The organism is Gimesia aquarii, assembly GCF_007748195.1.
Lineage (GTDB): Bacteria > Planctomycetota > Planctomycetia > Planctomycetales > Planctomycetaceae > Gimesia > Gimesia aquarii.
On record NZ_CP037920.1, the window covers coordinates 4989800 to 5220485 of the forward strand.

Sequence of the window (230686 nt, forward strand, 5' to 3'; positions counted from 1 at the left end):
TATCTCTACTAAAAAACAATGGAGACGACCGGGATCGAACCGGCAACCTCCGCCTTGCAAGGGCGGCGCTCTCCCAATTGAGCTACGTCCCCCAACAGACGCCAACAATACTATTGCCGGCAAACCTCAATCATGCAATATAAAATTACAAAATGAGAGAAGTTCCTCTTAAAGTTTAAGATAATGGGCGTACGTGGATTCGAACCACGGACCTCAGCTTTATCAGAGCTGCGCTCTAACCAACTGAGCTATACGCCCCAATAAGAGGACGCGTATTCTGTCCTCTCAAGTCCGTGCTGTAAAGTCTCTTTCGGCACTAGTTTTACAAAAAATTACTTTTTCTTCACGGGATTTTGACACATCCCAGCTGATTAAGTTCACTGAAGCTCAAAACCCTTTTTGCGAGAAATATCCCAACGGAAACCGTCACTAACCCGTAGTATCCTCCAGAAGGGTTTTACTAACGTTTTTTCTGTTCACTTGAGCCTTCAGACGATGTTTGACCACTTATTTAAAATCTGTCTATCACTTATCTTAGTCACCAGTCTCATGGTGCCGATGAAATGGTGTTGTGCGGATAATGAACAACTAGAATCAGATTTCATCACCGCGAAACAGAACTGCTGCGTTCCAAAGACCAATCAAAATAAGCAGCCTCCCGCACCAATTAACCCCATAACTAATAACTGCGCATGCTGCGATACGAATGTCTTCACAAATGCAACGAAAGCGAAAATTGACTCACATAAGACACCCCTCTATTCCAGCAATTCTCAGTTGAAGACAATTCAGACTGAAACAAGACATGCTGTCGGTAACCACGGTCTTTCTGACCAGTCTCGGTCTTTGCATCTAATGCATTGCGTGTGGATTTGCTGATTCGTTGAAGTGGAATTTTAAAACATTTCAACTACTTAAATCAGTTTTTTTAACTCATCAATTCACACGAGGAGTACTAACATGTTTTCAAAAGTAATGATTGCGAGCCTTTTATCAATCGGACTGGGAATGACAGCAGCAACAGCAAGCACTCAACCTGCGAGTCAAAACTGTTGCGACCTGAATCTGAAATGCTGTGAAGCAAATCTTGCATGCTGCCAAACAGATGCCAAACCGAATTGTTGCCAACAAAGTTTGGGCTGTTGTGAGCAGGCATTAGAATGTTGCATAGCAGAGAAAGAATGCTGTGAGACTCAGCGTTCCTGCTGTGAATCAGGTGCTAAGTGCTGCACAGTAGAGGCAGCAGAAAACAACATCCAAACGTAAGTTCCTGGACGAGATCGTTTAAATCGATCTCAAAACTGATCCCTTGTAGGCAGCGTGTGCGGTCTACAAGGGATTTTTTTCGAATCAGGTTAAGCTTTGGTGGTAACGGTCTAGTCACTTTGTAACTAACATGTCATAGCAACTGTAACCAACTAAGAAATTGGTGAAATCAACAAACACGTTTATTGAGCGCTTGCAACTTGTTTTCGGGCCATTTCATGAAATTGCTTCCAGGTAATGACTTCAATCTCCAGCTCTTTGACCTCTTTCATGACGTTAGGATCGGTAAAAACACGACGGTCTCCGTCACGCCTTGAGGAACTACTTGTGATATTTTGCAATTCCTGATTGTCAAAGCCACAGTGAATAATGATCTGCGTTACCCCTGGCTTAAGATTGCGTAGCGTTTCCAAATAGGCATTTTTTCGCTTCTCATAATCACGCTCGCCATAGAACTGAACTAATTCATCGAGTACGGGCAAACCATTCTTTTCAAGAACCGCTTTGAGCTCCAGCCCTTTCTTTGCAATCAAACCGTATTTCTTGGGATCGAGATTTGCTACAAACAAAACTGGCAAGTCATACTCAATCCCCAGATTAACATACATTTCCAGTAAATCGGGGCGACTCACAACGGCCCCCATATGAGTATCAAGGTGTGTCAGTGGCACGCCGAATTTTTTGGCACGTTCAATTTGAGCACGCAACTCTTTTTCAGCATCTTTCACATTCACATGCGCCACCACCTGACCCACATTGTCCCAAAGATAATTCTCTTTATCAAGCAGGCTGGGAACCTGATCGCGCGAAGCAACGGGACCCCAACGATAGTTTTTCCACTCGGAGTTCAGTGTGAGATGAATTCCGTAATCGAGATCGGGATGAGATTTCGCATACTGAGCAAACTCTTTAAACCAGGGACAGGGAACCATAATACTTGCTGAAGAGACAATTCCCTTTTCCATTCCTTCAATCGTTCCACGATTCACAGAATGAGACATTCCTGCATCATCTGCATGAATAATCACATAACGCTTTTCATCCGGCTTTTTGTTTTCAGCCTGAACAGAAGTGGAATATGTCAGATAAATCAAAAACGATAAGTAGAGACACCATTGTCTTTTCATAATTTCACACACCGATTTAAAAGAAATGAAAATGCAGATTTGATTCTTCGATTTGAAGAGAATCGCTTGAAAAATACCCTCACTGCGATCAAGCTATATCGAGAGACACCGATCAATTCGACTTCACTATTTTACTCATCCTGCAAGGAATCACAAATGAATTGTCCCCCCACAAAACAACTTTTAGCAGCTTTGCTTATGCTGGCCAGTCTGAACATTTTAAATAACCGTCAGGCTCAAGCAGAGCTGAAACTTCCCGCCATTATCGGCGATCATATGGTTCTTCAACAAGGTCAGAAAAATCCACTTTGGGGCTGGGCCGAGCCTGGTGAGAAGATCACCGTTTCTGTAAATGGCCAAACTCATACAACAACTGCTGATGCCAAAGGTAAATGGAAAGTCACGCTTGACCCTTTGAAAGTGGGTGGTCCTTATGAAATTACGATCAAAGGTAAAGAGTCTATCACGTTGAAAGATGTTCTCGCCGGTGAAGTCTGGATCTGCTCTGGTCAGTCTAATATGGCCTGGCCTGTTGCAGCATCAAATGATGCAGACCTTGAAATCATGACAGCCAACTACCCCAAAATCCGATTGATATCGGTACCTCAAGTCGGTACACAGGAACCACAGGACACATTTAATGGCAAGTGGGAACCCTGTACTCCCCAAACAGTCGCCAACTTTTCCGCTGTTGGCTACTTCTTCGGAAGACAACTCTATCAGACATTAAATGTTCCCATTGGACTGATTGATAATGCCTGGGGTGGTTCAGCGGCCGAAGCCTGGGTCAATCGTAAGCGATTGGAAGAAGAACCCGCTTTCAAAGGGCTAATGGAACGCTGGCAACAGACCGAGAAAAACTACGATCATGACAAATCTATGGCGGCTTACAATAAACGGTTGGATCAATGGAAGACAGCAGTTAAAAAAGCCAAGACTGCCGGCAAGCCTGTTCCCAGACGTCCGCGCCCTCCGCGTAACCCATTGACCGGCAATCAACGTCCCTCAAATATTTATAACGGCGTACTCCATCCTACAATTGGATATGGCATCAAAGGTGTCATCTGGTACCAGGGAGAATCTAATGCCAGCCGCGCCTATCAATATCGCAAACTGTTCCCATTTATGATTCAGAACTGGCGTGATGAATGGAACCAGGGTGATTTCCCGTTCTACTGGGTCCAACTTGCTGACTTCCGTAGTGAAAAACCAGAACCAGCCGACAGCGATTGGGCTGAACTGCGCGAAGCACAGACGATGACAATGAGTAAACTCCCCAACACAGGAGAAGCTGTGATTATCGACCTGGGCGAAGCGATCGACATTCACCCAAAAAATAAGCTGGATGTTGGAAAACGACTGGCTCGCTGGGCGCTCGCTAAAGATTATGGCGTCAAAATTGTCTACCGAAGCCCGCAATATAAATCGATGGAGGTTGAAGGTAACAAAGCCATCCTGACCTTCGATCATGTTGGTGGTGGTCTGGATCTCTTTGACATCAACACTCCCGTCGGATTTACAATCGCCGGAGCAGACAAGAAATTTGTGAATGCCAGTGCCAAGATTATTGGCAAGAATAAAATTGAAGTCTGGAGTGATGCGGTCGCGAAACCTGCTTCTGTCCGTTATGGCTGGGCTGACAACCCAATCCTGAATGTCCAGAACAAGGAAGGACTACCTCTAACCCCCTTCCGCACCGATGATTGGACAGGGATTACTGCCGGAAAACACTAATCACTAAGCTGAAACGTAATGACTCAAGACGCCTGAGGGAGACTTTCTCTGAGGCGTCTTTGTTTTACTCTGTGTTCTCTGTTCAATTTGATTTCCCAACAATCCTATTCCATCTTTTCATTTAATACAAACATCATTCTTCTAACAAAAAGTGAGCCCCATTTCTGTTTCTTCTAGTTCAATTGAGTGCCACAAGATGATTGAGAGTGAAAATCTATTGACATCTCTATAGCTTTTAAAACTCATGACCATTCCTAAAAGTAAGGTCTATTTTTTCATGTTGACTCCGCCCTGCCTTTGTCGAAACTGCGCGATCTGCGTCGCGCGCGTGGGAGTTTTTTCTGCATAGTGAAACTTACTGTCCCTGTTGTCATTATCACTAACAAAGCCCCTTGTTTTTTGAGCTTTTGAGAAGAAACCATATTACTACTTCTAGATTAACACCTATTCTTGGCTGTTATCAAACCGTTTCAAACCTTGATGAGAGGTCTTCAGATGAGATCATCATGGTATCGGAAGCAGTTCACACACCAATCACCTCTTGACCCAATAACGCCATTCACAATACTGCAATGAAGTTTTAAGACATCCATTAAACTAAAACAAAGTAGACAAAGCACAAAGAAACCAGAGTATCAAATTGAAGCAATCCCCCATTTACAATAATCACAATAGAGCTTTCCAAGTAGCCAGGGTGAACAACCACCACAAAGCAATTATGAATACCACTCAGAATTCTACTCGAAAGTCACGGTCTCACAGGAGATAAACATCCGACAGTTGATACAAGAACAGTAGGAACCAAAGCAGTTAAGCGCTGATAAAAAATCAGAGCCATTTCTTCTTTTTGAAAAAGAGAATTAAGCAGATCGGCACAGTAATGAAGACACCCCAGATTGCGGGATAACCCCACCTCCATTTCAATACCGGCATATTTTCAAAATTCATTCCATAGATCCCAGCGATGAAGCTGAGTGGTATGAAAATGGAAGCAAACAAAGTTAAGACCTTCATGACTTCATTCATTTTATTACTGACACTGGAAATATAGATATCCAGTAATCCAGACAACATATCCCGGTAAGAATCTATGGTTTCTGTGATACGTAATGCATGGTCAAAAACATCTCTGAAATAGATACGTGTCTTCTCATGAATTAATTTCGTGTCACTCCTCAAAATTGAAGACAGTAATTCTCGCAATGGTGAAATTGATCTCCGTATGTCAATCAACTCTCGTTTGATCCGTTGAATCATCACCAGAGTTTCAGTCGTAGGCTCTGACAGTAATTCATCTTCAACCGAATCAATTTTCACATCAAGAGAATCCAGCAGCACAAAGTTCTGATCTACAATCGTATCTAAAATGGTATAGGTTAAGTAATCTGTTCCCAGACTTCGAACTCGACCAGTGCTACTCCTGATACGTTGTATCAGGGGCAAAAACATGTCATCTTTTTTTTCTTTAAATGTGAAAACGATCTCATCAAATAGTAAAATGCTAATCTGTTCATGATTAACCGAGAAGCTATCATTATCAGTCTCAAGTGATAATCCTTTGAGAACAATATAGAGATAGTTGTCATACTCTTCGAATTTGGGTCTTTGGTGTGTATTCAGAATATCTTCGAGTACCAGTGGATGAATATGAAAATGCTGTCCAATCAACTCTGTTAATTCGACATTTTTTAATCCTTCAATATTAACCCAAGTGACTGTCTCTTTTTTTCTGAATTGAAGAAGTTCGTCTACAGATTGAATGCTCGATTCTTCTAAATGTTCATGATCATAATCAATGACTGAAATTCTGGATTCTGCTTCCAGAACATCACCAACATGTATGAGTGAACCAGGTGGCATTCCTAATTTTTCTGAAGCGTTGCTTAAAGAATCGGGCATGGACTTGCTCGTTGAACGTTTTAGATAGATCAATTACGTGCTAATACACAATGATGGTAGGTTCCAATAACTTTTGGAACTACTTGTAAGCAGAGACACACCAGCATCGAAACCGTATAAGCTTCGTAAGCTTCGCTTTTCAAGGCGATGATTATAATCAAAACGTTAAATCTGATACTAGACGAGATTAAATTAACTAGCGTTTGACATGTTTCTCATCTAAAGGCAAGCATAATACAACGGAAAAGAATCACCGATTAAACAGCCGATACCGGATTTTGTTTCAGATCAACAAAGATTTGCAATGCATATTTTGCTAATTTACTCTTTTGTTCAACCGAAGTGACTTCATGAAGTGACTTCATAAATTTTCTCAGCTTAAAAAAATCGAGTTCGGCCATTTCATCCAGATTATAAAACCCCATACCCCATTCTGAAAAATATCGCTCCGGAATATGACTCGATACGATCCGATTGACTCGACTGTGCCGTTTGTCTTTTTGAATTTGGGTAAACAACGTCTCGACATCATTATATCCCCCCTCCAGAACCTGGAAGAAATGACCACGGTCATAAACCAGCAATCCAGAAATGCCTTGATCAGCGTTGTTTTCTTGCGCTGTTTTTAAAATTTCCTGCAGGTCATCTTTTGACATCGGGTAGCTACTTTTGCTGACATAAATCAGTTGGTAGAGCTTCATGGTAGATAGTTCCCTAAATAAGTAATGGTGAACTGTTCATAATTTGAGGATTTTCCTCCACCTGAAGAGTAGTGCAAACGCCTACATAACTATCGGTATCAAAAGGAGGCAAAGACTTGACTGAGAGTCGAATTACTACTTTTTGAAGCAATTACTCGCTTAAATTGTGGGATCATTTGCATCAATAAGATTACTGTCTTCTTAGCATATTTGATGCTTTTAACGATTGATGCTTCCAGACAGATATGTGTTTGTTCTATTTCCATCTTTCCGGTTGGCATATGTGAAGCAAAAATAATATAACCTGATCCACTTATCAAAATTTTGTGTGCGAACATACTAATAAGACGCAGGCAGAGCACTCACAATTCACAAGACGTAAGTCCATCACTTGTGAAACAAACTTTACCGCATAAATAGTTCTCGCTGTTTATCGCTACAAACTGTGCGTTTACAAATGTGACTCAGCAAATACCCAGCACAATTGCCCTGCTTTCTTAATTCAACAATAAAAATCTCGCATCGGCATGATTCCAGATTTATACTCGGTTTACGAATGGCAGTTGGCATCTTTTATGAGCAAAGAAAGACAGGACACACTTTTGAAATGACTTTTGTAAATCAACCCAAAACTCATATACGTCGTTGCCTGGGGGCAATCGTTCTCTGCATGATACTATCGACCTCCTGTAACAAGGCTCCCCAGAAAGAGTCTGCCCCGGCTCCGCTACCAGTAACAGTCTTTGATTTGCATGAAACCCGACCTAGCAGTTGGAATCGACTTACTGCCTCGATTGCATCCTGGAAAACGGAAAATGTTGGTTTTGAAGTAGCAGGTCGAGTGCAGTTTGTCGTGGAACCGGAAACCGATGTCTCGGGCGTTCTATATGGCAGCAATGCAATAAAAAATGAGCCCCCTGCCATACTCGCCCGACTTGATCCGACTCGCTATGAACTGGCTGTGGAAAGCGCAAAAGCTGCAGTCAATGCTGAGCTTCGACGTCAAGATGCTACGAAAGTGGAAATAGAACATGTGATTCCAGCCCAACTCCGGGCCGCTGAGGCAGAGCGTGTTTTAGCCGACGTTGAAATGACTCGAGCGAAACAACTGATTGCTTCCAAGGCAATTAGTAAATCAGAATATGACCGATATACAGCCTTACTCGCGGCAAAGACCGCATCAAAAGATCAACTCATTGGTCAGAAAGAACAGCGAAAAGCAGATTTGGCTTCGATTGAGGCAAATGTAAATCGACTCAAACAAGATCTCGCAGAGGCAAATCGTGACCTTAAAGATACAAGTCTGCTGTCGTCATACCCTGCCCAGGTCTCTCAGGTACATGCCATTCCAGGAGCATATGTTGAACGAGGTTCGCCTGTCTGTACCGTACAAATGATGGATCCCATGCGCGTTGATGTTGAGGTTTCAGCTCAAATGGCTCGAAACATACAACACGGTAACCGCTACCCTGTTTTTTTCAGACAAAGGGATGGCAAGGAAATCGAGTTGAGAGCGTTTGTCTATATGATCGACCCGACCGCCGATCCCGAAACCAGAACGTTTACCGTGACCCTGTTTGTACGCAACAAAAAAACCAAAGCTGAAGCTCCCCCAGAACTCAAAGGGGTTCCCTTTGCCCGTACTGACAGTATCTTTCAAATAGTGCGCGGGCTGGGAAACCAAAATAACAATCGAAGATATACCCCAGAGAGTGCCATTCAGAAAGATAATCAAGGATTGTTTCTTTACAAAATTCAAAACCGAAAGGCCACGAAACTGGGTCGAACGAATCCCATTCTCAAAGTAGAAAAAATGAGAGTCAAACTTGGTGAAGCACAAATCAAGATGCTGGGGCTTCTGACCTTTCAGGAAGTAGAGTTGATCACTCCTAATGAAGTCGATTTAGACACTGCGTTATTCACAGGGCCGATTACCGTTCCTTCACAGAAGGGAGTTATTTGGGATGGAAAAACCGTGTTAGAGGATCGTCGCCGCTGGCAGCTTCGCCCCGGCGATCTTGTCTCAGTGGAATTAGGTGTAGAAACACTGCCGGGATTTTATGTTCCCTTGAATTCCATCCGAATTGAGGGAAACCGAAAGTTTTTATTTAAGGTCAATCCTGATAAGAAAATACGGAAGGTCGAAATTGCCACGTTCGAAAATGTTGGCAAATTGATTCGTATCAAAGCAACAGGAAATACGAAATTAGATGCAGGAAGTCGTGTGGTTTTGGGACAAGCCCATTTTTTGAAAGACGGTGAAGCGGTCAACATCGTTGAAGAAGTCGAGGTGCGTCCATGAATCTGCCTGCATTATCGATGCGATACCGCACGATCGTAATTGTGCTGGTATCATTGCTGACTCTTTGGGGTGTTTTTCAGTATTTCAACATGCCTCGCCGAGAAGATCCGGAATATACAGTTCGAACTTGTACTGTGACGACTGCCTGGCCTGGTGTTCCTGCTTCAAAAGTAGAAGAACTCATCACTTACCCTCTTGAGAAAGAACTCGATAGCATAGACGACATCGATGTGATCTACTCGACAACCACAGTAGGTCTGTCGACGATCTTTATCGATGCGGAAGAAACCACAAGTAAGAGTGACATTGCCAATGTCTGGGATAAAGTTCGTGCAGAAGTGGCCAAAGTCAAGATGCCGGAAGCAGGCATCGTACCGATGGTAAATGATGAATATGGTGACACCTACATCATGCTCCATGCGATCTATCAGGTCCCTCCACCCGACGCAGATGAAATTCCAACAGCCAATGAATATTCGTTACGAGAACTCGATATCTTTGCGCAGAAACTACGTGACGAAATACGCTTTGTGGATGGTGTTGCTAAAGCAGACCTGTATGGGGTACGACAGGAAGCCATATATATTGAGACTGATGCTGGTAACTGGTCACAGCTAAAATTGACAACAGATAAATTACAAAAACTTGTTGAAGCACGAAATATTGTTGCATCAGGTGGTGATATTGATACGGAAGTGGGTCGATTTTCATTGAAGCCGACTGGGGAACTAGACTCGGTGGAACAATTAAAATCGATCGTGGTTGGCTCGACAAGTGGTACCAGCTATGTCAGTGGTCAAAATGAAAATACACCAACCAACCAATCCCCTGTATATCTTACTGACTTGGGACTCAATGTGATTCGTGATTATCAGGAACCTCCACCTGAAATTTCCCGCTTCACTTCACCTAAAATTTCGCGCCCCAGTGTGATTGTCGCGATTACAATGAAAACTGGTGCTAATGTGACAGAGCTTTGCGACAATGTTCGCCAGTTGATCACTCGTATGCAAAAAATTGATAGAACATTACCACCCGATTTGGCAGTGACGGCAGTATCAGATCAATCAGTCAATGTTGAAAATAAAATCAATGGTGTGGTTGTAAATGTGATGCAAGCCATTGTGATTGTAATAGTCGTTGTTTACCTCATTGTCGGTTTTCGATCGGCATTTGTGATGGCGGCAAATATCCCGATCGTTGTCTTCGCGGCATTGGCATTGCTTCCCTCTTTGGGAGTCGATCTCGAGCAAATTTCACTGGCTTCAATTATTGTAGCCTTGGGGCTACTAGTTGATAACGCCGTACAGGTTTGTGATCAATCACGAACAAACCAAATGCTCGGAATGCCGCCACAAAAAGCAACGATTCTTGGTTCAAACCAGGTCTCTATGGCTATGCTGGGAGGCACCCTAACGACAGTCTCAGCCTTCCTACCAATGCTGATTGGATTGATTGGTACAAAAAAAGAGTATGTGTATAGTCTGCCTGTTACACTGTCAGTGATTCTCGCAATGAGCTGGATTCTGGCAATGTCATTTTGCTCCATTCTGGCTGCTTCGTTTATCAGGCCACCCAAAGATCCTTTAAAACCGACGGCGCCACTTTCCTGGCTGGCAACAAAGATATTCAGTCGGAGTTCTAAAAAGCAAGATCCAAAAAATCCAATAGAGGAAGAGAGCAACCCTTTTCTGGATGGCTTTGGTAAGCTGGCAATGGGGGCGATCCGCTTCAAGTTTTTGACGATAGGTATTTCTGTATTGTTACTGATGTGGGCAATCATGCTGCCCGTCAGTTCTCAATTTTTCCCACGCGACTTACGGGACCAATTTGCGGTTGAGGTTTGGTTACCTGAAAATGCGGCTATAGAACAAACGAATCAAGCTGCTAAAGAGGTAGAACGTATACTTCAAAAACTCAGCCCCACAGTAGACCCCGAAGGAAATACGCAACAACGTATTCTGGGTATGAGAACTATGGTTGGTAGTGGAGGCGCACGCTGGTATCTGGGCCGAAATCCAGAAGCCAGGAAACCGAATTATGCTGAAATTCTGGTCCGAACAACCAATGCCCAATACACTCACAACCTAGCACTCCAACTACAAAGGATAGCGCAAACCGGTGATTCGAAATTGGGGATTTCGCCCGTTTCAAATGCGCGGGTCATTCCGCGCGAACTAGCGATGGGTCCCCCCGTTGATGCACCAATTGCTTTACGCATTTTCGCATCGGGTGTGGCACGGCCCGGATTTGGTGATTTGAACGTACTACGAACCTGGGCAGACCGGATTAGTGATGTTCTAAGAAATCATCCTTCTACCTGGGATATTCATGACACCACGGGCGTCCCTGGTTTTGAAATGCGCGTCGAAATTGACAATGATCAGTCCAATCTGGCCGGTGTGACGAATCTCGATGTAGCACAAACTTTAAATGCCTATTTTTCGGGTCAATACCTGACCACCTTTAATGAGGATGACCACCAGATTCCTGTTTATTTACGACTGCCTCCCAACCAAAGAGGATCATTAACAGAATTAGATTCAGCATTTGTCGAAGGGCGAAAAGGAAAGGTTCCATTAGAATCGATTGCTAAGTTGGAGCCACGATGGGAACCGGCGCGAATCGATCGACGAGATTTGAATCGGATGATCGAAATCAGGGCGCGTGTGAAAGAGGGAGTTCTAGCTAATGATATCATCAGTGACGTGTTGGCTTCTGAAGAAATGCAAACGCTTCAAAGTGAACTTCCCGCTGGTTTTTGGATCGAAATTGCTGGAGAAAAAGGGGAATCAATTGAGAGCGAAGAGCAAATGGGGTTGTGTATGATCATTTCTTTTCTCTTAATTGTGCTTTGTCTGGTCTTTCAATATAACGGCATTGTAAAACCAATTATCATCCTTGCTACACTTCCTCTGGCACTCATCGGTGCCCTTCCCGGTCTCTATTTCACTGACAACCCCCTGGGTTTTATGCCTCAACTGGGAATTCTTTCCCTGTTTGGAATTGTGTTGAATACAGCTATCATTTTCTTTGAATTCGCCGATAGCACCATTCATGAGGCAATTAAAAACTCCGATAATTCTGGTCCGATTGCGGGACTGACGCGCAATGAGTTCCGAGGTTGCCTGATCACAACTGTTAAAAAACGTTTACTACCGATCTTTCTCACGACGGCAACCACTATTGGAGGGCTGATTCCATTGGCGCTTAGTGGTGGCCCTCTATGGGAAGGAATGGCCTGGTGTATGATCTATGGCTTGGCCGTTGCAACCATGTTAACGTTGCTGGTAATTCCCGCGTTATTCGCAATCTTCGTAGAAGTTTTCAGAATCCGTCCGGTAAGTTTCGTTTCGGACTTAGCAGAGTAAATACTATGAATATTTAGAATGAAGCATCTACCAGGAGAACTTTTTACACACCTATCGAGATCATAAAAAATGGTAGTAGGCTTTGAGTTCCCTCATAGATAGACTCAGAAATTAAGCTCATCTTAGATAAACCATCGATTTCTAAGATAATTTTTCTCAACCGAACAACTCAGCAACTGGTTCACCAGTATCAAGCAAAGGCATCGGCCGGTCCAGGCGATCATGAATGACAACCCGTTGTGGACCGATTCCCAAATGTCGATAAACGGTTGCCGCGACGTCTTGGGGAGTGACAGGACGTTCTACCACATGTTCGCCGCGAGCACTGGAGCGTCCTACAACCTGCCCCATTTTCATACCACCGCATCCCATCAGCACACTGAAGGTCCTTCCCCAATGATCACGACCCGCGTAGCGATTCATGCGTGGCGTGCGACCAAACTCTCCCATCGCGACGACCAGCGTTTTTTCGTACAAACCACGGTCCATCAAATCTCGCACGAGCCCTGCAATGGCAGCATCGAGCGGAGGAATTAATTTGTGTGCTCCCTCTTCTGTTTTATAACGGCCAGCGGATCCGTGGTGATCCCAGGGAACACAGTTCACCGTGACGAATGTGACTCCATGTTCGATCAGTCTACGCGCCAGCAATGCACTTTGCCCAAAAGTATGTCTGCCGTAACTGTCACGGAGTGCATCTGGTTCTGCAGAAATATCAAATGCTGATCGCACACCTTTTGAAGAAAGCAGTGTGAAGGCTTTCTGTTGATGTTCATCGAGATCACGAATTGACTTTTCGTGAGAGCGAGGCAAAACGTCAAGTGAGCCCAGCAGTTTTTGACGATTCCTCAATCTGTCTAAAGTCAAACCTTTTGCTAATGTCAGATTTTTGACGCCAAACTGTGAAGTGTTGGGATCGGAATTGACAATAAACGGATTACTCCCCCCTCCAATGTAAGAGGAATAGTGAAAGAGATTATCAGTTCCCCCACGTAAATGCGGCACCCCCACATAGGGTGGCATCCCCGTTTGATTGGCACCGCGCAAAAACGCAGCGGCAGAACCCATCGAAGGCCGTCTTTGCACACGATTGTCTGGTGCATTGAATGCAGGTCCCTCGAAGCCGGTTAACATCCAATGGTTCCCTTTGGTATGATCCCCCGATCCGTGATTCACTGTTCGCAACACGGCGAGATGATCAGCCAGTTTCGCCTGCTCGGGCATCAACTCGCCAAACTGAATGCCAGCCAGATTTGTTGCAATTGACTCAAACGGACCGCGGTAATCTGAAGGGGCCTCCGGTTTGGGGTCCCAGGTCTCCATATGACCGGGGCCTCCACTTAACCAGAACAGAATCACGTTTGTGTCTTGCTGCCTCTGGTTAATTGCCCCCTCTGCTTTAAGTTTGAGCAGATCGGCTATCCCCAGCCCCCCTGCTCCGAGCAATCCTGCCTGCACAAAGCTACGACGCGAGACTCCTTCGCAATTCATTAAGTGTCGTAACTTTTGTTTTTGCATTGAGGAATCGCTTCAAGAGAGAAATTGATCGGGATCGCTGACTATGAAGAATGTCTACTCAGGTGAAATTGCATATTATCATCAGAAATAAAGGCCCAGTCAAGAAACGATTATATTGATCTATTCAATCGCTCCTCAGTGATCTGACAATTCTCATATAGTTCAAGACAGGAAATCTGCCTCATTCAAATCTGCTGATCCTTCAAAAAGCGGCTTTGTTTTGGTGTCAAACAGAATCAGTAACGTCCAAACACCAAGCGCAGTTCCTAACGGAAAAGACAGGCAACTAATGGCCGCTCCAATGATACAGAAGAGACGGTTCTTTTTCTGAAATAGAAATAGGCCCGTAAAGAGTGTCACTCCAGCAAAAACAATTCCTATAATCCCCATCGCAAGATACATGTAGATCATCACATCCATCATGGGTGCAAACATTTTCGCAGGATCTGGCTCTCCTTCTCGGACTGGAAATTCCATCGTGGAAACCAAACTCATCATTTTGTAATGCAGTGGCAGAAACAGAAGCATCAAAAACGTAAAACCAGCGAAAATAAAATAAAGTATCGCAATGGTTTTGAGCTGTTTTTCTATCTTTTCGATCTCTTCTGACATGCTTAATGCCTCAGGATAACAGCGAATCGAATGAGATCAGTTACTTCCCATACTGCGTTCAGAAAACAAAGGATAATAATAAAAGACCAGTATGAAAAGTCGACCAGAGGTGGGTCGAACGACTCGTTTTGATTGTTTAATTCGCTTTGACTGGTTTGCGCGCTTCCAGTGGGGAATTTCGAATTTTTTCCGTGCAATTCTGATAACCAGATAGATCCGGTTCATCCCATTCTAAAGGATTCATTTCAATATTCGAAAAAATATAAACAGAGTGCGAATTTCCTCCAAGATGAATATATTGAGTGGCCCGCAACCGCCAGGGCTGTTTTTCGAGAAGTAATTTGAATTCAATACAATTTGGGGCATTCTCTCTGCGAATGGGTTTCCCAGCGATTATAATTTGCGTTTCTGATTCTTTAACAACCTTCAAATAGGAATTCTTAAATAAATCATCGACTCTTGCCTGATTCGGAACGCCAGGAAGAAAAGGAGAAGGAAAGTCTGCCGTCAACACAAAATCAAAATCGAAAAACCACCACGATACTTTCTGCTTTGGTTCCTCTATCTTATCTACATAGGTATAAAATTCTTCATAATGCTTTTCTTCTTCTTGAATTGTGAGAAGCCGTGTTTTCTGCCAGCGCCAGTGTTCGGATTCAGCGTCTTTATAAGTATAGGGTTTACCATCACTTGTTTGCTTTCGAGTAACAGAAGATGGATCAAGTTTGGCTGGTTCAATTTTCCAGAAGCCATGACGGGGGCTCAGATATCCAAATTGTCCCTTACCATGTTTTTGCACTCGAAACACATCATCGTACCAGAGCCTCTTAAAATCACCTCGGACCGCGGTGCAGGTCACGTGTTGTGCGCTCCATTCGCGTAAGACATCAATGGCACGCTGTTCCGCTTCGGGTCTGGATTCGAATCGGGGCTTTGACGTAGCGATCGGTTCCGCACAGAGGGGAGCAGTCACAAAACAGGCAACAGTAAACGACAGCAAAACACGGGAATCCATTCGTGTGTTCCTTTTTAAAAATGGAGAGAGAACTATGTCTCAACTGTCACAGGACAGCATAAATCCTGGCGACTATGCCATTCATGCTGAATGCCGCGCATCAGTAAGGCACAATCAAACTCCACTGAACCAGATGGGAAACGATCAGGCTCATCAAAAAAACTGGACGAAATACTTTCTATCAGAAGTGGCTCTGCGGCCCAATCCTGACATCGTAATTCCAAACCGTCATAGTGGCCTTCGGCATCACTGGCCGAATATCCGAGCGAGCCTTGCTCAAAAAAATCGGAAGCAGCCGCTAAGGAAGGAAAAACAGAAGTCTCAGGTAGATGGTCCGTGATCGAACCGACCACTTTCATATGCGCTTCACCATCTTTGCTTTGCATTTCTACTGAGAAATGATCTTCTGATTCCTCCACCGTAAAGGCTGCATGATGATGCGTACCTGGAAAGATTCGTCCCCCCGCCAATGCATTCAGACAGGAATCGGTATCGCGACGATTCACGTAGACCCCCTCATGTGTCTGACCATCGGAATCCCATTCCACCGCAAAACGATGGGCAGCATTTTCAGAACGTGTGCCACCCGAAAAAGGCAGGAACCGAGGGCGCACATTTTTGAGACGAATCAAGCAGACACCGCCAATCGCAGATCCATGAATCAGTTTCGGACGAAAAGGGGCTGGTAATACACGAGCCATCACGTCAGGATCGATACGATAATTCGCCAGGATGCGACGATCAATAATACCTTCAATCACTGGAATTCGCATTACAGGCTCTCACAAGAAAAACATTGTTTTCAGTTTGTCACTCTCAATGCGCTAATCTGTTAACTCGAACTTCAGGTCTGTCTGATCTTCTCCATCCTTAACTGACACTGTTAATCCAGAGGTATCAGCACTAGCATATTTCTCGGGAAGAAGATTTTTGGGAGGTGACTCTGGTTTGGGATTAGGATCATAATTGGGATCGTCTTCCGGTAAAGCATCGCTTGAACCGGTTGTTTCCATCTTAGAAATCATGACTGTGTAATCTCCTGCAACAACACCATCACTCCCTTCAAAGGTCCCCATTGCAAAAGCACCTTCTGCATCAGTTCGACCATTGGCAGTCTGTCCTCCTGCTTGATCAACAGGTCGGAAAACAACAATCGCTTCTTCAACGGGTGTACCTTTATAAGTTACAACACCTGAAACTACATTTCTTGCAGGTCGTGTATCTTCTGCACCACCACACCCCTGTAAGAAAAGAGCCGAGGTAACGGCAATACAACTGGTTACTAGTTTCATTCGATTTAACACGTCATTACGCATTGCAAAAACTCACTTCCTCAATTGACTAAGAACTCATAATTTTAGTAACAACTTTAATTAAGTTGGGCTGTAGAAATTTAAAACCAACGCCTATAGTATGTTTTGCACAAAGCACATCAAATTTTATTATTCTAAAGATTATGTTAGTTGAAATTACTCGAAATTCAACTAGGATTCTAAGGCAGATTTGATAACAACATCGCACCAGGAATACATTATTTTATTTACTAATTACACATTATTTATTCTGTGTAATGACTACGTGAACTTGAAGCGTTTTCTTACCTAAGAGTGCAGCATTTCTCAAATTTTGCATTTCGCTTTTAACCTTAAACATAATTTCCCATCGATAAGAATCAGTTTTATACATGCCATTAAAGTGCGCATAGCGAATTATTCCAGCTTCCATCTTGATAAAGGAAGCGAAAGAGTTTGATTCTATTTTTAAGTAAGGAGAACCTTTGGTGAAAAGCTTATCTAGAGACAGACGAAAAGGATTCACATTGATTGAATTACTGGTCGTCATTGCCATTATTGCGATTTTAATCGCCCTTTTATTACCCGCTGTGCAACAGGCACGCGAAGCAGCCCGTAGATCTACCTGTAAGAATAATTTAAAACAACTCGGGTTGGCACTACATAATTACCATGATGTCTTTGGCATGTTTGTCCTTCGAAAAGGAGGTACAAACGGATCGGATAGTGCAACTTCAAACCGCGCTCGACTAAGTGGTTTTGTAGGACTCCTGCCTTATATGGATCAGGCCCCCTTGTTCAATCAAATTTCTGCAGGGGATGCAACTCGCTCTCCATTTGGCCCCTGTGCCTGGTGTGGTTGGAGCGTTTGGAATGTTTCTTTACCTATGCTGATGTGCCCTTCCGATGGACGTAATAAACAGACTATACGTGCACAGAGCTATGTATTTTGTATGGGTGACTCTGCAACAAATGTCAGAGACGGTACAGTCTCTCGCGGAATGTTTCCAAATCGAGTGGGCACAAGAATTCGAGACATTACGGATGGAACCAGCAATACCATCGCTATGAGTGAACACGTACGAGCAAACTATGGTCCAGCGACAAGTAATGCAGGTCGTAGAAGAGTTGAGGGAATTGCCATGTCTCAAGCTCCTCGCACAAATCCCGGATCCTGTATGACTCTGGCATCAGGTGCCAACTGGGTGACCGGCACCAGCGTAAAAGGAAGACATGGCACATCACTTTGGGATGGACAAGCAGAACGTTGTGGATTTACAACAATCCTGCCACCCAATGGCCCCTCTTGTGCGGAAGGTGCAAACACTAATGCTGACTCTACTCATGCAGCAATCGCTCCTTCCAGTCTTCATGTCGGAGGGGTTCACGCTCTGATGGCAGATGGCGCAGTTCGCTTCATCTCTGAAAACATTGATACCGGAGATTTAAGTCAGCCCAGTCCAAGTCCGAGCACAAACACTATCAGTCCTTATGGCACATGGGGCGCGCTGGGAACAAAAGATTCTGGTGAAATTATTGGTGAGTTCTAAATCAGAACTCATTCAGTTGAATTGATTCAAAGTCTCTCTTTACCGATTAAAGTAAAGAGAGACTTTTTTGCTGTAAATGCAACAGAAATATCAATTTGACTTAGACTTTTGATGTTTTGGCTTTTGTTGATGCACTTCTTCACTCGGTTCGACAACGACCAGATTCGTTGAGAGTTCTTCAACCACTTGTCCTTCTAACCCATCTTCTTCCCGACGGAATCTTCGGATTTGAGAAGGCCTGGTACCTTTGGGAAGCATTCCCAGATTACAAATTGGCTCACCAGGACTAATCGCAGGCAAAGTGGTCATGCCAATCACAACTGCGTTAAAGGGAGAATAAAGCATACTGCGTTCCCGACCAAGCAGTGTTGTATTCGTCGCGAGCGGTTGATCTTTTTCGACGATGTCGCCAGGTTTCACATGAAATTTCAGGAAACCACCACGTTCAGCACGGACCCAGGTCGATTTGTTAACGACGACTTGATAATCGGGACTTTGTGGTTCACCGTCAAGCATTCCAAGTTCGCGAAGTACATTTCTGACCCCTCTTGTCGCAGATTCGACAATCCCTGGCTCAACCTTCCAGACTTCGCCCCCCTCCATAATAATCGTGGGACAGCCGCTACTACAGGCTTCACGACGAAACGCGCCGGCAGGCCCCTTCCCGTTCATGATTATTTCGGAACCAAAGGCTTTCGCAATCCGTTGCACTTCAGGATTTGTCATATCCCCTCGCACATTCGGATAATTGGTACGGCGTACAGAAGCGGTGTGTAAATCAATGCCAAAATCACAACGTGAAACGATTTCATCAAAGATGATCCGTGCCATGCGACCTGCCAGACTGCCGCTTGCGGAACCTGGAAAGGACCGATTCAAATCGCGACGATCAGGTAAATAGCGAGAGTGTCGATCAAAGGCCAAAAGATTCAAAACCGGCACAAAGATCACGGACCCGCGGAGCAGATGAAACTCTGAGTCTTGAATCAATTCACGAATTGCTCCTGTGCCATTGATTTCGTCTCCATGCAAGGCTGCAGTCACAAAAACCACAGGCCCTTCTTCCTCTGCTCGACGAATGTGAATGGGAATCCGCACCGTCATACTGCTGTAGCTCTCGCTCACAGCGAGTTTCACATCGCGCGATTCCCCAGCTGGAATTGATTCTCCATTCCATTGATCAATGGGCTTCCGTTCGCGAGACTTCGTCATGTAGCTCTGGCCTTTAATTCAATTACTACGAGTCGGTTACCGGTTTGACTGATTCCGAAAGAACTTCTTCGGCTACAGGCAACTCGGGTAAATCCTGAACCTTCGGTCGTCTCTTGCGGCGTGTTTTCGCAGGGATCAGATGACGCATCAACTCAAGTTTGCCAAAGCAAAGCAATCGATCACCAGACTCAAGTTGCCGACTCGAACGAGGATTAGGGATCACTGTAGTCCCACGGTAGAGTGTTAGCACGTTAATATCTTTGTCGCGTAATCCGGATTCATTAATTTCTTTACCTATATATTCTGACCCTTCCGGAATATGTATCTCAGTCACCCCATAACCTCGACTGACTGTCAATCGTTGTCGCAGATCGATCTCAGGAAAATCGACCTGCGCGGCGATGTAATCGACAACCACTCCTGCAATGTCAAGTTGTGTACAACGTTCGATTCCTTCTAAGCCAGGCGAGGAATTGACCTCCATAATTTGCGGACCATCAATGCCTTCCAGAATATCGACACCTGCCACACGCAAGCCCATAATCTGCGCCGCGCGCACCGCTGTTTTACAGTATGTTTCATCAAGTTCTATCGGTTCTGTTACTCCTCCTCGATGAACATTGCTGCGAAATTCCTGGCCCTGAGCGACACGTCGCATCGCAGCAACCACTCGATCGCCAACGACAAACGCCCGGATATCACGTCCTTTACTTTCCGCAACAAATTTCTGAATTAAAACATTCTGTTTTTGACTTTGCAGCATTTCGATAATGGCTTTGGCCGAGTTGACTGATTCGGCAAGTAATACACCAATCCCCTGCGTGCCTTCCAATAACTTGATAACAACAGGAGCACCACCAACACGTTCAATCGCAGGCAAGACATCTTTCTTATCACGGACAAACGTTGTTTGTGGTATGCCAATTTGATGCCTGCTAAGAATTTGTAGGCTACGAAGCTTGTCACGCGAATTAGAGATGCCGGAGGAAGAATTGGCGCAAAATATATCCATCTGCTCGAATTGTCGTACAACCGCTGTTCCAAAATAAGTAATCGAAGAACCGATGCGCGGTAAGACAGCGTCATAATCTGAGAGCGGCTTTTGCCGAAAAAAAAGATCGGGTTCGGCCTGCTTTAAATCGATCGCAAAATGGAGTGTATTCAGGACTTTCACTTTGAATCCGCGCTGCTCAGCTGCTTCGCGCAGTCGACGCGTACTGTAACATTGCGGGCTGCGTGAAAGGATGGCAAGTTTCATCGATTCTCTTTCTGTCTTTATTCATCGAAAAGCAAAGTAGCTGCTATCTTCGCTTTGGCTTTTTCTTTCGTGGTGGTTTCCCACCATAGTAAGATTTCCCCGCATCAACAAGAAATCGCTGCCGAAACGCTTCGCGGCCCAATAACATCCGAAAGCCCATTTCGTCACGATTCGCAAGAGTTAGCTCAACTAACCATAACTGACCAAGCAATTCAATATTGGTGACAATCACAGGCCTCAAGTTCGCTTTACCACTAGAACTGCGTACAGATCGATATTCGAGAATTTTTGCTTCCGTCTGTACCACCTCATTGGTTTTCCGCTGGACAGGGTGAAGCTTAAATCGAATCCATTTCTCTCCGTCTCGCTCAAATTCGTCTAAGTCATAAGCATGCAAGGATGAAGACCGAGCCCCGGTGTCAACTTTAACTTTGATTGATTTCACGCCCAAATCAGGGAGCTTCACCCATTCGCGCCAACCAATCACAGGTAAAGCAGGTTTCTTTGCCTTTGTCATTTTGTAGTGGTCTCGTAAGATTTGCCCCTGATCAACTCCACTTTTGATTGGAGTTCAGCTTACCTGATTTTACATGGTGTCGCTAGTTTAAGCTTGTATGGTTTCATTGAAATCAGTACTGAATTTCAGCGACTCACAACTATTAATACCCGTAAGCTTTGCGCAGATTCTTCTCTCCTTTTTATCAGAAAAACTCGTATCGATTAAGTCATCAAGTAGACAATTCAACAATGTTCGGAAAATGGATCAATAGCCCAACTACAAAAAAACAGGCTATGCACAAGAAAGCGCATAGCCTGTTTTTTTGTCTTGTTGACTTAAACACTATTGAAGCGGGGTTGGCCCTAAGTCAATGGGAGGGGCTTGATTCAATTTGGGAGCATACTCATAGGGAGCAGCATATTGATACTTCAAAGGGGCTTTAGGATTGATGAGATATTGATCATCGTTTCCAAAACTTGATGCCGGTGGAAAGTATGGCGTATGTGCCCGTGAAGGATTCCCGTGAGCCGGTGCGTTAATACGTTCTGCCCAACCGAGTGTCACTTCGACATCACTCACAGCGCCTTGCTCACCGACTTGAATGACTTTCAGCGCAACCTTCTGACCAGGTTGTGCCTTCTCAAGCAAGGCATTTAATTGACGAACAGAAGCCAGGCGATGTTTACCGAATGACAAAATGATATCGTACTTCATCAGCCCTGCTTGATCCGCGGGAGAGCCAGGTGCGACGTGCATAATGACAACACCATATCCAGGATTACCATCCAGGTCAGTACCCACACCGGTCCACCAGTCAGGTGCCCCATTTGTTAAATGGGCAGCCAACGGTCCGGAAGCAGCGGTGGCTATAATTCCCAATGTCGCTTTATAATATTTCGAATAATGCTGATTTAAATTTGCTTTATGAGCCTCGCTCATCAAAGCCGCATATTTCTGGCGGGCAGTCGAAGCCGCCTTCTTCTGAGGAGCACCTTCTTGAGCCTGTGATTCATAGCTCAACACCAAAAACAGTGCGAGAAGGCATAGCAAACCCTTGCCTGACATAGATTTCTGCAAATTCATCGTAGTAACCCTTTTCTCATTCTATTACGACACGCATGAAAATTTGTTTGCTGAGCTTCTCGATTTGAGGGGATCCCCAATGCCAATATACTCAACCTATTTACCCTATCCTAGCTTACGCAAACTGCATGTCAAACTGAGAAATTGTATTATGTTGATTATTTGCAACGTCATATTTTTTGCGAAATGAGGCCAGGCTTCTTCTAAATCTGCTGTAGCAATTAAAGTTCGACATCACACAGAGTTCGGGCCTTCAATGGACGCCCTTCCTCAAATTGATATCATGCAAGCTAAACACCTAATACGATTAACAGCCCGAAACGCAAAGAGTTTGATTGACAATGAGTAGACCGATTACGATTGCTGTAGCACAGATGGGGCCGATTCCTCTCACACAAACAAGAGCTGACGCTGTGGAGCGTTTGATCGGCCTACTACGTGAAGCAGCTCAACAAGATAGCGAGTTGGTCCTGTTTCCTGAGTGCTGCCTGACTGCATTCTTTCCTCATTGGTTCATTGAAGATCAGGCTGAGATTGACACGTTTTTTGAACGAGAAATGCCAAGCCCTGTTACACAGCCTCTATTTGATGAAGCCAGACGTCTCAAGATTGGCTTCTGTCTCGGTTATGCCGAGATCGTCAATGAGCAGGGACAAACCCGCCGATACAATTCTTCGCTACTTGTGGAGCGCGGTGGAAGAATTGTTGGCAAACATCGAAAAATTCATCTACCCGGCCATCGAGAGCATCGACCACAAAATCCATTCCAAAATTTGGAGAAGCGTTATTTTGATGTTGGTAATCTTGGCTTTCAGGTCTGGAATGCATTTGGCGGCAAAGTCGGCATGTGCATTTGCAATGACCGTCGTTGGGCAGAAACCTACCGTGTACTCGGATTACAGGGAGTCGAACTCGTTTTGCTGGGTTACAACACACCACTGCAGATCCCGGAATATCCCGAACTCAATCCTCTGGTCGGTTTTCATAATCAGCTAAGCATGCAGGCAGGTGCCTACCAAAACGGTACCTGGGTTTTAGGAGCGGCCAAGACGGGGTGTGAAGAGGGTGTAGAACAACTCGGAGAAAGCTGCGTAATCGCCCCCTCGGGAGAAATTCGAGCTGTAGCAAAAACCAATAAAGACGAATTAATCATTCACACCTGTGATCTGGACGAAACCATTCCTTACAAAGAAGGCATTCTCAATTTTGACATCAACCGCCGTGTGGAATATTATCAGTTAATTACGCAACAGTCAGACAAAATCTAACAATCCTCCCCGGATGTACTCTTTCAAAATGAGAAAGAAAAATCACCATGAATTCTTCCGCACTGTCTTACCTGAAGTTGGGACTCATTGCTTTTGTTGTCGTATGCCTGACTGATATCTGTTGTTCCAGGCAAGTCTGGAGCGCTGAGAAAGAACAACAACGTCCCAATATTCTGCTGATCGTCGCCGACGATTTGGGTTATAGTGATTTGGGCTGCTTTGGCGGTGAAATTGAAACTCCTCATTTAGATTCCTTAGCGGCTAAGGGAGTTCGATTAACTCAATTTTATAACACAGGGCGTTGCTGCCCTTCACGTGGTTCGCTGATGACAGGCCAATACCCGCACCGCATCGGGTTGGGACATATGACGAGAAATCTCAATCAGCGAGGTTATCAGGGGCACATCGCTGACGAAGCCATTACCATCGCACAAATTCTGCAACGTGGAGGTTATCGTACATTTCTCTCAGGTAAATGGCACTTAGGAACGGAAGATCCAACGAAACTCGGTTTTGAAGAATTTTATGGCACGCTTGTCAGTGCCAAAACATTTTGGGACGTCAATCATTTCACACGGCTCCCTGCATCTCGAGCAACGCATACCTATCCTAAAGGTGAATTTTACGGTACCGATGCCGTGACTGATTATGCAATTGACTTCATGCGTATGGGCAGACGAACTCCCGATCAACCTTGGTTTTTATATCTGGCCTATAATGCGCCGCACTTCCCGTTACATGCTCCAAAGGAGGACATTCTTAAATATGCAGATCGCTATCATATCGGCTGGGATCAAGTGCGCAAACAACGGCTTGCCCGCATGAAATCTCTGGGTATTGTTCCACAGAATACAAAACTTTCTCCGCGATCACGCTATTGGGATTGGGGCGAGTCAGAATCGCGCGTCAATCCAGCCTGGGATTCATTACCCACTGACCGTCGTGGTGACTTAGCACGTCGTATGGCCATTTTTGCTGCGATGGTTGACCGTATGGATCGGAACATTGGTCGTGTCTTAACCAGCCTGCGTCAAAATAACGAAATTGAAAATACTCTGATTATTTTTACTTCAGACAATGGTGCCTGTGCTGAGTGGGACCCACATGGATTTGACATCAAGTCCAGCCGCAATAATACACTCTATTGGGGAAACCAACTAGACAAAATGGGAGGCCCGGACACCCACCATAGCGTAGGGTCAGGTTGGGCAAATGCCTCTAATACACCATGGCGTCTCTACAAACATTACAACCATGAAGGAGGCATCGCCTCGCCGGGTATCGTGCATTGGCCCGCCCAAGTACAACAGACGGGAACGATCAGATCAAATCCAGCCCACATCATTGATATTGCTCCCACCCTATTAGAGGCTGCACAGGTCAGCTATCCCTCTCAGTGGGATGGTCACGCCACACTGCCACTGCCGGGACAAAGTTTGATGCCGCTGATCAAGGGACAGAAACAAACAGAACGTACACTTTACTTTGAGCATCAGGGAAATCGAGCCCTTCGTGAAGGACGCTGGAAACTCTCTGCCCTGCGTGGAGAACCCTGGGAACTCTATGATATTTCTAAAGACCGTACTGAATTAAACGACTTGGCTCAGCAACGCCCTGATATCACAAAACAATTAGCACAAAAATGGGATATCTGGGCGAAAGAAAACTTTGTACTCCCCTTCCCAAAAGATTATCGAATTGATTATCTGGCCCCATTAGCAAAGTAAACCATTTGCATAAACGAGAAAGAACAGAGTTGGTCAGTGAAGTCCAACTCTGTTAGTTCGTGATTCAAAACAAGACTGTTCTGTGAGTGAATTGAGCAAAACTACTCACTCACAGTCGGTTTTTTCCCTTTATCTTTCTGATCAAGCCTGACCATCAGCCATTGTTGCGTTTCATCTTTACCAATATGAACCAGCAACGGTGCTTCCTCTTTGGTTAGATTATAAACTCCCGTATCATAGATCGTATTTTTATCACTACCTACGGTCCAGGCAACACGTTGAGTTTTCTTATCGACAGAACCTTGAACTTGCTGCGTTTTCTTTGTTTTATCGTCGGTAAAGTTGCCTCTGATGATCCCCTGCTTATTGACTGCAAGTTCCACTACAGAATCGGATTTGGTTTGACCACTCTCTGAAAGTGCAAACACGCCCAATGGCATCCATTTCTCCTGTTCAGTGGCATCAGCGGCTGCACCGGTCGCTGCCAACTGACTGGCCTGCTGGGTATATTGCTCGGACGTACCAACATCCTGTTTATTGACATATACATTGCCGTCGCGATAGAGCACGTTATTTCCATAGTCGTAATAAAGTGCCTGCATATTCTCCCAGGCTAACCAGGCCAAAATGGCATCCCAGGTTGAGACGGTCCAGGCATACCCGGGAGGCCAAGTGGAAGCATACCAGACTCCCGGATTGGCTGCATACCAGCCAGGATAATACATCCCGTAACCATAAAAACCACCTCGAATCACAACGGCATGGTAATAACGAGTGGAAGGTGGTACATGCACAAACCCGGCAGCAAACCCACCATTGGGTCCCCGAATAAATCCACCAGCCGTTGTTCCGCCACCACGACCGTGTACCACACCACCGGCGGCGCGTCCTCCATTAGGACCAACAATGCGCCCACCAGCGGCAGAAGCACCACCTGGACCAACGATGCGCCCAGCACCTCCCTTGCCGCCACCTTTACCATCAACTTTGACACCAGCGGCATGACCTCCATCTGGTCCGATGGCGCCTCCCCCTGAAATCGTATTCCCGCGTGGTCCTGTGTAACTACCACCGGCTGCAATTCCACCACCAGGCCCGTGAACGACTTTTCCGGAGGCAGAACCGGAATCAATTGAGCGATTCACAGTATTACGACCGGTAAAGTCCTGAACGTAAGGATGAGAATTTGTAACGGTATGATGGCCCGCATCTGAAGGTAGACCAAGAAAATTATCCAGGCCCTGGCGCGTCGGCCGTTGATTGAAATTCATATTACCGACATCGAGATGGCCATCGGTTCGAGAACTGATATTCCCATTTCCAATTCGGTTGAAATCTCCACGGTTAAAATCGCCGTTATTTAATCGATTGAAATTATTCCCTCGAGATTGTTCAAACGATCTGGCCTGGTTCATGAATCTTTGGTTGAAGCCAGTATTGTCATTGAAGCGGCTCGGCTGATCGAAGCGACTTCCATAATTTGAGAATTGACCTCGATTAAATCCGGCACCACCACCAAAACCACCTCCAGAAGGTCTAAATCCACCGCCACCGTAGCCACCTCCACCAAAACCGCCGCCGCCATGGAAGCCACCACCTCCAAAACCACCACCCCCGTGAAATCCACCTCCTCCAAAACCTCTCGCCCAGGTAATAGATTGTTCCTGTGAGAAGAAGAACACTGCCGTAATTGCAAGGAAGCTGATGAAAAGTCTCATAATACTTGTTCCTATATTTGATTTTTTACAAACGATATTTGTAAGTTAATTCAGATCGTTATTTTCGTTTTGAAACTACCTCAAGTGCATCCGGCATTTCGACCCCATTCACAGTCCGATTGACCGATTGCCAGCGGCAGCCATTGTTATCTATTTTTGTTAGAATGTTATCAGCAGTTGTAATCTTCCCGTTACTGGTGACACCCCGCGATTCAATCACCCAACCATTATCGGTAGCAGTCCAAATTCCGACAGCATGACTTCCATCGGAATTAAAGGTCCAGGACATAAGATGGCCGCTGAGTGGGTCCATTCCGATGATCTGTTTGCCCATCGGTTTTGTGGTCCCATTCATTTTTGTCGAGAACGTTCGCTCGATAAACTTTTTGCCAGGTAACCACTGATAATGAGTGGCAAGTGCCAGCCCTTGATCTTCCACAACCCAGGTTCCGATTATCCATTCCAGATCTTTTAACCCGGAGTGTACAGCAGAAGCAGTAAGACTGGATTCTTTCACACTGACCATTTTCCACTTACCATCACTTCTGACATACGTTGCCGTATACTGGCTTAAATCCGGAGCCGACTCCGGGACGGTAACAGCCGTGCGTCCTTCTTCAATTGCCAGGTTGTTACCAATCTGACGGACGGAATCAACTGCGATCTGAATTTTGGCATTCTTATTTTTCTTAAAGTATGTCGTATAGGCTTTTTCAATCGCAGGTCGTCCTACCAGTCGCAAACCATTGGCATCAATATATTCACCTTCGGGAGACCAAAAGCTGGCAACGGCCTTGGCATTTCCCTGGTCGAATGCGTTTTTAAAGGCAGTAGATAAATTTTGAATGGCTCGTTTAAGATTTGTTGCTTGTGGATCAGATTGAGAGGGGGGTGAAGTCACTCCCGAATTCTCTACTAAAGGAGATCTTTGAAATTGAGCAAACAAATTAGAACTGTTAAAAATAAACAGCAGCGCGAAAAATGGAATTGTAAAACAAAAAGGAGTTTTGTCTTTGGGGATCTTCATTCTGATGTCTTTCAGAAATGGTGTAGAAATTAGATTTCTATGTGAGAGAGATAAACGGCACTTTAAGTACCAACTGTCGTTAAGTTTCATTCTATTCGCGGCTATTCAATATTGCACGCATTATTTATGATCTCTTTCAGAAAATTCATGTGCCGTCTTCCTTAACGGAATCTTTACCGGGCAACTACACAAAAAAAGGAATTTAGATAAATATTTAGCATTACTCTTGTTTCGTTTTTGGTGATAACTCTTTCAAATACAAAGAAGATAACATGAATGAGAGATCTCGCTCGCATATTTCTGACTTTCAATAAATGAAGAAAATTTGATACGTCAATCGCCTTATTCAATTTTACGGCATCACGTGCCTTTTATCTTTAAGAACCGTTCATGCTTCATTACCTCAAAAAACTAGCTCCCCTATTCGTGATTGCGATTTTTATGGGAGCAATCTGGTTACTCTCAAAGGAATTGAAGCACTACAACATTCACGAAATTCGTGCTGCAGTCTCACACATCCCGACTTGGCGTCTCTGGGCCGCGGCCGGGTTAACTGTTTTTAATTATCTGATTCTCATCGGATATGACTATTTGGCAATTCGAGCCATTCAACATCCCCTCCCATTCAGCAAGATTTCTCTCGCCTCTTTTACTGGCTTTGCCACCAGTTATAACTTTGGTGCGTTACTCGGAGGAACCTCAGTGCGCTACCGGCTCTATTCGGCATGGGGACTATCGGCTGTCGAGATCCTACAACTCATTATCATGCTGGGCACCACGTATTGGGTCGGCGTATTTGCTCTGGCTGGTGTTGTATTTATCGCACAACCGTTCCCGATTCCCGATTCACTACATCTTCCCTTCAGCAACGTCCAACCTCTGGGCTACATACTACTGGCGACTGCTGTCTGCTACACCTCTCTTACATTAATCCGTAAATCACCAATCGTGATCAAAGGGATCAAAATACAATTACCCAAAACGGGAATGACAATTCTACAGCTGACTGTTTCCGCTGCAGACCTCGTACTCGTAGGCATGATCCTCTATACGATTTTAGCACCCGACTTATCGGTGGGTTACGTCGAATTCCTGGGAATCTTTCTCATGGCAACTGTCACAGTTGTGCTCTCACATGTTCCCGGTGGTGTGGGTGTATTCGAATTAGTGATCCTCACTCTCGTTGCCTCACAATCATCGGCTACGATTTTAGCTGGTTTGTTAGTCTTTCGTGTCATCTATTATCTACTCCCTCTGTTTGGAGCACTCATTCTGTTAGCACTACATGAGCTTTCCCTCAACCGTGGGCTGGCAACACGGTTCGTCAAAGAGGTCAATCGCTGGTCGGTTTCCATCGCCCCTATGGTTCTCTCCTGGTCAACTCTACTGGCAGGCGCCATTCTCCTTTTCTCAGGAGCAACTCCCACTGTCACTGCGCGGATTGGAACTTTATACCATACCATACCCCTACCATTGATTGAGGTCTCTCACTTTATTGGCAGTCTGACAGGTGCCGCGTTGCTTGTTCTTTCCCGAGGTCTTCAACGCAGACTCGATTCTGCCTGGTGGCTCATCACACTTTTATTAGGCGTGGGAATCATTGTTTCGTTATTAAAGGGATTTGATTACGAGGAAGCGACACTCCTGGCAGTGATTCTGTTGGCTTTGCTGGCGAGTCGTAAGCAGTTTTATCGCAAGGGGGCACTAATCCACGAACGATTCCAACTCAGCTGGATTTGTACGATTCTCGTGATCATGGTCTGTTCAATCTGGATCGGCATGTTTGCCTATAAACATATTGAATACTCAAACGAACTGTGGTGGGTCTTTACGTTTAAAGGAAATGCTTCCCGTTTTATGCGAGGCAGCATTGGTGCCATCATCGTCTTACTGTTATTTGCACTGTCCAAACTGATTGCCGCTCATAGACCACGATCGCTGCCTCCAACAGAAAACGAACTGGACATTGTCACGCAAATTGTGAAATCATCAACAAAAACGTCTGCCTACCTGGCATTTATGGGAGATAAATCCCTATTTGTAAATGATCAACATACAGCGTTCATTATGTATGGAGTGCAAAAACGCTCCTGGGTTTCACTGGGTGAACCCGTTGGCCCGAAAACAGAACAAGCGGAGCTAGTATGGCAGTTTCGAGAAATGGTGGACCGCTTCGATGGCTGGCCCATCTTTTATCAAGTGTCAGCAGAAAATCTTTCGATCTATCTTGATCAAGGGCTGACGACACTAAAACTGGGAGAGGAAGCCCGCGTTTCCCTGAAATCGTTCGAACTCTCGGGAACCAGGCACAGGAAGTTTCGAAAAACAGTCAATCATTGTGAACAAAAACAATGTCAATTCTCGCTCATTCCCGTCCATGAGGTCTCAGTTCTGCTTCCTGAGCTGAAATTAGTCTCTGATGCCTGGTTGGAAGAAAAAAATGTCACTGAAAAATCCTTTTCACTAGGATATTTTGATGAAACCTATCTGAATCATTTTCCCATCGCCGTTATCAGGCAGCATGGTAAAATCATTGCGTTCGCCAATGTTATGGAGGGCGCCAACAAAGAAGAGCTTTCAGTGGATCTGATGAGATATCTGCCCGATGCACCTCCGAGTGTCATGGAATACCTGTTTATTGAATTGATGTTGTGGGGCAGACAACAAGGATATGCCTGGTTTAATTTCGGAATGGCACCATTATCGGGGATTCAAAATCGACCATTAGCACCGATCTGGAATCGCACGGCTGATCTGATATTTCGCCATGGAGATCATTTCTACAACTTTGAAGGTCTACGAAACTATAAAGAAAAATTTGATCCGGTTTGGACTCCCAAGTATCTGGCATCTCCTGGTGGACTCGCACTTCCTCAAATTTTGACTGACGTTGTTACTTTGATTGGAAAGCCAAACTCGAATTCGAAACGGACAACAAGCCATGGATCACTGGGATAAAATCGAAGGGTCTCCCGTCCATCTGGGAGCGACTTGGATTCCTTCAGAAAATGCGTTTAATTTTGCGATCTATTCAAAACACGCTGAACACGTTTCCCTATTATTCTTCACAGAGGAAAATCTGAAAGAACCGGTTTTTGTATTTCAGTTAGAGCCGCACCGCAACAAGACCGCAGAAATCTGGCATTGCCGTATCTCTGCTGTTGAGATTGAGCATGCTAAATATTATGCCTATCAAATCGACGGGCCTCCACCAAAAGCACCTTTTGAACGGCATGCCTTCGATCCGGAAAAATTATTGTTTGATCCTTATTCGCGAAATATTTTCTTCCCTCCTGATTTTGATCGAGAAATCGCCAGTAGACCGGGACCTAATATGGGACGTGCACCGCTCTCAGTGTTACAGTCTATCGAATGTGTTTTCAACTGGGAAAATGATGAACCGATTCACCACACATCAGACCTCATTATCTATGAAATGCATGTACGAGGTTTTACAAATCGAGATAACTCCGGAGTTTCAGAAGACGCACAAGGAACATTTGCAGGCGTAATCGAAAAAATTCCATATCTCAAAGAGCTGGGGATCACAGCCGTTGAGTTGATGCCGGTTTTTCAATTTGATATACAAGACGGAAATTATTGGGGGTACATGCCACTCGGTTTCTTTGCCGCTCACGATGGGTTTTGCATGTCTGAAGAGACTTGTGAACGACACATCGAATTTTGTGAAATGGTGAAAGCACTCCATAGTGCCGGGATCGAAGTCATTCTTGACGTTGTTTATAATCACACCGGTGAAGGAAATGAATCTGGCCCCACTTATTGCTTCAAAGGCATTGATAATACAACCTATTATTCACTTACAGGCCAACCAGAATCTCCGTTCGCCAACTACTCTGGTGCGGGTAATACACTACATACCTCGAATCGCGCTGTCAGAAAACTGATTGTTGACAGCCTGCATTTCTGGGCAAAAGAGATGCATGTCGATGGCTTTCGCTTTGACTTAGCCAGTATCCTGACCAGAAAAACCGATGGTAGTATTGAAGAAACCAATCCATCCACACTCGGACAGATTGGTTCGGATACATCTTTGGCAGACCGCAGGTTTATTGCAGAGCCGTGGGATGCGGGAGGAGGATTTCAACTTGGATCCCGATTCCCTGGCCATCGCTGGATGCAATGGAACGCCGCATATCGCGACACACTGCAACAATTTGTGCGTGGCGATGAAGGACACGTTGCCGATTTAATGACACGCATTTATGGTAGTTCCGATTTATTTCCCGATGACTGCATGCATGCACTCAGGCCTTATCAAAGCGTGAATTATATTACATCACACGATGGTTTTTCGCTGTATGACATGGTCTCATATAATGAGAAACGAAATTGGGCAAACGGTCATCATAATACCGATGGCACACACGACTATAGTTGGAATTGTGGCTGTGAAGGAGAAACTGACGTCTCACCAGAGGTCATGATGTTAAGAAAACAACAAGTCAAAAACTTCTTCTGTCTGCTGATGATTTCAAATGGATCTCCCATGTTTCGGATGGGAGATGAATTTCTGCAAACCCAGGGAGGGAATAACAACCCCTATAATCAAGACAATGAAACAAGCTGGCTTGACTGGAGCCGACTGGATACCCATCGCGATATGTTCCGTTTTGTGAAGCGAATCATCGCGTTTCGCAAATCACATTCATCATTGTGTCGTTCTCATTTCTGGCGCGAAGATATACACTGGTACGGAATGGCTCGCGATGTTGACCTTTCAACTACTTCAAAGGCACTGGCGTTTTGCCTGCGGGGAGCAGAAGAAAAGGACAATGATATTTATGTTATGATTAACGCAGCACCAACACCCGGTGCATTCGGAATTCATGAAGGAACACCCAGCGATTGGAAACGCATCGTTGATACATCGCTTCCCAGCCCGCAAGACATTCTCGAACTTGAAGAAGCCAAGCCCCTTTCGACGGCCCAATATAATGTCCAGGGGCGTTCGGTAGTGGTGCTGATTAGAAATCCACAATAATATCATTTTAGCATTTTCAACATCGAAACGATTTTTCAGATTTTCAGAACTGTGAGAAACACAAATGGATGGTACCACCGAAATCGTCGGAAGTTTGATGATTCTGTTTGTCATTGTCATTTTGTCCCGTCGTCTTATTAAACGAGGGACGAATGAGCATACGGAATCAGAGGAAAATCAGATTGACTCTAACGAAAAAGAATAGAGTCATTCGATTGAATCTCTATTCATTTATTTTTCAATTCATTCATCAAGAGACCATTCTCGCAAGCTGTGAAGCAAATTCATCTTGTAAGCTTAGCCTGCATCACCTACACTTTTGTATCGTCTCTGAAACTGAGTTCATAACGTCAGCTTTACAGGAGGTAATGGGCCGTGAGTGAATTTGAATTACCGCATGCAGGAGAGAAGATCACAACCAGCTGTTGCGTAGTCGGCGGAGGCCCAGCTGGCCTCTTTTTAGGTTACCTGTTGGCTCGAGCCGGCGTTGAAGTGATTGTATTAGAGAAGCATAAAGATTTCTTACGAGACTTTCGCGGGGACACGATTCACCCTTCCACCCTCCAATTAATGTATGAGCTGGGTATCCTTGAGGAATTCCTGAAAATTGCGACCAAGCAATTTGAATCACTTGATCTCAATATTGATGGTAAGCAAATTTCAGGACCCTACTTTACTCATCTCCCCACGAAATGCAAATTCATCACCTTCGCCCCGCAATGGGACTTTCTCAACCTAATTGCAAAAAAAGCCAGCGAATATCCTAACTTTCAAGTTCACATGCAAGCACAGGCAACGGACCTGATTCGTGAAGGTGAGCAGGTCACTGGCGTGAAGGTAAATGGTCTTAATGGAGAATACGAAGTTCACGCTGATCTTGTTGTAGGTGCAGATGGACGAGGCTCTCAGATGCGCATCGACGCGGGAGTCGAAGTCATTGAAAAAGGAATTCCGATCGATGTACTCTGGTTTCGAGTCGGAAAAGTAAAAGATATCCATGATGAAACACTGGCCCGCATTAAGAATGGCCGTATGCTAATTACCATTGATCGTGGGGATTATTTTCAAACAGGGATGGTTATACATAAAGGTTACTTTGATGAGCTGAAGCAGGAAGGATTAGAAGAATTTCGTAACCGTGTCGTTGCCATACTCCCAGATTTCGCTGACGGCATCGCAGAGATTGATGACTGGGACAAAGTCCGCTTATTATCTATTCAATTAAATCATATTACGAACTGGGCACAACCGGGACTGCTACTGATCGGAGACGCCGCACATGCCATGTCACCCGTTGGTGGGGTCGGAGTGAATCTGGCCGTACAAGATGCAGTTGCTACTGCTAACCTGCTTGCCGACAAACTCTATACGGGCAATATCACACTCAATGATCTGAAGCAGGTTCAACTCCGACGCGAGGCACCGGCACTCAAGACACAACGTATGCAAGTTTTCGCTCACAAGCGTTTGTTTGGAAATCAGACAGTGGCAGGCAAACCAGTCTCAATTTCCTGGGTGGTTAGAAAATTCGCTGGTTTGTTCGCTCCCTATCTAAGACAGAAGGCAGGCAAAATCGTTGGTCTCGGCTTCCTGCCTGAACATATTCAAACTCCAGAGCGGGCTCCCAAGGAAACAGCCACGACGACTTAACAAAAGTCAATTTGATTCAGATCAAATACTCGATAAGAAACTGGCTTCTCAATCTACCGAATGGTTAAAATGAAAACGGTTTTGGTATTCCCAGATCAAGGTCCAGACTCGAAGTCAGTAATACGAGGAGATCAAGATGGGCAGAAGCTTAATCGGCACATTACTGTTTTATCTGATATGTAACCTATCTCCCTCACTCCTGGCGGGAGACAACACTGTCAGTCCCTCAGCAATCAAAACTGCAATACAGAGATCGATTCCTCTTATTGAAAAGGCATCCGCCGGCTCTGCCCGCGAGCGAAAATGCTTTACCTGTCATAATCAGGCAATGGCAGTGTTTGTGCTGGCTGAAGCAAAGAAACGCGACTTTACCATTGACGAAGCCAACTTTCAGTTGCAGGTTGATCATACAGCCGCTCACCTCAAACGAGGATTGAAAAACTATATTTCCGGGAAAGGACAAGGTGGCGGTCCCGATACTGCCAGTTATGCCCTTTGGGCGCTCGAACTGGCAGATTATAAACCAAATACAATCACTTCAGCTGTCACAGGCTACCTATTAGAGCGAAACAAAGACAAAGTACACTGGATTCGAAATTCCACCCGCCCCCCTTCCATGTCCAGTGATACCAATACGAATTATTTTGTGATACGTGCACTGAAAACTTATGGTACTGAAGATCAATTTACTCTCATTGAAACCCGCATCAAACGGGCACAAGAATGGCTGCTCAATTTAAAACCGGATTCAACCGAAGAACGGGCGTTTCAACTGCGATCCTTTCTCTATCTGGACGTCGAAGAATCAATAGTCAAGACCGCGATCAGGGAATTGATTCAATTGCAAAACGAAGACGGAGGATGGTCGCAACTTCCCAGTATGAAGAGTGACGCGTATGCCACTGGAACTGTACTCGTAGCACTCTTACGTTCTGGACAGTTCCCAGCAGACCATAGCGTCATCGTAAGAGGAATTACTTACCTCATTGACTCTCAACTCCCCGATGGTTCCTGGCATGTTGTCAGCCGCGCAAAACCTTTTCAAACCTATTTCGAAACCGGTTACCCGCATGAGAAAGATCAATTTATTTCAGTTACTGCTGGTAGTTGGGCAACAGTTGCTCTATTACTGATGCTCCCGGAAACGAAATCATTACGTTGAACTCTCATACCATATCAATGAAATTTGGATGAGAATAAAAATCGATTTCGCAATTTCGTTCCTTTCTGTTATAAAACGTCAACAACCTGAAACAGACGGGCCAGCCTATGGCACAAATGCAGCCTGTTACCTTAATGAAATATGAATCTCAGAAAGATCGCCGATTATGTTTACTCGTATCGCCAACGGATGGGAATTAACAAAACAAAGCTATCGTGTTTTGATGCTGGATAAAGAGCTACTTCTATTCCCACTCATGAGTGGCTTTTCCTGTCTGTTGGTACTTGGTAGCTTTGCAGCGCCGCTTTGGAACAGTAAATACATCAATGTGATCATGAATGATCAGCAGGTCCCCCAGGATCCGGTCGCGTATGCGATTCTCTTTGCATTTTATTTCGTGAATTACTTCGTCATCATCTTTTTTAATTCAGGTTTGATGGCATGTGCGATTATCCGTCTGAAGGGAGGCGATCCCACAGTTGGTGACGGGTTCCGGGCCGCAATGAATCGCTTACCACAAATTGCGGGTTGGGCACTGGTGAGTGCTACTGTAGGGTTCATCTTAAAAATGATCGAATCCCGCTCCGAAAAAATGGGACGGTTTGTTGCTGGGCTGCTCGGCATGGCCTGGTCAATTACAACCTACTTCGTTATACCTGTTCTGGTTGTGGAAAAGAAAAATCCCTTTGAAGCCATGAAACGTTCGGTCGGGATTCTCCGTGAAACCTGGGGAGAGTCTCTCGTTGCCAATTTTGGGATCGGCATGATTGTCTTTCTCGTGATGATTCCAGTCATCTTGCTTATAGTTTCTGGTGGCTTTGTCATTGCGTCAGGAAATGTCGTCATGGGAGGCATCTTCATGGTCATCGGACTGATATTAATCCTGTTAATCTCGCTCGTTTCATCAGCCATTCATTCTATTCTCATCGCAGCACTTTATATGTTTGCCGCAGAAGATGAAGTCCCACAACAATTTGATCAGTCATTGATCGCCCATGCCTTTGCACACAAGTAGAGAGGCCTGTTATCCTCGTCACCATTTTCGACAAGGAAACGAACCGAAGAGATTTTGGGAACTTTCTCAAGGGTAGTAAGCTCTAATATGAAATAGCACCATTATCTGTTTCTTATTTAAGAGGTTGGCAGAAATCATGCCCCGATTTACGACTCCCACAACTGTTTATTTGTTTCTGGTCTGTACTTTGCTAGCAAATTCTGCCTCTCATGCGGCAGTCATTGTTGAGTTTAAGTCACTTAAAATCGACTTTACGAATCCTAAAGACGCCTCGGCTAAAGCCAGTTGGTCTCCTGCCAATAAATTATCGATTACCGATGAAGGACTCGGGTGGGACGGTCCAGCCAATGCTTCCGTAGATGGATGGCTTCAAACGAAACCACTGGCCGTTGGCTTGTCGTGGAGAACTGCGACTTCGATCTCTCTGCAAGTCACCATTGATCCAAAACCCAAAGAATTCATTTTGCCCAATGGTCAAAAATCGACTCCTTACGCAGGACGGGTTTTTGCGCGATATTCTCCCGACATGAAACACTGGTCGACCTGGCAGGAATTACAGTCTACCGATCTTGCTCAAAATTCTCCGAAAAAATCAGGAAGGCACTTCTCTGGCAGACTGACTGTCCCCAATCGCGCGAGACATCCATATGGACTTTTACTTTCCGAATATTCGAAACAGGATGTTCCCTGGAAAAGTGATGAGGAAGCAGCGGTCGCCTGGATTTTGAAGCAGCAACCTGACTTCTTCTCGAAACATCTCCCTTTCATCGGTTATGTCGAGTTTCTGTTTGAAGGAGGCATATATGGAAATCAACGGATCCGATCCTTCAACGCGGATCTCTCATACGCCTTAAGTGGGCTCCATGCCATTCCCAGAGACAAGAACGTTTACCATAACCGGGATTCTATTCCCTGGAGGTTCAAATCCAAAGGAATAAAAAACACCGAGCATCTCCCGAACCAGAAATAAAATGAGGTGTCTTGCAGAGACTTACCGTTATTATTTTCCGCCCTGGTCTTGGTTTGCACGTCTCCACACCTGACGACACTCCAATGGGTAGTCAGTCAACATACCATCTATTCGCGCTGCGCGTACCTGTTCCCAGGCAACAGGGCTGCGACGGGCTTTACCAGGACCAGCAAAGTTAAACAAAATCTGTTTTCCCTGTTTTCTGAGATGATCCACTTCTGCTTTTTCAGGAATATAAGTAAGCAGAAAAACATCCAGCAAATTCTCCTGTAAACGAGCATCGATACTCTTTCGGTTCACGTTCTGACCAATCCGAAGACGAGGATTCAACTGCTTCAGTCGCTTGCTCATTGCTGCACTTTGGTCGAAGGCAAAACAGTCATCAAACAGAGCATATTTTTCAATCAAATCAACGAGCTTCTTTTCCCCTTCGGAATTCACCTGCTTGATATTAAGAGCGATGATCGTGCTACCTTTTTTTCTGGCTTTGATCAATTGAAGTGATTGTTCCAATGAGGGAATCCGTGTCCCGGCAAAAACAGGATCAAACCAACTCCCAGCATCAAGTTGTTGCGCATCGGCCCATGTAATATTTCGGATTGACCTTGCTCCCCCATTCGTCGTTCGTGCCAGGCTATCATCATGGATAATGACTAACTCACCGTCTTTCGTTGTACGAATATCAAGTTCAAAACCAATCCTCAAATCCAGACAGGCACGAAAAGCCGGTAAGGTATTTTCAGGGGCATGCCGTAACAATCCCCGGTGTGCAATTAATACAGGATCAGAAGCCACCATTATCTGAGGGATTATCATTAAACTAAATGCGACCACTGTGTAGAAAAAAACTTGAAATTTCATCAACATCCTCGTCTGACATACGAAAGTCCTGAACTTGAAAACTCTTAATCACTAATACAATAATAAAGAACTCGAAGATAAAAAGCAGGTCACTTGATCAAAGATTATCCTTGATGTCACACTCAAGTCCCATCTATCATCTTATTAACGGTTCATCTTGATCATGACACCAACTTTGGAAAACACCATGAAATACATAACATCGCTGCTTCTGATTCTGACATTCATGACAAACTCTTTATTTGCTGAAGAGACTGAAATTCAGTTAAACTTAACAGCAAATAATTATCAGAACCACATCACACGATCAGCCAAACAAGGCTATTCTCTATTAGATGCCAGCGTATACCCTGGTAAAAAAGGAGATCGCTTTGCCGCCCTCAGCATCAGACGTCGAAACCAGAAAGAGAGAAAATCACATCATGGCCTGACCAAACAGAAACTTGATGATAAAGTAAAACAATATGCCGCAGAAGGATTTCAACCTGTCGCCATCAGTGGCTATGAAAAAAAAGGGACATCTCGATTCGCCGTAATATGGGAAAAATTAGATCAAGCTGATCACATTCTGAAGCATTCCTTAACCGATCAACAACTACAGACAACATTAGAAGAATTAAAACAGCAAGGTTACGCTCCTGTCAAAATGGATGGCTACACGCTGAAAAAACAACCTATGCATGCAGGTATCTGGGCCAAACAAACAAAAATAGCCTGGGAAGCAACCTGCAATATTCCCATCACTGATTTTCCCAAGGTACTGTCAGATTTTGCTTCTCGCGGATTTCGTCTATCAGATCTCTGTGGATTCACAGTCAACGAGAAACCGTTTTATCACGCGCTCTGGCTAAAAGAGACTGACCCTGCCTGGATTGCTCAATTCCATTTATCGTTAGCTGATTTTCATAAGACGGTAAAAAAAATGAAAGCCGACAAATACCAATTAGCAAACATCGATGGATATCGCGTTAATAACAAGCCTTATTTCACTACAATCTGGGAACAGCCTGAGCCAAACCAGGAACTTTCCCTCCCAACCTGGAACACAGCAGATGAAATTCCGATCTCAGGATTAGATCAGAAAGAACTCTCTTCCCTCGATACTTCCATCAAGGAATTTCTTCTGGAACACCATCCTCCAGGAGCCTCCATCGCAGTCAGTTATCGTGGTCGACTCGTCTATGCCCGTGGTTTTGGGTATGCGGACAAGGAACTGAAACAGGTTGTGCAGCCCGACAACATGTTTCGAATTGCCAGCATCTCAAAGCCCATTACTGCGGTTGCTATTATGAAACTCATCGAGCAAAAAAAACTATCATTGGACTCGAAAGTCTTTGATATTTTGAAAGATTATCAGAAACAGCTCGCAGAACAAGGTGTTGATTCGAGACTGAAAGAGATTACGGTTCGTCAGTTATTACATCATACAGCAGGCTGGGACCGAAGTGTTTCATTTGACCCTATGTTCCGCTCTGTTTATTTCGCAAAGCAACTTGGCAAAACGCCTCCTGCGGAAATCGAAGACATTATCCAAATGATGATCAAGCAGCCTCTCGATTTTAATCCCGGAGAGCGTTACGCCTACTCAAATTTTGGTTATTGTTTATTAGGTCGAATCATCGAAGCCGTAACGAGGCACCCCTATCAACAGTATGTTGAAGAGGTCGTGTTCACACCACTACACATAACAAATACGAAAATGGGAAAAACCCTTTTGAAACACCGCAGGCAAAATGAAGTCAAGTATTATAGCCCCTCGCTTGGCACTTCTGTATTTGATCAGAACTATCCAAAGCGGGTACCATCTCCCTACGGCGCATGGTATCTGGAAGCAATGGATTCTCACGGCGCCTGGATTGCATCGGCCCCCGATTTAGTTCGATTTGCTGCTGCTTTTGACAGAATTGATCAATGTCCGATTTTGAAAGCACCAACCATTTCACAAATGTTTGAACGCCCCTCTGGACTTGCCGGTTATGATGCAAACGGTAATCCAAAAGTGGCCTACTATGCTTGTGGGTGGATGGTGAGACCCATTGACAGTGCAGGCAATGCAAACCATTGGCACGCGGGATCTCTTTCAGGAACCTCCACTCTGCTGGTGAGACGTCTCGACCGGATTAACTGGGCCATATTATTTAACACACGAAATGGTAAAGACCAGAAGCGGCTCTCCTCGCTGATTGATGGTCCGATGCATGAATGGATTGATCAAATCAAACACTGGCCTGAAAAGGATCAATTCACAATTAACGAGTAAAGTCAGTTTGATCAGCGATTACACTCACTACTTCAAATGTTTATCAAAAAACTGGTAGGCAGTTTCACGTGTTTCAACAGGAAAGTCGTGTCCTGCTTTAGGGTAAACTGCCTGTAAGTTTTCTTCTTTTCCAGCTAGCTCATAAATTGGTTTTGCGATTTGAATGACATCTCTCACACCAGACACTTCGAAGTTACTGTCGCTAATCGGCGAACAAGCCAGGAAGGCCCGAGGTGCAAAACCTGCCACGATTTCCGTAAAATCAAAAGGTACCAAATCGGGATCATTCTGATATCGGCTATTAATCAAAGGCATATAACGGTCACTGGTCCAGCCTTTCAGCTTTCCTCCATAATATTTGTGAAAACGCGTGAAACCACAACTGGAAACCAATGCCTTGATCCGCTTATCAAAGGCAGCCGTAAACATCGTATTATGCCCGCCTAATGAGTGCCCGATGCAACCGATCTTGTCTCGATTAACATAATCTAACGACTGCAAAAGGTCTATCGATCGCATATTGTCGTAGATCGCCTTCATCGTTCCACTCCGATATTCAGGATGTGCCTTGAAATCATATGGGTATTCACCAAATGAAGGATAGTCGGGAGCCAGCGAGACATAGCCACGCTTGGCTAATTCAAGTGCATATTTCAGATTAGGCAAACCTCGAATGCCAGATGGTTCTTCTTTGCCAATTTTTGAATTGGTCTGATGCAGACACAATACTGCTGGCACCGGGTGTTGTTTCGTGGCAGATTGAGGAACAAACAAATAAGCGTGCACTCTTTGTTTGGGGTCATCCGTATGATAGGAAATCTTGAATCGTTTGGTGGAACCAATCGTGGTTTCTTCGAGTACTTTCATATCCAATGGGACTGGCTTCTCAGGATGAGGTAATTCTCCCATAACGGTTTGCATATTCGCTAGTATATGGCTCCTGCGTTTTTCCCAATCGTTCCACGTTTTGATCGGCTGTTTTTCCCCTTTTTGATCCAGATAATAAGATAGATCAAGGTGCTCTTGATAAACGGGAGTTCTTTTACTCTCCACCTGCTTTTGCCCAGAAGCCATGAGCCAGGATACACTCACCAAGAAACAAATCACTAGTCCAAAGAATCTCAACATCCTGGGCTCGCCTTTCGGTCAGGAAACAAATACAGTTCAGGCAGTCTCTCGGAAAAGCTCTACTTAACTTTTGCCTGTTTCTGTTCCTCTTTCACAGGCTCTGCAGGTGCGACCAATGTATTTTTAATAATTGATTCCTTCAGTTTTTCGTGATCTGACTCAACATCAATCAGCAAGTTATTTCCAAAGATAACATGTGTCGTCGGTTCAATCACTTCGACAGCCTTAGGACGTACTGAAGAAAATAGATTTCCAGAAACTGTCACCCCCCGTGTTTTATCCAAAGTCAGCCCGGCAGCTTTCAGGTCATTGGTACGACGCTTGACCTTTCCATTGCCAATATAACTATTCGAAAAATTATTACCTGTCACGGTAATTCTTCCCGATTTCGGCCCTATCCTAAGTGCATCTGCCGCTAGCAAAGTAAATGTGTTCGCGCTCACAGCACAGCCATGTGCGTCGTTAAGGATAATTCCACTCCCATTATGGGCAATCACATTCGCAGACAGTGTGATACCATAACACTCCTTATCCAATACCACTGCCCTGCCCTTACACTCTTCAATCATGTTGGCGCAGACTATAGAGCCATAAGTATTTTCTATAATCACACCATCGCGTAAATGGTCATCCAGGTTATTACCACTCATACATAGATTAAAACCATCGGCACAACGCAGTGCGTCCAGGTTTTCCTCAAAGTGATTTGCCGAAACGACGATGTCGTGACAACCGACAGTATTTAGCCCCGTGGCTTTGTTATAGGTAATCAGACAATCAGAAACACGCGGATCTTCAAAACAGAAATCGAGAAAAATTCCATCGTTACCGTGATAGCTGCAAGTCACTCCATGGATGTAGATTTCCTGAACCCATTTTGCATTGATACCACGTCCACTTTTTTCATTTCCCGTCAGTCGAAAATTTTGTAACTGCACACGCCAGATTCGAGGCTTCGGATCTTTCTTACCATTCGGCAGCTTGGCATCTTGCGGCGGATGAATGGCAATCGCATCTTTACCAGCTTCATTTTTATTATGAATGTGTGTCGCTGAGCCGGAACCGATTAACAGGACATCCCCTTTAGTAATGACCAGAGGCTCTTCGATCTCAAACTTGCCAGGTGGTAATTGCACGACTCCCCCTTCAGCAGGAATCGCATCGATGGCTTCCTGAATCGATGCATAATTGATCGCATGAATCACAGGACGGGAACCAGCCAGTTTTGATTTAATGGGAGAGTTTGAATTTTCCTGACCAGCAGCAATGAAGCTCAAATTAAGATTGATCAGCAGAGTGACAAAAAAGAAGGAAAACGTAAAAGCAATTTGAGAACGTTTCATAGCAGGCAGGACCTCTCATTAATTAGAAGCAGATGCAGTTGAAGGAATTAAGTGCACACTGGAATGCCTCAGCATTCACAATCAAATTTTAAGAAAATGATACTGAAACAGAACAATTTAACTTTCTTACTTAATTAGATACTATAACAACCAAATCTGTTTAGAGAGTCAAGCGGCAACTGACTTCGATCCGACAGTGAGGGTGATTTAAAAGAAATGAATGTCAGAAAAAACGTTGTCATCCAAATCAATTTTGTATCGTTTTAAAGCCTAAATTCGATGTATAAAAAGGGTATCAATCCCACATAGCCCCACACGACTTGTTTTTTAGACAGGGATTGCTAGAATCCCTCATTGCAACAGTTGCATCCTGAATCTATTCCAGTAACATAAGGAATAACAACAAGTTGCACCAGCAAAACTAAGATATATAGATACTGAGAAAACCAATTCTAAGTTTTCTCAGTAACCAAATCATAGTAAAGTTGTCTATTAAAAAAAGCACCCGTAGCTCAACTGGATAGAGCACCGGTCTTCGGAACCGGGGGTTAGGGGTTCGAATCCCTTCGGGTGTACTTTTCTCAAGCTATTGCAAAACAAACACTTACAATTTTGAGGTCTTTGTCATTATGACGAAGACCTTTTTTCATTCCCCCTACTTATCCCCCCACTAATACACATTCTTTATATAACACCTAAGTCAAAGCGTAGTGAAAGTAAATGGCTTTGAAAACAGCATTTGGTGAAGCGTTATCGAAGCTTGGTCCAATCTAATATGGTCTTCGGAACCGGCGAATGACACCATCATATTCATAAATACAAGTTGTATATAGCAAGGATAAACTCATCTTTAGTACGAGTTGGTTTGCGTTTAGACCCGAACTTGTATTTCAACTGGACAGTGGTCGCTGTCGACGCTCTTACCTGAGCCATTGTCGAAATTAACGAGGTCATCACGAATCTTGCCTGAAGAAGCAACGATCTTGGGCTTAGTCGTTCCATGACAAAAATCATGGGTGTAAAGAATATGATCTAGTTGTTTCCCACCACCAAATGGTGTCGTTGGATGACCTTTTTCATTCGAAAGGTCGACAAACGAGTGAAGCACTCGATCTGGGTCGAAGACACTGCCAATATGAGATTCGACACCACTTCGAAGAACTTTGCTTTCGTATCGATCAAACCATGGTCCATCGTTGATATCACCCATCACGATGAATCGGTTGAATGGCTCGCCATGTTCCTCTACCTTTTCCCACAATAATTTATGAAGCCGTCGTCCCTCTGCCACAATTCGTTCGCGATTATGAAGTGCTTGAGTACGCGCACGCGCTGGGTCTCTATCGTATGTTTTCTTTGACTTCGGGTGGACTAAAGCAACAATGAACTCCTTACCGCTAGTGTTGTGAGTGATCTTGACCATCAATGGAACTCGAGTCCATTTGTATGTACTTTCCCGTCCGTTGTGATACAGTTTATCGGTCCATTTCTCTTTGTCAAAATTCACTTTTTCAACAGTGACATCATCGGACCAATAGAGCATGCCCAGATTGAGTCGCTTACCAGTCCCCTCAATCACGCACTCGTAGCCAGGAAAATATTGATCGCGAAAATACTCCAATTTGTCTATTGGCATACACTCTATGATGCCAATGACATGTGGATCTATTGCTGTAATATAATCCGCAACTCGATTGGCGCGTGTTTCTTGTGAACCTGTAAGGGAAAATTGGCCAGAATTATTCTTTCGTACAAATTTATGTGAAAAGTAAATATTCCAAGAAGCGATTTTGAGGATAGGCATGAGAGTTCCCTTCTTTGTTAAGCAATGGAATGATAAACGCAAATTTTTCACTTATAAACAGAGGACTTCCAACGTGCGACTTGTTACTGAGTTCGTATTTTTTATCCAGCCGATACGCTTACGCACACGTAATTTTGATCGCAACGAACCAGCCTCAATCATCTAGAGACGATTCACACTTTGTTTTGGGGCTACCGGAATCAGTATTGAGTAACTTTGCTGTAACATTTTTTACATATTTGATTTCCACTTTGTTCTTCTATTGGTGAGTATGATTTAGTCTGGGTCGATACTGGGGTCTGTCTTTTTTGCTTACTGTCTTATTTTTTGCCTTTGTAGTGCGTTAGCATAAGATTTCATTTTGAATTCGCACGATCTGTCAATGCTTTGCGCCATGCCTCTAGAAACTCCAAGTCTGATTCAATCTTCTTCAATATCTTTCTCATATTTGACTTTGTACCATTCAAATGGCCTCGAAGCTTTGGTAAGTCAATGGATAAAATGGTAATTTGACCACGAACTGTGTCTACAGACGTGATTCCCAAGGTGTCGCCAGGAATGCTTGGGTTCTCTTTAATGAATTCTAACTTGGCATTAATTTCTGCAAGCACATCGTCGATGGCTCTGATTTGGTTGGCCAATCGAGTCCAGAATTCATTGAGTCTTTCCTGAATTAAGACATTCTCTTCAGCAGCGTTTTGAGCACTTAGCGGGTAAGCAGAAGCTTTTGAAAAATGATAGTCAAGACTGTTCATGCTAGAAGAATACTTTGTGTAATCTACCTGAAGACGTTTTATCTTCGAAGCCAAACGCTTTGCCTCACGGATTTCATCGCGTAACAGCAAACCATCACCAGCCAAACCACTCATGGCCATGGCCTGTGATTCCATTCCTGTAACTATTCCATCAACAACATCTAGTAAATTGAACGCAATTTTAATGTATTTACCAAATCGAATAATTCTCGAGTCGCGTCTAATTTGGCGAAGTGAATCATCCGCGGCCCCCATCAAAGCTCGTTGTGGTTCATCCGGCTTAACTGCATTAGTTCTTCCAGTAATTGGAATTGGTTTTCTCTTTCTCTTTTGGACGTGGAGATGGATCTTATCTCCAGCAAACTTTTCAAGATGTATCCATTTTGGATATGGCGGTATCAGTGCATGCTTATTAACACCTTCAGATTCAAAGTAGATCCAGATTGCATTTGCCCACTCCGGCTTACCAACTTTTTTATATACTTCCCTATGCGCGATCCAGACATCAGTCGGCGAATAAGCAACCTCCTGTCCGTGTGGAATCAAGTCTCTGATGAGTGAGGTTACTGAATTGGGATCAATCCGATGAACGGGCCCCACATACCCGGGAGGAACCTCTTTGCTAGATTTGATGAGTGGTACGGAAGGGATAAAGTCGGGATCAGAAACATCAATTACAAATAAAAACCTTTTCTCAAGAAGGTGATGAGCCTCAAGATACCGGGATGCTCCTTGATCCTTGATTGCTCTTCTCAAATCAATGTATGGTGGGAAGTCAATAATTTCGGATGAATCGGCTTTTCGTTGATTTTTTAGATGTACTCCATCAAGATGCTTTGCCAATTTCTTATGATCGCTGTAGATCACTGATTCTTGTCCTGAAATTGATTGCTGTGTTGACTTTTCATTTTTCGCTCTGTCAGAAAGAGATTTCGCTGAGGCTCTTATCAATTCGACTTTATCCTTTGGTGTACCGTTACTTTCAATTTCCCTGAATACGTTTTCATTGAGTTGAGTCGGCTCACTCGCGACGACAACTCGACGTTGCGAATCATAATACAAATGATGCGTTTCACCATTGGTATCCTTAAATTCCTCTTTCGCATCCCACCAGTTAGCAACCTGCTGTGCGCCAGATTTAATACCGCCCCAAACTTTTTTCCCAAATGCAATCAGCTTTTCAACCACAAACTCTATCACCTTGTCAATCGGCTGGCGTAGTTTTGAAACGACAGACTTGATTTTGTCTCCGATGTCACCCAGCCCGACTAAACGGGCGAGGAAGGCAATGATAAGCGGGATCGAATTAGCCATTGCTTGTTCGATCCACTCGGCTGCGGCACCAACCATTCCTTTGGCCATGCGCGTGAAGCTGGAAGTAATCGATTTAACCCAGACGAAGATCTCCTTGATCCGCTCAATGAAGAACATAATTGTGTTGTACATCATCAAGACGGCTTGAACAAAAGCACCAACGGGCGTAAACATCGAAGCCAGTTTGTTTGCCGCCTTCATAATCAATTGTGTAATTAACCATTCGGAGACGGCATCAATAATCTTCTGCTTAACCTCAGCCACTTTGTCTTTGATCCATTCCCAGATGATACCCGGGCCTTCTGTAAATAGTGACTTGACCTTTTCCATCACATCTTCAACGACCGCAACATTGCGCTCCCCAACCATCTCGACCACTTTCCCGCGAATATACTGGTAAGTGAATCCAAGTATCTCCAGCAGCAGGTTAAACACAGACTTCAGCGTAAAAGTCTTGGGAAGTGTAATCCCGCCAGCGGCAAAGGCGCCAAATATCCAGCCCGTAATCCCGCCAACGAAATGTTGCCGAAAATTCGACATGAATCGATTCATGCCCTGCCCAACTGAGTGGATCAAACTCTTTAAGAAACGGGCCGGTTGCTTGATAATGTCCATAAACGCATCACGCGCATCGGACAGGATGGATAAGAATTCTTCGCCCGGAATGCCAACTGCTTTACATGCTGCCAGGAAGAGAATTTTTGCTGCATCAAGAAATTCGCCATTCAGTATGGCGCTGACGATCTGAATTTGGGTCACGATTACGAGTTCAAACAAATCCATAATCTTGGTAACCACTGATTGAACTCGGTCGATTAAGGCAACGACTGTGTCTTCAAGTCTTTTGGCAATCGCACTGATAACTTCGACAGCGTTTTCGACCACGATGTCAATGGCTGCATTGACCTTGGCGCGCAGTTTCGGAAACGCAATCAACAAGGTGGCAACTAATTTTTTCAAACCTGATGCAAATGTCTGAATCATTCCCACAACGACGTCACGGAGACGATTGATAATACCGACTGCAACCTTTTTGGCTGTATCGAGAACCCGAGTGACCACTTTTTTCGCCTCGCTGAAGACTTTCTTGACTGCCTTGACGAGTGCGTCTTTCCATCGACTGACAGCACGCTTCACCGATGAAACGATTCGCCCCAAGAGATTCTTCTTCTCTTTCGGTCTGTTCTTTTCGCGTTCACGTTTCTCATACTCCGCCTTTTCTTCGGCATTCTTCCTTTCCTGCTCTGCTTCTTCTTTTGCTTTATCGATTGTCCGATTCGCACGGCCTTGTTCTTCAGTGATCTTGCCAGCGATCTCAGCCTGATGTGATTGATATCGGTGTGCAACTTCTGTGTTGAACTGCGCAAGTTGCTCCTGTTGCTCGGCGACTCCCTTCTCTTTTTCGGCCTGGACTTCGGCCTGACCTTCAGCGATTGCTTGCTGCTGGTCAGCCCGTGCTTGAGCAGTAGCCACATCTGCTTCAGCTTGGGCATCCATGAAGGCTTGATTACACTCTGTGTCTCTTTGCTCAGCAGCCGCCTCTACCTGATTTCGGGGTTCCGCCAAGGCCGCATTGAGCAATGGGGCAAAGTCGGCATCGGCAATCGCTCGTATATCGCTACCTACGTCTGTATCAAAATACTCAAACATCTCGGCAGATTGTTCGGTCGGCTGAGTGGTACTCGATTCTGCAATTTCAATTCTCTCTTGCCGGTCGACAGAAACGGGGATAATGCGACCGGCAGACGTGTTCGCATTGATTTCTTCCGCGACTTGTTGTGCCGCTTGATTGGCGGTTTGATTTGCCGAATTCGTGACATGGCCCATTCGACTGGTATCGGCTTCACCATCTGCACGAAATAGTGGCTTTGTACCGGGATCGATTCCCACATTGTCACCTTCTGGTTGTGCGGGAACGGTAGTCTCGGCATCTGTCATTGACTCCGCTTTTTCCGGTGGTGGTAATACAACTTCTTCAGCACCCGGCATCTCACGAAATTCAGCCGGACCAGCATTCTCCAACGCTTGTACCGCAACATCATCTTGAGGTAGATAAGCTGTCAGCGTTGGTGCTTCCTGCAAGTACTCTCGTCGATCTGACTGAAAATCCATTCCCAGCCTGTCTCCGATCGATCCCATTTTGTCAGCAATCTGAGTGGCTGAAGAGTGAACGAATTTCGCAAAAGATGATTCGCTAGATTTTGTGCTAACCGTTTGTGCTGAAATAGGCTTAGTCGCAACGACCTGATTTTCGATAGCAGTCGTTGGCAATGCTGCCTGTGTGTCGGCTACCCTGCTCCGGTTAGCGGTCTGATTTTCGGTTTCCGGTTCCGGTTCTTTCTTCGCAACTTGCCGGCCTTCTTTTTTCGAGGCAGCCCCTGAACTGCCTATAAGCGACTGCGTAGCTCGATTACCCAATCGCTGCTGCATAGCCTTCATTGCCGAGCGAGGTTTTTCGGCACGACGTTTTGGTAACGCAGAGCCTTTAGTCGGTCGACGTTGTGTCGCTGTTTTTTTCTTTTGAACCGAGCGTTTCATAAGTAGGATTCAGGTTTGACTCCTTTTTCAAGTTGATGTCCTTGAAACACTTAGACTGGGGTAGTTTGCATGTTCGCTAGCTTTTGAGCACGTCAAAAAATCGCATTTGAATCAATTCACATGCTATCAATCACCATCCGCAGGGTCCGCAATTGCTGGGTCGCCTCCATCACTCCCCCCCGGTATTTTGTTTGTTATTCTCATTACGAATTTCTTCTTTCAATTCGTCTTTTATTCTATTAAACAAATTTACATGCACTCTAGCTTCAGAGCCATCATTTGAACCAGGCATCTGAGCTTTGTAATGACGAGTCCAGTTGCCATTTTTATTTTTCAGCACCGCAAGAATGACGTAGCAATTCCCATCACCACATTTACAATTGAATTCATCATTGGAAGATTTCTTGTAAATTCCGATTTCATAGCCATCATATTCTCGAGTTGGAATCGCTTTAGGTTGATTATCATCAGGACACATTGTATTGCGTGTACCGCAATTGATCGTTGTTCGACAAAGGACTACCCAAAGGTTTATTTCTCCTCTGCTGCCTATGTCTGAAATATTGACCGATACCTCGACATCCTTGGGAACATGAATTAGATCACCTAGGCAATTGAGGGCCACCCCTTTTTTAACCTTCACGTTAATCAATTCATTCGATGTCGTTCTATTGTGAGGCTCTTCAACTTCCAATCCACACACGACACCGCATCCCAGCAGCGAACGTAAAAGTAAACGACTCAGTTCCTGCGTATAGGCAGTCTGTGCCTCAAGATCTTCATGCTGCAAGAGCATGCCAGGGCCAAACCGGGGTTTGACCAAAGTGGATTTGCCCGTCTCTCGAGTTAATGGCTCATTCATTGCAATTCTCCTTTTATTTCTGTTACATTTTTTTTCTTATTTACTATTTTAAAGCTGGAACGAAATGTCCCACCTGGTGAACCGTTCCCACTTGGAACCGTTTGGAGGCCTACCGCATTGGCATCTACTGACTGTCCGTTGCAATCGATAATGAGATCCCCATAAACCTCGATTTCAACTCGAGAGGGTACATTATCAAACGTCGAATAACTCTCTGCGTCGAATTCTTCCTTGAGCCATCTTTTGGTAATAACAATCTGAGCACTCTCTGTTAATTCTTCTTTATCACATTGATCCAGAGCGATGGTCTCAGGGTTCGGATTGATACGCACTATTGGAACCCGATGTGGTTTCCACCAACCCGTTGTGGACTCGTGAAACAGAAGGGTCATAGAAAAACAATCGGGAAGTAGACTGCTCACACGAACTCCGCGTGAAAAATTCACTGAAATATTTTTTAAAATAACTTCTTCTCCATTAATCTCAGCACCGTCCGAAATGAACGTTTTAAATTCTATTGGATTCACTTCTTTGTGATGCCATTTCGCCCAACCAATCTCACTGATCGTGGTCAGGTCACAACTGGGAATCAAATCGAACAGAAGCTCGTTGTGTTTCACTAATTGCCGTGGACTACAATCATCGAACACAAAATATTTGTTCTGTCGATTATTCTGAGGGTCTTCTTTTTCGTAGAATTTGATATATGCCAGAGGAACGGCATTTTTGTAGTCTAAGTCTATATCAATAATTCCCCCACAATGCTCCTGATACTCATTCAGGGAACCCCCTTGGTCAGATGAAAACTCCCACTTCTTCGAATGTTCACACAAACAACGAGGCGAACGGCGAATTTCGTTATCATCCAAACTATCGTCTGCCTGAGATGAATTCGTGTCACCCGTCCCTTGGCGACTCTGATCGTCATCGCACTCTTTATTTTCCATCTCGCGAAGAGAAAATCGGACCGTCTCACAGACATGATCCCACTGAGAACTACACGGTTCACAAGGATCACCTTTCACGTGATTCATCTTCACTTCTGCGTAATGCGCGCTTAAGAGCCAACGTGAAACTGTCTTCGGTTCTTTTTCAGAGAATTGTTTTTTGACTTGACTTGACAAATCAGATGAATCCGAAAATATTTCAAGAATCTTTTCTTTGACCTCACCAAGAATCTCCTTTCCTTTATTGTTCAGAAGCTTAATCTCATCATATTTGACAATACCGTGTTCAATTCTACATAGTTCGCGGCCGCATTGATCGAGCGCGAAACCTTTAGAGATATCGAACCCTTGAGCGTTGGGTTTCGAAACATCGAATCCACCCACTACTCCCCATCCATGAATTGAACGGTTAATCAATCGTCTTCGTTGCAGGTTGTAATCCTGCTCGGTTTGGAGGGCCGCGGGCGTTAGTCGCTTGCCCTGAAAATAACGGTTTCTAAGTCCGGACTCGCAAGTTGGATCAGAACAGCACTCAGATTGATGACTCATGGTTCGTTTCTCCTTTTGTGTCAATGTAATCGTGTGTCAAGGGTGGGTCCGATGTCGGAAAGTCGTAGTTTCGCGTCGGGTAGACGAGCGTGTCCGGTTACTGCATCAGAACCAAGATGTGCATCCGGAAGCGGCTCAAGAATAAAGTCGTCGTGGATACGATCACTCTTCAATGCCTGGGGTCCAACCCAATTTAGTTCGACAGTGGTCATTACCGGTGCCATCTCCTGAAGCAAATCAAGCAACCAAGGCTCCCAGGCTATTCGTTCCTGAGCGGTAGCCGCGATATCGATTCGTATTTTCCCTAGAAAACGAAGCATCGGATCATTCGTGATCGACGAACACGGAAGTCGCATCAAGTCAACCATAGCGAACGCATCCAATTCAGAATTCCAGGGTGATGCCCCACCCAGTATCGCAGGCAAATTGGTGCCTTTGCGATTGTCAGCAGCGGTAATTGCGAAACCGAAATCGGCAATCATATCGATCACTCGAAATCGTGGTGGCTCACCAGTAATGATACTTTTGAGAAGTGCTTCAAGACTAAACCGCGTACCACGACCCTGAGCCAGAATTTCGGCTTGTGATAGTATCGCTCGTTTCTGATTGGTGTTAAGCTGATCGTGCCAGGGTAAACCAAGCCAACGGGCCACATAGTCGAGCCATTCCTCTGGTGCGGTCGTGGGATGAATGAGGCTGCCTAAAGATGCAATGTTCTGATCAATCTCTTGCGACGAGTTTTCCAAAACTCCTACGAGCGCACGGAGAAAGTTATCGGGAGAGTAAGGTTCACGTTGATATATCAAAGGCAAATGTTCCATTAACGAAATACCGGGATAGAGAACATTCATTTCATAAACAACCGGTAATTTCGCCCCAGGCGCTGCTATCAGTTCGAGACTGACCCAAAGGTATTGCTCTTTAAATGTAAACAACGGCGCGCTGAATGATTCTGGTTCTACATCAGTGTTGCTTGCTCGTCCCTGAAAGATCGTTGTGTTACGATGAAGATCGGGATCGGTATGTAGTGTTTTTACAAGATGATCAGCGAGTAAGGTGTTATTCCTGGTGATGCTCAAAATTCGTTCCCGTGTTTTATCATCATCAGTCGCAGCGACAGTGATTTTCAGGGTTGAACCTTGCGGTAATTCGGCTTTGAACTCAGCACGAAGCCAAGGTGGCCCCCCCTCAAGAGGAGTCGACCGTAACATCGGTGTGAGTGCGTAAGCACGAACTTCGGCACTACTGAGCGGAACAATATTCGTCTGTCTGTATCGCTGAAGTCCACTTGAGCCGGCAACGAGCAAACTGCTGCATCCACCTGTTACTCCTTGTATTTGTATGGGCGCATCGCTCCGATCAACAATTACCTCACTTAAAATGCCGCCATCTGGATCGAGTACGAGAACAGCAGCAATTTTATCTGAAATGTCATCATAGATCCCACTCAGCAGAAGTTTCGAATGACGGAAATCGCACCCCAATTGTAGATCGCGGAAACTCGGACGTATCGCTCCAACCGGCATACTACGGATTACATCACCGCCCTCTTCAGCAAACCAAAGAAGAACAGGCTGTTGAGCACGAGTCAGTAAGGTGAATTGCTTCGTTTGTTTCAGATAAACGAAGGAAGTCTGTTTCAGAGAATCCAAGGAAGTGACGCGCAAAAGCCCGTTCAGTGGAATAGGCTCGCTTTTAAATCCACACCGATTAATACATTTGATCGAGCAACTATTGTTGTGTTGGATTAGAACATAGAGTGATCCTTGATCGTCCGCGGCGGCAATGTCAATAACATCCCCATCCTTAAAAGAAATCGTTGTGAATTGTGTCAGCGAATCACTTTCAAAACATTGAACTGAATTTTTACCCTTTCGTACCCAGAGCAAATCAGCAGTCGCCACCATTCGCTCAGCAGTCGCAATCGCAGATGGACTGGGGAATGACTCTGCTTCCCCTCCTTCGGCTAGTAGTTGATGACATTGCCCGATTTCGTCGCGCCATAATGTTTCACCCGTGGATAAAATAACCGGGGCGAAAGCTCCAGGTGAAGCATATCGAGTGGGAGGCTGTCCGAATGGTGCTGTCGGACCGAACCCGTGTTCGACTGTCACCGTCTCGAGACTCGTCCCCGCAAAAACACACGCTTTCCATTGGGCTGGTGTTGAAAAATGATACTTTTTTTGATTGGTCATCGGCGTCCTCCCATCGCCGTTGGAATCACAGTAATTGTCGTTCGACGACGATTCCAGCGAGGCAAGCCGTGACTGGGAACATGAATCTTTTGATCTGGCATTTGATTCTCCCCATTCACTTGAAACAAACTCAAGTCGAGAACGCGTTTCACCCCAGCCAACGATCTCACCCAATTCATAAGATCATTTCTTGTGACTAACGCCCCTGGTTCCCTCGGTGTTGTCACTCCATCGTCGTCCAAGGCAAGACGACTGGCGAATTCTTTTACCAATTCCATTCGAAGTGACTCTGAATCGATTCCCTGTTGCGCTTCCAAGTCGACTTGAAAGAAAAAGTCAATGTAACAAGGGGCTATAACAGCAAGCCGTGTGCCTAAAGGAATTCGAGAGATCAAGCTGCAGCGGACGGCTTCAAGCCAACGTGGAGTTTCCGGAACTGTATCAGGTTCTGATTGCCCAAGGCGACTGCGCAGCGCGACTAATGTTGTCTCACCCGTTCGTGGAGCAAGTCGATGCGGGGGTGCAATCCAGGCACGCGAGACTTCTAATAAAGGAAGCGAGATCGCAGCATGAGAGATATCATTATTGGTAATGAGAGCATGGCTTTTCCGGACACGATCTCGGGCGTGTCGACGCACACTCGTTGGTGTGAGTGCATTCGCACCACCAGAGATTGGACTGTAATTCACACCATAGACACCAGAAAAACCAGTCACACACCATTTCCGATTTCGTGCGATACTACCTTGCTCGCCGTTACAAACATGATAGGTTACCATTACATGTGACTCTGCAGATGGAATTTTACCATTCACACCGTTCCCGAATGTTGCCACATCCGACTTTCGATCAAATTCGAAAAATCGATCCGTAGGTCCTTTCTCGGAAAGCCGCTCACAGCGATACCACTGCTTGACGCCAGATGGTTCTGCTATCTCGATTGCAATTGGGTCCTTGTTCATGGAATATCGCAAGCCAGGTTGTTTCAGTTCAAGTTTCCAGTCTGGCAGACCATTGGCGACATGGAGTTCACGGGAGATGCGAGTTACCTGTTCTATTGGAATCACGTTTGCCCCAACTCGAATAATTCGAGGAGGCCGAGCAAAGCCAACTTCAGAATGAAACTCAATCGTAAATGTAGTTGGTGAAATTTTCACGTTGTTAAAGTCGAGCCGAATGGCCCCGGTTCGTAACATTCCATACGTATCGTCTGAAACGACCTTGATCGGAATACGATCTTGCCCGGCAACAAGCGTTGCCTGCAACGCAGACCGAATCAAAGCAGGGACTTCAGTTTGTGATTCATCTTTCACTTGTGCAGAAGGCGCTGCTTGAACACCAATAACCCAGTGTCCGGAAGTTGTCTGTAGTGACTTGCTATCAGGCAACTTGTCTCGGCATGTAAAAGAAAGTGCAAATTTATCTCGACAACCGGCACGCTCACCAAAGGGAAAAAATGGTTGCCCACCGTACATATTCGTATTTGTATGATCAATCTTTTCACCATCGGCACAATGCGTGACCAATTGTGTCAGCCTGCCTGGCATCCAGAGTTGATCGTCGATGAGCTGAAAAGTGGTGGTTTCGAGTCCCTCGACATGGGCAATCGCATCGCGGGGAATGATCACATTCTCCGCAAACGTGTTGACGGGTGAATTGATATCATTAGGATCAGGCCAAATGAGCCCGTGCGCAGAATTTGCACCAGTATCGGTAATTCCCATCAATGCCGCGTATGCTTGCCGTTCGTCGTGACGCATTCGGGACAATGAATAGAGCTGAGCTTCGGCTGTCCAGGCTAACAGCTCCATCAGCGTAATTCCGGGGTCGTGTGCGTTGTGATCGGTCCATTCGGGAGCGAGCGCCTGCAAGCTTGCTCGGCCAATCTCCATCAAATCCTGAAAACGTCGTTGGAACAGGTTTGGAGAGAGTTTACTCATTTAGACTCCTCCACCATATCAAACTGAATTCGTACTGAGTCTTTCGCCAGTAACGCGAGTTCTGTCCCGTCTAAACCCTCTGGCCATGGTTTTTCATCGTTGTTATTAAACACCTCAACCAGATAAGCTTTAATAATACTGACCAAATTTGGTGTGTCGCGTAATGCAAAGGAGATATCACTTTCGTTTGGGTTGGCGCCGACAGGCCAACCTTCACCTTCATCACCTCCCCCAGCAGAATCGAAGTAAGTATGAAGACGCCTTTTAACCTCTCTGGCCACTTCACCGGCTGCATCGATTGAAATAATTTGCAATTCGAGCAAAATACGAAATCGTCTCAGAGCAGGCCCTTCAATAACTAAGGCATTTGGTGCCGATAATGATATTGGTGAGGAAGCAAGAATCGTTCGATGTAACGCACGAACCTGTGCGGCCGTTGGTTTAGTTTGGTCGCCACGCATCACGACAATAAGCTGTACCGAACTTCGCCGCTGAAACGCATGCGCCTGTACGATTTCCGGCGAACTTTGCAAAGCAATCTCTTTGAGATCTCGCAGGGTGACGGCCCGTTGGCGATGCCTCAAACGTGAGAGGCCGAACTGCATCACCCGTTCGTCCGACTCGGAAGGTGCCCCACCAGCGGCATCGTCTGCGGCGATAACCTTTTCGACACTGGGAATAGGCGAATCCAAATTAAGCTCGCTTCGCGCCTTGACCTGATTACCCGGTGAATCAATTTCATCTGGTTGATTGGGTTCGGTACGTTGATAGCGAAACGCCAGAATGTTGTCTCTCCCAATTGGAGGAATTAAGCCATGTAGGCCATCGCCAAATCGAATTCGTCCCGTGTTTTCATCCAGCGCATAGACACGATCACCTGCCGACTCATCCAGGGGGTCAACAACGCGTCGCCACAACACCCAATCACCGGGCAGGTCTTCCACATTACTTAATACTTGCCCGGTTCCAAGTTCTAACAATTCCTTCCGATCTTCCTCAGTTAGATTTTCGCGAACGCGGAGTTCGAGCGTGTTTCTTAAAACGGGCGGCCGCGCGAGTGTCACTGTAAGATTTGGCTCTCCGGTCGATGAGCCGAGTAATTCACGAGTGAGCGTTTCGCGCGCACTGGCCCAAACGGAATTCAGATAAGCCCCACACAGTTTGGGCCGCCAATCCTTCATTTGATCGTATTTACTCGGCTTAAGTTGCAACCACTTTCGTTTGAGTCCGAAAAGTTCATCTTCGGTTGGTGAGACGGGGAAGGACATTGATATCAGACCACTTTCGCTCAACCCGCGTGTGTCATCTTTGGCAGCAATCCAAATAAAATGATTGTCCACAAGGGCGTTAATCGTCAAAGGAACAAACGCGGAATTCGATTGTTGATCTGCTAACATAAACATGTTCACGAGATCACCCCGAAGCTGACCTTCCACACCTATGAAAATCGCTTTACCTTTGGCGACCTGTTCTGAATCTTCTTTCGGGTTTGCTTGTGTCGTATCTTCTGAAGGGTGTTCTCCCTTGGCAGCCCCCCCTTCATGGTCTGGTGAATCCGCTTGTTGCGCCTCATCTGAAGGAGCAGCCACTTGGGAGGCATCGTCAATCAATCTTCCCAGGCTCAACTTGAGTGGCACAAACGCTTCGACCGTTGCCCCTTTGGTGCGATTCGCATCACTTTGATCCCGCACAGAACCACTATCCTGAGCAAGCACGAACTCGGGTTGAACGTCAGTGGAAAGGCTGTAGACTACAGCGAGTTTGACTATCGAAGGCGCTCGTATGTCTTCGTTGCTTCGTGTTACGACTTGTGTTGTTTCAATATTCTTCCCATTCTTTTGGGGTTTGGTCGTCTGAATCGTCACAGTCTCTTTGCCGTAATCGCCACCAATCAGACGGCCCCGAATCCAAAAGTTTGTTTTTCCCGCCCAGTCCGAAGACTCGAAGTCATCAGGCGCCTTGAATTTCAGTGAACCATTTGACTTGAGGTTATGCGTTCCATCTTCTGCTCCATCAAGCTCCGACCACCCTTTTCCATTCCAATATTCCCAGGAAAGGACCGGATTGGTATCCGTATTAATTAGTGAGACGGTCCAATCATTGATGCTATTGACAGTAAGATAGTTAACCAGAGAATCGTTCTCTTCTTTAATAATCTTGGGTGCCTTTTCCCAATGTCGTTCCAAGATAACGAGTTCTGATTGATCCGGGTCAGTGTCATCGACTTTGAATACTTCGCCTTTAATCGTTTGAGGGTCGGCTCCCAGGAAGGTCAAACCCCGTTTAGCCAAATCAGCGTGCGAAGTCTTTAATTTTTCATCCAGTTTCAGCAGGGGAAGCGTGCTAATGACGGCCTGATAGGCAACATCTTCTAACTCCAGACCATCAAATGATTTGATTGGAACATTCAGCGTAGCGATACGATTATTTAATGAGATCACCCGGTAGATTCCACTCGACTTTTCGGTCGTGATTCGCAAGACCGTCCCAACCTTGGTGATTATGTCATTTTGGTCAAGTGTTATCTCTTTGCTATTTTTCGCCTCAGCAAATTGACTTTGTACTTGAAAAGTCACTTCAACACGCTTTTGTCTAGCCTCATTGATTTCTGGATCAATCGTTAGAGTTCTCTTACTTGTTCCTAATATTTTTCGAAGCACACTCCATCCGCTACTATTGACACGTACGTAGAAATCCTCCTGCAAATAATCTTCCTCTGGCTTTTTTCCAACAAAGTAGATTGTATAACCATTGTCATCGAGTCTTCCGTTAAATTGGACTTCACCATAAATTTTATTAGTCTTATACTTTAAATTGTCATCATCGTTCTCTTGTAGTACTGGCGTTTTATCGAGAGTCGCGATTCGGTTATTAACATCGAATTCAGTGACACGTGCCAAAGTGTTCTCTTCCCCCTGTTTGATCAATAACATTGAACCGATAGTCGTAGTTTCGTCATTTTCATGAATTTCAAACTTATTCTCATCCTTAATTTCACTTTCGTATTCATTGTGTTCCTTTGGATAAATAAAAACCTCCCCTTCAACCGAAGGTGTATTGAATTTAAAGAGCTTTCTACCATTGGTGTCATCCTCTTCAGAACCTACAATCTCAATCTTGTAAGGTGGCATTTTGCCGGTCGGTATCGCAACCTGATCGCCTTCATTCAGTACGGAAGATGTTTGATCAGTTAATATAATAGCGCTCTGTAGTTTCGCTAAGAATCCAATTTTCGTAGCGATGATCTGGTTTTGAGTGGTCGGCACCAGTACGTGCCCGGTTAAAAGGGATGGTGCACCGATGGGTGTGAATCCGACGGCAGAAAGGTCTCGTCTTAACGGATCTGAAGTGAATGGTTCCCACATCACCAATTCAGATATATTGGATGTCGATTTTTTAACGCTGACAGCAACCTGTAAGCTCTCACCCATAAAATTCGCATCAATCGAAGATCCTACAACGCTTGACACTAGATTGACCTCGGCTTCTGAACCTTTTCCGTTAAATTTAACAGCGAGTAGTTTGTTTTTCTGTTCGCCAACTGCAACTGCAATTAGATTCCCACCGATTTGTCCTTTCTTAGGAATGAACACAGCCACGGGTGAATGTTTCTGGGATACTTCATTGCCTAGAAGTGAAATGCACTTAACTAGGTCTTGATTGTCAGCTACATGAATGCGATATAGGCCTTTGTCCGCAACACCAATTAACCCCTGTTCCAAACTGCCTTGACTGAGTTTATTATCTATCTCTACTCTTATAGGCTCGATGCGCGTTAATTTAACAAGTTTGTCATTGGCATCTATGGTTTCATTGGTTTCCAGCTCTTTCCAAATTTTTGTCTTAAGGGTTGGGTCACATTTAAATAACTTGCCACTGCACAGCGCAAATAATCTACTGTGACTTGGTGTCTCGAGGTAGACAAGACCAGTGATAATGTCCTCGTCTGTCGATTCAGGTAGTTCACCCAATGATCGCCAACCACTTTGGGAGGGCGTTGTTATGTCCTGTTTCCACAACCACACTTCATTTCCAGCGGCGATCGCAACGAAAACATCAGCACCTTTTTTCCAAATAGGAACACGGAACCGTGGTTCATCGAGTGTGACAAGCGATCTATCGGCATCATCACTATCGCTATTTGGCGATGGTGGTCGCAACATTTTTGGCTTGGTCCAGTACTCCAATTCATCTTGTTCAGAATTGAATTTAAACAGGTGCAAACCACGATCCGAGGCAGAACCAGCAAGGATTTCGCTCCCCTCTCCGTTAATTTCTACTCGCAGATGAGCGAGGCCAGCGGGAAAATTTGTAGCTGCGAGTTGCATACAAACTTGCACATCAGCTTTCTTCTTGGAAAACGCCTCTTCACAACCGATGTAGAAAGCATCAAAGAGTTTTGGATCACGACCAAGGGGATAAAAAACGTTATCGTGGACAAGCGGTGTGTTGTTGGCAAATGCTTGTTTGTCCGGCAAGTCATCTTCCCCGGAGTCTGGAAAACCGGTCGAAATAGAATTAATTTTTAGTGTTAACTCTTCAACCTGCAACTTGGGTTTACTACCTTCCACCTTCTTCGTGCGGGCTCTTATCCAGCGACTTTCGGTGTGACCAATTTTAAACGGTTCGATTGTGCCCTTTCCTTTTGTCAATACCGTCATACCTGCCTTCTGATCTTCAGGCTTGACTTCGATGGGTTGCCATTTGGTCTCTTCGTCCTCTTTCGATTTTCCCCAATACTCCCACTCAAAACCGTTTGACAGGGCACCAGCGCCGCGCACTTCAATGGTTACCGCGGAATCTATGTTTAAAAGCTCCCTGTGACCAAGATAAAGAACATGTTCCTGACGATTGCGGGCATAGCCGTCAAAGGGTTGAAATGTTTTCACTTGACGAACGATCTCACTTTTGTTGAGGTCATCTTGCAAGTCAGGTTCAACGGTTGCGATGCCATTTTCAACTTCGATAACTCGGTATTCGTTTTTTCCTGCGGCGATGATCATACCTTCTGTCAAACCAGAATCAGTCTCGAGTTGCAATTTATTTTGATTAGCCGCGGCGAACGACTTCAATTTCCACTGGGTAGACATCGACGACAAAGGTTCAACTTCAGTGAGCCCCGGCGCGGGAAGATAGAACGCGTCTTTCTCAACATCGACCCCGACCACTACGTCGAGCAAACCGGGGACAACGTTTAACTGGGTTTCCGTTTCAAAGACGACAGGTGTACCGTCAACATCCGCCTGAAGCGTGATCGGTGCGGTCGCCAACACCAGATCTTGTGTACCTGTTGCCGTTTTGAAAACAACAGGTACGCGGGCGGCCTGAGCTGCTTTCCTCTGGATACCAAGCCAGTCGAGAAAACCACGAAGCATTTTGTCTCCAGCTTGATCCAAACGTTGGGTGACTTCAGAATCGAATCGGGCTGCCACTTCCAACAGTGCGATGCCGAAATCCTGCTCTCCACCTTCAAGTCCCCAATCAGGAACCCACGCCTGGGCACGACGACGCAATTCTGCCAAGAACTCAGACTGCCGACGGTCGTCGATTCTTGGGGCACGTGGTGATTTCACGGCTGACCTCCTTCCCCAAAATAGAAAGGAAAGACAAGGTTGCCCGTTTGATTCGTTTTGCGAACTCGATATTCCAGTTCAATCAACAATTGACCATCCTGTATTGCCTGATCGTCGACCATAACCTGAAGCACCTCGATACGTGCTTCACATCGACGAAGTGCTTCTTCGACCAGCGAACGAACTCGTTGTATTGTGGTTGTATCCAGTCTGTCAAACAGAAGTTCATGAATACCACATCCGAAATTCGGTCGCATGACCCGTTCTCCGGGAGCTGTTTCAAGCACGATTCGAATTGATTCACGAATATCATTTTCATACTCTACAAAGGCGACACGACCGGTGCGCAAATCCAGCGAAACAGGCATTGCCCAACCTCGTCCGAGGAATGCTTTGCGATCATAATCATCAGTATTTAAATTCATCCGATCATCACCGTACGAGAACCTTTGGAAATGGGGTTGGATGGCCCTACTTCAATGATGCTGTCTCCTTGTCGAGCCGCGGGTAATTTTTCAATAAATACAGTGTAGCTTCCCACAGCAACAACGCCGCCAACATGTGGCTTCGGACCATCCGACAATGGACAAGTATGAAAATCGGAAAAGGCTCTCCATGCCGGTAATGATTCAATGAAAACGGTTGCGCTACCTGGTCCGGGTCCTAGCGGAGTTCCATGGCTTGTCGAGTCTCCAACACGCGCGGCAGGTTTTCCCATATAGCTATTCCCCTAATTAATGTTGATCAACTGCCCTTTGATATTCAGAGTTGCGCCTGCTTTAATCTCCATTGTGGCGTCCGCTTCGATACTAATTGTCTTCGCTTTGATTTGGAGATGCCCCTCGGCCTTGATACTCATGTTACCGCTCGTACTATCCACCTGGACTACATTGCCTTTCTCATCTTCCACTATGAAGCCGTCATCATCGAAACGAATTTTGCGTCCCTTTTCATGTTTGAGTTCGACAACTCCCTTGCTCCCATCATCAAACATAAGGTGGTGTTGCTTGCGAGATTTAAGAATTCGGACATCATTTTTTCCATTGGAGTTATTGATTGGTGGAGTCTGTTTCCCATTCCACAACGATCCGACAATGTAGGGATATCGGATGTCTTCTCGTTCGAATACGACAAGTACTTCGTCGCCGACTTCGGGAATCGTAACCCAACCTCGCCCTTTTCCCGCCATAGGAACAGCAAGTCGAGCCCAATAACTCTCGGTATCACTCCAGCTGTATCTTACTTTTACGCGACAGAGATTCTGGTCGTCTTTATTTTGCGTAACCGTTGCGAGCGCAACACCTTTGGCATAGCCCCCTGCCTCATGCTGGGTTTCGCTTACTGGAGAAGATTGAGGTATCGTCATAGTCCCGTCTCCTTTACTTTGAAGCGCGTACGGTAGCCATTGCTATCAATCTTATGAGTAGCCTGATGGATGTAATACGTTTTCGAAAAAGAACCGCCAAGTCGATCAAGTTTCACATTCCGATCAGGTCGTATCTCGGGAAGACCAATACACTCCCCTTCACCAGTAAGGAACTTTTCTGCACGTTCATTTAAAATATTTTGGGCAAGTTTCTTCGCTTCAGCCTGACTTCGTACAGGTTGTCGAATTCGTAATGTCGGTTGTTTTTTGGGGCCAGGGCCAAATGATCTTAAAAATTGACCTGGGCTGTCCCCTCTGAGACCAAATTCTTGGCCTGCATTTGCAACCCCTACGATTTTCTGGTTTTGACGAAGATCCCAGCCGTAGACTTCCACTCGAGAGATTTGGCCCGCTAAATTAGCCTCAGGACGAAAGCTGAGTAACGCTTTGCCATATTCCAGCTTTACGATCGCGCTCTGCTTTTTGTCAGGTCTCGCAAAGTGAAGTGTCGCTTGCTCGTCGACATACAATTCGAAGTGATTTCGTTCTGCCAGTTTTTTGAGGAATTCCCAATCGCTTTCCTGGTTTTGTTCAATCTGAATCTGCTCATCGATGGTGGATTCGATCTTCGCTCCCAGGTTATGAAATTGTGCAATTTCAGTAGCTGCATAACTATCTCGTTTTTTTGACCAAGTGCGTTTATTCTTGCCAATGGTCATTGAGAACCCATAGTCGTACCCAGCAATTGTGAGTTCAGGAACACCACCTTCGGGGAAGTCAGTCGTGATTTCTGTGACAACCCCCTTTAAAACTATTGGCAGTGACTTCGAGTCACCGTACCCCATGTAGAGTTCTACCTTGGATCCAAATTCAAGTTTATTTAACAAGTTTTTACTTTGACTCGTACGGAAAATTCCCTTTTCTTGGTCGTAGCAATTGGGAATAGTAAAGCTAAAACGCGAGGCAGCACCGAGCATGAGGTCCACTTCCAATTGACTTACGGGAGCCAGTAATTCGCGCACAAGGTCTTGCCCGCTCAGTCGAACTGAGAAGGCAGGTGTATAGAAATCACTATAGCGTTTAGCGAGTTGGGAAAGTTCCACTTGCATTCTCCAGAGGGGGGATTTCCAGCCAATCACCAGGCTTTATTTCACGAGGATCATCAAGATCGTTTCGGTCCGCGATTCGGGTCCACAGTTCCGATTCGCCGTATTCACGAGCAGCTATGAACCACAATTGCTCCTTTCCGACAACTATTCGTCTTTTCGTTTTGTCGGAAGATTCGAGCCGTGGATCTTCCTGTTGTTGCTTGAGAGTTCGGTATTCTCTGAACACGATCGACAGCGTCACCCTCGCCGGTATACCATCAGGGTGAAACATGGTTACTTTCCGACCTAACTTCTCGATGATGGCATGAAACTCCATTGTCCCCCAATTAAATCGGACTGGTGGAGGAGCGTGTAATTCCCGGTCAATCAATAAAAGTTTTGAGATAGCAGCTAGGCGTTCCCCCAGTGGATCGTTTTCTTTTTGCAATAAAGATGTGGGACCATTCGGGTCAGTATAATCATCCATGAATAAATCCATACTCAACTGATCGCTCTCACCGTTAACAAATTGTAATACCGGAGAACTAATACCGGGAATCGGTGTCGCCTTGTAAGAATTGGATCGATCCAGACTATATTCGGTAGGGTTAAATAAGAGGCTGATGACTTTGTTCTTATCTTCTCCATCCATAACTGTGATGGTCGCTTTTTTAAGAATATTTTTATTCATCGTCAGTATCCCCTTCGTTCTCGATCAATACGAACGCGCCGGTGAACACGACGAATGACCTCTTCAGTAACTTTGTCCAATAGTGGCAGGTCAATAGACGATGTGGGATTCTTGCTAATTTGAGAAATCTCCTTCGCTTTGGTTATCGGGATTTCATTCGGTTCGTTTCTGTGAATTACGGCTGTATCTGTCATTATCGATGGACGTTTACCCTGTCCCGACTGCTCATCACGAAAAACTTGCGCAATTGTTTTTCGCCAGACATAATGCAGGGAAGTTGTACGTGAATCGTTCGATTGATTTGCACCTGATTTCACAGTATGTGAAACTGGAAACGCAAGGTTGAATGACTGGCAAAACGTCTTGCGAAGTGCAGATGTTCTATGCGTGATTGAAGGCGAAATAACACTCGGGTTCATACAAGACAACGGAGTCAATTGCTGCTGATAATTGGGATGAAGAAATTGTACCTTCGAAAAATAATTCGATTGCCGGTGCAAACGGGTATTTGAATACCATTTCTGAGTATTTGCCATGTACCTGCTGCGTATGAAGGGATGTTCAAAAACAATGCCCTTCACCGGTTCTGGATTTGAAGCTATCGAACCCGTTTGCGAATGTTTCTTCTCGCCTCCCGGTTGGGGAAACATTTTGAAGCTGCTTGAGTTCATTGTATTTAAAACTGGAAATGCAAGATTGAGCGACTGATAATAAGCCGAGCGTAATGCGGATGTTCTGTGCATTATTGAAGGCGAATTATCACTCGGGTTCATATAAAACAACCGAGTCAATTGCTTCTGATAATTGGGATAAAGAAATTGTACCTTCGAAAAATAATTCGATTGCCGGTGCAAACGGGTATTTGAATACCATTTCTGAGTATTTGCCATGTACCTGCTGCGTATGAAGGGATGTTCAAAAACAATGCCCTTCACCGGTTCTGGATTTGAAGCTATCGAACCCGTCTGCGAATGTTCCTTCTCGCTTCTCAGTTGGTGAAACATTTTGAAATTGCTGGAGTTCACTGTATTTAAAACTGGAAATGCAAGATTGAACGACTGGTAACGAATCGTTTGTAGTGCGGATTTTCTGTGCGTTATTGGAAACGAAATATTGCTCAGGTTCGTGTCAGACATCTGAGTCAATTGCTTCTGATACGATGGATATAGAAATTGTACCTTCGAAAAATAATTCGATTGCCGGTGCAGACGGGTATTAGAAGACCTGTTCTGAACAATTGCCGTGTGCCTGCTGTGTACGAAGCGACTTTCAAAAACCAGGTTCATCACAGTTTTTGGTTTTAGTGTTACCGAAATCGTTTGCGCATGTTCTCGTAGGAAATCATTTTCCTGATGATCGGTATTTGAAGGAAAGATTACAGCCGATCGCCAATCTTGATTACTGACGCTCTTATTGTTGTAAACATGAAGTCTATTCAGATAAGTTGGCTCGATTGACTTGAGTATATTCATAGTTTGATCTATGAAGTTGAGTCGGCGTCTCCATGCGAGAACGAGTGGAATCCAATTCGAAAAAACACCTTTTTTCTGATAACTTTTCGGAGTCCGAATTGTCCATCTGGAACGTTGCCACAACCCTCGTAATCCTACTTGGCGTACAAGTGGCTTTAGAATGCCGAAACCAGACTGGATCGAGTGGTTCATGTGGTTCCCTTTCTCAATCCTTGATGTGCAAGTTCCAGACTCTCCACAACAAGTTGCGATTGTTGAGAGTCTAGATCGGAAATCGACCATTTAACAGGTAGCGCATTTTCCACCTGCCAAGCCCAAGCTGATCTATCGGTTTCGTCCCGCAAACGAATCCACAACGTCCGACGTTCGACTTTTCCACCTGCGGTATCCTGTGCCCATTTCCAGAGGTCATCCATCACTAATCCTCGTTCAAGAATCAGCACTGGATGAGATACTTGGGTAATCAAATTGTGTGTATAATCGTTAACACCTCCTTCCCTATAAGATTCGTATTTGATCTCACGAGATATTCCCTTAATACTGGAAAAACCGCCGGTCGTAATACCCTGAAACTCAATCAGAAAGCGAAAGCCTCGCAATGGGTCAGTTCTCATCCGGTTTTCCTTCCCAGATCAAATGGATTTGCTGGCGCACCATCCAGCACGCGATTAATATTTGAAATCTCTTCACACCACTTTCGTCTTTCCCGGTGATCCATATTCATCAGCTCATGATGCGACCAATGCAAGTGGTACGCGATAAAGGCCATCTCCTCGTACAATTGCTTTATAGGATAGGCCTTTATGCTTCCCCCAGTAAATTGGCCATTCTATTTTCTTTGGGCTCTGAGTAACTCTTCTGTTCCGTAGTCGAAGAGTCCATCGGTTCGTTTGAATTAAATCGCTCATATAGATTTTGGAGAAATGATAAATCAGATGCATATAAACCCTCGATCACTCCAGGATGAATATCTACCAAAGATCCCAATTGAACAATCACGCGCGAAAGTACGATCACTGCGAAATACGCTTCGTTCTGTTGTACACGCGGATCCCGTAAGGGAAGAATCTCGTCAGCTGCTGTCGCAAGGCGCATCACACCATTGCGATGCAATTCTCCTGCATCGTCGACGAAACCTTTAGGAAGTGTGAATTCGATTTCGGTTTGAAACCTTTGTTGTGTTGTCATCGATGTACCTCAAATAAAAATTGTTAACAGTTAAGCAACTCGCTCGATGCCTTCGTTTGCCAGTTCGAGTAATTCAATCATAACTTCGTTTCCATTGGCATTGAGATCGCCAGGATCATACTTCACCGGCCAAGCCTCGGTGACCACGAATCTTGCACGATCTGTACCAGCTTCATCTTGAACAACAATCACCACCTTCTTGCGTTGTGTTCGAATCTGTCCGGCAGCAATCTGCTTATGCCAATTAAATAGCTCTAATGCTTCAGCACCGTAGGTAAGCCCCCACTTCAAAGTAATGTTGCCGTACTTTGTCAGCCCACTTAGCTTTTGTGGGAAAGGCGCATCGTCGCCCTCACGGTAGTCAACAACATCAATCGTTGTTTCCGCGATGTTGACTTCACTAAAACCGGCCTGATTGATGCCATCAATTTCTAGTTTGTAACGAAAATTCCGGAGTGGATCATTGCGGTCCATAAGAGTTTCCTATTGCTGTGATTCGTTGGTGTGTTGGAAAATACGGAAGATGACAAATTCAGCAGGTCGAACGGGTGCGATACCAATTTCGCAGATGAGCCTTCCATTGAGAATGTCGTCTTGTGACATTGTTGTTTCGTCACACGTGATGAAAAAAGCTTCCTCTTCCGTCGCCCCATAAAGCGCACCTAATCGCCACTGAGTTCGCAGAAATAATCGGATTGTGTCCGTCACTCGAGACCATAATGTTTGGTCGTTTGGTTCGAATACAACCCACTGCGTATTTTCGTAGATAGATCGTTCCAGAAAGATAAATAGACGGCGCACACTGACGTATTTCCATAACGCATTTGAAGACAACGTGCGGGCACCCCAAACTCGGATACCACGACCAGGTAAACTTCGAATGACATTGACTCCCTTTGGGTTGAGTACATCTTGAAGTTCATCATTAATATCAAACTCAACTGAAAGCGCCCCTCTTACAATCTCATTAGCGGGTGCCTTAAAAACACCTCGCTCTGTATCGGATCTCGCATAAACTCCAAGCACGTGACCTCCGGGTGGTGTCAATTTTCGTACTCCAGTTTGTGGATCTGATGTAACCAGCCAAGGGTAGTAAAACGCAGCATAAGTCGTGTCGGTCACCGAATTTCGTGGATTGAGATCAGAAGCACTGTTTTGTCCCTTTGGAGCGTCAACGACTGCAAAGCGAAACTTCATTTTTTCGCAGTGTGAAATGATGGCCTTCGAAGTGTCTGGATCGACTTGTGGTGCATAAACCAGAGCAACATCTCGGTAAGGATCAAGCTCAAGTGCTGAAAGCCCCTGATCAATTCTTCGTTCTCCAGCGGGCAACCCTTTAAAGTCATCGTTCGCGACAGGAGTAGCATCGTCTGCACCGTTCGTCAAATTCTTCACTCCATTCTCAGGTCGCGCGATGGCAGAGACTCCTGATAAACGAACAAGCATTGCAAGCGCCGAACTCTCTGGCCCCTGGTTTTTATCACTAATGTCATCATCGATAAGAGGAAAGCGTTTGCCATAGAAGTCGGGTGAGGTCTCATCGGTGACAAGATCGTCAAAATCTTCTATATGGGTAATTTTTCTATCAGTAGTAGCGAGCTGCTCCGAGTCAAATGGATCAATTGCTGGAGCGGGTTCGCTTCCATCCCAGTAAGCTACGCGCAAACGAAATCCAATACTCTCGTTATTCGAATCCTTTGTTGAACCATCCGATATTTTGATTGTGACACGATTTCCCCATTCACCAGGTCCTGCCGCTCTAACATTAAAGTCACCAAAGTTTTCCTCTGCTGTAGTTGCTGCCTGACCAACGATTCGACAGATATAAGCACGTTTGCCTCCATTCTCAAAGAATCCATTAGTAGCATAGGGCACATACTTGTCAGCTCCAAAAACTCGCCCGAACCAACGCTGATACTCTTTATAACTGGTCACGAGACGCGGTGTAATCGAGCCACGTTCGGTCTCTCCGAGTATCGCCGCTGTGCTTGTCGGGACACCTTCAACGGGCCGTGGGCCGCGTTCCACCTCTTCTATGTAAACACCGGGATGCAAATATTCGGGCATGGTAATTATCCTTCTTTAGTAATAGTTGATAATTCTTGGATTCTTAATCGGCGTTGGGTTAATCGATTCAATCTCCATACTGTTGTTTTGATGATCTAGTTAGTTCCAGGGCTTCGTCAGCTCTCTTTTTGGCGATGTTTGCATGCTTCATGGCCTCTTCCGCACATTTTTTGGCCAGTTCCGCCTTATTCTTGACTTCATTTGCAGAACTCTTTGCTTTTTCCGCTTTCTCATAGGCTTCGTCTACGTCCTCACACTTTTCAGCCAATTCCTTGGCATCCTTGGCAGCCCCCATAGCGTCGCAAGCTTCTCTAATAGCGTCTGCAGCTGTATTTCTTGCGTCATCAGCTTTCGTCTTGGCACAATTTGCAACTTGTTTGGCCTCACCGGCCAGTTGCTTGGCTTTATCACTGGGACAATGACCAAGTGCTTCATCAGCGGTCTCAATTGCATTGTTCGCAATACAATCAACCTCATTAGCGATTGGTTCTACCTTTTTTGCCAATTCATCAGCGTAGATACTTGTCTTCAGTGCTACCTCAGCAGTCTTCAAGGCATTGCTACAATCGCATGGGCCTACTTCTAAGGGGATAAGATCGTACGCGATTTTGGCGAGCGTTCCTGCATCCTTGGAAATGAACTTATTCAAATCCTCGATTCGCTTTTTTTGGGCATCCAATGCTGCCTGTGCTTTCGCCATCGCTTCCTGAGCTTTAAGGTAACGGTGTTTAGTCAAACAGCAAATAAGTTCGTAATACTCGCTCGGATCAACAATATATGGTTGAGTTCCGATGAGTCGATCACGAATGCTCGGCTCTCCTACATTCACATTGCAACAATCAATTGGCTGCCCCTCGTCGCAACACAAATGCGCATATAAATCGTAAAATTCCTTTTGAATAACGGTGGGTTTCTTACCATCAGGCCACTTTTTGTTGTTCTTGTCTCTTGGACGAATGGCAAAATGTAACGGTAGTAATTGCACGAAGATGTCATAAACAATGTGTGTCGTGCGCGAGCACCATTCATCATTACACTTTTTAATCAACTCTGAATTCGCTTGTAATAAATCCTTGAGACTTTTATTTGGATTCATCCACGCCTGCAAGACATTAGAAACAAGTTCATACGTTCGATTCTTCTGAGCTAAATCGCGCTCAAGCCAATGCAAAAGGTCATAATGGTTCTTTGCAAGTTCCTTGGAAAACTGCCGATAATTTGGATCATCATTGAGGTAAGATTGATATTGCTCACATTTGGTCTTTTCTTCAGAACACGTGTCTGACACGTTCTTGCGCTCACAACAATGACAGTAGTTCAATGGATCACCATTCAGTTCTTGCGCAACAAAATACAATTCGTTAAGCAAGGGACAGATGTAACACTCGATGATACATTTCCAATTTGGAATACATTCAACTTTATTAAGCAATTTTTGGATATCCTTATCCTGCTCCTCCCACAACAGAATAAAAGACTTGTGAGCTTCCGTGGTGTAATCTTTAATCGCGGTCTCAGCAGACTTCTGAATTGCCTCAAGTTCCTTCTTCGCTTTTTCAGCGCTTTTAGCCTTGTTGATGGTCTCTACTTCTTTAGCTATTGCATCAACAAGGCACTTCTCACGTTCGAGAGGCGTCTTTACATCGTTGCAACCTTTAGTCCTTTTGAAATCAACTTTGAATTTCTCTCGCCACAACTTGGGCGCCTCAGTCTCATCCAATGCACATGCTTTTTCATGTGAATTATCACATTTGTCCATCGAATTTGTATCTGCAGTATTATTCATATCGTGGGTCATTTTGCGGTTCTCCTGCGATTGAGGCTCATGAGTTCAATTCGTCCCATATAAAAGTTTGATCGTTCATGGATGTTGGTCGAGTTACCTTACCGAGTGAAACAGTGAATTTTTCAGAGTGGCGTTGTTCAGATTTCCAGTTCACCTGCAGACGAACAATCATCAAACCTTCGAACAGTTGCGGTGATTGCGTCGGCGTTAACCGTAGCACGGCCACGAAATCACCATTCGCATTCGAATGTGATTCAGTGGATGCCCCAAACCAGCCGTGTTCTTCATCTTTCCATTGCAGAAGAATTACAGCATCGGTGATGGGCTCGCGATCGGTTCTAGCTCTGATGACAGTTCCGACTAAACCCGTAACTCCGTCAGAAAACGGATAATTGACCGTTGGTGAAAGTACAACAGACTTCAGCGGCCTCGCTGGAGGAAGCCCTTGCATCTCAGCCGCTGACAGTTCAATTGGCGTAAATGGACGGTGCCCCGGATCAATCGTGATTTTTTGAAGATTCTCATCGTTCTCAGCGTGCCAAACGAAAATCCCACTTTGTGTCAAAAATGGTTCAGATTTAAGACCGATAGCAGCAATTTTAAAACCTCGATACACTTGCTTGAGCGTTACGGGATCAAGTAGTTCAACACCAAATAGCACATCATGATGAAACACGACATCAAGCTTCATTTGTAATCGATTCATCGCAAGACCTCCGTTACTTTGGTCCCGGACCGAAATTCGCCATCAATCACTGGAGTACCATTCGTTTCAGGTTGTGCGGGATCAATCCAAACAGGTGACGCGAGATAAGCAATCGTGGTTCGATAATCGACGTTGGGGAATAACGCCCACAGACGAGAAATCTCCTCTGTAGAAAGTGGGTCAAGAGTTGTACGCACCAACTCATGATTAACGGCTTCGCCTTTAAGTTCAGGATCGGCTTGCAGTGCCTGAATAACGATTCCCAGAGATGTAAGAGGAGTTGAGCTCGTCGCGGACCCCGCAGTGATCATGTAGTAGAGGTCAAGTGACAAAGATGTCCTGAACACATCCACGCGTGTTGGTGTGTCCGAAGGCACACGACGTTCAGAGTTACGCAGGCTTGCGTTCGGCGCCAGTCGATAGAGAAATAATGTCAGCGGCGCCGAACTTGAATTCGGGTCAGTCACTGGACCGACAAAAACGTTGCCCGGAATGTCGTTGGCCAATAAGGCTGCATCCAACCGCTTGCGCAGCGCTATAGTGACGAGGTTAATTGCGTCGTGTTTCATGCTGCTCTCCTGTCTAAATTGAGTTCCACAGGAGGTAGACCTAACTTGGCAAATTCCGCCTTGGCTGCATCAGCAATGTGTGACAAGTGAATCAACCTGTTTTCAGCAGCGGCGCTAAAAGCGGCGCGAATCGTAATTTGACGAATATGCCCCCCGGTCAAATCAATCTTGCGGGAAAGCTGGCGAAAATCAGCCGCTTCTAGAGCGTGTGCCTTAGATGGCAAACAGAGCTTCCAAATTTGCTCACGCGCTGCAGCATCGGGACGCGGAAAATCTATGATAAATCGAAGGCGACGCAGGAATGCCGAGTCCAGATTCTGTCTCAAGTTTGTTGTGAGAATTGCGAGTCCGTCATATTCTTCCATGCGCTGCAAAACATAAGCGACCTCGATATTCGCATACCGATCGTGTGCGTCTTTAACTTCACTTCGTTTCCCAAGTAACGCCTCGGCTTCGTCAAATAGAAGTGCGGATCCTGAACGCTCAGCATCGCTGAATATCCGATCAATATTCTTTTCTGTATCACCAATATACTTGCTTACAATTCGTGAGAGATCGACACGTAGAAGCTGAACTCCAAGTTCGTTGGCGATGCCCTGTGCGGCCATCGTTTTACCTGTTCCACTGGGACCGAACAACAAAGCAGTTACACCACGGCCATAAGGAAGTTGATCACGAAAACGCCATTCATCGAGAACTTTCGAAGTCAGTTCAACGTGGTTGACGATTTCTCTGAGCTGACTCTTCCTGTCTTCAGGTAGAACGACATCGTCCAAATGAAAGCATGGTTCAATTCGTTCAGAAAGACGCGACAAACCTTCGACCGCAACGTCCTGACATGCCGATTTAAACCGCTGAATATATTCTTGATTGATCTTAAACGCCACGGGGCGACTTTGAGCAAGTCGCATGGCTTCTTCGAGTTTGCTTATAGTGAGCGCATAGCGACCGAAGATGCTCTCTGCCTCCTCGTTGGTGAGTTCGGCATCAGCCATCTGAGCGGCGCAACGGACCAAACCAATGCAATTCGACCGTGACAATGGAGGAGCATGAAAGAAGCAGAGTTTTACAGAGTTGAGTGGGCCGGCGAGGGAGGTGAATTCGCGACAAATCACAACTGCGGTGCATTTGGTGCGGCTCAAAGTAATCATGAATTCAACCAGACGGTCGTCAATTCCCAATGCTTCTTCCATTGCGATGTCAACGACGACCGGAATACCCGTGAATCGAGACATTCTTCCGATAAGTCGCGCACAATGCTCAACATCACCGGCGTCAACATTATCAAACCGCTTCGGCTCGATGCGAATCCATTCAAAACACAGTTCGGATGAACCAAATTCCAAAAGTGACCGCCACGCGTCAAAATGATCACCGGTAAGTACTACCCAGCATTTTCTCAACAGGCTTTCACAAACATACTTCTTTACCGATTTGCTCCAATATTGTTCAAGTACCTTTCTCCCCGGCCAGGGATATGTTCGAATCATACCGCATATACGAGTATCTGCTGCTAATGCCTTTTGATCACCCAGCAACCAACGGGCAAAATACGGATCGATTCGCAAAGGTTCATCAGCAGAAACCAGCGAGTTCTCAAAAACCAATTCTTGCCAAAGTACACTCTTCGATATCGAAACACGATTTTCTGCATCAAAGCCCAACAAATCACAATACAAAGCAATGGTGCCAACCCTCTGATTCATATCATCGAGCAAATACCCCATACTTCGTTGGAAACGGTCATCAAGCTCGGGAGCTAATGCAAGAACAAAAAACTTAAACTCAAAGAACTCAAGACTAAATGCGCGAATGACGGCTGCGAGAGGCTCACAACTCTGATCGGAGTTAGTAAACGAACACTCCAATATCTTATCCGCTTTTTCTAAGACCTTATCCACCTTTGAATGGTTGTTATGGGACTGGTTTGAAATGGAAAACGAACTCAAAATGGTTTGTTTCGTCAGAGCGACTCCCTTAATGTCGCCGTCATCATCCGGACAACGTTTAATGGCGTCGCACAAAATCACATTCAGCCAATCAATCACAGCAAAATGCAAGCCTCCCGGTGCGCATACTCCAAGCACAGGTGTTTTTGCTTCTGCGTTCTGATTCTGCATGAGATTGTTAGCCATTCTTACACTTGCGTAGGTTCAGATCTTGAAACGTGTCGAGAAAGTCCTTAAGATTTGGGTTATGAATTACGTTACGAACCTAACTAATCACCCTCCATTTCAACCTGAAGAACGGTGAAATTAGAGTCTGTGCTACCAAACACCTCCACTAACCTAGGGTTGTCCATGTAAACCTGAGCATCACCACCACTAGCTACAGGTATGATAAAGGTAGAGCAAATGAGCTTTCTTTCTCGTCCTGTGCCTATCGGCTTCATGTTGAGCCGATTTCCAAATCCCTCTAAGGACTTTTGGTCGTTGCTCCATAGAACACAATGCGGTTCGCCCCAATCGGAAACATCCCCGTAGCTAATCTCAGCAAACTCATTATCGTCGACGCGAGAACGAGTGATGCAGTTGATTTCTAACTCACGAATATCGTTACAAATCGCATTCAGCATGTAGGCAACTGCTTTACCTGAATCAGTCTCAATGCTCCAAAGATCTTTCGACGAATCATCTTCCACCATCCGGTTAAGCATATTTTGTCTCTTTTAGGCTGGCTGGGGTTCTGGCACAAGAATGTGTAATTACATACTTTAATAATGCTATTTATAGGTCGGTTTAATAAAATAACATGAGTTAAAGAATTCAGACATCATGATAAGAGGCCGAGAAAATAGAGATACGGAATCACTTAGGAATAGAAACAGCATGACTGGGAAGACTCTGTGAACGAAATAGAAGAATTCGCATGGACTCCTAGGCTTCTGACTCCTTTTCTCAACGGAATAGTCCACTAATGGATGGGCAGTTCATCTGGGTATAGCCATTCGTCACATACCAAAGTCCAAAAACCTTTGCTGCGTTAGCTATTTAGGAATGCAACAGGAAGCCAAGCGTTCCCATTCACTTCCCTAGGAAATGTGAAATAGCAGAACGTGCTGGCTAAACCCGACATTGTACGCTTTCCACCTGCCCTCAAAGCAAATATCAGCTCTGCACTCGTTTATAACGGACTCGCAATCAGCCTGATAGCTGGCCGCCCTAACCATTCTGTCCGACGAATTCCCACGTAACCGCTTCCCCAGTACCATCACCGCGGAAGTGAATTAACCTATTCTTCTGCTTGCGGTTCAGACACTTGATTGTGTCACTCAATCGTCGTTTCGTGTCCTGCTCTAGCTTTGGTGGTAGTGGATCATAAATTCGTGCAGGCCACCCCTCTTCCTCGAAAGTAGTAAGGATGGCCTCCTGGTTCATCGCGGTCCACTTAAAGTGCTTGACAATTATTCCATTGACGCTAAGCAACCGCCGCTCAGCATCCCATTTTGGTAAGCACTGCATAGATTTTCGAAGTACGCCATTTCTTGCTAACATGTGAACGTCTTCGGTTTTACTTCCACTCCCTGAATCGTTAGTAGAAGAATAGGAAACTGAGTTATTAGACGCCATGACCTGATAGAGTTCACGCGCGATTGAAACTCCTTCCTCCGTGAGAATAAAGCAAGTGCGATCTGAAAACGTCAGATCACCTGTGACTCGGAATGCACGCCCATCATCACCTTCAAGTGTGACTTCTCGTCTGTGTTCGACCAAGCCCTGCTTAACAAGCCATCGGAAATCATTACGAGTTAATGCTAGTCCAGTCAAGTCGTCGAGTTCGACGGCAAATTCCCAACAGTCAGCGTCGGTCTGTTCAGAATATTGAAATGCTTCAAGCAGTAGAAGTATAGCCGGATAGATTCTTGGCGGTACTTCCAGCTTGTTTTGGACGTAGTATTGCACGCAGCCCTCCCGTTTAATGGAAATTCTTCGTTGTTCCCCTAAAGAAGCTAAACGAGACTGGCCTGCTAGAGTCCCCCTTTTACCCAGGATATTGAACAAGAAATAATATTCAAGTAAATTTACTCAAAGAATTCTGAAATCATCATCTATCCCCAAACGATGACTAGATACGATTCAGCTACTTCACCTGTGAAGTGAGGAATAGAGTATAAGGCACGTAATTGCTAGATTAGTACGAAATCATTGGTAATATTTAAGTTAGCTAGTATATAGAAGAATGACATTTTTTATTTTGCTATCTATTTCTCAGTAAATGTTTGATGATGAATTTCAAAAGTTAAATTTCCCTGAAATTCAAGATGCGCCTGAGCATAAAGGCCGTTTTACAAATCTAATAATTATAAGTTCCAATCGTCTAAAACCATTTCAAGCCATAATTCACTATCCATTAACGTTATAAAGAATGCATCTACTCAACCAACCACATAATTGAGAAAAGAACTAAGGGTATATCGCTAATCACTCCAAGCCGCTTTCTGATCAAATGATTTCACCATGCGATTCATGCAAATTTCCTCTGTTAATGACTAGATTACCTAGTCAGAACTTTGGAGAAGCCTTCGAACTTCGAACCTTTAGTCTGCCCACTTGAGAATTCCCCCCACTTATCCCCCCACTAATACGTGTTATCAAAGCAAAAGCAAAGCATTGTTAAAGCGTGGTTGAAGTAAATGGCCCTGATAAACAGGCCTTTGTGAAGCATAAGCAAAGCATGGTTAAAGCTACTACGGTCTTCGGAACCGGGGGGGCAGAAACTCATTCCAGAGCCTTATTGCTATCGCTAAAAGAAGAGATCGACGAATTGGAAAGTATGCATCCGACCAGTCCAGCTAGAGCGCAAGCCGCTGCAAGTCCAATCGATGCAAGGCCGATTGGACTTGCAGCGGTTGGAGAGAAACAACCACAGGAAATATCAAGTCCTCTGAAATAAGTGATGATTTGGAGTGTTGTATATCCCAGGAATAATATCGTTGCAAATTGGAAAGCCGCCAGCCAGAGACGAGGGAATAACAATAAAATGAGACCGATGGTTAATTGCAGGTAGGGTACAAAACCGGCAATGAACATCCCTGTTTTTGAATCTACGATCTGATAGGAGTAGATTGATAAAAGGAACGCATAATTATTTTCTACGTGAAATAGTGAAGATCGAATCAGTGTTACCCCAAGTACAACTGCAATCGCCCAAACGAGGTATTTTTTTGGTAATGGGGCCTTCATTTTTTTTCATCTTTCTTGTTTGATTTCCAATCGTTGACTCCCCCTCGATAAATTACGATGTCATTTTTACTGTGTACGGCAATTTGCTGTGCGACTTTCTTGGCCCATTGGCACTGATCGCTTTGACAATAAACGACCACCGGACGATCCGTGTTGAGTGAATTAATTTCCCGCATCAGTTTTAAATAGCCCGCATTGACAGGAATATTCTGAGCCCCGGGGAGATGGAACCGCTGATAAGCACCACTCATGCGAGCATCAATCATTTGGCATTCATTTGATTTGAGTAAGTCTTTCACATCCGCATATTCCAATTCCGGGATCTCTTCTGCAAAATAGGCCGCTTGTACATTTTTTAGTGCAGCGGGCGCATTAAAGAAGCCGGTGGGGGTTGCAAAATGCACAATAAGACTTGCACCTGAAGCGACTATGAAAATCAATTTCCAGCCACTGAGCCAGTGTGCCCCGGTCCAAATTGCTGCAGCAATCCCTGCGATTAGCAGAATGAAAAAGAAAGAAGTGGGGAGTGCTGTCAGCTGCGAACGCTTTTCCTTCGTTACAACAATTCCCAGGCCATCCCATATCGAGAGTAATTCCGCCAGCGTGATTTGTCCGTATTCTCGAGGTGGGTCATAGATATTCACCATGCCCTGGTCATCAAACCCCAGAAAAAGAATCCAGTGTGTGTACTTGGACTGCTGTGATAGCGGACGGACATGGAGGATTACGGGAGAGTCAGACAGTTTCAGGTGATCGGTGGTTAAGAAACCGTTGATGTTTCCTACAAGTCCGACCGTTTCCAGCAAGTTTTTAAGGTCCCTTACACTGCTACCATATTTCCCCGTCAGAAAACGATTATCAATGCTATCCTTGAATTGATAAGGGGTATTCAGCGCCTGCGCGGCGGCGTAGGCACAGTGTAGGCCACAATAATGGCTTGAGGCTTCGCGTGGTGTCTCCCGAACCGAAAAATCATCCTGCGGGAGATCGTTGGTAGCGAGCGAGAGGCTAGACAGGATGAAAAGTGATTGTATGAACAAACCTGTTACCCCCTGTTTTGCTTATAGATAAAATACCCCCCCAGGGACAGCAATCCGATGATTCCAATCGCCAGGAGAATACGAAACAGGAGCCATGATTTCGCCTGATTTTGAAACCGTACACTACGTGCCAAGGCTAAGCCAGGCTTATCAACCCGCTTCACAATGTTGCGACCAGACCAGATATATTCGATGGGATTTTTTGACTGCACCTCCTCCCCTTCCGGAACGTAGTTGAGGATTTGGTCAATTTCCTGATTGATGCTCTGTAAATCAAAACGACAATGCTTGACCGCAACGCGGTTCTCCACTCGATATTTTCCCCCCGCAGCCCCCTCTTTTTCGAGCAGGCATGTGGCTGTCCAGCAGTTTGACAAAGGTATTGTGAGAGGTGGAGAAAACTGGCACGCATAATGAATTCGTTTCATTTTTTGATCGGAGAACACAGAATGTGCCGTACTAACAGTGAGTGTCTCTAAGCGAGCGGTCAGGAGATCATCAGCTTCTTGAGTAAATTGAATCGATTCAAGGAGCCCTTCCTGGGATTCGATTACAGTTAACTCTCCGTATTGAGTTTTCACTGACGCCTTTAACCCCGGTTTCATAACCAGATTGACAATTTCATCCTGAGTAATCCCAAGGTAGCTGGAGCTCAAAAACAGAGCGAAAGGGTAAGCAGAAAAAGAGGCTACCTCAAGATTATTGAAGCGGTTCTTCTGGTTTTTCTCTGGTTCCTTATTTTCTTCCTGCAATACAGCAAATTCCAGTGATCGTTTGCGGGACTCGAGAATCGAACCCACGTTGTCACGCAGGGAATGAAAGCGAAACAATATAGGCCGTTGTAAGTCCTCGTCAATATAACGACACATTTCGACAGGCCACTCGTCTCCCGTGTAGCCCCAGGAGGCAAGGCCCCGAGAACTTGTGATGGCGACGAGAAAACTGCTGGTCTCTCCAGACACCCGATCCGCATCAGTACCTCCCAGATAAGTCACGGTGCCATCAATCAAATAAGGGCCGAATGATTCACCCCTCGCATTAATTGACAGAAAGAGTGTGAGGAATATTATGATCAGGACAAGACGGGCAAGCACTATCACATCTCTCTCCTTATCCTCTGACTTGTATAAATCACAGTATACTGTTGAGTTCAGAAAAAAGACGCAATCGAGAGATGAGATGGAACGATGTCATTTAGAAAGGGTAGATAAGGATTCGAAGAAGGAACTCCTTACCTTTCATTTCAACTCCTGAAAAGCGTCAAGTAAAGGCGCTATTAGAAAAAATAGTGGTCATAGATGTTGTCGAACTACAGGGGGCGGGCTAAAGAAATCCCCGCCACACCCCCTGTTTACCGGCTGCCAACATGTCGTCAGGCTGCATTCAGGAGCCTAATCACTAGGGAGTGTTGCATCTGTTGGACGTTTTTTTGGCATCTCCACTGCAATCATTGTTGTTATTTTCTGTCTTGCAGGACCACGCTGCTGATGTTGCTATGACTCCCGGGTTATCATTCGTTGATTTATATGAGTTACCAATATCGTTACACATTGTACCATTTGCTTCTTCGCAGACCAAAGTTGTTGACTTACCGTCACAATCTTTAGTCGCTCCCCCGGACACAGACGCTACAGACGCTGGGAAACAAATAGCCATACCCAGTAAGGCAACTGAAAAGATACGCGTCATCTCATTCTCCTTCGCAAAAATAATGTACAGAAACGAGATATAGACGGACAAGATGCAGAGTCAGGACACATGTTCTCTTGTATTCGTTATTGTAGATTAGTGAATGACTAATCGAATAAGTATTCTTCCCATGTACTAAAGGTTGTTGTCCGTCTAGTTACAACCCACCATAGTACTGTTAAAAAACTGAACGTCAAGATATGTTCACAAAATAAAGGTAAACAAATGAAAATCTAAATTAATGATTGAATATTCATAAAGTTACTGTATACTCGCGACAAGTGTGTCCATGATAACACGTGATATACTGGGAGTAGTCGGTTGTAAATCTCTAACAATTTAAGAGAGGTCGTGCCCGATGTTGAACCGAAGATCTGTTTCACGCCATGGTTTAACTTTGGTCGAGTTGATGGTGGTGCTCGCCATCATCGGGATTCTGATTTCTCTATTACTTCCGGCTATTCAGCAGGCCCGGGAGGCAGCTAGGCGAGCACATTGTCGGTCCAATCTGAAACAGATTACCCTGGCAATTCTGAATTATCACAACGTCCATCAAACGGCGCCACTAAATACCAGTTTTACACATGGGTTTGGTCCAAGTGCCCGTGTGAAAAGCTGGATGCAGTGTTTACTTCCGTTTATTGAGCAGTCTGCGCTTCACGAAAAGATTGATCCGGGTTCTTCGATCGTGGGGATGCGACATATCGCAGCGATGCCCATTTCCCTTTTTAACTGCCCGACCGATACGCATCCGGGCAGTCTGGATGAACGCGCTGATGTTCCACAGGACTGGGTATTGGGCATCACAAATTATAAAGCGAGTGCAGGGAGTAATTGGGGCTGGGGACTTTTTGCACGAAGTGAACCCAATGGAAGATTTGCAGGAAGTACTGATGGATTGAGCGAAGGCAATGGTTTTATTTGTGAGTCAAGAAAAGCTCCTGTTGTTACGCGTTTAAAAGATCTCACCGATGGAACCAGTAATACCTTTGCAGTCGGCGAATGTGTGGCGGGCTGGACGAAGTGGTCATGGTGGTTCTCCAATAATACTGTCACAGCCACATCTGCGATTCCCTTGAATTATAAACCACCAAGTAAGACTCGTGAAGAAAATGCACTGGACTGGTTTCACTGTTATGGATTTTCCAGCCGACATCCCGGAGGTGGCAATTTTTCGATGGCGGATGGCAGTGTGAGATTCATAAACGAAAATGTGAATCTCTCGATCTATCGAGCCTTGGCCACGATTCAGGGGCAGGAAGTGGTTCAACTACCGTAATATTTACAGTCTTGGATTCTTAAATACGAATGTTATTGGATATGGCTCTGTTGAGAAATAATTTCAGCTTATTACGTTTAACGATTCTTGCGTTAATCACTTTATTTCATCATGGAATTCACTCTGCTTACGGTGAGGGACTCACAGTCGAGTTTCATCGTAAGGATGCCACTCTTGGTGTGATGAAGCTCATTGGTAACACTCCAGCAATGAAGTTTACTAAATCGGGCCTAGTCATAAGGAAGAAGCCTAAAATTCCAAAGTTGTGGGCAGGGACAGCGAGTCAGTTCTGGGTGGCCGGAGATTTTGAGATCACCGGCCACTTCGAAATCAATGAGAGTCTTTGCCCACCCACCGAGGGGTACGGTACCGGGGTTTCATTGCAAGTGGCAGTTGATGTCAAGGGGGAGCGTCAAAAGTTCCTTTTGGGCCAGTATCTTTTGCCAGAATCTGCCGGCACAGTGTATTTGGCAAGTATCAGGCGGAATCCAAAGAAACCACCATCCAACATTCGAAAACGATTGGATGTTGTGCAGACAACGGGTTGGCTGCGGCTTGTCAGAAAAGGTAATTCTTTAAAATTTGAAGTGAGTTCAGACGGCGTCGAATTTGAAGAAATTCACACAACCAAGTTCAGTGCCGATCAAACCACTGGAATTAGGTTCGTAGTCGATACGGGAAAATCGACTGCCAGCCAAAGTGTTTTCAAGAAGTTAGATGTGAATGCTGACCGTTTGGGGTTTGGTTCTACCAAACCTCAAGGTGGAGCGTATGCATGGAATGCATGGTGGGGCGCGTTAATTGTTTCAATACCTTTGGTAGCGGGTAGTATTTTATACGTTTGGCGACGCGGGTGAGGTTTAATTTATGATCCCAGAAGCTCAAGGCGCCTTTGTGGGCGGTTTATGGTCTGCAATCAATGTCTTGCTTTTGTCACGCATATGGAAACTTTCCGGCTGGATGTTTCCTCATGATGAAATATGGCGGCGTGTCGGAAGTACGATTGTATTAATGTGGGCCTGGATTTCACTGGTCGTGGCTGTCCTGGCTCCATTTTCCAGCCTCAACGGTCAGACACTTATCGCGGTCAACCTAATCGTGTTGCTTCTTGTTTTCGTTTTTGGTCAAACAATTAAAAATCAGCCTCATCTCCTTACCACATCGGTGATTGATCATACATCAGCGACAGAAGGATTTGTGCGGAACCTGCTGTTACTGCTGCTGGCTTTGATTTTTCTTTCGGAAGTGCTACCTCAATCCATGATCAATTTTCCCAGCGACTGGGATACGTTGATGTATCACTTACCATTGATCAATGAGTGGCTGCAAACCAACTCGCTGTCTGCTCCGGGATCACCGGTCTGGTATAACCCGGGGAATTACGAATTATTAGGTCTGTGGATCGTTGCCCCGTTTTCCGGGGATTTCTGGATTCCCCTTGCGGGACTCATTCCTCCGATCTTGCTGGTAAGTGCAACCTGTTCTGCCTGCCAGGAGTTTGGCATGCGAAGAACGACGACGGTGAGTATTGTACTTGCCATTGCTGGGACGCATTGTGTTTTTGGGCAACTGCATAGTTGTGAGAATGATATCGCGGTCGCGGCACTGTTTGCGTTTGCTGTTGCGTTCGGATTTAGATGGAGCCGAACCTGCTCGTTTGCCGACGCATTGCTCACTGCCTGCGCAGTCGGACTTCTTTGCGGCGTGAAGTACTATGCGTTGGGGTACACGGCGTTGAGTTCGATCTTGATCGTGACGACAATGTTCATACGCCAGGGGGTTCGTCGAGCCACTCAAGCAGGTCTGACCCTGCTTTTGGGTGTTTTTTTGATTTCTGGACATTGGTACTTACGAAATTATCTGACAACGGGAACACCATTATACCCATTGGGGTACAACAGTCAGACAAACGCTCTGGCTGAGTTACGTCCCAATACTTTTACTAGCACGTTACTGGGAGGCTGGGATCCAACTCATCTTTCGCAGTGTATCGAGTCCATTTGGATGTATGGAGGGTATGTTCAAGTCCTAGCAGTGTGCCTCATTCCTTTCTTGCTTGCTTGGATGATTGCCGGAACGATTATAGCACGGCAGGAGAAAGCTTCCCGAATTCGGTTAAACTATTTGTGTATGCTTCTCGCAGTCGTTGGGAGTCTGCTGGTATTTGCAGTGACTCCTTTTTTGGTCGACCCGAAAGATCCGACCAGAATTGCCGCCCAGGTGAGAGTGATGCGTTTTGGTCAGTGTCCACTGTGGGTACTCACATTGTGCCTTGGCTTGATCTGCGATGATATTTTCCGGATACCAACTACCAAATACGCTTCGTATTCTTCTTATTTGTGGGGGCTGAAATCGATACCCCGGCTCTCAATTTTTGTGCTTTCAATCATTCAATTCTGCCTCGCGTTTGTGATCGAAGCATCGCAATCCATTTTTATCAGTGTGCTGTTACTGGTCGACCTAGCAATTCTCTGGGCATGCCTTCACTATTTTGGGGCAGGAACGAACGTCCTGAAGAAAGCCCGTAACTGGTCATTCATTTTGATCGTGCTCATAGTGGGATCAGCTTCCAGTTACAACGCTACACGTTGGCACCATGGTTTTTCACAATTCTATGATGATTTTCTCGATGTCCGTTTTTTTACTCAGATCGAAACCCGGGAACTTAAGCCGAAAATCAACCGGATTATGGTGTTGCACTATCGTGTTTACCCGTTTTATGGATCGCAGCGTCAGTTTCGAGTTCATCGTCCCACTTTGATCACCACGCGCGATGATTTTTTAACTGCCCTTAAGTCCTTTCAGCCTGATTTAATTTTTGTGCATCCCCATGATCCTCACAAGTACGGTCGTTATAAGAATGCGGGATTCTGGGCACGGAATGAACTGGGGAAGTCTCTCGAGTTACTGCAGATAAATAACCACTATGATGTATACGCACTTCATGAGACTGATGACTCTCAGAAAGAGGACTCTCCGAAAGAGAAAAATGCACAGGTGACGGTTACAATCAGGGGACAGTCTGAATATGTTAAGACACAGTAATGAAGCAATGAAACAGCCAGGTGAGAGTAAGTTATCCCAGAATGCAATGGGGAATCGTCCTGGATATGATCTTCACCGGCCGATGCAGGAGCATCGCGCTACGCGAGCACAGGGACTGGCTGAGCAGGCGCTTTCGGCATGTAAACCGTTTCTTCTGTCAGAGCAGACATCTGCACTGGCTCTGATCGACGTGGGCTGCGGGTATGGTCACACGTTATTGGAATATGCAAAGCATTTTAATGCTGTCGTAGGTCTGGAACCGTCGTTTCCGCTGTTTCAGGAAGCAGATCGATTGACTCAAGACGTGCATAACATCACCGTGCGCAATTCCCGCGCTGAATTAATGAATGAGAATTCTACTTATGATGTCGTGGTGATGGATAATGTCCTCGAACACATCGAACACCAGGCAACATCTCTCGAAAACATTGTCCGATCACTGTGCCCCGGAGGGATCGCCTATATTGTTGTGCCTAATAAATGGTGGCCCATCGAAGTGCACTACGGGCTTCCCTTTTTAAGTTATTTGCCACTATCGCTGGCAAACTGGTATCTCCGTTTAAGTGGCCGGGGACATGACTATCGCGATGCTAGTTATGCACCATCCTATTTTTCACTCAGGCGCATGCTGCGAAGAATATCCTGTATCAGCTTTCACTTCGTCGTCCCCGAAGATGTATCGACGGCTCGGCTTGGTCAAAAACTTCATTACCGTTTCGGCGTCTGGTTATTGCGCCGGTTTCCCTTTCTATGGCCTGTCTCAAAGATTTTTGTGGTTGTGATAAAGAAGGAGGCATCATGCAACAAACCAACCCCAAAGTAACAGTTCTGCTGACCGTGGTGAATCCAGACCGTCATTATTTCCCAGCGGCAGTACAAAGCATTCTTGATCAGTCATTTCAGGATTTTGAATTTCTGATCGTGGAAGATCCTTCAGAGAAGGACGGTCGAACGTTTTTGACTGAAGAAATGTTGGATCGGGTTGTGTACATCACCAATACGGAAAGGACGTCTCTGGTAAGCCAAAAGAATTTAGGAATCAACAGGGCGCGAGGCGAATACATTGCCATGATTGATGCCGACGATATTGCTGCGCCGGATCGATTAAAGTCTCAAGTGGGGTTTCTGGATGCGCATCCCGATATTACTGTCCTCGGCAGCCAGATTGAGTTGATTGATCAGAACGGTCAGGTGATCGGACAACGTTCATTTCCAACCCTGCATGGGGATGTGGAAAGTGCTCTGCGTAGAACAGTGCCGTTGTGCCAGCCTTCAGTCATGTTGCGTAAAAGCTGGATTAAAAAAATCGGCGGCTATATCGACAACGGATATAGCACATGTGAGGACTATGAACTGTGGTCGCGTTTGCATCAGGCAGGCGCCAATTTCAGTAATCACAGATCCAAATTACTCAGATATCGTATTCATGGATCACAAATGAAAATGCAGTTTATTCGGGACACACTGCAAGCGGCACTTTATGTAAAGCGAAAGTATTGGGCGACGCAGATGTCTTTCCTCGATTGGGTTTATATGCTTTGTGAGAGAGCTATATTGGTTTTACCTGATAAGCTCCTTTATGAATTAGCAATGAACATTCTTTATGATGCCGATAATCCACTGATTTCAGAAACAAATGCTGCAAAATGAATGTTGATCATCCATTTTTTGTTGTTGGCGCACCTCGCTCTGGAACGACGATGTTGCAAATGGCTTTGAATCGTCATAGTGCAATCGTGATTCCTCCCGAGACGGCTTACTTTACTCTGGTCACCAGGTCAAAGCGGGGGCAGACACTTCACTGGAAACGAATCAATAAAGATTTACGTATCAATGTAAACCCGCCGGAAAGGCGCATTCATCCCGGAGTAGAAGCGGCTCATTGGTTTCATGAACTGCGTGATGCGTATTTGAAATCACTGGATAGAAAGTCGGAGACGTATTTTGGCGAGAAATCGCCTGAGCATCTCCGCCGCTATCGACGTATTATTCAGACGTTTCCTGAAGCGAAGTTTATCCTGATCTACAGAGACGGGCGGGATGTGGCTTTAAGTCTGACAAAGGTCCCCTGGATGCCTCGCGATCTGATGATCGGGTTCGAACTCTGGCGCCATTATTGTCAACTCCACAATAAAATGGTTGCAGAACTGGGAGAGCGGGTCTTTGTCGTCAAGTATGAAGAGTTCGTGGAACACCCTGTTGAGCAATCTAAAAAAATGCTCTCATTTCTGGGGGTCCCTTTCGAAGAAGCGGTCCCTCTGGGAACTGGTAACGTGGAAGGGATTCCAGAATTTGAAATGAGTTACAAACAAAACGCACTTGCACCGATTTTTTCGGATTCAATCGGCCGCTGGAACAAAGAACTCTCACCACACCAGGTCGAATTACTGGAGCGGTTCGGGCATCGTGAGCTGCAGGATCTGGGGTATTCCATTTCTGAAGAATATCAGCGAGGCGCCTCACTTCTTCATACATCAGCCGTTGCAGCAAAATGCGCAGGCTGGCTTGGTATCCGGTGGGTCTACCGGCTGCTTGATGAGCATGTGGGAACACGATTACATACAGCGAATCGTACATTAATCACTTCGGATAAGATATCCCCGGCAATGGGAGCAGGAGACCATGAGGTTTCGTAAAAAGACGTTGCTGTGGGGGCTCGCAATAGCTTCTTTACTTATATTTGGTGTACTGTTCTTGCGTTTTGTTTCGCAAAATGAGAACGAACTCAGAACTCTGAGGATCATTCAACCCTATTGTCTGGTAATACTATTCATCGCACTCACAACTGCTGTCTATGTACGCGCAGGCTACCTGCGGCATATTACTTTATATGAAGGAAAAGTTCTGGGACGTTTAGAAGCCATTTCGTTAGTTTGCTCATCAAACCTCCTGTCAATTATTTTTATCCCTTTCGCCTCTTGTGGCTTTAATGTCACTTATCTGATAATGCGGCAAGGAGTGTCGGCTGCCTTCGTTGGGTTTGCGATGATTGCCTTCATTTCATTCCAGCTAACATTTAGTTTAGCAGCGATCTTAATTGGTATGTATGCGGAAGGAGATTTGGACTTTCTCTCACCAACACAGCTTCAAATACTCGTTGTATTCTTATTGATTTTACTAATCGTGTTTTTGGTGTGTTTTTTATGGCAGCGAATCCATTCTGCTGAATCGCTGGAAGGAATTGCGAAGGTGCCTCATGCAAAAGAGACTCTTCTGGTAAGTGCGCTGCTAACAGCAATGCTCTGCTTTTCCAGCCAGGCATTAGCCTTTATAGCTGCCTGTGCAAGTTTGGGACTTGATTTGAATCTATTAGAAGGGGCAACGCTTTCGTCATCGCAACATGTTGCCACAATGTTATCACTGACGCCGGCTGGTATCGGATTCCAAGAGGCCGTTACCATGTACGTGGGAAATCTTATCGAAAAGAATTTCATCTTAGTGTTCGGGGCATTGCTACTGATCCGCGTCTCGATTTATGTTGTTTCGATTATAGTTTTACTTGTGAACCTTACAATTCGAAATCTGAATACAAAATTCGTGAATGCACCGCGTATGTTCAATTTAATCAACCGCGCGATAAGTTCTTTGAAAATTTAATATTGTGCTCCATTGACGAAATCGATTTTTGGACCCGCATGGCCAACTTATTCAGTCGCGCGATAAGTTCTGTGAAAATTTGGCTTTCTACTGAGTTGATATCATCCATTCTCGGTCGAATCTTATCCTTCGCTGGAAGGATAGAAGGAATTCATGCTGGATTTCTCTGGTGTGTGCGTACTGTAATCACAAAAAATTAGAATGATATGATCAGACTCACTACGCTGCTTTGCGATAGTAATAGTTCAGCAGACCGCCGAGTCGTTCGCGGCACTCAATCTCACCAGCACTTTGGCCAACTTCCTCTCCCGGTTCAATGATTTGATGATTGAGTCCCTGATGGTTCCTCTCTATGTGATAATGAGTCATGTATTATTTGGTTGCATTTCTCAACGAGTTTTCACCAAAGAAAATTATTCTGTCAAGGCACTCAGTTTTGAGTGAGCATAAAGAATCGCTCAATAAAAGCATTCAGATTGGGAGACCGGGGAGGCAGCACAATCGGCTGAATGTCTGACTGTTTCAGGATTTCTCGAAATGATTCACCAAAAGTTGAATCGCGACCCATGATTAGCTTTCGCTTTTCAGGCAGAAAACCATCTTCCTCATCTGACAGGTTTCTGGCAATCTGTTTCATCCATACTCCGTGTGGATTCGTTGTATAGCCAGCGAAATGAACTCTGCGAGTTTTCAGTTCGATTACGAACAGCAAATAGAAGGTAACAAGCCCACCTTTAGTCCAGACTTCCACGGTGGTAAAGTCGATCGCTGCTAAAACTTCCCAGTGCACCTTAAGAAAAGTACTCCATGTTGTCTGGCCTTTCCGATCAGGTGCTGGCTCAATACCCTGCTCTTTGAGAATTTTACGCACTGATTCGTCAGAGATCTTGTAGCCCACATTTGCAACAGCGTCAGCGATCCGGTCATATCCCCAACAAGAATTTTCTTTTGCGATTCGAATCACGAGTTGCTTAGCCTCACCAGGTAATCTAGGTCTACCTGATTTTCTCTTGCCTCGATTTGAACAATCCCATTTCTTAGTTACCAACTTTTTATGCCAACGAAGAATAGTATCTGGTGAAAACAGAGTACCAATCTGTTCGTGTCGCTTTCGCCCTAAAACTTTACCTTTAACGGAGAGTCTTCGACGCTGGTCATCATTGAGAAGAATACGTTTCTTGCCAAGTTTCTCTTTAAGAACCTGATTCTCAGTTCGTAGATATTCGATTACCTCTTGTTGATGTTTGTTAGCCCAGCCGATGATCATAAGGCAGAACAAGTGCAAAGGTTGCAGAAGAAAGCTCATAAAAAGCCCTATCGTGTAAAACTAAATAATCTGAATTATCAACATTCAGACATTTTATAATATTACCATTTCTGATTTTAACTCTGTGGGAACATGCTACAACAATTCTACCACTTACAGTTCGATTGAATAACTGCAAAGAAAATTATAACAAATCTTCCAATCCTCTTGCTCCATGAAGAATTCGAATCACTTGAATTCCATTTTCTATTTATTCATAGAAAATAACATATTTACCAATCGGAAAACAAAGAAGGCATTCACGGTATTGTTCTTGTAATGTCCCCATTCCAGGATTCGCAGCTAACTACTTTAATAGGTCGTTGATCTTTTGGACAAGTTTATCAGCAGTAGTCGTATCATGCTGTGCGATATAAGACCAAATACTCAGGACATCTTCTCGTGCCTGAAGAGTGCGTATTAGAAGTAGCATTACTCAGTCTTTGTAGCGTCACGCTCATGGGCTTCATTGAGAATTTCATCAACATACCACTCCTCGACATCACCAGCGTCTGCTTAGTCGATGCCAATTTGCAATTCTCGACGGAACTCAGCATCAATCCAATGTCGAATATACATCCTGTGATACTAAGGCATAACATTTTGTGATTGATCATCTTCTATTTTGAGTGGACGATCTGGTTGCTGATGTAATGCCTGCCGCATTTCTTATGTAATTTTAGGAGCCATATTGAGGTTCTACTACAAAATGAGCCTGAAGAAAAAAGGAAAACTGGCACTCGCAATAATAATACGTATTTACTCCATGTATTCAATCTCATTTTTAATCGCAAACTCTGATTTGGGATTTGCACATAGCAGTTTCAATTTGAACGCGACACAACAGTCTATCATGAGGCAATTTGCCCCACTGGGGCAGGCTGTCGCGATAATGAGAAGGTGCGTTTTGCTCTTATATTGAAATTAATTATCAAATCCAGAATAATTTCCAGGTTTAGGAAATCAAAACGTTTGGCATGCAAGATGCTTCTTGTTAAATTGCCGCAAACAAGCTGGCATGTTTTCATTTTCTAGGATTTGAGGAGTTTGAACATGACAAGTCCATCCACAACTAACAATAATCAATCAGAAATCAAGAATCAGATTAAGCTTTTGACCAAGGAAATAGAAACTCACAGCGAGCCGTTTCGACGGATTGTGGGGCAAGTCAATCAAGTGCTTGTCGGTCAAGAGAAACTAGTGCACCGCATGTTGATCGGATTATTGACACGCGGGCATCTGTTGATTGAAGGAGTCCCGGGTCTAGCCAAAACGACCGCTGTGGCAAGTTTGGCGAAAGCGATTAACACCGACTTTCAACGCTTGCAGTTTACTCCTGATTTACTGCCCGCCGATCTCATTGGCACACAAGTATATCGTCCGCAGGATCAATCGTTTGTTGTTCAGAAAGGTCCGATCTTTTCAAACTTAATCCTCGCTGATGAAATTAACCGCGCCCCGGCTAAGGTGCAAAGTGCGTTGCTGGAAGCGATGCAGGAACGACAGGTCACCATCGGCGGAGAAACATTTCCACTCGAAGAACCGTTTTTGATCATGGCGACTCAGAATCCAGTCGAACAGGAAGGTACTTATCCCCTGCCGGAAGCGCAAAGTGATCGCTTCATGTTGAAGGTGGTAGTCGACTATCCGAACCGGGATGAAGAGCTACAGATTCTGCGTCGCATGAGTAAAACCACTACGAACGACGAGATCGATGCGGTTACCTCACCTGCAGAAATCATCCACGCTCGCAAGTTAATTGATGAGATCTATGTGGACTCGAAAGTCGAAAACTACATCGTCGATCTGGTCATGGCAACACGCAATCCGGCAGCCTATGGGTTAAACCTGGATGGCTTAATTCAGTTTGGTGGCTCCCCCCGAGCAACAATCAACCTGACACTGGCCTCCAAGGCGAATGCCTTTCTGGCTGGTCGCGGATATGTGAAACCGGAAGATGTCAAAGAGATCGCACTTGATGTATTACGTCATCGCGTGATGATCACCTATGAAGCTGAGGCTGAAGATCGTGCCAGTGAATCGATTGTTAGTGAGATTCTCGCCCACATTCCCACTCCTTAGTTTTAAGCAGAACGACGTTTGATGTCCGGTAGCGAGCGTAGGTCAGTACCATCACAGGATGATCTGCGCCCTGCCCTGATCCAAGAATGGATATAACCATGATTCCTCGAGAAGTGATTCAGAAAATTCGCCGCGTGCAGATTCGCACTTCGCACAAAGTCGATGAAATGCTGGCGGGCACATGGCACTCTGCCTTTAAAGGCCGCGGCATTGAATTTGAAGAAGTTCGTCCGTATCAAATCGGCGACGATGTCCGCACCATTGACTGGAATGTGACTGCTCGCAGTGGTGAACCATACGTGAAGTTATTCCGGGAAGAACGAGAGCTATCGGTGATGTTGCTGATCGATCTCAGTGGTTCACAAAGCTTCGGAACCAACCAACAGACCAAACGAGAAGTTGTGACCGAATTGGGGGCGACACTCGCCATGTCTGCCATCAAAAATAATGACAAGGTCGGACTCACGCTCTTTACAGACCATATCGAAAAAAGCATCCCGACTCGTAAAGGTTCGCGGCATGTGCTGCGTCTGATTCGAGAGATGCTGTATTGCGAACCGATGGGAACCGGGACCGACATTCGACAGGCATTGGAACACCTCAACCGCGTGTCGAACCGTAAATCTGTCCTGTTCCTGATTAGCGATTTCCAGGATGAGAACTATGAATCCACATTGAAGATCGCCCGCCGACAACATGATATTGTCCCTGTGGTCATTTCAGATCAGCGGGAAGCCAGGATGCCGAATGTCGGTCTGATACGACTGCAAGATGCCGAGAGCGGAGAAATCATCACTTTTGATACTTCCAGCCGCAGTAATCGCGAAACATATGCTCGCTTGTATCAAGAGCGATCAGAAGCTCGCGATGCGATGTTTCGGCGACTGCGGTTAGAGCCACTTCATATCGAAACCGGTATCGATATAGTGGAGCCTCTACGACGATATTTTCATAAACGGGAGAGCCGAACATGAACTTCCTTCACAACATTCGTGGATGTTCAGACAGCGACAGTTGCTGCACATCACACAGTTATTCATCTTGGCTACTCAAAATCATCGTGGCAGGACTATTTTTCTCCTTGATCGGAGGCTTAGCCCAGGCGAAACCATTCAAAACAACCTACAAACAAGAGGGTTTTGATGTCTCGATCAGTATGTCGACGACCAGCGTTCGCGTTGCGGAGCCCTTCACAGTAACTTATGAACTGACCTCGCCCTCAGAGAAAACTTTGGTATGGCCTGCTGTTACGGAACAACTTGGCCCCTTCGACGTCATCGACTCGCAAGACTTGTTTGATATCCCCGTCGATTCGGGCCGAATGTGGAAACGCACACTGACATTGGAAAGTATTGAATCTGGCGATCTGGAAATTCCATCGCTGACCGTAAATATCGTCTCGTCAGGCTCAAAGAATGTTCAAGCAAAACCGATCGAAGTCATCAAGCTTGCTGCTCAACCCGTCAACGTCACCAGCGTTCTCGAAGGACGCGCAGATCCAAGACAGTTTCGCGACATACAGTCTGTTGTCGATGTGGAGGTGCCGGTTAAAGAATCCTCACAATGGACCACCTGGGGAATGACCAGTCTCGGTGTCGTCGCACTGGCTTGCCTTGCTTTTGTGGTCCTGGCTGTACGAGGCCGTTCGATCACACCAGAGAAATGGGCGCTGCAACAACTTGATGCACTGTCAGTAAGTGTAAAAGAGAATCCCAATGAAAACGATCAAAAAATCACTGAGCTGACAGATATTGTGAAGCATTTCCTGGCCCAGCAGCACGACACCCCGGCCGGTCAACAAACAACGCACGAATTGTCACAAATGCTGGCCAATCGGAATATCGGTTCCAAGCTGGTGCAAGACGATCTATGCAATGTTTTGTCACTCGCAGACGAAGCAAAGTTCGCAGGTCTAGACTTAAGTGTGGACGAGTTGCAATCCGCGATTCAAACCGTCCGTGGAAGTATATCTGAGTTATCAAAACCATTAGTCCCTGCAACAGCGAATCCGGAGGTTTCCTAATGTTTGACTCACCCTGGTATTTTTTACTGCTGCTCACACTACCCGTCCTGGCGTGGTGTTTGTTTGCGAGGAAAAGAAAATCAGCTGTTCAATTTAGTTCACTGAAAATGGCAAAAGACCTTTCACCGACACTACGGCAACGACTCAACTGGTTGCCCCGCGCGCTGACGCTGCTTGCCATTTTATTTATGATTCTGGGACTGGCCAGACCGCGCGAAGGACGTGAGCAAAAAGTCACGACCAGCGAGGGAATCGCCATCGAAATGGTCGTCGACCGTAGCGGCAGTATGCAGGCCATGGATTTCAAAATCAACGGCGAACATGTTGATCGCCTTACTGCCATTAAAAACGTGGCTGGGAAGTTTGTAGAAGGAAAAGAGGATCTGGATGGTCGATTCAACGATCTCGTAGGTCTGATCACATTCGCAGGTTATGCCGATGGTATCACACCGCCGACTTTGGACCATGCTCATCTTGTCTCACAATTGAACACGACCAAAATCGTCACGAATCGAAGCGAAGATGGAACAGCGATTGGCGATGCCATTTCGCTGGCAGTAGAAAAGCTGAATGCACTCGATGCACGACGTGATGAGAAAGTGAAAAGTAAAGTGATTATCTTGCTCACCGACGGTGAAAACAATGCTGGTGTGGTAGAACCAATTCAGGCAGCGGAACTCGCAGAGACCATGGGAATTAAAGTATACACCATCGGCGTAGGAACCAAAGGAGAAGCACCTGTGCCGGTAACCGACCCGTTCAGCGGCAAACAAGTCGTCCAGTGGATGCCGGTTAACATAGACGAAGAAACACTTCAGAAAGTGGCTGATCTCACTCATGGAAAATATTTCCGAGCAACCGACACCGACTCGCTGGAAAATATTTACAAGGAGATCGACACCCTGGAAAAGACGAAAGTTGAAGCCAAACACTATACCGATTACCGCGAACTCGCAGTCCAGCCGTACCAGGCCGGTCTCATCAATGTACCTCCACTATTGTTAATCGCCTTCGTGCTGTTATTGACACGGTTTGTGCTTGATCAAACATGGTTAAGAGAGTTGAACTGAATAGAGAAAAACAGACTAAGCTCAAGAGAGAAAATATATCATGGACATTCAATTCGGCAATCCGACTAATATCATTCTGCTCATTGCGGCAGCAGGCAGCCTGTTATTCGCTGGCTATGCAGCTGTGGCAAAACACCGCGCCGCGAGACAATTTGCCTCAGCGAACATGACTGACAAATTATTCTTAACGCCTCGGTTACAAAAACATTGGCTCTCTTCCATTTTGATTGTCGGCAGCTTGTGTTTACTGGCAATTGCATTGCTCGACATTCGTTGGGGAAAGACTGAACGTGAAGTTCCACAAAAAGGGATTGAAGTGATGTTTCTACTTGACGTGTCACGCAGTATGCTTGCAGAAGATGTCTCTCCCAATCGACTGGACCGGGCGAAACAACAGATCAAAGACATGGTCGATGAGATGTCCGGAGACCGTGTCGGTTTGGTTGTCTTCGCGGGTGAGACACGGCAATCGGTGCCGCTGACCAATCACTATGAAGACTTCAAACAGACACTGGATGCTGTCGGCCCTCACAGTGTTCGACGCGGCGGCTCGTTACTCGGCGACGCGATCCGGGCGGCTACCGCAGGGTTCATTAATAAAACGAACGACCACAAAGCCATTGTCGTCTTTACAGATGGTGAAGACCAGGAGAGCAAACCAGTAGAAGCGGCAAAAGCGGCATTCACAAAGAATGGCATTCGTATCTTTACCGTGGGCCTCGGAGACATGGATCAAGGAGCACGTATCCCGGAAACCGAACAAGGCAGTCAGGAATTCGTAGAATATCAAGGCGAACAGGTCTGGTCAAAAATGAATGGAACCATCCTCAGCCAGATAGCCACTGACACCAATGGTGCTTACATCCCTGCAGGCACCAAACAGGTCGATATGGCTGCTGTCTATCACAACTATGTAGCAAACATCGAACAAACCGAGTTTGAAACAGCAACAATCAGCGCTTACACACCACGATTTCAGTGGTTTGCATTCCCAGCCTTTCTGCTCTTGTTACTGGAAGTGCTTCTTTCGACAGCCCGACGAAGGGAGAAGTCACCAACCGCGAATGCAATTCCAGCCACCAAGAAAAACACGACAACTGAAAACCGTTCTACTTCCAAAAGCGCTGTGGCTGCACTCCTGGGATTGCTCGTGATGTTGATGCCGACAGCGACACTCAGCGCTGCTGAAGAGAACATTCCTTCTCAACAGAACAGTGCCGAGCAAATTAACGTCGCAAATCAACTCGTAAGAGATGGAAAGTTTGAGAAAGCATTAGAGCAGTATCAGCAGATTGAGCCAACTACGAACGATCAAACAGAGTTGAACTATAATGAAGCGGTCGCGCTATACCGTCAAGGTAACATGGAACAGGCGGCAGAGATGTTTTCCACCGTCGCAGGTGACGGGGAAACCAACATCGCAGCGCGCGCTCGGTATAACCTCGGTAATTGTCATTACACTAATGGTACGCAACTCGCAGAAAAGGATAACCAGGCTGCGATTGAACAATTGAAAACCGCCATAGAGCACTACCGTGGCTCATTACGAGGAAACCCGAACAACGCCGATGCCCGCGCCAATATCGAGCTCGCCGCTCAGTTTATCAAGGATTTGCAAGAACAACAAAAAGAACAACAGAAAGATCAGAAAGATCAACAGCAGCAGTCAAAAGACCAACAGAAGCCAAATGAAGACCAGAAACAGAAGTCTGATCAACGACAGAAGCAGGACCAGCAATCAAAGCAGAATCAAAAACCCTCTGAGGAATCCAAGGAACAAAACTCGGAACAGAAATCGAAACCCGAGCAACAACAACAACAACAACAACAACAACAACAACAACAGAAAGGTTCAAAGGGAGAACCTCAAGAGGACTCTCAAAGGCCACAACCACAACCTGGTGAAGAACAAAAACCTTCAGAAAAATCTGATCCTGAGAACAAACAAATGCAGCCTCAGTCACAACAATCAAAGAAAGCTGAGCAGTCGCCGCAACCCACTGAGCCAAAAGAGGCTGAAGATAAAGGAAAGCCAGAGGATAAAAAAGTTCCCTCCGGAGAACTCACTTCTGATCAAGAGCAGCCTCTGAAAGAGAATTCAAAAGACAAATATGGAATCGCAGCTCAAAATGAGAAACCCGGTTTAATGAATAAAGAAGAAGCCCTGAAGTTGCTGCAATCAGTACGCGACCGCAATATGCTGCGTCGATTACAGCAACAACAACTCGAACGAACTCGACAAGTTCACGTTGACCGTAACTGGTAATTTTCGAACTATAAATACTGGAAGAATCATGTTTCATTCAAATCATTATCTTCGATCTATACTGCCCGTACTCATTGTCGGGATCGCAGGTAGTTCTGCGTTCGCTGGTGATGTATCTATGCGTCTCTCTTCTCGCGAGGCCTATGTTGGCTCACCGATTCAGCTACTGATATCCATCAACAATGCCAGTGATTACGAACAGCCCACTTTACCCCAAATTGACGGAATCGAGATTCGTTCCGCCGGAGCACCATCGCAAAGTTCACAAGTGACGATTATCAACGGTCGCCGCAGCGAAAACCGCAGTGTGGTTCTGCGCTATCTGATCACACCACGTCGCGCAGGCACGTTCGAGATTCCCCCGCTCACGTTCAAAGTCGATGGGAAAGAAGTCAAAACGGAAGGAATCAAGATGGTCGCCACAAAAAGTGAAACCGGGGATCTGTTATTTGTAGAGATTGAAGGAAAAAAAGAAAAGGTCTTTGTCGGACAACCACTCGATTTGGCACTTCGAATTTACATCAAGCCATATCGCGATCAAGAACGGGAAATCACCCTCTCAGAAGGCGATATGTGGAACATGATCTCCGATCAAACATCATGGGGTTCTTTCCAGAATCGCATTGAAGAAATGACAAAAAAACGTCAACGTCCTGGCGGAAAAGAGGTGTTGCACGATAACGGTGAAGGTGAAGAACGAGCTTATTACATGTACGAGATTAATGCCAAGGTCTACCCCACGAAGGCTGGCAAAATTTCTGGCGATGATCTACAGATCGTGGTGAACTATCCCACAGCCCTTGGCCGCTCCCGTGATCCATTCGATAGTTTCTTCGACGACAGTCCGTTTGGTGGAAGCTTTATGTCATCTTCATTCAGCAATCGATTATCAGTGACATCTTCGAGGCCTGTCGTTGCAGAGGCCACAGTTGATACCACCGAAGTGTTACCAGTACCAACGGAAGGTCGCCCTTCCGATTATCGTGGAGCAGTCGGACAGTATAACATCGTTACCCAAGCATCACCCGTCAATGTGCATGCAGGCGATTCGATTACTCTCAATATTGGTATCGTCGGCACTGGTCCTATGGAACTGGTACAGGCTCCACCTTTGTCAGAATTGCCTAAGTTAAAAAAATTCAAGGTCTCGAATCAGCCCCTGGCAGGCTACGTCAAAGATGATAGTAAAGTCTTCTCAACAACAATTCGTCCTCGTAAAGCAGGTATCACCGAGATCCCTGCGATTCCATTCAGTTTCTTCAATCCGGAAACCGAAAAGTTTGAAACAGTACACTCAGCTCCCATTGCGATTACCGTGGAGAAAGCAGAATCACTCGCACTGGATACCATTGTGGGAGCAAAAAGCACAAACTCGAAAGGACAAAGTAAAACAGAAAGCATGCATACACTTGAGCCACGATTGATCAATTTTGAGTCATCAAGTGTACTCACGTCGCAAGAACCACATTCTGCATGGAACTGGTGGTGGTTGGCTGTTATTCTGCCGCCTGTGGTCTGGGTCATTACCTTGACAGCCAAATACCGTCATTGGTTTGCCCAACGTATGCCTTCTCTGCGATCACCACAAAATCGCTGTATCGCACAAATCTCAAATGCCGAGGATCAATCAACGATTGCAAATGCCTTGCTGAGATATATGCAAAAACTGTTTCCTGTTAAAGATTCAACAGTTACAACTGAGAATTTGAGTGAGTCTTCTCCTACTATCGGAGCAATGCGTTCTGCAGGGTTGTACGAACTGGCAGCAGATGCAGAATTGTTGATCGAACAGCTCAGCCACGACCACGTCGGCTATGGAACCAATGTTGACTTCGAATTGCAAAAATCAACGGCACTCGATCTTGTGAATCGACTTACCGCCCGCATGAAGTCGCAGTCCAATCGTCATATTCGTCCCCCCCGCTCTACTGTTAAGAAGTCGAAACACGCTAAGGTCTCTCAATCTTTTGCATTGTTGCTGGGACTGGGGTTGGCATCAATGACATCAACCGTGATGGCAAACGATACCAGTGCAACAGCCCCAGTACCCTCACCGCAAGTGGTTCTTAATCAGGCACAGCGCGAGATCATTTTCAACGAAGCAAGTGAATCGTATCGCGACGGACTCGCTCTTGCAGAAACGAACATGGTCGATGCGAAAGATCTATTTCTGCAAGCTGCGAAAAAGTATCAGTTGCTGGTCAACTCGGGGATCTCGAATGCCGATCTGTACTTCAATCTTGGCAATTCGTACCTGCAATCCGATCAACTTGGTCGCGCGATTGCAAATTACGAACGTGCACTGAAGTTACAGCCAGATAATCGGCAGTTTCAAGCGAACCTGAATGCAGCTCAGGCAATAGTGCAAATAGAGACGACACCGCAAGAACTCACGAGTCTTGACAAGGGCCTGCTGTTAAAATTGAAAAATGGAAACTCGGTCTTGATCAATATGGTTGGTCAACAGGCTATTATGGTAGTAATTGTACTTTCATCACTCACGTTTTGGGGACTTGTGATCTTGCGAACAATGGGCCATAAGCTATCATTGTGGAAATGCGCCACACTACCGGGATTACTATTAGTCGTCTCCCTGGTTTCGATGCACTTCCATGCAGAAAACACAACTCAGCAAGGAAATGCAGTCATTGTTGAACAACGTTTACAATTACATGAGGGAGACGGAGAACAATTCGCCGAAGTCGTCGTATTGGATTCCGCTGAAGGCCATCGAGTGCAAACCCTGGCCCACCGAGGTTCTTGGACGCAGATCCAAACCACGCGCGGTCATATCGGCTGGGTTCCCGATCATGTACTCGAACTGTTATAATGCCTGTCGAAACGAGAATTCGCTGACATTTCAACCCATCCAATAAACATTTCCGACAAGGAAAGACATGAATGAAACTGGCAGCCAAACTGATTCTAATATTCATGGTGGGGGTCTTGGGAATTGTCGCGTTGTTCTCTTGGCAAACTTTTAAGCAGCAGCGTGAATGGTCTCAACAATCATATGAAGAGAGTGCTGTCGATCTGGTGAATGCACTCAAGCCTACCATTGAACAAGCTTATCGAGACGGTGGTACGGTGCGGATTCAACAGGCAATTGAAGTCGCCCGACGAACGACCTCAGGACCTGCGATGCGTTGGATCGACCCGGAGAAACCTGACGATGTTCAACAGATCCCAGGTGTTCGCCCCACAGATACGGAAACACTTACTCGCAGTATTTCGAGCATTTCCATTTCGGATAACGACGGCAACGCGAAGCAATTGACTTACGTACCACTCACTCTTGCCGGAGAAGTCCCCGGAACAGTCGAAGTGGCAACACCGTTAATGGATTCTGAGGCTAATATTCACCGCTCCTTTCAAGCTTCAGTGTTGTTATTAATCGGAGTGACCCTGCTTTCCGGTTTTGTGATTTACTGGGGTGGCTTGAAACTGATTGCCAGTCCGTTACGAAAGTTAATGAAACAAGTTGAAAAGATTGGCGAGGGAGAATTCGGTCAACCTCCTGCAATTACTTCTAACGACGAATTTGGTCAACTTGCATTCGCAATCAGTGAGATGAGCCGTCGATTGGAGCAACAGCGAACAACGATTGAAACAGAAAAAGAAACGAGGCAACAAACACAGCAACAGCTCCGACATATTGATCGACTGGGTACAGTCGGCACACTGGCTGCCGGAGTAGCCCATGAGTTGGGTACTCCACTGAATGTTGTTTCGGGACGGGCAGGCTTAATTTCCAGTGGACAACTTTCTGCAGAAGAAGTCAGTTCAAGCGCACAGGCAATTCAAAAAGAAGTCGAACGGATGACCGCCATTATCCGTCAACTGCTCGACTTTGCTCGTCGCACTGGAACAGAGCATGCGTCAATCAACCTCATCCAGCTTGCTCAAAAAACGTGCGAACTAATGCAACCACTGGCAAAGAAAGCACATGTAAACCTAATAGTAGACGCTAATGAGAACTTACCAGTGACAACGGTGGGAGATACTGGGCAAATACAACAGGTCATCACCAACCTCATCAGTAACGCAATACAGGCGATTCCCGATGGCGGCAAGATTTTGATCAAAGTGCATTCAGAGGAGATTCAACCACCGGCGATCATTGAATCAGAACAAAATCGGTTTTCCTGTCTGGAAGTAATCGACACTGGAACGGGTATGACAGATACTGAAACCGAGCATGTGTTTGAACCATTCTATACAACAAAAGATGTGGGTGAAGGAACTGGTTTGGGACTTTCAATTGCTTATGGAATTGTACGTGAACATGGTGGGTGGATCGATGTCGCGAGCAAGAAGGATCAGGGGACAACATTTCGAGTGTGGTTGCCGTTAGACAATCAGAAAGATTTGCAATGAACGAAAACTCTGACAAGCCACGAATTCTGGTGATTGATGATGAACAGTCAATGTGCGAACTCATCGAAACCGATTTACGACTGCGTGGCCTGCATGTTGACTGGTTCACCGATGCCGCGAAGGCCATTACGGCAATCGATCAGGATAACTATGATGTTGTATTGACTGACATTCGTATGCCGGGGACGACAGGTTTACAACTCTGTCAACAACTCACCGAATTTCGACCGGATATACCTGTCGTCCTGATGACAGCCTTTGGAAGTCTGGAAACCGCAGTTTCTGCGATACGGGCGGGAGCATATGATTTCATCACCAAGCCGATTGAAATGGATCTGTTAGCGATCACAGTTCGTCGAGCGATTGATCACAGGCGACTCACCGAACAGGTACGGTTGTTAAAAGAATCCAATCAACCCGTCCGTTCGTTCGGAGACATGATCGGCAGCAGCCCTGCGATGCAGGCTTTGTACGACCAACTCGAACAAGTAGCGGGTTCTGACGCGGGCGTGTTGATCACCGGCGAAAGCGGCACCGGTAAGGAACTGGTCTCGCGGTCCATCCATGCACATTCGCGCCGGGCAAACAATCCATTTATAGCGATCAATTGCGCTGCTCTCTCGGAATCTCTGTTAGAGAGTGAATTGTTCGGTCACGTCAAAGGGGCGTTCACGGATGCCCGTAGTGAACGCCGCGGATTGTTCCTGGAAGCAAACGGCGGCACCTTGCTGCTTGATGAAATGGGCGAAATGCCAATGTCGATGCAGGTCAAACTGTTGCGAACATTAGAAGAACGCGTGCTGCGACCAGTTGGATCAGACAAGGAAACACCGTTTGATGTCCGTGTGATTTGTGCTACCAATCGCGATCTTGAAGCGGCGGTTGCCGACGAACGATTTCGGGAAGACCTGTACTACCGCATTAACGTTATTGGATTGCACTTGCCACCGCTTCGCTCACGCGGAACTGATATTTTACGCTTGGCAGAGCACTTTCTCAAACAGTTTTCTACAACCGAAAACAAACACGCAACGGATCTGGCAGAGGGAGTGGCAGAGAAGTTAATCAAGTATCACTGGCCTGGAAACATTCGCGAATTACGTAACGTGATGGAACGCGCAGTCGCATTAACACGGCACGATAAGATTACCATCGCCGATTTGCCTCAAAAAATCACGAACTATCATAGCAATCAAATCCTGATTGATGGTCTCGATCCAAACGAACTCGTCTCACTGGAAGATCTTGAACGCCGCTACATCACCCATGTGCTGGAAGCCACCGGAGGGAATCAAACCCAAGCCGCACGCATCCTCGGCCTCGACCGAAAAACGATCTACCGCAAACTCAAACAGAACGATTCCGAATAACGTAACTCTACTTTCGTTAAAACCCGTTGGTTTTCACAGATTTCACGGAGAAGAAGTCGTAATCCCAAAGTATTTCACCGTGTCGTTTGAGAAATTCATTCCACGAGTCGGAAGTACAACCTGGGCCAGATTTAATACCTCGTATGGTCAATTTATTCAGCCACGCGATAAGCTCTTTAACGATTTGGCTTTCTACTGAGTTGATATCATCCATTCTCGGCCGAATCATATCCTTCGCTGGAAGAATAGAAGAAATTCATGCTGGATTTCTCTGGTGTGTGCCGTTCGGTTCAAAAAGTGTCTAGATATCAAAATCGTTTCAGAAAATACTTTGTGATGGATTCCAGTTATACAAAACTGTCGCACGTAGTGATTCACTGTCAGAAGTCACAAAATATCAGCCAATCGCGCAACACGAAGCCTGTGGTTGAATTATTGAAAGTTTGCCCTCGATCACTTCTAGTCACTTTCTGCTCAAACAATCTCCCAAGTCACCCATGTGTGAATTTCCCTGGACTTCATCTGGAAGCTCTCGAATCAGTGGAGATGGTCTTGTGCCGTATTTCTTCATTGATCAGCAAATAATCACCGGGCTCACTTGCGCTCTTGTCTTCTAAAAAAGTTCCCATCTTCATCTTGACCTGTCCCTGCCGTTTTCGAAACTCTTGATTTCTGCGTCGCGCGCGCGAGGCAGTGAAATTTCGCCGATGAAGTTCTGCCCCCCTACACTTCTCAGCACTATAAAAACCCTTGGAAAGAGACCAATTTTTGAAACGGCCAACAAAACCACTTCAGGATGTGCAGTATGGATGACTCCGTTTCGGATCATTTTCAACAAAAAATAACAAGTTTTAAGGTGTCGTTTTACCATATCCGAGACAAAACTGCGCAAATCTGTTTTCCGAGATCGTGATGAAATCAAGACAAATACCGAGTCAACCAAAATCCAATAATCTACAATCACAGACGCATCCCTAACAACGAGACAACACTTACATCATCCAGAATAATTAGCGCTGGAAAAGCATCGCAAGAAATATCTCAGACAAAAATAAACGCGCACAGCTCCCGCCTGAGACACACACTCAAAAAAGATGCGCCCTCGAATTTTACTGAAAAGCAGGAATCCACCCGAAGATGAACATCGTGAATTGCAAAAACGAAAGACAGATCACTCGTTCGAATAATTGGCGAGGGTTCTATAACGGCAAATTTTTCACCATTAATGATCCAGACCTTTTTCATTATCTCATACTTTTGACTCATCGGAGATTTGCTTGTCTGTTTCATACAGCATGGTGTATCATGACTCGTAATTTACGAGAAGATCAAACGGAGGTAGCTTTTCTACGAAGCAATCCGTAAGACAATTTTTTACACTTCTTTTTAACTCAATACATGAGTTCCATATTAAAATGAATTCAACCGACTCTTTAAGTCGGACTGCCGTTAATACTGAAGTCTGAGAGGAGCTCTTCAAGCCCTCCGGGAGTACCGATAAAGCCGAACGAAGTCGTACCGTTGGGTGGAATATCTCGATTCCATGATGCACCACGAATCACGTAAGTATTCCCGACGCGAGAAACGATTTCGGCATTCCAGATATCCGTGATTTCGCCATCGTAGGTGAACTCCAGTGTCCAACCATCCAATGACTCGCTGCTCTCGTTTTTAATTTCGATCGCCCCCTGGAACCCGCTGTTCCAGGCATTCACCACGTTAAAGTCCACTTGGGCTGTGGGAGCCGGTGCATCGTTGTCCTGGATCGTGCCGATACCGGTTGCTGATGTCAAGGTAGCACCCACAACTTGATTGAGTACAACCCGGAAATCTTCATTGGATTCAATCACAGTATCTCCTAAAATCGACACCGTGATCGTTTTCGTCATCTCTCCCGGTTGAAAGACCAACTGTCCGCTGGCAGCCTGATAGTCTTGACCAGCAATCGCGGCACCGTTCTGTGTGCCAAACTGCACAGTAACCAACTCTGTCGTCGGTTGATCCAGCGAAACAGTAAACACGGCTTGCGAAGTGCCACTATCACCTTCTGTGACAGTCACATTGTTAATGGACATCTCAGGTACAACCACAACAAAAAGCTCCACGGTGACATGTACCGTCGTGACTGTGATACCGCCTGACTCTGCGACCGTCGTATAAGTAAAACTGTCGTTTCCAGAGAAATCAGTATTCGGCGTGTAAGTGAGTGTGCCATCCTGGTTGTCAACGACCTGACCATTATCAGGCTGTGTGAACGATTGCAGTGTTACACTCTCACCCGACGATGATGACGCATCGATAAAGTTCCCCGACATGACCAGCATGGTCAGCATGGAAACGCTATCTGAGTAGTAATTGGAATGCGTGGTGGCCACACTGTCGAAGACGGCATTCATCCACGCCTGATCTGCCGCATCCGATCCGGTCATGGCAGAGACGCCGACCGCTGCACGGAAGAACGGATCGCTCCAGTTATTCAGGGGTGTTCCATCGAGGGCATAGCCGCCTAGAATCTGCGAGGGGTTACCACCTGAAGATTGCTGAAAGAATTCAGACAGCATCTGCGCTTGTGTCATGGAGACGGCATCGCCACTCAAAACAGCGTCCGTACCAAGTCGCCAGGGAACACGTCCCGCATTGTACCAGTAATGCTGATCATTGACTTCCAGGAACCCGGAAGGGGCGGGAGAAACAGAGCCGGTCACCGGATCAACAATCACAAAGTCGGGAACCAGTCCCGTTCCTGATTGCTGCTGCAATTTCGTCATTACATCCTGAGTGGCAGTGATGACTTCGTTCCAGGCTCCGGTCTGTGTGGCTGCTTCAAATGCGCGGAAGTGACCATACATGAAATCACTGGTGCGAGTGGTCCATTGACTGTGTTGGCTACCATTGGGATTGACCCAATCGCCTAACATCGGCAGATGGCTTTCCGGTCCGATGGTCGAATCATACATAGCGTTAATGATCGTGATCGCTTCCTGAAGGTAGTTGATCTCACCATCACTGCCCCATTGGGCATCGGCCACTAACAGGGCATAAGCGATATCGGCGTCCCCATCAAAGGCACTGCTATTTCCGTTAGGATCCGGTTGTGCCCAATCCATCAAATTTGGATTACCCACACTCGGATTGGCACGAGAATATCGGAAGAGACCATCGAAAATCGCCTGGGCATTGGGATCATAACCATCCAGGTGTGACAGGATCAACATACCATACCCTTGCGCTTCGGATGTGGTACGACCTGATGAATCCATGACAACCCGGTACCCGTTACCACCGGGATCAACGCGCAGCCAATCCGACTTCCATTGGTCATAATAGTTGCTGACCAGCGCATCGAGCTGCACTTGACTATATTGACTGGGAAACAGTGTGCCACTCACATATTGCTGCACATGGCTACCAAAGTCCGGGTCGCCTCCCGTAGACGTACCGATGGAAATCGTCACGGCTGTTTCGAACGGCGTCGTGACCATCACATCGTTCTCGGTCGAGGAAACATCGTCATTGGTAATCGTGTTGGTGGCAACTGAAAGGCTGTTGTCGAGAACGGCACCCACGGGGCTACTCAAAGTCACATAGAACTGTTCATCAGGTTCAACGTCTGTGTCGCCAAAGATGCGAACAGTGATCGTCTTCGAAGTCTCTCCGATGGCAAATGAAACCTGCCCACTGGCCGCTTCATAATCTTCACCGGCGGTGGCCGTTCCATTGGAGGTCTGGTAATTGACGGTCACTGACTCAGTCGCAGGCTCTGAAAGGGAGATCGTCAAAGTAGCCAGAACCGATCCACTGTCTCCTTCAGTGACAGTCGCTCCACTGATGCTGACGAAAGGCTTCACATCAGGAGGATCAACAACGACATCCAGAGGAACAGGATTTTGATAGTATTCCTGAACTTTGGTAATCCACCAGTAATCGTCCGTGGGCTCGCTGCCAATCGAATCGGTACTGATTCCCACACCGGCGCCAAAGAGAATCTGCCGCACACCCGCAGCGCGTGCTTCTTCAATATGAGAGCCCCAGGTGATGGTATTACCCGAAACGGTCAGCTTGTCATCGCCGAAATCATTTGATGAAAAATATTCCAGACGATCGCCGGTTGCCGTGAATGTATCCCCCAAGAAGAATGTGGGGGCAGAGTCTTCGTATTGGCGTGTCGTGTTGGTGAGTGGATCAAAGACTCCATTCGCATCGTAGGGATTCTGCGCAAGGCTGTCATTGATGTGGCCGACGGGAATCTGCCAGAGAACCATTTCTCGATCCGTCGTTTCTGTGAGGGTCTGGACAATCAATAAATAATTATGCCAGTGATCGTTGTTCCAAAACCAGGTGCTGGCTTCCGGGTTACTGGCGGCACCGTTCTCTGCCCCCGCATCTAATCCGTATTTATCGAGAGAGATAAAGTCCGCACCGTAGCTGAGTACCCCTGCTTCCATGTAATACTGCGCAATCAGTTCCGCTTCGCGGGCAATCGCTGCACGTCCCGCATTGATACCCAGCGTATCAGTCAGATGTACGATTCCGGTTATGGGAATCGGTGTTTCAATGCCAGGAGAAGCCCAAAGGTTGAACTGCCAGCCGAACTCCACATTCGGGGCGTAACTGCTAATCGTGTAATTGATTGCCTGAATGAGTCCTGCTGCCGAGTTGTCGAACTGTGGATCGACACCCGCTTGTAACACACCGCTGCTATAAGCCGCGCTCGTCATCGCTGTGATCGCACTGGCCGGCGCATCCGCGTTCTGCATCAGATAACCAATGAAGTCCGGTTCCAGAATCATCTGCACCAGTTCGTCACCAGCTTCGGTGCGGATGGTATCCAGCACGAATTTCAGGTCACGGAAATAGTTTTCCATGTACGACTGACTGTTGATATGCTCAAGGTTCGTCGTATAGCTTTCGCCGGCATCAGGAATGTTGTAATAAACGAATTGCGGAATCATTCCCAGTTTGAGGCTTTCACGAAGATAACTATGCACGCGGTCTGGATCCCAACTTCGCCAGCCACTGATCGGACCGCCGTTGAGATAGATGTAGCGCGAGTCAACATATTTGTTGGTCGACGGATCACTGCTATCAAAATCCTGCCAGAACGCCAGATCGCCTGTGGTATCTTCGCTCACTGATCCAATCGTGACATAGTCGGGTAACCCGGGCAATTCACCATTTTCTGTGCGTACACGAACTCCAATATAGCGATCTTCACCAGATTCAACATCGGTAATCCGCACTGATGCCCGTCCCGCTTCAAGACCGGTAATCCGTAACGTATTGCCGTTAACAATTTCAGCCTGGACCACTCGTGAGTTGCTGGTTGCAATGCTGAATTGTGCAGATTCGCTAGAAGAAGTCAGCGTGTATTCAACAGTCGCCTGATCAATGGTGACCTGCAGCGCCTGCTCGGTGGCATCCACTCCCTCAATGCCGATCGGACTGGCACCACCAGCGATATAGACCACTTCATCGCTCAGAGTTGCGCCAATCTCATTGCTGACCTCGACCTGATACCGAAAAACTCCGTAGTCTCTGTTTGTGATAAGCAGGCTATCTGTTTGCGGAGTCGAACTTCCCGACAAGGAGGCTTCGTAAATCAGTTCGCCATTCTCGTATAATTTCCAATGATCGGCAGGATCTCCTGCCCAGAGATTCAGAGTGACACGGAAGCCGTCGGATTCTGAAAGAACACTCACACTCGGCTTGTTCGGTGCGCCCTCTACAGGATCTGGGTCCGGGTCAGGATCTCCCGGGTTCCCATTACCTTGAAAAGCAAATCCGGTTGGCTCGCTGTGATTGCCAACCGCAACAAAGCCGATCGCCAGCGACTCGCCTGCATCGAGTGTGTTATCCCAATTCGGAGGTGTTATTCGATAGCGGCCGCCTCCGAGATTCTCAACCTCGGCGTTCCAGAGTGACTGAATTTCGCCGCTATAATCAAATTCGAGTTGCCAGTCTGTGAAGTCAATCGCTTCATCGTTAGTCAGAGTTAAGCTGGCAGTTCGTCCGGAACCCCAGTCGTTTTCGATTTGAAATTGGACATCAGGCGCGTCAGCCAGAGGATGAGCCGCGAGCATCGTTCGCACTTCGAGCGACTCGATTTGTCGTGACTTTTGAGAGCGAGACCGTCGCGGAGTAGTGTGTTGTTTAGCGAACCATTGCAGAAGATTAACGTAAATTCGTTTCATCTCATCAACTCTGCAAACGCAGAGCCCTTTCAGTCTGTGCCAAGGCAGTGATTCCCCATAACGCTGAGATTCAGCGTGTGGAGAGTATAGAGTTGGCACGAAATCAGGATCCAGATGATGCTGAAACGCGTTTGGCTCACTGTAACACTGCTATTACCGGGTGCGAGCAGAAAGCCGCAAGATAGACAGGCGGCCGATTACTACTAACGTGCCCAGAATTAACTTGGCGCGGAAGCTGTTTCGGCCCAGGTCAAACAGCAATGTCCATGGTTTCTGATATGAGTTGAGTCTGGAACCGTTCCAGACTCAGAACTTTCTCATTTTAACAACGCAGCTGTACCCTGTGTCTAGATGTGATTTTTTACACATCTTATTTTTTTGGACTGCCAAGCAGGCACCGGATAACAGATGGTAAGAGAGCAATGAATGCGTTCTTCAGGAAAACAACGAATGAGTAGCAGAATTGACTGATTGTTTCGTTCAGTGTGTGGATCAAGAAAACGACTCTCATCTGATTCGGTCACACACTTGAAACAGCTTTTTTAAGAATCGTGAATCAATGTCAGATGCGCACAAATTGCCACAAAAGATCGTGCTTTACTCCGAAAGCGAGCCCGTTTGAACCAAAACTGGGCACAGGGTATAGGTCAGAAAGAAGTCTCTAACCAGTTATTCAGGCGGATGTTGGCAGGAGTTCACGAATCGGTTTGCCGAAGGGCAAGATCGCCACAGGCCGCCCCTGGAGGTCATGTAAAACATGTTCATGATCAACTCCCAGGTGACGATACACGGTGGCCCAAAGGTCATTGGGGGTCATTCGACGTTCAACAGGATATTCACCTCTGGGATTGGTTGCGCCAATAACCTGACCGGTTCGCATTCCACCACCGGAAACAAGGACAGACATGGCCTTTGGCCAGTGATCTCGACCAGGTTGCATCACACCCGTTTGTGTTCCACGTTGTACATTGATTTTTGGAGTTCGTCCGAATTCGCCAGTGACTACGAGTAATACCTTTCGGTCCAGTCCGCGTTGATATAAATCTTCAATGAGTGCTGAAACAGCCTGGTCATAAGGTGGTAAACGCCAGTCACAGTCTTTAAACAGATGGGCATTGACGGCGTGAGAATCCCAGTTATATGCCGCTGTTTTGGGAGTTCCTTTGCCAGGATAGGGATGCTCCCAAACCATTGTGACAAACCTCACACCAGATTCGACGAGTCGTCGTCCCAAAATAGCCCGCTGGCCATAAGCATTCCAACCATAGCGATCGCGTATTTCTTTTGGTTCCTTGGAGAGATCAAATGCGTTACGCACTTTTTCACTCGTCAGCATATCGACAGCCTGGCGATTGAAGCTGTCCATTGCTTTCATCGAACCGCTTTTGTCGACATCTCGCCGAAAGTTATCAATCCCATTCAACATGGCAATCCGATCGTCCAGGCGGGCTTCCATCGAAGATTTGACTCCGATGTTTTGCACTTTGAAATCAGGAGCACTGGGATCTCCTGCCACTATAAATGGAGTCATTGAAGCACCGAGATAAGCGGGCCCCATGGCAAAGGTATCAATTGAGGCGCGAGAGGAATCGACTTCACTTACACAAACCGGCATTTCATTGCCATTTTTTTGTAACATCTTTTTCACAATGCTACTGACTGCAGGTGCATCATTGACAGTTCCCACTGGTGTCGCGGGAACCCGACCTGTCATTAATCGTTTATGGCCGCCTCCATGATCGGCAAACTCATGATGAATTGAACGAATCAAATTAAATTTATCGGCTACTTTGGCATGCTGTGGTAGCATTTCACAAACGTCGATACCAGGTACATTTGTGTGGATCGGGCCTAGTTCACCCCGATATTCAGCCGGCGCGCCCGGCTTCATGTCATAGGTTTCCATATGCGGAGGACCGCCGGGAAGCCAGACGAATATCACTGAAGTATCATTAAGAGAAACGCCGGCAGCCTTTGCGATTGCCTGTTGACGAAGAATATCAACCATCCCTAAGCCTAAGAGGCTTGATCCCCCTACTTCAAGGAACGTTCGCCGTTTCATAGGTCCCGCACAGCGGCGATTATTGGAAGTAACACTCATTCTAATCATCCCAATCGACAAAAAAACTCGTGTGGCTTTTCGTACAAGAATACATCAACGTATTGTAATGTATTCTCCATCGATTAGAATAGAAACACAAGTTCAATTTAATTAAACAATCTCCCAAGATTAATTTTTGATATTCACAGCAAAACAATCTATTTTTCAAAGATCCTACAGCTTCGCAGCAAATTCAAAATATTTGTTTCGAGTTTTTCTATCCTAGCCAAACACGATACATACGGTCACACTCTTAAAAAAGAATCCGTGACTCCTTAATTATCCTGCCAAAATGTGAATAAATCCATGAATTCAAAATTCGCAATCCGATTGCTTATCCCCTGTCTGGGGGCTCTATTGATTCTGAACCCTCAGCTGACCTATGCCGATCAGCTCTCAGGCTTTCTCCCAAACCAGGCGAAAACGATTGTTTTCAACGATCCGGACGCGCGGCAGCAATTATTGATCACTCTGAAAGAAAAATCAGGGGGCATTCGCGATGTGACTCGTGAAGTGCGCTATCATGTTGAGCCAGAGGGAGTTGTTCGTGTTAGTAAAACAGGCTACGTGACACCAATTGCGAATGGGCAGGCAACCATCACCGCACAGCTCAATTCAATCACTCCCCTTGTCTTTCCTGTCCAAGTTTCTTCATTTGAAAAACAACGGGCCGTCAGTTTTTACAATGATGTCATTCCTCAACTAACTCGTGCCGGCTGCAATAGTGGTGCCTGCCATGGCACACCAGCAGGAAAAAATAACTTCCGTCTCTCATTACTTGGTTATGAACCGCGTAATGATTTTGAATTCATCACAAAAGAATCACAAGGACGACGCGTTTCTCCAGCAGCACCCGAAACAAGTTTACTGCTCCGTAAAGCCACGGGAGGTATTCCGCATAATGGTGGAAAACGATTTGAAAAAAATGGAGCAGAATACAATCTGATTAAACGTTGGATTCAAGAAGGGATGAAATACGATCCTGAGAACGATCCGATTGTGGAACGAATCGAACTTTTCCCTAAAGATCGCGTACTCCCCAGACAATCGACACAGCAGCTTATTGTGATGGCATACTTTTCTGATGGGACATCGCGTGATATTACCCGCAAAGCAGAATTCAAGCCCAATCAACCCATGATGGCAGAGGTCGATGAGCATGGCGTTGTCCGTGTCAAGGAATTCACGGGAACCACGTCAGTCATGATTCGTTTTCAAGAACATGTTGCCGTATTTATGGCAACCATTCCGTTAGGTAAACCCACTCCCAATCTGCCTAAACCAAGTAATTTTATAGATGAACACATTTTTGCAAAACTAAAGGTCTTGGGGCTGCCACCATCTGGAGAATGTGATGATGCTACCTTCCTGCGACGCACAACATTAGACATCACCGGCAGGCTTCCCACTTTAGAGCAAGCACAAGAATTTTTGTCAGATAAACGACCTGACAAACGTACTCGAAAAATTGACGACTTGTTAGATAGCACAGGGTACGCAGATTTATTTGCCGCGAAATGGGCGGGAATCTTACGTAACAAAGCGGGAGGAAATCTGGAACAGGTTGCACGAGAAACATTCGGGTTTCATGCCTGGATTCGAAGCAGTATCTCCAGCAACAAACCCTTCGATCAATTTGTGACTGAGTTAATCACGGCCCGTGGTAAACCTGGTACCAATCCAGCCGTTTCCTGGTACAGAGCGGTTAAAGATCCCAAAGACCAGATGTCAGATATTGCCCAGGTTTTTCTAGGCGTGCGTATTCAATGTGCACAGTGTCACCACCATCCCTATGAAAAGTGGAGTCAGGATGATTTCTATGGCTTTCAGGCATTCTTTAATACGATTGGACGCAAAGAGGTTTATAAGCTGCCTGAAGATGACATCATCTACCATAAACGTATTGTGGCTGTTGCCAAAAATCCCAACACTGATCGCGAACTCAAACCCACGCCTCTCGACGAAGTCGCGTTGGAAATCCCTGCGCAAAGAGATCCAAGGATTGACTTATCAAATTGGATCTCTTCGCCAAAGAATCCCTTCTTCGCCAAGATGCTCGTGAATCGTTACTGGAAACATTTCTTTGGACGAGGACTTGTTGAACCGGAAGACGATATTCGGGTGACAAACCCGGCAACTCATCCAGCATTACTTAATGCTTTAGCAGATTCGTTTGTCAAATCAAATTATGATTTAAAAGAAGTCTGCCGTACTATCTGTAATAGTCGCACCTACCAACTCAGTTCATTCCCCAACGAACACAACAAAGATGACGAACAAAACTATGCACGATATTACCCCCGCCGACTCACTGCCGAGGTAATGCTTGATGCAATGAATGATACAGCCGGCGCGAAGAATAATTTCAATCATCAACCAGTGGGAGTCCGTGCCGTCGCACTACCCGATGATTCAGCCAACCTGGAATCATTCTTTCTGCGCGTGTTCGGCCGACCGCAAATGGATACCGCTTGTGAATGCGAGCGAACAGCGAATGCTGATTTATCCCAAAGCCTGCATCTCATCAATTCCTATGCGATGCAGAAACTTCTTTCCGCTCCAGATGGAAGAGCAGCCCAGCTGGCGCGTGATAAAATGAAAGATGATCAAACCCATATTAACGAATTATATTTGCATGCCCTGTCTCGGTTACCAACACAAAACGAACTCGATACAGCATTGAAACATTTGAAGAAAAAACGAAAACAATCGAAAGCTGACCCGAAGAAGTTGTCGATGGGACAAGCTGAAAAAGATGCCTATGAAGACATTATCTGGGTTATGATTAATACAAAAGAATTTTTATTCAACCATTAAAATGTAATGAATGAATTCAAAATGAACGCAATAAAACTGACACAACTTAATTTCCTTACGATGTTGGTTGCCCTGTTCTATCAACAGGTAGTATTAGCACAATTACCAACTGCTGATTTGGCACGGGTCGAACCATTTGCAGCCTCTGCAGGAAAAAGCGTTGAAGTGACTATCAGCGGAACGAACCTGGATGATACCACCGAACTGCGTTTTACTCACCCCGGCATCACGGCGAAACCCGTCTTATTGCCTGCAGACGATTTTTTTCCGAAAGCACGTATCCAAGGTTCAAAATTCACTGTCACAGTGGCACAGAATGTTCCCCCTGGAATCTATGAAGCACGCGCTGTCTCTTATTTTGGACTCTCTACAGCCAGGCCCTTTGTTGTCGCTGCCGCTGATAGTCGCGAAGTGAGTGAGTCCGGAAACCACGCAACCAGAGAGACAGCGATGCCTGTTGATGTGAATTCTGTGATAACGGGCAGTGTCGCTTCACGGGGCATTGATTGGTACAAATTCAAGGCAACCGCCGGTCAACGAATATTAGTCGAAATTCTTGCTGAGCGAATTGATTCGAAGATGGATGGCCAGATCATTGTTTATGATTCAAAAGGTCGTGAAGTAAATCGCAACCGTGACTGGTACGGTCGCGATCCTTTTATCGAAATCAACTCGAAACAGGATAACGAATTTTATGTGGCTATTTCTGATATTCTTTACCGAGGGGGAGGAAACCATTTTTATCGATTGAGCATCTCTGACAAACCTCACATCGACTTTGTTTTTCCTCCCGCAGGTGAACCGGGTTCAAAAAATATTTACACGGTATATGGTCGGAATTTACCAGGTGGTAGTTTGGGAAAATCCGTTACGCTCAACGGACAACAACTGGAATCGCTCGAAGTCGAAATTCGAATGCCCGATGTGCCTACGCCCCCTGCCAGTTTCCAACCCGGGACTCCCAGGCAGGGTCTACTACGTGCGTCAGAGTTTCAACTCGAGAATTCCAATTCCGTTAAAATCGGTTTCGCTACCGGGCCTGTAGTGATTGAATCATCTCACTTAAATCAACAGCAGGTTACCCTGCCAGTAGAAATCGCCGGACGTTTTGATGAACCGAACGATGAAGATGTTTTTCGATTTCGCACTGAAAAAGGAAAGACTTATTGCATCGAGGTCATTTCCGACCGCATGCAATCTCAAGTCGATCCCGCTCTGGAAGTCCACCAGATCATGCGATCAAAAGAGGGAGTGGAAACTCTCAAAAAGGTAGCCGAGAATGATGACCTTCCCTCTTTTTTCAGCGTTCATAATAAAGATGCAATCAACCTCAACTCGAATGATGCCTCTGTTTCTTTCGTCGCAGAACACGATGGTGATTATGCGGTAACAGTGCTCAATCAGTTTGGCGGAGGTAGTCCAGCCGATATTTACCGTCTGGCAATTCGAGAACCCAAACCAGATTTTCAATTGATTGCTACAACAGAACGCACCCTGCCTACCGGACGAACGGGCTATTCAGTGACTCCGCTTTTAAGAAAGGGAGCCAAATGGGGCGTCCGTATTGTCGCGCCACGCCAGGATGATTTTACTGGGGACATCGTAATTACCGCCGAGAATTTACCACAGGGAGTCACCGCGCAGCCTTTGACGCTCAGTGGAAAAACGGATCGTGGAATCCTTATCATTTCTGCTGATCCATCTGCGAAAACCTGGGCAGGTGAAATTAAAATCATTGGAAAGGCACAAATTAATCAACAACAAATTGTCCGTGAAGCAAAATTTGCCTCTTTGATCTGGGGGCATGTCTTTTCCGATGCCATTCGAGTGCGTTCCAGGCTTACGACACGTATTCCCCTTTCCGTGAATGAACACGAAAAAGCACCTGTGATTCTGGCGCCTGTGGAAAACAAAGAATGGACTGTCGAACTCAATCAAAAACTCGAAATCCCGATCAAAATTATCAACAATGGCAAACGGACGGGAAACCTGACAATAGAACCGCATGGTCTATTCGGGATGTTACGCAGTCCTCCTACAGTCAATATCGCGGAGAACAAAACTGAGGGAAAACTGGTGATTGACTTTAAACCAAATGGCAATTTCAAAGCGCAAGCCGGGCGTTACCAATTTTCACTATTGGGAGTCGGCGTGACTCAATACCAGCATAATCTACAAGCAAGTAAAAAGGCTGCTGCTGAATTGAAACGCATAGAAAACCTGGTCGTACAAGTTAAGTCCGATGTAGATCGCACGAAAGCAGTTGTTGAAAAAACAAAGACTATTCTAAATCAAGCCAAACAAAATGCAGCCCAATCCGGTTCAGAATCTGAACGACAAGCAAAATTGAAAAAGGCGCAGGCGGATTACGACACAGCACTCAAAGCGTCTAAGACGGCAGCAGCCAAACTGGTTCAGGCCGAAAAAGTGAAAACGCAATTAGCCGCAAAAGCAAAATCAACGGAATCAAAAGCATCAGCAAAAAGTAATAAATTTGCAGTCTGGTCAGATTTGATCACTGTCAATGTCAAGAAACCAGCAGACAAAAAGTAGAGCAAAGCCAAACCAAGAAGTCAGATACAGTAAATCGACCTGAATAACAGATCCTTGGGTCGTGTTATTGAAGTTTTTTAATCTAAAGCAATCGACGGAATTGACTGGTCTGAGACACTTGAAAAGAGTTTTCCTCCTTCTGCAAGCCAGAGCTCTTGGGAAACCGAGACCTTTTTAAATTTCTGTACTTTGCCTGAAGGCCAGCGGACAATCAATTCGTCAATTTGTCTGGCATTGCCCAGACCGACAATGAGACGACGCTCATTACTGGCTTGGTAGCCATCCCCAGCGGTAAGCTGACGTGTAATGGTTTTATTATCAATTCGAACTTGAATCGTTGTTCCAATGGCATCTCGATTCGATTCCACTCCGAATAATCGAAGTGAAAGATAATTACCTGCAGGAAGACTCGTATTTGTCAAAAGTGCGGAGCCACCTTCAAGATGACCGACTATAAGATCGTTGCGACCATCCCGATTCCAATCTATTCTAGCAACAGATCGTCCCAATCTTTTTTCCTGAAAATAAGAACCCAAAGCGGTACCATCGACTTTTGAAAATCGCTGTCCATTCCATTGAAAGAGTTGTGGTAGCATTTTGTAGGGTCGCCCCTGTTGGCGCAAGTCATCAACGTGACCATTTGACACGAATAATTCGAGACGTCCGTCAAGATCCAGATCCAGAAACTGTGTTCCAAACCCGAGAACATTCAATGTGGGAGAATGAAGGTCCATCATGCGCGTACGATCTTCATAATACCCTATTGATGAATTTACATAGAACGTATTTGATTCACTAAGGAAGTTCGTTATGTGAACGTCCAATTGCCCATCATCGTTGAGATCACCGAGGCTAATTCCCATACACCCCTCGGCCTTTCCATCCTCATTGAGAGCAAGACCGGCCGCAATTCCCCGCTCTTGCAAACGGGGCTGATGATCACTACCGGATTCATTCACGAAAAAAAAGTTTGGTACAGTATCATTGGCAACAAGGAGACTTAATTGTCCCGATCCGTACTCGTCCCACACAGCTACGCCAAGTCCTTTTCCACTCGGTTCAACGGAGAGAAAGCCCTTTGTCATATCAGTAAAGTGACCGTTTCCATCATTAAGCCATAAGCGATCAATCTCTCCCTGAAAGTGAAAGGGTAAGCACGCGCGTGATGAACCGTCAGGGTGTTGACAAATACGTTCAAAAACATCGTCCGCGGTTAAATAGTTAACTGCATAGATGTCTGTCAATCCGTCTGCGTTCAGATCAGCCAGCACGCAACTCGTAGTCCATTGACTGCCGCCCACTCCCGCTTCTACAGTGACGTCAGTAAACGTGCCATCGCCATTGTTCGTCCACAGACAATTGGCTCCAATGTTTGCGACGTAGAGGTCTGGAAATCCATCCGAATTAACGTCTCCAACGGAAACTCCCTGTCCAAAGCCACTTTCTTGAATGCCCACATCGGTAGTTACATCTTCAAACCTTATTGCTTCACAATTTCTAAAAAGACGATCGGAATCACGATTGGCATGCTCGTCGGGTGGCCAGGGTCTCCCTTGTGTGAAGTAGATATCGGGGTAACCATCCATATCAAAGTCGAGGACACCGATACCTCCGCCCGTAAACTCGAACATTCTCCGCGAAGGACGTCCCTCGGTTCCATTAAAATACTGAAAGTGCAGACTACTTGCTTTTGCATCGTCTCGAAAAGACATCGTCGATGGCTTGTTTAAACGAACTTTGTCTGATGATGGAGGGATCACTCGAAAACGAGGAAGAGAATACATCGAGTAGTCTACAGACTGTGCAACATTCGCAGTGTTGACAGTCAAGCTCAATGGAATCCCCTCGATTTTTGCTCGCAGTTCTTCCAGATAACGTTGCGCATTTTGATGCTCTGGATCAATACGAACTCCCAGTTGACACCAGGCAAATGCTTCCCAGATGCGTCCAGTCAATTCGTAACTTTTTGCCAATTCCAATGCCGGTTCGATGCTTGCATTATCGCTCGTTGAAAAAAATCGATCCTGAACGACATTCAGTTCTTGTAGACAGACGGTGTGTTTTGCAAATTTTTTAGCAGTTTGTGTCTCTCCAATTTCGTCAAGAAGATTGGCAAGACGAAAATTGGGGAGTTTTAATTCCGGAGCACGGAGGGCCGCTTCCCAATAACAACGAATCGCCGCTTCTTTCAAACCCTCTTTTTCAGCGATTTGCGCTCGAACAAGCCAGGTCTCCGCATCTTCATCAGCCGCCGGTGGAATTTGTTTTTCCCAGACAATCAGTTCGTTATACCGTTCTGCAATCAGCAATTGACGCCCCAGCGCGACATGGGCGGCTATGAGATCAGGTTGTCGTTCTATTGCAGCTCGTAATAATTGGATGGCACGTTCGGTTTGTTCTTTCTCTGCGGCATGCCAGGCAAGACCCAGCAAGGGATTTGCATCTTCAGGAACTGCTGCGCGTGCCCGTTCGAGCGCTTCCAGGTCATTAATGACTCCCGATTCTCGAGCAAGAAGTAATAACAAATCTGTTTCTACACCTCGGCGAATCAGATATAAAACGTGGGGAATTGCCTCACGTCGACGTCCGCATAACCCAAGAAGTCTCGCAAGATTGGAGTTAGCTTGAATATTTTCTGAATCGAGAGCAAGAACCATGCGGTAAGATCGTTCTGCATCAGAAAAACGAGAAAGCTGATAATGCTGTAATTCAGACGTGAATAACGCTGAACGAACCAGAATCTCTGTGTTCGATGTTTGTAATTGCTTCAGATAATCCAGGGCATCTTGGAACTTGCCCTGTGATACGGCACACTCAGCCGCAAGGAATGCTGCCTCATCTAAACTCGGATTGATTTTTAAAACTTCAGCGGCATTTCTCTCTGCCTGTTGTTCTCGTCCCATAGCATGATCACGTTGAGCCTGATACATCAATCGTTCTGCTCGCGCGGCTGATCTCCCAAATTGGTACAATGCTCCCCATCCCCCTGCAACAAAGACCAGCAAAGCAACGCCCAATACAGCAATCCACCGCTTCGCTCGGGATTGTGGAGCTGAATCGTTGTCGCTGACGGACATTTTAGTACTCCAATAACGCATTAGATTTTAACGCATTGTTCTGGTATTCTAATATCACTTCTGCTCCGGGAATTTCGAGATCCGAGTTACGCCAGAGTGTAAAATTTGCTCCTTCCTCTACGACTTTAAGAGTGACATTGACTGGTAGGTTTTTCATTGTAGATCTCCCTCCCGATGGCCAGTGGATTTGCAATTCTTGCACAGACTCAGACTTTCCCAGTCCGAATTGAAGCATCCGCTGGTTACTCGCCAAATAGCCATCTCCGGCGACTAATTGCTTCTTCCATCGTCGATTCTCTACGACTACCTCAACGCTGGAACCAATGGCATCGCGGGCCGATTTTGTCGCAATCAGCTGTATATTGATGAAATTACCACTTCCAACAGTTCGGTTGGTCATGAGTGAAGCTGGTTCCCCGATTTGGGAAACTACAAAATCCATCAATCCATCTCGATTCCAGTCAAGTCGTGCCAAACCGCGTCCCAATATCTTTTTTTCGAACCATGGTCCAATATCATCTGCAAAAAGTTCGGTAAATTGTCCTCTGCCCCTGTTTTTGAAAAACTGTGACCGCATTTGATATTCTCCTCCCCTATCGCGATAGTCATCAACATGACCATTCACCACAACAAGGTCTGCTGCACCGTCGAGATCTGCATCCAGAAACTGCGTTCCCCAACCGACAAACGGCCAACTCGGACCGGCAAGGCCTGCTTTCTTGGTTGCATCGAAAAAAAGCCCCTCGGTGTCCTGTAAGTAGAGTGTGTTCGATTCATCTTTGAAGTTCGTAACAAAGAAATCGATCCGCCCGTCACCGTCCACGTCATCCGCAGCGATCCCCATACAGGCCATTGCGAGTCCATCTTCGTTGTGAGAGATTCCGTCGATAAATCCTCGATTTTCCATACGGATTCCCGAGGCGTCGTCTGTACCTGAAGCCTGGAGCAGAAAATTGGGAGTTTGATCGTTGGCCACAAAGAGGCTTGGCCGTTCGCGGTCATGCAGGTTTGACGCCACAACCCCCAGACCTTTTGCACCGGATACAGGAGTCATATCCGGGATGAACTTAAACGTTCCATCTCCCTGATTCAGATGCAGTCGATCGGGAGTTCCAACAAATACAGAGGGTGAACAGGCTAATCCCTCACAAATAGCCGTATAGACATTCTGTCCCATGAGGTAGTTAACATCAAACAGATCCGGAAGTCCATCGGCGTTCAAGTCGACAACAACACAACTCGCCGTCCACTCCTCTCCCGTTAGACCACACTTATCTGTAACATCCTCGAAAGTACCGTCTCCATTGTTATGGTAAAGTCGATTGTGACCAATGTTGGCGATATAGAGATCGGGAAATCCGTCGTTATTGAAGTCGGCTACAGTCGGCCCCTGGCCGTAGCCCTGATTCTCAAGCCCTGATTTAACCGTAATCTCTTCAAATGAGTCTCCCATGTTTCGGAACAAACGGTCGGTGTAAAATCTGGATGGGGAAGGCTCCCTTTTACCAGATTTCCATTCTGCCCCTTGGGTAAAATATAAGTCGGGCCATTCGTCTCCGTCGAAGTCTACAACGGCAACCCCTCCCCCATTTGACTCAAAGACACGTACGCCCCTGGTCGATGGATCGGGGCCATTGAAGTAGGTGAAATCGATACCGTTTCTTGATAATGAAAACTGGATCAAAGCATCGACAGGAGCTTCGGTATCGCCAGCCGAGAGGTGGAGATTGATTTGCGGTAGTTGAAACTCTGGATAAGATGATAGATCAATAATTTTTGCCAGATTTTGTGTGTCTTGAACCAGCGGCAGGTCTCGATTCAACAGAGGCGCACATCGTGTTAAATTTTCTTGCGGCCAATCGGCGGTGGAAAACAGGTCTCGTGCCACGACTCCCCAGGCACATACTTCCCAAATCCGCCCCATTTTCTCCAATAATTCCAGGGTTCGTCGAAATGGTGCTTCGTTGAGTCCATTACTCCGTAATACATCATCAACCTGTTGAGTCAGTTCAACCATCTCTATCGCACGCTCGCGAAAAACTGCAGTCGAATTGTCGTCAAGTGATGCTAATACCTGACTGAGTTGAACTGTGGCGCGCCGATGTCTTGGATCGCGGCGAATACATTGCCAGAAGCAATGCGCGGCCATTTGACGTTTATCATGACGGCGCGCCCAAAGACCTCGAACGTACCAGATATCGGGATGTGCCTCTGCCACTTCAGGTAGTCCCTGGTGCCATTGAGCAAATTGTTCCTCTTTTTGATCGAGCAACAATTCACCCAACATCGCCTGTGCGGATATCAGCTCGGGCGCTTCCTCAACAATCTGACTCAGACTTTCCTTTGCCTTTTCAGGGTCACCGTCCCAAAACCGGTGCGCAGCCAGTCCGAATCGCACGTAGGAATCTTTTTTTGATTTCAGCAAGCAAGACTCAAGGAACGGCTTATGTTCAACATGTCGGTCAAGATCGGCGAAAATTGCCAACTCGTTTATCGTGGCCGATCCACTTCGGACTAAAAAGAAAAAATGGGGCAACGCTTCCCAGCGCGCTCCCGTGGTACTTAACAAAAATGCGAGACGCTCATGCGTGGCAACATTGTCTGGATTTGTTTGCAGCACCTGTTGATAGGACTGAATTGCATTCGTCAATTGTCCAAGTTCACGGTAGACTTCGGCAGCGGAGAATCTGGCGAGCTTGGTGTGTTTATTCTCTCCTTCAGAATCAATCACCAATTGAAAGTATTTCAGTGCGTCACTAAATCGCTGACTACGCATGGCTGCTTCCCCAGCCAGAAGTAGCGATTCTGATCGTTCGGGAGCACTAACAGATACCTCTGTGGCCAACAAAATGGCACGTTCAAAGTCTTTTTCAGAAAGAGCGGTTCTGGCCTTTTGCAATAACACAACAGAATCAGCAGAGTTCGGCTCACAGCCAGAGGCCAGACAGAGGAATATGATTAATAAAACCAGATGCCTTAAAACAGGCAACTTGAGATTAGTTTTCTCGTATTCTCCAGACTGCAATCGATATCCCCCTTACTTAATTTCAAGATCGAACTTGTTGTCTCCACCGGCCTCAACCATTACCGACAGCGGTGTCGTATCCACTTTCGCATATTTTGCCGGAATTGCATTCTTAGTCTTCTGCGTTGCCCGCGCATCATGGCCGCTGTTTGAATCATAATTCTTTGTCGGATCGGCACCATGTGCAGCATCGACTCCACTGGATTCGGTTGCATCTCCTAAATATTTGGTAACAAGCACAGAATATCTACCAGCAGCCGCACCGTCACCGGGCGAATAGGTCATCAATTCATACACACCAGTGCCATTTGTTCGTCCATAGGCAACAGGTTGTTTTTCTGTTGAGATAAAAGTGACACTCGCACCAGCTACGGGAGCCCCCGATAAACTGACTGTTCCGGACACTTTATAGACAGGCTTTCTGTCCTCTCCAGTCCTACCGGTACACCCACACAAAATGATGAGAAAAAATGTAATAAGTAAAGCCCGTACGCTCATTGCAGGAATTCCTTAGAAGTTGTTACCTGGAAAAACATGTGATACGTCTCTTTTACGGAGGGCAGCAAGCTTACTACCCTCCGATTTTCAAGTTGATGATTTTCTAGCTCTAATAAGCTTAGAAATCGCCTACCGGTTCACCACCTGAGACAGAACCTAATGCTCCCCAGATACCAAAGGGACTCCTGGCAGAGCCTGATGGAGATGTTGAGGCTGGATTACCAGCGTCAATGTTTTCGCTGATGAATCGGACAGCTCCGTCCCCCATCAGGACTTGGGCGCCTCCTGCATGCTGGCTGGTCGGATCCTGAACGCCATCCTGTTGATCGCCTGGCTGAGAGCAACTCGGCTTGTTAGGGCCCAGGATGGTACTCATACCAGTAAAACTCATCGCTCCATCCATCCAGCGCAAACCGCCCCAACGGGCCGAACTCCCGGCGTATTGATCAGTAGCGTTGTTGTAATTATTAAGGCATACAGAAGCGTCAACACGGTATTGAGCTTGAGTAATATTCGTGGCAATCGCACCAGTCAGGATTGAATTTCCACCTGGCTTGGCTTTGATACGTTCACCCATGGCAATCGTATTACTTAAACCATCGGTAACGTCACGAATTCTTCTTACGCCAGAGTTCCCAGATCCACCGACGAAAAAACCTCTCAGACCACGACCACCGTTTCCGTTCCACGCGGGATTGGTATCCCAGGCAGTATCGCCTCGTGAGAACATGTAATTGGATCCACGGCGCGGAAGCTGCTCGGTCGAATCTCCATCCGATGGACACAACAGCATAGGGATGGATGTTCTGACCGCTTTATGATTGTTATCCCAGGGAACAAAATCAAATCCATTATAATTCGTAGTTCCATCGACCGCGGCGGCGGTACCACCCGCTGCAATCAAGTTGAAGAGCGGTGCCTGGTCAATAAAGGGAAGCAAACCCACAAATCCGCTCTGCCGCCGTCCACCTGGTCCACCATTAGAACCAGATGCCATAGGCATGCAACCATGTACTTCATGATAGCCGTGAACCGCAATTCCCAACTGCTTCAATTTGTTTTTACACTCTGTCCGCCGCGCAGCTTCACGTGCTTGCTGGACAGCAGGAAGTAGCAGTGCGATGAGAATTGCAATAATCGCAATAACGACCAGTAATTCAATTAATGTAAAACCAAATGTAAAACTTCCTTTGCGTTTGTGTCTCTGTTTCATGTTAATCCCTCCACAGTAAAAGAATAATGAGAAAAGTCCGCAACGAATTAAAAAGTGATGTACCGAATGGCTTATCAACTTCTAGAAACTTCAATGAATATTTTGTGTAAACCGATAATGAACCACAGATGTGACTTCTAGGTTTGTAGGTAGAACTGAGTATGAACCTTCAAACCTATCAGCATATTTATGTGTAAATAATTTCTATATGTAATTAATACATCAGTTCATTAATATACTAACGATTAATTACTGCTTTTATATCGATATGTGGTATAATGTCAATTCAATTCTGTACAAAAATAAAATTCGCATGTTGATTTTATTTCAACGATATTTGAAACTTAAAAATTAGAGAAACCCACTTTATTTAATATTAATAAGTAATTAAATATTATATAGTTACAGCGAATACTACTTCCTCCAACCACCAGATTGTGCAAATAAACTTTAACCATTAACTGCATGATGTAAGATGGCAGATACAACAGGTTTGGAGAATCAATAGATTCAGAAACCCTGAATGATCAGTATTGTTACTACACAAAATATGAACAAATTTTCTAAAGTTTTTAAACACAAAATTAACCGTATGAACAGTACATTTCAGGTAACACCATAGTGATCACAGGGAGTCACTCGTTGTATGACTAAAGCCGTCCGAAGAGTAATTCAATCGCGGCAAGTCGTTGGAATTTTCGTCGTTGTCATCTATGGAACACTGGCGCTCTGGTCGACATGGCCATTAGCACGTTTCTCGACAACAAGCTTACTGACAGGAGCATCAAACTCGTTAACAGTTCCCATGTTTAACCTTTGGTCCATCTGGTGGAATACAGAGGGGTTTCTTCAAGGGTTAAATAGCTATTGGAATGCTCCAATCTTTCATCCGACCCAAAATACTTTTGCATTTTCAGAGCCACAAACAGTAACGATGATTATGGCTCCTATCATCTGGCTCACACATTCTCGCGTGCTCGCCTATAACATTTATCTTTGGCTTGCGTTACTGCTTAACGGTCTGTTCACATTCCTGCTGCTGAGAAAACTCGGCGTGAATCGTTCCACTGCAATCTGGGGTGGAGCCGCCATGCTGCTTTTGCCAATCGTGCACTGGCAGCTTGACGTTGTGCAGTTGACTCCCCTGTGGGGTATTTTGTGGACCTGGATTGTGTTATTGAAGATTTCCAGACATCCCTCTTTGCTTCGTGGCACCGAACTTGGAATGGCATTCGGACTCACATTTCTAACATGTAGCCATCAGGGGTTATTCCTGTCATTGCTCCTCGTCGGAGCGTTCTGGACATTGTGGAAACGATTGCTGAATCCAAGCCTGTGGACTGCTTGTGCTGTAGGCATTGGTGTTGCCATATTATTAATAGGCCCTGTTGTTTTCCACTTGCAAAAGGCGGCTAATCAAAACCATTTCCAACGTTCTTCTCAGACAGTTTTACAGCTCTCTGCACTTCCGGGGGATTATACTGCATCCACTGGCAGGCATTTAATCAATTTCGGAATTCTGGCAGCAAGAGACCAATGGCAACTCTCACCCGGATGGTTCAAGGTTGGACTGGCGACGACAGGAATTATCTTCGGGTTGATGCGGTGTCGTTGGCGGTGGTGGACCATGTTTATGCTCATGACCATGCTACTAGCCTTTTTACTGTCCTTGGGACCAAATCTTAATATCTACGGATGGTACCCCTGGTGGACACTCACAGAATACTGCCCTGGTTTTTCTCAGGTACGAAATGTCTTTCGATATGCATTTTTTGTGCAAATGACGATTGTATTGTTAGCCGCTCAGGGGCTTTATGGCGCTTTTCTGATGAGTCGAAAATCCAGTTCGAAAAAACTACATAATTATATGGCGAAACCAGCGCTTCTCATTCTTGGCCTGATTGCACTGTTTGAAGTCTATCCGACTTCGCCTGTGCTCGGAAAAACTCCCCACATCGAAAGGCACGCCGGTTGGATTGCTTATATCCGAAACAATACTTCTCCCGATCATGCGATTACCTGTATCCCCTTTGCACAGGGAGTTAAAGTCAAAGACTTTGAGACGACGACGCGATGGATGTACTTTGGCACGTTCCACGGGGTTCCACTTGTCAACGGCTATTCAGGCTTCTTCCCGGATGAGTATTTTGAAATCAGAGATGCCTTGAACGTCGAGTCTCCATCAGAAGCAATTTTACAACAGCTTGCCGATACAAAAGTAGAATTTCTAGTCGTAATGCGTTCGGAGGAAAGAAAAAACGCGTTTATTGACTCCAAGTTCGACTCTGTATTATTGGAGCATGTTTTTTCTGACCCGGTCGGCGTAGACATCTTTCGATTGCGAAAAATTGAAAAATAAAGTACTCGATATCCAGAGGTTTATTGAATTCGCTTGAGTATCAGCAAACGGAAATCCATGACCTGACTACCTGGAATGTCCAGGGCACGTAAGGTCAACTGGCCTGTGCCCTTCGCCAACATGATCTTCCCCAGTTTTAAAGGTTTAAAATCTTTGACGAAAGATTCCGAGCGTTTAGCGCGGTCTTGTGCTTCGCCTTCTAACGACGGGTCGTGTGCTTCGGTAACCTTGCCCTGTACTTTTTTACCATTGAAACTCAACTCAACGGTAGAACCTAAATCAGCCTGCGGACATGTATAATACAGTATCGCTTCATAGGTCCCTCCCTCGACGACTTCCGCATGCCAGGTGATGCTATCGTTTGTGCTGGTCCAATTAAAAAAGAAAGAGCAGTTGGGGTGCCGCGAAGAGCGTTTGATTTTACCATGAGAGATCGCGTCTCGAGCCGGTAATTGCGTAGTGACACAGTTTCCATACCCGATTAAAAACGGACGATCAACATCAGGATATCCATGGGGCCAAACTGAAGCTTTCCAGTCAGCGGTTGCTTTTTTTAGCTTTGCAGTCACTAGAGGCTTTAGTTTCGAAATGTCTTTTCTTTGGCCGGGATCTTTGATCATGTCAAAGAGTTGGCCTTTATCGGACAAACGATATTGATCGGTGCGCACACTCACACGTTGACGTAAACTGGAAAAAATCATTCGATCTGGCCAGGATTTCCCCGAATTCATCATCAGTGGCTTGAGACTGACTCCATCAATGGGTTTTGGTTCAGGCCGGGAGATGCCAGCTAAGTCTGTCAGCGTGGGTAAGAGATCAATCGCTCCCGCGATCTGGGTGACCAAATACCCGGCAGGCAGATGCCCCGGCCATCGAATTACAAAAGGTGATCGAACCCCGCCCTCATCCAGGGAACCTTTCTTTCCTTTCATATCCCCATTCCAACGCACCCCATTCGGCCCATTGTCGGAAAAATAAACCACGATGGTATTGTCTGCAATTCCCAGACTTTTTAGTTTTTTAAGCACTCGCCCCACATTCCAGTCAATGTTCTCGCACATTGCCAGCGCTGCGCGAAGGTGATCCGGTTGTTCTTTATGAGGTTCGCGGTTGTGCATCTTGAGTTGTTTATCAGCAAAACGATCCCAGAAACGGTCAGGTACCTGCATAGGTGAATGAGGCGTGCAGTAAGGGATATAAGTAAAAAAAGGTTTACCGCTCTGAACCTGTTTTTCAATGAAGGCCATGGCTTTGTCTGTCAAGTCATCAGTAATGTAACCATTGCCTTTCACAAAGGTCCCATTATGATCCAGCATCGGGCTAAAATAGTGCCCCCAATGCCCTGACGTAAACCCATAGTATTCATCAAATCCTTTCGCATTGGGATGGTTAGGGTATTGTGTTCCATTGTGCCATTTTCCAAAAGCTCCAGTGGCATAACCTGCAGTCTTGAAAACCTGGGCAATCGTGTATTCATCCGCATTGAATCGTTCTTGCCCCCTGGAAACGCCAGTTGTTCCTGTACGTGCATGGTAGCGTCCCGTTAAAAATGCAGCACGCGTCGGAGCACAGACTGCTCCCACATAGAAACGATCAAACCTCACACCATCTCTAGCCAGCGAATCAATATTCGGCGTATGCAGATTTGTATTGCCATTACTGCTCAGATCCCCCCATCCCTGATCATCAGCCAGGATGATAACAATGTTGGGGTGTTGCGAAGCTTCCGCGGTCGATGAAATTTTCACTGGAGAATGAATTTTTTCGTCTGCGAAGACAATACCCGTTATAGTGCAAACCAACAAACCCGCTGTTATTAAATGATTCATGTAGACTCTCTTGATTGGATGGAATAAAGACCAGATTGAGTGTTTCTTCACAACCTCAAACTTTTCGTCGTTAGAGAAATTCTCAATGCTCCCCAAAAGTTGATTTTTACAATGATATCGAATCGCGTCAGCCGATTCACGTTTCTTTCCAATTTAAAATAAATCGTTCTGGTTTTTCTTATCTAATTAATTGATAAACATCTCTTTCAAATTATTCTCAGACAGTCAGTTCGATATCATTCGGCAAGACGTCCATAAATCGTTGCCGAAGCTAAGGTTCATCTAAAAAAGTTTTCGAAACTGAGACTGGCAAAGAGTGATCTTCTGTACGTAGAATGGAATTGTTAAACCTGAATATCACCGTAGAATTCCAAAGAATACAAACTGGTTTCTGAAATTTCGAAGCTTTTTGGGAAGACCTTGTATGTTATCAAATCATAAAATCAATCACTGGTCTAATTGGTTGAACTGTGTATTGGCCACCATCTCCCTACTACTGATTTTCAGTAACCAGACAAGTGCAGATGAAAAAAAAGCGAGTCCCCAATTTAAAGATGGAGAAGCGCAAATAGTCAAGGCGTTTGCAGACGCCGACTATTGGATTCGGCACGACTTGTGGGTCGAAACGGAATTCGACTCTGATGGTGATGGCAAGCTGGACCGGATGCACGTCAGTGTTACGCGACCTCGACAAACTGAAAGTGAAGGTCTGAAACTTCCTGCAGTCTATATTTCAAGTCCGTACTTCGCTGGAACCGGTTCAAAGGGCAGACAATATTTTTGGGACACAAAACAGGAACTCGGAGCAGTACCAAAGAAACGAGAGCGTGTCCCCTCTGTCGTACGCAAGGGCATGCGGCCGATCATATCTAAGACACATATGAAAGACTGGGTACCACGCGGATACGTCGTCGTTCACTCGTCGTCTCCCGGCACAGGACTGTCACAGGGATGTCCCACGATTGGTGGTGATAATGAGTCACTCGCCCCCAAAGCAGTGATTGACTGGTTGTGTGGTCGAGCGAAAGGCTTCACAACCATCGATGGCTCTGAGCCAGTCACCGCCAAGTGGTGTACGGGCAAAGTTGGAATGACAGGAACATCGTTCAACGGTACTCTCGCTCTGGCGGCAGCCACAACTGGTGTTGAAGGGTTAGAAGCCATCATCCCCATCGCCCCAAATACATCATACTATCACTATTATCGATCAAACGGCCTGATCCGCCATCCGTATGGTTACCTGGGAGAAGACATCGATTATCTTTATGACTTCGTCCACAGTGGTGACAAAAATCGCCGAGAACACTGCAACTGCGAAATACGTGACAAAGAACTCTTGAAACAATTCGATCGAGTGAGCGGTGACTATAATCGCTTCTGGGCTGGACGTGATTACCTGAACGACATCAAGCCTGTCAAAGCAGCGGTGCTGATGTCGCATGCATTCAACGACTGGAATGTGATGCCGGAACACAGCGTTCGCATCTTTAAAGCACTGCAAGCAAACGGTGTCCCAACTCAAGCATACTTTCATCAAGGTGGGCATGGTGGTCCTCCTCCAATGAAGCAGATGAATCGTTGGTTCACTCGCTATCTACACGGAGTCAAAAACGGTGTCGAGAAGGACCCCAAAGCATGGATTGTACGTGCAGGTGCCAAACGTGATCAACCCACGTCCTATGCAGACTACCCAAACCCAAAAGCGAAGCCTGTGAAGCTCTTTCTCGGCGCTGGTGCCCCTGAACAGGGAATCCTCTCGATCAACACACAACCAGCCCAGGGTACAGAAAAACTGGTCGATAATTTCTCTTTTAATGGTACTGCTTTAGCTCAGGCAGAATGGACAGAACACCGCCTGATCTATGTTTCACCGAAGCTCTCAAAGCCAATTCACATTTCCGGGACTCCTCGAATTTCGATTCGGCTCGCCTGTAACAAACCTGCCGCGAACCTGTCAGTGTGGCTGGTTTCACTTCCCTGGACTGAAGGTAGAAACTCAAAGATCACCGACAACATCATCACTCGTGGCTGGGCTGATCCACAAAATCATCGTTCGCTGACAGAAAGTGAACCGCTGAAACCAGGTCAATTCTATGACTTATCATTCGATCTGCAACCCGACGATCAGATTATTCCGAAGGGGCAACAATTAGGCTTGATGATCTTCTCAAGTGATCGTGACTTCACCTTACGCCCTACCCCCGGAACAGAACTGACTGTGGACCTCGATAAGACATCAATGATGCTACCTATCGTAGGAGGCACGAGTGCACTGAAAGAATCTCTTGCACCCGGCAAAAAGAAATGAATTAACTTGACGGAGTATGAGTGAGCAAAGATTTTATTACTACATTCTGCTTTTACTAAGACAACAGTCCTTTGACGACATTCGCCCCATCGACTCCCGTGAGCTTTAAATCGAGCCCCTGGTACTTCACTGTAAAGCGATTGTGGTCGATGCCCAGACAGTGCAGAATACTCGCATTTAAATCGTTAATGTGCACCGGATCTTTCACAATGTTATAGCAGTGATCGTCAGTTTCTCCGTAATCGATGCCTGGCTTAAAACCACCGCCGGCAACCCAGGTTGAAAAACAGCGACCATGATGATCACGGCCATGGTTGTCTTTGGTAAGTGTTCCCTGACTATAAATCGTCCGGCCAAATTCTCCTCCAAAGATAACAACTGTGTCGTCCAATAATCCTCTTTGTTTTAAATCTTTCACGAGGGCTGCTGCTGGCTGATCCACTTTATCACAATTATTACGAATGGCTTTCGGCAAGCTTCCATGTTGATCCCATCCACGTTGGAACAATTGAATGAAGGGCACACCACGTTCAGCCATACGACGTGCCAAAATACAATTGGCAGCGAAGGTTCCTTTTTTCTGTGAGTCGGGCCCGTACATGTCAAAGGTGGCCTGCGTTTCGCCACTCAAGTCCATCAAACCTGGAACCGAAGTTTGCATCCGATAGGCCATTTCGTACTGTGCAATCCGCGCTTCAATTTCTGGATCGCCCGAAAGTTCTGCTTTTTCCGCATTGATTTTTGCCAGTCCATCCAGCATTTTACGACGAAGTCCTCTGTCTAACCCTTTTGGATCGGACAGATACAATACAGGATCTCCAGCACTGCGAAACTGCACTCCCTGATGTCGAGAGGGTAAATTCCCACTGCTCCAGAGTCGTGAATAAAGTGCTTGACCTGGTGCATTTCCGACGGAGATCATCACTACATAAGCGGGTAGATCCTTGTTGGGACTGCCTAATCCATAACTCAACCACGCTCCAAAACTGGGACGTCCTAATTGCTGCGTTCCCGTATTAATGTAGGTAATGGCAGGATCATGGTTAATCGCCTCTGTGTTCATAGTGCGAATGATGGCAATGTCATCCGCGATCGATGCCGTATGCGGTAGAATATCGCTATTGATCCATGTCCCTCGTTCGCCATAGCGTTTGAAATTGAACATGGGTGCCACACAGGGAAACGATTTTTGACCACTGGTCATACCTGTGAGCCGTTGTCCTTTGCGAACTGACTCAGGTAGCTCTTTCCCGTGAATCTTCTTCAGGACCGGCTTATAATCAAATAAATCAATATGGCTGGGTCCACCGGCCATAAAAAGATAAATGACCCGTTTCGCTTTGGGTGCAAAATGGGGTAGTCCCGGCAATCCACGTTGCTCGGGACCAGTTTGACTGGCCGCTGATATTTTGGGTACTTCACCTAACAAACTGGCGAGCGCCGCAGCGCCGAGGCATCCACGCGAACGCGATAATAATTGTCGACGTGTTAACTGTCGCTGATATTCTTCAATTGGATTCATTAATCTTTACTCGCGCGTTAATGTTTCGTCTAAATTTAAAATCATGTTTCCAACCACCGTCCAAGCTGCCACTTGTATGACATCCAGTTTTTTATCTCGGGGTGATTCGCCCATACTCAGTAATTCTTCAGCCGCTTTGGGATTTTTCTGATATTGTTTCAGACTTTCCTGATAAACGTTCAAAAGTACTTCGCGTTCTGAAGAACGGGGTTCTCTCGCAGTCGCCAATAAAAAAACATACGAGATTTTTTCGTCGTTTGTTGAGCCCCCTTCTTTCAATAACCGTTCTGCCAGGTGACGAGCTGCTTCCACAAATTGGATATCATTCATTGTCACTAATGCTTGCAATGGTGTATTCGTACGTGGTCGTCTGATTGTGCACTTCTCCCGTGTAGGAGCATCAAATATCTGCATACTCGGTGGAGGCGCGGAACGCTTCCAGTAAGTGTAGAGACTACGACGATAGAGTTTTTCACCGTGATCCTGAACGAATAAGGGCTTGCCACTCAGTCCGACTTCTTTCCAAAGTCCGGGAGGTTGATATGGTTTCACGCCTGGTCCTCCCATTTTTTTGTTAAGTAGCCCACTGATATGAAGCGCACTGTCGCGAACAAATTCTCCCTGTAATCGAAATCGTGCGCCACGTGCCAACAGTTTATTTGCAGGATCTTGCAGATAAGCTTGGCGTAAGGCATCTGATGATTGCCGATAGGTTGCTGACATTACAATTTGCTTGAGCATCCGTTTGATATCCCAACCTGATTCGCGAAAATCGACAGCCAACCAATCGAGTAATTCAGGATGACTGGGAAAGGCCCCTTGTGAACCAAAATCTTCTGGTGTGGTGACAAGCCCCGTCCCAAATAACATTTGCCAGTAACGATTGACGGCGACACGAGCTGTGAGTGGATGGTTATCTTGAAAGAGCCACTGTGCCAAACCTAAGCGATTTTGCGGTGCTTCTTTTGCCATCGGAGGTAAAATGGAAGGGGTCCCCGGTTGCACTTTGTGCTTGGTAGGAGCATCATAAGCGCCACGTGCGAGGATGAACGTATCGCGAGGCTTCGCCATGTCACTCATCATCATCACCGTCGTCAACGGTTTGAGGAGTTCTGTCTCCTCTGTTTTCAATTCCTGCTTTTTCTTGATTAAGGCGATATACTCTTTATCTTCATGTTCCAGATAATAATTGCGCAATTGTTGCTGTTGTTCTGGCGTACGTTGATCAGGGGCCACAGCCAGAATAGAGGTGATCGGAAGCTGTTTCGAAAGTGTTTTAATTTCAGATTGACTCAATGCGCGATTAAAAGCAGCCACTTCATCTACAGTTCCCTTCAACCGCGAACCGGGATGCCGACTACCGATCAGTAATGCCTTAGGGGTACGAATCGACTCGCTTAATCGATCTTGCTCAATGTTCCAATCCCATAACTGACCATCGACATAAATCTTGACTCCCTTCGCTTTGGAAGAGCCATCATAGGTCACAAACACATGATGCCAGGTACCAGGTTTGATTTTTTTCTTTGAAGTTACTTTAATCGCATTGGTAGGCCATTTATTAATAATATGAACTGAGATTTTTTCACCAGTAATGAAAATGTCATATCCACGATGACTATTGGCATCATCCATTTTAGCCAATAGAACTCCTGACCCCTTGGGCTCCAGATTAAGCCAGCCACCCAGGGAAAATTGATCCGTGCGTTCAAAATCACACACGTTTCCTAAATCAATATAGGTCTTACCATCAAACTTCACCCCCTGATCGTGTGGAGATTTCACCCAGTTTGCATTTCCATGGATGGTCCCTTTTCGCTTCGGATCAACTTGATCGACAACCTGCTTGCCTTCTCCTTGAGCGAGTACAAAATGCAATAACTGACCTTTAAGATCAGTGGGACTTTCTTGTCGCTGTTTTTCTTTCGTGGTGAGCCAGTCTGTAAATTGGGGAGTCGCAGCTTTCTTTCGGGCGGCAAGCTGCTTTTGGTTCGCTTCCATTTTGGCACGCGTTTGCGGCAGTTTTTTTTGTTTTTCCGGATCGACCAGTTCCACGATCGGTTTTGCGTTCCCCTTTCGTGTCTGACTTCCGCCATCAGCGCTGATATTAAAAAATCCAAAGAAGCGGTAATAATCTTCATGTGAAATGGGATCGTATTTATGCTCATGGCACTGAGCACACTCCATACTGAGCCCCAACCAGACAGTTGAAGTTGTCTTCACACGATCGACAGCGTACTCAACCCTGTATTCTTCGGGAATCAGTCCTCCTTCATCCGTCGTACCATTATTACGATTAAACCCTGAGGAAACTTTTTGTAACGGTGTTGCATTGGGAATCAAATCTCCCGCCAATTGCTCTATTGAAAACTGGTCAAAGGGAATATTTGAGTTATATAACTCTACAATACGATCGCGCCAGGCCCACATATCTCGTGGTCCATCCGCATGATACACACTCGTATCACCATAACGGGCCGCATCAAGCCACATCAGAGCCATTCTCTCACCGTAATGCTTTGAATTTAACAAACGGTCAACCAGTTTTTCATAGGCATGGGGAGATTTGTCTTCGAGGAAGTTTTTGATCTCTGCAACTGTGGGAGGCAGACCCGTCAAATCGAAAGTCAGTCGTCGAATTAACGTTCGCCGGTTGGCTTCAGCAGATGGTTTTAATTGTTGATGTTCCAGCCGGGCCAACACGAATTGATCGATGGGATTTTGAACCCAGTTGCTTTTCTTAACTTGAGGCAGCTTTGATTTTTCTGGTGAGAGAAACGCCCAGTGACTGTTCCACTCGGCGCCTTCATCAATCCAGCGTTTAATCAGCTTCACCTGCGCAGGAGTTAATTTTTTATTTGACTCCAGAGGCGGCATTTTCAGATCGACGTCTGAACTGGTAATGCGAGCATAGAGTTCACTTTGATCGGAATGCCCCGGAGTGATGGCACTATCCTTTGCAGCCTGTTCCATATCTAGACGAAGATCACCTTCTCGATGTTCGGTATCAGGCCCATGACAATGAAAGCAGTTGTCAGAAAGAATCGGTCGAATATCACGACTGAAATCTATTTTTGTAGTAGATCCTGATTTTTTCGTTTGCCCGGTTTCAGCCAGACAGACATTGATTGTCAATATGAGACAACAAACCAGAGAAACCAAACTCAGGCGGGAAGGCGTGCGCATAGGGAATTATGTCCTTCAAAATTGAACACAATCAACGATCTTGGTGCGTCTCAAGAAAATCCGAAACTACGACATCGCAGTACGTGGAGAACAGGTGGGTCCCAATTAAATGATCGTTATAATAGATGTTAGGGATGTCCGAAGCCGATTGTCAAGGCTTTTCCCATTGAAAGACGACCGTTGATTCCAACCACAGATTAACAAACAATGTTCATAAATCCGTAAAACATGAGATTGATCTTATTTGATTTGAAATCTGTTAAACGAAAGAGAAATCTAGGCCATGATCTCTGGGATTAGTTCGCCACCAAATTGAGAAAGCTGTTTATAACGACCACCGTGGAAATAAGTCAGTTTATTGTCATCCAGTCCGAGCAGGTGCAGCATGGTGACATGCACATCGCGTATGGGATGAACCACTTCGACAGCTTCGGAAGCAATTTCATCAGTCGCTCCGATAACTGCACCACGTTTCACACCTCCGCCTGCAAACCACATATTCATCGCATCGATGTTGTGACCACGACCGAGCGCAGTGACACCTCCTCGGTAATTGTTATCAGGAGTGCGACCGAATTCCCCCGTCCAGACAACAAGCGTTTCATCGAGCAGACCGCGTGCCTTGAGGTCTTTAATTAAGGCGGCAATGGGTTGATCAACACTGGCAATGCGTGAGGAATGGCCTCGTTCGAGATAGTCATGGCTGTCCCACCCCCCAGAGAAAATCTGTACGAACCGAACCCCCTGCTCTACGAGACGCCGTGCCAACATGCATTGACGACCAAAGGCGGCTGTTTCTTTGCGATCCAGCCCATAAGCGGACTGTAGATGCTGAGGTTCACTGTTGAGATCAATGATACCCGGAACTGACATCTGCATGCGGTACGCAAGCTCGTAGCTTTCCATACGCGCCTGTAACTCCGCGTGCTCGGGATGTGCATCCGCATGAAGAGAGTTGAGCATCGCCAGTTGATCCAACGCTTTTCGCTGATGCGCGCGAGATTTGTACTTGGGGGGATTCAGATCAAGGATCGGTGAACCGGTAGACCGTAATCTTGTCCCCTGATAGTGCGAAGGGAGAAAGCCATTGGTCCAGTTTGCAGGACCTGCCTGTGGGAGTGCCAATTCTGTCATGACAACATAACCGGGAAGATTCTGGTTCTCGGACCCAAGTCCGTAAGTCACCCAGGCCCCCACACCTGGATCGCCACCGAGCCGACTGCCAGTATTCATGTGAAGCAAAGCTTCGGGATGATTGAGCGATTCAGCCTGACAACCACGGTAGACGCATAATTCGTCTGCAACGACTGGATCTGCCAGGAACTTCCACTGGTCGGACATGTCGATTCCTGCATTCCCCACCTTGCGTGATTTGAAAGGACTGCCGACATAAAATCGCTTGCCTGTTGCTAATCCTTTTGTTCGCTTAGACTCAGTCAAATGCAGTTGATTCAATTTTGGCTTGGGGTCGAACGTGTCTGCCTGTGATGGTCCTCCTTCCATAAAGAGCATGATCACCGCTTTCGCCTTTGGCTGATGCAGAGATGGTTTGGGAGCTAAAGGATTCGTCACCTTTTTCTCAGCAGCCTGCAGGTCAGTGAGCGCCAACGCCCCCAATGATGCACCCATCCCATATAAAAACTCACGGCGGGGTATTGCAGTTGTCATTGTCTCGTCCTGATTATTCTTGAGAGAATTGATATCAAATAAAGATCTTAGTAAACAAACAGAAATTCGTTGGAGTTCAATAGCAGTAGACAGACATCGGCGAGTGCGCGCGTCTCGGCGTCTACGGTCCACGGCTTCGCATCCGGAACGTAGTCTTCATACACGTTCAACTTTTCGATGAATTCGAATGTATCGCCGGTCAGTTCCTCAACCAGTGACCTCACGACCTGCGTCGGATATTCGATCTTTTCCGGCTGATGTTCTCGATGATAAATCTGCATCTCTTTCAAATACTTTTCCAGGCTCTCCTGCTCTTGTGGAGTGGGACGTCGGCTATATGCCAGTTGGATGGCTCGGTTTATCCACTCCGCGGGTTGAGAGGGTCGTTCCTGCTGAATTCGTAAAGCAAAGGCAATGGACCGATCTGTCATCGTGTCACTATTGAGTAGAGTAAAGGCCTGTGGAGATACCGATGCAGAGTTTCTCATTTCACAAGACTCATTGGGATTCGGAAGATTCATAATTTCGAGGAAGGGATCAGCCTGACCACGAACTCGGTATGCATAAATCGTACGACGATTTCGTTCAGCCGGAGTTCGTGAAGGTTGATGGGCGGGTGCAATCGAAAACTGAATCATACGCGGCTGTAGCGCCACTTCCCTATTGATCTCAGGCATTATGGGAACCCCACCCATTTCTGGATTCAATTCGCCACTAATGAGCAGCGCACTGTCTCTCAATTCCTCAGCCGTGAGTCGGCGTGGCGGGAATGATGCCAGGAGCGCATTGTCAGGGTCAATAGTCGCCTGCTTCTTTACATTAAGTGGTTTGCTGGAGCGTTGATAAACCTCAGAAGACATGATTAATCGATGCAGGCGTTTCAATTTCCAGCCATGTTTGATGAAGTCGGTTGTCAGCCAGTCAAGCAACTCAGGATGAGTCGGCTTCCCCCCTTTGGCTCCAAAATTGTTCGCGGTCTTCACGAGACCTTTACCAAAGTGGTATTGCCAGACTCGATTGACGATCGAACGTGCTGTGAGTGGATTCTTGTCATTTGCAATCCACTCTGCCAACGAAAGGCGACGTCCCTGAAGGTCGGCTGTGATTTGATGAGGATTCCCTGCTTGTGAATTGACCGCAAGTCCCGTCGCACTCAACACTCCAGGTGAAACGGGATGTGAAGGTGCTTCGAGAGAACCACCACTGAGAATGAAATTTTCTGGTCGCCACTTGTGATTGATGCGTTTTGGTGGTCGTAGCTTTCTGCCATTCTTATAGTCATCCTGTCCGTTATAAACCGCCTGCGCCATCGGCTCATAACGTTCCAGGCGACGTTGCCAGATCCATACATCCTGTTCACGCACCTTCTTGATTCCCTTTTCTTCTGGTGTCAGGCCTACATGACGAGGCGGCTTTTTGTCTTCGGGATCTTTTTTCCGGGCGTTTTCGTTCTTGTAAGGCAAATTATGCTCGGCATACCATTTCTTTGCCGCTGCTTCCTGTTTGTTAACAACTTTGTCGCGCTCGGCTTTCGCATACTCGAGGAGTTCTGCAACTAATTTTCGTTTTTCAGCGAATCCCTTGCGGTTCTCCTCAGGCAGAAAAGCGACGTTCATTTCCGCCGGCTGTGTGGCCGCGAACGCGGCATACATGCTGTAGTAGTCGCGGGTTGGTACGGGATCAAACTTGTGATCGTGACATTTACAGCATCGCATGGGGATTGAGAGAAAGGATTGACCTACATTATGAACCAGATCATCGAGATAAATCTGTCGAAGTTCTTTTTGCGGAATCATCGCAGTTCCCCAAGGTCCCATCCGTAGAAATCCTGTTGCAATGACTGCCTCTGGATCACCGGGACGAAGTTCATCGCCTGCGATTTGTTCTACAACAAATTCATTAAAAGGTTTGTCTCTGTTAAAAGACCGAATCACATAGTCGCGATAACGCCAGGCGTTTGATCGCTCATAGTCATTCGAAAAACCAGCCGTATCGGAATACCTCACGACATCCAGCCAATGTTGTGCCCAGCGTTCTCCATAAGCATGACTCTGCAATAATCGATCAATGAGGTCAGCCCATGCCTGTTGCGGATTTTTTTTCCACGCCTTGCGAAATTGTGACACATCTTTGAGGCCAGGAGGCAAACCGGTCAGATCGTAGGTCGCACGCCGAATCAAGGTTGGGGCATCGGCCTGCGGTGCTACTTTGAGCTTTTCTTTATCAATTTTTCTTTGAACAAAGAAGTCGATTGGGTGTTGCCCCGCCAGCTTCATCTTTTGCATGTCTACCTGTTTCAACGGTTGGAATGCCCAGATATCTTCCGGCCGGTAGCGACGATAGGTCCAGTCATCTGCTAACCCTCCACTTGTATCAACAATGATCCCCTCATCATTTTCACGAACAGACCATTCCTGCTTCTGGATCGCTAATTGTGTCTTCGCGTCCGGCCACGGAGCCCCCGCAGCAATCCATTTTCTGATCCATTCCGTTTCAGTCTTCGTCAGTCGATCATTCTCTTTGGGCGGCATTTCAGAACCATTCCAAAGAACAGCCTGATATAGTGGACTCTTATTGGGATTACCTGGTACGAGTGGCGGTTCTTCCGGGTCAGTACCTTTAAGCATTCCCTCGCGCGTCATCAGATTATAATCACCGCGGACATCTTTCGGATCATGACCATGACAACCAAAGCATTTGACTTTGAGCAGAGGCAAAACTTTCAGAGTGAAAAGACGCTCCGCGGCAACTTGATCCCGTTTCTTATTCTGCTCCGCGGATTGGCTCAAGTTTGCCATATTCAATGCAAAACACAGTCCCGTAATGATGGCAATCAATGAAAGATACTTATGGCTTGCCATTATCATACATCTCCTTAATTTCTTCTGCGGTCAGAGCAGCAGCAAAAATTGCCAACTCGTCAATACGACCATTGAGATTCCGGATGGCAAATCGCGCATCGGGTTTGGTTGACATCGACCAGTTTCCAATCGTTGCGGCTCCGATTCGCGTTGTTTTCACCAGTTGTGAATCAGGAATACTTTCTGAATATAAAACTTTACCATTTAAATAATGAGTTGTACGTTGAGCGTCTACATCATAAGTGGTTGCCAGATGCAACCATTTCCCACTGAGGGACGGCTTCCAAAACGGAGGCGAAAGCACTTTACGATCTGGTGCTCCTTGTGTACCACGCTTACTGGGTCTTACTGAAAAGTAGATTTGCCCCGTATCCAAAATTTGCCAGTGGGGCTCACCCTGATTGTAATTGTCTGTCAGAAAAAGCGAATTGTACCAGCGGTCGAGACTGTCAATGCGGACCCAGCAGGCAAACGTCAGTGAACTGAACTCTCCAGGAATCTGTACCCGCACACGATCGCCCGGCTGTTTGAATTCCAGGGCGCGTTTCATTTTCCAACGTCCGGGGACAGACCGTGCACCAACAATGGCGCCATCCAACTCACTGTTTTTTGGCAGTACATCACACTTAAGTCTGCGTTCCCACCCTCCATTCTGGTCAAAAGCGAAGTAAGTAATCAGTCTTGGATCATTCCTTAGTTTTTCAGACCAGGCTTTCCACTGCTCGTATCGAGCAGTACGCCTCCCTTGTGCGCGAGACTCCAACGCAGCAATATCGAGATACCGCTCCGGGGTCATTTCAGACCTCTCGAATATGCCAGTGGGATTACGAACCAGTGCCTGTCCGGCCGTTAGAAGCTGCTTCTGATTATTTTCCTGCAATTCGACTTCACCATCAAAAACCTGCACATCGGCTCCTTCCTCTGAAACAGACAGGCCGAACTCTGTTCCCAGGTCGACCACCTTCATATCATCCACTTCGAGTGAAAAACCGCGTGCTGCCGGTGGAACTTGTGCCCTGAGTCGCCCATTATGTACCCGCGCAAGAGTCTCTGATTCAATTTCCAAGTCAGCCGGTCCTTCGATAATCAGGGTAGCACCACAAAAAAACTCAACCTGAGCGAATCCCGATTGAATCGCTAAACGCCCGGGTGGGAGTGCATCACCAACTTCGATAGCAGCTTGACCATCATCCCAGGTGACGTCCATCAGTCGAGTGATAATCGCCACACCACGGGAAGTGGCTTCCTCACGTTGCGGCTGTGAATTGGAATCCGCGGTTACAGAAACTCTTTGATTAGAATCTGGTGAAAATTCTAAATAGACAATGCGCCCGATGAGAGCACAAATCAGTAACATGGCAGTAGCGACGATCCAATAGTTAAAGCGGAATGGACGGGCTGCTGAATGCCTTACTGGCTTTACCCGTTGAACATTGTCATTTGTGGAATCTTCAACAGCAGGTCGAATGAGTCCCGCATCGCCTTCCAGCTTCAAAGCCGCACTCATTATTTGTTGTTGAAGAAAGAATTTCCGAGCAGACTCATCTTGACTCAAAATTTCCTGAATACGGGCCATTCCCTCATTGTTAAGCGTGCCTGCTTCCCAATCAAATAGTAGTGATTCCAGTTCTTCAATTTGTGAACTCATAATTTAACCTTCTGCAGCCATTCGTTTCTGTACACAATCAGCCAATTGTCGCCGAATGCGTAACAAGGCAACCTTGATTGAAGAAACAGACCGGTTCGCATTTTGACTCATTTCTGCAACCGATTTTGTACGAAAATATCGTTCTTCAATCAGTTCGCGATTCGATGAAGTTAACAGCCCAAGACAAGGCCGCAACGCTTCTCGAATGGCATCAATCTGTTCAGACTGACTGGCTGCTTCATCGCTCAGCATTTCCGCCAAGCTCGAATTCAGCAGCATCCGATCACGCTGCTTATCACGCAATTGTGCCAGTACCTGAAATCGGACAATCGCAAACGCCCAGGGCAAGAAAGGTCTTGTCTGATCATATTCTGCGATTTTCCGCCACAACACCAGGTTGGTCTCCTGTAAAACATCCTCAGCACGACTGTGGTCACCCAGCAAAGAATAGACATACCCGTAGAGCCGATTCTGGTTCTCTGTCAGTTGTTGCACAAATTGTTCATTATTGTCCGCTTGCCCCATAATTCCTCCGATTTACAGGTTATTACCGTCAACATCACTGAGGTTACATCAAATCAGGAAAATCTTTGACAAGAAAGGCGAATTAGTAAGAAATACTATCGAAATGTAGAAAGCAGGTATAAGTGGAATCAGCTTTTCTCAGTCTGACTTATTGAATTCAGATAACTAACAAAGTTTATAATCTCTAATACAATGCCTTTGCTGATAGACCAATTTCGCGTCCTGATCCGCTCTTGTTCAGGACCAGAATTCCGAACCACTAATACAAAATGACATTTCTTTAAAACTTTGATCGCACGAGTTCGGCTGTATATAATCATCAAATACAACACACCGGAACTTAAAATTATTGAGCAGCCGGCAGTTCATTTGAGATTTACGCAATCAACGAACTCAGTCTCCAGGCAACAAAATGACATTTTCCAATACAACCAGAAGAGAGTTTCTTCTTTCGACGACCTCAATTGCAGCTTCTCTTTCTTTGGGTTTTCCTCATATCTCATTTGCAAAAACGACTCAAACCAAACCGGAAGGGTTCTTCACTCTAGGGAAAAAAGACGATCGCTGGTGGCTGATCGGGCCTGATGGAAAACGATTTTTTACCTTGGGATTAAATCACGTTGATCCCGCAACAATCCGTTATCCTGAAAATATTGATCAATGGCGCAATGGCTATGGTAACAGTATGAAACGCTGGTTAACGGAATCAGTTGCCCCGAATCTTAAAAACTGGGGTTTTAATACTCTGGGGTGGAATCAGGAAGTCATCACCAGTAAACCTTTAAACCACCGCCATTCTCGCCATTTTACTCGTGAAGAATACCACTGGTTAAATATGCCCTATTGTCACCAACTCCCATTCGCTGACTTCCACCAATGGGAATCTGAGACACGCAACCCCGATTTCTTTTCAGAAGGGTTTGCTGACTGGTGTGATCATGTCGCACGCGAACACTGTGTTCCATTGGCCGATGATCCGAATCTGATTGGCTACTTTTATATTGACTGTCCCTGTTGGCTCCATGTAAGAAAGCATAATCAATGGAAAGGTCCTCTGTTTGATTCACAAAAGCTGAAAACAGAATCTGGTAAAGCAGAGCTCAGAAGACTCGCCCGCCAATATTATAAGGTGACGCATGACGCGATCCGTCGCTACGACCAACATCATCTCATCTTAGGTGATCGATACGAGGCAAACGCTCCCCTGACAATGGAAATCATCGACTCAGCGCGTCCTTTTGTTGACGTCTTAAGTTTTCAGGATTTCCGTGATCCAGTGAACCATCTGCATGAGTGGCATCGTAAAAGTAAAATGCCGGTTCTGTGGGCTGATGGAGCACGCGGTATTAAACAGGATGATGGTACAATTAGAAACGATGGAAACTGGTATGCAAAGACACTTTCCGCACTACGAAAGAATCCGGGATGTATTGGCGCCCATCTATGTGGCGCGTACTACAGAAACCGAGTACGTCGTCGGGGTCTTCTCGATGAAAACGAACAACCTGATATTGAAATGATCAATGCGATTCGGAATGCCAATCTTTTAGCTGAAGACTGGGTAAAAAGCTTCAGTGAATGAATTTGTCACCAAACTCACAATCATCATTCTTTTGTAAATTGAAATCAATTTTACATTGAGATACAAATTAACGATTGCGGAATTTCATCAAGACATAAGCAGCCGGCACGAAATACAGGGCTAAGAGCGTCGCTCCCCCCACACCACCTGCAATGGTGATTGCCAGGGGTGGCCAAAAATCGCCACCGCTGAGAATTAAAGGCAAGAACCCCGCAATTGTAGTGAACGTAGTTGAAAGCACATGCCGGGTGCAGCCATTTACAACATTTACAATTGCTGCGACATCACCACGACTTGCATCAGGATCAGCCCGAATCCCGGCCATCACCACAATCGAATCGTTGACGGCAAGCCCCATCAATCCCATGGTGCCGAGAATCGCCATGAATCCAAATGGATAGCCAAAATACCACAATGCAGCCGGACCCAGACCAACGGCTAAACCAGCCACAGATGCAATAATAAAAGCGATTCGAAACGAACGAAACGAGATCACCAGGATTGAGACCATCAGCGAAATTAAAATGACAGCATCAGCGATCAAATTGGTGACCGCTTCATTTCTCGCTGCCGTTTCGCCTGCAAAGTCGATTGTATAGCCAAGCGGAAGCTTGAAACTCGATTGCTTTAAACGCGAACGAAAATCAGCTAACACAACCGCTGGTAATTTTCCTGCAGTAATATACGCTTTCAATTCGTTAGTATACTCACCATTGATGCGTGTGATCGTAGAGATGTCTGCATCGAGTTGAAAGTCGGAAACTGCAGACAGTGGAGGACCTTCGGAATCCATGATTTCCCCACGTGCATTCATCCGAGGTCCTGTTGGCTGAATGATTAAACCCTGTAACTCATCAAGGTCCATTTCCTCAGCATCAGTAATCCGCACAATGACCGGAATTTCAAACTCACGATGCCGAATCGTTCCTGCTTTGAAGCCTTCTAATGCTGTATAAAGTTGACTGGCAATATCGGATTGAGTCAGCCCCGCCGCGTTCAGCTTGTCTTTATCAAAATCGAGTTCTAAACTGGTCGTCACTTCTCCCAAATCTGACCGAGTATATATCACATCAGGTGTTTCGCTCAAAATTTTTCGTAGTTCAGAACCAAGTTGTTCCAAAACTCGCAGGTCTGGTCCTTTTAATAGAATCTCGATCGGGGCATCAACTGGTGGCCCCTGCTCCAGTTGACGGACCAAAATTCGCGCATCACGATTCGATTGGGTCAACTTAGTTTGCAAGTCACGAACAAAACGAGGCGTATTCATGCCGGGTTCGAGATCAATAAATGCCTGACCGTAGTAGGTGGCATGCTGTCGGCGAGGTACGATGTTATAGTAAAAACTGGGAGCACTTTCTCCCATAAACCAATTCGTATGACGTACTCCAGGTTCGTTTCTGATTAGTTCGTTCAAAGATGTGATAACGTTGCGTGTCTGTTCCTGTGAGGTCCCCACAGGTAATTCGACCTCAATTTGTATCTGATTGCGATCTGAGGCCGGAAAAAACTGTTCGGGCAATTGGCTCGTTTGTACAAACCCCAGCACTGGCAACCCAATCCCCACTAACAATCCCAGTAGTGGATGTTGGCAGACAATGGAAATAGAACGTTGATACATTTTTGAAAACAAAGGAATTGATAATCCCGTCACCTGCTTTGCATGCTCAGCATTTTGGTCAGTCTTGCGAGAGATCATCCCAAGTAATGCGGGAACGATAGTCAGAGCGAGCAGTAAGGAGGCATTGATTGCGAGAATCACACTGACTGCGATCGTACCTACAAATTCGCCAGGTGGACCGGGTAACATCGCAATCGGTAAAAACGCGAGTGTCGTTGTTAGTGTTGAACACAATAATGGCATTGCCAAATGATGCACAGCTTGCGCGATCGCAGTCGAAATTGGCAAACCGGAGTGCATACGCTGGCGGCATTCATCGACCATCACAATCGCGTTATCGATCAATAACCCCAGTGCGATCACAATTCCTGTAATCGACATTTGATGAATTGGAATTTTCAATATCCGTAACCCAGCTAGCACGATCAAGGCCGTCAGCGGTAATGCCAATCCAATAACTGTCGCACTTCGCCAATCCATCATCACAATGATAACAATCATGACAGCAATCATTCCCAGCAATAGATTACTGAGTAGTTCCTGCATACGAAGCGCGACAAATGGTCGCTGAGAAAAGATCACACTTAACTCAACATTTTTGGGTAATTGTTTTTTTAAACCCAGCAATAAGCGATCAAGACGATCCGACCAAAGATCAACCCGATAGTCATCACGTACATAGGCACATATTACGATTGCCTCTTGTCCATCAATCAAGGTCGCATTGATTGGATTCGCTTCGGTTTGAATTGACACATTAGCCAGATCGGAAAGCTTGACCGATTCACCACCACTTCCCGGCTTAATCAGTGTCTCTTTCAAACCAGCTAATGAATCGAACTTGTCCCCATATGTGATAGGACGTTCGATTTGGTTTTGCTTGAGTGTACCGGCAGGAAATCGTGGTTGACTTTGTTCAATTTGCTGACCTAGTGCCCCAACAGTCAACCCCGTCGATGCAAGCTTATCAAGGTCCACCTCAACAACAGCTTCTTCACCGGGATCACCGAAGATACGTGTCGTTTCCGTACCCGCCAGTCGGTCAATTCTGGCCTGTAAATCAATCGCGATCCTTCTAAGAGTGAAGGCATCTGCCGGACCGCCAGATTTCGCGCTTAACGCCACCATCGCAGCATAGGATTTCATTTCAGCGATGCGAATCTCAGGCGAAAGTGCTTGTGCAGGTAAATCAGATTTGGCCTGTTCGATTTTATCTCGTACGCGCGACCAGACTTCAGGGATATTTGATACAGAATCCCGAAGTTCCACTTTTATCAATGAGACACCAGGTCGTGATCGAGATTGAATCGTTTTAATTTCAGCAATACTTCGGATTGCCTGCTCGATTTTCGTTGTTACTAATGAATCAACACGATCCGTATCCGCTCCCGGATAGCTGATGCTCACGACCGCCACACGCCTGGAGAGCACGGGATCTTCGAGTCGAGGTGAGTTATAAAAAGCAGCTACACCAGAAGCAACCACTAAAACCAAGGCCATAATCAACAGCCGTGGATTTCGATAAAAGAATGTCGAAATCATAGGCTCGGCACTTGCTCCGGTTTTTTGTTATCCTTCAATCTCGTTTTTTTCTGTTCTGCATGACGTACAATTTGACCGGGTACAATACGATGGAGTCCTTCGACGACAACAGACATGCCCTCGCGTAAATTTCCAAGTACTAAAGCTCGATCATTACCAACGTCAATCACTTCTACATAGCGTCGCACGATTGTCGGTTTTTCCTCTATCGTCTCCACCAGATAAACAGACCATAACCCTGCAATTTCTTTCATCAATGCAGAAACAGGTAACCAAAATCCTGATTGCTGTTGCGCAGTGGGGAATAAAACATCAACCCGTTCTCCGGCAGTAAACGAATTGGCCGCCTTCGAGTCACGCGGCTGGAGTACCACTGTCCGTGTTTGTGTCAAGGCATCGACCGTAGGGTGAATCGCTGTAACTTGCCCGAAAATGGTTTGCTGATCTTGTTCAATTGGTAATTCCTGCCCCAGTGTGAGAGTTTCAGCAACTTCCGCTGGAAGTCGAACCCACACGCGGTATGCATCGATCTTTGCAATCTTTAATACAGTTCGACCTGGAGAAACAACGCTTCCCGGATCAATCATTTTGTCGATGATCACACCTGTAAAGGGAGCTGTCACATTACAAGCTGCAATCGTGGCATCAACTTCCTGTAATTGTCCTCTTAAATCTTTAATCTGTGCTGTTAAACCGGTTATTTTTTGCTGACGTGATTTTTGATTCAAGGTCTGTATTTGTTCTTCACTACTTTTCAATCTTTCATTGAGATTGTCTCTATTTTCAGACGAGGGAAGCGAGTTCTTCACTTCAGTTTCAAGTCGGTCCAATTCGCTACGCAACTGATTGATTTTCGCCACCATCTGCTCGCTACTCTGGCCTGTCTTTGGTTGGTTAAGCGAGTTTAAGTCAGCCTGGGCAGCCGTTAATTGCGATTGCAAATTGAATTTTTTCTTGAGGAAAGGCTCATCATCTAATTGTGCCAATATCTCGCCCTGTTTTACAGCTGAACCGACATCAATGAACACCTCTGCTACCTTACCCGCTTGTATAAAGCTCAAATCACTACTACGAACCGGCTTGATCAAACCAGAAAACCGTTCAATGAGATCGGGAATCTGATCTTGTTTTAACGTGATCGTTTTCACGCCAATTGTTTCAGTTTGCCTTACTTCGCTTTTTGAGGTTGTTCGATTGGCACTCGTGGGAGAATCACAGGCAGATAAACCAAATGGAAGAAGGATGCCGAAAATCAGGCAAAGCCGTTGGAACACGCATTGTATCATATTGTAGAAACCAAAATTCCCTGTACTGGCTTGGGTAGAGCAAAACAAACCTGAGTCTGCACATCGACATGCCCTCAAATGCCAGAACCTCATTTCAACCTCTTGGTTACAGTATGTGGAAATTTCATGAAATGGCTCCAGGCCGCATCAGCAGCATTTCACAAATTCGATAACTGTATTAAAGGCAGAATCGATAGAGAAATCAACTCAGTTTCAGACCTGCGGTAAGGGGTGCAGGTGGATCAACCTGTTCTGCTTTTTTCTGTGGAAAGATCACATCAAAAACTCCCCGGAACGCATCTTTCATGACCGAGGATGATTTTGCCATGGGGATCGGTGAGGCTGGAGTTAAACCTACCTGTTTTACAATTTCGGCATACAAAGTTTCCATTTGCGCTAAATTAGCAGAGAACTGTCTATCAAACTCATACCAGTTTAACTCAGTGATTAAAGCTTCGTTTTTATTTCGTATAATAGGTAAGTTAGAAATATTGACGAGGCCTGATATCTCCTGACTCGGAATTTTTTGATGCCATAACCGAAAGTAGTCTTGCATCTGATGATTCAAGTCTGACAAGCGGTTCAACTTGGAAACATTTCGCATATACATTGCATGGTTACAAAGTCGTTCCTGCATAAAAATGAAACCGGAGAGTGACCAGTAAATCAAATAATCCCACATCACTTTGACAGGCATCACCTGCGGATTGCCGAATAACTGATACTGATCGCGATAGACGGCAGCCGTGCCGTGAAAAAACTTTTTGAAGATCCGGTCATAACTGAATGCCCTGATACGGTGGCCTCGCCAGGTTAAATCCCGCCAGATTAAATCGGTCAAAAAAGTGTTTGCAAATGCGATGAAGTCACTACCCGGAGAATAAAATGGATCCAGAAAAAAACCGGCCTCGCCTGTGATTCCCCAACGCTGACCTGAAAATACTTGCTGACATTCCCGGGAATAATTTTTATAGACAAGGAAGTCTTGAACCTCAGCATTCTGTTTTCGAAGCTGGCTTGCGAGTTGCGGCTCATTTTTTTCCAGCCAGGCCAGAGATTTCTCTAAAGTGTTGATCTCTGTAAGTGGATGAAATTGTTGTTCAGCAACAATCCCAATACTCGTCGAACCCGATGCCAATGGAATCAACCAGACCCAATAACCCTGGCCCATTAAATGGTTCGTGCTGTACCAGCGGGAAGTCTTCCCCTCGTGGCCGGATTGCCAATCTGGATCGTCTGACCAATCATCGACTTTTAACCGATCGTCGATCCGAAACCAGGCCGCATTACATTTTTGGTCTGTCGGTTTTTGTAATCCCAAATGTTGTTTTAACAAAGCGCGGCGACCACTGGCATCCACCACCCAACGCGATGCGACCGTTTGTGTCATTTCATCACGCGCGTATGTCACCTCATGTCTGCGATTCCACTTATTGATTTGTAGCTTCTTGATGTCGGCACGATCAAGAAAATCAATCCCCTGCTCTCGGCAGCGCTCTCCCAGAAAGTTTTCAAACCGTCCGCGATCTAATTGATAGCTTGCCGCTGGCGCATATCGAGTCCCCCCAATTTCCAAACGTTTCTCAATTCGTGAATTATCGCCATATGGAAAAAAGAAACGCAGACCCAGTTTGGGCAATTGTTCTTCGACGATATGCTGTTTCAATCCGAGTACATCGGCAAAATAATAAGCACCGACCTCGACCGTCGATTCGCCCACTTTATGAGTCGCTTCAGGTACGGGATGTGCCATTTTATCGAGCACAGTAATTTGTGCCTTGGGCAATTTTTGACGACACTGGAGCGCTAAAGCTAACCCAGCCAAACCGCCACCTAAAATTGTGACATCACTTTGTGTTGCCGCCATTATTCTTTTCCCCTAACGGAATTCATTTTTTTCAGTTATTAACAATTATCATTATGTAAATGGTAAACCATCTGGCGACTATAAATTCATTGCTTCAAATACTCGATCGAGTCGGTTTTGAGAGCAATGTCCCTCCTCTGCTGAGGATGCCAGTTCGGGATATTGCAAGCTAATTCGCGATGTAATTTCTAACATTAAGTCTTTGACAATCTCGACATTCCTGGTAAATCGTGCTTTTAACGCTTTGTCTTCTAATTCCTCCGACAATTCCCCATTCAACTGAATCAAGATTTCGATGGATCGTTGATCAACAAATGTCGCATCGATAATGGCAACATCTTCCAGATCATGCCACTCTCGAAAAAACTGCTGCATCTGCACGTTCAATGCCCGCATCGCTTGAATCTCTCGTGACAAAGACTGAATAAACGTCGGCTCGGTCAGTTTGTCTTGAAAATAGAGCAAAGCTGGGAAGCTCCAATACAAAGCATAATCCCAAACATATTTCAAAGACATAATTCGTGGATTTCCGAAAAGGGGATACTGTTCCTGATATGCTAATAAATTGTTCTGGAACAATGTCATAAAAATGCTTTGGAACGCGGGCGCCAAATGGGTAATCGGTCGAGTTGATAAATCAGTCGTGATCAACTCAGTAATCATTGTGTTACCGATCGCGATATAATCGATACCCGGTGAATAAAACGGATCAAGAAATACACCCGCTTCACCCGTTAATGCCCAGCGATCCTTAGAAAAGACCTGCTGGCACCCACGAGCAAGTTGTTTCATGGCCATGAAATCTTTCAATTTATCCTGATGTGGCTCCAGCCGCGCTGCACATTCAGGTTCGTGAATACGTAACCACGCGAGTGCCTTATCGAATCGATTTAACTCATTGAGTTGATGCAGTCGAGGATCAAATACAATTCCCAGACTGGTGGCACCAGATGACAACGGAATAATCCAAACCCAATAACCAGAACCTAATAAATGATTTGTGCTCAACCAGCGACGAGGAACCCGCCCTGTGCGCTGCCCCCACTCTGGTTCATCACACCATTCATCAACTCGAATCTCTGCATCCAACCGAAACCAGACTGCATTAATATTATGATCAATTTCTTCGGAAAGATTTAATTTTCGTTTCAAAAAACTTTGTCGACCGCTGGCATCAATCAACCAGCGACACTGGAGCGAGTGGGCTACATGATTCTGTTCATATTCAATTCGATGTGATGCCGAATCAGTATCCGTTGCCATTTCAATCTGACGCACAAAAGAATCTGTGATTAAATCGGCTCCCATTTTCTGAACCGTCTCGGCAAGATAATTCTCCAAACGTCCCCGATCTACCTGATATCCGGGCGCTGGAAAAAATTCGCTCGTTCCTACTTCCGTACCAGCTGAAATTGGTTGGTCATTCTGATTGAAGAAAAACCGCAAACCTAATTTTGGCAGATGCTGATCGGCTAAATGCTTTTTCAGGTTGAGTCGTTCCCCTAAATAATGGGCTCCAATTTCAACCGTGGATTCCCCCACCTTATGTGAGGCTTCGGGAACAGGAAACGATTTCTTTTCAATAATTGTGATCGAAGTTTCAGGACGCTGCATCAGCGTCTGTCTGGCGAGTGTCAAACCAGCTAGTCCCCCACCGATGATCACGACATCACATTGGTCCTTTTCCATGTTGAGATTCTTTTCTCCACTTTTCGTCTGGTTCATTCTACGGTACTCCCTGCTTGGACTAAATCTGAAATCCAATGGTGTTTTCGCTCGAAGGGAGAAGTCGGTAAACTCATTTTACGTGGTTGCAGCCTGGCATACGGTGCCGACAGATCCAGTGAACAGCCACGTACAAATAAATTTGCCAAAGTCGGTACGATCGAACCAGGCGATTCGTCTTTCGATAACGTACTTGGCAAGACAGTCAAACTTTGTGCTGCCGACCATTTTTCGTTCACTTCTTCAACAGCTTGACCGATTCCAATTTGTAAAATCAATTCGCATTTCATTTCGACAAAACTCGCTAACGTTTCGGCAATATTGTCCTTCGCGACGGCATGTTCTCGCCAGAAACTCCCTGCCAGTAATTGCTGTATGGGAACCGCTTGACCAGTCAAACTATTTAAGATCAGACGATTCGCAGGAAAATAGTTCAGTGTATCGGCGAATTCTTCAAACTGCTGCAATGCCGTAACTGTGACTTCGTCAAACTTAGTTTCGTCGATGTTAGACAAAGACGATTGAATGCCCGGATTCTTCAACAGCCGATTCCGTTCGACGACCAGTTTTAAGCCCTCCTCAGAACTCATCATCCCAGTAAAAACGGCCGCTGAATATTGCCCGATTCCAAAACCAGCCACGACATCAGATTCTACTCCATACGTCTGCCATACCTCGGCTAAACCAAGTTGACAGACAAATTGAATCACATCAAGCGGCAGATCAATCGTATTTCCTGCGACTGACTCGTCGGTAAACCAGCTGATTAAATCAGTCGCTGAGTCTGAACCAGAGTTTGTGAGCGTTTGATAGACTCCGTTCATACGATCAACTAATTCACGAAACGGGTATTGATCTTGATAGAGAATTCGCGACTGTAACAACTCCTGCTTACTCGCATCATGAAACACCCAACCCAGTTTCGGTGTTTCTTTTGCATAGCCAGCCAAGAAACCTTCACGCTGTAAACTCAACTGAGCATGATCCCCTTCACCGCTTGTCAATTCCTTTGCCAACTCTTGCAATTGCGAGACCATGTCTGCCTGAGTTGCTCCCATGATGCCAATTCGATTATCAAAAATGCGTCGACCCGTTGCGGCTGTGTAGCAAAAATCAGTGAGGTTCACCGCTTCGTTAGCTACCAGACAATCATGATATCTTGTAACAGTTTGCTGTAAACTTGAAAGTGAATTCGCGGACATTGTTAAGAGTGAAACCGGTGGATCAGCTGGCTGGTCCACAACAGTTAATTGATGGGGTGCTCTATGTTCTAGTTGAGAACTTAATATGACATGTGCGTTCGTGCCCGCTAATCCGAGCGCTGTCACAGCCGCGATCCGCTCTTCACTTTCCGGCCAGACAGTCTGCTCTTGTACCAAATCGAGAGGCAGACGTTTCCAGGGGATATGGGGACTCGGTTCTTTGCAGTGTAATTGCTGTGGAATCACGCCATGCTGCATTGCCAGTACTGCTTTGATCAGTCCAGAAATTCCCCCGGCTGCTTCCAGGTGACTAATATTGGCTTTTACTGATCCAACCAGCAAACGATTTTTCTGATTTCGTCCTCGCCCAAAGACGGCAGCTGCAGCCGTCAATTCCATCGGATCTCCATACTCGGTCCCCGTTCCGTGGGCTTCCAGGTATTGTACCTGAGCCGGACTGATCTTTGCGTCCTGCAGGGCATCTTGAATCAAGCGACTTTGAGAGCGGCTGTTGGGAGTCGTGATACTACTGCTGAATCCATTATGGCTGATCGCCCCACCACGTACGACTGCCAGAATTTGATCGCCATCCCGTTCGGCATCTGATAAACGCTTCAGGACAACGACTCCACAGCCTTCGCCGCGTCCAAATCCATCAGCGCCGGCGGAAAATGATTTGCAGCGCCCATCTGGTGAGAGCATACCTGTTTTGGCCATCAACAGCGAGTTGAAGGGTGTGAGAATGGCATTCACGCCTCCCGCCAATGCCAGATTGCAATGACCTTCCTGTAAACTTCGCATCGCCTGACACACGGCAACCAGCGAACTGCTGCTCGCCGTATCGATTGCCAGGCTCGGCCCTTCAAATCCGAATGAATAACTGATGCGTCCCACACCCGCACTATGGGAAAAACCGGCTCCCTGGAAATCCGCTAGAATATCGTGGTTTTCCAACGTCGATAACGAGGCATAGTCTGAGGACATAATCCCCATAAAGACGCCTACATTGGAATCCTGCAGCGGGTATGGCTTCACCCCTGCATCCTCGAGCGCGGTCCAACAATTTTCGAGCAACAACCGATGCTGAGGATCAAGCCAGCACGCTTCTTCATGCGAGATACCAAAAAAGTCGGCATCGAAACAATCGATGTCATCCAGGAATCCGCCTTCCCTGGTATACATCTTACCTGGTTCTCGATTGGGACTGTAAAATGCCTCTACATCCCAACGATCAGAGGGAACTTCTCGCACCGAATCAACTCCGGCCAGCAAGTTCTCCCAAAACTCATTAACATCTTTTGCACCGGGAAAACGACAACTCATGCCGATAATAGCAATATCATCGCGGGCAATTTGATCTGCAGAAACAGAGATCGAGACTGATTCATCACTCGCTGCTGGTAATCCTGTTTCAACATCGGAGGAATTTGCTTCAGCCGCTTCGTCGATCATGCCCAGGACATGGTCAGCGATCGCGGTGATTGTCGGATGATCGAATAACATCGTTTGGGAGACGACGTAATCGTCGCCCAGCATCGATTGCAGTTGCATACTGAATTCCACCGCCATCAAGGAATCCATGCCCATCTCGATCAGAGGCCGATCAATCTCAGGCGGTTCAGGTGTTGACAAAATTTGCTGAAACTGGTTCTGAATCGTCTCTATTAACAGTTTTTGTCGCGCAGAACCTTGTAATGTTTTTAACTTTCCGACCATCTCTGAATCGCCCGCCTTCGATTTCTGCGAGGCTGCGGATAATTTCTCAAACAAGGGAGGCGATTCGGAACCGCCGCCCATCCGTTTCCAATCAACGTCTAACACAAGTGCCTGTTGCAAACTGGCTCGAACCGCCTTTTCCAGAACATGATGGGCATCATCAACGGTTAACGGAGTAATCCCCTGAAGAGCGAGGCGTTTGACAATCAACTCATTATCGGCCATTCCTTCCGTCCAGGGGCCCCAGTTGAGACTGATAGCAGGCAGTCCCTGTTGTCGACGGCGATCGGCCAAACCATCCAGGAACCCATTTGCGGCTGCGTAATTTGTTTGCCCCGGTGATCCTAACAACGACGCAGCCGAAGAATACAACACAAAGAAATCGAGGTCGAAATCACGTGTTAATTCATCGAGCAAACTCGCGCCCAGAACCTTTGGCTCCAGGACTTTCTCAAATCGTTCCCAGGTCTGATCGGCAATCAAACCATCGTCGAGTACACCGGCTGCATGAATCACACCTTTGAGCACAGGCCAGTCTGTACCAAATTTGTTACAAAGTTGTTCCATATCCTTACGCAAACTGGAATCGGCTTGATGAATGACGGTACGGCAACCTAACTTCTCAATCTCATTGACCAGTTCCAATGTCGATTCGCTCGGTGGGCGACGCGACACCAACACCACATGCGAGGCTCCTTTCTTTGCCAACCAAAGCCCGGCCTGTCGTCCGAGCATTCCGAGTCCACCGGTAATGAGATAACTCCCCTGCGAGTCAATTGGAAATTCAATTTCATCGATCGAAGTCAAACGCGTTTGCTGCAATCGCGGTACATAATACCGGTTGGATCGAATCACGATTTGATTTTCGACCGTGTCATTCAAGATGTATTCAGCCACTGATTCAGCTTGCTCGTTACCTTCAGAAAGATCATTGCGATTAACGTCAACCAGGCGACAATGGAATTCAGGATGCTCTGCTCCTAACGCACGACCAAAGCCCCAGAACTGAGATTGAATCGGATCAACGTGCTGAGCTTCTCCTGCTTTTGATTCCCCGGACAATGATGCATCAGAAAGACTAATACTATTACTGGTCACAATTTGAAAACCGCACTCAAATCCCTGGACTTTCTCGACCCGACAAGCAGAAAACAGCGCGAGCAAACTCGGAAAATGCAAACGCGAGGTTGATAACGTCGATTCAGATTCGACATCACTCGAATCACATGCTAACCAGACCACCCCCTGTGGAATGGCTTTGTGTTCATCCTCACGAAGTATCTGCAGTAACTCTTGCCAGTGTTGCTGACACTGACCATTCAGTTGGTAAAAGTCATCCGCATTTACCTGGAGTGTTTCCGTAGTTGCCAACTGGATATGAACCGCCCGATGCCCCTTTTCGCAGATCAAGTTTCGAATCGACTCTGCGAGAAGTTGATGACCTGAAGCAGCCCCAGTTGCAGTATTTCGTTCCTGACTGATAATCAACCAGTTTTTCGGTTCAAGTTCCGTCATAGGAAGACGATAGTTCTGCCACTGCAAATCGTATAACAAGCGCGTATCGGAGGTGCCACTCATTCGTCGCAGCAACGCACGATCGAGTCGTTTGACGGTCAAGTTTTTAATCTCAGCTAAGACAGTCCCCTGTCGATCCAGCAATGAAATATCAGCAGATCGAACATCCCCTTCCGGTTCAGTCCACGTCGCAAAACTGAACACGTCCTCTGTCATCGCGCGGTGACAAACCACGCGCTCAATCCCGACGGGTAAAAATAAATCGTCAGCATTTTCACGTAGTAGGCCGGCGGCAAGAGAATGAAAAGCACCGTCGAGTAGCGTTGGCGGAATCGTGTAACCCCGCAAGTCACCCATGGTCTGCAATTCTGCTACAACAAATTCTGTGGAAAATTTGAGCGACTTGACAACTCGAAACGCAGGACCATAGTTCAATTCCAGACTGCCAAGTAAGCCATAAAATTGATCGACATCGGCTGTTTCGGACAGATTTGTGAGAATGTCCTGTAAGTTGATTGCCGGAGGCTGGCTGGCTTCTGACTCCACAACCATGGATCGAAAACATCGAGTCCAGTTCTCTGTTTGTTCCGGGCTCGCATAAACTTGCAAGCTTTTGCCTGATTCATCGTTTGTACGTAAGACAGACTGTATCCGGGTTCGTCCCTGAAGACGCAAAGGTTGCTCAAATACGATCTCTTTCAATTCAATCGCTGGTTGTACTGCTAACGCAAGATCAATAAAGCCTGCGCCAGGAAATACAATCGATCCCATGACCTCGTGGTCGGTTAACCAGGGCGGACTGTCCGGTTCGATAATTTTTTCAAATCGTATTTCGTCAGTGAGCCCTGCCAGCGAGCACTTTTCCCCAAGCAAAGGATGTGTTGAATGTGAAATTGCCTGAGCGGCCTTCGGCTTGGCTGGTCCCCAATAACGTTGTCGTTGAAACGGATAAGTCGGCAGCAGTAGATTTTGATCAGATTGTTTGGGATTCAGTTGATTAAAATCAGGCGTTATCCCCTGCACATACCCCTGGCCCACGACATCAAGCAAAGATACCTCATCATCAACACTTTTGTCTAAACAACACGCAAGCGAAGACTGACTACCATGCCAGACCGAGCGTGCCATACCGGTCAACACGGGTTGAGGTCCCAGTTCAAGTAGGAAACTGGCTTGCATTTCCTGCAAGCTCGAAATGCTATCCGCATAACGAACCGGTTTTCGGATATGATTGGCCCAATAGGTTCCGTCTAATATTTGTTCGTTTCCGATCAATTGACCTGTCACATTACAAATCAAAGGAATACGGGCGGGTTGAAAGTCCAATGAATCAGCGAAACGTGTGAATGCTTCCAACGCCGGTTCCATCAAATGGGAATGGAATGCTTGGGATGTGTTTAATTTTTTACAGCGAACGCCTTCTTCCGAAAACTGTTGAGTTATCTCGTCAACAATCGCTGTTTCACCGCTGATAACAGTATGCAGACCATTTTGAGCCGCAACAGAAACACCCGGATATTCGGCTACAATGGACTCGACTTTTTCATAAGCCGCAAAAACAGCAGCCATAGAACCACCGGTGGGGAGGTCACCAATCAATCGCCCCCGCTCACAAATCAGACGAAAACCTTGTTCCCAATCCATCACACCAGCCACACAGGCTGCCGCATATTGCCCCACACTATGTCCCAGCACAACATTAGGTCGCAATCCCCAACTGAGTAGTAATTGCGCTAAGCCTCTTTGGATCGCAAATAGTCCCGGCTGCGTCCATTCGGTTCGATTGAGGAGTGTTTCCTGCCGCCAAAGTACGTCGAGTAAAGATTGCCCCGATAAATCCTGCATCATTGCTTCACAGTCATCAAGGGCCGCTCGAAACTGGGGCTGTGTCTCATAGAGTTCGGCAGCCATCCCCACATACTGAGAGCCTTGTCCCGTAAATTGCCAGGCGACTGTTGATGAAGGCTGTGCTTGTCCGATGTGAACACCTTGCTGATTATCACTTCGGTAAATTCGATCGAGTAACTGTTCAGCTTTCTGATGTGAGTGAACAACCATCGCGAGGCGCTGTTCCATGTGTCGTCGTCCGACACCCGCCGTGTGTGCTATACTTGCCAGTGGAACTTCATGATGCTGAGTGAGCCAATTACGATATTGGTTTGTCTGCTCCAGTAATGCCTGCTCTGTTTTGGCTGATATGACCAGAAGTTGAGGCTTCTCCTTTCGCTGTTCATGCTTTGTCTCTTTGAAATGCTGCGCACGCTCACTAATAGCATGATTCCGATGACCATTACGATTCGTTGTTCTTGGAGAATAACTCGTAAGCACAACATGGGCATTCGTGCCACTCATTCCGAAAGCGCTGACGCCGGCAATCAGTTGTGATGCATTTGGCCAGGGTGTCGTTTCAGTGACGATATTCACCGGAATTTGATCCCAGGGAATATGCGGGTTGGGTTGTTCAAAATTCAGTTGCGGTGGAATCGCCTGATTTTTCATCGCAAGCAACACTTTAATCAACCCCGCCATGCCCGCTGCCGCTTCCAGGTGCCCGATGTTCGTTTTGACCGAACCAACCAATAGAGGATTTTCTTCGCTACGCCCTTTCGCCAGTGCCGCCACAGCCGCCTGCATTTCAATCGGGTCACCTAGTTCGGTCCCTGTCCCATGGGCTTCTAAATAAGCGACATCATGCGGATTGATTTTCGCCCTTCTCAGTGCTTCCTGAATCACGCGTTCTTGTGCCCGCGGATTAGGAACAGTCAACCCGCTACTAAAACCGTTGTGACCAATGGCAGAACCACGGATGACTGCTAAAATGGGATCTCCGTCACGCTCAGCATCTCGAAGTCGTTTCAATGTGACAACGCCACAACCTTCGCCGCGCACATACCCGTTGGCACCCGCATCAAAAGCCCGCGATTCACCGGTCGGCGACAAGGCTTTCAATTTACACGTAAGAATGTTAGTCGTGGGCGAAGCGATCACATTGACACCCCCTGCCAGTGCTTGATCGCATTCCTTTCGAGTTAAACTGAGACAAGCCAGATGGAGAGCCACTAATGAAGAAGAACACGCCGTATCCACAGCGAGACTCGGACCTTCGAGTCCCAGATAATAAGCCAGACGACCACTTAAAAAACTTCCCGCGGCACCGGTGGCAATATAAGGATTCAAATTTAAAAATGAGTCACTGGCTTCATTCTGATAATCGTTATGCATCCAACCAACGAAGACACCGGTTCGTGGCCCGATTTTCTCAGTTGTCCAACCTGCTCTTTCCAGAGATTCCCAACCGGTCTCAAGCAGCAGCCGCTGCTGAGGATCAACCCAAGTCGCTTCACGAGGTGAAATGCCAAAAAAATCAGCATCAAATGAATCGATCTCATCCAGAAAGGCCCCCGTGCGGGCATACATTTTCCCTGGAGTCTCTGGATTTTCGGAATGGAAGGCTGCTAAATCCCAGCGAGAATCGGGAACTTCATTCAATTCGTTGCGTTGATCGATCAAGCTCTGCCAAAACTGTTCGGGACTACTCGAAGTCTGGGGAAAACGACAGGCGATCGAAACAATGGCAATCTCCTCAGTGGGAGCATGTTGCGCGGCAGCAAGCTCCTGCTTCAATTCCCGAATTTTCAGTAAAGCCTGTTTATTTGGAGATAATTTCATACTGGCTCGTATTGAACACATTTCCGATAATTAGTGAGACGACTTCACTCGTTGAGGAATGTTAGTCTCATTCCACCTAATCCCAGATCGACAAGTACCGGGAAGACGAGGAAGACCTAGTTCACTAATCTTAGTTGTTTGCGGCAATTAGATAAACAGGGAAATAAAGCGATCGGGAGCAGAGGTTCTATCCATTCGCAATTGATCTTAGGATCGAAGTTCAATTTTTCAATTCGCGAATCAGCTGTTCTAAAGCCTCTTGCTCTGATAACCCTTCAATTTCAGCTTCCAAATCGGATGTTTCACTGGGATTATCAGTAAACAAAATGTCACCACCACCTTCTTTTTGAGGTATTTTGACAGTCTGTTCACGACTCACACTGCTTCCAGAAGTTTCGCGATCTGAATCGTCGTTGGAATGAATTTCTTCAAGAATTGACGACAAAAAAGCGGCCAATTCTGCAATGCTGGGATAATCGAATACTAATGTCGCTGGTAAATCGACAGCGTGACCGAGCCTTTGTTTCAACCGTTCCTGCAAATCGACAATCAACAAAGAATCGAGGCCTGCTTCAATAAAACGTTCGTCAGCATTCGGTAGTTCGTCCAACTGCAGCATCTGTTGCACATCCAGTTGGAGCATGGAAGTAATTTCACGCAATCGATTCGCCGGATGTGATTTTAGCATTTCCATCACCCAGGCTGAGTGAACTTTCTGCTTCGCAGCTTCCCGCTCTGACTCTTCCGTTGATACTGAAACATCTATGTCAGTTTTGGGCTGTATCTCTTGCTGCGTTTCAGTAATCATCGATTCTGCTTGTTCGCGCAGAACCCGCTTGAGTACTTTACCCGAAGGATTCCGCGGCAATTCGTCGATCAGCAATAAATGCTTGGGCATCTTATAGCTCGCAAGATTTTGCTGACAGAACTCACGAAGCTGCTCAAGGACCTCAGTATGCGTTACTTCGGAACCAGTTTGAAGATCCTTGGCTAGCACAATGAACGCAACAACCTTCTCACCCAAAATGGCATCTGCTAATCCAACCACTGCTACATCTGAAATTGCGGCATGTTCATGCAGGGTTCTTTCAACTTCTGCCGGAAAGACTTTGAGCCCTGCGATTGAAATCATATCCTTTACACGGTCGACAATATAGAAGTAACCCTGCTCATCAATCCGCCCAATATCACCAGAATGAAACCAACCATCGCGGATTGCAATCGCTGTATCGTCGGGACGATTCCAATATCCCAGCATCACATTGGGACCACGAACCACAATCTCTCCTAATTCTCCGGGTACACAAGTCTCACCTGTCTCAGTATGAACCACTTTCATTTCAACCAGATCAACGGGAGACCCAATTGATCCAGGGATAAATTTCAAACGATGATTATAACTGGCAAAAGGTGCAGTTTCGGTTAAACCATAGCCTTCGTAGATCGGCATCTTGAATTTCTGTTGCCAGCGTTCAGCGACAATTTGTGGTAAGGTTGTTGCGGCCGAGAAACAATAGTTAATGCTTTTTAAATCTTCGAGGCTGCATGTTTCCTCGAGTAATTGAAACATGGTTGGCACACCAAACAGCTTATTCACCCCTTCATCCATGATTAAGGATTTGGATTCATTCAAATCAAAACGCTGCTGTAATACAATGGTTGCCGCTGCATGGAAACCAGAATTCAGTAACGCGTTCTGACCATAACAATGGAATAAAGGCACACTACAGAGAATGCGATCATCCTGATTTAAACCACACAAATTGTTAAAGGCGTGCACGGTTGCCCGTACATTTTGATGTGACAACGTCGCCCCTTTGGGAAAACCAGTGGTCCCAGATGTGTAGAGAATGACTGCCGGATCGTCTGGTTTGGTCGGATAAATGTCAATGGGGCCTGATTCGCTGACGCTGAGAAATTCATCGGAAATTTTATCACCAGCCTCAGAAACCGAAATCAAATGCTGCATACAAGCTGGCATCTGTGATTGTAAATCGACCGATTTGGATTCGACGACGACCAGTGCCACTGCAGTACAATCTTCAACAATAAACCGAATTTCCTGAGGAGTCAGCCGCGTACTCACAGAAACAGCAATCGCACCGACACGCAAAACCGCATAATACCAGACTACAAAAGCGGGTGTATTCGGTAGCGCAATTGCTACTCGATCCCCAGGGTGAACTGCAAACTCTTGCAAATAGCAGGCTGCCTGACTGCTTAGGTGTTCAAGCTCAGCATAAGTAAAACGGATTCCATTAAATACGAGTGCTTCACGCTCAGGAAAAATTTGTGCCGATACCGTTAAGTGTTCACAGATATTCATGACGTCTCTGCAATCATTTTTGTGGTAAAAGTGCTTGGAATTTATACTTCAAAAGCCGCTTTGAACGAGTCAACAAGCGGCTTGATCGCGGAAATGACTCCTTTGCCGGGTTTCAGACCTTGCTTAAGCATTTGTAAGTCTGCTTCCAACCAACGGTCATCATCATGTCCCAGGAAAGGCTGCTTTTGTCCCGTTTTTTCTCCACAGGCATTATAGATGGCATCGTAAATTGGCACCAGAGGTTTTTGCAATAAGGCCCGACCATCAAAATGTCCCAATTCTTGCTTGGCACGTAAGTCGACCGCTTGAATCGCGAACAGACTGGCAACTGCCATATAATCCTGAAACAGATCAACACAACGCCAGGCCATATTCGCTGAAGTCCAGCTTAAACCGTTAATGTTTTGATTAAACTGCTCCGCATGAGTTGGAAAATGTTCTGTAATCGGATTGCCGAAATAGGTCAGCAGCGGCATAATCGAATTGCCTGTAATCTGAAGTCCTTTCAAACCCATGTTGTATATTCGAGAATCATCGCCGCGCAAAGAAGGTGGCAATCCGTGATTAAATTCTGGTGATACCAACTGTGCAATTTGCACATCAAGATGTTTGGCGAGTAATCCCAGAAATCGTCGCAAATCATCCATCGCGATTGCAACATACTGCCCCAAAAAATTCCCATTCTGATAAAAACGCTGCTCGGCACTATCAATGAGAGGATTGTCCGTCACCGAGTTCATTTCAGTGGCGATGACTTCGGAAACATGAGCCATTCCATCTACAATCGGTCCAAAATATTGGGGCAAACAACGCAATGAATATCGATCTTGTATAATTGAATTCGTAGAATTGCCGTTTTTGGACTCAGCTCCCAGGAATTCACGCATTACTTTCGCTGTCCAGAGTTGACCGGCATGCGGTTTATTCTGATGAACAAACGCGGCAAAAGGCTCGTGTTGAACGTTCAAAGCTCGTAACATCATTGCCTGCATTGCTAAAGACATCGCCAGCAACGTCTGCGACTCATAGACACAATTGGCGGCTATCGCAGATGAAAAAGAGGTTCCATTGACAATCGCGAGCCCCTCTTTGGCTTGCAACTCAATCGGTTCCAGTTCCAGTTTTTTTAACGCCGCCAGGCCATCGATTTGCTGGCCATCGAGCAAAATCTGACAGCGCGATGAATGCCCTGTAATCGCGCGACCTATTGTCGCAAGCGGGACAAGGTCACCACTCGCTCCAATAGACCCTAATTCTCGAACCACAGGAATGGCATCTGCGCAAATGAACCGAATTAACCGATCAATAATTTCACGCCGAACGCCTGATTTTCCCTGTAACAATACATTGGCGCGCAACAACATCGCAGCACGAGTATGTCGACTGGAAACAGGTTCTCCCGTTGCAGTTGCCAGAAAGGCGAGTAAGTTGCGCTGTGATGCATTGACCAACTCATTTGGAATCGCAACATCAGCCATTCCTCCAAAACAAGTTGTCACACCGTAGATGGGCTTGTTTTCAGCAACAGCAGTATCAACCACAGCTTTACTGGCGGCCAACTGTTTGAGTACCAGAGAGTCATTTGTGACCCGAGGCATTACTTGCCCTAACCCTACCTGGTAAACCGTATCAATTGATAGCATCCCGCCATCGAGCACTACTTCAGAAGAACTTGCAGGGTTGGTCATTTCGAGTGAATAAGGCCTTGTTAACAAATAATGCTGCTTAAATACGGAATCGCTTCGACATCTCGAGAATAACGAATCAATGGAACGTAAGACATTTGAATGAATTCAAACTATCGTTTCACTGCCAATTGAGTCAATAGGTCTCTTCAATCGAATGACTTTAACCGAAAAATTGAAACGCGGGTACAGGACATAAAACCAGCAGATCAAATCTTCAAATGTGAAAACTATGATAGAACATGGTCAGTGGTCAAGCATAGGGCAATCGAATGAATATTTGCATTTGCTTTGTGAGACCGGGAGGTTTCAAAGATAAAACCCTTCCTGATGTGCCACGTTATTTCAGATACTCAAGTATCTCGCTATAAATCGCGGTGCGGTCCAGCGGTTTCTCTACAGGTAAGTCATGGATCAAAACGGCGTAAGAGAGATGAAGTGGTTCACCTTTTTTCACCCAGGTTTTTATATAGGGTTCTTTCCGCTCCCTGAGCTGTTTCGGAAACGGGTTTGTGACAACGATGCCGTAATCGCGTGCATGCAACCAGGAAGGCCGGAAATTTTTGGGATTGGGAACGACCATCAAACCAACTTGCCTGTCTCCGATGATTCCGGAATAGTCAAACCATTTTGCTTCTTTACCCCACATCGCAGCCGCATTTTTTTTGCCTTGATCATTCAAAATTGATCCGTTGCCTCCTTGAACGCGGAGAGGTGATGCCACGCGAACCGCCAAACCGGATTCTTCCTGGTCTCCAAAATAGAAATCACGTTGATCAGACTGAAAAGTGGCATCGATCCGCAGCAGTATGCCAGCAGGTACTCGATCAAAGTGATATTTAGTGATTTCACTACAAACCAAATGTGATTGATCTTCACTTTTGTAGAGATTTCGGACTATAAAATTCCCCGATTTTTTTGTGCCCGTTGGTGGTTTGATAAAACCGTCAAAAACAACATCCGCTTTTAAGCGCCAGTAATCATTCCCATCCACATCACCAAAACCAATCCAGATTCCAGGATGTATGATCGGATGGATTATGCCTTGCTCACCCGAATATCCTGGATCAATATCATCAGGTCTGCGAGGTGGAAAATTTCGTGTCACTTGAATTCCACGGTGAGTCTTCACATTCACCAATGCGCGGCGCGTCAGTTTTTTTGACTTTTTGAGATAGGTTGCAATACGTTGCTTACCAAAATTAATCTCAAGTTGATTAGGCTGATCAATAAAAGAAAATCCCTTTCGGTCACCGGCAATTTTCTGCGTCATCAACCATGAGACGAGATCGGCAATCTGCTGAGCTGTCATCAGCTTTTCAAATCCTGCCGGCATAGGAGAGACTTTCGTTCCTACACGTTCCTCAATCTCTGCTTTGAGTATGGTCGTGACCTCCCCCTTTGAATTCACCAGCTTCAACGACCGACCCGACTCTTCGAGTACTGCGCCACTATAAACTTTACCATTAACAGTAGCGATTTGCTGTTGTGCGAATCCTTCCGTAATGACGGCGCTTGGTTTAATTATCGATTCAATCAGAACCTGAGGTGTCTTAGCACGTGAGCCGATATCCGACAGGTCGGGAGCAAGTACACTGCCACGGCCTTCCATTTGATGGCATTTCACACATCCTGCGCCACGCGGATGCAGGAATAACTCACGGCCTCGTTCGCTATCAGCAGAACCCATTAATGCGAGTACGTCATCTGCTGTGACCGATTTTGCAACGGGAGTAGATGGAAGCAATTGGCGTTCGAAAAGCACAATATAGTTTCCTCGCCTTGAGTCAGACTCTGGATGATTTGTATTTCCCCCCAGCTGAATTTGCCCTGCAGAAAAACGTTTTCTGTAAAAACGAAATACAGCGTCCGTGGTCTTCACTTCAAGCCCAGTCTCTTCAAATCCGTCAATCTGTCCGATTTTCATCCATGCCAGTGGGCTGGTACATCGGACATCTACCCCCACCAATACTGAGACCTCTTCAGCGGAGGTCATCTTCAACCATCCCATGCCACTGGATCGATCATCATGATTGGCAGTTTGCAGAAATGGCATCCCCCGTAATTCAACGGGAACTTGAGTGACTCGGTAATCACGATCCGTATAGTGCCGCTTTCCAATCATTAATCCCCTCCAGTCAATCGAATAGGGGTGACCGCTATTTACTTTGATGTCAGAAATAAATGCACGGTGTTCATAAGGAGGAATATGTCTAATGCGATATTTCCCTGAGGAAATGCGACCGGCCTGAGTGTTCTCTTGTGCCACAGCAACTTTCAGCGTCATCGTTTGATCGATTTTGATCGACCCCCTGTAACGAGTTGAAGTATTAACCGGACTAGAGCCATCGAGTGTGTAGGTTAACACTCCTCCGGGTATTAATGTCTTCAACGAAACACTGATGGGCTCGTGATATTCACCCGGCGGAGGACTCATTTCGACAAGGGGTTTCGCACTTCCTGTTTTTACAAGCCAACTTTCCACTAAATCTGAAACGCGTTTATCATGATCGGTTCGATAAGCAAACACCTCTTCGGCTGTGATGGCATCATCTTGAAACAGTCCCAGAAGTGCTCCCAATCGGACATTAGCATGCGAATTGTCTATCCATGCTTTACGAGCTTCAGGACTACTGAGTTCTCTCAATGCGTTCCAGAGGGAATAAAATATCACGCGATCTTTTTCTCGCTTTAATTGATCCAGCAATTGGGGGACCCATTGAGTTTGATTTGCCTGCCAGATCGCTTGAACCACTTCGTGTCGCAGTCTCGGCTGCGTTACTGAGAGCTGTTCCTTGACAATATTCGGTAATTGCCTTTGCTTGCCAAATTGACGAACACGAAATGCAAGAATCCGCAAGGCTTGAATTCGCATGTTTTCCGAAGCATTCGCATTACCTGCCAAAGCAGACAAAAATTGTTCAATGGATGGGTCATCCGGGGAGAGTCTCCCCAGTGTCCACAATGCCCATGTTTGCTCTGCTCTGGTGAGATGACCTTCATTCAACCTGGCTAACAGATAAGATTGAGATTCTACACCACGGCGGATGAACTCTGCTTGTGCGTCAGTTCTCCAGGCAGGAAGGTGTGATGCGAGATCTTCGAACAATTCATCATGTGACCATTCTGCCAGTGGCTTCAGGCGATGTTTTTGCTTCCACTCAATCAGCGGGTTTGTCTTATATCGAATTCGATAAACACGGCCGACATCGACCTGCTTGCCAGCTTTGATGGTTGCGCCATAGGCATGTCCCCAACTCAAAATATAGAGCGCACCATCTGGCCCTACTTCGATATCCGTAGGATCGAAGACACGACCTGAACTACTCGGTAAAGAACGACCTCCTTCAGCATGTGCAAATACAGTGGGAGATTTCCCTTTTGCTCTCATCAACGCCCCATCCCATTGAGGGCGGAACAGATAGACTTCGCGACGCATCCAGTCATTAACAAAAAAAACGTTTTGGTATTCAACCGGAAAGTGCTTCGCATGATAGTGAATGACACCGCTTCCCGATCCTTCAAATAATGGGCTACTGGCGGGAACTGTGGGTAGGTGCCCTACACCAGTCCAATGATAACTCCACGGGTGCCCCCAACCGAAATGAGCACCATGAAAGGGAGCGAATATTTTATCTCCGTGTGTCTGATCATTATCGGTACCAAGCCAGTCAAATCCATCGTCAAATGTAATATCCCACGGATTACGGAACCCGCGTGATACAATCTCCAGATTGCGGCCGTCCGGATCACACCGCAAAATGCCTCCCTGTTGGCCCCAGTCGTCAGCAGGCGTATGATATTTTTTTTGGTATTCTCCTTTCTTGAAAACCTCAATGGTTGTGTAGTCTGGAGCACCTTCTGGTGAGGGTAGACCCCACAGCTCACGAAATGCTTTGGGAGCGAGTTGATCAAGCCGGTTATACCCTTTGGAATTCCCCTTGGACATATAGAGTTTTCCATCCGGGCCAAAGTTCAAACCATGTAGTGCATGTTCCAGATTTCCCAGTCCTGTATAGACGCGGACATACTCGTCAGCTTCATCATCACCATCCAGGTCGCGTACGATTGTGAGATCAGGGGCGTTTGCAACCCATAAATCACGGCCTTTCCATGCAAGACCCTGAATGCAATTGAATCCTTCTGCGAAGCGCTTCGTGCGGTCTATGGTGCCATCCTGATTATCATCGATCAGAATATCGATATGATCACCGGGAGATTCTGGTGATGGTGCGCGCCACTGCGGCCCCTGTCCTACAAAAATCCGACCAAGTCGGTCAAATGCCATCACACAAGGATTTCTGACAGCTGGCTCTTTGGCAACAACCTCAACCACAAAACCTTCAGGAACGACTGGTAATAAATCGGTTTCTTCAGCAATTACCGCTGCACAACTAAATAACGAAGTGCAAGCAATCACGTAACGTGTCAGAAAGTGGTAAAACATAAAGCAGTTCCAGGAGTGTCGATGAGGTAAAGTAACAAGGTTTCATTCTCTATGTCAGATCAGTGACAGACATCCCTTCCACCAAACGTGGTTGGACAGAAACATTCACAGCAGGTGTCTCAGGGTGAGCCATGCGCCAGATAAGCTGTTCCACTGCCTGACGGCCGATCTGCTCTGCACAGATATCAATGGTAGTCACCTCAGGATAAAGGCCGGTTAACAGTGGTACTTCATTATTACAGGAAATCAGACTCAAATCTTTCCCAATCAATAAACCACGTCGCGTGCAGGCGCGGTAAACAAGTGCCGCAATGGAATCGGCGGGAACAAACACTGCAGTCGGTTGACGCTTCAGTTTCAATAAACGACCTACCAGCCTGTCTACCAGTTCAACATCCTCAACTGATTTGAGAGGTAGACCCCAGTCGGCATCTTTACCGAAAATGTTTTCAAGTGTCGCACCTCCCTGAGTGGCATGCCATGTGAAACTCGCACAACGTTGACCAAGTGTCACATGATTTGGTTTAGGATCAAGAATGGCAATTCGTTGATGTCCTCGCGAAAGCAGATATTCAGCCGCCAGACGACCGATTTCAGAATCATTCGACTCGACCACATCTCCCCAGTCTGCTTTTTGAGGACGTCCCAAAAACCAGACAGTAGGGATTTCGCGTAGACGCTGAATCAATTTTTGATCGGCGTTCGAAATCAACTCCGTCTGAAGCGCGCCTTTTGCCAGTATCCCATGCACCTGTTTCCGAGAGAGAACATCCGGTAATCGATCTACCAAAGGAAGATCTGCCAAAAGTACATTCGCTCCCTCTTCAGCCAGAGCTGATTCTGTACCGTGAATCCCACTTGCCACTGATGGTAACGAGGCCAACGAACGATCCATCCCAAGCAGAAGCATTGCTATGTTTCTTCTGAGTAAACGCTTGCCTTCAGGCAAGGATTTTCGCCGACGCAAGCGGGTATAATTGAGTTTTTTGATGACTTTCATGACACGTTCTGTCGTTTCAGCTGAAACATTTGGCTCACCAGCCAACACACGACTGACAGTGCCTATCGAAACTTCGGCTGCCTTAGCAACATCTTTCACAGTGACTTGCATAACTTCTCCTGAATGAAATTTCCGAATCAATATACCATTTATTTCATTGAAATAAATGGTGAAACAGGAAAATCGTCAGAAAAATCAACGATTGATAATGAGAGAATTTAACCAGTTTATTGAATAATTTGTTTTCACACTTCAAAAAATCGACCCGTTCAGGATCCAGACTTTGGTGATCATCACACTTATTTCAATTGCATCACTCAATTCTGAAAACGTTTTCAAACCTCCGACTGATTCAGTTTACGCAAGTTTTTTTAAAGAGATTTGATGACCTCAGATTAAGAATGGTTGATTCTCATCTTGGGATTAACCATCTCAACTCGAACACCTCAATTTGATCCAAGACTTGCCTGGTCAGGCCAAAGTGCTATTATGAAATTGATGAGTACTCCATCTCACAGTCAGAAGTGACTATTTGCTAATTCGAACGGCATATCAATCATCTTCGAGGTGTGCTGACGACACAAGGACAGCTGAGCTACGTGGCTAAATATCTACCGAATGGAGTGAATCATGATGGAGCATGAACTGTCTGCGTATCCCGATGTGATGGCGAAAGCGCTTGTGGATCGCTGGCAAGAAGCAATGTATCCGCCTGAAGACTTACCATCACAAAAAAATATTGCCGCTTTACTCGACACGATGTATCAGGCGAGTTTACTCCGTGAAGAAGGTAACGCAGTACGATGCCGCATTATCGTTGCACCGGCGAGCGACTTTGCTAACGAACTTGCTGTAGGCGACAGCCAATTACATGTGCTGCGATTTACGGAACCTTGCGAGTTCACGCCTCACGAGTTGAGGAAACTTGCAGCAGCTGCTGGATACTATCGCGCACTGCTGGCCGTTGACGTCTCTGCTGAGGGCGCAATGTCGATTTGGGGAATGATCGTCACCGGGACAACCTGGATCAATCAATTGGAAGACGACCGGATCCGTCATTCATTACTACCAGAACGTCTTGTGATCCAATGCCTGGGCCCCGGTCATATCATCGTAGCAGCAGGGAATGCTCGAATCTTAGAGTCTCTGAGCGGCAAATTATTAACCGATGGTTTTGATCCATTTCGTTCAAATTGGTTACCTCAGAAATTCGGCTCCGTTCGTACGTCGCTGTTGGCAGAATTAGACGAACTCATTCCTGATTCTGAAAAGAGCAACACACGGATGTGCGAATCGTTTGTGAAAGATATCGCGCAAAGTGTAGTGCGACGAATCCTGCGTCTTGTTCGTAACCGAGGCCATGGTGGAATGCTGGTGTATCTGCCTGAGGAGAAAAATGACAGTCCGCTGTTAGACCAGTGGTTTCGTTTTCGAGTACGATTTGAGCAGGATGACTCGATCAATCGATTCCGCCGCCTGATGTTAAGCCTGATGAAGCGAGGACGAGAAGTCGGACAAGCACGCGGGCTTGAGGTTGTCACCTGGTATGATTACCTTCAAATGCAGGATGCTGAATTGGCTGAACTTGACAAAGCATTAATCGAACTCGGACACTTCTTCACTGACTTGATGAATATCGACGGATCACTCGTGCTTGACCGTAGTTTTCGATTGATTGGTTTTGGCGGAGAGATACTCGGTGATTCACACACGGCAACAATTCACCGCGCACTAGACCTAGAAGCAGAACGGTCTGTTATTGAAAGAGCAGATTCGTCGGGCACCCGACATCGTTCTGCTTATCGACTGGTCTGTGGCTTGCAAGATGCCATTGCCGTCGTTGTCTCTCAAGACGGCGAAGTTCGATTCGTCGCTCATCACAACAACAAACTAACTTACTGGCCTTATTTGCCTTAATAAAACGATCTAATAAGAGGACGTCATTAGTCATGACTTACCAAAATGCCGAAGAAATTGCGTTTCCCAAGTTGTCTGACGAAGTTATGCATCAGGTTGGCGAATTGGGAACACTGGAGACGTTCGAAAATGGACAACCTTTAATCGAAATTGGTCAAAAGGAGTATCCATTCTGTTTGGTTGTCTCCGGTGAAGTCTCAATCGTAGATACGACAACTGGCCAAACGCGAGAAGTGGTGACCCATGGTCCCGGTGGGTTCATCGGAGATGTAGATATTCTGACAGGTAGACCTGCCGTCATCTCAGCGATTGCGAAATGCAAAACACAGGCATACATCATCAATGCGACTAAGGTAAGGCGTTTGCTTAATGAAATTCCCGACTTGAGCGAACTATTACTCGAAGCCTTTCAAATGCGACGTCGTATGCTGGAAGCTTCAGAGTTTCTTGGCACCCGTGTCATTGGAACGGCACAGTCGAAGGAGACTGCCAAAATTCGAGAATTCTTTTACAAGAATCATGTACCTCATACGTTCTTTGATGTCGCGGAAGAGGAAGGCCATCAACAGTTGTGCCAATTGGATGCGACCATCGAAGATGTCCCAGTTGTGGCTTGCAGCGGGCACGTCGCGAAAAAACCATCTATCATCAAGATCGCGGAATGTCTTGGTATTTCGCGGGAAGTCGAAACAGAGCCTTATGATTTTGTGATTGTCGGTGCTGGACCGGCTGGTTTAGCTGCAGCGGTATATGCCGCTTCTGAAGGAATCAAAACACTCGTAATTGATAGCATTGGTCCGGGTGGTCAAGCGGGAGGCAGTTCCAAGATTGAAAATTTCATCGGTTTTCCTTCAGGTCTCAGTGGTGCGGAGCTGGCAAACCGCGGGTACTTGCAAGCCCTGAAATTTGGAGCACAATTCACATCACCGGTCTCTGTGAAAACAATTCGGCAGGATGAAAACGGCGATCACCTGCTCGATCTCTGTACCGGACAAACAGCCAGAGCCAAGTGTGTTCTGGCAGCGACAGGTGTGACGTATCGACAACTTGATCTTGAAGGATGTCGTCGACTTGAAGGTGCCGGAGTTTATTATGCCGCAACATCAGTAGAAGCACGCGTGTGTCGCGACTCTACCGCAATCATTGTAGGTAGTGGCAATTCTGCAGGTCAGGCCGCCATGTTCCTTGCCGACCATGCCAGTCATGTCAAGATGCTGATTCGGGGCGATGAGTTGGGAAAAGGAATGTCTTCCTACCTGTGCAACCGCATTCTCAAACATAAAGGTATTGAAGTGATTCCCAATACGGAAATCAGTGGGATCAACGGAGACCAATATGTTGAGTCCGTTCTGGTAAGGAACAACAAAACGGAAGCCGAAGACCAACTTGATTGTACAGGAGTATTTATTTTTATTGGTGCGCGTCCTCATACCGACTGGCTCCCTGAATCTGTTCGTCGTGACGAAAAAGGCTTTGTGTTAACTGGTTCTGCGATTCATAATGACGAATTCTGGACGCAAGACAGAACCCCATGTGATCTCGAAACAACATGTCCGGGAATCCTCGCTGCTGGTGATGTGCGCTCTGGTACAACCAAGCGATGTGGCTTCGCAGTCGGCGACGGCTCTCTTGCCGTCACCTGTGTTCATCGATACCTGAACCAAATTTGATCTAATTCACAGATCACTATGTTTTAAAACAGGACGGTTTCTTAACAAGAACGAGTTACTAATCTGCCTCCATATTAAAAAAGGAAACTATGATTTCCTTAAGGTTTAATCGTCACTTCCAACACGATTGCTTCGCTACCGGGCAACTCGATTTGCAATGGAAATTTAGTTCCCAAAGATTTACCTGTGCGAAGATTTCGACACCCAGAGATTGGCAAAGTTGTTTCAATACGGAGCGGAATGTTCTGTGAAGACAAAGCGATACCACTGCCCGGTCCATCGACACTAGCCTGACGTGTGGGATTCGCAACAATGGCCCAAATTTCTGTTTGGTCTTTGGTTCGATAACGTAACAATTCAACGCCATGCTCCCGTTGATCTTCTCGAGTGACACGCACAGGCTCCTGAATCCCCTCTTTGGCAATCCAGTCACCAATCCATTTTCTCCAGTGATTACCGAAGTCGGCTCCACGCAAAGATTGATCAAAATAGCCAGTGGGAGAAAGATTTAAATAAAGCGTACGTCCGCTACCAAGTTGATGTTCAAAACGAGTTCCGGAAAGACTTCGTTCGACAATTGGCATATTAGAATCGAGCAGGCAGTTTTCTTGAGGCAAACGTTCTGCAAAAGGTCGGCGATAGCGCTCGCCATCTACTTCGAATCGTCGATTTCCATCAAACCAACCCGACTTTGATACACGTTTGAGTCCGAAGAGTTGATCCAGGGGAGGAGTCAGATATCCACTTCCGTGTTGATCGGTTATTGCAGGAGCATAATCTGCGATGACAGCGCCTCCACTCTTGACGAATGCTTTGATCGCCTGACATTCTTCACTGCTTAAAGCAAACGCTTGTGGTAAAATCAAAAGTTTGATCCCCCTGCTTTGCAGCTCACCGGCGCGTAGTTCCTGTGTATCGATCCAACGTGGTTGATGTCCCAGGTCTTCGAGAAGACGTGTCCAGGCGACACGATTCTTTCCACTCGATAAGCAAGAATTGTCAAGACTGGATGAACGCCTCGGCCAGGTTTTACCGTGGGTCGTCGCATCAATGGCCCAACCAACCTGGACACTCGGATGAGAATAGAGCAACGCAATTGGGGAAAAAACGGGTTCGGTTTGCGGCGCAGCTAAAACCTGCAAGGAATCTGCCTGGACCGCGGCAAATGTGTTACTTAACTTTTCGACCGCAGGATTGATTTTCCCGGCATTAAACCAGGGCTTACCTCCCGAGTCGGGCCAGGCGATCACTCCACGATTGCCATGAGCTAGATAGTACCACAAAAACCATTGATCTCGGGCTATATTGCCAGAAGCAAAATAGGTTTGCATCTGATACCGCCGTGGCGTATCAGCCCAAAAGCTGCGTAAAAGTTCGTTTGTACCACCAATGTCATATGCTTCCATCCATTGCACAGAATGGCGCAGTAGGCTGTAGTCAAATCCGCCATACGCCGATGGTTGTTGTCCACCCACTACACCAATCGGTACTGTGGGGGCATGGCTGCGCACATGTTGGACCGAGGCAGCGAAGGTTTCCGCATGCATCTGATCCATAAATGTTCGAAAGTCAAGCCAGGGTGCCAGTCGCCATTTGCTCGGTGGTAAATTTTTGAGCTGCTGCCGGACTTTCTCATAAGTCACCGGCTGAGCAGAAGTAAGTTTTGCTGATTCAGATACCGCTGGTAACTGCCATGCACGTTGCCAGGCTGAATTGGAAGAATACTGAGATTTCAACCATTTGCGAAACGCGGCAATGGCTTGAGGTGAATAATCGACTTCCAACGGCGAATTAAAACTGCCTAACGAGACTTCATCATCTAATGCGATGGCGGCAACGGGCCCATTCAGAATGGGCGGTATGTTCGCATCAATCCGACGAGTCAACTCCTGAAATGTTTTGGGATCGGCAAAAGACCAGGGTCGCGGTGAGGGTGCGCCTGATTTCGGAATTGAACTGAGTCCGGAACGTGGTGTCAGATGCAAGATCCCCTTACCGGCGGCATGATCGACATAATACGGCCACTCCTGTTGGGCTCCCCACGCTGCAAGTTTTTGCTTGCCTTCACCATAATCAATGTGCCAACCATTGAGATGAATTTTTTTGTAAAGATCTCTATCGTTTGTTGCACGTGTTTTGTACTGCCAAACCAGGATAAGAAAATTGTATTGCTCATCAAATTTTCGATTCTGTGGAATGGAAACATGAGTAATTTGATTCTGATTCAACCAATGATTGAGATGAGGTGACCAATCGTTTTCTGCAAAGACGAAAGATGGAGAAAACCAACAAGCCAAAACCGCAATGATACTTACCATTCTCCTGAATTGGAGAATCATGATTTGAGAATCAAACATGGCTACTACCTCTGTGGAGTTAAATTATCACGTGAGACTCTCTCACAAGTATCAAAACATTCTAACATTTGATTTTATGTAGTGCCCCGCAGTGGTAAAGTCTGAAAATCACATATTTTGGGTTGTTTACCGAAGACTGTTTTAGAGAGAGTTTCTCTCTGGACACGTAAACCGAAAATGGAAGTAATCGGAATACTTGAATCATAGTTGTGTATTTATTACAGAAATCTGCTCACTGCGGCCGATATGAAGTATTAGGCGGATTTTATCGATCAAGTAAAGTTGAAAAAAACACCCTCAGCTGTATCAAAACTACACTCAGCGAATGAAAAAATTATCCTGAATCGGGGGGGGGGGTGACATAACGTGCTATTCAAGGAACGAATATGATGCATCGATGGTTATTGATAACAGGAATCGCTATTTTCGTATTTGGAGCCGCATTCGCATCAGGAGAAAATCGTAAGTCGGAACCAGATCAAGGTGACCAACAATCTGCTTTGATGCTTGCCAAGCTTGCCAGCACTCAGAAAATCACCAATGGATTAGTTACCAAAGATTTTGAACAAATTCTCCGTGGTGCCAACGAATTGGACCGCATCTGTAGTGCCACCGCCTGGGCTTCACACAGCGATCGCATTTATGCCCACCATCGTACTGAACTACGCAGGCAGTCACAAAAACTTGCAAAAATGGCCAAGGAAGAAAATCTCGACGGAGCCGCTTTTACATACATGCAATCACTGACAACGTGTATCAGCTGCCACGAATACTGCCGTGATGTCCTGAAAATCGCTGACGAGTCAGAAATTAAGCTGAAAGTGGTACCGATCCCCGTCAATGTACAGGAAGCCGATGCAGCAAAGAAAAAAACAAACCGTCGTTAAGCATCTGAAAATAGCTTTAATATAGAACGCCTCTCATTTACTGTATCCGCCGCTCAGACTCTGTTGAATCAAATGTAGAATAACTCTTCAGATCAAATTCCACTCTGAATTTACAGCAAACTTTATCAAACATTCCCTTTTTGTGGCCTGCGCTTGAGAGCACCATAACCTTCTCGCTTCTATTCGCTTAAAATACGCATTCACTCTGGCTAAACAGGATATGTGAGCTCCGCAGTATTGAAGCAGGATTCCAGGTGACACGAAGCACCTGATATCATCACGTAGATTTTATCTACGCTTCGTTGATGCTTTATCTTTGTGCCTGCTGGTGCGCCGAATGCATATAAATCACGTTGATTAGATTAAGATATCGATAGGATATAGGTTTTTCGCGCTGGAGGCGGAATGGAATGAGTCTGAATGACTCAGTACGGACGTTGAGTGAGGGATGCAGCATGGAGACACTAATCAAAAAGCACTTACATCATGTTTCAGTAGACGAAGCCGTTCAATTACTGGATGTTGATTCGCAAAAAGGTCTGGACGAATTTGAAATTGAGGCACGTCAAAAACGTTTTGGTCCCAACACAATCCCCACACAGACTGGTTCGGGTCCTTTAAAACGATTACTACTACAGTTTCATCAACCACTGGTATACATCCTAATTGCCGCAGGCACCATCACCGGGTTGTTACAGGAGTGGGTTGATTCCGGAGTCATTTTTGGTGTCGTACTGGTGAATGCTTTGATTGGATATTTACAGGAGTCCAAAGCAGCCAAGGCACTGGAAGCTCTCGCCAACACAGTTACGACAGATGCAACCGTTGTTCGGGCCGGTGAAACACGCAATGTACCATCCACAGAGCTTGTTCCAGGCGATATAGTGCTCTTGCAATCTGGTGATAAGGTCCCCGCGGACTTAAGACTGATTGAGACACGCGACTTACAGATTGACGAATCGGCGTTGACGGGAGAATCGGTACCCGTCGAGAAACACTCTCAGGTATATCAACCGAACACACCACTCGCCGAGCGTCAAAATATGGCGTATTCTTCAACCCTTGTCACTTATGGCCAGGGACGAGGTGTGATATTCGCGACTGGAAGCCATACCGAAGTGGGCCGCATTTCCGAATTGATTTCAGAGGCCGACATTTTACAAACTCCCCTGACCCGAAAGGTAACCTGGTTCAGCCAGGTGCTGTTAGTGGTGATTCTCATCCTGGCTGCCATCACGTTTGGGATTGGAGTAATACGGGGCGAATCTGCCTACGTCATGTTTATGGCCGCTGTAGCATTAGCGGTAGGAGCAATTCCCGAGGGACTGCCCGCAGCAGTCACCATCACTTTGGCAATTGGTGTAGCGCGAATGGCACGACGTCGGGCCATTATTCGTCGGCTACCAGCGGTTGAAACGCTGGGAAGCACCACAATTATCTGCTCGGATAAAACAGGAACGCTGACTGAAAACCAGATGACAGTCCGAGCGATCTGGGCAGGAGGTGAACAATATGATGTGACCGGTGTGGGCTATGCCGCTTCAGGAACCATTCACGTTAGTGGAAATGAGTCTAACCATGACTTGAATGTCGCGGCGCGCGAGTGTCTGCTAGCAGGACTCTTATGCAACGATTCAAGATTGGTCAAAAAGGAGGCACGTTGGGAAGTCCAAGGCGATCCAACAGAAGGCGCTCTGCTGACCTCCGCTGCCAAAGCCGGCTTAGACAACGACGAACTAATAACTGGAATACCTCGAATCGATGTCATTCCGTTCGAATCTGAATACCAATACATGGCCACACTTCATGAAATGGGAACAGAGTCACCAGGACGTATCTATGTCAAAGGGGCTATGGAGGTCATCTTGTCCAAGTGTACCTCGGCTTTAAATGCCTCTGGTGAATGCGTTCCACTTCCGCTTGAGAAAATTCAACATGAGTTTGATCAATTAGCTACTCAAGGATTGCGCGTGCTTGCGTTTGCGCGAGGTGAGATTGAACGTGGCACACCCGACACAAATCGACTGTCCCATGCGAATGTGAGTAACTTAACGTTTCTCGGACTTCAAGGAATGATCGACCCGCCTCGGGCTGAAGCAATTGCTGCAGTAAAAGCATGTCAGACAGCTGGTGTCCGCGTAAAGATGATTACCGGCGATCACGCTTTGACTGCTGCCGCGATCGCTCAACAAGTAGGTTTGGATGGCATGGCGACACAAAGCGATATTCCTCCCAAGGTCGTTTCGGGGAAAGAGCTAACTAAGATCTCCGATCGGGATCTGATTAGTGTTGCAGAAACCAGTGCGGTATTTGCGCGCGTGACTCCAGAAGAAAAACTGCGTTTGGTCCGTGCTCTTCAAGCTCAGAAACAGATCGTGGCAATGACAGGAGATGGGGTAAATGACGCACCAGCACTGAAACAGGCAGACATTGGAGTCGCGATGGGCGTGGGTGGCACGGAAGTCGCAAAAGAAGCTGCCGACATGGTTTTGACCGATGATAATTTCGCTTCCATTGAAGCTGCTGTCGAAGAAGGACGTGGTGTTTTCGACAACCTGACGAAATTTATCGTCTGGACATTACCGACAAATCTGGGGGAAGGTTTAGTCATTCTGGCAGCAGTTTTTCTGGGAGTCACCTTACCAATCCTGCCCGTTCAGATTCTGTGGATCAATATGACAACAGCGGTTTTATTGGGATTGATGCTGGCATTTGAGCCCAAAGAAGAAGATATCATGCAGCGTCCTCCCCGAGATCCTGGCACCCCCTTACTCACTAGTGAACTCATTGGACGTATTTTTCTAGTCGGAACTTTATTACTCCTCGGCGCGTTTGGGCTGTTTGAGTGGGCTTTATTAAGTGGTTCTAGTATTGAAGAGGCACGGACCATTGCCGTGAATGTGTTTGTCATGGTCGAACTCTTCTATCTGTTCAATTGCCGCAGTCTGACAAGATCGATGTTCCAACTCGGTCTGTTTAGTAATCTCTGGGTTGTTGGTGGAGCGGCCATCATGATCGTGCTGCAATTGCTTTACACTTATGCCCCGTCTATGAACCGTCTCTTTCACAGTACTCCTATCGGCTGGAACTGGTGGGGTTGGATTATTTCTGTCGGTGTTACCGCATACTGTGTTGTTGGTTTTGAAAAATGGATACGCCGTCGTCAAACGTCACTGACATCGAAGGAAAACTAAAAAGCTACTTGAAAAAATGATTCGACCAGACTTGTCTCCATTGTAAATGTCGAAATTCAAAAGCATCTTGTCAGAACCAGGAGCTTATGTCATGGAACTCAAGAACTTAAATCAACATATTCATAATTTAATATCGCTCACTGCTACAGAGGCTCCTGTCATCAGTTGCTATCAGTCGCTGGTCAATAGGCGCCTTAAAGACAGAAATATTTTTGTTGAACGAATACGAACCCTACAACACAGATTGAGTGGTTCTGAACGAGAAGACTTTGATACGGCTCTCGCTCAAATCCAGCGATATCTCGATACGGAATTATTACCGGATGCACAAGGGATTGCCATTTTCTGTCGAGCCGGTAAGGAACCTTTTTTCCTACCAATGCAATTCCGGGTCCCACTCCCAAATTGGATCGCTGTTGACAATGTTCCTAATATTTACCACTTAATCGAACTGAAAGATACCTATCATCGCTACATCGTGATGATTGCCACCGAAGAAAGTGTCCGCATACTGCAAGTGAATCTGGGAAGTATCACAGCACAAATGTGGAACGAGAGACCAGAGTTGCGTAAGCGAGTAGGACGCGAATGGACCAAAGCACATTTTCAAAGATATTTGAAGGAACGCAAACGCAAGTTTCTCAAAGAATCGATTGCATTACTTGATAAGTTGATGGTGGCAGGTGATTATTCGCACTTAATTCTTGCAGGAAATACGAATGTCGTGTCTCAAATAAAAAATGAACTGCCAAAACACTTAATGGAACGTGTAATTGATAGCGTGACTGCATCCGGTTCAACACCGCTGAAAGATGTTGTGGAGAGTACACTTGCCGCTTTTGTCGAAGCGGAAGAACAGGAATCGAGAGCCAAAGTCAGGGATTTGCTGAGTCAACTCCGCACAGGTGGATTGGCAGTCGCAGGAACCGGCCCCAGCTATCGCGCGTTATGCCTTGGGCAAGTGGATGTTCTGGTTTTGCATAAAGATTATCAGCCAGGGATGGTTTGGTTATGCAATCAATGCTTTAATCTCGATCTTGATTCCGTACAACCCGAGTCATGCCCTGAATGTGGGTCACGGACGTTTCGCAAGGTTGATATTAAAGAGAAAATGGTCAGCCTGGCAGAAGAATTCGATAGCACAATCGAAGTTGTTAACCAGAGTGATGAGTTAGTCCAGCTTGGCAGTGTCGGTTGTCTGCTCAGCTACCGGTTATTCGACGATTACATTTAGCCTTTCTCCCGGTAGATTCGAGAATGCTTACTTCTGATACGAATTGATCATACGAAACTTAGAGCGAACTGTAGTCTTCACAAATGGCAAGTACTGCCGGGTGTTTTATACGACGTTCAACAGAAATTGCATAATAGCGTTCGCAGACTGCATCAGTACGACCGACAACACGTACTTTGTGCTGATGACAAATCTCTTTTTCAATCATCGTAGGCGCAGGAAAAATGCCAACCCCGTCCTGACCGAAGACTTTCATCAGAGCAGTATCTTCAAACTCACCCACAATTCGCGGTCGAAGACCTTCTGTATAAAACCACTGTTCCAGATTACGGCGTACCGCAGTTTTGTCCTCTGGTAATAAGAGTGGCGCCGCATTCAGAGAGTTGGGAAAATTCCCACAAAACTTTGAAGCAAGTTGCGACGTCGCGAAAAATGACAACCCAGACTCTCCCAGCAAATGATTGAATGCTTTCACACTTGCTGTTGGACTGACAGGCGCGTCGGAAAACATGAGATCCAGACGATGTACCGCCAGTTCAGCCAGTAATTCATCATGCTTACCCTGACGACAGACGATATGAACGTCCTCTTCCAATTGGAATGCCGGTTCCAACAACCGGTGAGCTACAAGTTTTGCTAAAACTTCGACAATCCCGACTTCGAACCGAGCAGGTCGACTGCCTGACTTCTTGCGTACCGCATCTTGCAATTCACGGCCCACAGAAAAGATCTCTTCGGCATATCGAAAAACCGTGTGCCCAAATTCTGTTAGCACCAAATTTCGACCGGCACGGTCAAAAAGCTTCTCGCTAAAAGAAGATTCCAGCTGTTGGAGCTGTTTGCTGATGGTCGGATGGGCCAAATGTAACAGTTTGGCAGCACGCGCGATACTACCCTCACGCGCCACTAGCCAGAAGTAATACAGGTGATGATAATTGAGCCAGTCCATACATTGAAGATATGTAGACTCTATCTACGTGTCAACACTGTCTGATCAGAGTCGCTCAATGCTGGAGCGGATCGAATAAGAGCTTTAATAGTGAAGAAATACCAGTGAGTTCATTCAGAGACCAGCTCGAGTAACTCTCCGATTTTTTTATGTTTTTCGATGGAATGCCTTAGTGGTTGATCGGTTAGAACTTCATACCGATTTTGACGCCCCACCTTCTCGCGGTGAATAAATCCCTCTTCTTCCAGATCTTGAATAATCCTTTGAACAGCTCGTTCTGTGATGCCAACCTGGGCAGCAACTTGTCGTAACACGATCTCCGGTTCTCGATGCAACAAAATAAGAACGTGTGCATGATTCGTGAGAAATGTCCATCGATTCCCAGATGCTTCGGCAGGTTTGGCCGGTGTATCAGTCTGTTGATTTACTTTCGAATCTGTCTCTTTGGAACCTGAATTTTTTTTATGGTCACTTTGTTTTTTCGTCTTCGATGACTTACCCATCATATCCTCTTTTGGTGGCATCACTTTGCGGCAATTCTTAACACGTTCTTAATTTATTCGTCAGCCTCACAATAAATCGAGTGATTTCAGGCGAATTATACATGAATATCGATTCGTGAAACATAAATCTTTTGGCTACAGCATTATTTTGTCCTCAATTTTGGCTTGAATCGAATTTTTTCTCAAGAATTCCAAAAATATACACGAAACATAATTGACGACAAATTTTTCATGCTTTATATTTCACGAATCATAAATAACTAAAAGGAGTACACCAATGATGAGTGATTTGAGTGCCATTTTGGCTTTACCTGCATTTCTAATGCTATTATCTGTATTGATTCCCGCCGACTGGGCCAATGCTAAGGCACGTCAGGTTCGCCAACTGATTACAGGGATTGCCGGAATCCAATTTGTGATGGCGTTTGTCATTATGGCTTTTTATGTAGCGCACATGGCACTGAACACAAACACACAACCATTCAATAGTGTCATTCACTCGTCTGGAACACATCTCATTTTTTATGATGGTATTTCAGGATTTATGTTTGCTCTAGTGAGCTTCATTGGGTGGGTCATTTGCCGATTCTCTGTTCGTTATCTCGATGGTGAAGCGGCTCAAGGAACTTATTTCCGTTGGACAGGCTTTACAGTCGGCGCCGTTTCCTTCATGGCCATCTCAGGAAATTTACTCTTGTTTGTGCTTGCCTGGATTATGGCCAGTCTGGGTTTGCATCACTTGCTTGTGTTTTATAAAAATCGACCGGCCGCGCAACGTGCTGCCTGGACCAAATTCACAGTCAGTCGGATTGGTGATGCAGCATTAGCAGCAGCACTCATTCTGATTTACATAGAATTTCAAACACTGAATTTTTCTGAAATCTTCGCAGCAATCAGCTCACAAGCAGATCAAATCTCACCACGAGTGATTTGGGCTGGGTGGTTTTTGGTTTTTGGTGCCATTGCCAAATCCGCCCAGTTCCCTTTCCATACCTGGTTACCTCAGACCATGGAAACACCGACTCCCGTTTCGGCTTTAATGCATGCGGGAATCGTGAATGCAGGAGGCTATCTCATTATTCGAACCAGCCCGCTTGTATCACTGACCCCTACAGCTTTAACTGCATTAGCGATTGTCGGTGCCTTTACTGCATGTTTCGCAGCACTCATTATGTTAACACAAACCAGCGTGAAAAAATCGCTGGCTTATTCGACGATAGCTCAAATGGGGTTCATGATGCTGCAATGTGGTTTGGGAGCATTTTCTGCAGCGATGTTACACATTCTTGCCCATTCACTTTACAAAGCTCATGCCTTCTTGAGTAGCGGTAGTGTACTGGAACAAAATCAGGCGATTAGAATCATTGGAGAAAAACGTGAAATAAAACAGGTATCCTGGTCAAAACTGGGTACGCTGAGCGTCGCTGTTGTGTGCATGTTCCTTTTGATATCGTCTCTCTTTGGCATCAACCCCACAACAAAACCAGGCGGGATTTTGCTCGGATTTGTACTGTGTCTGGCTTTAATCAGCTGGATCGGACAGTCACTGCAATCTGCCAGTCGCCAACTCTTCATCCGGGCTTCCGTAACTGGGGTGTTACTCTGTTTTGCTTATTGCGTCAGTTTTCTCTCAGTCGACAAAATCGTTGCTCCCAGTCTGCCGACAGTTCAGACATCCGCGATCACCTGGCTCATCGCATCAGTCGTACTGTTTGGATTCGGCGGCATGTTTATGCTGACTAAAATTGTGGTCAGTCCCACGAATTTCAGATGGCTCAACATCTTCTATGTCCACGCATCAAACGGATTTTATATCGAGTCCTGGTTGCGTCATAAATTTGGAACGCTCGCCAAAGAATAATCTCTCCTTCTGGTTTGCATAGCCAATCACAACTCAAACTCGCTGAAATCAAATAAGGATTATCAAGATGATCTCACAAGCAGAATCCACTTTGCTGCCTTTACCCTCCTCGGGCACTTTAGAAAAACAAGCAGTAGAACAACCTCATATCATTGAACAAGTTGCTGAAGTTCTCAAGCAAGTCAATGAAGTGATCGCTCCTGTCTGGCCACTTAATGATTATGTGGCCGTCAATCCTTACAATGGAATTTCAGAACGTTCTTTCTTAAACGCACGAAATTTTTTGCGGGTCTTTTCAGACTGCGAAACTCTCATGCCATTGGAACATTATGCGAATGAATTTCAGCAAGGTCAGTTTAACAGGAATCATATCGAAGCCGCTCTGGTAGAATTAAAAGTCGATGGAATTGGTAATGGTCACCTCAATTCCGTGACTGAAATCGAAGAAATGCTCAAGCAAATCGGTGGCCTTGCTCATGAATCGAGTGAAGCTGCCAATGTTCCCAACAATGATCGTCGAATTCGTACTCTATCCGAGTTTTATGATCAGACATTAAGTGCGAACTGGACCCCAACGATTTGTGATGAAGTCTCGAAATACTGTTCCATGCATTATGATGAAGGACAAGCAGTTTGGTCGAGTCCCTGGAGTCATCTTTCATTATATGAATCCTGGCGGTCAGCGGCTTTACATGATCGAAATGTTGAGGTACTCGGCCTCAAGGGATTCCGAAGCTATGTCTCAAAGCTACCACAGACTGCTGAAGCCTCTATTATTTACTCATTGCAGAGCCTGAATGTTCTACCAGAGCTTTGGGAAACGTTCCTGCTTTGCCAGGCATTCACGATTCCTGGCTGGAGTGCGTGGACCAAATATCAATCAGAACAAAGCGAACAGAGTGCAGAATTTGGGAATGACCTGGCTGGCTTACTGGCAATGCGTCTTGCCTATGATGCTGCATTGGCAAAATCTTTCTCATTCAATGTGAACTGGGCCTCCTATGCGAGTGGCGAACCTGTTTCATTCAAGTTTCCACACCACGCTGGAGACGACGAATTTCTGCGATATACACTTTTACGAGCCAGCGAAATTGGATATCGAAATCGACTGTTAAATTCTGTTCCTACAAAGTCACGAAAAAATGAAAAACAACAAAATGGATCAGAATCCGTCGATTCAGGCACAAATGATTCGAAACGTAAATTAGCACAAATGGTCTTCTGTATCGACGTCCGATCGGAACGAATTCGTCGGCAAATAGAGTCTCTTTCGAATCGAGTTGAGACTTTCGGATTTGCAGGTTTCTTTGGTTTACCAATCGAATTCGTACGACTCGGAGAGCAATCTGGAGATAGCCATGTACCGGTACTCTTAAAACCACAGTTCCAATTACATGAAGAATTGCACACAAAAGATGAATCCTCGCTATCAAAGACACTCCAGGATCGTAGTTTGATCAGATCGTTTCGAAAATTATGGAAAAGTCTGCAAACTTCAGCTGTGGGTTGCTTCTCTTTTGTAGAAACGACGGGCCTGTTTTATGGGTTCAAACTTTTAGGTCGAACTGTCAACGTTACCGATTCAAAAATGAATGCAGGATACGATGGAATTGGCAAAGCAAACCATGAGCATCTAAAGCCTACTTTGGAAAGTCTCAATCAACAAGGTATCTCGACATCAGATCAAATTGAGCTTGCTGAATCCATGTTGAAAAATCTGGGATTGACTGAAAATTTTGCAAGACTTGTGGCGTTCTGTGGACATGCCAGCCAGACAGAAAATAATCCTTTGAAAGCTGGTCTGGATTGTGGTGCCTGCGGTGGACACTCTGGTGAGCCCAATGCAAGATTGGCAGCAATGCTTCTCAATCATCTTGAAATTCGACAGGCTTTAGCTGATCGAAACATTCATATCCCCGATGACACTTACTTTCTAGGTGGCTTGCATAATACGACGACCGACAAAATTGAGCTTTTTGACCTGGAAATGGTTCCCGAATCACATCAAGCAGACCTGCAGGAATTGCAGAATTACTCTCAAAGTGCGACTGAGCAAACTCAGGTTGAACGAATGCCATCGATTGGGAGTCAATCACTGGCGGATCTTTTGCGAAGAGCCGGCGATTGGTCCGAAGTACGACCTGAGTGGGGATTGGCAGGTAATGCCGCATTTATCGTTGCCCCACGCTCCCTGACCAAAGAAATTGATCTGGATGGTCGTTCCTTCTTACATAGTTACAACCACCAGACTGACCCTGAAGGTGAAGTCCTGGAAAACATCATGACAGCACCAATGATCGTTGCTCATTGGATTAACATGCAATATTACGCTTCCACTGTAGATAACCATCACTTCGGTAGCGGAAACAAAACGTTGCATAACGTGGTGGGAGGCTTCGGAATACTTTCTGGCAATAGCGGCGACCTGATGACAGGATTACCGTGGCAATCACTGCATTCAGGTGAAGATTACCAGCATTTACCCATGCGGTTACAGGTTGTGATTGCTGCTCCGAGGGAAAGTATTGAAAAAGCGATCAAGAAGCATCAAATGATTGCCAATCTACTCGGTGGTGGCTGGCTTCATCTGATAGCATTGGATCATGAAACCAGGTTCCAGTACACAGAAGATGGTAACTGGGAAGAGATCGATCTGAACTAATTCCATACTCGTTCTCATAAAATTTTGTCTCTAATAAAACCAACATAAAGGTAAGCAAAACCATAATAGTGGTAGTGATATTGAGAAAACTACCCCATCAACTTCGTTACTAAAGTAAGAGGATTCACCATGCATATATCCATCACAGATCGGAATAAAATTTTGAATAGTGATCTAAGAGAATTGTGTGAGCGACGGTTAGATTTTGCGTTGTCAAGATTCGAATCATCGATTAAAAATATTGATCTTGTGATTGTAGACGAAAATGGACCACGAGGTGGTGTTGATAAAGCATGTCGCATTTGCATCTCTCTTTACCGTGCAGGCGACATAGTGATTAATGAAAAAGCTTCGGATGTCGCTACTTGCGTTTCAGGAATTGCCGAACGAGCCAGTCGTGCCGTCGCTCGCGCAGTGGAACGATCTCAGCAGTTTGATCGAACCAAAAAAGAGGTTCATGAAACAACCTAAAGTAAATGAAACAGAACACTCCCTTTACCTGGTCGCCTTATCGGTAATAGAATACGCCAGTACCAAATGAAATCGGTTTAACATTACACTTGGTGCAGGCAATTCATTACTACTAGAGGCGGCCAATTTCCATTAATAGTATTGCAGAAAAAATGCAAACGAATGGATAATAGGTCTGTGAGAACCATGATTCTACAATCTATTTTTCAGACAGTATCGGAAACGCATGACGCAATCGCTAATATACGACCTGCTTACTATTTTGGCGGCAGGACTCATTGCAAGTTTAGTATGTCGATGGTTGCGAGCATCTGTATTAATTGGTTACCTGATTGCAGGTGCGCTCCTGGGACAAGGTGTGCTTGGCTGGGTACTGGATAAAAACCATCAGTTAGAGCACTTCGCAGAAGCAGGCGTTTTTCTACTATTATTTTCGATCGGCCTCGAATTTCACCTCGATGACTTAAAACGGCTCGGATTCAAGTTGATCATTGGTGGTGCGGTTCAAATGACTCTGGTCGCGATTCCAGTCGCCGCCGTATTGCTTTGGTTAAGTATCAGTTGGCAATCAGCAGTACTGATCGCAGCAGCAGTCACGTTTAGTTCAACTGTGCTCGTATTCAAAGCCCTTTCCGAACGGGGACATTCTGAACAATCACATGGTCGGCGCGCCATCGGCATCCTTTTGTTCCAGGATGCAGCATTGATTCCGCTCTTACTTCTTGTCCCTCTGTTAACTGGAACGGGGCAAGCAGCGAGACTGACTGATTATATCATGCTGGCCTTGACGTCAATATTATTTGTTGTCGCAGTTGCAGTACTGAGATACCTGCTCTCGAAATGGGTGATTCCGATGTTTGCCAGATATCGTAGCCCCGAACTAGTAATTCTGTTTACTGTCGTGTCACTAGGCGCAGTGACCCTTGCGGCCTACTCAGTCGGACTCCCTCCAGCCGTAGGTGCATTTGCTGCCGGCTTAATATTCAACGGTAACCGTTGGACCAAACAAATTGACGCTCTCGTATTACCCTTCCGGGAGACTTTTGCTGCCATATTCTTTGTCGGCCTGGGACTCATTTTTGATCCACGTCTGATCCTGGAAAAACCGGTGGAGATGCTCCTGGTCTTAGTCGGTGTCATCATCATCAAAACAGTTGCAGGGACAATCGCACTAAAGCTAACCGGTCTGCCAATTCGCCAGGCATTCGGAATGGGGATTAGTTTAGCGCATGTCGGTGAATTTGCATTTGTCCTGGTGCTGCTTGGTTTAGAATCGGGAGTATTAACGAACGTCGACTATCAAAATGTGGTTGCGATTGCTGTTGGCTCTCTGATTGTGACACCACCTTTGATGAGATTTGGCTTGCGATTCGTACACTCAGAAGACGCGGAAAATGAAAACGAACATATACTCGATACAGTATCATCTGAAAGTACACGGGCAACTATCATTGGAGCTGGACCAATCGGACGTCAGCTTGCTTCGCAACTTGAGATCAAGGGAAACGATGTCTGCCTGATCGACTTTAGCTCGATCAATCTGCACCCTTTCGCCCAGGAAGGATTTCGCACAGTGGCAGGGGACGCGACACAAAGCAGCACGTTAGAGCTTGCTGGAGTCAGTGATTCCGTATTAACAGCCGTCTGTGTCCCCGACGATGAGACGGCAATACGAATTGTACGTGCAATCCGCAGATTAAATCGAACCGGGAAACTCATTGTGCGCTGTCGTTATCAAACCAATGTTGAAAAACTCAAACAAGCAGGCGCCGACCGAGTTGTTAGTGAAGAAGCGGTGGCCTCAATTGCTCTCATGCGAACGTTAACGAATTTCGGTGAATCACCAGACTGAGAATCAAGCCATTATTTCTTTGATGAGCTCTCCCCCCAGGTCGGTGAGGCGATAATCGCGGCCATTGAACCGATAGGTCAATTTCATATGATTGATGCCCATGAGATGCAACAACGTCGCATGCAGATCATTCACACCCACACGATTTTGAACAGCCTTGTAACCATAATCATCACTGGCACCATATTGGACACCACCTTTAATGCCGCCGCCTGCCATCCACATTGTGAATGCATTCGGATTATGATCTCGACCGTTACTGCCTTGAGAGTCCGAGGTCCTTCCGAATTCGCCTCCCCAAACCACAAGCGTTGAATCTAAAAGTCCACGCGCTTTCAAGTCTGCCAGAAGCGCACCGATCGGCTGATCAACCGATTTCGCAGCGATACGATGATTGGCATTAATATCACTATGCCCGTCCCACGGCACATCAGCAACACCACCTCCACCGCCATTGGTACCGGCATAGATCTGAATAAATCGAACTCCCCGCTCAACCATCCGCCGCGCAGTGATACACTGTTTCGCAACAAGCTCGGTTTCCTTTTGATCAACTCCATACATTTTTTGAATCGTCTGCGATTCATCTTGCACACTCAATGCTTCAGGTGCTGCGGTCTGCATTCGATAGGCAAGCTCAAAGGATTCCAAACGTGCTGCCAGGTCTGCTTCGTGCGGCCTTAATTCCTGATGCTTTGCATTCATCTGCCTCAATAAATCCAGTTGCTTTCGTTGTTGTTTGTCGGTCATTGTTTTAAGACGAGACAAATTTGAAATGGGCACAGTACTCCTGCCATCAATCGACGTTGGCTGATACTTCTTTGGTAAAAATCCAGGCGCCCAAATCGGATTCCCTCCCCGGGGCATCGCGCCATGCATGACCACAAAACCGGGAAGGTTTGAATTCTCTGTTCCCAGCCCATAAGTCACCCAAGACCCCATACAGGGTCTTCCTTGCAGAAATGCACCCGAATTCATCTCTAACATCGCCGGGGTGTGGTTGTTAGACCGGGAAAAACACGAATAAAGAAATGACATATCGTCGACATGATTGGCAATATTGGGAAAGATTTCAGAAACCCATGCACCCGACTCACCATGCTGTTTAAACTTGAAAGGTGATTTCAATAGCTTGCCACTGGTGGTAAAGAAACCTGTTTTCGGATCTGCTCCCTCCAATTTTTCTCCGTGCCTTTTCTGTAACATCGGTTTGTAGTCAAAGGTATCGACCTGAGAAGGACTGCCCGGCATAAACAACCAGATAATGGATTTCGCTTTTGGTGCAAAATGAGGTCGTTTTGCCTGCAAGACCGCCGTATTAGCAGCATCGGCAGTATTAAGAACACCTTGCTCTTTCAACAGTCCCGTCAGTGCCAGACTTCCAAAGCCCAAGCCTGCGTTTTTAAGAAACGATCTACGAGCTTCAAAGTCAAAAGCCCTACCTGTATGTCCTGAAGGTTGCTCACTCATAGCGTCTGCTTTCTGATATTCGATTTGTGTTAGATGATTCTCAATTAATCAACGAATACAAACTCATTAGTACAAATAATCAACTGGCAAAAATCAGTAACTGCCAACTCGCCTGCCTTGGGATTCTTGCCATAAGATTCTGTCTGATAATGGATAAACTGCAACATCTGTTGCTGTTCTTCCAAAGTCGGTTGCCTTGAGAGACTGATGGCATAAACGTCATTGACTGTTTGCTCCAGGCTTTTCTTACCATCAGCACGAACTCGACTTGCCAGATTTTCAGATAATTTACGGATGAATGGCGAATTCATCATCGCCAATGCCTGAGGAGGCACCGTAGTAACATTCCGTTTCCCGATACTCTGAATTGCATCAGGTGCATCAAATAGTTGCAATATTGGAATCAGTTTATCTCGTTTCACTCTCAAGTAAACACTTCGTCGTTTGTCTTCCTGATTCAATGACCCGGGTCCGAACATTTTTTTGTCAAGTGTTCCACCGACGGCTAAGAGGTTATCTCTAATGATTTCCGCATCCATTCGAATTGCAGGACGCCTCCACCATAACTGGTTTTCGGGATCATGCTTGAGGCCACTTGCAATTGAAAGACCTGACTGCTGATAAACGGAACTCATCATCAACAGTTTATGTATGGGCTTAAGATTCCAATTTTCTTTAATAAGCTGCGAAGCCAGATAATCAAGTAGCTCAGGATTCGTAGGGCGAAAACCTTGTGTCCCAAAATCACTAGGTGTCCCCACAATTCCTCGTCCAAAATGATGATGCCATAATCGATTCACCATGACTCGCGCCAAAAGATGCCCTGCACCATGTTTGGTATCTGTCAACCAATCCGCAAAAGCAACTCTTGGATGACGTGGCTTCGCTTTTTCAGATTGTTCCTGCATCCACTGTTTTTCTTGTGCGTCAGCTGTCATCAAAACTCGCAGAAAACCAGGCTTTGCCAATCCATTTTTACGATTGGAGTTTCCTCGTACAAGATGATAGACCTTGCGGGTATCGGCTCCAAAATTATATGTGGCTCCTCCCTTTCGCGCGGCAAACACAGGCATCAGGTCACGCTTGGGATGCTTTTTCATATTTTCCTGCTCTGCATCATTGAGCTCGATCCAGCCCGCATCATGGGGAGCATACCATTTCAGCAGTTCCTGTTTTTGCTTTTCATTACGGTCAGCTTCTGACAAAGCAATAATCGTTTGGATCTTTTTGGGAGGCGTTGTATCTTTCGCCTTAAAATAAAATCCGGAGGGACCAGCGGCATTCACAATTTTTACCAGGAGTTCGTTTTTGCCAGCCTTCAGTGCGAGTTTGACTTTATCCTGATCAGCGGCGGCGCCCCCCATTACTTTTTTGGATAACACCGACTTCCCATTCAACCAGACCTTAATCGCATCATCTCGACCGAGCGAAATATCGAGCGGAGTTGCCTGAGGGACTTCTATCGTCCGAAACAGATAATTGGCAGAATTATTTCCTTTTAGAGTGTTATGAACTTTACCATCAGTCCAGGTTGGCTGAGGTGTCCACTTTAATTTCCCTTTGGAGTAGGTTTTCTTCAGATCCACTTTTTTCTCAGGATCATTTCTTCGATTGAAAGCATTCTCAAAATTCGCTGCTGTAAAGGGACCAATGGTATGCCACTCGCTGAGCTTAGGCTGAATGGATTCGGTCGGTCTTTTTTCCAGCCAGATTGCTAATTTTGAAGGCAGGGTTTCTTTCTCATATTTGAGCCGCGCATCGATAAATGGTTTATGGGTGATATCAAAGGCTACTTTTTCCTTTTTATATTTTTCCGGATTCCGATCGTGTTGGTAGTCTTGAAACCCTGTTTCGGCAAATGCCGCAATCATCCGATAATAATCGCGGCTGGAAACAGGATCGAACTTATGATCGTGACAGCGAGCACAACCGAGTGTCAGCCCCAACGTTGCAGTACCGATGGTGTGAATTACATCATCTAACTGCTCGTATCGACTACGTTCGCGTTCTTTTTGTGTTTGCTGTGAGGTAAAAGGGCCAGCGGCTAAAAAACCGGTGGCGGCTTGTGACATATAATCTGTAGGACCTAACTGATCACCGGCAATTTGCAGCTTGATAAATTGATCATAGGGCATATCTTCGTTGAGAGCTTTAATCACGAAATCGCGAAAGTGATAAGCGGCAGGACGATCTTTATCAAACGCATACCCATTACTTTCTGCGAATCGAGAAACATCAAGCCAATGACGGGCCCAACGCTCGCCATAATGTTGACCGGCTAACAAATGATCGATGAGTTTTTCGTAGGCATCAGGAGATTGATCATTGACAAACTGTTCCACTTCGTTTGGCTCGGGAGGCAGTCCCCAAAGGTCAAAATAAACCCGTCGAATTAAAGTTTGTCGATTTGCCCGTTCATTGGGCGTAATCCCCTTCGCTTCTAGTTTTGACAAGATAAACTGATCAACGGATGTCTTGCCCCACGTTTTATTTTTTGTAATCGGAGGCGTAGCCTGGCTGAGTGGTTTGAAAGACCAGAATTCGCGTGCTTTGGCAATATCAATTTCTTTTTTTTGTATTTCCAGCGCCTTACCACTCCGTGGATCAGGGGCTCCCATTTGAATCCACTTCTCAAAATCAGAAATCACCTGCTTCGACAATTTGTTCTTGGGCGGCATCTCAAATGACTCGTGTCGAATCGCCGCCATCAACAAACTGTTTTTTGAGTCTCCAGGTATAATACTGGGTCCCGTATCACCTCCCTTAAGCATCGCTGCTTTTGAATCCAGCAGTAACTCGCCTTCGAGTTTTTCATTTTTCCTGGCTTCGACTGAATGGCATTCATAACATTCATTTACGAGCACCGGCCTGATTTTCGATTCAAAGAACTGCAAACCTGCTTTAGTGGGTTGCGTGTTTTTTGTTGACTCTGAAGAGAAGGCGGGATTCAGCAGCAGGATGAATCCCAAGCTCGAAAGCAAGCAGGAGCGCAACATAGCAATCGTCCAATGGTCAATAACTAAGGTGGGAAAAAAGGTGAGATCGTTCTGACTCTAAAAAAATCGATGCTCTCTTATAAAAGAAACCATCGATTTTGTTAGTTTAAGCATAAAGTGCTACTGATTTATTGTACCAATAGTCATATCATTATCAAGGAATTTCTAATCGTAGACCATCAAAAGACTTCTCAATTATTATGATTTGCCTATAACAACTCGTCAGGGCATCAAATGAACAAACTTAAGAATCTTTACTTTTAGAATTGGTTCTTCTCATTGTGAAGTCGAATACATTATCTGAAAAGAAATTCGGTTCTAATGTGGTGCATTCGAACACAGCGAAATCCTGATTGAGATAGATATGTCCGAGAAGACTGCTCTACTGACTGCTTCAACAAAAATTTCCCTCTGGCCGAATTTGAAGACAAGAAATCGGCAACAGGAATTAATGGACGATCCACAATTGGATGAAGCGTTGCACCAACGGGCATTGGAAGGTTTGTCACGAGTCAACCGGGTGTCGCGCACACATCGACTTTTATGGCAACCGATTGAGAAATACTGTCGGCAAAATCGAATAACCTCGATTTCCGTTCTGGATCTGGGATGTGGAAGCGGGGATCTTCTGATCTGGCTGAAGACGAAAGCACGTTCAAAAGGAATCGAACTCAAAATCACCGGCTGTGATCTGAGCCCGGTGGCTCTGGAAGCAGCCCGACAGCGCGCGGATCGAGAAAGACTGGACTCGAATTTTCTACAAATGGACGTACTTAGTGAAGCGTTACCTGCGAATCAGGATATCATCGTCAGTTCGCTTTTTTTACATCATCTGCAAGAAAGTGATGTCGTAAAATTATTGCAACGCATGGCAGAGACTGCCAGACATTTAATAGTGACTCAAGATCTCCTCCGTAGTCGGTGGGGATACCTACTCTGTCTGGCAGGAACTCAGTTGATATCACGTTCGCCGATAGTACACGTTGATGGTCCACTTTCAGTAGCGGGGGCGTTCACTCTCGCTGAAATTCAACAACTGGCTGAACAAGCGGGTCTGGCACACTGTCAGATCAACCGCCATTGGCCCGAACGATTTGTATTCACATGGCAACGGTCTCCCTAGAAAACCGGATTTCGGCGACGCTCGAGTCACAGGATGCGGCCCAAAAATCATGGGACGTTGTCATCATCGGTGCCGGTCCGACTGGTTCTCTGGCTGCACGACAATTAACTTTGGCAGGCGCGGATGTTCTGCTCGTAGACCGTCAATCATTTCCCCGCTGGAAAGTCTGCGGTTGCTGCCTCAACGCGCGAGCCGTCTCTATTTTGGAACAGACGGAGTTACTGGAAGAGGTTTACGCTGCGGGCGCTGTCCCCTTAACGGAATTTCAACTCCGAATCAATGGGCATTCAGTTACGCTCCCGCTATCCAACAGTCTTTCCTTAAGCCGCACACAACTTGATGCCCTTCTGATTCGCTCAGCAATCTCTGCTGGGTCGAACTTTCTTCCAGAAGCAGAAGCTCGCCTGGGTTCTAGTACCAGTGAGTATCAAGAGGTGGTTCTCACACGGCATACCAAACCGATAACGATTCGTGGCAAAATCGTGCTGGTCTGTGAAGGTTTGAATCCTCGACTTTTAAATCGAACCCCTGAATTCTCCAACTCAGTTGATGAGCATTCCTGCATCGGCGCTGGGGCTGTCGTTCCACTGAAGCCAGGAACACTCGAAGCAGGAACCATTTTTATGGCCGTAGGTCGTGCCGGTTATGTAGGAGCCGTGCTCGTTGAAGAAGAGACATTAAACCTGGCTGCAGCGATTCTCCCCAGTTTCCTCAAAGAAGGACGACCGCTTGGAACGATCATCCATCAGATATTGCAGGAAGCGGGTTGTACATTGCCCGTTGATGTGGAACGGCTGAATTGGCAAGGAACTGCCAGGCTGACACGCAAAACCAGTCCCGTAGCCGATGGTCGTGTACTCGTTTTGGGAGATGCATCCGGCTATGTCGAACCATTCACCGGTGAAGGAATGGGCTGGGGACTTTCAAGTGCTATCGCCTGTGTGCCGATAGTCCTTGACGGGATCAAAGACGGGAATCAGTCCGTGGTTGAGAATTGGATTCAATATCACCAACACCATATCCAAAATAGACAGAGGTGGTGCCGACGGTGCGCCTTTGTCTTGAAACGACCACGACTCGCGAGAGGATTGATTCATGTTCTCAAATATTGTCCGTGGATTGCGACTCCGGTAATCCATCACTTGAATCAACCATAGTTACAGGAAAAGCAAATGTAATGACGACTATTTTAGGAATAGGAACCGCCGTTCCCGAATCATATTTTTCGCAGTCCGACAGTGGGCAGATTGCCGCAGATTACGTTGGCAAAGACCAACAACTCAAAAGATTGCTGCCAATCTTGTATAAAAAAACAAAAGTGAAGCGGCGTTTTAGCGTCACGCTTAGTTCGTCAGAAGGTGACCTGCGAGACCGCCAAAAGCTTTATCGCCCGTTAACATCACCAGAAGATAACGGGCCGGGAACTGCCGAGCGAATGCGTTTCTTTGAAGAATATGCAAGCGAATTGGCCCTGAGTGCGGCACGACAAGCTTTAGAACAAGCGGGAGTTCAATCAGACGAGATCACACATCTCGTCACTGTTTCCTGTACTGGTATGGTGGCTCCCGGTTTTGATATTGATCTGGTTACTACATTACCATTGAAAGCTGATACACCACGTACACATATCGGTTTCATGGGTTGCCACGCCGCCATTAATGGACTGCGGGTGGCAGAAGCATTTACGAAACAAGATCCTTTAGCCCGCGTGCTACTTTGTTCAATCGAACTCTGTAGCCTGCATTATCAATACCAAGCAGAAGCAGAACAGGTTGTTGCGAATGCCCTGTTTGCTGATGGCGCTGCCGCCTTAGTGTTAGGTCAAAACGAGAAAGCTGACAATGTCTGGCATCTGCGAGACTGCGGTACAGAAATTATTGCAGGCAGCCGCAATATGATGTCCTGGCGAGTAGGTAATCACGGTTTTGATATGACGCTTTCTCCTGAGCTCCCCACCTTGATCGAAAAGCAACTGCGTCCCTGGATGGAACGCTGGCTAAGTGAGTTTCAGCTGCAACCAGAAGACATCAAAAGCTGGGCAGCGCATCCCGGGGGGCCACGGATATTACAAAGTTTTCAACAAGCGATGAACCTGACCCGCGAGAATCTCAGTCCTTCGTACCAGATCCTGGAACAATTCGGCAATATGTCCTCTTCCACTATTTTATTCCTGATCAAACAACTTCAACAGAGCGAAGCGACTTTACCATGTGTCGCAATCGGGTTTGGCCCTGGTATCACAATCGAGTCAGCGCTCTTCTGTTAATCTGATGTTTGGCGAGGCCGTTAAGTGAGCATTTCCACGGTCGCGTGATACGCAAGTAGCTCAACGATTAATAAGAGCTCGTGCCTGTGGATGTCACTTCAATCACAGGTAGCCCCAGCCGTGTTCTGGCTTCGTTCAGAATGTCACTTGTGCGACTGGCTCCACATCGGGTAACACCCAGTTCACGCACTGCCAACAGTGAATCCAGATCGCGAACACCTCCCGCTGCTTTCACTTGCACATTGGGACCAGCATGTTTTCTCATTAATTTAAGATCTTCGTGAGTGGCTCCCCCCGATCCGTACCCCGTCGAGGTTTTGACCCAATCGGCGTTTAATTCAGTGCAAATCTCACACAGCCGTATTTTCTGAGTATCATCGAGGTAACAGTTTTCGAAAATCACTTTTACTTTCTGACCGGCGGCATGTGCCACTTCAATCACTGCAGCAATATCCTGTTTTACGTAGTCCCAGTCACCACTCAATACCTTTGAAATATTAACGACCATATCCAACTCTTCGCAGCCATCCGTAATTGCCTGCTCTGCTTCTGCACGCTTAATCGCCGTTGTATGTCCGCCATGCGGAAATCCAATGGTTGTAGACGCCTTGACAGTGCTGCCAGAAAGTAAATTGGCACACTCTTTCATGTAATAAGGCAGAATGCACACACTGGCAACATCATAAGCCAGAGCTAACTGAATGCCGGTTTGTAAGTCATCAGTATTCAATGTCGGATTCAGCAGTGAGTGGTCTATCATCTTGGCCATATCTTCGTAGGAATAGTTCATTTTTTCTCTCCCTCTATAATTTTGTCATTTATGTTTCAAATTCTGTTTTCACTTTTTGAACGCATATCAAAAACATCGCTTTGTCACTCTCAGTAAAAATTAGAGCGCGTCTTTTGCTGTAGCAATCGCACCGATAACGCCAGCCTTGACTCCCAGTTCCGATTTCAAGACTTGAACATGATCCGTCGGAAACATTCCAACGCGTTCCTGGATGACAGACTGCACCCTCTCAATTAAAAGCGGCCCCATCTCTGCCACACCACCGCCGAGTACAACCATATCAGGATGCAGAATTGTGACGACATTTGCTGCGGCGATCCCGATATAGGTGGAAGCATCAATGAGTGCCGCATGGATTAATGGGTCCTGCTGTGCCACTTGTGCCATCTCTACTACTGTCACCCGACTCGCTTCGCCTTCCACCAATTGATGAAGGTTCGGTGCCTGTCCCGAATTCATTAACCGGATTCCCGCACTCGCAATCGCCGGTCCACTTGCCAGAGTTTCTAAACAACCACGATTGCCACATCCACAACGCGGCCCCTCGGGTAAGATTGTCTGGTGACCTAATTCGCCGGCTGCACCGAGTGGTCCGAGTCGCAATTGTCCCTCAATGGCAACGCCACCTCCGACTCCCGTTCCCAGTGTCATAAAAGCCAGAGTCGCATCAGGACAAGATCTTCCATGACCGAAACGCAACTCACCCAATGTAGCCGCGCGGGCATCATTGACAACGCGTACTTGACACGAAAGCAGATCTCCCAGTTGTCTGGCAACAGGCACCTCACGCCATTGAGAGGGCAAATTCGGCAGAAACTTCGTGATACCTTGTTCTACATCCACCAATCCCGGCACACCCATTCCGAGCACTTTGAGGGAGACAGCATTCTTTTGCGAAAGTTGAGACAATAACTCGGCAATCCGACTAAGAACATTCGTTGCACCAAGGTGCCCTTCGGTCGGAATGCTCGCGTGACAGAGCAGATCACCGGCGCAATTTGCAAGAGCGACTTTGATTGAAGTTCCACCAAGATCGACACCAGCAATGGCTTCTCTCATGTATTCGACTCTCCATGCGGAATATAATTACGCAGAAAAGTGCAGCATTGCTGTAAAGCGAGTTCGCGCGCTGCAAGAGAGCCTTCATAAACACGGTCTTCCACCTCCACACAGACTGGCCCCTGATATCCGGTATCACCCAGCACTGCAAAAAAGTGCCCCCAGTCCACATCGCCCAGCCCCGGTAGTTTGGGAGAATGATACTCGAGCGGGTTCGCCAGAATCCCTACCTCATTTAAGCGATCTCGATCAACGCGAACATCCTTGGCATGAACGTGAAAAATACGATCAGCAAATTCTTTGAGCGGTGTAACACAGTCCATTTGCATCCAGACCAAGTGCGAAGGATCGTAATTTAATCCAAAGTGAGAACTGGGAATCGCATCAAACATCCTCCGCCAAATCGCGGGACTGATCGCGAGATTTTTACCGCCCGGCCATTCATCATTTGTAAAAAACATCGGACAATTCTCAATTCCGACTTTTACGTCATGCTGTTCTGCGACTTTGATTAACGGCGTCCAGCATTCGAGAAACCGTTGCCAATTTTCATCGACCGATGCGCGATGATCACGACCGACAAATGTATTCACCTGTCGAATTCCCAACTGAGCGGCGAATGCGATGATCCGTTCCAGATGTTCGACCGCCTGATTTGCTTCCGCCGTGTCTGCTGACAAAGGATTGGGGTAGTAACCCAGTCCACTGACATCGACCGCGTATTTTGCTGACAATTCACGTATCGCCTTCAAGTCGGATTCATCAGACTGTGTCACATCAATATGAGTCACACCTGCATAACGTCGTTCCGCTTTGCCCACAGGCCAGCACATTAACTCAACACAGTCATACCCCAGACTTGATGCGGTCGAAAAGACCTGCTCAAGCGACGCTTCTGGTAAAATCGCACTTACAAAACCAAGCTTCATCATTTTTGGCTCTCTCCTACTTCAACCCAACATTGCTTCCGATGACTTTTGAGAATCGCTTCACACAGCAAAATTTCTCGGTGTCCATCCTCAAAAGTAGGAAACGGAGGCGAAGCCGTGAAGTCTCCGGAAGCAATATATCCATAGAACGCACGAAACAATTGCTTGAAGGTGTCTGGAAACCCTTCATTGTGACCTCCGGGATAACTGCAAGTCGATGCCGCTGATGGACTCAGCAGCGAAGGATCCCGTGTCAACAGTTCGTTCGGACGATCACGATGACCGACCCAGAGTGCATTCGGCGCTTCGCTATTCCAGGAAAGGGATTGCTGACTACCGGCAATTTCAAACCGTAGACAATTTTTTCGCCCCGCTGTTGCTTGAGAGACATGCAGTGAGCCTCGTGCACCGTTTTCAAATTTTAAGAGCACACACCCGGCATCGTCTGTTGTGACTGCAACAGACGCAGTTTTTGCTGAGTCTGTGACTTCATTTGAAAATGTTTCGCTGGCTCCAAGAGGACGCTGTCGTTTAGTATGAACGGTCTGCAGATCGGCACACACAGAAACGACTTCTTGTCCGGTAATAAACTGAATCAAGTCTAACCAGTGAGTTCCAATATCCGCGACCGCCCGAAGTTCTCCTCCCTCATCGGCAATGACACGCCAGTTAAAATCGGTGTCGTGGAGCAACCAGTCTTGTATATAGGATCCATTCATGTGAATTGGGTCACCAAACTCAGAGCGGGCGACACGAGACGCGGCTTCCTGACATAACGGATAAAATCGAATGTTGTAAGCAACCCCGGCGACGAGCCCGCACTCTGCAGCCAGGGTCACAAGTTCTGCCGACTCTTTTGAATTCATTGCCAATGGCTTCTCACACATCACATGTTTGCCTGCGCGGAGCACCGCGGATGCCTGTTCAAAATGAAAACGGTTTGGTGTTGCCAGATGCACGACATCCACACTGTCATCAGTCAGTACATTGTTGAACGAAGTGTAACCACGCTCCAGCCCCAGAGTTTTGGCGGCCGTTTGAGATTTATCTGCAGTCGAACCAGCGATTCCAGCAACGAGTATACCAGCTCTTCGCAACCCCTCGACATGTACAGGGCCAATAAATCCGGTGCCAACGACTGCCGCGGTAAGAGATTCAGTCATCGCAAAATTCCTTTCTATCATCGATATTACCGCAGTTTACCCCGAGGAGGTGTGGCTGACTGAATGGGACCAAGCCGACTATGAAATTCGTATTGATCGCCCCGATAAAGTGTACGTTCCCACCAGAGTGGTTGACTGTTTTTAAGAAACCCGACAGAGACGACTTCGAGTGCTGGTGTTCGCGTTGAAACCTGCAACTGTCGCGCCTCGCTTGCCTTGAGCGATACCGCACGAATAATTTCATCCGCCCCCGCAATCAGGAGTCCATGAGTCTCCGTAAAGGCGCGATAGAGTGAACCTTTGGCATGGGTCTTTGTTAGATTAGGACAGCGGTCAGCCACAACATAACGATGTTCAAGGATCACGGGAATACCGTCAGCCAGCCGCAAGCGTTGCATCTCGAATAACAACGAATCAGATTCAACCTCCAGGGCAGATAGTAATAGTTCATCTGATTCCGCGGCAACAATTTTCTGAAAAGAAATCAGTTCGGTCCCAGGGTTCTTGCGAGCAGCTTTTGCCTTTTCCGTAAAGCTGATCAAGGAACGCACGTCGTAATTGATGACATCACGCCGTACAAAAGTCCCAATCCCTCGACGAAATTCTAACAAGCCTTCTGACACAAGACTGGCCAGCGCTTTGTTCGCCGTTGCGCGACTGACTTCAAACTGCTCGCTGATCTGACGTTCGGTGAGAAATTTGTCACCACATTGATATTCGTCCCCCAGCGAGGCGCGAAGCCGTTCGTTGAGTTGCTGATATACAGGATTGCGTTGCAGAATCTTATCCATCGACTTACTCCAGAGTAAATTGCTCCTTTGCACACAAGTGGCTTAGCCACTATACCTATTTGGAAATCTCCTTGCAACTCAACAGAATCCCTTCGACACAGAAACCAAAACCAGGAACCAGAAAAGCACTTCACGTTCCCGGGGACACGGAATATGTTCAGCTGTCACTAAAACTAATCGAGATTTTGATGAGAAATCATCGGTTTGGACTTAATTCCATCTCGAACTGTTGATTCTTAATTTTGTTGTGATATCTCTCTTCGAATTAGCATCTCAAATGAGATTAATTTACACGATTGATTTGTGTCTGCCTCTGCGTTTAAATAAGAACTCAGAACATTTTTTAAGCATGTCTATATTTTAGAAGCAACCCCCCCCTTCACTGCTTGTGTGGCAACTATTAAAAAGGCAATTTCCTGATGAGACCTGTGTTAACCATTGTATTATGCTGCTTGTTAGTTCCCACTTTCTTAGAAGCGAAAGAAAAACAATCAAATCCAAACATCATTGTCATTATGGCGGATGACCTTGGTTATGGTGATGTCTCCTGCTATGGCGCAACCGAACTGAAAACGCCCCATATCGATCAACTTGCAACAGAAGGTCTCCGCTTTACGAGTGGCTACTGCTCCGCTTCCACCTGCACGCCCACACGGTATTCAATGCTCACAGGGACGTATGCCTTTCGTGGTAAACGCACAGGAATCGCTCCGCCGAACTCACCGGCGATCATCAAACCGGGTACTGAAACGATCGCTTCCCTGCTAAAGCGCGCTGGATATACAACTGCCGTGATTGGCAAATGGCATCTCGGACTTGGTGGGAAAGGAGGTCCAGACTGGAATGGACAACTAAAGCCAGGACCACTCGAGATCGGTTTTGACACCTGCTTTCTGCTGCCGACCACGAATGATCGTGTGCCTCAAGTTTATGTCCAGGATCATCGGGTTCTCAATCTCGATCCTGCCGACCCGTTATGGGTGGGAACCAAAAAGCCGAGCCCCGACCATCCCACAGGAAAAACTCACCGCCATACACTGAAGATGGACTGGTCACACGGACATAACTCAACGATTCACAACGGCATCAGCCGGATTGGTTTTTATACCGGTGGTCATGCCGCCCGCTTTCGCGATGAAGATCTGGCCGACAAATGGGTTGAGAAATCGGTTGAATTTATTGAACAACATCAAAACGAACCTTTCTTTCTATTCTTTTCATCACACGACATACATGTTCCACGTATGCCTCACGAACGATTTCAGGGAAAGACAAAACTTGGTTTTCGTGGAGACTCGATTGTGCAGCTTGACTGGTGCGTTGGTGAATTGATGAAGACACTCGATCGACTCAAGTTAGCTGATAACACGCTTGTTGTGTTTTGCTCCGACAATGGTCCGGTACTCGATGATGGCTATAAAGACGGAGCAATCGAAAAGATTGGTAAGCACCGTGCCGCTGGTCCCTACACCGGAGGCAAGTACAGTGTCTATGAGGGCGGAACCAGAACACCATTTATCACCCGCTGGAAAGGTCGGATTCAGCCTGGCACCAGTGACGAACTTGTCTGCACCATTGATCTGCCAGCCAGCCTTGCGGCTCTTACAAAACAAGGCTTATCTGACGGAGAATGTCGAGACAGTTTCAATGTGCTGGGTGCTCTACTTGGTGAGAACAAAGCTAAAGGCCGCGATCACCTCGTCCAGCAGAATAATGGCAACAACGGAACGTATGCCTTGCGTGTCGGTAACTGGAAACTGCATCGCTACGATAGAAAGTCTGCCAGAAATGTGACTGTCGAAGCGCAACTTGCAAATACGAAGGTGCCGCAGTTTCAACTCTTCAATCTGACTGACGATCCTGCCGAAAAAACAGATGTGCTCGCTGAGCATCCTAAAGTTGCAGAACGTCTCAAAACACAACTTGCCAAAATCATTGAGGATGGCCGCAGCAGACCACAAAAATAACCATAACAAACTTTGGGGCTACTTGTGTCTCTGGACAAACATAAACAGGACACTCATGTTCGCTGTGTGGATCAACCCATCAGTTCACGGATGGGTTTCCCCTGATCGGCAATAATGGGAGTCGGACGACCGTTGAAATCTTTAAGAAAGACGTTCGACGAATCGATTCCCAAATGATGATAGATTGTTGCCAGAAAATCGCCTGCACCACAGATGCGTTCGATTGAGTCAGAACCATGTTTATCAGTCGCACCAATGAAGCGGCCTGTTTCAATTCCGCCCCCGGCCCAGATGTTGGAGAAAGCGCGTGCCCAATGGTCTCGGCCTGGTTGCTTCGTACCCGATGGGGCACTTGCGTTTCCAGCACCGGTACTGGGCTGATAGTTAATTTTGGGAGTACGCCCGAATTCTCCGGTTACCACAACAAGCACTCGTTTGTCCAAACCGCGTTCGTAAATATCTTCGATCAGAGCAGACACCGCTTGATCATAGGCCTTTGATCGGAAACGCAGGGCATCGAAAACATGATGATTCACAGCATGGTCGTCCCAGTTATTCACACGACCACATAAGGGACCACTGAGGCTGGTGGAAAGAATATCGACTCCCGCTTCGACTAATCGACGCGCCATTAGCAGTTGCTGTCCCCAGGTATTGCGTCCGTAGCGATCGCGCGTGCGATCATCTTCTTTACTCAAATCGAACGCATCTTTCGTTTTGGGATTGGTGAGCAGTGTCATTGCCTGGGTTTCAAATTCATCTAACGCCTGAAGCTCACCTGCCTGATCAAAAGCACGCTCCAATGTGTCGAGATTCTGACGAAGTGCCGCCCGACGATCCAGATGCTTGACTTCAGCGGGATTAGATAAACCAATATTTGGCACAACGAAGTTCGGCTTGTTTGGATCACCAGAGACCGAAAAGGGACCATAGGCATCCCCGAGATAAGCGGCTCCCACGCGCTGCGATGAAAAATTGACACCGACATAAGGTGGTAACGGATTTGTCCGCGGGCCTTCTTTCGCACGCAGGTAATTGGTAACCGACATCCAGTCTGGATATTTGGGAATTTCTTTGTCACGGGTATCGGGATCGCCGGTCAGCATTCTCAGTGTTCCCGCAGGGTGGCCGGGGCTACCATGACGCATGGAACGCAGCACCGTGAATTTGTCAGCGATTTTCGCCTGCATTGGCAACAACTCTGTGAAATTCAAACCCGGTACTTTTGTGGGGATCGTTTCAAAAGGACCACTGTACTCACTAGGAGCATTTGGTTTGGGATCATAGGTATCAATGTGCGAACAACCACCGGGTTGCCATACCATGATGACCGCGGTTTTTTCTTTGTTATTTTTTTGAGCAGGACTTTCCGCACGAAGTCGCAAGATGCTCGGTAAACTCAGCGATGCGAATCCAGCTAAGCCCATTTTAAGAAAACCACGACGGCTCCCCGGACCCGGACAGGGGCTGATCGATGATGCATGAAATGGATCTGTCATCTTTATTTTGCCTTCTTTGCTGGATTAACACGAATTTGAATCGGCTTGGAAACGATGATATCGACAATGTCTTTTGGTTTTGCTCTAGCGGTTGCAGCCTTTAATAATTTATCGGCCGTCTTAACGGCAGCCTGTGCTGATTTTACCTTTTCAGAAGCAGCCTGTGCTGCTTTTTCTGCATTCGCCTTTTCTGCCTGGGAGGCTGTTTTTGAATTCAGAACCAGTTTTTCTGCTTCCAACGACAGTGCTTCCGCTTCTATTTTTGCGCGTTCAAGTTCTGATTTTGCTGAAGCAACCGCCTCTAAATTTTCCCGATATTTGGCAACGGCATAGCCATAAAATGCAATTTGATACTCACCGGGGGGTGTCTTCAGTTTTGCTAAATCGAGAACGGCCTCGGAAGACTCTGCCTTTAATGGCGCATCAAATGCGGGTACTCTCTCAAAGCCGGCACCAAAGGTCTTCAAAGTAATATTCGCACCAGAAAATTCAGAACGCCGTAAGTGAGTGAGTGGAATCGTCAGCTTTTCACCAGCAGTCACTTCCCAGACTTTGTCTTCCGTGGGGGCAATCGTGATCGTAGCCAGCTCTGAATTGCTGACTGATACAGGCACATCGGCCAGCAACCGTGGCGATGGCACTTCACTCCACGCATTTTTAACCGGCCATTGCATTGAGGCCATTCGGCAGGGCCGCGTTACGGTTTTGCCGTTAATCGTAGCCTGACCTAAGAAGGAAGCACTGGTCAATCCCCGTGGAGCGTTCTCCGAAGCGGTCACCAGCATAATGCCGCGCGATTTTCCTTTGGGGATCTTCAGCCCGGCAGCTGTGACACCCTGTGGCAGGTTCTCCATATATAGTTCAATTTCACCATCAAAACCATCGCGACGGACAACAACCACTTCGATGGGCATTGTCGCACCGGCACGTAAGGCAATCGGTTTGGAAAGTGCATTCCGATCACCATTTCGCAGGTTCATATGCAAGCCCCAACCCACAAGTGCGAAATCAGGGGCAGCCTTGCGAATAATCAAACGATAGATATTGAGTGGATCGTTCCGCGTCCCACCAAACAAGTCGCGCAGTTGTAATCGATGTATGCCGTCCTGTTTAATTTCCACTTTACCAATAATGTCAGAGGAGCCTGCATTGTAGGGAGGGCCGTCATAAGAATAACCGTTACTAGAGATTTTTACGGGACTGGGAATGTCGCTGAGTTCCACTACATCCGTCAGTTTTTCTTTCTTCCCCTCTACGCTTACATGTTGAACGACGATTGAAGGGTCTGTAGGACGTCCTAACCGTTCGGATGCGACTTCCACCCACCAGACATCGCCTTTCTTGGCAGTGAATTCAAACGTGTCGACATCTGCAGCGGGAAAGAAGCTGCCAGTAATATCACAAGGAAGCGTAATTTTTTGTGCTTGTGTATGTTGATTGTTGGGTTCTGCTTCAGGTCGAATTGCTTCATCAGTCAATCCCGCAGGTGGCCAGGAAAACGCACTGACAGTTTGAATCGAAGGCAATCGGGGAACGATTTCTTTTTCAGCCGCCGATCGAACTGCGAGCCGATAAAAATAATAGGGGCCACCATCATAGGTCAAACCGTGAACTTTAATCACGTATTTCCCCGTCTCTGGAGCTGTAAAGTCAAGTGCTCCGCCACGTCGCTCAACTAGCAGGTCCATCCCCTGTTCATCAGCAATAATCAGAACCGGCTTGAGTTTAGAATCGATCCCCTTTGACGCACAATCAACGACAATGCGCTGTCCCTTGCTTGCTTCGAAAGTGTAGTGATCAATCTTTTGCCTGGTCATCACCGCGTTGCAGATCGAATTCAGATCAAGTTTCAAAGCAGTTTCCAGTGTAGTATTCGGCTTTGCCTGAGTCACTTCTGCCAGAGTTCCCACATTGAAAGCACGTGTTGTGGAAACCCCCAGGCGCGTCATCACGCGGGCTTCGTGAACACCTGACGGACAATCTTTCGCGATCGAAACAACATAAGTATTTGCGACAGGTTTTCCGTCTGCCCCGAGCTTTTTCTTTGCTGTAATGCCGGGATGTGAGAAGCTGAGTTCATCAACATTCTCCAGATGTTGACCTGTGATCTTCACGTCGAAACTGGTTCCGACCTGCCCTCCCATCGGCATGGTCGTCAACAATCGAGGAGCCGGAAGACAAACGGATTGCGCGACTGCCATTGAAGAAGCCAGACATGCGGCAATGCTAACTGCCAGCACGAGAGAAAATCGTAATTGTAAAATAGAGCTCATCTTTTTCATCATGTCCCTAATGCGTAAACAGGAATTCCTTTGTGTTCATTAACGCCCAGATCAAATCCTGATAGTCTTTGTTTGACACTTTTTTATTTTTAATCGGTTTTCCATTTGTATCCATCAAAGGTTCAGTCAGATACTTGATGGCTGTCTGCATTTCTTCCGGTCGCGGCTTCCGTGCAAAAGCTGCCAGATACAATTCCGTCACATTTTCTTCGGGCTTTTTATCGGATTTCGCCATGAGGGCAGCACGACCCGTGCTCGTAGACAGTTTTCGCTTGATCTCATACGAATTGATCAGATGCAGGCTCTGTGCGAGACTCGACGATTGAATCCGTTCGCATTCACAGACACTGGCACTATTCGGACGACCGAAAACCTTCAGAAATGCCGATTTATTGTAACTGTTATCGGGTAATGCAATGGCACGTGTACCGGGCGGCAGATTGGCAAACGTGGTCGTCGACCCCGTGAGATCATCGATGGCATCGAGTAACACTTCTGCCTGTAACCGACGTGGGTAAAATCGCGAGTAATTCTGACGGTCGATCAGATTGTATTCATTCGGTTTTGAACTGAGTTGATAGGCACGTGATTGAGTTATTACTTTCACAAGCGTTTTTAAATCAAATCCGGATTTTACAAAGTGGTCTTCCAAAGCTGCCAGCAGTTGCGGATTGGTAGGTGGATTCGTATCCCGGATATCGTCTTCAGGTTCGATTAAAGCCCGTTTGAAAAAGTGCTTCCAATATCGATTGACCAACGCCTTGGCAAAGAACGGATTGTCTTTAGAACTCATCCATGCTCCGAGCCTCAGCCGTGGGTCTTCGTCTGGACTAATCTCGCCAATATCATCTCCAAGAGCGACGGGCGTTAGCATCTCTCCCGATTTGACGTTCTTTGCCTTGGCAACTCCTCGTTTGTGAAAAATGAGATCTTCACCACGCGTGCCGGTTGGCTTGCGTCCAATTTGTGAGAAGAAGGCGGCAAAGCTGTAATAGTCGTCCTGGCTCCAGCGTTCGAAGGGATGATGATGACATTGGGCACACTGCATTCGCACACCCAAAAACAGTTGAGCAATATCTTCCAGCTGTTCCTTGGGATCTTTTACCCGTTTGTACCAAGCGACAGGCGGGTTCCCGACGACAGTCCCCGTCGCCCCCAGTAATTCACGTACTAACTGATCATAGGGAACGTTTGCCAGCAAACCATCTCGAATCCAGGCATGAAAGGCAAAGTTCGAAGTAATGTCGCTGGCGGCATCACGACGGTTTTTAAGGAGCGGAGCCCACTTGGAAGCGAAGTAATCCGCGTAATTCGGACTGCGTAATAACGCTTCGACAGCTTGGTCACGTTTATTGGCATCGGTACTCGCCATAAAAGCAGCCACTTCTTTTTGAGTCGGAAAGCGACCACAGATATCTAAAGTCACTCGACGCAGAAAAGTCGCATCGTCACAAACATCTGATGGTGGAATACCCAGTTGTTTCAAGTTGGCAAACACATGCTCATCAACAAAGTTCTTGGCTTCGGGTACTTTTGTAACCGGTGCTCCCAAGGGCACAGCCGCTGTGAAGACAGCCACCTTTCCCTGATAGCGTACCATAATGGCAACTTTTCCGGGAATATCGTGAACTTTTACAACACCTTCTTCGGAGACCTCTGCCATGGAAGTCAGGTTCGATTCATAAAGTGCACGATGAGTCACATCACGAACACTTCCATCAGAATACTTTGCTAGCGCCTTGAGTTGCTGCTCGCCATCCATGTTGACCAACCCTGACTCTGGTTGAACACTGACGGAGACCAAAGTTGGTTCATTACCGGTTGAAAACTTCGCACCTTCTTCAATCCATCTGCGAAGAATTGCATAACCTTCCGAATCGCGAGGGAGCTTGGTCCCTCCACCATGGGGGGTCACATTCGAGGCTTTTGTCAGGAGAAGACTTTTCGAAGGAACAGCAGGAAAAAGGCGACGACCATGGCCCTCTTTCACGATGCTCTCAAAATCTTCGAGTGGCTCAAAACCCAGGAGCGATAATTGAAAACCGTTCTGACCTCCCCCCGCTTTGGCATGACAGACCCCCATGTTGCAACCCGCTTTGGTCAGCACCGGGACGACATCATTGACGAAACTCACAGGAGACTTTGTTTCTGCTCCCATTGTGACAGTCGAAGAAGCGAGAATCAGAGCCAGAGAATAAAGAATGTTTAGAAAGAACAGACGTGGTGAAATCGCATTTTTCAATGTAATCATGTCAATTCTATTTGAGGCGGGAAGTTGTTTGGTTGGAATGAGTTCTCTATTTGAGCAACTACATAAAATTTTACTGATACAATCACCTCTCTGTCAACATTTAAGCAAATTATTAAGCGTTATTAAGTCCTTCTGACCCTCACAAATCAGGCACTGATACTGGAAAGCAAGCAAATATCATTTCTCTACCGGAAGACTCCACTATATGAACAAACGAATACATCAACTCGTATTCTGATTTGTTCGTGGTAGAATGAACTGCTGTTAAAGAGAGTATAGCTTGTGAAATCAATTGCTGGTGGGAAAACGAATCAGGTCAGTGAAGTTTGATGCTATTTCATATCGAGTTCTTTGTAGTTCGCATTTTGATCAAGCACAGTTCCCCAAACTTGATGGGAAGCCTGATGTCTGGAAGGACCAAAATTAATAATCGGACCGAATCCCAGGTCGAGATTGTTAATCTTTTCCAGTTCGTTGATCATATTTTCCGTTGTTAATGCTTCACCCGATTCTTCCACTTTTTTCAAGCCTTCCACGAAACATTCGGCGGCCAGAAACCCCTCAAGCGAAATGAAGCCAGGCTTCAAAAGCGGGTAATATTTTTTCAAGGCATCACGATAACGGAGCACCCCGGTTGCGCTGGAAAGGTAATAGGGAACAACCTGGGTTACGATAACACCTTCCGCATATTCTGGGCCCATTTCTTTAAATTGTTGTGCCAAAAACTCGCTACCGACAAAAGAGACCGCAGCCACTTGAATATCAAGCTTACGATCTTTCAATTGCTGAACCATCAAAGCAGCCGGTTTATACGTTGAGACCATAATCAACGCATCAATCCGATCCTGGTTTTGCTCGATCTCAGTAATCGCATCTGTGATCTGGGTCGTCTTCCGCTCGTAACCAACTCGAATGATGTTCTCCGGTAGCACTTTGTATTTTTCGAGTGCTTTGGCAACACCTGCAAAACCATCATCGCCAAAGGAATCATTCTGAGCGAAGACGGCAATTTTGTCTGGGGAAAGACGTTTCTTCTCGACAAAATAATTAACCATTGCCGCCGTTTCATCGGCATAGCTGGCACGAAGATTGAACACATAGCGATCAGGGGGATTACGCCTCAAATTTTGAGCCCCTGTCATCGGTGCAAAAAAGAGGTATTGATTTTCGTTGGCATAGGGAACAGTCAACTTTGCAGTAGGAGTCCCCACATTGCCGATCACGGCAAATACTTTATCGTCTTCAAAAAGCTCATGCATATTGTCCAAAGCTTGATGAGGGTCATAGGCATCGTCTTTTACGATCAGTTCAATTTGACGCCCCCCTATGCCTCCTGCTGCATTAACGGACTGGAAGCAGGCTTTCATCCCCATCACCATATTAAACCCCAACTCTTTATTTGCGTCTGACATGGCAGTCGACGTGCCGAGGATGATTTTGTCGGCGGTCACTCCTTGTGCAAGCTGCCCCGCCTGTTTCTTCGCTAAAGGATTCTGAGTTGTCTCCTTACTTCCATTTCCATTCCAGACATAATAAGGGACCGCTGTCAGGAGTAAAAAAGTCATGACAAAGATAATCGTATTGAAAATTTTGCCACGCCAACGAGGCTTTGTCGATTTGTCTGGTGAGGAGCCTTCGAGCTCTTCCTGAGAGACAATTTTTGTCGTATTGAATTTATGTGAATCAGAATTAATGTTGCGTAAATCGGTCAGCATTTCCTCTGCAGACTGATAGCGGTCTTCGGGCTTTTTGGCCATCGCTCGCTTGATAATTGCGGCACACGCTTCTGGAACGAGTGGATTGATATCACGTGGATCAAGCACTTCAGCATGACAGTGCGCATACATAATTTGTACGACACTGCCCGCATCCTCATAGGGATGTTTGCCCGTCAGCAATGTAAAATAAGTGGCTCCCATCGCATAGAGATCACTACGTGCATCCACTGATTTTGATTCACATTGTTCAGGACTCATGAAATAGGGCGTGCCAATCACCTGCCCGTCTTGAGTCAGTTGTTGTGACTGATGGATGATTCTTTTCGCCAGCCCAAAGTCAGCGACTTTAATTGTACCATGCTCAGATTGCAGTAGGTTCGCTGGTTTAATATCTCTGTGAATCAGCCCGGAAGCATGCGCCACCATCAACCCCTCGCAAGCATCAGCAATAATCTGCGTTGCTGCTATCGGAGGATAGGGTCCAACATTATCTAAATGATCGTCGGCACTTCCCCCCGACATGAATTCCATCACAATATAATGGACGCCCTCGGCTTCACTAATTTCGTAAATTGAAACCACATGAGGATGGGTTAAGCGACCGGCTGCTTTCGCTTCGGCCAAAAAGCGGTCCAGCATATTTTTATCGGATGCGAGTTCCGCCGGTAATAGCTTGATAGCGACATCTCGCTCGATAGAAGCATCATGCGCCTGATAAACGACTCCCATGCCCCCCTGGCCCAGCAGACCGGTAATCAGGTATTTTCCTAGGCGCCTGCCAATCCAGGATTGTGCTTTCTTAGCTGAGGGACCTACAGAGTGTTTGGCAGAACCGTTCGCAGCACTTTCAGCTCCGATAGCGGCTTTATCAATTTCCTGAATATTGAGTGGGGGGATTTCGTCTACCGTTTCCTCCTGATCGAGATTCACAGGAGGGAACTCATCTACTGTTTCTTCATCATCGATGGAATCCCTGAAACGTTCGTCCGGCACTGGTCACTTCCCTCAGATCGTTTTTCCCACAGATGGAATCATCTGATTAAAATACGCAGACATCCCGAATTCTGATTTTCCCCAAAAGAAAACGTTTGATCGATTTTGAACATGATAAAAAGTTCAAATCCAAAAATCAGCATTCGATTTGGTTTATTCTTCTTCGCTGATTATCATGTTTTAATAGATATACAAAATCATCGTTTATAAAAAAACTTTCGCAATCAATATCTTTTAAACTCTGCATATTATTAGGGAAAAATTGAGCTTAATATTGAATCTTCAGCTTGATCCAATCATATCTACACCCAATAACGGCAAAATGTTGGTCTATACACCCTGATTTCAGCAATGATTTCGAGAAAATCATAAACTGAGCCAACGTGAAGAATGAGTTTTTCGCAGGCGGGAACCTAGTAATAATCGCTGTAAAGCGCACACTAAACGCTTTAGCTGTAAGACCATAAAATCGCACATGAATACCACAGATTCAAGAAGGCAAGAGATCAGAATTTTCGCTCATTTACCAGAAACGCGTAAACGTACTGTTTTCAAATCAAAGAGCGCGTTCCGAATTTTTCCATCACTGCGAACTGCCAGTTGCGTCTTCCCCTGATTCAATTCGATGGAACCAATCTTTTGAGATTGATAGATATCCCAACTTCCCGTACTGGGAACTTTCCAGGAGATGCGTTGGCCATTGACTTCCAAAAAAGCACGATTGCCGGCTACGCCCTGCGGACAGGCATATTCCAGATAAACATCAAATTTACCCGATTTAGGAACATTCAATGTCCATAAAGCGCGATCATTTTCACTTTGCCAATACCCCAGATTTTGGTACTTCTTCTCAAACTGAATGGTCTCACCAAAAATTTCCGCATTTTGAGGCACAAGAAAAAACTCACCCCGTAAAGCTTCTGCCTGAACCACTTCAGGTTGGTTACCAGCAAAAATTTTCCGCGGTTGTTTTGTCGCATTCAAATAGGCTATGACATCACTCATCTCCTGTAAGGAAATATCTTTTTCCAACCCCTCGGGCATCAGCGACTTGCCTGTACTCAGAAGTTCTTCAAGCTCGTTGCGAAGTAAGGTAACTGGCTTGCCATCGTTTTGAATCAAAGTGATACTTTCACCACTTTCTGCAGCGAGCAGACCATTATAAGTTAAGCCATTCACAGTGACCGCAAGATAACTGACATACTTACTCTCAATTGCCCGATTCGGATCGAGTATGGCAACCAATAATGCTTGTTGCGATTTATCAGTCAAAGCAGACAGGTCAGGACCGATCGGTTTTCCTTCTTTATTCAATTGATGACAAACGGTACAACGTTTGACAAATAGTTTATGTCCGGCTTCGGTATTCCCTTTCAAATTAGAAATAGAAGAGTACTGCTGAATCACCTTTGATCGATCTGAGTTCAACGATGAGACCATCAATTTCATCGCCTTTTTTCGAATCTTAGTGTTGTTGTGATTGAGTAACAGTTGACTACTGGAAGTATCGACCTCAGAGGGATGAATCTTTTTGTGTTCAATACGGCTCAGAACAGATTCCACCCACGCCTCGCGACTCAGCAATGCACTCAGCACTTCTGAACGTAAACCGGGCCCAAAACTTTTCCAGCGTTCGAGTAAAATCTCTGGAGTTTTCTGGTTTCCAAATTGAGTGAGTGCCCTAACCGCTGCACTTTGAATTTGACGTGTATTTCGTGGTGATAACATTTCTGCCAGAATCTCAAAGTCTTGCTCCTGCTCATCAAACCCACGCCCCAACAGTTGCATAGCCAGGATTCGTTTTTTAGCAGCAGTCTTCTCAGAATCCGCTATTCGTCTAGCTTCATCAAACAGAGGTTTCAGATTTTCTAATGCTGACTGCAAGCGTTTGTTCGACTGCTTGTGATAGTTTGAAAGTGTCCGATTTCGACGCCCAAGCGCATTCAGCAAAGTCGCAACAGCCTGATGTTTCCATAGCTCGAATGACTTTCCTCTCGGCTTTTCCCCTACTGCTTCGCAAATTTGAGCTAAAGCAGCCTGTTGGTTCGCAGAGACAGCCATATTCACTAATGAATGAAATATCTGGTCCGGTGGTTGCGCGCCGTTTAATTCAACAAAGAACGCATCGACAAAAGCGTCCAGTTGTGTGCCTACAGAACTCAAAATTGCCATGCGGAAATATGGATCGGTATCCTTTCGCAATGACATGCGCGCCAGTGCCGCGCCGGACTGTGGGTCATTCCACTCACCAAGGGTGTATGCTAATTGCATTCTTACCTGAGGGTCCCGGTCATCAACCAGAGAGAGTAACTGAGTTCCTACTTCAGGTGCTTCCTTTACGATGGATTCACTAATACGAATCGCATGACGGCGAACACCAGGATGCCGGTCTTTTAAAGCAATTAACAATTCGCCTGTCGACACCTCATCTAAACCATCCAGCACACAAAGTGCATGTAGGCGAGCTGTGGCTGATTTACCGTTTTGAACCATCGTTTTTAAATCAGGAACGACCGTTTTTCTATTTTGTGTTATCAACAGTTGGTGTGCCATGTCGCGTTGCGTGCCATTGGGACTTTCCAGAACCTGGACTAGCTCTGTATCCGAAAGTTGATTCAAGAGAGGAATGGGGCGTAACGGCGTATTCTCGCGCACCACACGATAGATTCTGCCCTGCTCTTTACCGGCTCTTAAATCGAGTTTTTCCTGCATCGCTTTGGGGATCCATTCGGGATGCTCAATCACGTGCCGATACATGTCAGCCACCCATAAGGCCCCGTCAGGCCCTGTCCGTGCCATCGTAGGGCGGAACCAATTATCGGTGGATGCCATAAATTCGGATTCCTGCTCGTCCTGAGCGCGCCGACTGGTAAACGTTGTCCCACGAGGCGAGACCACTTCACGGTGCACCAGATTATGTACGGGCTCACAAATAAATGAGTTGCCCACAAATTCTGGTCCCAGTAATTGATCTCGATAGAAACAGAGTCCACAGGCGGAAGTGATGCGATTGACTTTGTTTAAATCGTTAAAGCGTTTTTGAGTTCGACTTATGGGAAAGATCGTCGCCGCGCCCGGCTTAACAGAAACTTGCACTTTTGCTCCGGGGGCAATAAGGTCTTTGTTTCTACGCAGATAATGATCGGTTAACGCATAATGAAAGGCAGGATTACTGTTATTACTGCCAAACCAGTTCCCCCAATCATCTCGTTCACGACCAAACTGAGTTTGGCCCGACTGAGGATCCATCTGCCCGGTCTCAGGCTTGATCCGTAGATCACGCTGACCGAGTTTCAATTTCTGTTTTGTTTTCACTGAGACAAGTTCTCCGCCGGAGTCTCCATTCGCCAGATAAACCCAGTTATCCAGTCCCCAGCGCAAGCCATTCACCCGATGCTGCTGATTCCCTTCTCTAAAGCCGGTAAATAACGATTCCCGTTGATCCGCCTTGCCGTCTCCATTTAAATCTTCCGCGTAGAATACTTCCGGCGCAGTGGTCACGATCACCCCTTTTTTCCAGGCCATCACTCCCGTAGGAAAACCCAAACCTTCCAGAAACAGAGTTGATTTCTCATAGGTTCCATCGCCGTTTAAGTCTTCCAGATAACGCACTCGCCCACCGAAAGTTCCTTTTTCATCGATGCCCAATGGATAGTCAGCCATCTCAGCCACCCAGAGTTTCCCGTCTGGTCCCCAGTCAAAGGCCACGGGATCTTTTAATAGTGGCTCTGCCGCCACAAGTTCGACTCGAAATCCGGGTTTGACTTTGATTGTTTTCAAAGCGGCATCGGGCGACTTCGGTTGAGGACCCGCCGCTTCCAGTAATTCATCGAATGACTTGCCATCGACCAGATTTTTCAATTTGTCGGTATCTTCGTTTTGAACCCATAAATGCCGCGAATGAAACCAGGCGCCATTATTCGTCCCGTTTCGCGAAATCATAGGCATGTCGTCGCCAGCCTTGCGTTGCTTTTGAAAGACTTTTTTCAGCCCCTTGTCTAAAGTAGAAAAGAGATGCAAAGAATATCGTTTCTCATTAGAGAAAAGGACGTCATCATAACCATCCTCATCCACGTCTACGAAACGCATGCCTGCATCTCGTCCCATTGCATCAACGAGGAATGCTTCTTGAGGAAGCGACCAGGACAATCGTCTCCAGCGAGAATCAGCTTGAGACCAATTATAAATGGCCTGCTGAGAGGGACTGGAAACAATCAACTCACATTGCCCATCATGATTAAAATCACGAAACCGAACTCCTTGATCCACACCCGCCTGATTTAGAATCAATAGACTTCCCTGCTCCGTGGGCAATCCTGCCAGTAATCTTTTGTCTTCCACCCATGCTTGATTATCAAATCGCCAGGCTGACGTTTCATCAGGTGTCAGAGTCATTAAAACAACTTGATCATTTAATACGCCAAACCGAGTGCGTGTTGCCTGATTCCCCTTCGAATCAGGTTGAGATACCAGCTGTGTCGGAAAACTCGATTCTGTCCATCCCTGTTGTTTCGGATTCCACATTCTCGTTTTTTGGACGTTTTCGTTTCCAATGACCACATCCATAAATCCATCATGGTTCAAATCGAGCAATCTCACCCCGTTATCGGCTCCCTTTTCAATTCTGAGAGGTTGCCCCGCTAGAAGATGTTGATTCATGCGTTTGAGAACATCTTGAAACGAGAGAAATTTGACAGCGGAGCCATGTTTTTCAACGGCATGATCAATCAGCTTGATGACCTGCTCATTGCTGATCCAACCATGGGGATGAAATACGAGATTAAACGTCCCCTGTTTCAAAACCGTGGCATCCATGACAGCGGTCCAATCCTGAACAGTCAGCGGGTTCATCGATTTTTGTCGATGCTGAGCTGACCAGTCACTGGGAGTTACACAGGAAAACTCCCAACACAGACGCGAGATCGGATACGGATAAGGGTAATCAAAAATCGTATTCACAAAACCGCGATCCGTGGGAACATACTTTTCGATTTTGCCCTGCCCATCAGGATCAATGACGAATTTTTTGGGTAATTCGGGATCATTGGCTGTGAAGACATGAAACACAGATGTATCGATTTGCAGATAGTTTCCTTTTGGCGACTGACGATTGAAGATCTCAGTGAAAAAACGAGGACTCACTGTATTTAAGGAATCGCAGCAAGGCATGCGATAGGCAACCGGTTGGCTGTTGGGAATCTGACTCAATAAATCCACACAGCGTTCAACGGTTCCCTTGGCTTTCTTGAAGTCGCGATCCTTTAATAAAGGACAGGGATGATCATAAGTGTGAACTTCAATACTCACCCCTTCTTTAATCCATTTTTGTAGATGCGGATCTTCAGGATCCACACGGCAGGTCATAATACTGACACCAGCGTGACCGTCGATGTCTTTCAGCCGCTCCAGAATCGGACGCAGATACGTTTCATACTTTTTGATATCCCGCATATCATCAATGGCTAAGACACAGACGGCTTTGACCTGCTTGTCTCCATACCACTGAGGCGTCGTGAGCTTGGGGAAACTTTTCGAAACGTAATAAGGGTCATCCTGGTCCAGATAAACCAGTCGATTTCCCGCATCAGTTTTCTGCTCGGCAGCAATTAATGAATTAACTGAGCTATCAAACAAAACCATCAGGAGACAACTCAGTAAAGTTAACTGCCAACGGTTAGCACAGAAATGGCCATTCGAAGATATCTTACGCTGTTTGAACCACGAAAATACCATCATGAAGTCTCCGCAAATGATGCTAAACAACATATTATCATCTTAGTCAACTCATAAATCTCCACTCGTATGAGCTTGATTTCAGTCTGTCAGAATGATCCACTCCTGTCAACAAAACACGACCTATATTGTATACAATAAAACTAAACACCAGAATTAAATGCCATTTCCAATCAGACACTTCACTCTCTGATCAAATTATTTTTAAACTTAAATCAAATAATATATACTATTTAAACTCATATTGCATATAAAAGATTTTAACTGGTTTGCTATCGCATAATTGTGTACAATCAACAAAATTTGAGTCACAATCAGCTTCAAGTTGTCCTCGAAATAAAAACGATCAAGAAGTAGTCTCATGAGCGAAACCGAAGTAAGCCAAAACCAGAGCGAACAGATTGTTGAACAACTGCGCCTGGAAATCATCACAGGGCAAATCGAAGAAGGAACCCCCTTGCGGGAAGTCAGTCTGGCCGAGCGGTTCCATGTCAGTCGTGCTCCGATTCGAGAAGCTTTAAAACAACTCTCACACGAGGGAATGGTGGAATCGAAACCCAACTGTGGGATGCGTGTGGCTCCCTCCTTGTCTGATTCCATGCAAGAGTTAATCATTCCGTTACGACAAACGGTCGAATCGTTTGCATTAAAATCGATTTTTGCAGATCTCAATGAAGCTGATTTCGAGGAATGGGAAACCATTCTGAACGAAATGAAAACCGCCTGTGAAATGGGTGACTATTCCCAAATTGCCGAACTGGACATCAAGTTCCATCAATCCATTGTGGCTAAATCACCCGAACAGGGATTGATGACGATCTGGATTACGTTAGTTTCACGCTTAAGACGCCACTTCCTCGAAGGCTTTCAGAAACCGGGCGACCCCATGAGAATCTATTATGAGCACGTGGCTATCGTTGCAATGTTTCGCTCAAGAAAACTGGACGCAGCCGTACAAGTACTGATTGCCAATATTGATTAATTCGAAACATACTTTGTCTCTTTCAATCAATAAAAAACTTCCGCAACCATATATTGATACATGATTGCGGAAGCCGAATCTCAGAAAAACAGATCCAATCTTTACAGAGCAGACATGCGTGTATAAGCATGATCTAAGGCGTGTCGCAATGTCCAAGCCTGTTGTGTTGGACAATGCATTTGCGAAGAGTTACTCAGAGCGTGTTTCATTCTGGTACGAATCTCTTCTGGCATTTGATCTACACCCTTCAATACTTCATGCATTGTTTTCTTGTATAATTTTGCAGAAGCATCGTGATGACCTGAGTTATACAACCTTGCGCCTTGTGCCACAGCATGCTTGATTTTCTCGCGTGCTTCAGTCGCACTGAATTTTTTCGCATCAGAAGGCATGATTACTGAGTCAATCACATGAATCACACCGTTGGAAGCGTCAATATCGGTTGCCAGCAGCTTTGCGTTATTCACTTTCGCAGTTCCATCTGCGACACCGATGTTGATATTGTTACCCTGAAGAGTTTTCGCTTTCTTCGCTGCCAAGGCATCTTCAGAATAAACACGACCCGGTACGACATGATATTTTAGGATATCTGCCAGCTTCTGTTTGTTTTCAGGTTTCAGAAGCGAAGCCACGGTACCTTCGGGAAGTTTCGCGAAGGCTTCATCAGTGGGAGCAAACACAGTCAAGGGACCCTTGCCCGACAAGGCCTCTGCCAGACCTGCAGCTTTTGCCGCAGCGATCAATGTTTTGAATTTGCCGGCTTCAGCGGCTGTGACCACAATATTCTTATCGGTAGGAAGGATCACACTGTCGATGACGTGAATGATCCCGTTGGTACAATTAATATCGACGGTTTCGACTGTTGCTCCATCAATTTTTACCTTGTCCCCCTTTGTCATAATATCAACGCGTTGTCCGTTGAGTGTCTTGGCTCCTTTTAACTTCACAACGTCTTTCGCTGCCACCTTTCCAGGAACGACATGATAAGTTAATACTGCAATCAATTTGTCTTTGTTTTCTGGCTTAAGCAGCATCTCTACCGTGCCTGCCGGCAACTTTTTAAAGGCAGCATCAGTTGGTGCGAAAACAGTGAACGGCCCTTCGCCCCTTAAGGCATTGACAAGATCTGCTGCCCCAAGTGCAGCGGCAAGTGTTTTAAACGAACCAGCGCCAACCGCAGTATCTACTATATCTTTCTTTTCAGCAGCTTGCGAAAAATTCGCTGTCAACAAAACAGCAATGACGGCTGCCCAGGCTGATGCCTGTTTTACGAGATGTTTCATCAATCTAACTCCTTAGGTGGTTGTGGATTATTTGCCCGGTAATTTTGAATTTATCTGCAACTGAAGTGGCCACTGTGCTTCCCTTCACACCCATACGATAGAATGGCGAGCACCTTTGACAACCAGCATTTTTAGAAAATTCACCGAAATGGGTGTCACATTGAAAAACGAAAAAAGATCAAACAAAAATTCGTTAAGTCAACGCTATTTCTATGACTCACTTTTCAGTTCTGCAGAGCTCGAACGTTTCCAATAAGAGGCAAGCACGGAACTGGAAATCGCGCTCCAGGGGCCAAATACTGCAGATCCCAAAGCGATCACTGGGCTCTTGAGAACATGGATCGCTAACCCCGTTGCCATTCCACCATTCTGGATTCCCACCTCTAAAGCCACAGTGCGGCAATCACGTTGGTTCAGCTTTAGACAACGGGCGACTCCATAACCAAGCACATATCCAGACGCGTTTTGGCAAGCCGCAGCACCCAAAAGTGCCAGTCCTACCGTTGCCAGTTCGTTTTTTGCCAGGGCAATTGTGATGGCAATAATCACACAGATAGCAAACATGGCGATCACGGGCAGAATTCCGATGATTTTTTCGACAATCTGATGGGCATAACGATTCGCCAATAAACCGAGCAACACCGGAACCAGAATCATCAAAAAGATTGAGCGCATCATGGGTAGAAACTCAATCGAGACATATTGATCTGCCCAAAATTTCATGACAAGTGGAGTCACAAATGGTGACAGCAACGTTGAACAGGCCGTCATGGTCACGGAAAGAGGAACATTGGCTCGCGCAATATAAGCAATGACGTTTGAAGAAACTCCACCCGGACTTGAACCGATCAAAATCAAACCAGCGGCCACTTCCGTTTCCAGTTGAAACATCGAGGCAAACCACCAGGCAAGAAAAGGCATGATCGAATACTGACAAACAATTCCAATGAGTACCGCACGTGGCATCTTCAAAACACGGCTAAAGTCAGCAAATGTCAGCGTAACACCCATTCCAAACATGATGACTTGCACGAGTGGCGAAATGGCCTCTCGAAGTTCCCATCCCTCCCAATTCCAGGTAAACAGCCACGGAAAGAGATAGCCACAGATTGCAAACACCAAGACCCAGAACGTGAAGGGAATTTTTGAAACGCTGCACCAAAATCGCGTCATGAATCGTCTTATCCTCAGTCACTACCAACATCGAATTCATCACTATTTTTCAAATTCTCCACGACGTTTCATATCGACTCTGCTTATGGCGATTCGGTGGAAGCATCAAATTGAAGCGATTCGACAGGCAGAATCGATAATCCACAGTCTTCCTTACCGATGGAATAAACGACATAGAGTTTTTTATCATGCTCGAAGGCATAGGGATAAGACCATTGTTTTCCTTTCGCCGCTCCGGGAAAGCGAGGGGGTTTGGATTTTCCATCTCGAATTCTCCACATACGACTCAACGTCGTTTCACCAGGTTTGCTGACAGAAATCACAAGCGTGTCACGATTCTTCAGGTTTGAAACCAGATATTGTTGCCCCGTACTCAACTTGCCAAGATACGCCTTGGCCCGAGGCATCGGTAAATTACTCTTTTGCGCCTTCGACCAGGTCCGGCCATAATCATCACTATGGGAAATCCAGGCCACGCCACCTCCCCCCCGAATGATCGCACGCACGATATTTCCTTCCGCCCAGACTGTCGTCTCGGCAAAGCTTGGTGCAAGCTCCGGTGGATAAGGAATCGCTACCGTATCCCATTTGGTAAGATCCTTTCCATGGCTAATTGCGACAACAGGTAAGCCATCTTTATCCTGACCACCGGTAATCAGGTTACCGTTTTTCATGCGCACGGGTTCGTCATACGGCCAGCAGTTGTTCATAACGATTCCCTGCGATTCCCAGCAGTCTGTCTCTTCATTCAAAACGAACGCTTCCGCCTGTAACCCGTTGAACTTCCTTGCCTTCTTTCCCACTCCAAAACGACTGCAGATCGTCCATAACTTCCCGTCATGCACAAAAAGAACACCATGGCTGTGACGATCAGGCCCCTCAAATCCCGGACCAATCACTTCGAGCTCGGACCAACTCTTACCTCCATCTCTAGAGCGTCTCCCTTGTAATGTTTCATGAGGACCATTCTCGTTAGTTGGACTATTAGCCCAATTGGCATAGAGCACACCTTTGTGCTCAATAATGGCAGCTCCGTGAAGAAATTTATATCCTTCTTTTTGTGCACGATGGATTGTTTGATGTGTTACACCCGGAATGAAAGGAATCTGTTTGACACCCTGAGCGATAGGTGGTCCAGTCCAGAGGGTAGTCGTTTTTTGCAACGGCTCGCCAGCTACGACGACAGTCAGTGAAATGAACAGCGAGATTAATACAACCAGATAACTTTTCATGAAAATATCCTTGAGCGCGTATTTGATTAGAAGTATATTTAATTACGGATTATATGAGCCCTGCATTTCGCAGAGCTTCACGAATCGGTCCCTTTTGCTCTTCAGAAGTTGCTGGCATCGGGGGACGCGGGACTCCACCAGCTCTTCCCTGCAGTTCCATACAATAACGAGTATTCGCGGGAAGATTGTCTGCGAAAATCGCGTTCCAGACAGACAGCAATTTTTCATGCAGTTCAAGCCCTTTTTTGTGATTACCAGCCTGGACTGCATCCCATAATTCAACGCACAATGTGGGAGCCGCAGTGAGAATCGCCGCAATTGATCCCACTGCCCCCAGTGCAAAAGAGGGGTAAAGTAACGCGTCCACTGCAGTCATGATCCGTGCCCGACTTCCCATCATGATTAAGAGATCTGCCAATAATTTCAGATCTCCCGCGCTTTGTTTCACTCCTATCACTCCGTCTACTTCAGTAATGATCCTGGTAAGAAGCCCTGGTGAAAGATAAGTCCAGGGCACCACGTTATAAATAATGATAGGAAGCTCGGTAGCGGCAGCAATTTCTGCAAAATGTCGCACCATCGCATCGTCGTCTGGTCGAAATACATAATGCACCGGAGTGACTTGTAGTGCCGCAACCCCCAAATCTCTGACTGCGCGGCCTCGTTCAATCACTTCGGCTGTACTATTCGCAATGATTCCTGTGATCACAGGAACGCGCTTTGCCGCTGTTTCTGTTACCACATCAGTAATCAATCGCGTTTCATCGATTGACAACGTATGCCCTTCTCCAGTGCTGCCACAAACAGCCAGCCCATGTATTTTTGCTGTCTCAATCAGATACCGTGCATCTGCGCGCAATGCCTCTTCATCAATCGAACCATTAGCGCCAAAGGGAGTGACCATCGGAGGGATAATTCCGACAAGTTGTTCGTACATTCAATCTCTTTCTTCAAGTAAAAAACCAACGTAATAAAATCATCAGCGACCAAAACAAAAGTCAGACACGAAACATTGTCTTATGCTCAAGGAACTCCCTTCAACCCGGCTTTATCAGACACTAAAAAATCATGCGTGGCGTTCTCTTTGGGTAAATCAACACTGAGAACAAACGGAGGAAAAAGTGAGTTATCGACATCCGGTGAACTCGGTCGCGTTCCATCTGTAGCAATAATCGTTACTAAATGCGGACCGCCAACATGCCCTTTATTCTTGCGTGTCTGAAATGTTCCTTCCCGAATGTCAGCGACTCCAGCTGGCCCCTGATTTCCCTGCTCTGTATCAGGTTGAAGTAAGATCCGACCAAAGGGAATTCGTTTTTCACCAAAAACAGCTTTGCCTTTGAGTTCATAACGGTTCGCCCCCTCAGAGTTTGAATGACAACTACTTTGAACCAATACAAAAATAGATGTCAACCACAAAACTCCTGACACCATTCGTTGGAAACGCTGTTTCATTGCAAGCCTCCCAGAGGAAGACCATCCTGGCGTTGCGCCAATTGTCGATACAGGGCCAGATCAATGTTTTCACCGACGAATTGAACAGAACCATCTGCCATCGTGAAGTGCGCTCCGCCTACATGCCAACTGCCAAAACAACGGGTATGCGTCCCAACAACAGCTCCGATACCTGCCGGATGATTTGTGTAGGGACCATCACTGGGAAAGTAATCAACAAGTGGTGTATTAATAGGGTCAACGGCAGCAGCGACAACATTCACATGGCTTGAGTTGCTCGCGTTCCGCGTGCTGGAGGCCCAGGTAAAATAAGTGCCGTAGGGAGAATTCTGCCCGACCGCAAACCACCAGCGGGATTCACCAACCAGGAATGTGTTTGAAGTTCCATCAATAACATCCCTCATTTTTATACTGGAATTCAGAAACAGGATGCCATTTTTAAAAAACAATCGCCGATTACTCGCAGAACCTCCTGTGCACGAAGCATTCGCTTCACTGCCTCCCCCTTGCACACCCCGATAGTTGGAATTTGGTTCTGCCGAAGCAGCATTAGGAGCGGACGGACATTGATATTTCGAATTCGGACGAATTTGCTGTGGTTCGTTCGTATTAGAAGTTTCATTCGCAATGCCTGCAAAAGTGCCTTCGAAATTAAAACTGTTGTAGCGGGGAACATCATCCAGGAAAGGAAGAATCATCACAGTCCAGGTGGCGCCACGTCTCGCTGAGCCTGGCAACGGACAAGCAGTACTGGTTACGATCGATCCCGAAGGGAATACTCTGTGAGTTTCATGATAATTGTGTAGAGCCAACCCGATTTGTTTCATGCGATTCTTGCAATCTGATCGACGGGCAGCCTCACGGGCCTGTTGCACCGCAGGCAGTAACAAGGCAATTAAAATCGCAATGATCGCAATCACTACCAAAAGTTCGATCAGCGTGAATCCATAGCGTTTCCTGATATTCATTGTTGAGCGCCTTTATAAATGGAATTGCAAAAGATAATCATTAAAACCATCACGGACTCTCTGTTTTTCATTCTATGAGCCGTATTGCATGGGTACAATGTTGTATTGACACAGTCTTGCGCGCGAATTCACATAGCCTAATTTAGAAATTCATTTTATGAACAAGACCCCCATGAAATCAGTGACTGATCTTCGAGCAAAGCTGGAAGGTTTTGCAGCAAGACATGCCGCTGATAAAGTAATGGGAGGCGTCGACCCACAACGACTTCTCAACTGTTTTCAGAAATTGCGACAAGCAGCTGAAAGTGGCAACTATCGCCGCTTTGCGCTGGAAGACCAGAAGCTGCATCAAACAATTGTTAATATGGCGGATGTACCCGGGTTGAAGCAGGCATGGAGTTCTGTTTTCAATGCACAAAATTCATTTCGTATCAAAACACTTCAACAATGCTGGCCCGACCTCTCGGTATTGTTTGAATCACACCGTCCCCTGGTGGATAACATCGCATCGGGAAAATCGGAGGAAGCAGAGGATGAAGCGCTGACCCATTTGGATGCTGTCTGGTTTCGGTTAGCTGACGCCACGGAAGATCAATCACTTCCACGCGACTCTCTGTCCAGAGCGTGTGCTTATCTTGCCTTTCATTTTCACAAACCGATCCGGTTACCTGAATTGTCTCATGAAATTGCAGGTTGCAGCCCTGGGCATCTGGCACGATTGTTCCGTGAAGAACTCGAATTGAGTTTCAGTGACTACCTGATCGAACTCCGTATGCAAAAAGGAGCGAGCCTGTTACAACATTCGAATCGATCGATTCGAGAAATTGGTGCGCGTGTAGGTTATGCCGACCCATCACGGTTCGCGACTCACTTTCGTCGTCGTTTTGGTCTTTCTCCCAGCGAGTTTCGATCCCGATTGGTCAAAGTTCCAAAGCGGCCAGGATGAAACCGGAATTTGTACTTTGATTGTATTCCTCAGATCAAATTTGCTGCTAAATATGCATTCTTTTACTTTGCCGCATTGAGATAAGCCAATAAATCAGCCATTTGCTGTTTATTAATCTGTTTCTCTAAGCCTTCGGGCATGAAAGATAACCGAGAACTAATGAGTTCATCGATGTCAATCCGCAATACCGTATCGCTGGTTCCATCGGCACGCGCGATCGTAATACTATTGGCATTTTCCGATTTGATTAACCCGGTAATTGTTCTCCCCTGAGTCGTCACAATCAAGTAGGTCACGTATTGAGGTTTGACCTCTCGATTTGGATCGAGAATATTTAACAACACTGCCTCTGTGCCTCGATCCTTAATGGCTTTCAAGTCAGCCCCTAATTGCACTCCCACATTCTCCAGACGATGACAGGCGGCACAGGATTTCTTGAAAACTTTCTTCCCATTCGCTGGATCTCCCTTCAACTTCAGGGCGGCCTGATACTCCTTAATCACATCAGATCGACCCGTCAGTCGTTGATTATCAAACAGCGACTCAGCCAGTTTCTTGATTTTGCCATCCTGATTTTTCTTCAACAGTGCCACACGCTCCGGACTGATATCTCCCGGATTGATCTCGCCGTCCTGGATCGAATCCAGCAAAGTCATCAACCAGGCCTTCCTTGAGAATAACGTCTCAACAGCACTCATGCGCAATTGCGGGCTCAAGCTGGGCCAGGCTTCGATGATCAAGCCGGCCACACGATCATCGTTAACCAGCCCTAGTTTGGTAATGGCAGCCTGACGTACCTGAAGCGGCTGTTGTACTGATAACAACTCTTCGAACACGTCTTTGGTTTCATCAAATTTTCCAATACTCAAAGTATCAATCGCATCCACGCGTGCCTTGACAGGTAATTTGGAATTCAAAGCTTGCTGAATCGCAGTCTGCATCATACCTTTGAGTAATTGTGCCGTGCGCTGACTGGTGGATTCGGCGATCACTTTCTTGGTCGAATCGGACGCACGAGAGAGCAATCTTCTGAAAAAGATTTCCGTTAATTTCTGATCTGCGGATGGCATGGCCTCCAGTGAAGTCAGAAACAACTTTACATCCGCGGCATTCTTTTGCGCTCCGATTTGTACCGCTAAGGCAACCAGAAAATCCTGACTGTGCTTTTCTTTGAGAAATCCGGGAGTCTTTACCAACATCGAAAAGACCTCTGCTGCTCCCTGATTGAGCGAACTTTGAACCGCCATGCGGATCCATTTATTTGAAGTGTTCTGTCTCAGAATCTTGACCAGTCCCTGATTCCGTGGGACGGAATCAAAGGCCCCCAAAGAAAAAGCGGCCTGGTACTGAACGTCCAGGGAACTGTCATTGGCCAGCGCAACCATCTGCTCTTGAATGTTCGGCGATTTCGCAAAGTACTCAGCGATCCTTAAAGCCTGGATACGGACTTGAGCGTCTTGGTCCTGTAGCCCTTTGAGCAATGTTGTTTCGTCTAATGACTTCAAACCGTCCAACGACCAGAGTGCGGTGGCACGAGTAATTGGTTTCGTTGATCTGGTCGCCAGATTCTTTAAACTTCCACTGACAGAAGTGTCCTGACGTTCAAATAATAATCGCTGCGCTGTATCGCGGGTCCAGCCGTTGTCACTTTCCAGTAAAGCAACCAGTTCCTGTGATGAGAGCTTCCCATATTGAGGGAGCGCTGGCTGTTGAAATCCTTTGGGGACAATTCGATAGATGCGTCCTTTATCTTGTCCTCCCACCGGATCTAGGTGTTTGATCACATCTTCTGGAATAAAGGGAGCCCCTTCGATAAGCTCTCGATACATGTCCAATACATAGAGTGCCCCATCGGGACCGTTTTCGAATTGAACCGGACGAAACCAGACATCACTCGAAGCCAGAAACTCCGCATCCTGATCGGCACGCGGCGCGATCAATGACAAACCATTGGGTTTCGGCGCGGCGCGATATACCAGATTGTTGGCTGGTTCACCGACAAAAATATTCCCCTGATATTCAGCGGGCCATGCCCCACCGCGAAAGATCGTGATACCAGTCGCGGCGGTAAAGAAACCGGAAGGTTTGCCCCCTTCAGCGTTTCCTTTTTTACTTTGTGAACGAATGCGAGTTCGTAAGATACGCCACGGTTCGACCTGGCTGATTCGCATTAACTTTGTGTATTTGCCGCCCGGAGCAATGGAAACCGGTGCCGCTGGTGGCGCGAGATACGGATTGCGGGCAATATACCGATCGTCATACATCAGCACCTGCATCGGAACACTGTTCGCACACACAAAAACCCGATTCCAGTTCCCCAGGCTCATCCCGTGTTGGCCACCACCGGTCGTTAATTCGATAGTGCGCGTCTCCGGGTCGAAAATGACATTACGACCTTTAGTGTTATACTTTCGCTTTTGTTTATCCGCAGTGACTGTGACCATCCCGCCATCGATGCCTGTCGAAAAATGGATTTTGTTATCCAATCCCCAACGAAACGAATTGATCATCCCTTCATCACCACGATCACGGCCAAAGCCGGTCATCACAATTTCTTTGAGGTCGGCAATCCCATCACCAGTCGTGTCTTTACAATAATACAAGTGGGGTGGAGCGCCCACAAAAACGCCACCTTTATAACTGAATACCGCAGTGGGCAGAGTGAGATCAGTTAAAAAAGGGAAACTCTTATCAAACTTTCCATCTCCGTCCGTATCTTCCAGCAACTTAACGGAACTGTAACCTTCTTTTTTTGCGTCATTGTATTCGGGCATCTCAACAACATAAGCACGACCACGGGCATCAAAACACATAGCGACTGGATCACGAACTAAAGGCTCAGCAGCAACGAGTTCAATTTGGAAATCGTCATGAATTTTGAATGACTTCAAAGACTCTTCCGGAGTTCGTGGAAGAATACGAGGCATCTCCGCGGAATAATCGACTTTGGGTTTTGATTTTGAGTTGTCGGCTGACATGACATTGACTGTCAGACCCATAATCAAAACAGGAAGGCCAATGGAAAGGATGATCACAGGCCGTAAATTTCTCAGAGCAAAAAGCGAACGCATTAAATCAATCCTGTTGTGAAAACTAGTGGTGTGAAAGGGATGGCAGGGCTATTTCTTAACTATGTTCAAATATTATAAAAAGTGGGTACAAGGAATAGAAAGGATCTTTTAGCATAAATCCTATGAATTTATGGATGTAGTGTACCTGCAGGTGCTCTTCAAAAGTCGGAAAGTCGGGCAGAAGACTGAAAATGAGATTCTAGGCTGGGTGGTGTTTGGCAGATAGAATCGCCTCCTCCTTACCAGGTCCAGAATCCTGATCAGCCAAGTTCTGGACCCGGTTAAGCGGGGAAAAGCTAGCCTGCTTGTGTGATTTGCAAAAAGTAATCAGCCAGTCACTATCGACGGCGTTTTCTGTGATTGAAATCTAAAATAGGATCAAGGTCATTGGAAGCAAAGACCTGATCCAGCATTCCGTGATTAACGTCACGTTCATGCCGATGCGACCGACGGTCATCGTCTCGACGATCTGCGTGCTCTCCCCTGTGACGTCCATCATGCCTATGATCACGATCGTCGGTGTCACGCACATCGACATCGATCTCCACTCCGTCAGCCACTTCAATGGTGTCATCACCGTCCAAGCCCCGAACCACAATTCGCTCCAGGCCGGTGAAATCCAATTGCAGGCCGTTGACATCAACGAAACCATCGTTCACGATGATCGAGTCGGTTTGGTCCGTACCTTTGACGATCAATGTATCAGAACGGCCTTCTCCCGCTTCCACGATCAGACCACCGGGTAGTTCTGCTGTGGTGATCCCCACGACGGTGATGTGCTGCGACCTGCCATTGCTACTCGTGAGCATCAAACGGTCAACGCTATCAAGCGACTGACTAGTGATCACCTGCCGCGTTTTGTTGTCGACCACTTCCAGATTTCCGTCTTTTGCGCGAATGGTGGCATCGGTTGTTCTGGTTTCCGCCAGGTCAACCTGCATGACAGTGGGTGCAAAGAAGACGTTTTCCTGCAATCCCGAGATATCCGAGTTGCGTTCAATCACATCGGCCAGCGTCGTGCCGTTGATTTCCTTGAGTGCATCACCGGAGAACACGTTTTCGTACCAGAAGCGATCTCCATCACGCAGTCGTTCGAACTGATCGATGATGATGGTCGT

Annotated in this window: 142 protein-coding genes and 3 tRNA genes (1 of these 145 only partly in view); 51 read left to right on the top strand and 94 right to left on the bottom strand. The window is 46.2% G+C overall.

Annotated elements, in window-relative coordinates; all coding sequences use genetic code 11:
* Positions 1-19 precede the first annotated feature (19 nt).
* Positions 20-92, bottom strand: a tRNA-Ala gene (locus tag V144x_RS19320).
* A 92-nt stretch (positions 93-184) separates the two neighbouring features.
* Positions 185-258 (bottom strand) — tRNA-Ile (locus V144x_RS19325).
* Between the two features lie 702 nt (positions 259-960).
* On the opposite strand from V144x_RS19325, the gene V144x_RS19330 reads away from it, so the two are divergent.
* Positions 961-1266: a hypothetical protein gene (locus V144x_RS19330; protein WP_144987216.1), complete on the top strand. Its 306-nt coding sequence runs from the start codon at positions 961-963 to the stop codon at positions 1264-1266.
* Positions 1267-1448: 182 nt separating this feature from the next.
* Here V144x_RS19330 and V144x_RS19335 read toward each other — a convergent pair whose 3' ends face one another.
* On the bottom strand, positions 1449-2393 hold the full coding sequence (locus tag V144x_RS19335) for a polysaccharide deacetylase family protein (protein WP_144987218.1): 945 nt from the start codon (positions 2391-2393) through the stop codon (positions 1449-1451).
* Positions 2394-2549: 156 nt separating this feature from the next.
* Here V144x_RS19335 and V144x_RS19340 point away from each other — a divergent pair, with 156 nt between their 5' ends.
* Entirely contained in the window at positions 2550-4127 is a 1578-nt protein-coding gene (locus tag V144x_RS19340) for a sialate O-acetylesterase (protein ID WP_144987220.1), read from the top strand.
* Positions 4128-4955: 828 nt separating this feature from the next.
* Here V144x_RS19340 and corA read toward each other — a convergent pair.
* Entirely contained in the window at positions 4956-6026 is a 1071-nt protein-coding gene (gene corA / locus V144x_RS19345) for a magnesium/cobalt transporter CorA (RefSeq protein ID WP_144987222.1), read from the bottom strand.
* Between the two features lie 257 nt (positions 6027-6283).
* A complete protein-coding gene (locus V144x_RS19350; protein WP_144987224.1) occupies positions 6284-6727 on the bottom strand; it encodes a BLUF domain-containing protein in 444 nt (147 codons plus the stop codon).
* A gap of 607 nt (positions 6728-7334) precedes the next feature.
* On the opposite strand from V144x_RS19350, the gene V144x_RS19355 reads away from it, so the two are divergent.
* Together V144x_RS19355 and V144x_RS19360 are read left to right on the top strand one after the other, a co-directional pair.
* Positions 7335-9029 (top strand): efflux RND transporter periplasmic adaptor subunit, encoded by a 1695-nt coding sequence (locus V144x_RS19355; protein ID WP_197998524.1) that lies wholly within the window; start codon positions 7335-7337, stop codon positions 9027-9029.
* Entirely contained in the window at positions 9026-12400 is a 3375-nt protein-coding gene (locus V144x_RS19360) for an efflux RND transporter permease subunit (protein WP_144987227.1), read from the top strand. The genes V144x_RS19355 and V144x_RS19360 overlap by 4 nt, the downstream gene beginning before the upstream one ends.
* Positions 12401-12556: 156 nt before the next feature.
* Here V144x_RS19360 and V144x_RS19365 read toward each other — a convergent pair whose 3' ends face one another.
* The 5 genes from V144x_RS19365 to V144x_RS19385 all read right to left on the bottom strand — a co-directional run bounded on the left by V144x_RS19365 (position 12557) and on the right by V144x_RS19385 (position 16861).
* Positions 12557-13918, bottom strand: a complete 1362-nt coding sequence (locus V144x_RS19365; protein WP_144987229.1) for a DUF1501 domain-containing protein — start codon at positions 13916-13918, stop codon at positions 12557-12559.
* A 162-nt stretch (positions 13919-14080) separates the two neighbouring features.
* Complete coding sequence (locus V144x_RS19370; RefSeq protein WP_144987231.1) at positions 14081-14530, bottom strand: hypothetical protein; 450 nt, start codon at positions 14528-14530, stop codon at positions 14081-14083.
* A gap of 136 nt (positions 14531-14666) precedes the next feature.
* Complete coding sequence (locus tag V144x_RS19375) at positions 14667-15545, bottom strand: hypothetical protein (protein WP_144987233.1); 879 nt, start codon at positions 15543-15545, stop codon at positions 14667-14669.
* Positions 15546-15577: 32 nt separating this feature from the next.
* Complete coding sequence (locus V144x_RS19380; RefSeq protein WP_144987235.1) at positions 15578-16318, bottom strand: DUF2071 domain-containing protein; 741 nt, start codon at positions 16316-16318, stop codon at positions 15578-15580.
* 51 nt (positions 16319-16369) lie between these two features.
* A complete protein-coding gene (locus tag V144x_RS19385; protein ID WP_144987237.1) occupies positions 16370-16861 on the bottom strand; it encodes a carboxypeptidase-like regulatory domain-containing protein in 492 nt (163 codons plus the stop codon).
* A 464-nt stretch (positions 16862-17325) separates the two neighbouring features.
* Here V144x_RS19385 and V144x_RS19390 point away from each other — a divergent pair, with 464 nt between their 5' ends.
* Positions 17326-18387, top strand: a complete 1062-nt coding sequence (locus tag V144x_RS19390; protein WP_144987239.1) for a DUF1559 domain-containing protein — start codon at positions 17326-17328, stop codon at positions 18385-18387.
* A 90-nt stretch (positions 18388-18477) separates the two neighbouring features.
* On the opposite strand, the gene V144x_RS19395 is transcribed toward V144x_RS19390, so the two are convergent.
* The 4 genes from V144x_RS19395 to V144x_RS19410 all read right to left on the bottom strand — a co-directional run bounded on the left by V144x_RS19395 (position 18478) and on the right by V144x_RS19410 (position 22439).
* Positions 18478-19599 carry a succinylglutamate desuccinylase/aspartoacylase family protein gene (locus V144x_RS19395; RefSeq protein WP_144987241.1) on the bottom strand — a complete coding sequence of 374 codons (1122 nt, stop codon included), beginning with the start codon at positions 19597-19599 and terminating at the stop codon, positions 18478-18480.
* A gap of 25 nt (positions 19600-19624) precedes the next feature.
* On the bottom strand, positions 19625-20857 hold the full coding sequence (locus V144x_RS19400; protein WP_144987243.1) for a RimK family alpha-L-glutamate ligase: 1233 nt from the start codon (positions 20855-20857) through the stop codon (positions 19625-19627).
* 43 nt (positions 20858-20900) lie between these two features.
* Positions 20901-21374: an ATP-dependent zinc protease family protein gene (locus tag V144x_RS19405; protein ID WP_144987244.1), complete on the bottom strand. Its 474-nt coding sequence runs from the start codon at positions 21372-21374 to the stop codon at positions 20901-20903.
* A 324-nt stretch (positions 21375-21698) separates the two neighbouring features.
* Positions 21699-22439 (bottom strand): PDZ domain-containing protein, encoded by a 741-nt coding sequence (locus V144x_RS19410; RefSeq protein ID WP_144987246.1) that lies wholly within the window; start codon positions 22437-22439, stop codon positions 21699-21701.
* Positions 22440-22780: 341 nt separating this feature from the next.
* On the opposite strand from V144x_RS19410, the gene V144x_RS19415 reads away from it, so the two are divergent.
* Together V144x_RS19415 and V144x_RS19420 are read left to right on the top strand one after the other, a co-directional pair.
* Positions 22781-23707, top strand: coding sequence for an N-carbamoyl-D-amino-acid hydrolase (locus V144x_RS19415; RefSeq protein ID WP_144987248.1), 927 nt, complete (start codon positions 22781-22783; stop codon positions 23705-23707).
* A gap of 47 nt (positions 23708-23754) precedes the next feature.
* Positions 23755-25434 carry an arylsulfatase gene (locus V144x_RS19420; protein WP_144987250.1) on the top strand — a complete coding sequence of 560 codons (1680 nt, stop codon included), beginning with the start codon at positions 23755-23757 and terminating at the stop codon, positions 25432-25434.
* Positions 25435-25535: 101 nt separating this feature from the next.
* Here V144x_RS19420 and V144x_RS28475 read toward each other — a convergent pair whose 3' ends face one another.
* Positions 25536-27152 carry a hypothetical protein gene (locus tag V144x_RS28475; RefSeq protein WP_197998525.1) on the bottom strand — a complete coding sequence of 539 codons (1617 nt, stop codon included), beginning with the start codon at positions 27150-27152 and terminating at the stop codon, positions 25536-25538.
* Between the two features lie 58 nt (positions 27153-27210).
* Positions 27211-28179 carry a YybH family protein gene (locus V144x_RS19430; protein ID WP_197998526.1) on the bottom strand — a complete coding sequence of 323 codons (969 nt, stop codon included), beginning with the start codon at positions 28177-28179 and terminating at the stop codon, positions 27211-27213.
* A gap of 390 nt (positions 28180-28569) precedes the next feature.
* Between V144x_RS19430 and mprF the strand changes: the two genes are divergently transcribed.
* From mprF to V144x_RS19460, 7 genes are all read left to right on the top strand, one after another.
* Complete coding sequence (gene mprF / locus V144x_RS19435; RefSeq protein ID WP_144987254.1) at positions 28570-31137, top strand: bifunctional lysylphosphatidylglycerol flippase/synthetase MprF; 2568 nt, start codon at positions 28570-28572, stop codon at positions 31135-31137.
* Positions 31121-33184: a glycogen debranching protein gene (locus tag V144x_RS19440; protein WP_144987256.1), complete on the top strand. Its 2064-nt coding sequence runs from the start codon at positions 31121-31123 to the stop codon at positions 33182-33184. The genes mprF and V144x_RS19440 overlap by 17 nt, the downstream gene beginning before the upstream one ends.
* Before the next feature lie 64 nt (positions 33185-33248).
* Positions 33249-33389, top strand: coding sequence for a hypothetical protein (locus V144x_RS28480; RefSeq protein WP_197998527.1), 141 nt, complete (start codon positions 33249-33251; stop codon positions 33387-33389).
* 170 nt (positions 33390-33559) lie between these two features.
* Positions 33560-34834 carry an FAD-dependent oxidoreductase gene (locus V144x_RS19445; RefSeq protein ID WP_144987258.1) on the top strand — a complete coding sequence of 425 codons (1275 nt, stop codon included), beginning with the start codon at positions 33560-33562 and terminating at the stop codon, positions 34832-34834.
* Positions 34835-34970: 136 nt separating this feature from the next.
* The gene (locus tag V144x_RS19450; protein WP_144987260.1) at positions 34971-35996 is read left to right on the top strand and encodes a prenyltransferase/squalene oxidase repeat-containing protein; all 1026 of its coding nucleotides are present in this window, start codon (positions 34971-34973) and stop codon (positions 35994-35996) included.
* A 166-nt stretch (positions 35997-36162) separates the two neighbouring features.
* Positions 36163-37011: a DUF6159 family protein gene (locus tag V144x_RS19455; protein ID WP_144987262.1), complete on the top strand. Its 849-nt coding sequence runs from the start codon at positions 36163-36165 to the stop codon at positions 37009-37011.
* Between the two features lie 136 nt (positions 37012-37147).
* Positions 37148-37981 (top strand): hypothetical protein, encoded by an 834-nt coding sequence (locus V144x_RS19460; RefSeq protein ID WP_144987264.1) that lies wholly within the window; start codon positions 37148-37150, stop codon positions 37979-37981.
* Positions 37982-38011: 30 nt separating this feature from the next.
* On the opposite strand, the gene V144x_RS19465 is transcribed toward V144x_RS19460, so the two are convergent.
* Positions 38012-38842: a glycerophosphodiester phosphodiesterase gene (locus tag V144x_RS19465; RefSeq protein ID WP_197998528.1), complete on the bottom strand. Its 831-nt coding sequence runs from the start codon at positions 38840-38842 to the stop codon at positions 38012-38014.
* A gap of 187 nt (positions 38843-39029) precedes the next feature.
* Between V144x_RS19465 and V144x_RS19470 the strand changes: the two genes are divergently transcribed.
* The gene (locus tag V144x_RS19470; protein WP_197998529.1) at positions 39030-41102 is read left to right on the top strand and encodes a serine hydrolase; all 2073 of its coding nucleotides are present in this window, start codon (positions 39030-39032) and stop codon (positions 41100-41102) included.
* Between the two features lie 27 nt (positions 41103-41129).
* Here V144x_RS19470 and V144x_RS19475 read toward each other — a convergent pair whose 3' ends face one another.
* Both V144x_RS19475 and V144x_RS19480 read right to left on the bottom strand, forming a co-directional pair.
* Complete coding sequence (locus tag V144x_RS19475) at positions 41130-42176, bottom strand: alpha/beta hydrolase (protein WP_144987270.1); 1047 nt, start codon at positions 42174-42176, stop codon at positions 41130-41132.
* Positions 42177-42289: 113 nt separating this feature from the next.
* Positions 42290-43573 carry a right-handed parallel beta-helix repeat-containing protein gene (locus V144x_RS19480; protein ID WP_144987272.1) on the bottom strand — a complete coding sequence of 428 codons (1284 nt, stop codon included), beginning with the start codon at positions 43571-43573 and terminating at the stop codon, positions 42290-42292.
* Positions 43574-44074: 501 nt separating this feature from the next.
* Here V144x_RS19480 and V144x_RS19485 point away from each other — a divergent pair.
* Positions 44075-44148: transfer RNA gene (locus V144x_RS19485), tRNA-Arg, on the top strand.
* 296 nt (positions 44149-44444) lie between these two features.
* On the opposite strand, the gene V144x_RS19490 is transcribed toward V144x_RS19485, so the two are convergent.
* The 28 genes from V144x_RS19490 to V144x_RS19625 all read right to left on the bottom strand — a co-directional run bounded on the left by V144x_RS19490 (position 44445) and on the right by V144x_RS19625 (position 80895).
* Complete coding sequence (locus V144x_RS19490; RefSeq protein WP_144987273.1) at positions 44445-45377, bottom strand: endonuclease/exonuclease/phosphatase family protein; 933 nt, start codon at positions 45375-45377, stop codon at positions 44445-44447.
* 356 nt (positions 45378-45733) lie between these two features.
* Positions 45734-49984 (bottom strand): hypothetical protein, encoded by a 4251-nt coding sequence (locus V144x_RS19495; protein ID WP_144987275.1) that lies wholly within the window; start codon positions 49982-49984, stop codon positions 45734-45736.
* Positions 49985-50153: 169 nt separating this feature from the next.
* Positions 50154-50846: a hypothetical protein gene (locus V144x_RS19500; protein ID WP_144987277.1), complete on the bottom strand. Its 693-nt coding sequence runs from the start codon at positions 50844-50846 to the stop codon at positions 50154-50156.
* Entirely contained in the window at positions 50843-52342 is a 1500-nt protein-coding gene (locus V144x_RS19505; RefSeq protein WP_144987279.1) for a hypothetical protein, read from the bottom strand. Before V144x_RS19505 ends, V144x_RS19500 begins: the two co-directional genes overlap by 4 nt.
* 20 nt (positions 52343-52362) lie before the next feature.
* Positions 52363-54537 (bottom strand): phage tail protein, encoded by a 2175-nt coding sequence (locus tag V144x_RS19510; RefSeq protein ID WP_144987281.1) that lies wholly within the window; start codon positions 54535-54537, stop codon positions 52363-52365.
* Positions 54534-56477 (bottom strand): baseplate J/gp47 family protein, encoded by a 1944-nt coding sequence (locus tag V144x_RS19515; protein WP_144987283.1) that lies wholly within the window; start codon positions 56475-56477, stop codon positions 54534-54536. Before V144x_RS19515 ends, V144x_RS19510 begins: the two co-directional genes overlap by 4 nt.
* Entirely contained in the window at positions 56474-62050 is a 5577-nt protein-coding gene (locus tag V144x_RS19520; RefSeq protein ID WP_144987285.1) for a baseplate J/gp47 family protein, read from the bottom strand. Before V144x_RS19520 ends, V144x_RS19515 begins: the two co-directional genes overlap by 4 nt.
* Positions 62047-62475, bottom strand: a complete 429-nt coding sequence (locus tag V144x_RS19525) for a GPW/gp25 family protein (protein WP_144987287.1) — start codon at positions 62473-62475, stop codon at positions 62047-62049. Before V144x_RS19525 ends, V144x_RS19520 begins: the two co-directional genes overlap by 4 nt.
* Entirely contained in the window at positions 62472-62768 is a 297-nt protein-coding gene (locus tag V144x_RS19530; protein ID WP_144987289.1) for a PAAR domain-containing protein, read from the bottom strand. Before V144x_RS19530 ends, V144x_RS19525 begins: the two co-directional genes overlap by 4 nt.
* A gap of 12 nt (positions 62769-62780) precedes the next feature.
* Positions 62781-63416, bottom strand: a complete 636-nt coding sequence (locus V144x_RS19535) for a phage baseplate assembly protein V (protein WP_144987291.1) — start codon at positions 63414-63416, stop codon at positions 62781-62783.
* On the bottom strand, positions 63413-64519 hold the full coding sequence (locus V144x_RS19540; protein ID WP_144987293.1) for a phage late control D family protein: 1107 nt from the start codon (positions 64517-64519) through the stop codon (positions 63413-63415). The genes V144x_RS19535 and V144x_RS19540 overlap by 4 nt, the downstream gene beginning before the upstream one ends.
* Positions 64497-65195, bottom strand: a complete 699-nt coding sequence (locus V144x_RS19545) for a CIS tube protein (protein WP_144987295.1) — start codon at positions 65193-65195, stop codon at positions 64497-64499. The genes V144x_RS19540 and V144x_RS19545 overlap by 23 nt, the downstream gene beginning before the upstream one ends.
* A gap of 2 nt (positions 65196-65197) precedes the next feature.
* Positions 65198-65845: a hypothetical protein gene (locus V144x_RS19550; protein ID WP_144987297.1), complete on the bottom strand. Its 648-nt coding sequence runs from the start codon at positions 65843-65845 to the stop codon at positions 65198-65200.
* Between the two features lie 1010 nt (positions 65846-66855).
* The gene (locus tag V144x_RS19555) at positions 66856-67281 is read right to left on the bottom strand and encodes a phage tail protein (protein ID WP_144987299.1); all 426 of its coding nucleotides are present in this window, start codon (positions 67279-67281) and stop codon (positions 66856-66858) included.
* Entirely contained in the window at positions 67278-67472 is a 195-nt protein-coding gene (locus V144x_RS29050) for a DUF6760 family protein (RefSeq protein ID WP_144987301.1), read from the bottom strand. Before V144x_RS29050 ends, V144x_RS19555 begins: the two co-directional genes overlap by 4 nt.
* Complete coding sequence (locus tag V144x_RS19565) at positions 67469-67855, bottom strand: hypothetical protein (RefSeq protein WP_144987303.1); 387 nt, start codon at positions 67853-67855, stop codon at positions 67469-67471. Before V144x_RS19565 ends, V144x_RS29050 begins: the two co-directional genes overlap by 4 nt.
* A 30-nt stretch (positions 67856-67885) precedes the next feature.
* The gene (locus tag V144x_RS19570; protein ID WP_144987305.1) at positions 67886-68329 is read right to left on the bottom strand and encodes a phage tail protein; all 444 of its coding nucleotides are present in this window, start codon (positions 68327-68329) and stop codon (positions 67886-67888) included.
* Positions 68330-68338: 9 nt separating this feature from the next.
* On the bottom strand, positions 68339-69922 hold the full coding sequence (locus V144x_RS19575; protein ID WP_144987307.1) for a phage tail sheath family protein: 1584 nt from the start codon (positions 69920-69922) through the stop codon (positions 68339-68341).
* 67 nt (positions 69923-69989) lie between these two features.
* Positions 69990-71720: an alanine-zipper protein gene (locus V144x_RS19580; RefSeq protein ID WP_144987309.1), complete on the bottom strand. Its 1731-nt coding sequence runs from the start codon at positions 71718-71720 to the stop codon at positions 69990-69992.
* A gap of 25 nt (positions 71721-71745) precedes the next feature.
* Positions 71746-72414, bottom strand: coding sequence for a hypothetical protein (locus V144x_RS19585; RefSeq protein WP_144987311.1), 669 nt, complete (start codon positions 72412-72414; stop codon positions 71746-71748).
* Positions 72411-72983 carry a DUF4255 domain-containing protein gene (locus V144x_RS19590; protein ID WP_144987313.1) on the bottom strand — a complete coding sequence of 191 codons (573 nt, stop codon included), beginning with the start codon at positions 72981-72983 and terminating at the stop codon, positions 72411-72413. The genes V144x_RS19585 and V144x_RS19590 overlap by 4 nt, the downstream gene beginning before the upstream one ends.
* Positions 72980-75118, bottom strand: coding sequence for an ATP-binding protein (locus V144x_RS19595; protein ID WP_144987315.1), 2139 nt, complete (start codon positions 75116-75118; stop codon positions 72980-72982). Before V144x_RS19595 ends, V144x_RS19590 begins: the two co-directional genes overlap by 4 nt.
* An 83-nt stretch (positions 75119-75201) precedes the next feature.
* Positions 75202-75639 (bottom strand): hypothetical protein, encoded by a 438-nt coding sequence (locus tag V144x_RS19600; protein WP_144987318.1) that lies wholly within the window; start codon positions 75637-75639, stop codon positions 75202-75204.
* A gap of 505 nt (positions 75640-76144) precedes the next feature.
* Positions 76145-76885 carry a hypothetical protein gene (locus tag V144x_RS19605; protein WP_144987319.1) on the bottom strand — a complete coding sequence of 247 codons (741 nt, stop codon included), beginning with the start codon at positions 76883-76885 and terminating at the stop codon, positions 76145-76147.
* Between the two features lie 816 nt (positions 76886-77701).
* Positions 77702-78166 carry a MauE/DoxX family redox-associated membrane protein gene (locus tag V144x_RS19610; protein WP_144987321.1) on the bottom strand — a complete coding sequence of 155 codons (465 nt, stop codon included), beginning with the start codon at positions 78164-78166 and terminating at the stop codon, positions 77702-77704.
* Positions 78163-79206, bottom strand: coding sequence for a rhodanese-like domain-containing protein (locus V144x_RS19615; protein ID WP_144987323.1), 1044 nt, complete (start codon positions 79204-79206; stop codon positions 78163-78165). The genes V144x_RS19610 and V144x_RS19615 overlap by 4 nt, the downstream gene beginning before the upstream one ends.
* Before the next feature lie 5 nt (positions 79207-79211).
* On the bottom strand, positions 79212-80306 hold the full coding sequence (locus tag V144x_RS19620; protein ID WP_144987325.1) for a hypothetical protein: 1095 nt from the start codon (positions 80304-80306) through the stop codon (positions 79212-79214).
* A 298-nt stretch (positions 80307-80604) separates the two neighbouring features.
* A complete protein-coding gene (locus tag V144x_RS19625) occupies positions 80605-80895 on the bottom strand; it encodes a hypothetical protein (protein WP_144987327.1) in 291 nt (96 codons plus the stop codon).
* Positions 80896-81253: 358 nt separating this feature from the next.
* Here V144x_RS19625 and V144x_RS19630 point away from each other — a divergent pair, with 358 nt between their 5' ends.
* Genes V144x_RS19630 through V144x_RS19660 form a run of 7 tightly spaced genes read left to right on the top strand, consistent with a single transcriptional unit; the run spans position 81254 to position 88816 of the window.
* Positions 81254-82174, top strand: coding sequence for a DUF1559 domain-containing protein (locus V144x_RS19630; RefSeq protein ID WP_144991015.1), 921 nt, complete (start codon positions 81254-81256; stop codon positions 82172-82174).
* A gap of 41 nt (positions 82175-82215) precedes the next feature.
* Positions 82216-83031 carry a DUF1583 domain-containing protein gene (locus V144x_RS19635; RefSeq protein ID WP_197998531.1) on the top strand — a complete coding sequence of 272 codons (816 nt, stop codon included), beginning with the start codon at positions 82216-82218 and terminating at the stop codon, positions 83029-83031.
* Positions 83032-83041: 10 nt separating this feature from the next.
* Positions 83042-85219: a hypothetical protein gene (locus V144x_RS19640; RefSeq protein WP_144987331.1), complete on the top strand. Its 2178-nt coding sequence runs from the start codon at positions 83042-83044 to the stop codon at positions 85217-85219.
* Positions 85203-86042, top strand: coding sequence for a class I SAM-dependent methyltransferase (locus V144x_RS19645; protein ID WP_144987333.1), 840 nt, complete (start codon positions 85203-85205; stop codon positions 86040-86042). Before V144x_RS19640 ends, V144x_RS19645 begins: the two co-directional genes overlap by 17 nt.
* Entirely contained in the window at positions 86018-86869 is an 852-nt protein-coding gene (locus tag V144x_RS19650) for a glycosyltransferase (protein ID WP_197998532.1), read from the top strand. Before V144x_RS19645 ends, V144x_RS19650 begins: the two co-directional genes overlap by 25 nt.
* Positions 86866-87855 carry a sulfotransferase family protein gene (locus V144x_RS19655; protein ID WP_144987337.1) on the top strand — a complete coding sequence of 330 codons (990 nt, stop codon included), beginning with the start codon at positions 86866-86868 and terminating at the stop codon, positions 87853-87855. Before V144x_RS19650 ends, V144x_RS19655 begins: the two co-directional genes overlap by 4 nt.
* The gene (locus tag V144x_RS19660) at positions 87842-88816 is read left to right on the top strand and encodes a lysylphosphatidylglycerol synthase domain-containing protein (protein ID WP_144987339.1); all 975 of its coding nucleotides are present in this window, start codon (positions 87842-87844) and stop codon (positions 88814-88816) included. The genes V144x_RS19655 and V144x_RS19660 overlap by 14 nt, the downstream gene beginning before the upstream one ends.
* Before the next feature lie 219 nt (positions 88817-89035).
* Here V144x_RS19660 and V144x_RS28485 read toward each other — a convergent pair whose 3' ends face one another.
* Positions 89036-89185: a hypothetical protein gene (locus V144x_RS28485; RefSeq protein ID WP_197998533.1), complete on the bottom strand. Its 150-nt coding sequence runs from the start codon at positions 89183-89185 to the stop codon at positions 89036-89038.
* Positions 89186-89246: 61 nt separating this feature from the next.
* On the bottom strand, positions 89247-90122 hold the full coding sequence (locus V144x_RS19665) for a helix-turn-helix domain-containing protein (RefSeq protein WP_144987341.1): 876 nt from the start codon (positions 90120-90122) through the stop codon (positions 89247-89249).
* A 1053-nt stretch (positions 90123-91175) separates the two neighbouring features.
* Between V144x_RS19665 and V144x_RS19670 the strand changes: the two genes are divergently transcribed.
* The 8 genes from V144x_RS19670 to V144x_RS19705 all read left to right on the top strand — a co-directional run bounded on the left by V144x_RS19670 (position 91176) and on the right by V144x_RS19705 (position 103310).
* The gene (locus V144x_RS19670) at positions 91176-92204 is read left to right on the top strand and encodes an AAA family ATPase (RefSeq protein ID WP_197998534.1); all 1029 of its coding nucleotides are present in this window, start codon (positions 91176-91178) and stop codon (positions 92202-92204) included.
* A gap of 98 nt (positions 92205-92302) precedes the next feature.
* Entirely contained in the window at positions 92303-93178 is an 876-nt protein-coding gene (locus V144x_RS19675; protein ID WP_144987344.1) for a DUF58 domain-containing protein, read from the top strand.
* A complete protein-coding gene (locus V144x_RS19680; RefSeq protein WP_144987346.1) occupies positions 93175-94227 on the top strand; it encodes a hypothetical protein in 1053 nt (350 codons plus the stop codon). The genes V144x_RS19675 and V144x_RS19680 overlap by 4 nt, the downstream gene beginning before the upstream one ends.
* A complete protein-coding gene (locus V144x_RS19685; protein WP_144987348.1) occupies positions 94227-95297 on the top strand; it encodes a vWA domain-containing protein in 1071 nt (356 codons plus the stop codon). Before V144x_RS19680 ends, V144x_RS19685 begins: the two co-directional genes overlap by 1 nt.
* 40 nt (positions 95298-95337) lie before the next feature.
* Complete coding sequence (locus tag V144x_RS19690; RefSeq protein ID WP_144987350.1) at positions 95338-97563, top strand: VWA domain-containing protein; 2226 nt, start codon at positions 95338-95340, stop codon at positions 97561-97563.
* A 28-nt stretch (positions 97564-97591) separates the two neighbouring features.
* Positions 97592-100393, top strand: coding sequence for a BatD family protein (locus V144x_RS19695; RefSeq protein ID WP_144987353.1), 2802 nt, complete (start codon positions 97592-97594; stop codon positions 100391-100393).
* Positions 100394-100464: 71 nt separating this feature from the next.
* Entirely contained in the window at positions 100465-101940 is a 1476-nt protein-coding gene (locus V144x_RS19700; protein ID WP_144987355.1) for a sensor histidine kinase, read from the top strand.
* Positions 101937-103310: a sigma-54-dependent transcriptional regulator gene (locus V144x_RS19705; RefSeq protein ID WP_144987357.1), complete on the top strand. Its 1374-nt coding sequence runs from the start codon at positions 101937-101939 to the stop codon at positions 103308-103310. Before V144x_RS19700 ends, V144x_RS19705 begins: the two co-directional genes overlap by 4 nt.
* Before the next feature lie 1433 nt (positions 103311-104743).
* On the opposite strand, the gene V144x_RS19710 is transcribed toward V144x_RS19705, so the two are convergent.
* Together V144x_RS19710 and V144x_RS19715 are read right to left on the bottom strand one after the other, a co-directional pair.
* Positions 104744-109501 (bottom strand): glycosyl hydrolase family 8, encoded by a 4758-nt coding sequence (locus V144x_RS19710; protein WP_144987359.1) that lies wholly within the window; start codon positions 109499-109501, stop codon positions 104744-104746.
* Between the two features lie 673 nt (positions 109502-110174).
* Positions 110175-111602: a DUF1501 domain-containing protein gene (locus tag V144x_RS19715; RefSeq protein WP_144987361.1), complete on the bottom strand. Its 1428-nt coding sequence runs from the start codon at positions 111600-111602 to the stop codon at positions 110175-110177.
* A gap of 306 nt (positions 111603-111908) precedes the next feature.
* On the opposite strand from V144x_RS19715, the gene V144x_RS19720 reads away from it, so the two are divergent.
* Complete coding sequence (locus V144x_RS19720; RefSeq protein ID WP_144987364.1) at positions 111909-114419, top strand: DUF1549 and DUF1553 domain-containing protein; 2511 nt, start codon at positions 111909-111911, stop codon at positions 114417-114419.
* A gap of 21 nt (positions 114420-114440) precedes the next feature.
* On the top strand, positions 114441-116972 hold the full coding sequence (locus V144x_RS19725; RefSeq protein ID WP_197998535.1) for a PPC domain-containing protein: 2532 nt from the start codon (positions 114441-114443) through the stop codon (positions 116970-116972).
* A 77-nt stretch (positions 116973-117049) separates the two neighbouring features.
* Here the strand turns inward: V144x_RS19725 and V144x_RS19730 are convergent, their stop codons facing one another.
* The 4 genes from V144x_RS19730 to V144x_RS19745 all read right to left on the bottom strand — a co-directional run bounded on the left by V144x_RS19730 (position 117050) and on the right by V144x_RS19745 (position 124785).
* Positions 117050-120049, bottom strand: a complete 3000-nt coding sequence (locus V144x_RS19730) for an FG-GAP-like repeat-containing protein (RefSeq protein WP_197998536.1) — start codon at positions 120047-120049, stop codon at positions 117050-117052.
* Position 120050: 1 nt separating this feature from the next.
* A complete protein-coding gene (locus V144x_RS19735) occupies positions 120051-123074 on the bottom strand; it encodes an FG-GAP-like repeat-containing protein (protein WP_144987370.1) in 3024 nt (1007 codons plus the stop codon).
* A 12-nt stretch (positions 123075-123086) separates the two neighbouring features.
* Positions 123087-123572: a carboxypeptidase-like regulatory domain-containing protein gene (locus V144x_RS19740; protein WP_144987372.1), complete on the bottom strand. Its 486-nt coding sequence runs from the start codon at positions 123570-123572 to the stop codon at positions 123087-123089.
* 118 nt (positions 123573-123690) lie between these two features.
* Positions 123691-124785 carry a DUF1559 domain-containing protein gene (locus V144x_RS19745; RefSeq protein WP_144987374.1) on the bottom strand — a complete coding sequence of 365 codons (1095 nt, stop codon included), beginning with the start codon at positions 124783-124785 and terminating at the stop codon, positions 123691-123693.
* A gap of 646 nt (positions 124786-125431) precedes the next feature.
* On the opposite strand from V144x_RS19745, the gene V144x_RS19750 reads away from it, so the two are divergent.
* Entirely contained in the window at positions 125432-127144 is a 1713-nt protein-coding gene (locus V144x_RS19750) for a hypothetical protein (RefSeq protein ID WP_144987376.1), read from the top strand.
* 20 nt (positions 127145-127164) lie between these two features.
* Here the strand turns inward: V144x_RS19750 and V144x_RS19755 are convergent, their stop codons facing one another.
* The gene (locus tag V144x_RS19755; protein ID WP_144987378.1) at positions 127165-128973 is read right to left on the bottom strand and encodes an arylsulfatase; all 1809 of its coding nucleotides are present in this window, start codon (positions 128971-128973) and stop codon (positions 127165-127167) included.
* Positions 128974-129397: 424 nt separating this feature from the next.
* On the opposite strand from V144x_RS19755, the gene V144x_RS19760 reads away from it, so the two are divergent.
* A complete protein-coding gene (locus V144x_RS19760) occupies positions 129398-131281 on the top strand; it encodes a Xaa-Pro dipeptidyl-peptidase (RefSeq protein WP_144987380.1) in 1884 nt (627 codons plus the stop codon).
* Positions 131282-131336: 55 nt separating this feature from the next.
* Here V144x_RS19760 and V144x_RS19765 read toward each other — a convergent pair whose 3' ends face one another.
* The 6 genes from V144x_RS19765 to V144x_RS19790 all read right to left on the bottom strand — a co-directional run bounded on the left by V144x_RS19765 (position 131337) and on the right by V144x_RS19790 (position 142691).
* Complete coding sequence (locus V144x_RS19765; protein ID WP_144987382.1) at positions 131337-132803, bottom strand: DUF1501 domain-containing protein; 1467 nt, start codon at positions 132801-132803, stop codon at positions 131337-131339.
* A 6-nt stretch (positions 132804-132809) separates the two neighbouring features.
* Positions 132810-135989, bottom strand: a complete 3180-nt coding sequence (locus V144x_RS19770; protein ID WP_144987384.1) for a DUF1553 domain-containing protein — start codon at positions 135987-135989, stop codon at positions 132810-132812.
* A 276-nt stretch (positions 135990-136265) separates the two neighbouring features.
* Positions 136266-137657 carry a DUF1501 domain-containing protein gene (locus V144x_RS19775; protein ID WP_144987386.1) on the bottom strand — a complete coding sequence of 464 codons (1392 nt, stop codon included), beginning with the start codon at positions 137655-137657 and terminating at the stop codon, positions 136266-136268.
* A 47-nt stretch (positions 137658-137704) separates the two neighbouring features.
* Positions 137705-140518, bottom strand: a complete 2814-nt coding sequence (locus V144x_RS19780; protein WP_197998537.1) for a PSD1 and planctomycete cytochrome C domain-containing protein — start codon at positions 140516-140518, stop codon at positions 137705-137707.
* Positions 140505-142166, bottom strand: coding sequence for a LamG-like jellyroll fold domain-containing protein (locus V144x_RS19785; protein ID WP_144987390.1), 1662 nt, complete (start codon positions 142164-142166; stop codon positions 140505-140507). The genes V144x_RS19780 and V144x_RS19785 overlap by 14 nt, the downstream gene beginning before the upstream one ends.
* A gap of 3 nt (positions 142167-142169) precedes the next feature.
* Entirely contained in the window at positions 142170-142691 is a 522-nt protein-coding gene (locus V144x_RS19790; protein WP_144987392.1) for a sigma-70 family RNA polymerase sigma factor, read from the bottom strand.
* Between the two features lie 412 nt (positions 142692-143103).
* On the opposite strand from V144x_RS19790, the gene V144x_RS19795 reads away from it, so the two are divergent.
* Complete coding sequence (locus tag V144x_RS19795) at positions 143104-144273, top strand: hypothetical protein (RefSeq protein ID WP_197998538.1); 1170 nt, start codon at positions 143104-143106, stop codon at positions 144271-144273.
* A gap of 67 nt (positions 144274-144340) precedes the next feature.
* Here V144x_RS19795 and V144x_RS19800 read toward each other — a convergent pair whose 3' ends face one another.
* The 9 genes from V144x_RS19800 to V144x_RS19840 form a co-directional block, all read right to left on the bottom strand.
* A complete protein-coding gene (locus tag V144x_RS19800; protein WP_144987394.1) occupies positions 144341-147433 on the bottom strand; it encodes an efflux RND transporter permease subunit in 3093 nt (1030 codons plus the stop codon).
* A complete protein-coding gene (locus tag V144x_RS19805; protein ID WP_232102579.1) occupies positions 147430-148581 on the bottom strand; it encodes an efflux RND transporter periplasmic adaptor subunit in 1152 nt (383 codons plus the stop codon). Before V144x_RS19805 ends, V144x_RS19800 begins: the two co-directional genes overlap by 4 nt.
* A gap of 340 nt (positions 148582-148921) precedes the next feature.
* On the bottom strand, positions 148922-150586 hold the full coding sequence (locus tag V144x_RS19810) for an NAD(P)/FAD-dependent oxidoreductase (protein ID WP_144987398.1): 1665 nt from the start codon (positions 150584-150586) through the stop codon (positions 148922-148924).
* Positions 150587-150664: 78 nt separating this feature from the next.
* Complete coding sequence (locus V144x_RS19815) at positions 150665-152311, bottom strand: NAD(P)/FAD-dependent oxidoreductase (RefSeq protein WP_144987399.1); 1647 nt, start codon at positions 152309-152311, stop codon at positions 150665-150667.
* Positions 152308-160413, bottom strand: a complete 8106-nt coding sequence (locus V144x_RS19820; protein WP_197998540.1) for a type I polyketide synthase — start codon at positions 160411-160413, stop codon at positions 152308-152310. The genes V144x_RS19815 and V144x_RS19820 overlap by 4 nt, the downstream gene beginning before the upstream one ends.
* A gap of 220 nt (positions 160414-160633) precedes the next feature.
* Positions 160634-162739, bottom strand: coding sequence for an AMP-binding protein (locus tag V144x_RS19825; protein ID WP_144987403.1), 2106 nt, complete (start codon positions 162737-162739; stop codon positions 160634-160636).
* 41 nt (positions 162740-162780) lie between these two features.
* Complete coding sequence (locus V144x_RS19830) at positions 162781-164427, bottom strand: HAL/PAL/TAL family ammonia-lyase (RefSeq protein ID WP_144987405.1); 1647 nt, start codon at positions 164425-164427, stop codon at positions 162781-162783.
* 337 nt (positions 164428-164764) lie between these two features.
* Positions 164765-168871, bottom strand: a complete 4107-nt coding sequence (locus V144x_RS19835; protein WP_144987408.1) for a PVC-type heme-binding CxxCH protein — start codon at positions 168869-168871, stop codon at positions 164765-164767.
* A 49-nt stretch (positions 168872-168920) separates the two neighbouring features.
* Positions 168921-169982 carry a LacI family DNA-binding transcriptional regulator gene (locus V144x_RS19840; RefSeq protein WP_144987409.1) on the bottom strand — a complete coding sequence of 354 codons (1062 nt, stop codon included), beginning with the start codon at positions 169980-169982 and terminating at the stop codon, positions 168921-168923.
* A gap of 519 nt (positions 169983-170501) precedes the next feature.
* Between V144x_RS19840 and V144x_RS19845 the strand changes: the two genes are divergently transcribed.
* On the top strand, positions 170502-171788 hold the full coding sequence (locus V144x_RS19845) for a putative sensor domain DACNV-containing protein (RefSeq protein WP_144987411.1): 1287 nt from the start codon (positions 170502-170504) through the stop codon (positions 171786-171788).
* Between the two features lie 32 nt (positions 171789-171820).
* Complete coding sequence (locus tag V144x_RS19850; protein WP_144987413.1) at positions 171821-173458, top strand: FAD-dependent oxidoreductase; 1638 nt, start codon at positions 171821-171823, stop codon at positions 173456-173458.
* Between the two features lie 98 nt (positions 173459-173556).
* Here the strand turns inward: V144x_RS19850 and V144x_RS19855 are convergent, their stop codons facing one another.
* On the bottom strand, positions 173557-175815 hold the full coding sequence (locus V144x_RS19855; protein ID WP_144987415.1) for an alpha-amylase family protein: 2259 nt from the start codon (positions 175813-175815) through the stop codon (positions 173557-173559).
* A 386-nt stretch (positions 175816-176201) separates the two neighbouring features.
* Here V144x_RS19855 and V144x_RS19860 point away from each other — a divergent pair, with 386 nt between their 5' ends.
* The 3 genes from V144x_RS19860 (at position 176202) to V144x_RS19870 (ending at position 181130) form a co-directional block, all read left to right on the top strand.
* Complete coding sequence (locus V144x_RS19860; protein WP_144987417.1) at positions 176202-176702, top strand: hypothetical protein; 501 nt, start codon at positions 176202-176204, stop codon at positions 176700-176702.
* A 455-nt stretch (positions 176703-177157) separates the two neighbouring features.
* Complete coding sequence (locus V144x_RS19865; protein WP_144991021.1) at positions 177158-179896, top strand: cation-transporting P-type ATPase; 2739 nt, start codon at positions 177158-177160, stop codon at positions 179894-179896.
* Positions 179897-179987: 91 nt separating this feature from the next.
* Positions 179988-181130, top strand: coding sequence for a baeRF10 domain-containing protein (locus V144x_RS19870; RefSeq protein WP_144987419.1), 1143 nt, complete (start codon positions 179988-179990; stop codon positions 181128-181130).
* Between the two features lie 58 nt (positions 181131-181188).
* On the opposite strand, the gene nhaR is transcribed toward V144x_RS19870, so the two are convergent.
* Entirely contained in the window at positions 181189-182079 is an 891-nt protein-coding gene (gene nhaR, locus V144x_RS19875; protein WP_144987421.1) for a transcriptional activator NhaR, read from the bottom strand.
* Positions 182080-182189: 110 nt separating this feature from the next.
* A complete protein-coding gene (locus tag V144x_RS19880) occupies positions 182190-182603 on the bottom strand; it encodes a helix-turn-helix transcriptional regulator (RefSeq protein WP_144991023.1) in 414 nt (137 codons plus the stop codon).
* 256 nt (positions 182604-182859) lie between these two features.
* Here V144x_RS19880 and V144x_RS19885 point away from each other — a divergent pair, with 256 nt between their 5' ends.
* From V144x_RS19885 to V144x_RS19900, 4 genes are all read left to right on the top strand, one after another.
* Positions 182860-184443, top strand: coding sequence for a proton-conducting transporter transmembrane domain-containing protein (locus V144x_RS19885; protein WP_144987423.1), 1584 nt, complete (start codon positions 182860-182862; stop codon positions 184441-184443).
* A 67-nt stretch (positions 184444-184510) separates the two neighbouring features.
* Entirely contained in the window at positions 184511-187105 is a 2595-nt protein-coding gene (locus V144x_RS19890; RefSeq protein ID WP_144987425.1) for a DUF2309 domain-containing protein, read from the top strand.
* Positions 187106-187234: 129 nt separating this feature from the next.
* On the top strand, positions 187235-187576 hold the full coding sequence (locus V144x_RS19895; protein ID WP_144987427.1) for an HPF/RaiA family ribosome-associated protein: 342 nt from the start codon (positions 187235-187237) through the stop codon (positions 187574-187576).
* A gap of 226 nt (positions 187577-187802) precedes the next feature.
* A complete protein-coding gene (locus V144x_RS19900; protein ID WP_144987429.1) occupies positions 187803-189428 on the top strand; it encodes a cation:proton antiporter in 1626 nt (541 codons plus the stop codon).
* Between the two features lie 3 nt (positions 189429-189431).
* Here the strand turns inward: V144x_RS19900 and V144x_RS19905 are convergent, their stop codons facing one another.
* The gene (locus tag V144x_RS19905) at positions 189432-190898 is read right to left on the bottom strand and encodes a DUF1501 domain-containing protein (RefSeq protein ID WP_144987431.1); all 1467 of its coding nucleotides are present in this window, start codon (positions 190896-190898) and stop codon (positions 189432-189434) included.
* 44 nt (positions 190899-190942) lie between these two features.
* Positions 190943-193894: a PSD1 and planctomycete cytochrome C domain-containing protein gene (locus tag V144x_RS19910; RefSeq protein ID WP_144987433.1), complete on the bottom strand. Its 2952-nt coding sequence runs from the start codon at positions 193892-193894 to the stop codon at positions 190943-190945.
* 364 nt (positions 193895-194258) lie between these two features.
* On the opposite strand from V144x_RS19910, the gene V144x_RS19915 reads away from it, so the two are divergent.
* The 3 genes from V144x_RS19915 to V144x_RS19925 are packed head-to-tail and all read left to right on the top strand — an operon-like array spanning position 194259 to position 197283.
* Complete coding sequence (locus V144x_RS19915; RefSeq protein WP_144987435.1) at positions 194259-195017, top strand: methyltransferase domain-containing protein; 759 nt, start codon at positions 194259-194261, stop codon at positions 195015-195017.
* Positions 194999-196174 carry an NAD(P)/FAD-dependent oxidoreductase gene (locus V144x_RS19920; RefSeq protein ID WP_144987438.1) on the top strand — a complete coding sequence of 392 codons (1176 nt, stop codon included), beginning with the start codon at positions 194999-195001 and terminating at the stop codon, positions 196172-196174. The genes V144x_RS19915 and V144x_RS19920 overlap by 19 nt, the downstream gene beginning before the upstream one ends.
* Positions 196175-196194: 20 nt before the next feature.
* Positions 196195-197283, top strand: coding sequence for a type III polyketide synthase (locus tag V144x_RS19925; RefSeq protein ID WP_144987440.1), 1089 nt, complete (start codon positions 196195-196197; stop codon positions 197281-197283).
* Positions 197284-197350: 67 nt separating this feature from the next.
* On the opposite strand, the gene deoC is transcribed toward V144x_RS19925, so the two are convergent.
* The 5 genes from deoC to V144x_RS19950 all read right to left on the bottom strand — a co-directional run bounded on the left by deoC (position 197351) and on the right by V144x_RS19950 (position 202015).
* Positions 197351-198073 (bottom strand): deoxyribose-phosphate aldolase, encoded by a 723-nt coding sequence (gene deoC, locus V144x_RS19930; RefSeq protein ID WP_144987442.1) that lies wholly within the window; start codon positions 198071-198073, stop codon positions 197351-197353.
* A 99-nt stretch (positions 198074-198172) separates the two neighbouring features.
* Positions 198173-199132 (bottom strand): ROK family protein, encoded by a 960-nt coding sequence (locus V144x_RS19935; RefSeq protein WP_144987444.1) that lies wholly within the window; start codon positions 199130-199132, stop codon positions 198173-198175.
* Positions 199129-200061, bottom strand: coding sequence for a sugar phosphate isomerase/epimerase family protein (locus V144x_RS19940; protein ID WP_144991025.1), 933 nt, complete (start codon positions 200059-200061; stop codon positions 199129-199131). The genes V144x_RS19935 and V144x_RS19940 overlap by 4 nt, the downstream gene beginning before the upstream one ends.
* Positions 200061-201224: a Gfo/Idh/MocA family protein gene (locus V144x_RS19945; protein ID WP_144987446.1), complete on the bottom strand. Its 1164-nt coding sequence runs from the start codon at positions 201222-201224 to the stop codon at positions 200061-200063. Before V144x_RS19945 ends, V144x_RS19940 begins: the two co-directional genes overlap by 1 nt.
* Positions 201225-201250: 26 nt before the next feature.
* Positions 201251-202015 (bottom strand): GntR family transcriptional regulator, encoded by a 765-nt coding sequence (locus V144x_RS19950; protein ID WP_144987448.1) that lies wholly within the window; start codon positions 202013-202015, stop codon positions 201251-201253.
* Positions 202016-202434: 419 nt separating this feature from the next.
* Between V144x_RS19950 and V144x_RS19955 the strand changes: the two genes are divergently transcribed.
* Positions 202435-203982, top strand: coding sequence for a sulfatase family protein (locus V144x_RS19955; RefSeq protein ID WP_144987450.1), 1548 nt, complete (start codon positions 202435-202437; stop codon positions 203980-203982).
* A gap of 71 nt (positions 203983-204053) precedes the next feature.
* Here the strand turns inward: V144x_RS19955 and V144x_RS19960 are convergent, their stop codons facing one another.
* The 5 genes from V144x_RS19960 to V144x_RS19980 all read right to left on the bottom strand — a co-directional run bounded on the left by V144x_RS19960 (position 204054) and on the right by V144x_RS19980 (position 218461).
* Positions 204054-205481 carry a DUF1501 domain-containing protein gene (locus tag V144x_RS19960; protein WP_144987451.1) on the bottom strand — a complete coding sequence of 476 codons (1428 nt, stop codon included), beginning with the start codon at positions 205479-205481 and terminating at the stop codon, positions 204054-204056.
* A 2-nt stretch (positions 205482-205483) separates the two neighbouring features.
* Positions 205484-207754 carry a Clp protease/crotonase-like domain-containing protein gene (locus tag V144x_RS19965; RefSeq protein ID WP_144987454.1) on the bottom strand — a complete coding sequence of 757 codons (2271 nt, stop codon included), beginning with the start codon at positions 207752-207754 and terminating at the stop codon, positions 205484-205486.
* A 16-nt stretch (positions 207755-207770) separates the two neighbouring features.
* Positions 207771-210014 carry a DUF1549 and DUF1553 domain-containing protein gene (locus tag V144x_RS19970; RefSeq protein ID WP_144987456.1) on the bottom strand — a complete coding sequence of 748 codons (2244 nt, stop codon included), beginning with the start codon at positions 210012-210014 and terminating at the stop codon, positions 207771-207773.
* Between the two features lie 332 nt (positions 210015-210346).
* Positions 210347-212725, bottom strand: a complete 2379-nt coding sequence (locus V144x_RS19975) for an ABC transporter substrate-binding protein (protein WP_144987458.1) — start codon at positions 212723-212725, stop codon at positions 210347-210349.
* Positions 212726-213244: 519 nt separating this feature from the next.
* Positions 213245-218461 (bottom strand): PVC-type heme-binding CxxCH protein, encoded by a 5217-nt coding sequence (locus V144x_RS19980; protein WP_197998542.1) that lies wholly within the window; start codon positions 218459-218461, stop codon positions 213245-213247.
* A gap of 358 nt (positions 218462-218819) precedes the next feature.
* Between V144x_RS19980 and V144x_RS19985 the strand changes: the two genes are divergently transcribed.
* The gene (locus tag V144x_RS19985; protein WP_144987462.1) at positions 218820-219440 is read left to right on the top strand and encodes a GntR family transcriptional regulator; all 621 of its coding nucleotides are present in this window, start codon (positions 218820-218822) and stop codon (positions 219438-219440) included.
* A gap of 101 nt (positions 219441-219541) precedes the next feature.
* Here V144x_RS19985 and V144x_RS19990 read toward each other — a convergent pair whose 3' ends face one another.
* The 6 genes from V144x_RS19990 to V144x_RS20015 form a co-directional block, all read right to left on the bottom strand.
* Positions 219542-220723, bottom strand: a complete 1182-nt coding sequence (locus V144x_RS19990) for a fasciclin domain-containing protein (protein WP_144987464.1) — start codon at positions 220721-220723, stop codon at positions 219542-219544.
* Positions 220724-220933: 210 nt separating this feature from the next.
* A complete protein-coding gene (locus tag V144x_RS19995; RefSeq protein ID WP_144987466.1) occupies positions 220934-221896 on the bottom strand; it encodes a bile acid:sodium symporter family protein in 963 nt (320 codons plus the stop codon).
* A gap of 83 nt (positions 221897-221979) precedes the next feature.
* Positions 221980-223128: an exo-alpha-sialidase gene (locus V144x_RS20000; protein WP_144987468.1), complete on the bottom strand. Its 1149-nt coding sequence runs from the start codon at positions 223126-223128 to the stop codon at positions 221980-221982.
* A 49-nt stretch (positions 223129-223177) separates the two neighbouring features.
* Complete coding sequence (locus tag V144x_RS20005) at positions 223178-224065, bottom strand: dihydrodipicolinate synthase family protein (RefSeq protein ID WP_144987470.1); 888 nt, start codon at positions 224063-224065, stop codon at positions 223178-223180.
* Positions 224066-224151: 86 nt separating this feature from the next.
* Positions 224152-224583 carry a hypothetical protein gene (locus V144x_RS20010; protein ID WP_144987473.1) on the bottom strand — a complete coding sequence of 144 codons (432 nt, stop codon included), beginning with the start codon at positions 224581-224583 and terminating at the stop codon, positions 224152-224154.
* Entirely contained in the window at positions 224580-225551 is a 972-nt protein-coding gene (locus V144x_RS20015) for a DUF1559 domain-containing protein (protein WP_144987475.1), read from the bottom strand. Before V144x_RS20015 ends, V144x_RS20010 begins: the two co-directional genes overlap by 4 nt.
* A gap of 157 nt (positions 225552-225708) precedes the next feature.
* Here V144x_RS20015 and V144x_RS20020 point away from each other — a divergent pair, with 157 nt between their 5' ends.
* Positions 225709-226497, top strand: a complete 789-nt coding sequence (locus tag V144x_RS20020; RefSeq protein WP_144987477.1) for a helix-turn-helix transcriptional regulator — start codon at positions 225709-225711, stop codon at positions 226495-226497.
* A 62-nt stretch (positions 226498-226559) separates the two neighbouring features.
* On the opposite strand, the gene V144x_RS20025 is transcribed toward V144x_RS20020, so the two are convergent.
* On the bottom strand, positions 226560-229568 hold the full coding sequence (locus V144x_RS20025; RefSeq protein WP_144987479.1) for a PVC-type heme-binding CxxCH protein: 3009 nt from the start codon (positions 229566-229568) through the stop codon (positions 226560-226562).
* Positions 229569-229906: 338 nt separating this feature from the next.
* Positions 229907-230686 carry the 3' end of a peroxidase family protein gene (locus V144x_RS20030; RefSeq protein ID WP_144987481.1) on the bottom strand. It continues 1497 nt past the right edge of the window, so the window shows 780 of its 2277 coding nt (coding positions 1498-2277); its start codon lies beyond the right edge, outside the window; its stop codon occupies positions 229907-229909.

Coding starts and splice junctions, on each gene's coding strand:
- V144x_RS19330 (WP_144987216.1), top strand. CDS start 961: ATGTTTTCAAAAGTAATGATTGCGAGCCTTTTATCAATCGGACTGGGA.
- V144x_RS19335 (WP_144987218.1), bottom strand. CDS start 2,393: ATGAAAAGACAATGGTGTCTCTACTTATCGTTTTTGATTTATCTGACA.
- V144x_RS19340 (WP_144987220.1), top strand. CDS start 2,550: ATGAATTGTCCCCCCACAAAACAACTTTTAGCAGCTTTGCTTATGCTG.
- corA (WP_144987222.1), bottom strand. CDS start 6,026: ATGCCCGATTCTTTAAGCAACGCTTCAGAAAAATTAGGAATGCCACCT.
- V144x_RS19350 (WP_144987224.1), bottom strand. CDS start 6,727: ATGAAGCTCTACCAACTGATTTATGTCAGCAAAAGTAGCTACCCGATG.
- V144x_RS19355 (WP_197998524.1), top strand. CDS start 7,335: ATGACTTTTGTAAATCAACCCAAAACTCATATACGTCGTTGCCTGGGG.
- V144x_RS19360 (WP_144987227.1), top strand. CDS start 9,026: ATGAATCTGCCTGCATTATCGATGCGATACCGCACGATCGTAATTGTG.
- V144x_RS19365 (WP_144987229.1), bottom strand. CDS start 13,918: ATGCAAAAACAAAAGTTACGACACTTAATGAATTGCGAAGGAGTCTCG.
- V144x_RS19370 (WP_144987231.1), bottom strand. CDS start 14,530: ATGTCAGAAGAGATCGAAAAGATAGAAAAACAGCTCAAAACCATTGCG.
- V144x_RS19375 (WP_144987233.1), bottom strand. CDS start 15,545: ATGGATTCCCGTGTTTTGCTGTCGTTTACTGTTGCCTGTTTTGTGACT.
- V144x_RS19380 (WP_144987235.1), bottom strand. CDS start 16,318: ATGCGAATTCCAGTGATTGAAGGTATTATTGATCGTCGCATCCTGGCG.
- V144x_RS19385 (WP_144987237.1), bottom strand. CDS start 16,861: ATGCGTAATGACGTGTTAAATCGAATGAAACTAGTAACCAGTTGTATT.
- V144x_RS19395 (WP_144987241.1), bottom strand. CDS start 19,599: ATGACGAAGTCTCGCGAACGGAAGCCCATTGATCAATGGAATGGAGAA.
- V144x_RS19400 (WP_144987243.1), bottom strand. CDS start 20,857: ATGAAACTTGCCATCCTTTCACGCAGCCCGCAATGTTACAGTACGCGT.
- V144x_RS19405 (WP_144987244.1), bottom strand. CDS start 21,374: ATGACAAAGGCAAAGAAACCTGCTTTACCTGTGATTGGTTGGCGCGAA.
- V144x_RS19410 (WP_144987246.1), bottom strand. CDS start 22,439: ATGAATTTGCAGAAATCTATGTCAGGCAAGGGTTTGCTATGCCTTCTC.
- V144x_RS19415 (WP_144987248.1), top strand. CDS start 22,781: ATGAGTAGACCGATTACGATTGCTGTAGCACAGATGGGGCCGATTCCT.
- V144x_RS19420 (WP_144987250.1), top strand. CDS start 23,755: ATGAATTCTTCCGCACTGTCTTACCTGAAGTTGGGACTCATTGCTTTT.
- V144x_RS28475 (WP_197998525.1), bottom strand. CDS start 27,152: ATGAGACTTTTCATCAGCTTCCTTGCAATTACGGCAGTGTTCTTCTTC.
- V144x_RS19430 (WP_197998526.1), bottom strand. CDS start 28,179: ATGAAGATCCCCAAAGACAAAACTCCTTTTTGTTTTACAATTCCATTT.
- mprF (WP_144987254.1), top strand. CDS start 28,570: ATGCTTCATTACCTCAAAAAACTAGCTCCCCTATTCGTGATTGCGATT.
- V144x_RS19440 (WP_144987256.1), top strand. CDS start 31,121: ATGGATCACTGGGATAAAATCGAAGGGTCTCCCGTCCATCTGGGAGCG.
- V144x_RS28480 (WP_197998527.1), top strand. CDS start 33,249: ATGGATGGTACCACCGAAATCGTCGGAAGTTTGATGATTCTGTTTGTC.
- V144x_RS19450 (WP_144987260.1), top strand. CDS start 34,971: ATGGGCAGAAGCTTAATCGGCACATTACTGTTTTATCTGATATGTAAC.
- V144x_RS19455 (WP_144987262.1), top strand. CDS start 36,163: ATGTTTACTCGTATCGCCAACGGATGGGAATTAACAAAACAAAGCTAT.
- V144x_RS19460 (WP_144987264.1), top strand. CDS start 37,148: ATGCCCCGATTTACGACTCCCACAACTGTTTATTTGTTTCTGGTCTGT.
- V144x_RS19465 (WP_197998528.1), bottom strand. CDS start 38,842: ATGAAATTTCAAGTTTTTTTCTACACAGTGGTCGCATTTAGTTTAATG.
- V144x_RS19470 (WP_197998529.1), top strand. CDS start 39,030: ATGAAATACATAACATCGCTGCTTCTGATTCTGACATTCATGACAAAC.
- V144x_RS19475 (WP_144987270.1), bottom strand. CDS start 42,176: ATGGCTTCTGGGCAAAAGCAGGTGGAGAGTAAAAGAACTCCCGTTTAT.
- V144x_RS19480 (WP_144987272.1), bottom strand. CDS start 43,573: ATGAAACGTTCTCAAATTGCTTTTACGTTTTCCTTCTTTTTTGTCACT.
- V144x_RS19490 (WP_144987273.1), bottom strand. CDS start 45,377: ATGCCTATCCTCAAAATCGCTTCTTGGAATATTTACTTTTCACATAAA.
- V144x_RS19495 (WP_144987275.1), bottom strand. CDS start 49,984: ATGAAACGCTCGGTTCAAAAGAAAAAAACAGCGACACAACGTCGACCG.
- V144x_RS19500 (WP_144987277.1), bottom strand. CDS start 50,846: ATGAATGAGCCATTAACTCGAGAGACGGGCAAATCCACTTTGGTCAAA.
- V144x_RS19505 (WP_144987279.1), bottom strand. CDS start 52,342: ATGAGTCATCAATCTGAGTGCTGTTCTGATCCAACTTGCGAGTCCGGA.
- V144x_RS19510 (WP_144987281.1), bottom strand. CDS start 54,537: ATGACCAATCAAAAAAAGTATCATTTTTCAACACCAGCCCAATGGAAA.
- V144x_RS19515 (WP_144987283.1), bottom strand. CDS start 56,477: ATGAGTAAACTCTCTCCAAACCTGTTCCAACGACGTTTTCAGGATTTG.
- V144x_RS19525 (WP_144987287.1), bottom strand. CDS start 62,475: ATGAATTTAAATACTGATGATTATGATCGCAAAGCATTCCTCGGACGA.
- V144x_RS19530 (WP_144987289.1), bottom strand. CDS start 62,768: ATGGGAAAACCTGCCGCGCGTGTTGGAGACTCGACAAGCCATGGAACT.
- V144x_RS19535 (WP_144987291.1), bottom strand. CDS start 63,416: ATGACGATACCTCAATCTTCTCCAGTAAGCGAAACCCAGCATGAGGCA.
- V144x_RS19545 (WP_144987295.1), bottom strand. CDS start 65,195: ATGAATAAAAATATTCTTAAAAAAGCGACCATCACAGTTATGGATGGA.
- V144x_RS19550 (WP_144987297.1), bottom strand. CDS start 65,845: ATGTTTCCCCAACCGGGAGGCGAGAAGAAACATTCGCAAACGGGTTCG.
- V144x_RS19555 (WP_144987299.1), bottom strand. CDS start 67,281: ATGAGAACTGACCCATTGCGAGGCTTTCGCTTTCTGATTGAGTTTCAG.
- V144x_RS19565 (WP_144987303.1), bottom strand. CDS start 67,855: ATGACAACACAACAAAGGTTTCAAACCGAAATCGAATTCACACTTCCT.
- V144x_RS19570 (WP_144987305.1), bottom strand. CDS start 68,329: ATGGACCGCAATGATCCACTCCGGAATTTTCGTTACAAACTAGAAATT.
- V144x_RS19575 (WP_144987307.1), bottom strand. CDS start 69,922: ATGCCCGAATATTTGCATCCCGGTGTTTACATAGAAGAGGTGGAACGC.
- V144x_RS19580 (WP_144987309.1), bottom strand. CDS start 71,720: ATGACCCACGATATGAATAATACTGCAGATACAAATTCGATGGACAAA.
- V144x_RS19585 (WP_144987311.1), bottom strand. CDS start 72,414: ATGAATCGATTACAAATGAAGCTTGATGTCGTGTTTCATCATGATGTG.
- V144x_RS19590 (WP_144987313.1), bottom strand. CDS start 72,983: ATGAAACACGACGCAATTAACCTCGTCACTATAGCGCTGCGCAAGCGG.
- V144x_RS19595 (WP_144987315.1), bottom strand. CDS start 75,118: ATGGCTAACAATCTCATGCAGAATCAGAACGCAGAAGCAAAAACACCT.
- V144x_RS19600 (WP_144987318.1), bottom strand. CDS start 75,639: ATGCTTAACCGGATGGTGGAAGATGATTCGTCGAAAGATCTTTGGAGC.
- V144x_RS19610 (WP_144987321.1), bottom strand. CDS start 78,166: ATGAAGGCCCCATTACCAAAAAAATACCTCGTTTGGGCGATTGCAGTT.
- V144x_RS19625 (WP_144987327.1), bottom strand. CDS start 80,895: ATGACGCGTATCTTTTCAGTTGCCTTACTGGGTATGGCTATTTGTTTC.
- V144x_RS19630 (WP_144991015.1), top strand. CDS start 81,254: ATGTTGAACCGAAGATCTGTTTCACGCCATGGTTTAACTTTGGTCGAG.
- V144x_RS19635 (WP_197998531.1), top strand. CDS start 82,216: ATGGCTCTGTTGAGAAATAATTTCAGCTTATTACGTTTAACGATTCTT.
- V144x_RS19640 (WP_144987331.1), top strand. CDS start 83,042: ATGATCCCAGAAGCTCAAGGCGCCTTTGTGGGCGGTTTATGGTCTGCA.
- V144x_RS19645 (WP_144987333.1), top strand. CDS start 85,203: ATGTTAAGACACAGTAATGAAGCAATGAAACAGCCAGGTGAGAGTAAG.
- V144x_RS19650 (WP_197998532.1), top strand. CDS start 86,018: ATGCAACAAACCAACCCCAAAGTAACAGTTCTGCTGACCGTGGTGAAT.
- V144x_RS19655 (WP_144987337.1), top strand. CDS start 86,866: ATGAATGTTGATCATCCATTTTTTGTTGTTGGCGCACCTCGCTCTGGA.
- V144x_RS19660 (WP_144987339.1), top strand. CDS start 87,842: ATGAGGTTTCGTAAAAAGACGTTGCTGTGGGGGCTCGCAATAGCTTCT.
- V144x_RS28485 (WP_197998533.1), bottom strand. CDS start 89,185: ATGACTCATTATCACATAGAGAGGAACCATCAGGGACTCAATCATCAA.
- V144x_RS19665 (WP_144987341.1), bottom strand. CDS start 90,122: ATGAGCTTTCTTCTGCAACCTTTGCACTTGTTCTGCCTTATGATCATC.
- V144x_RS19670 (WP_197998534.1), top strand. CDS start 91,176: ATGACAAGTCCATCCACAACTAACAATAATCAATCAGAAATCAAGAAT.
- V144x_RS19675 (WP_144987344.1), top strand. CDS start 92,303: ATGATTCCTCGAGAAGTGATTCAGAAAATTCGCCGCGTGCAGATTCGC.
- V144x_RS19680 (WP_144987346.1), top strand. CDS start 93,175: ATGAACTTCCTTCACAACATTCGTGGATGTTCAGACAGCGACAGTTGC.
- V144x_RS19685 (WP_144987348.1), top strand. CDS start 94,227: ATGTTTGACTCACCCTGGTATTTTTTACTGCTGCTCACACTACCCGTC.
- V144x_RS19690 (WP_144987350.1), top strand. CDS start 95,338: ATGGACATTCAATTCGGCAATCCGACTAATATCATTCTGCTCATTGCG.
- V144x_RS19695 (WP_144987353.1), top strand. CDS start 97,592: ATGTTTCATTCAAATCATTATCTTCGATCTATACTGCCCGTACTCATT.
- V144x_RS19700 (WP_144987355.1), top strand. CDS start 100,465: ATGAAACTGGCAGCCAAACTGATTCTAATATTCATGGTGGGGGTCTTG.
- V144x_RS19705 (WP_144987357.1), top strand. CDS start 101,937: ATGAACGAAAACTCTGACAAGCCACGAATTCTGGTGATTGATGATGAA.
- V144x_RS19710 (WP_144987359.1), bottom strand. CDS start 109,501: ATGAAACGAATTTACGTTAATCTTCTGCAATGGTTCGCTAAACAACAC.
- V144x_RS19715 (WP_144987361.1), bottom strand. CDS start 111,602: ATGAGTGTTACTTCCAATAATCGCCGCTGTGCGGGACCTATGAAACGG.
- V144x_RS19720 (WP_144987364.1), top strand. CDS start 111,909: ATGAATTCAAAATTCGCAATCCGATTGCTTATCCCCTGTCTGGGGGCT.
- V144x_RS19725 (WP_197998535.1), top strand. CDS start 114,441: ATGAACGCAATAAAACTGACACAACTTAATTTCCTTACGATGTTGGTT.
- V144x_RS19730 (WP_197998536.1), bottom strand. CDS start 120,049: ATGTCCGTCAGCGACAACGATTCAGCTCCACAATCCCGAGCGAAGCGG.
- V144x_RS19740 (WP_144987372.1), bottom strand. CDS start 123,572: ATGAGCGTACGGGCTTTACTTATTACATTTTTTCTCATCATTTTGTGT.
- V144x_RS19745 (WP_144987374.1), bottom strand. CDS start 124,785: ATGAAACAGAGACACAAACGCAAAGGAAGTTTTACATTTGGTTTTACA.
- V144x_RS19750 (WP_144987376.1), top strand. CDS start 125,432: ATGACTAAAGCCGTCCGAAGAGTAATTCAATCGCGGCAAGTCGTTGGA.
- V144x_RS19755 (WP_144987378.1), bottom strand. CDS start 128,973: ATGAATCATTTAATAACAGCGGGTTTGTTGGTTTGCACTATAACGGGT.
- V144x_RS19760 (WP_144987380.1), top strand. CDS start 129,398: ATGTTATCAAATCATAAAATCAATCACTGGTCTAATTGGTTGAACTGT.
- V144x_RS19765 (WP_144987382.1), bottom strand. CDS start 132,803: ATGAATCCAATTGAAGAATATCAGCGACAGTTAACACGTCGACAATTA.
- V144x_RS19770 (WP_144987384.1), bottom strand. CDS start 135,989: ATGCGCACGCCTTCCCGCCTGAGTTTGGTTTCTCTGGTTTGTTGTCTC.
- V144x_RS19775 (WP_144987386.1), bottom strand. CDS start 137,657: ATGACAACTGCAATACCCCGCCGTGAGTTTTTATATGGGATGGGTGCA.
- V144x_RS19780 (WP_197998537.1), bottom strand. CDS start 140,518: ATGGCAAGCCATAAGTATCTTTCATTGATTGCCATCATTACGGGACTG.
- V144x_RS19785 (WP_144987390.1), bottom strand. CDS start 142,166: ATGAGTTCACAAATTGAAGAACTGGAATCACTACTATTTGATTGGGAA.
- V144x_RS19790 (WP_144987392.1), bottom strand. CDS start 142,691: ATGGGGCAAGCGGACAATAATGAACAATTTGTGCAACAACTGACAGAG.
- V144x_RS19795 (WP_197998538.1), top strand. CDS start 143,104: ATGACATTTTCCAATACAACCAGAAGAGAGTTTCTTCTTTCGACGACC.
- V144x_RS19800 (WP_144987394.1), bottom strand. CDS start 147,433: ATGATTTCGACATTCTTTTATCGAAATCCACGGCTGTTGATTATGGCC.
- V144x_RS19810 (WP_144987398.1), bottom strand. CDS start 150,586: ATGGCGGCAACACAAAGTGATGTCACAATTTTAGGTGGCGGTTTGGCT.
- V144x_RS19815 (WP_144987399.1), bottom strand. CDS start 152,311: ATGAACCAGACGAAAAGTGGAGAAAAGAATCTCAACATGGAAAAGGAC.
- V144x_RS19820 (WP_197998540.1), bottom strand. CDS start 160,413: ATGAAATTATCTCCAAATAAACAGGCTTTACTGAAAATTCGGGAATTG.
- V144x_RS19825 (WP_144987403.1), bottom strand. CDS start 162,739: ATGAATATCTGTGAACACTTAACGGTATCGGCACAAATTTTTCCTGAG.
- V144x_RS19830 (WP_144987405.1), bottom strand. CDS start 164,427: ATGACCAACCCTGCAAGTTCTTCTGAAGTAGTGCTCGATGGCGGGATG.
- V144x_RS19835 (WP_144987408.1), bottom strand. CDS start 168,871: ATGTTTTACCACTTTCTGACACGTTACGTGATTGCTTGCACTTCGTTA.
- V144x_RS19840 (WP_144987409.1), bottom strand. CDS start 169,982: ATGCAAGTCACTGTGAAAGATGTTGCTAAGGCAGCCGAAGTTTCGATA.
- V144x_RS19845 (WP_144987411.1), top strand. CDS start 170,502: ATGATGGAGCATGAACTGTCTGCGTATCCCGATGTGATGGCGAAAGCG.
- V144x_RS19850 (WP_144987413.1), top strand. CDS start 171,821: ATGACTTACCAAAATGCCGAAGAAATTGCGTTTCCCAAGTTGTCTGAC.
- V144x_RS19855 (WP_144987415.1), bottom strand. CDS start 175,815: ATGTTTGATTCTCAAATCATGATTCTCCAATTCAGGAGAATGGTAAGT.
- V144x_RS19860 (WP_144987417.1), top strand. CDS start 176,202: ATGATGCATCGATGGTTATTGATAACAGGAATCGCTATTTTCGTATTT.
- V144x_RS19865 (WP_144991021.1), top strand. CDS start 177,158: ATGGAGACACTAATCAAAAAGCACTTACATCATGTTTCAGTAGACGAA.
- V144x_RS19870 (WP_144987419.1), top strand. CDS start 179,988: ATGGAACTCAAGAACTTAAATCAACATATTCATAATTTAATATCGCTC.
- nhaR (WP_144987421.1), bottom strand. CDS start 182,079: ATGGACTGGCTCAATTATCATCACCTGTATTACTTCTGGCTAGTGGCG.
- V144x_RS19880 (WP_144991023.1), bottom strand. CDS start 182,603: ATGCCACCAAAAGAGGATATGATGGGTAAGTCATCGAAGACGAAAAAA.
- V144x_RS19885 (WP_144987423.1), top strand. CDS start 182,860: ATGATGAGTGATTTGAGTGCCATTTTGGCTTTACCTGCATTTCTAATG.
- V144x_RS19890 (WP_144987425.1), top strand. CDS start 184,511: ATGATCTCACAAGCAGAATCCACTTTGCTGCCTTTACCCTCCTCGGGC.
- V144x_RS19895 (WP_144987427.1), top strand. CDS start 187,235: ATGCATATATCCATCACAGATCGGAATAAAATTTTGAATAGTGATCTA.
- V144x_RS19900 (WP_144987429.1), top strand. CDS start 187,803: ATGACGCAATCGCTAATATACGACCTGCTTACTATTTTGGCGGCAGGA.
- V144x_RS19905 (WP_144987431.1), bottom strand. CDS start 190,898: ATGAGTGAGCAACCTTCAGGACATACAGGTAGGGCTTTTGACTTTGAA.
- V144x_RS19910 (WP_144987433.1), bottom strand. CDS start 193,894: ATGTTGCGCTCCTGCTTGCTTTCGAGCTTGGGATTCATCCTGCTGCTG.
- V144x_RS19915 (WP_144987435.1), top strand. CDS start 194,259: ATGTCCGAGAAGACTGCTCTACTGACTGCTTCAACAAAAATTTCCCTC.
- V144x_RS19920 (WP_144987438.1), top strand. CDS start 194,999: ATGGCAACGGTCTCCCTAGAAAACCGGATTTCGGCGACGCTCGAGTCA.
- V144x_RS19925 (WP_144987440.1), top strand. CDS start 196,195: ATGACGACTATTTTAGGAATAGGAACCGCCGTTCCCGAATCATATTTT.
- deoC (WP_144987442.1), bottom strand. CDS start 198,073: ATGAACTATTCCTACGAAGATATGGCCAAGATGATAGACCACTCACTG.
- V144x_RS19935 (WP_144987444.1), bottom strand. CDS start 199,132: ATGAGAGAAGCCATTGCTGGTGTCGATCTTGGTGGAACTTCAATCAAA.
- V144x_RS19940 (WP_144991025.1), bottom strand. CDS start 200,061: ATGAAGCTTGGTTTTGTAAGTGCGATTTTACCAGAAGCGTCGCTTGAG.
- V144x_RS19945 (WP_144987446.1), bottom strand. CDS start 201,224: ATGACTGAATCTCTTACCGCGGCAGTCGTTGGCACCGGATTTATTGGC.
- V144x_RS19950 (WP_144987448.1), bottom strand. CDS start 202,015: ATGGATAAGATTCTGCAACGCAATCCTGTATATCAGCAACTCAACGAA.
- V144x_RS19955 (WP_144987450.1), top strand. CDS start 202,435: ATGAGACCTGTGTTAACCATTGTATTATGCTGCTTGTTAGTTCCCACT.
- V144x_RS19960 (WP_144987451.1), bottom strand. CDS start 205,481: ATGACAGATCCATTTCATGCATCATCGATCAGCCCCTGTCCGGGTCCG.
- V144x_RS19965 (WP_144987454.1), bottom strand. CDS start 207,754: ATGAGCTCTATTTTACAATTACGATTTTCTCTCGTGCTGGCAGTTAGC.
- V144x_RS19970 (WP_144987456.1), bottom strand. CDS start 210,014: ATGATTACATTGAAAAATGCGATTTCACCACGTCTGTTCTTTCTAAAC.
- V144x_RS19980 (WP_197998542.1), bottom strand. CDS start 218,461: ATGATGGTATTTTCGTGGTTCAAACAGCGTAAGATATCTTCGAATGGC.
- V144x_RS19985 (WP_144987462.1), top strand. CDS start 218,820: ATGAGCGAAACCGAAGTAAGCCAAAACCAGAGCGAACAGATTGTTGAA.
- V144x_RS19990 (WP_144987464.1), bottom strand. CDS start 220,723: ATGAAACATCTCGTAAAACAGGCATCAGCCTGGGCAGCCGTCATTGCT.
- V144x_RS19995 (WP_144987466.1), bottom strand. CDS start 221,896: ATGACGCGATTTTGGTGCAGCGTTTCAAAAATTCCCTTCACGTTCTGG.
- V144x_RS20000 (WP_144987468.1), bottom strand. CDS start 223,128: ATGAAAAGTTATCTGGTTGTATTAATCTCGCTGTTCATTTCACTGACT.
- V144x_RS20005 (WP_144987470.1), bottom strand. CDS start 224,065: ATGTACGAACAACTTGTCGGAATTATCCCTCCGATGGTCACTCCCTTT.
- V144x_RS20010 (WP_144987473.1), bottom strand. CDS start 224,583: ATGAAACAGCGTTTCCAACGAATGGTGTCAGGAGTTTTGTGGTTGACA.
- V144x_RS20015 (WP_144987475.1), bottom strand. CDS start 225,551: ATGAATATCAGGAAACGCTATGGATTCACGCTGATCGAACTTTTGGTA.
- V144x_RS20020 (WP_144987477.1), top strand. CDS start 225,709: ATGAACAAGACCCCCATGAAATCAGTGACTGATCTTCGAGCAAAGCTG.
- V144x_RS20025 (WP_144987479.1), bottom strand. CDS start 229,568: ATGCGTTCGCTTTTTGCTCTGAGAAATTTACGGCCTGTGATCATCCTT.